The 230,686-nt window shown below is 65.4% G+C and carries 205 protein-coding genes, 6 tRNA genes, 5 pseudogenes and 1 other annotated feature (2 of these 217 running past the window's edge); of the genes and pseudogenes, 112 read left to right on the top strand and 104 right to left on the bottom strand.

Translation table 11 applies throughout. The features are described from left to right. The 11 genes from ACOGXA_RS14080 to ACOGXA_RS14030 all read left to right on the top strand — a co-directional run. A protein-coding gene (locus ACOGXA_RS14080) for a cytochrome P450 (RefSeq protein ID WP_419924492.1) crosses the window boundary here: on the top strand, window positions 1-961 show its 3' portion. It extends 293 nt beyond the left edge of the window; 961 of the gene's 1,254 nt are visible here — the last part of the coding sequence; its start codon lies beyond the left edge, outside the window; the stop codon is at window positions 959-961. A 25-nt stretch (window positions 962-986) separates the two neighbouring features. Next, window positions 987-2,648, top strand: a complete 1,662-nt coding sequence (locus ACOGXA_RS14075) for a flavin-containing monooxygenase (protein ID WP_419924491.1) — start codon at window positions 987-989, stop codon at window positions 2,646-2,648. A 25-nt stretch (window positions 2,649-2,673) separates the two neighbouring features. Next, the gene (locus ACOGXA_RS14070; protein WP_419924490.1) at window positions 2,674-4,944 is read left to right on the top strand and encodes an arylsulfatase; all 2,271 of its coding nucleotides are present in this window, start codon (window positions 2,674-2,676) and stop codon (window positions 4,942-4,944) included. 2 nt (window positions 4,945-4,946) lie between these two features. Beyond that, entirely contained in the window at window positions 4,947-5,831 is an 885-nt protein-coding gene (locus tag ACOGXA_RS14065; RefSeq protein WP_419924489.1) for a DUF6576 domain-containing protein, read from the top strand. A 138-nt stretch (window positions 5,832-5,969) separates the two neighbouring features. After that, a complete protein-coding gene (gene proX, locus ACOGXA_RS14060; RefSeq protein ID WP_419924488.1) occupies window positions 5,970-8,105 on the top strand; it encodes a glycine betaine/L-proline ABC transporter substrate-binding protein ProX in 2,136 nt (711 codons plus the stop codon). A gap of 33 nt (window positions 8,106-8,138) precedes the next feature. Then, on the top strand, window positions 8,139-9,356 hold the full coding sequence (locus ACOGXA_RS14055; protein ID WP_419924487.1) for a quaternary amine ABC transporter ATP-binding protein: 1,218 nt from the start codon (window positions 8,139-8,141) through the stop codon (window positions 9,354-9,356). 3 nt (window positions 9,357-9,359) lie between these two features. Then, window positions 9,360-11,390, top strand: coding sequence for an ABC transporter permease (locus tag ACOGXA_RS14050; protein WP_419924486.1), 2,031 nt, complete (start codon window positions 9,360-9,362; stop codon window positions 11,388-11,390). Between the two features lie 50 nt (window positions 11,391-11,440). After that, entirely contained in the window at window positions 11,441-12,817 is a 1,377-nt protein-coding gene (locus ACOGXA_RS14045; RefSeq protein WP_419924485.1) for an MFS transporter, read from the top strand. A gap of 34 nt (window positions 12,818-12,851) precedes the next feature. Beyond that, window positions 12,852-13,955 carry an amidohydrolase family protein gene (locus ACOGXA_RS14040; RefSeq protein ID WP_419926988.1) on the top strand — a complete coding sequence of 368 codons (1,104 nt, stop codon included), beginning with the start codon at window positions 12,852-12,854 and terminating at the stop codon, window positions 13,953-13,955. Continuing rightward, window positions 13,952-15,190, top strand: coding sequence for a CaiB/BaiF CoA transferase family protein (locus ACOGXA_RS14035; RefSeq protein WP_419924484.1), 1,239 nt, complete (start codon window positions 13,952-13,954; stop codon window positions 15,188-15,190). Before ACOGXA_RS14040 ends, ACOGXA_RS14035 begins: the two co-directional genes overlap by 4 nt. Further along, complete coding sequence (locus ACOGXA_RS14030) at window positions 15,190-16,119, top strand: SDR family NAD(P)-dependent oxidoreductase (RefSeq protein WP_419924483.1); 930 nt, start codon at window positions 15,190-15,192, stop codon at window positions 16,117-16,119. Before ACOGXA_RS14035 ends, ACOGXA_RS14030 begins: the two co-directional genes overlap by 1 nt. Here ACOGXA_RS14030 and ACOGXA_RS14025 read toward each other — a convergent pair. The 3 genes from ACOGXA_RS14025 to ACOGXA_RS14015 all read right to left on the bottom strand — a co-directional run bounded on the left by ACOGXA_RS14025 (window position 16,109) and on the right by ACOGXA_RS14015 (window position 17,983). Then, entirely contained in the window at window positions 16,109-17,395 is a 1,287-nt protein-coding gene (locus ACOGXA_RS14025) for an amidohydrolase family protein (RefSeq protein ID WP_419924482.1), read from the bottom strand. The genes ACOGXA_RS14030 and ACOGXA_RS14025 overlap by 11 nt on opposite strands. Before the next feature lie 49 nt (window positions 17,396-17,444). Further along, a tRNA-Pro gene (locus tag ACOGXA_RS14020) sits at window positions 17,445-17,521 on the bottom strand. A 96-nt stretch (window positions 17,522-17,617) separates the two neighbouring features. Beyond that, a complete protein-coding gene (locus ACOGXA_RS14015) occupies window positions 17,618-17,983 on the bottom strand; it encodes a response regulator (protein ID WP_419924481.1) in 366 nt (121 codons plus the stop codon). A 127-nt stretch (window positions 17,984-18,110) separates the two neighbouring features. Here ACOGXA_RS14015 and ACOGXA_RS14010 point away from each other — a divergent pair, with 127 nt between their 5' ends. The 3 genes from ACOGXA_RS14010 (at window position 18,111) to ACOGXA_RS14000 (ending at window position 20,336) form a co-directional block, all read left to right on the top strand. Further along, window positions 18,111-18,491 carry an anti-sigma factor antagonist gene (locus ACOGXA_RS14010; RefSeq protein WP_419924480.1) on the top strand — a complete coding sequence of 127 codons (381 nt, stop codon included), beginning with the start codon at window positions 18,111-18,113 and terminating at the stop codon, window positions 18,489-18,491. Window positions 18,492-18,513: 22 nt separating this feature from the next. Next, window positions 18,514-19,893: an NfeD family protein gene (locus tag ACOGXA_RS14005; protein ID WP_419924479.1), complete on the top strand. Its 1,380-nt coding sequence runs from the start codon at window positions 18,514-18,516 to the stop codon at window positions 19,891-19,893. A gap of 179 nt (window positions 19,894-20,072) precedes the next feature. Further along, a complete protein-coding gene (locus ACOGXA_RS14000; protein WP_419924478.1) occupies window positions 20,073-20,336 on the top strand; it encodes a WhiB family transcriptional regulator in 264 nt (87 codons plus the stop codon). Window positions 20,337-20,347: 11 nt separating this feature from the next. Here the strand turns inward: ACOGXA_RS14000 and selB are convergent, their stop codons facing one another. The 4 genes from selB to ACOGXA_RS13980 are packed head-to-tail and all read right to left on the bottom strand — an operon-like array spanning window position 20,348 to window position 25,065. Next, entirely contained in the window at window positions 20,348-22,075 is a 1,728-nt protein-coding gene (gene selB, locus ACOGXA_RS13995) for a selenocysteine-specific translation elongation factor (RefSeq protein ID WP_419924477.1), read from the bottom strand. A 58-nt stretch (window positions 22,076-22,133) separates the two neighbouring features. After that, entirely contained in the window at window positions 22,134-23,405 is a 1,272-nt protein-coding gene (gene selA / locus ACOGXA_RS13990; RefSeq protein WP_419924476.1) for an L-seryl-tRNA(Sec) selenium transferase, read from the bottom strand. 32 nt (window positions 23,406-23,437) lie between these two features. Then, window positions 23,438-23,866: an FxsA family protein gene (locus tag ACOGXA_RS13985; protein WP_419924475.1), complete on the bottom strand. Its 429-nt coding sequence runs from the start codon at window positions 23,864-23,866 to the stop codon at window positions 23,438-23,440. 8 nt (window positions 23,867-23,874) lie between these two features. Next, complete coding sequence (locus tag ACOGXA_RS13980) at window positions 23,875-25,065, bottom strand: Mrp/NBP35 family ATP-binding protein (RefSeq protein ID WP_419924474.1); 1,191 nt, start codon at window positions 25,063-25,065, stop codon at window positions 23,875-23,877. A gap of 84 nt (window positions 25,066-25,149) precedes the next feature. Between ACOGXA_RS13980 and ACOGXA_RS13975 the strand changes: the two genes are divergently transcribed. Both ACOGXA_RS13975 and ACOGXA_RS13970 read left to right on the top strand, forming a co-directional pair. Continuing rightward, window positions 25,150-25,476 carry a HesB/IscA family protein gene (locus ACOGXA_RS13975; protein ID WP_419924473.1) on the top strand — a complete coding sequence of 109 codons (327 nt, stop codon included), beginning with the start codon at window positions 25,150-25,152 and terminating at the stop codon, window positions 25,474-25,476. 15 nt (window positions 25,477-25,491) lie between these two features. Then, the gene (locus tag ACOGXA_RS13970; protein ID WP_419924472.1) at window positions 25,492-27,069 is read left to right on the top strand and encodes a 2Fe-2S iron-sulfur cluster-binding protein; all 1,578 of its coding nucleotides are present in this window, start codon (window positions 25,492-25,494) and stop codon (window positions 27,067-27,069) included. On the opposite strand, the gene ACOGXA_RS13965 is transcribed toward ACOGXA_RS13970, so the two are convergent. Then, window positions 27,051-29,756, bottom strand: coding sequence for a bifunctional [glutamine synthetase] adenylyltransferase/[glutamine synthetase]-adenylyl-L-tyrosine phosphorylase (locus ACOGXA_RS13965; protein ID WP_419924471.1), 2,706 nt, complete (start codon window positions 29,754-29,756; stop codon window positions 27,051-27,053). The genes ACOGXA_RS13970 and ACOGXA_RS13965 overlap by 19 nt on opposite strands. 13 nt (window positions 29,757-29,769) lie before the next feature. On the opposite strand from ACOGXA_RS13965, the gene ACOGXA_RS13960 reads away from it, so the two are divergent. Then, on the top strand, window positions 29,770-30,120 hold the full coding sequence (locus ACOGXA_RS13960) for a RidA family protein (RefSeq protein ID WP_419924470.1): 351 nt from the start codon (window positions 29,770-29,772) through the stop codon (window positions 30,118-30,120). An 89-nt stretch (window positions 30,121-30,209) separates the two neighbouring features. On the opposite strand, the gene ACOGXA_RS13955 is transcribed toward ACOGXA_RS13960, so the two are convergent. The 3 genes from ACOGXA_RS13955 to glnA (ACOGXA_RS13945) all read right to left on the bottom strand — a co-directional run bounded on the left by ACOGXA_RS13955 (window position 30,210) and on the right by glnA (ACOGXA_RS13945) (window position 32,659). Beyond that, window positions 30,210-30,575, bottom strand: a complete 366-nt coding sequence (locus ACOGXA_RS13955; RefSeq protein WP_419924469.1) for a hypothetical protein — start codon at window positions 30,573-30,575, stop codon at window positions 30,210-30,212. Window positions 30,576-30,653: 78 nt separating this feature from the next. Next, the gene (locus ACOGXA_RS13950) at window positions 30,654-31,319 is read right to left on the bottom strand and encodes a response regulator transcription factor (protein ID WP_419924468.1); all 666 of its coding nucleotides are present in this window, start codon (window positions 31,317-31,319) and stop codon (window positions 30,654-30,656) included. Window positions 31,320-31,324: 5 nt separating this feature from the next. Then, entirely contained in the window at window positions 31,325-32,659 is a 1,335-nt protein-coding gene (gene glnA, locus ACOGXA_RS13945; protein WP_419924467.1) for a type I glutamate--ammonia ligase, read from the bottom strand. Window positions 32,660-32,870: 211 nt separating this feature from the next. Here glnA (ACOGXA_RS13945) and glnA (ACOGXA_RS13940) point away from each other — a divergent pair, with 211 nt between their 5' ends. The 4 genes from glnA (ACOGXA_RS13940) to ACOGXA_RS13925 all read left to right on the top strand — a co-directional run bounded on the left by glnA (ACOGXA_RS13940) (window position 32,871) and on the right by ACOGXA_RS13925 (window position 37,751). Further along, on the top strand, window positions 32,871-34,295 hold the full coding sequence (gene glnA / locus ACOGXA_RS13940) for a type I glutamate--ammonia ligase (protein ID WP_419924466.1): 1,425 nt from the start codon (window positions 32,871-32,873) through the stop codon (window positions 34,293-34,295). 47 nt (window positions 34,296-34,342) lie between these two features. Next, window positions 34,343-36,001 (top strand): NAD+ synthase, encoded by a 1,659-nt coding sequence (locus ACOGXA_RS13935; RefSeq protein ID WP_419924465.1) that lies wholly within the window; start codon window positions 34,343-34,345, stop codon window positions 35,999-36,001. Window positions 36,002-36,127: 126 nt separating this feature from the next. Then, window positions 36,128-36,694: a hypothetical protein gene (locus ACOGXA_RS13930; RefSeq protein WP_419924464.1), complete on the top strand. Its 567-nt coding sequence runs from the start codon at window positions 36,128-36,130 to the stop codon at window positions 36,692-36,694. Window positions 36,695-36,791: 97 nt separating this feature from the next. Beyond that, the gene (locus tag ACOGXA_RS13925) at window positions 36,792-37,751 is read left to right on the top strand and encodes a sigma-70 family RNA polymerase sigma factor (protein ID WP_419924463.1); all 960 of its coding nucleotides are present in this window, start codon (window positions 36,792-36,794) and stop codon (window positions 37,749-37,751) included. 59 nt (window positions 37,752-37,810) lie between these two features. On the opposite strand, the gene ACOGXA_RS13920 is transcribed toward ACOGXA_RS13925, so the two are convergent. The 7 genes from ACOGXA_RS13920 to ACOGXA_RS13890 form a co-directional block, all read right to left on the bottom strand. Continuing rightward, window positions 37,811-38,254, bottom strand: coding sequence for an aspartyl protease family protein (locus tag ACOGXA_RS13920; RefSeq protein WP_419924462.1), 444 nt, complete (start codon window positions 38,252-38,254; stop codon window positions 37,811-37,813). A 12-nt stretch (window positions 38,255-38,266) separates the two neighbouring features. After that, window positions 38,267-38,524 carry a hypothetical protein gene (locus ACOGXA_RS13915; RefSeq protein ID WP_419924461.1) on the bottom strand — a complete coding sequence of 86 codons (258 nt, stop codon included), beginning with the start codon at window positions 38,522-38,524 and terminating at the stop codon, window positions 38,267-38,269. A 177-nt stretch (window positions 38,525-38,701) separates the two neighbouring features. Continuing rightward, window positions 38,702-38,797, bottom strand: a tRNA-Sec gene (locus tag ACOGXA_RS13910). A 48-nt stretch (window positions 38,798-38,845) separates the two neighbouring features. Next, entirely contained in the window at window positions 38,846-40,366 is a 1,521-nt protein-coding gene (locus ACOGXA_RS13905; RefSeq protein ID WP_419924460.1) for an ABC transporter ATP-binding protein, read from the bottom strand. Between the two features lie 73 nt (window positions 40,367-40,439). Then, window positions 40,440-41,546, bottom strand: a complete 1,107-nt coding sequence (locus tag ACOGXA_RS13900; RefSeq protein ID WP_419924459.1) for a BMP family protein — start codon at window positions 41,544-41,546, stop codon at window positions 40,440-40,442. 133 nt (window positions 41,547-41,679) lie between these two features. Next, window positions 41,680-42,615, bottom strand: coding sequence for an ABC transporter permease (locus ACOGXA_RS13895; RefSeq protein ID WP_419924458.1), 936 nt, complete (start codon window positions 42,613-42,615; stop codon window positions 41,680-41,682). Then, entirely contained in the window at window positions 42,612-43,661 is a 1,050-nt protein-coding gene (locus tag ACOGXA_RS13890) for an ABC transporter permease (protein ID WP_419924457.1), read from the bottom strand. Before ACOGXA_RS13890 ends, ACOGXA_RS13895 begins: the two co-directional genes overlap by 4 nt. 138 nt (window positions 43,662-43,799) lie before the next feature. Here ACOGXA_RS13890 and ACOGXA_RS13885 point away from each other — a divergent pair, with 138 nt between their 5' ends. From ACOGXA_RS13885 to ACOGXA_RS13810, 16 genes are all read left to right on the top strand, one after another. Further along, window positions 43,800-44,480: a hypothetical protein gene (locus tag ACOGXA_RS13885; protein ID WP_419924456.1), complete on the top strand. Its 681-nt coding sequence runs from the start codon at window positions 43,800-43,802 to the stop codon at window positions 44,478-44,480. A 3-nt stretch (window positions 44,481-44,483) separates the two neighbouring features. Next, the gene (locus ACOGXA_RS13880) at window positions 44,484-45,509 is read left to right on the top strand and encodes a CpaF family protein (RefSeq protein ID WP_419924455.1); all 1,026 of its coding nucleotides are present in this window, start codon (window positions 44,484-44,486) and stop codon (window positions 45,507-45,509) included. Between the two features lie 58 nt (window positions 45,510-45,567). Continuing rightward, window positions 45,568-46,338, top strand: a complete 771-nt coding sequence (locus tag ACOGXA_RS13875; RefSeq protein ID WP_419924454.1) for a type II secretion system F family protein — start codon at window positions 45,568-45,570, stop codon at window positions 46,336-46,338. Window position 46,339: 1 nt separating this feature from the next. Then, window positions 46,340-47,044: a type II secretion system F family protein gene (locus ACOGXA_RS13870; RefSeq protein ID WP_419924453.1), complete on the top strand. Its 705-nt coding sequence runs from the start codon at window positions 46,340-46,342 to the stop codon at window positions 47,042-47,044. Window positions 47,045-47,094: 50 nt separating this feature from the next. Next, window positions 47,095-47,301, top strand: a complete 207-nt coding sequence (locus tag ACOGXA_RS13865; protein ID WP_419924452.1) for a DUF4244 domain-containing protein — start codon at window positions 47,095-47,097, stop codon at window positions 47,299-47,301. 12 nt (window positions 47,302-47,313) lie between these two features. Next, window positions 47,314-47,703: a TadE/TadG family type IV pilus assembly protein gene (locus ACOGXA_RS13860; protein ID WP_419924451.1), complete on the top strand. Its 390-nt coding sequence runs from the start codon at window positions 47,314-47,316 to the stop codon at window positions 47,701-47,703. Window positions 47,704-47,822: 119 nt separating this feature from the next. Further along, window positions 47,823-48,167, top strand: a complete 345-nt coding sequence (locus ACOGXA_RS13855; RefSeq protein ID WP_419924450.1) for an STAS domain-containing protein — start codon at window positions 47,823-47,825, stop codon at window positions 48,165-48,167. Continuing rightward, window positions 48,164-48,610: an ATP-binding protein gene (locus ACOGXA_RS13850; RefSeq protein ID WP_419924449.1), complete on the top strand. Its 447-nt coding sequence runs from the start codon at window positions 48,164-48,166 to the stop codon at window positions 48,608-48,610. Before ACOGXA_RS13855 ends, ACOGXA_RS13850 begins: the two co-directional genes overlap by 4 nt. A 74-nt stretch (window positions 48,611-48,684) precedes the next feature. Then, a complete protein-coding gene (gene nhaA, locus ACOGXA_RS13845; protein ID WP_419924448.1) occupies window positions 48,685-50,022 on the top strand; it encodes a Na+/H+ antiporter NhaA in 1,338 nt (445 codons plus the stop codon). A 73-nt stretch (window positions 50,023-50,095) separates the two neighbouring features. Then, window positions 50,096-52,807 (top strand): type I DNA topoisomerase, encoded by a 2,712-nt coding sequence (topA, locus tag ACOGXA_RS13840; protein ID WP_419924447.1) that lies wholly within the window; start codon window positions 50,096-50,098, stop codon window positions 52,805-52,807. Between the two features lie 34 nt (window positions 52,808-52,841). Then, window positions 52,842-54,236 carry an MFS transporter gene (locus ACOGXA_RS13835; protein ID WP_419924446.1) on the top strand — a complete coding sequence of 465 codons (1,395 nt, stop codon included), beginning with the start codon at window positions 52,842-52,844 and terminating at the stop codon, window positions 54,234-54,236. Further along, on the top strand, window positions 54,233-54,835 hold the full coding sequence (gene tmk, locus ACOGXA_RS13830) for a dTMP kinase (RefSeq protein WP_419924445.1): 603 nt from the start codon (window positions 54,233-54,235) through the stop codon (window positions 54,833-54,835). The genes ACOGXA_RS13835 and tmk overlap by 4 nt, the downstream gene beginning before the upstream one ends. Next, window positions 54,828-55,886: a hypothetical protein gene (locus ACOGXA_RS13825; RefSeq protein ID WP_419924444.1), complete on the top strand. Its 1,059-nt coding sequence runs from the start codon at window positions 54,828-54,830 to the stop codon at window positions 55,884-55,886. The genes tmk and ACOGXA_RS13825 overlap by 8 nt, the downstream gene beginning before the upstream one ends. Before the next feature lie 21 nt (window positions 55,887-55,907). After that, a tRNA-Thr gene (locus ACOGXA_RS13820) sits at window positions 55,908-55,980 on the top strand. A 449-nt stretch (window positions 55,981-56,429) separates the two neighbouring features. Continuing rightward, window positions 56,430-57,701: a Fic family protein gene (locus tag ACOGXA_RS13815; RefSeq protein ID WP_419924443.1), complete on the top strand. Its 1,272-nt coding sequence runs from the start codon at window positions 56,430-56,432 to the stop codon at window positions 57,699-57,701. Window positions 57,702-58,009: 308 nt separating this feature from the next. Then, window positions 58,010-73,894 carry a Calx-beta domain-containing protein gene (locus ACOGXA_RS13810; protein ID WP_419924442.1) on the top strand — a complete coding sequence of 5,295 codons (15,885 nt, stop codon included), beginning with the start codon at window positions 58,010-58,012 and terminating at the stop codon, window positions 73,892-73,894. A gap of 79 nt (window positions 73,895-73,973) precedes the next feature. On the opposite strand, the gene ACOGXA_RS13805 is transcribed toward ACOGXA_RS13810, so the two are convergent. Beyond that, on the bottom strand, window positions 73,974-74,957 hold the full coding sequence (locus ACOGXA_RS13805) for a Fic family protein (protein WP_419924441.1): 984 nt from the start codon (window positions 74,955-74,957) through the stop codon (window positions 73,974-73,976). Between the two features lie 161 nt (window positions 74,958-75,118). Continuing rightward, a complete protein-coding gene (locus ACOGXA_RS13800) occupies window positions 75,119-75,472 on the bottom strand; it encodes a hypothetical protein (protein ID WP_419924440.1) in 354 nt (117 codons plus the stop codon). On the opposite strand from ACOGXA_RS13800, the gene ACOGXA_RS13795 reads away from it, so the two are divergent. Together ACOGXA_RS13795 and ACOGXA_RS13790 are read left to right on the top strand one after the other, a co-directional pair. Continuing rightward, complete coding sequence (locus ACOGXA_RS13795) at window positions 75,462-76,457, top strand: hypothetical protein (RefSeq protein ID WP_419924439.1); 996 nt, start codon at window positions 75,462-75,464, stop codon at window positions 76,455-76,457. The two genes, ACOGXA_RS13800 and ACOGXA_RS13795, sit on opposite strands and share 11 nt — an antisense overlap. Window positions 76,458-76,969: 512 nt before the next feature. Continuing rightward, window positions 76,970-77,161 (top strand): hypothetical protein, encoded by a 192-nt coding sequence (locus ACOGXA_RS13790; protein WP_419924438.1) that lies wholly within the window; start codon window positions 76,970-76,972, stop codon window positions 77,159-77,161. A gap of 125 nt (window positions 77,162-77,286) precedes the next feature. On the opposite strand, the gene ACOGXA_RS13785 is transcribed toward ACOGXA_RS13790, so the two are convergent. Continuing rightward, complete coding sequence (locus ACOGXA_RS13785; RefSeq protein WP_419924437.1) at window positions 77,287-78,075, bottom strand: Gmad2 immunoglobulin-like domain-containing protein; 789 nt, start codon at window positions 78,073-78,075, stop codon at window positions 77,287-77,289. Window positions 78,076-78,100: 25 nt separating this feature from the next. Between ACOGXA_RS13785 and ACOGXA_RS13780 the strand changes: the two genes are divergently transcribed. After that, window positions 78,101-79,216, top strand: coding sequence for an amidohydrolase family protein (locus ACOGXA_RS13780; RefSeq protein ID WP_419924436.1), 1,116 nt, complete (start codon window positions 78,101-78,103; stop codon window positions 79,214-79,216). A gap of 18 nt (window positions 79,217-79,234) precedes the next feature. On the opposite strand, the gene ACOGXA_RS13775 is transcribed toward ACOGXA_RS13780, so the two are convergent. The 3 genes from ACOGXA_RS13775 to ACOGXA_RS13765 all read right to left on the bottom strand — a co-directional run bounded on the left by ACOGXA_RS13775 (window position 79,235) and on the right by ACOGXA_RS13765 (window position 82,550). Next, window positions 79,235-80,425 (bottom strand): ATP-binding protein, encoded by a 1,191-nt coding sequence (locus ACOGXA_RS13775; RefSeq protein ID WP_419926987.1) that lies wholly within the window; start codon window positions 80,423-80,425, stop codon window positions 79,235-79,237. A gap of 176 nt (window positions 80,426-80,601) precedes the next feature. Next, window positions 80,602-81,411: an enoyl-CoA hydratase/isomerase family protein gene (locus tag ACOGXA_RS13770; protein WP_419924435.1), complete on the bottom strand. Its 810-nt coding sequence runs from the start codon at window positions 81,409-81,411 to the stop codon at window positions 80,602-80,604. An 11-nt stretch (window positions 81,412-81,422) separates the two neighbouring features. Beyond that, entirely contained in the window at window positions 81,423-82,550 is a 1,128-nt protein-coding gene (locus tag ACOGXA_RS13765) for an LLM class flavin-dependent oxidoreductase (RefSeq protein WP_419924434.1), read from the bottom strand. A gap of 263 nt (window positions 82,551-82,813) precedes the next feature. On the opposite strand from ACOGXA_RS13765, the gene ACOGXA_RS13760 reads away from it, so the two are divergent. Genes ACOGXA_RS13760 through ACOGXA_RS13740 form a run of 5 tightly spaced genes read left to right on the top strand, consistent with a single transcriptional unit; the run spans window position 82,814 to window position 86,418 of the window. Then, complete coding sequence (locus ACOGXA_RS13760) at window positions 82,814-83,779, top strand: alpha/beta fold hydrolase (protein WP_419924433.1); 966 nt, start codon at window positions 82,814-82,816, stop codon at window positions 83,777-83,779. Next, window positions 83,779-84,732 (top strand): alpha/beta fold hydrolase, encoded by a 954-nt coding sequence (locus ACOGXA_RS13755; RefSeq protein WP_419924432.1) that lies wholly within the window; start codon window positions 83,779-83,781, stop codon window positions 84,730-84,732. Before ACOGXA_RS13760 ends, ACOGXA_RS13755 begins: the two co-directional genes overlap by 1 nt. Further along, window positions 84,729-85,901, top strand: a complete 1,173-nt coding sequence (locus tag ACOGXA_RS13750; protein WP_419924431.1) for a hypothetical protein — start codon at window positions 84,729-84,731, stop codon at window positions 85,899-85,901. Before ACOGXA_RS13755 ends, ACOGXA_RS13750 begins: the two co-directional genes overlap by 4 nt. A gap of 14 nt (window positions 85,902-85,915) precedes the next feature. After that, complete coding sequence (locus tag ACOGXA_RS13745; protein ID WP_419924430.1) at window positions 85,916-86,212, top strand: type II toxin-antitoxin system HicB family antitoxin; 297 nt, start codon at window positions 85,916-85,918, stop codon at window positions 86,210-86,212. Further along, window positions 86,209-86,418, top strand: a complete 210-nt coding sequence (locus ACOGXA_RS13740; RefSeq protein ID WP_419924429.1) for a type II toxin-antitoxin system HicA family toxin — start codon at window positions 86,209-86,211, stop codon at window positions 86,416-86,418. The genes ACOGXA_RS13745 and ACOGXA_RS13740 overlap by 4 nt, the downstream gene beginning before the upstream one ends. A gap of 33 nt (window positions 86,419-86,451) precedes the next feature. On the opposite strand, the gene ACOGXA_RS13735 is transcribed toward ACOGXA_RS13740, so the two are convergent. The 3 genes from ACOGXA_RS13735 to ACOGXA_RS13725 are packed head-to-tail and all read right to left on the bottom strand — an operon-like array spanning window position 86,452 to window position 87,950. Continuing rightward, complete coding sequence (locus ACOGXA_RS13735) at window positions 86,452-87,210, bottom strand: SDR family NAD(P)-dependent oxidoreductase (protein ID WP_419924428.1); 759 nt, start codon at window positions 87,208-87,210, stop codon at window positions 86,452-86,454. Further along, window positions 87,203-87,664, bottom strand: a complete 462-nt coding sequence (locus tag ACOGXA_RS13730; protein ID WP_419924427.1) for a hypothetical protein — start codon at window positions 87,662-87,664, stop codon at window positions 87,203-87,205. Before ACOGXA_RS13730 ends, ACOGXA_RS13735 begins: the two co-directional genes overlap by 8 nt. Before the next feature lie 7 nt (window positions 87,665-87,671). Continuing rightward, complete coding sequence (locus ACOGXA_RS13725; RefSeq protein ID WP_419924426.1) at window positions 87,672-87,950, bottom strand: hypothetical protein; 279 nt, start codon at window positions 87,948-87,950, stop codon at window positions 87,672-87,674. A gap of 19 nt (window positions 87,951-87,969) precedes the next feature. Here ACOGXA_RS13725 and ACOGXA_RS13720 point away from each other — a divergent pair, with 19 nt between their 5' ends. The 6 genes from ACOGXA_RS13720 (at window position 87,970) to ACOGXA_RS13695 (ending at window position 94,055) form a co-directional block, all read left to right on the top strand. Beyond that, entirely contained in the window at window positions 87,970-89,238 is a 1,269-nt protein-coding gene (locus ACOGXA_RS13720) for a sulfotransferase family protein (protein WP_419924425.1), read from the top strand. 2 nt (window positions 89,239-89,240) lie between these two features. Further along, window positions 89,241-89,921 carry a PaaI family thioesterase gene (locus ACOGXA_RS13715; protein ID WP_419924424.1) on the top strand — a complete coding sequence of 227 codons (681 nt, stop codon included), beginning with the start codon at window positions 89,241-89,243 and terminating at the stop codon, window positions 89,919-89,921. A gap of 22 nt (window positions 89,922-89,943) precedes the next feature. Further along, complete coding sequence (locus ACOGXA_RS13710) at window positions 89,944-91,290, top strand: aromatic ring-hydroxylating oxygenase subunit alpha (RefSeq protein ID WP_419924423.1); 1,347 nt, start codon at window positions 89,944-89,946, stop codon at window positions 91,288-91,290. Next, complete coding sequence (locus ACOGXA_RS13705) at window positions 91,287-92,369, top strand: phosphotransferase family protein (protein WP_419924422.1); 1,083 nt, start codon at window positions 91,287-91,289, stop codon at window positions 92,367-92,369. Before ACOGXA_RS13710 ends, ACOGXA_RS13705 begins: the two co-directional genes overlap by 4 nt. Before the next feature lie 115 nt (window positions 92,370-92,484). Continuing rightward, window positions 92,485-92,649: a hypothetical protein gene (locus ACOGXA_RS13700; RefSeq protein WP_419924421.1), complete on the top strand. Its 165-nt coding sequence runs from the start codon at window positions 92,485-92,487 to the stop codon at window positions 92,647-92,649. A 53-nt stretch (window positions 92,650-92,702) separates the two neighbouring features. Continuing rightward, window positions 92,703-94,055, top strand: a complete 1,353-nt coding sequence (locus tag ACOGXA_RS13695; RefSeq protein WP_419924420.1) for an amidohydrolase family protein — start codon at window positions 92,703-92,705, stop codon at window positions 94,053-94,055. Between the two features lie 4 nt (window positions 94,056-94,059). Here the strand turns inward: ACOGXA_RS13695 and ACOGXA_RS13690 are convergent, their stop codons facing one another. Continuing rightward, window positions 94,060-95,241 (bottom strand): amidohydrolase family protein, encoded by a 1,182-nt coding sequence (locus tag ACOGXA_RS13690; protein ID WP_419924419.1) that lies wholly within the window; start codon window positions 95,239-95,241, stop codon window positions 94,060-94,062. Between the two features lie 35 nt (window positions 95,242-95,276). On the opposite strand from ACOGXA_RS13690, the gene ACOGXA_RS13685 reads away from it, so the two are divergent. The 3 genes from ACOGXA_RS13685 to ACOGXA_RS13675 all read left to right on the top strand — a co-directional run bounded on the left by ACOGXA_RS13685 (window position 95,277) and on the right by ACOGXA_RS13675 (window position 99,093). Further along, window positions 95,277-96,452, top strand: coding sequence for a TauD/TfdA family dioxygenase (locus ACOGXA_RS13685; protein ID WP_419924418.1), 1,176 nt, complete (start codon window positions 95,277-95,279; stop codon window positions 96,450-96,452). Further along, a complete protein-coding gene (locus ACOGXA_RS13680; RefSeq protein WP_419924417.1) occupies window positions 96,449-97,336 on the top strand; it encodes a 3-keto-5-aminohexanoate cleavage protein in 888 nt (295 codons plus the stop codon). Before ACOGXA_RS13685 ends, ACOGXA_RS13680 begins: the two co-directional genes overlap by 4 nt. Window positions 97,337-97,419: 83 nt before the next feature. Beyond that, complete coding sequence (locus tag ACOGXA_RS13675) at window positions 97,420-99,093, top strand: N-acyl-D-amino-acid deacylase family protein (RefSeq protein WP_419924416.1); 1,674 nt, start codon at window positions 97,420-97,422, stop codon at window positions 99,091-99,093. 99 nt (window positions 99,094-99,192) lie between these two features. Here the strand turns inward: ACOGXA_RS13675 and ACOGXA_RS13670 are convergent, their stop codons facing one another. Beyond that, window positions 99,193-99,750, bottom strand: coding sequence for an orotate phosphoribosyltransferase (locus tag ACOGXA_RS13670; RefSeq protein ID WP_419924415.1), 558 nt, complete (start codon window positions 99,748-99,750; stop codon window positions 99,193-99,195). A gap of 167 nt (window positions 99,751-99,917) precedes the next feature. On the opposite strand from ACOGXA_RS13670, the gene ACOGXA_RS13665 reads away from it, so the two are divergent. From ACOGXA_RS13665 to ACOGXA_RS13655, 3 genes are read left to right on the top strand one after another with little or no spacing between them, the layout of a single operon-like run. Then, the gene (locus tag ACOGXA_RS13665) at window positions 99,918-100,820 is read left to right on the top strand and encodes a hypothetical protein (protein WP_419924414.1); all 903 of its coding nucleotides are present in this window, start codon (window positions 99,918-99,920) and stop codon (window positions 100,818-100,820) included. A gap of 10 nt (window positions 100,821-100,830) precedes the next feature. Further along, entirely contained in the window at window positions 100,831-102,123 is a 1,293-nt protein-coding gene (locus ACOGXA_RS13660; RefSeq protein WP_419924413.1) for a cytochrome P450, read from the top strand. Between the two features lie 18 nt (window positions 102,124-102,141). Beyond that, window positions 102,142-102,912, top strand: a complete 771-nt coding sequence (locus tag ACOGXA_RS13655) for an SDR family NAD(P)-dependent oxidoreductase (protein WP_419924412.1) — start codon at window positions 102,142-102,144, stop codon at window positions 102,910-102,912. Between the two features lie 18 nt (window positions 102,913-102,930). On the opposite strand, the gene ACOGXA_RS13650 is transcribed toward ACOGXA_RS13655, so the two are convergent. Both ACOGXA_RS13650 and ACOGXA_RS13645 read right to left on the bottom strand, forming a co-directional pair. After that, a complete protein-coding gene (locus tag ACOGXA_RS13650; protein ID WP_419924411.1) occupies window positions 102,931-103,347 on the bottom strand; it encodes a Zn-ribbon domain-containing OB-fold protein in 417 nt (138 codons plus the stop codon). After that, a complete protein-coding gene (locus tag ACOGXA_RS13645; RefSeq protein WP_419924410.1) occupies window positions 103,344-104,492 on the bottom strand; it encodes a thiolase C-terminal domain-containing protein in 1,149 nt (382 codons plus the stop codon). Before ACOGXA_RS13645 ends, ACOGXA_RS13650 begins: the two co-directional genes overlap by 4 nt. A 196-nt stretch (window positions 104,493-104,688) precedes the next feature. Between ACOGXA_RS13645 and ACOGXA_RS13640 the strand changes: the two genes are divergently transcribed. Next, the gene (locus ACOGXA_RS13640; RefSeq protein ID WP_419924409.1) at window positions 104,689-105,258 is read left to right on the top strand and encodes a nuclear transport factor 2 family protein; all 570 of its coding nucleotides are present in this window, start codon (window positions 104,689-104,691) and stop codon (window positions 105,256-105,258) included. Between the two features lie 22 nt (window positions 105,259-105,280). On the opposite strand, the gene ACOGXA_RS13635 is transcribed toward ACOGXA_RS13640, so the two are convergent. From ACOGXA_RS13635 to ACOGXA_RS13625, 3 genes are read right to left on the bottom strand one after another with little or no spacing between them, the layout of a single operon-like run. Beyond that, on the bottom strand, window positions 105,281-105,673 hold the full coding sequence (locus tag ACOGXA_RS13635) for a type II toxin-antitoxin system VapC family toxin (RefSeq protein WP_419924408.1): 393 nt from the start codon (window positions 105,671-105,673) through the stop codon (window positions 105,281-105,283). Continuing rightward, window positions 105,664-105,918: a type II toxin-antitoxin system Phd/YefM family antitoxin gene (locus ACOGXA_RS13630; RefSeq protein ID WP_419924407.1), complete on the bottom strand. Its 255-nt coding sequence runs from the start codon at window positions 105,916-105,918 to the stop codon at window positions 105,664-105,666. Before ACOGXA_RS13630 ends, ACOGXA_RS13635 begins: the two co-directional genes overlap by 10 nt. 38 nt (window positions 105,919-105,956) lie before the next feature. Further along, window positions 105,957-106,616 carry a class II aldolase/adducin family protein gene (locus ACOGXA_RS13625; protein WP_419924406.1) on the bottom strand — a complete coding sequence of 220 codons (660 nt, stop codon included), beginning with the start codon at window positions 106,614-106,616 and terminating at the stop codon, window positions 105,957-105,959. A gap of 160 nt (window positions 106,617-106,776) precedes the next feature. On the opposite strand from ACOGXA_RS13625, the gene ACOGXA_RS13620 reads away from it, so the two are divergent. The 8 genes from ACOGXA_RS13620 to ACOGXA_RS13585 all read left to right on the top strand — a co-directional run bounded on the left by ACOGXA_RS13620 (window position 106,777) and on the right by ACOGXA_RS13585 (window position 115,297). Then, window positions 106,777-107,706, top strand: a complete 930-nt coding sequence (locus ACOGXA_RS13620; protein WP_419924405.1) for an LLM class F420-dependent oxidoreductase — start codon at window positions 106,777-106,779, stop codon at window positions 107,704-107,706. A gap of 134 nt (window positions 107,707-107,840) precedes the next feature. Then, window positions 107,841-109,214, top strand: coding sequence for a class I adenylate-forming enzyme family protein (locus ACOGXA_RS13615; RefSeq protein ID WP_419924404.1), 1,374 nt, complete (start codon window positions 107,841-107,843; stop codon window positions 109,212-109,214). 10 nt (window positions 109,215-109,224) lie between these two features. After that, window positions 109,225-109,896: a metal-dependent transcriptional regulator gene (locus tag ACOGXA_RS13610; RefSeq protein ID WP_419924403.1), complete on the top strand. Its 672-nt coding sequence runs from the start codon at window positions 109,225-109,227 to the stop codon at window positions 109,894-109,896. A gap of 6 nt (window positions 109,897-109,902) precedes the next feature. After that, window positions 109,903-111,084 carry an acyl-CoA dehydrogenase family protein gene (locus ACOGXA_RS13605; RefSeq protein WP_419924402.1) on the top strand — a complete coding sequence of 394 codons (1,182 nt, stop codon included), beginning with the start codon at window positions 109,903-109,905 and terminating at the stop codon, window positions 111,082-111,084. A 66-nt stretch (window positions 111,085-111,150) separates the two neighbouring features. Then, the gene (locus ACOGXA_RS13600; RefSeq protein ID WP_419926986.1) at window positions 111,151-111,984 is read left to right on the top strand and encodes an enoyl-CoA hydratase; all 834 of its coding nucleotides are present in this window, start codon (window positions 111,151-111,153) and stop codon (window positions 111,982-111,984) included. A 16-nt stretch (window positions 111,985-112,000) separates the two neighbouring features. After that, a complete protein-coding gene (locus ACOGXA_RS13595) occupies window positions 112,001-113,224 on the top strand; it encodes a M24 family metallopeptidase (RefSeq protein WP_419924401.1) in 1,224 nt (407 codons plus the stop codon). Beyond that, window positions 113,221-114,153 carry an aminopeptidase P family N-terminal domain-containing protein gene (locus tag ACOGXA_RS13590; RefSeq protein WP_419924400.1) on the top strand — a complete coding sequence of 311 codons (933 nt, stop codon included), beginning with the start codon at window positions 113,221-113,223 and terminating at the stop codon, window positions 114,151-114,153. Before ACOGXA_RS13595 ends, ACOGXA_RS13590 begins: the two co-directional genes overlap by 4 nt. A 34-nt stretch (window positions 114,154-114,187) precedes the next feature. After that, complete coding sequence (locus ACOGXA_RS13585) at window positions 114,188-115,297, top strand: phosphotransferase family protein (protein WP_419924399.1); 1,110 nt, start codon at window positions 114,188-114,190, stop codon at window positions 115,295-115,297. Between the two features lie 4 nt (window positions 115,298-115,301). Here ACOGXA_RS13585 and ACOGXA_RS13580 read toward each other — a convergent pair whose 3' ends face one another. After that, a complete protein-coding gene (locus tag ACOGXA_RS13580; protein WP_419924398.1) occupies window positions 115,302-116,585 on the bottom strand; it encodes a cytochrome P450 in 1,284 nt (427 codons plus the stop codon). Between the two features lie 42 nt (window positions 116,586-116,627). On the opposite strand from ACOGXA_RS13580, the gene ACOGXA_RS13575 reads away from it, so the two are divergent. Further along, entirely contained in the window at window positions 116,628-117,935 is a 1,308-nt protein-coding gene (locus ACOGXA_RS13575) for an acyl-CoA dehydrogenase family protein (RefSeq protein ID WP_419924397.1), read from the top strand. Here ACOGXA_RS13575 and ACOGXA_RS13570 read toward each other — a convergent pair. Together ACOGXA_RS13570 and ACOGXA_RS13565 are read right to left on the bottom strand one after the other, a co-directional pair. Continuing rightward, window positions 117,932-118,372 (bottom strand): YbaN family protein, encoded by a 441-nt coding sequence (locus ACOGXA_RS13570; protein WP_419924396.1) that lies wholly within the window; start codon window positions 118,370-118,372, stop codon window positions 117,932-117,934. The two genes, ACOGXA_RS13575 and ACOGXA_RS13570, sit on opposite strands and share 4 nt — an antisense overlap. Next, the gene (locus ACOGXA_RS13565; protein WP_419924395.1) at window positions 118,347-118,676 is read right to left on the bottom strand and encodes a hypothetical protein; all 330 of its coding nucleotides are present in this window, start codon (window positions 118,674-118,676) and stop codon (window positions 118,347-118,349) included. Before ACOGXA_RS13565 ends, ACOGXA_RS13570 begins: the two co-directional genes overlap by 26 nt. 142 nt (window positions 118,677-118,818) lie before the next feature. Between ACOGXA_RS13565 and ACOGXA_RS13560 the strand changes: the two genes are divergently transcribed. The 7 genes from ACOGXA_RS13560 to ACOGXA_RS13530 all read left to right on the top strand — a co-directional run bounded on the left by ACOGXA_RS13560 (window position 118,819) and on the right by ACOGXA_RS13530 (window position 127,879). Then, a complete protein-coding gene (locus tag ACOGXA_RS13560; protein ID WP_419924394.1) occupies window positions 118,819-119,019 on the top strand; it encodes a ferredoxin in 201 nt (66 codons plus the stop codon). Continuing rightward, entirely contained in the window at window positions 119,019-120,200 is a 1,182-nt protein-coding gene (locus tag ACOGXA_RS13555; RefSeq protein WP_419924393.1) for a cytochrome P450, read from the top strand. Before ACOGXA_RS13560 ends, ACOGXA_RS13555 begins: the two co-directional genes overlap by 1 nt. Continuing rightward, complete coding sequence (locus ACOGXA_RS13550) at window positions 120,197-121,438, top strand: CaiB/BaiF CoA transferase family protein (RefSeq protein ID WP_419924392.1); 1,242 nt, start codon at window positions 120,197-120,199, stop codon at window positions 121,436-121,438. Before ACOGXA_RS13555 ends, ACOGXA_RS13550 begins: the two co-directional genes overlap by 4 nt. 59 nt (window positions 121,439-121,497) lie before the next feature. Then, entirely contained in the window at window positions 121,498-123,237 is a 1,740-nt protein-coding gene (locus ACOGXA_RS13545; RefSeq protein WP_419924391.1) for a hypothetical protein, read from the top strand. Window positions 123,238-123,254: 17 nt separating this feature from the next. Then, window positions 123,255-125,963, top strand: a complete 2,709-nt coding sequence (locus ACOGXA_RS13540) for a hypothetical protein (RefSeq protein ID WP_419924390.1) — start codon at window positions 123,255-123,257, stop codon at window positions 125,961-125,963. A 217-nt stretch (window positions 125,964-126,180) separates the two neighbouring features. Further along, window positions 126,181-127,122 (top strand): hypothetical protein, encoded by a 942-nt coding sequence (locus tag ACOGXA_RS13535; protein ID WP_419924389.1) that lies wholly within the window; start codon window positions 126,181-126,183, stop codon window positions 127,120-127,122. Further along, window positions 127,112-127,879, top strand: a complete 768-nt coding sequence (locus ACOGXA_RS13530) for a nucleotidyl transferase AbiEii/AbiGii toxin family protein (RefSeq protein WP_419924388.1) — start codon at window positions 127,112-127,114, stop codon at window positions 127,877-127,879. The genes ACOGXA_RS13535 and ACOGXA_RS13530 overlap by 11 nt, the downstream gene beginning before the upstream one ends. Before the next feature lie 18 nt (window positions 127,880-127,897). On the opposite strand, the gene ACOGXA_RS13525 is transcribed toward ACOGXA_RS13530, so the two are convergent. Continuing rightward, the gene (locus ACOGXA_RS13525; RefSeq protein WP_419924387.1) at window positions 127,898-128,323 is read right to left on the bottom strand and encodes a DUF1761 domain-containing protein; all 426 of its coding nucleotides are present in this window, start codon (window positions 128,321-128,323) and stop codon (window positions 127,898-127,900) included. A 14-nt stretch (window positions 128,324-128,337) separates the two neighbouring features. Next, window positions 128,338-129,240 carry an alpha/beta fold hydrolase gene (locus ACOGXA_RS13520; RefSeq protein ID WP_419924386.1) on the bottom strand — a complete coding sequence of 301 codons (903 nt, stop codon included), beginning with the start codon at window positions 129,238-129,240 and terminating at the stop codon, window positions 128,338-128,340. Here ACOGXA_RS13520 and ACOGXA_RS13515 point away from each other — a divergent pair. Together ACOGXA_RS13515 and ACOGXA_RS13510 are read left to right on the top strand one after the other, a co-directional pair. Then, window positions 129,239-130,066, top strand: coding sequence for an enoyl-CoA hydratase-related protein (locus ACOGXA_RS13515; protein ID WP_419924385.1), 828 nt, complete (start codon window positions 129,239-129,241; stop codon window positions 130,064-130,066). The genes ACOGXA_RS13520 and ACOGXA_RS13515 overlap by 2 nt on opposite strands. A gap of 70 nt (window positions 130,067-130,136) precedes the next feature. Beyond that, window positions 130,137-131,339 (top strand): cytochrome P450, encoded by a 1,203-nt coding sequence (locus ACOGXA_RS13510; protein WP_419924384.1) that lies wholly within the window; start codon window positions 130,137-130,139, stop codon window positions 131,337-131,339. Here ACOGXA_RS13510 and ACOGXA_RS13505 read toward each other — a convergent pair. The 9 genes from ACOGXA_RS13505 to ACOGXA_RS13465 form a co-directional block, all read right to left on the bottom strand. Beyond that, window positions 131,336-132,676, bottom strand: a complete 1,341-nt coding sequence (locus ACOGXA_RS13505; RefSeq protein ID WP_419924383.1) for an ABC transporter substrate-binding protein — start codon at window positions 132,674-132,676, stop codon at window positions 131,336-131,338. The two genes, ACOGXA_RS13510 and ACOGXA_RS13505, sit on opposite strands and share 4 nt — an antisense overlap. Before the next feature lie 72 nt (window positions 132,677-132,748). After that, on the bottom strand, window positions 132,749-133,903 hold the full coding sequence (locus ACOGXA_RS13500; RefSeq protein WP_419924382.1) for a branched-chain amino acid ABC transporter permease: 1,155 nt from the start codon (window positions 133,901-133,903) through the stop codon (window positions 132,749-132,751). Further along, on the bottom strand, window positions 133,903-134,844 hold the full coding sequence (locus ACOGXA_RS13495; protein WP_419924381.1) for a branched-chain amino acid ABC transporter permease: 942 nt from the start codon (window positions 134,842-134,844) through the stop codon (window positions 133,903-133,905). The genes ACOGXA_RS13500 and ACOGXA_RS13495 overlap by 1 nt, the downstream gene beginning before the upstream one ends. A gap of 3 nt (window positions 134,845-134,847) precedes the next feature. Continuing rightward, window positions 134,848-135,561: an ABC transporter ATP-binding protein gene (locus ACOGXA_RS13490; protein WP_419924380.1), complete on the bottom strand. Its 714-nt coding sequence runs from the start codon at window positions 135,559-135,561 to the stop codon at window positions 134,848-134,850. After that, complete coding sequence (locus ACOGXA_RS13485) at window positions 135,558-136,319, bottom strand: ABC transporter ATP-binding protein (RefSeq protein WP_419924379.1); 762 nt, start codon at window positions 136,317-136,319, stop codon at window positions 135,558-135,560. The genes ACOGXA_RS13490 and ACOGXA_RS13485 overlap by 4 nt, the downstream gene beginning before the upstream one ends. Before the next feature lie 45 nt (window positions 136,320-136,364). Then, on the bottom strand, window positions 136,365-136,604 hold the full coding sequence (locus ACOGXA_RS13480) for a hypothetical protein (RefSeq protein WP_419924378.1): 240 nt from the start codon (window positions 136,602-136,604) through the stop codon (window positions 136,365-136,367). A 32-nt stretch (window positions 136,605-136,636) separates the two neighbouring features. Then, on the bottom strand, window positions 136,637-137,182 hold the full coding sequence (locus tag ACOGXA_RS13475) for a class I SAM-dependent methyltransferase (RefSeq protein ID WP_419924377.1): 546 nt from the start codon (window positions 137,180-137,182) through the stop codon (window positions 136,637-136,639). A gap of 36 nt (window positions 137,183-137,218) precedes the next feature. Next, window positions 137,219-137,467: a PIN domain-containing protein gene (locus ACOGXA_RS13470; RefSeq protein ID WP_419926985.1), complete on the bottom strand. Its 249-nt coding sequence runs from the start codon at window positions 137,465-137,467 to the stop codon at window positions 137,219-137,221. A gap of 134 nt (window positions 137,468-137,601) precedes the next feature. Beyond that, window positions 137,602-137,850: a hypothetical protein gene (locus ACOGXA_RS13465; protein ID WP_419924376.1), complete on the bottom strand. Its 249-nt coding sequence runs from the start codon at window positions 137,848-137,850 to the stop codon at window positions 137,602-137,604. 100 nt (window positions 137,851-137,950) lie between these two features. Here ACOGXA_RS13465 and ACOGXA_RS13460 point away from each other — a divergent pair, with 100 nt between their 5' ends. After that, window positions 137,951-142,315: a DEAD/DEAH box helicase gene (locus ACOGXA_RS13460; protein ID WP_419924375.1), complete on the top strand. Its 4,365-nt coding sequence runs from the start codon at window positions 137,951-137,953 to the stop codon at window positions 142,313-142,315. Between the two features lie 13 nt (window positions 142,316-142,328). On the opposite strand, the gene dnaB is transcribed toward ACOGXA_RS13460, so the two are convergent. From dnaB to panB, 6 genes and pseudogenes are all read right to left on the bottom strand, one after another. Then, complete coding sequence (gene dnaB, locus ACOGXA_RS13455) at window positions 142,329-143,708, bottom strand: replicative DNA helicase (protein WP_419924374.1); 1,380 nt, start codon at window positions 143,706-143,708, stop codon at window positions 142,329-142,331. Between the two features lie 159 nt (window positions 143,709-143,867). Continuing rightward, window positions 143,868-144,314, bottom strand: coding sequence for a 50S ribosomal protein L9 (gene rplI, locus ACOGXA_RS13450; protein ID WP_419924373.1), 447 nt, complete (start codon window positions 144,312-144,314; stop codon window positions 143,868-143,870). Between the two features lie 248 nt (window positions 144,315-144,562). Beyond that, window positions 144,563-144,811: pseudogene (gene rpsR / locus ACOGXA_RS13445) on the bottom strand (30S ribosomal protein S18); the annotation flags it as partial. Beyond that, window positions 144,811-145,272 carry a single-stranded DNA-binding protein gene (ssb, locus tag ACOGXA_RS13440; RefSeq protein ID WP_419924372.1) on the bottom strand — a complete coding sequence of 154 codons (462 nt, stop codon included), beginning with the start codon at window positions 145,270-145,272 and terminating at the stop codon, window positions 144,811-144,813. The pseudogene rpsR and the gene ssb, both read right to left, overlap by 1 nt. A 15-nt stretch (window positions 145,273-145,287) precedes the next feature. Next, entirely contained in the window at window positions 145,288-145,644 is a 357-nt protein-coding gene (rpsF, locus tag ACOGXA_RS13435; protein ID WP_419924371.1) for a 30S ribosomal protein S6, read from the bottom strand. Window positions 145,645-145,793: 149 nt separating this feature from the next. After that, complete coding sequence (gene panB, locus ACOGXA_RS13430; protein WP_419924370.1) at window positions 145,794-146,648, bottom strand: 3-methyl-2-oxobutanoate hydroxymethyltransferase; 855 nt, start codon at window positions 146,646-146,648, stop codon at window positions 145,794-145,796. 129 nt (window positions 146,649-146,777) lie between these two features. On the opposite strand from panB, the gene ACOGXA_RS13425 reads away from it, so the two are divergent. Further along, window positions 146,778-148,175 (top strand): amidase, encoded by a 1,398-nt coding sequence (locus ACOGXA_RS13425; protein WP_419924369.1) that lies wholly within the window; start codon window positions 146,778-146,780, stop codon window positions 148,173-148,175. A 39-nt stretch (window positions 148,176-148,214) separates the two neighbouring features. On the opposite strand, the gene ACOGXA_RS13420 is transcribed toward ACOGXA_RS13425, so the two are convergent. Then, window positions 148,215-148,610: a DUF5318 family protein gene (locus ACOGXA_RS13420; protein WP_419924368.1), complete on the bottom strand. Its 396-nt coding sequence runs from the start codon at window positions 148,608-148,610 to the stop codon at window positions 148,215-148,217. A 135-nt stretch (window positions 148,611-148,745) separates the two neighbouring features. Between ACOGXA_RS13420 and ACOGXA_RS13415 the strand changes: the two genes are divergently transcribed. Continuing rightward, entirely contained in the window at window positions 148,746-151,190 is a 2,445-nt protein-coding gene (locus tag ACOGXA_RS13415) for a CaiB/BaiF CoA transferase family protein (RefSeq protein ID WP_419924367.1), read from the top strand. Between the two features lie 32 nt (window positions 151,191-151,222). After that, window positions 151,223-152,101 (top strand): hypothetical protein, encoded by an 879-nt coding sequence (locus ACOGXA_RS13410; RefSeq protein WP_419924366.1) that lies wholly within the window; start codon window positions 151,223-151,225, stop codon window positions 152,099-152,101. 85 nt (window positions 152,102-152,186) lie between these two features. Here the strand turns inward: ACOGXA_RS13410 and ACOGXA_RS13405 are convergent, their stop codons facing one another. After that, entirely contained in the window at window positions 152,187-153,515 is a 1,329-nt protein-coding gene (locus ACOGXA_RS13405; protein WP_419924365.1) for a Fic family protein, read from the bottom strand. Window positions 153,516-153,728: 213 nt separating this feature from the next. Between ACOGXA_RS13405 and ACOGXA_RS13400 the strand changes: the two genes are divergently transcribed. From ACOGXA_RS13400 to ACOGXA_RS13390, 3 genes are read left to right on the top strand one after another with little or no spacing between them, the layout of a single operon-like run. Beyond that, window positions 153,729-155,981 carry a molybdopterin-dependent oxidoreductase gene (locus ACOGXA_RS13400; protein ID WP_419924364.1) on the top strand — a complete coding sequence of 751 codons (2,253 nt, stop codon included), beginning with the start codon at window positions 153,729-153,731 and terminating at the stop codon, window positions 155,979-155,981. 36 nt (window positions 155,982-156,017) lie between these two features. Continuing rightward, window positions 156,018-157,106: a phosphotransferase family protein gene (locus ACOGXA_RS13395; RefSeq protein WP_419924363.1), complete on the top strand. Its 1,089-nt coding sequence runs from the start codon at window positions 156,018-156,020 to the stop codon at window positions 157,104-157,106. Between the two features lie 7 nt (window positions 157,107-157,113). Next, a complete protein-coding gene (locus tag ACOGXA_RS13390; protein ID WP_419924362.1) occupies window positions 157,114-157,542 on the top strand; it encodes a nuclear transport factor 2 family protein in 429 nt (142 codons plus the stop codon). Window positions 157,543-157,545: 3 nt separating this feature from the next. Here the strand turns inward: ACOGXA_RS13390 and ACOGXA_RS13385 are convergent, their stop codons facing one another. Continuing rightward, window positions 157,546-158,295, bottom strand: coding sequence for a hypothetical protein (locus ACOGXA_RS13385; RefSeq protein WP_419924361.1), 750 nt, complete (start codon window positions 158,293-158,295; stop codon window positions 157,546-157,548). Window positions 158,296-158,545: 250 nt separating this feature from the next. Here ACOGXA_RS13385 and ACOGXA_RS13380 point away from each other — a divergent pair, with 250 nt between their 5' ends. The 3 genes from ACOGXA_RS13380 (at window position 158,546) to ACOGXA_RS13370 (ending at window position 161,727) form a co-directional block, all read left to right on the top strand. Continuing rightward, window positions 158,546-158,836 carry a helix-turn-helix domain-containing protein gene (locus ACOGXA_RS13380; protein ID WP_419924360.1) on the top strand — a complete coding sequence of 97 codons (291 nt, stop codon included), beginning with the start codon at window positions 158,546-158,548 and terminating at the stop codon, window positions 158,834-158,836. A 9-nt stretch (window positions 158,837-158,845) separates the two neighbouring features. After that, a complete protein-coding gene (locus ACOGXA_RS13375; RefSeq protein WP_419924359.1) occupies window positions 158,846-160,135 on the top strand; it encodes a HipA domain-containing protein in 1,290 nt (429 codons plus the stop codon). A gap of 318 nt (window positions 160,136-160,453) precedes the next feature. Further along, a protein-coding gene (locus ACOGXA_RS13370; RefSeq protein WP_419924226.1) for an IS3 family transposase occupies window positions 160,454-161,727 on the top strand; the annotation gives its coding sequence in 2 pieces (ribosomal slippage) (window positions 160,454-160,733 and window positions 160,733-161,727; 1,275 coding nt in all). After that, window positions 160,732-160,860: a sequence feature (AL1L pseudoknot), on the top strand. Its footprint overlaps the gene before it by 129 nt. On the opposite strand, the gene ACOGXA_RS13365 is transcribed toward ACOGXA_RS13370, so the two are convergent. The 8 genes from ACOGXA_RS13365 to ACOGXA_RS13330 all read right to left on the bottom strand — a co-directional run bounded on the left by ACOGXA_RS13365 (window position 161,710) and on the right by ACOGXA_RS13330 (window position 168,772). Further along, entirely contained in the window at window positions 161,710-161,925 is a 216-nt protein-coding gene (locus ACOGXA_RS13365) for a PIN domain-containing protein (RefSeq protein ID WP_419924358.1), read from the bottom strand. The two genes, ACOGXA_RS13370 and ACOGXA_RS13365, sit on opposite strands and share 18 nt — an antisense overlap. Next, complete coding sequence (locus ACOGXA_RS13360; protein WP_419924357.1) at window positions 161,922-162,194, bottom strand: type II toxin-antitoxin system Phd/YefM family antitoxin; 273 nt, start codon at window positions 162,192-162,194, stop codon at window positions 161,922-161,924. Before ACOGXA_RS13360 ends, ACOGXA_RS13365 begins: the two co-directional genes overlap by 4 nt. Before the next feature lie 103 nt (window positions 162,195-162,297). Continuing rightward, entirely contained in the window at window positions 162,298-164,604 is a 2,307-nt protein-coding gene (locus tag ACOGXA_RS13355; RefSeq protein WP_419924356.1) for an arylsulfatase, read from the bottom strand. 23 nt (window positions 164,605-164,627) lie between these two features. Then, the gene (locus tag ACOGXA_RS13350; RefSeq protein WP_419924355.1) at window positions 164,628-165,410 is read right to left on the bottom strand and encodes a VOC family protein; all 783 of its coding nucleotides are present in this window, start codon (window positions 165,408-165,410) and stop codon (window positions 164,628-164,630) included. Between the two features lie 51 nt (window positions 165,411-165,461). Further along, the gene (locus tag ACOGXA_RS13345; RefSeq protein WP_419924354.1) at window positions 165,462-166,055 is read right to left on the bottom strand and encodes a hypothetical protein; all 594 of its coding nucleotides are present in this window, start codon (window positions 166,053-166,055) and stop codon (window positions 165,462-165,464) included. Next, on the bottom strand, window positions 166,042-166,935 hold the full coding sequence (locus tag ACOGXA_RS13340; protein WP_419924353.1) for an amidohydrolase family protein: 894 nt from the start codon (window positions 166,933-166,935) through the stop codon (window positions 166,042-166,044). The genes ACOGXA_RS13345 and ACOGXA_RS13340 overlap by 14 nt, the downstream gene beginning before the upstream one ends. After that, window positions 166,936-167,655: a class II aldolase/adducin family protein gene (locus ACOGXA_RS13335; RefSeq protein ID WP_419924352.1), complete on the bottom strand. Its 720-nt coding sequence runs from the start codon at window positions 167,653-167,655 to the stop codon at window positions 166,936-166,938. 13 nt (window positions 167,656-167,668) lie between these two features. Continuing rightward, window positions 167,669-168,772, bottom strand: coding sequence for an amidohydrolase family protein (locus ACOGXA_RS13330; protein ID WP_419924351.1), 1,104 nt, complete (start codon window positions 168,770-168,772; stop codon window positions 167,669-167,671). Window positions 168,773-168,849: 77 nt separating this feature from the next. Between ACOGXA_RS13330 and ACOGXA_RS13325 the strand changes: the two genes are divergently transcribed. Further along, window positions 168,850-169,713: an NAD(P)-dependent oxidoreductase gene (locus ACOGXA_RS13325; protein ID WP_419924350.1), complete on the top strand. Its 864-nt coding sequence runs from the start codon at window positions 168,850-168,852 to the stop codon at window positions 169,711-169,713. A 303-nt stretch (window positions 169,714-170,016) separates the two neighbouring features. Here the strand turns inward: ACOGXA_RS13325 and ACOGXA_RS13320 are convergent, their stop codons facing one another. The 9 genes from ACOGXA_RS13320 to ACOGXA_RS13280 all read right to left on the bottom strand — a co-directional run bounded on the left by ACOGXA_RS13320 (window position 170,017) and on the right by ACOGXA_RS13280 (window position 177,649). Then, window positions 170,017-170,934 (bottom strand): DNA-methyltransferase, encoded by a 918-nt coding sequence (locus ACOGXA_RS13320; RefSeq protein WP_419924349.1) that lies wholly within the window; start codon window positions 170,932-170,934, stop codon window positions 170,017-170,019. Between the two features lie 178 nt (window positions 170,935-171,112). Beyond that, window positions 171,113-172,297, bottom strand: a complete 1,185-nt coding sequence (locus ACOGXA_RS13315; protein ID WP_419924348.1) for a Fic family protein — start codon at window positions 172,295-172,297, stop codon at window positions 171,113-171,115. A gap of 85 nt (window positions 172,298-172,382) precedes the next feature. Next, complete coding sequence (locus tag ACOGXA_RS13310; RefSeq protein ID WP_419924347.1) at window positions 172,383-173,207, bottom strand: HpcH/HpaI aldolase family protein; 825 nt, start codon at window positions 173,205-173,207, stop codon at window positions 172,383-172,385. A gap of 50 nt (window positions 173,208-173,257) precedes the next feature. Then, window positions 173,258-173,491 (bottom strand): hexameric tyrosine-coordinated heme protein, encoded by a 234-nt coding sequence (locus ACOGXA_RS13305; protein ID WP_419924346.1) that lies wholly within the window; start codon window positions 173,489-173,491, stop codon window positions 173,258-173,260. Between the two features lie 17 nt (window positions 173,492-173,508). Then, window positions 173,509-174,987, bottom strand: coding sequence for an ABC transporter substrate-binding protein (locus ACOGXA_RS13300; RefSeq protein WP_419924345.1), 1,479 nt, complete (start codon window positions 174,985-174,987; stop codon window positions 173,509-173,511). Between the two features lie 65 nt (window positions 174,988-175,052). Continuing rightward, window positions 175,053-175,904 carry a phytanoyl-CoA dioxygenase family protein gene (locus tag ACOGXA_RS13295; protein ID WP_419924344.1) on the bottom strand — a complete coding sequence of 284 codons (852 nt, stop codon included), beginning with the start codon at window positions 175,902-175,904 and terminating at the stop codon, window positions 175,053-175,055. Window positions 175,905-176,083: 179 nt separating this feature from the next. Continuing rightward, the gene (locus tag ACOGXA_RS13290) at window positions 176,084-176,830 is read right to left on the bottom strand and encodes a hypothetical protein (protein WP_419924343.1); all 747 of its coding nucleotides are present in this window, start codon (window positions 176,828-176,830) and stop codon (window positions 176,084-176,086) included. Then, window positions 176,827-177,477, bottom strand: a complete 651-nt coding sequence (locus ACOGXA_RS13285; RefSeq protein WP_419924342.1) for an excisionase family DNA-binding protein — start codon at window positions 177,475-177,477, stop codon at window positions 176,827-176,829. The genes ACOGXA_RS13290 and ACOGXA_RS13285 overlap by 4 nt, the downstream gene beginning before the upstream one ends. 98 nt (window positions 177,478-177,575) lie before the next feature. Then, a tRNA-Ala gene (locus ACOGXA_RS13280) sits at window positions 177,576-177,649 on the bottom strand. A gap of 94 nt (window positions 177,650-177,743) precedes the next feature. Between ACOGXA_RS13280 and ACOGXA_RS13275 the strand changes: the two genes are divergently transcribed. Both ACOGXA_RS13275 and ACOGXA_RS13270 read left to right on the top strand, forming a co-directional pair. Continuing rightward, on the top strand, window positions 177,744-178,868 hold the full coding sequence (locus ACOGXA_RS13275; RefSeq protein ID WP_419924341.1) for an acyl-CoA dehydrogenase family protein: 1,125 nt from the start codon (window positions 177,744-177,746) through the stop codon (window positions 178,866-178,868). Window positions 178,869-178,870: 2 nt separating this feature from the next. Then, window positions 178,871-180,124: an acyl-CoA dehydrogenase family protein gene (locus tag ACOGXA_RS13270; protein ID WP_419924340.1), complete on the top strand. Its 1,254-nt coding sequence runs from the start codon at window positions 178,871-178,873 to the stop codon at window positions 180,122-180,124. Window positions 180,125-180,135: 11 nt separating this feature from the next. On the opposite strand, the gene ACOGXA_RS13265 is transcribed toward ACOGXA_RS13270, so the two are convergent. Genes ACOGXA_RS13265 through ACOGXA_RS13250 form a run of 4 tightly spaced genes read right to left on the bottom strand, consistent with a single transcriptional unit; the run spans window position 180,136 to window position 184,767 of the window. Continuing rightward, window positions 180,136-181,128: a hypothetical protein gene (locus ACOGXA_RS13265; protein WP_419924339.1), complete on the bottom strand. Its 993-nt coding sequence runs from the start codon at window positions 181,126-181,128 to the stop codon at window positions 180,136-180,138. Window positions 181,129-181,188: 60 nt separating this feature from the next. Next, on the bottom strand, window positions 181,189-181,452 hold the full coding sequence (gene xseB / locus ACOGXA_RS13260; protein WP_419924338.1) for an exodeoxyribonuclease VII small subunit: 264 nt from the start codon (window positions 181,450-181,452) through the stop codon (window positions 181,189-181,191). A gap of 13 nt (window positions 181,453-181,465) precedes the next feature. Further along, window positions 181,466-182,878 (bottom strand): exodeoxyribonuclease VII large subunit, encoded by a 1,413-nt coding sequence (gene xseA, locus ACOGXA_RS13255; RefSeq protein WP_419924337.1) that lies wholly within the window; start codon window positions 182,876-182,878, stop codon window positions 181,466-181,468. Beyond that, window positions 182,875-184,767: an ABC transporter ATP-binding protein gene (locus ACOGXA_RS13250; protein ID WP_419924336.1), complete on the bottom strand. Its 1,893-nt coding sequence runs from the start codon at window positions 184,765-184,767 to the stop codon at window positions 182,875-182,877. Before ACOGXA_RS13250 ends, xseA begins: the two co-directional genes overlap by 4 nt. A 62-nt stretch (window positions 184,768-184,829) precedes the next feature. On the opposite strand from ACOGXA_RS13250, the gene ACOGXA_RS13245 reads away from it, so the two are divergent. Beyond that, window positions 184,830-185,399, top strand: a complete 570-nt coding sequence (locus ACOGXA_RS13245) for a copper resistance CopC family protein (protein ID WP_419924335.1) — start codon at window positions 184,830-184,832, stop codon at window positions 185,397-185,399. Here ACOGXA_RS13245 and ACOGXA_RS13240 read toward each other — a convergent pair. From ACOGXA_RS13240 to ACOGXA_RS13230, 3 genes are all read right to left on the bottom strand, one after another. Further along, window positions 185,386-185,763 (bottom strand): DUF5615 family PIN-like protein, encoded by a 378-nt coding sequence (locus tag ACOGXA_RS13240; protein WP_419924334.1) that lies wholly within the window; start codon window positions 185,761-185,763, stop codon window positions 185,386-185,388. The two genes, ACOGXA_RS13245 and ACOGXA_RS13240, sit on opposite strands and share 14 nt — an antisense overlap. Beyond that, a complete protein-coding gene (locus ACOGXA_RS13235; RefSeq protein WP_419924333.1) occupies window positions 185,760-185,984 on the bottom strand; it encodes a DUF433 domain-containing protein in 225 nt (74 codons plus the stop codon). The genes ACOGXA_RS13240 and ACOGXA_RS13235 overlap by 4 nt, the downstream gene beginning before the upstream one ends. A 72-nt stretch (window positions 185,985-186,056) precedes the next feature. Then, entirely contained in the window at window positions 186,057-186,506 is a 450-nt protein-coding gene (locus tag ACOGXA_RS13230) for a nucleoside deaminase (protein WP_419924332.1), read from the bottom strand. A 54-nt stretch (window positions 186,507-186,560) separates the two neighbouring features. Between ACOGXA_RS13230 and ACOGXA_RS13225 the strand changes: the two genes are divergently transcribed. Continuing rightward, window positions 186,561-186,650: transfer RNA gene (locus ACOGXA_RS13225), tRNA-Ser, on the top strand. A gap of 121 nt (window positions 186,651-186,771) precedes the next feature. Here the strand turns inward: ACOGXA_RS13225 and ACOGXA_RS13220 are convergent. The 5 genes from ACOGXA_RS13220 to ACOGXA_RS13200 all read right to left on the bottom strand — a co-directional run bounded on the left by ACOGXA_RS13220 (window position 186,772) and on the right by ACOGXA_RS13200 (window position 189,697). After that, entirely contained in the window at window positions 186,772-187,116 is a 345-nt protein-coding gene (locus ACOGXA_RS13220) for a type II toxin-antitoxin system PemK/MazF family toxin (protein ID WP_419924331.1), read from the bottom strand. Next, a complete protein-coding gene (locus tag ACOGXA_RS13215) occupies window positions 187,100-187,294 on the bottom strand; it encodes a hypothetical protein (protein WP_419924330.1) in 195 nt (64 codons plus the stop codon). The genes ACOGXA_RS13220 and ACOGXA_RS13215 overlap by 17 nt, the downstream gene beginning before the upstream one ends. 76 nt (window positions 187,295-187,370) lie before the next feature. Next, complete coding sequence (locus tag ACOGXA_RS13210; RefSeq protein WP_419924329.1) at window positions 187,371-187,772, bottom strand: type II toxin-antitoxin system VapC family toxin; 402 nt, start codon at window positions 187,770-187,772, stop codon at window positions 187,371-187,373. Continuing rightward, entirely contained in the window at window positions 187,769-188,002 is a 234-nt protein-coding gene (locus ACOGXA_RS13205) for a FitA-like ribbon-helix-helix domain-containing protein (protein WP_419924328.1), read from the bottom strand. Before ACOGXA_RS13205 ends, ACOGXA_RS13210 begins: the two co-directional genes overlap by 4 nt. 72 nt (window positions 188,003-188,074) lie before the next feature. Continuing rightward, complete coding sequence (locus ACOGXA_RS13200) at window positions 188,075-189,697, bottom strand: flavin-containing monooxygenase (protein WP_419924327.1); 1,623 nt, start codon at window positions 189,695-189,697, stop codon at window positions 188,075-188,077. Window positions 189,698-189,867: 170 nt separating this feature from the next. Here ACOGXA_RS13200 and ACOGXA_RS13195 point away from each other — a divergent pair. Next, window positions 189,868-189,942: transfer RNA gene (locus ACOGXA_RS13195), tRNA-Arg, on the top strand. A gap of 15 nt (window positions 189,943-189,957) precedes the next feature. Further along, complete coding sequence (locus ACOGXA_RS13190; RefSeq protein WP_419924326.1) at window positions 189,958-191,157, top strand: phytanoyl-CoA dioxygenase family protein; 1,200 nt, start codon at window positions 189,958-189,960, stop codon at window positions 191,155-191,157. Between the two features lie 17 nt (window positions 191,158-191,174). Here ACOGXA_RS13190 and ACOGXA_RS13185 read toward each other — a convergent pair whose 3' ends face one another. Together ACOGXA_RS13185 and ACOGXA_RS13180 are read right to left on the bottom strand one after the other, a co-directional pair. Further along, window positions 191,175-191,999 carry a tyrosine-protein phosphatase gene (locus tag ACOGXA_RS13185; RefSeq protein ID WP_419924325.1) on the bottom strand — a complete coding sequence of 275 codons (825 nt, stop codon included), beginning with the start codon at window positions 191,997-191,999 and terminating at the stop codon, window positions 191,175-191,177. After that, window positions 191,999-193,465, bottom strand: coding sequence for a hypothetical protein (locus ACOGXA_RS13180; protein ID WP_419924324.1), 1,467 nt, complete (start codon window positions 193,463-193,465; stop codon window positions 191,999-192,001). Before ACOGXA_RS13180 ends, ACOGXA_RS13185 begins: the two co-directional genes overlap by 1 nt. Window positions 193,466-193,576: 111 nt before the next feature. Here ACOGXA_RS13180 and ACOGXA_RS13175 point away from each other — a divergent pair, with 111 nt between their 5' ends. Genes ACOGXA_RS13175 through ACOGXA_RS13165 form a run of 3 tightly spaced genes read left to right on the top strand, consistent with a single transcriptional unit; the run spans window position 193,577 to window position 199,655 of the window. Beyond that, window positions 193,577-195,799: an MFS transporter gene (locus ACOGXA_RS13175; RefSeq protein ID WP_419924323.1), complete on the top strand. Its 2,223-nt coding sequence runs from the start codon at window positions 193,577-193,579 to the stop codon at window positions 195,797-195,799. Between the two features lie 2 nt (window positions 195,800-195,801). Beyond that, window positions 195,802-198,837, top strand: coding sequence for an ABC transporter permease subunit (locus ACOGXA_RS13170; RefSeq protein WP_419924322.1), 3,036 nt, complete (start codon window positions 195,802-195,804; stop codon window positions 198,835-198,837). A gap of 5 nt (window positions 198,838-198,842) precedes the next feature. Beyond that, on the top strand, window positions 198,843-199,655 hold the full coding sequence (locus tag ACOGXA_RS13165; RefSeq protein WP_419924321.1) for a tyrosine-protein phosphatase: 813 nt from the start codon (window positions 198,843-198,845) through the stop codon (window positions 199,653-199,655). 1 nt (window position 199,656) lies between these two features. Here ACOGXA_RS13165 and ACOGXA_RS13160 read toward each other — a convergent pair whose 3' ends face one another. From ACOGXA_RS13160 to ACOGXA_RS13145, 4 genes are all read right to left on the bottom strand, one after another. Then, complete coding sequence (locus tag ACOGXA_RS13160; RefSeq protein ID WP_419924320.1) at window positions 199,657-200,556, bottom strand: MurR/RpiR family transcriptional regulator; 900 nt, start codon at window positions 200,554-200,556, stop codon at window positions 199,657-199,659. Between the two features lie 45 nt (window positions 200,557-200,601). Further along, on the bottom strand, window positions 200,602-201,471 hold the full coding sequence (locus ACOGXA_RS13155; RefSeq protein ID WP_419924319.1) for an SDR family NAD(P)-dependent oxidoreductase: 870 nt from the start codon (window positions 201,469-201,471) through the stop codon (window positions 200,602-200,604). After that, on the bottom strand, window positions 201,468-201,926 hold the full coding sequence (locus ACOGXA_RS13150; protein ID WP_419924318.1) for a VOC family protein: 459 nt from the start codon (window positions 201,924-201,926) through the stop codon (window positions 201,468-201,470). The genes ACOGXA_RS13155 and ACOGXA_RS13150 overlap by 4 nt, the downstream gene beginning before the upstream one ends. A gap of 113 nt (window positions 201,927-202,039) precedes the next feature. Continuing rightward, window positions 202,040-202,828: an SDR family oxidoreductase gene (locus ACOGXA_RS13145; protein ID WP_419924317.1), complete on the bottom strand. Its 789-nt coding sequence runs from the start codon at window positions 202,826-202,828 to the stop codon at window positions 202,040-202,042. A 117-nt stretch (window positions 202,829-202,945) separates the two neighbouring features. Here ACOGXA_RS13145 and ACOGXA_RS13140 point away from each other — a divergent pair, with 117 nt between their 5' ends. Then, a complete protein-coding gene (locus tag ACOGXA_RS13140; protein WP_419924316.1) occupies window positions 202,946-204,091 on the top strand; it encodes an ImmA/IrrE family metallo-endopeptidase in 1,146 nt (381 codons plus the stop codon). Then, complete coding sequence (locus ACOGXA_RS13135; RefSeq protein ID WP_419924315.1) at window positions 204,088-204,582, top strand: DUF4411 family protein; 495 nt, start codon at window positions 204,088-204,090, stop codon at window positions 204,580-204,582. Before ACOGXA_RS13140 ends, ACOGXA_RS13135 begins: the two co-directional genes overlap by 4 nt. Window positions 204,583-204,613: 31 nt before the next feature. Here ACOGXA_RS13135 and ACOGXA_RS13130 read toward each other — a convergent pair whose 3' ends face one another. Beyond that, window positions 204,614-205,996: a 30S ribosomal protein S1 gene (locus ACOGXA_RS13130; protein WP_419924314.1), complete on the bottom strand. Its 1,383-nt coding sequence runs from the start codon at window positions 205,994-205,996 to the stop codon at window positions 204,614-204,616. A 137-nt stretch (window positions 205,997-206,133) separates the two neighbouring features. Between ACOGXA_RS13130 and ACOGXA_RS13125 the strand changes: the two genes are divergently transcribed. Further along, window positions 206,134-207,486, top strand: coding sequence for an IS1380 family transposase (locus ACOGXA_RS13125; RefSeq protein ID WP_419924313.1), 1,353 nt, complete (start codon window positions 206,134-206,136; stop codon window positions 207,484-207,486). 247 nt (window positions 207,487-207,733) lie between these two features. Here the strand turns inward: ACOGXA_RS13125 and ACOGXA_RS13120 are convergent, their stop codons facing one another. Next, entirely contained in the window at window positions 207,734-207,910 is a 177-nt protein-coding gene (locus ACOGXA_RS13120) for a hypothetical protein (RefSeq protein WP_419924312.1), read from the bottom strand. Then, the gene (locus ACOGXA_RS13115; protein ID WP_419924311.1) at window positions 207,901-208,176 is read right to left on the bottom strand and encodes an LLM class flavin-dependent oxidoreductase; all 276 of its coding nucleotides are present in this window, start codon (window positions 208,174-208,176) and stop codon (window positions 207,901-207,903) included. Before ACOGXA_RS13115 ends, ACOGXA_RS13120 begins: the two co-directional genes overlap by 10 nt. A 94-nt stretch (window positions 208,177-208,270) precedes the next feature. Between ACOGXA_RS13115 and ACOGXA_RS13110 the strand changes: the two genes are divergently transcribed. After that, entirely contained in the window at window positions 208,271-210,490 is a 2,220-nt protein-coding gene (locus tag ACOGXA_RS13110; protein ID WP_419924310.1) for a UvrD-helicase domain-containing protein, read from the top strand. Window positions 210,491-210,970: 480 nt separating this feature from the next. Next, window positions 210,971-212,080: pseudogene (locus tag ACOGXA_RS13105) on the top strand (IS256 family transposase); the annotation flags it as partial. Here ACOGXA_RS13105 and ACOGXA_RS13100 read toward each other — a convergent pair. Further along, window positions 212,034-213,227, bottom strand: a complete 1,194-nt coding sequence (locus ACOGXA_RS13100) for an IS110 family transposase (protein ID WP_419926946.1) — start codon at window positions 213,225-213,227, stop codon at window positions 212,034-212,036. The pseudogene ACOGXA_RS13105 and the gene ACOGXA_RS13100 overlap by 47 nt on opposite strands. Before the next feature lie 254 nt (window positions 213,228-213,481). On the opposite strand from ACOGXA_RS13100, the pseudogene ACOGXA_RS13095 reads away from it, so the two are divergent. The 3 genes and pseudogenes from ACOGXA_RS13095 to ACOGXA_RS13085 all read left to right on the top strand — a co-directional run. Then, window positions 213,482-213,700, top strand: a pseudogene (locus ACOGXA_RS13095) (transposase); the annotation flags it as partial. A 339-nt stretch (window positions 213,701-214,039) separates the two neighbouring features. After that, window positions 214,040-214,510, top strand: coding sequence for a hypothetical protein (locus ACOGXA_RS13090; protein ID WP_419924309.1), 471 nt, complete (start codon window positions 214,040-214,042; stop codon window positions 214,508-214,510). Between the two features lie 35 nt (window positions 214,511-214,545). After that, entirely contained in the window at window positions 214,546-215,241 is a 696-nt protein-coding gene (locus ACOGXA_RS13085) for a hypothetical protein (RefSeq protein ID WP_419924308.1), read from the top strand. Between the two features lie 594 nt (window positions 215,242-215,835). On the opposite strand, the gene ACOGXA_RS13080 is transcribed toward ACOGXA_RS13085, so the two are convergent. Together ACOGXA_RS13080 and ACOGXA_RS13075 are read right to left on the bottom strand one after the other, a co-directional pair. Beyond that, window positions 215,836-216,651: a hypothetical protein gene (locus tag ACOGXA_RS13080; protein ID WP_419924307.1), complete on the bottom strand. Its 816-nt coding sequence runs from the start codon at window positions 216,649-216,651 to the stop codon at window positions 215,836-215,838. Window positions 216,652-216,715: 64 nt separating this feature from the next. Next, window positions 216,716-216,934: pseudogene (locus ACOGXA_RS13075) on the bottom strand (transposase); the annotation flags it as partial. 254 nt (window positions 216,935-217,188) lie between these two features. Here ACOGXA_RS13075 and ACOGXA_RS13070 point away from each other — a divergent pair. Continuing rightward, complete coding sequence (locus ACOGXA_RS13070; protein ID WP_419926946.1) at window positions 217,189-218,382, top strand: IS110 family transposase; 1,194 nt, start codon at window positions 217,189-217,191, stop codon at window positions 218,380-218,382. Here ACOGXA_RS13070 and ACOGXA_RS13065 read toward each other — a convergent pair. The 5 genes and pseudogenes from ACOGXA_RS13065 to ACOGXA_RS13045 all read right to left on the bottom strand — a co-directional run. Next, window positions 218,336-219,445: pseudogene (locus tag ACOGXA_RS13065) on the bottom strand (IS256 family transposase); the annotation flags it as partial. The gene ACOGXA_RS13070 and the pseudogene ACOGXA_RS13065 overlap by 47 nt on opposite strands. A 57-nt stretch (window positions 219,446-219,502) precedes the next feature. Then, on the bottom strand, window positions 219,503-220,198 hold the full coding sequence (locus tag ACOGXA_RS13060) for a hypothetical protein (RefSeq protein ID WP_419924306.1): 696 nt from the start codon (window positions 220,196-220,198) through the stop codon (window positions 219,503-219,505). A gap of 419 nt (window positions 220,199-220,617) precedes the next feature. Next, window positions 220,618-221,949, bottom strand: a complete 1,332-nt coding sequence (locus tag ACOGXA_RS13055; protein ID WP_419924305.1) for a HipA domain-containing protein — start codon at window positions 221,947-221,949, stop codon at window positions 220,618-220,620. 1 nt (window position 221,950) lies between these two features. Then, window positions 221,951-222,247 (bottom strand): helix-turn-helix domain-containing protein, encoded by a 297-nt coding sequence (locus ACOGXA_RS13050; protein ID WP_419924304.1) that lies wholly within the window; start codon window positions 222,245-222,247, stop codon window positions 221,951-221,953. A gap of 88 nt (window positions 222,248-222,335) precedes the next feature. Next, entirely contained in the window at window positions 222,336-222,782 is a 447-nt protein-coding gene (locus ACOGXA_RS13045; protein ID WP_419924303.1) for a hypothetical protein, read from the bottom strand. Window positions 222,783-222,938: 156 nt separating this feature from the next. Here ACOGXA_RS13045 and sucC point away from each other — a divergent pair, with 156 nt between their 5' ends. The 4 genes from sucC (at window position 222,939) to purH (ending at window position 227,119) form a co-directional block, all read left to right on the top strand. Further along, window positions 222,939-224,087 (top strand): ADP-forming succinate--CoA ligase subunit beta, encoded by a 1,149-nt coding sequence (gene sucC / locus ACOGXA_RS13040; RefSeq protein ID WP_419924302.1) that lies wholly within the window; start codon window positions 222,939-222,941, stop codon window positions 224,085-224,087. Further along, on the top strand, window positions 224,084-224,968 hold the full coding sequence (sucD, locus tag ACOGXA_RS13035) for a succinate--CoA ligase subunit alpha (protein ID WP_419924301.1): 885 nt from the start codon (window positions 224,084-224,086) through the stop codon (window positions 224,966-224,968). Before sucC ends, sucD begins: the two co-directional genes overlap by 4 nt. Before the next feature lie 70 nt (window positions 224,969-225,038). Continuing rightward, window positions 225,039-225,602 (top strand): phosphoribosylglycinamide formyltransferase, encoded by a 564-nt coding sequence (gene purN, locus ACOGXA_RS13030; RefSeq protein WP_419924300.1) that lies wholly within the window; start codon window positions 225,039-225,041, stop codon window positions 225,600-225,602. Further along, entirely contained in the window at window positions 225,599-227,119 is a 1,521-nt protein-coding gene (purH, locus tag ACOGXA_RS13025) for a bifunctional phosphoribosylaminoimidazolecarboxamide formyltransferase/IMP cyclohydrolase (RefSeq protein ID WP_419924299.1), read from the top strand. Before purN ends, purH begins: the two co-directional genes overlap by 4 nt. A 29-nt stretch (window positions 227,120-227,148) precedes the next feature. Here the strand turns inward: purH and ACOGXA_RS13020 are convergent, their stop codons facing one another. After that, on the bottom strand, window positions 227,149-228,000 hold the full coding sequence (locus ACOGXA_RS13020) for a methylenetetrahydrofolate reductase (RefSeq protein WP_419924298.1): 852 nt from the start codon (window positions 227,998-228,000) through the stop codon (window positions 227,149-227,151). 126 nt (window positions 228,001-228,126) lie between these two features. Between ACOGXA_RS13020 and icd the strand changes: the two genes are divergently transcribed. From icd to ACOGXA_RS13005, 3 genes are all read left to right on the top strand, one after another. Further along, on the top strand, window positions 228,127-229,323 hold the full coding sequence (gene icd, locus ACOGXA_RS13015) for an NADP-dependent isocitrate dehydrogenase (protein ID WP_419924297.1): 1,197 nt from the start codon (window positions 228,127-228,129) through the stop codon (window positions 229,321-229,323). Between the two features lie 62 nt (window positions 229,324-229,385). Further along, window positions 229,386-230,408, top strand: coding sequence for a malate dehydrogenase (locus ACOGXA_RS13010; RefSeq protein ID WP_419924296.1), 1,023 nt, complete (start codon window positions 229,386-229,388; stop codon window positions 230,406-230,408). Then, on the top strand, window positions 230,409-230,686 hold the 5' end (the start) of the coding sequence (locus tag ACOGXA_RS13005; RefSeq protein ID WP_419924295.1) for an aminotransferase class I/II-fold pyridoxal phosphate-dependent enzyme. 622 nt of this gene lie beyond the right edge of the window; 278 of the gene's 900 nt are visible here — the first part of the coding sequence; the start codon lies at window positions 230,409-230,411; its stop codon lies off the right edge, out of view.

Below are 230,686 nucleotides of genomic sequence, written 5' to 3'. Positions count from 1 at the left end.
CCCGCCCGATCACCGGCTCTACCGCAAGGTGGCCAGTGGCTTCTTCACCCCTCGGGGAATCAGCCAGCTAGACCAGATTGTCAACGACAGCGCCAAGGCCCTGCTAGACAGCCTGGGGGCCGATGGCGAGTGCGATTTCGTGGACATCATCGCCCAGAGGCATCCGCTGCGGGTATTGGCCACGATTCTGGGCATCGACCGCGACGATGAAGAGCGCCTTCTGGTGCTGACCCAGCAGCTCCTGTCTGGCGACGACCCGGACTACCGGCGAGAGGCCGAAAGCCGCTACGAGGCCAGCCAAGAGATGGGCGTGGAGTTCTATGCCATGTTCGACCGCATCATCAAAGACCGCCGAACCAGTCCCACCGATGATTTGGCCTCCATGCTGGCCAACGCCCATCTCCCCACCGGCGAGCCATTGGGAGAGATCGAGACCTTCGGCTACTACCTCATCGTGTTCGTCGCCGGCCACGACACCACCCGCAATGCCCTGTCGGGAGCTCTGGAGGCGTTTCTGGCCCATCCCGATCAGCTCCAGCGGCTGCGCGAGCACCCCGAGTTGGCCAAGGATGCGGTGGAGGAAGTCGTCAGATGGTCCACCCCGGTCAACTACATGAAGCGCACCGCCATGGCCGATGCGACCGTGGCTGGACAACCGGTGAAAGAAGGCGACTTCTTGATGCTGCTCTACGCCTCGGGCAACCGGGACGAAGCGGTGTTCGACCGTCCCCACGATTTCGACATCGGCCGCCATCCCAACCGCCATCTGGGCTTCGGCTGGGCTGAGCACTACTGCCTGGGTGCCCACCTGGCCCGGGCCAGCACCCAGGCCCTCATAACGCAACTGGCCGAGCGGGTGATCGAGCTCGAGCCCGCCGGTCCGGCCGTTCGCACTGAGTCCAACCTCATTGTCGGCACCAAGAAGCTGCCGGTGCGATACAAGCTCCGCCCCGCAGCCTGAGCCCGCCAGCTCCTGAGAGGCAATGATGAGCACCAACGATCAAAACCCTGTCCACTATGACGCCGTTGTGATAGGCGCGGGCTTTGCCGGCATGTACATGCTCCACAAGCTCCGCCAGATGGGTTTGACCGCCCGGGTGTACGAGCGGGGCGACGACGTGGGGGGAACCTGGTATTGGAACCGCTACCCCGGGGCTCGCTGCGATGTGGAGAGCCTGGAGTATTGCTACAGCTTCGACCCCGAACTGGAGCAGGAATGGGAGTGGACCGAGCGCTACCCCGGCCAGCCGGAGATTCTCCGCTATGCCCAGCACGTTGCCGAGCGATACGACCTGTATCGGGACATACAGTTCAACACCAAGGTCACCAGAGCGGCATTTGACGAGGAATCGGAGAACTGGCACGTAAGCAGCGCCCCTTCAATCGACCACATCGACCACAACCACGCCCCCAATGCCGACGACACCGACCATGTCACCGCCCAGTACCTCATCACCGCGGTGGGCTGTCTGTCTTCTTCCAACGTTCCCGACATTGCCGGTATCGACACGTTTCAAGGAGAGGTGTGCCACACCGGCCGGTATCCCAAAGAGGGCATAGACTTCGCCGGCAAGCGGGTCGGGGTCATCGGCACCGGGTCGTCGGGCATCCAGGCCATCCCGGTCATTGCCGAGACCGCCGAGCACCTCACCGTGTTCCAGCGCACGCCGCAGTTCGCCATCCCGGCCCGCAACCACCCGCTAGACCCGGCGGAGCAGGCCGAGGTCAAGGCCGACTACCACCGGCTCCGGGAGCAGAACAAGACCCAGCAAGGCGCACTCGGTGCCCGCTTCGACTGGAACGAGGGCTCGGTGCTCGAAGTGGAGGTCGAGGAGGCGTTCAAGGAGTTCGAAACCCGCTGGGAGATGGGTGGCTTCGCCTTCCTCGGCGCCTACGGCGATATCGCCCGCACACCGGAGGCCAACCACGTCGCCGCCGACTTCGTGAAGGAGAAGATCCGCGAGACGGTCAAAGACCTCGAAGTGGCCGACCGGCTCATCCCCACCACCTACATCGGCTGCAAGCGCTTGGTGCTCGACACCGACTACTTCGTCACCTTCAACCGCGACAACGTCACCCTGGTGGACATCAGCGAGAACGTCATCGACGAGATCACCCCCGATGGCCTGCGCACTGCCGATGGCACCAGCTACGACCTCGACGTGATCGTGTTCGCCACCGGCTACGACGCCATGACCGGCTCGCTGCTCCGCATCAACATCCAAGGACGAGGCGGCCTTCCCCTCTCCGAGCAGTGGTATGCCGGACCCCGCACCTACCTGGGGCTGGGAGTGCCCCAATTCCCCAACATGTTCACCATCACCGGCCCGGGCAGCCCCTCGGTGCTGGCCAACATGATCGTGTGCATTGAGCAGCACGTGGACTGGATTGGCGACTGCATCGATTACATGCAGGCCAACGGCCACCGCCATATCGAGGCCACCGAGGAGGCCACCGAGGCCTGGGTGGACCATGTGAACCTGGTGGCCAGCTATACGCTCTACCCCACCTGCAATTCCTGGTATCTGGGGGCCAACATCCCCGGCAAGACCCGGGTGTTCATGCCCCTGCCCGGTTTCCCTCCCTATGCCGAGAAGTGCGACCAGGTGGCCGCCGACGGCTATGAGGGGTTCGCCCTCACTGGATAACGGCCATCGCCTATCTTCTGGTCCCATGACCGAACACCGCATTGGGCTCACTCTGGCCGAGTCAACTTCGCCGCCCACGCAACGGCCGTATGATCCCGATGCCCCCAACGTGCTGGTCATCGTGCTGGACGACCTCGGCTTTGCCCAACTCGGGTGCTACGGCTCTGACATCGACACCCCCAATCTCGACCAACTGGCCGCTCGAGGATTGCGGTTCACCAACTTCCACACCACCGCGGTGTGCTCGCCCACCCGGGCCTGCTTGCTCACCGGGCGCAACCATCACCGGGTGGGGGTGGGCATGCTCACCGACATGCCCGTCAACTTCCCCGGCTACACCGGGGAGATCCCCGCATCGGCGGGAACCCTGTCCCAGTACCTGCGGGCCGAGGGCTGGGCTACCTACGCGGTGGGCAAGTGGCATCTCACCCCCCGCGACCAGCGGCCGGCTGGGCCGTACCACACGTGGCCGACCGGGGTCGGGTTCGACCACTACTACGGCTTCCTCAACGGGGAGACCAACCAATGGACCCCCCAGCTCATCCGGGACACCACATATATAGAACCTCCGGCCACTCCCGAGGAGGGGTACCACCTCGACAGCGACCTGGCCGGCCAGGCCATCGCCTACCTGCGAAACCTGCGGCTGGCCGACCCTGAGCGGCCGTTCATGATGTGGTACGCCACCGGTACGCCCCACGCCCCCCACCAGGCGCCCCCCGAGTGGATCGACCGCTACGCCGGGCAGTTCGACCGAGGCTGGGACGTTTGGCGGGAGGAGGTGCTGGCCCGCCAGAAGGAAATGGGGGTCATCGCCTCCGACGTGGAGCTGTCGGACAGTCCCGAGTGGGTAGAACCCTGGGATGAGGTTGATCCCGACCGCCAGCGGCTGTATGCCCGCATGATGGAGGTGTACGCCGGTTTCCTGAGCCACGCCGACCATCACATCGGCCGGCTTTTGGACCATCTGGAGCGCTCTGGCGATGCCGACAACACCGTCATCGCCCTCATCTCCGACAACGGCACCTCGGCCGAGGGCGGCCCCAACGGAAGCTGGAACCAGATCCGCCACTACATCAGCGACGAACCCGACGACTTGGAGCTAGAGCTTTCCCACTACGGCGATCTCGGCGGGTTTCGCTCTTCCGGGCACTACCCCTGGGGGTGGGCGCTGGCCGGAAACACCCCATTTCGCCGGTGGAAGCGCTACACCTTCGAGGGCGGTGTGCGCGACCCGTTGATTCTGTCCTGGCCGGCCGGGCTCGCCGCCCAGGGCGAGCTGCGCCACCAGTACTGCCACGTGACCGATGTGATGCCCACAATTCTGGATCTGGTCGGGGTGTCGCCCCCCCGAACCCTCAGCGGCGTGGAGCAGATATCATTCGACGGCGCCACCATGCGGGCCGTGCTCAACGACTCAGGCGCCCCCGACCACCGCACTAGCCAGTACTACGAGTGCTGGGGCAGCCGGGCCATGTACCACCAGGGGTGGAAGGCGGTCACCAACCATGTGAACCAGCTCACCGCCGCTGAGCGGGATGCCATTGTGGGCAGCCATGATTTTGCCCAAGACCGCTGGGAGCTGTTCGACACCGCAGCCGATCCCACCGAATCGAAGAACCTGGCCGACCAGCATCCCGCGAGGGTGGCCGAGTTGGTGGAGCTGTGGAACGCCGAGGCCGACCGCAACGGGGTGCTGCCCCTCGACGACACCGCGGTCAATCGCATCGCCCACATGTTCATGCCGTGGATGTCGCTGCAATCCCGCTACGAACTGGTCCCCGGCGACATGGTGCATGAGGCCTCGGGGCCAGTGCAGTTCGGCGGCTACCGGGCGGTGGCCGCCTTCCCCGACGGCGTGCCCGAGGCCGCCTCCGGGGTCATCTGCGAGCAGGGCGACTGGATCTCGGGCTGGGCGCTGTTTGTGGCCGATGGCGAGTTGCGCTGGGTGGCGGTAGTCAATGGGCGAGAGCACCGGGCTGCGGCCATGGTCCCGATCGGTTCCCGCTTTCTCAGCGCTGTGGTCACCCCGACTGACGACGGTTTGTTCACGGTCACGCTCAACGCCGACGACGCCGAAATCGGCCGGGGATCGAAACCGGTGCCCCTGCCCACCAACTGGGCCCCCGATGGCGCCTTTCTCACTGTGGGCTATGGCCGTCCCTTCCCGGTGTGCGACGACTACAACCCGCCCGCTCCGGGCCCCGAGGCCATGGCATCATTGACCATCGAGACCGGCCCGCCGCCCCCATTCGACTTCCACGCTGAGATGGCCCACGCCATGCGCCATCAGTAGCCATGTACTCCGCCCGGCGTTTCGGCCATAGTGACGATCCTTGGTTCCGCATCGGCGGTTTCGCGGTTTCCACCACAGTCTTTGTGGTCGGCCTCGGTGTTATTTCCATGATCATCTGGGCGGTCGAGGGCCGCTTTGGGCCGATCTTTAGCGGATTGGTTCTGTTTTCGGAGGGCTATTCGTACGGGAGCGTGCTGGAAGGCGATGTCTGGCGTCTCGTCACCTGGCCGATCCCCAACGAACCTGACTTCTGGACCATCATCCTGTTCGCCATCTTCTACATGCTGGGCTCCCAGATCGAATCCCTGCTGGGGCGCTGGCGGTTTGCGTTCTTCCTCATTGCCCTCACGCTCGTCCCCGCGGTGATAGTGACTGCGGTCGAGGCGGGAACGGGCATCACCGGCTATGTGGCTGGCCTGCGAATGGTGGAAGTCGGGGTGTTGGTGGCCTTTGCCGCCCAGTACGCCCAGGCCCGGTTCTGGCCCGGCATTCCCGGCTGGGTGATCGCCGTGGTTATCGTCGCGCTCGACGCCATCCAAGCCCTCGGCAACCGCAATTGGTTTGCCCTTATCGTGTTGGCCTGCACGGTGGCAGTGGCCCTGTTTGGCATTCGAGCATTCGGCTACGCCACCAATCTGACGTGGATCCCGAAGCTGTCGCCGGCGTCCGGATCGAGCCAGTCCTCCGGCCGCTCCCGCCACCCGAGATCGCGGCGCAGGGAGCGGGGCCGCAATCATCTGCAAGCGGTGACATCAGCCGGCGAAAGTGTGAGCCCTGAGATCGACGCCCTCCTCGATCAGGTGGCCAGCCAAGGCCTCGACAGCTTGTCCCGCAAGCAGCGCAAGCAACTCGAAGCGCACGCCCGCCGGCTACGCCGTCGCCGCTAGGGATTGATTTATGCTGGTCAGAGTGTCGTTTCGAGACGCTCTAGCGTTAAACGCCAGATCATATTAGGGTGTTCCCCCCACAGGCGGGTTGCCGCGCTTTTCGGCGTGTCAAGCTTTGATTCAATTGGAGGGATACCAATGAGAGAGCGAAACCACTGGCAGGTTTTGGTTGCCATTCTTTTGGCTTTTGGACTGGTGGTTGCTGGTTGCGGCAACGACGATGACGACGACTCGACGCCATCGCCGGCGCCGGCGCCGGAAGAAACAGCACCTGATGGCTCGGAAGAAACCGCACCCGACGGCGAAGGAGCACCTGAGCCGGCGGGCGATGATATGTCGATGCCTGGTGAGGGTGTGTCGGTGTCGATGGCTCGGGCGAATTGGTCGACGGGTTATATGCAGGCGGCGATTTATCGGACGTTGTTGCAGGAGTTGGGCTATGAGGTGTCTGATCCTTCGGAGGCCGAGTTGGCTCCGGCGACGTTCTATCCGGCGTTGGGCGAGGGCGAGTACGACTTGTGGGTGAACGGTTGGTTCCCGATCCACGCCACGTTGATCGACGATGCCGGGGTCGATGATTTGGTGCAGCCGATCGGCAGCGAGATCGTGGCCGGTGGTTTGCAGGGCTTCATCGTGGACAAGGCCACTGCGGAGGCCAATGGGATCACGATGCTCGACGACATCGGCGACAACCCGGAGATGGCGGCGTTGTTCGACATCGACGGCAACGGCCGGGCCGATCTGATGGGCTGCAACGATGGTTGGGGCTGTCAGGTGGTTATCAACGACACCATCGCCCAGAACGGCTGGGAGGACACGATCGAGCAGGTGTCGGCGGAGCACGCGGCGTTGTTCGCCGACTCGGTGGGCCGCTACAACCGGGGCGAGTCGATCTTGCAGTACATCTGGACGCCGGGTGCGTTCACCGCCGAGCTGGTGCCGGGGTCCGATGTGATCTGGCTGTCTTTGGGCGACCCGCTGCCGTCTCAGGTGGGCGCGGCGGCCCTGCCGGCCGATCAGTGCCCGGGCCAGCCTTGCGAGATGGGCTTCGTGGCCGCCGACATCCGCGTGGTGGCCACCAACGAGTTCCTGGTGGCGAACCCGGCGGCGGCCAAGCTGCTGGAGGTGGTCACCATTCCGGTGATCGACATCGCCTTGCAGAACCTGGCCTACGACGGAGGGGCCAACACCGAAGCCGACGTGCAGGCAGCAGCCGACGAGTGGATCTCCGCCAACCGGTCCACCGTCGACGAATGGCTCGCCGAAGCCCGAAGCGCCAGTGGGTTCACGCCTGCCCCCGCCCCGGAACCAGGAGAAGCGATGAGCGATGTGCCTGGTGAGGGTGTGTCGGTGTCGATGGCTCGGGCGAATTGGTCGACGGGTTATATGCAGGCGGCGATTTATCGGACGTTGTTGCAGGAGTTGGGCTATGAGGTGTCTGATCCTTCGGAGGCCGAGTTGGCTCCGGCGACGTTCTATCCGGCGTTGGGCGAGGGCGAGTACGACTTGTGGGTGAACGGTTGGTTCCCGATCCACGCCACGTTGATCGACGATGCCGGGGTCGATGATTTGGTGCAGCCGATCGGCAGCGAGATCGTGGCCGGTGGTTTGCAGGGCTTCATCGTGGACAAGGCCACTGCGGAGGCCAATGGGATCACGATGCTCGACGACATCGGCGACAACCCGGAGATGGCGGCGTTGTTCGACATCGACGGCAACGGCCGGGCCGATCTGATGGGCTGCAACGATGGTTGGGGCTGTCAGGTGGTTATCAACGACACCATCGCCCAGAACGGCTGGGAGGACACGATCGAGCAGGTGTCGGCGGAGCACGCGGCGTTGTTCGCCGACTCGGTGGGCCGCTACAACCGGGGCGAGTCGATCTTGCAGTACATCTGGACGCCGGGTGCGTTCACCGCCGAGCTGGTGCCGGGGTCCGATGTGATCTGGCTGTCTTTGGGCGACCCGCTGCCGTCTCAGGTGGGCGCGGCGGCCCTGCCGGCCGATCAGTGCCCGGGCCAGCCTTGCGAGATGGGCTTCGTGGCCGCCGACATCCGCGTGGTGGCCACCAACGAGTTCCTGGTGGCGAACCCGGCGGCGGCCAAGCTGCTGGAGGTGGTCACCATTCCGGTGATCGACATCGCCTTGCAGAACCTGGCCTACGACGGAGGGGCCAACACCGAAGCCGACGTGCAGGCAGCAGCCGACGAGTGGATCTCCGCCAACCGGTCCACCGTCGACGAATGGCTCGCCGAAGCCCGAGCATCAGGATGATGGCAGGGGCTGATCGCTTCTAGGTACGACGCCGTGAGCTCCCGAATTGAGCTGAGCAACGTCTTCAAGATCTTTGGGGCTCGCCCGAAAGGGCGAGCCCTGAAGATGGCCCAATCGGGGGTCATGAAGGACGACGTCCAGGCCGCAACCGATCACGTAGTCGGCCTGCACGACGTCAGCTTCTCAGTAGAGGACGGCGAAATTTTTGTGATCATGGGATTGTCCGGTTCGGGCAAATCCACCGCCATCCGAACGGTCAATCGGCTCCATGACATCACCGCCGGAACGGTTGTGGTGGATGGCATCGATATCGGCACGTTGAGCCAGCGAGATCTGGAGCGATTTCGCCGCGAGAAAATGGGCATGGTGTTCCAGCACTTCGCCCTCTTTCCCCACCGCACGGTGGTCGACAACGTGGCCTATGGCCTCAAAGTCAATGGGGTGGGTACCGATGAGCGCCGCCGGCTCGCCTTGGAAGCCCTCGAGCTGGTGGGCTTGGATCGGTACTACCTGTCGTTCCCCCGCGAGCTGTCCGGCGGCATGCAGCAGCGGGTGGGGCTGGCCCGGGCATTGGCCGCCGATCTCGATATTCTCCTCATGGATGAGGCGTTCAGCGCCCTCGACCCCCTGATTCGCCGCCAGATGCAAGACGAGTTGCTGGCCATGCAAGGCGAAATGCTGCACAAGACCATCTTGTTCATCACCCACGACCTCAATGAGGCCCTGAGGGTGGGCGACCGGGTCTGCATCATGAAGGACGGCGCGGTGGTGCAAATCGGCACCCCCGAGGAGATTCTGCGAAATCCGGGAACCGCTTACGTAGCCGAGTTCGTCAAGGATGTTGACCAGGGACGGGTGCTCCAGGTTGAGAGCGTGATGACCAAACCCACGCCGGTCACGCTGGGCACAACCGTAGGGGAGGCGCTGTCCACGCTCGGCGCCAGAGCCGCCGTGTTCTGTGTGGACGACGAAGGCAAGCCCTGCGGCGTGATCACCCGTGATTTGCTCTCCGCCTCCCAGCAGTCAGGGGTAGAGACGGTGATGAGAACCGAATTTGGGATCACCTCTCGCACCGCACCGTTGGTGGAGGCCTATGAGCTCTGCGCCAAGGGTGAGTTGGTGGCCGTAGTCAACGATCAGGGTGTGCTCGAGGGGCGCCTCTATGCGCTGGACGTGCTGGCCGAACTGGGTGAGATCGAGTCCAAGGCCGAGCAGGTCAAAGCGGCTGATCTGACCGGAGAAGGGGTCTAGCCCGTGGGAGTGGTTGCTGAGAGCTGGTTCGACTCCGGTTGGAGAAATGAAGAATGGCTAGACCGCTGGGAAATCCCGTTCGGGCGGTGGGTTGAAGAGAGCATCGACTGGCTCAACATCGAAGGCGAGTCGGTTTTCAACGTGTTCAAATGGCCGTTTGAGAACCTGCTTGATCTGATCACCGACGACATTCTGCTCGCCATTCCTTGGCCCTTCATGCTGCTTGTTTTCGTGGTTATCGGTTTCTTGGTGCGAGACGTGAAGGTGGGGCTCGGGGCGGCAGCGGGCATATTCCTGTGCGGAGTGCTGGGGCCGGACTACTGGCGGTTCACCATGCAGACCATCGGGATCATCTTGGTTGCGGTCATAGTCTGCGTGGCCATCGGCTTGCCTTATGGAGTGCTGTGCGCCCGCAATGACAGGGTGTGGAACATCACCAGACCAGTGTTGGACGGAATGCAGCTGGTCCATGCCTTTACGTACTTGATTGCCATCATCTTCTTCTTCGGTACCGGCCCGGTGGGCGGCACCGTCGCCACCATGGTTTTCGCCCTGCCGCCCATGATCCGACTTACCAACCTGGGAATCCGCCAGGTTCCCGGCGACGTCGTCGAGGCCGCCAAGTCCTATGGGGCTTCCAACCTCCGCGTGCTGACCGATGTGCAGCTTCCTTTAGCCCGCCCGGCGATTATGACCGGGGTCAATCAGGTGCTGTTGTTGTCCTTGTCGTTCGTCGGCATTATTGCGGTTATCGCCGGCGGTGGCCTAGGTCAGTTGGTGCTGCGAGGGATCAACACGGCCGACCCCGCTCTCGGTGCGGCATCGGGTTTGGCGCTGTATCTGGTAGGGGTGGTTATGGACCGGCTGAGCCAGCCCGACCCATCCGACGACCGGACTCTTTTCCGCAAGATGGGAGCGGCCATTCGAGGTCGATACGTAGTTCCCGACGTCCCATCCGCCGAGCCGGCCGCCGCTCCCGAGCCCGAGCCGGTTGCCCGTCCGCGTCGGCCCGCGCTCAAACCGGCGATGGCAGTGGCGGGAGGAGTCGGCCTGGTCGGGGGAATCGTGGCCATAGTCAGCGCTTTCATGACTTGGGTTGATGGCGCTGGCCGAATCAGCAGCTACGCCCGACCCGACGACCAGTTGTTGGATGGCAGCTTCAGCGGCACCGACGCCACCGGAGGGAGTTGGTTCGGGATCATCGTGTTCGTCGTTGGCGTGATTGTGGCACTGTTGTCCGCGCTGGTGTTGCTCAGGGTCAGGGAGCGCTGGTCTTCGTGGTTGCCTGCACCATCAGGCTTGGTGTTCACCGGGGTGGCTGTAACCGGATTGATGATCTTCTACCTGACCATCGCCGCCCACGACCTAGCCGGACCCACTAGCCATGGCACCGGCGTGTATTTGGCCTTGGTAAGCGGTGTGATCCTGTTGCTCGGCGGATTGCTGTCGTGGCGCAATCACCGTCCTGGCCATACAAAGGCCAGCGCTGTCGTGGTCCGAATGGCGCTGGGTGCCTTTGCGGTGGGCTTGCTCGTCATCGGTTCCTTCTCCAACTGGGTCAATGACGAGCGGCCCAATGCCTTTACCCCCGAACAGCAGAAGCTCATCGACGAGGAAAGGGCCAACCCCACACCTGGAGGGGTGAGCGCATCGCTGATCGCCCAAGTGATCGGGGAAGCCCGAGAGGAACCCAATCGCTATGACGGCTTCGATGATCAAGGCCCAACCCTCGGGTGGGGCATCTTGATCATTGCCATCGCCCTGGCCGCAGTCGTTCTGCTTGCTGGCGTCGCGCCGCGAGCCAATGCACTGTGGGATGCCCTCACGCTGGGGGTGGCTACAGCCATGCTGTTCGGAGTGGCGGCCTGGGTCGTGAGCTTCCTGCGGGTGTCGGTGAACGGCATCTTCACCGGTGCGGGCGCGCTACCCGTCTTGATGGGCTGTGGATTGGTGATCGGCACGACCCTAGGCCGCATGCGCCAGCGCAGCCTTGACGAGCGCGAAGCAGCCGATGGTGCCACGGCTGGTGCCTAGCCCTCCCTGCATCTAAAGCCGGCAACCCAGGGCGCATACGGTTGGGGGCTGTGCTGGCGCGTCATTGGGCGGTTTTCTGGGTGTGCATGGGGGCGGTGTTCCTGGTCACCATGGACGCCACCTTGCAACCGCTGGCTCTTGGCGGCATCGAGGAGGGCTTTGGCACCAGCCGTACCGCAACCGCCTGGGTGCTCAGTGCCTACTCCATCTCGCTGGCCACGTTCGTGGTGGCGGCCGGCCGCCTCGCCGACCGCTCGGGCCGCAAGCAGGCCTTCCTTGTTGGTTTGGCCCTGTTCGTCCTTGGCGCGGTGGGCGGCTGGCTGGCGCCGGAACTCTGGGTTCTGGTGCTGTGCCGGGCGGTGCAGGGGGCCGGCTCGGCTTTCGTGATGCCGGCGTCCATCGGGCTGATCCTGGCGGTGTGGCCAGAGGACGATCAGACCAGGGCCATAACCAATTGGACGGCCGTCGGCGGCATTGCCGGGGCCTTGGCTCCGTTGGTGGGCGGGGGGCTGATCGATATTTGGGGCTGGCGGGCCGCCTACGTGTTGAGCGTGATCATTGGAGCGCCGTCGTTTCTGGCCGCACGGACCTTGTTGACCGACACCGAGCGCAAAGTCACGTCGCGATTTCCCGATCTTGTCGGCGCATTCATGGTCGCGGGCAGCCTCGGCCTCTTGACCTTGAGCCTGGTGCAAGGTCGGACGTGGGGATGGAGCGACCCTCGCATCGTCGTGGCGTTCGCGCTGGCAGTTGTGCTGATCCCGCTGATTCGGCAGCGGATTCTGGGCCACCCTGCGCCCATCGTCGAACCCCGCTTGCTGAAGCTGCGAACCTATCGCCGGGCACTGTTCATCGCCACCGCCATTCCCGGCTTCCTGTTCCCCTACTTCGTGATGATGATCCAGTATCTCGAACAGGTATGGGACTACCGGCCTCTCAAGGCAGGGCTTGCTCTGTTGCCATTTCCCGCGGCCGCCACCCTGGCCAGCGTGGCCGCCGGGCACCTGAGCCGCCGTTTCGACGAGCGCACCATCACCATCGCCGCCATGTCCATGACCACCATTGCAGTGGTATGGCTGCGTCTGGTTCCCGGTACTGACCCCGCCTACTGGCAGGAGTACTTCTTGCCGATCATCTTGGGCGGTATCGGCGGATGGGGGATGGGGCTTCCCATGATCAACGCCATCGGGGCCCGAGACCTCGACAACGACACCTACAGCCTGGGCATGGGGGTGCTGTCCACCGCCCGCCAAGTGGGAGCGCTGACCGGGCTGGCCATTGTCTTCGGCCTGTTGGGCAACGTGTCCGACACCGAATTGGCCAACCGCTTCAACCAGGTCTGGACCGTGCTGATCGTCCTGTCAGCGCTAGGCGTAGCCGTCTCCCTAACCCTGCCCCGCCGCTCGCTGACCGCTTCCTCACCATGAACACGCCGATTCGGGCGGGTACGGTGGCGGCGTGATGGAGTACCAGTTGGTGTCGGCCGACTCCCATGTGAATGAGCCGCCCGACCTGTGGGCCGATCGGGTGCCGGGCCGCTACAGGAATCGTGCCCCGCGAATGGAGAGCTTCGAGCAGGGAGATGGGTGGGTTCTCGAAGGGGCTCACGATCCCATCAACTTCGGCGGCAACTGCTCGGCAGGCCTGCCCGCCGAGCAGCGTTCGGGTTGGGTCAGGTGGTCAGACGTCCGGGGCGGGGGCTATGAACCGGCTGCCCGGATCGGCGAGCAAGACCAAGACGGCGTGGACTTGGAGGTCTTGTATCCCACTCCCCGGATCGGCAACCAGCTTGTTTGGCACCGCGAAGACGTTGATTTCCATGTCGCCTGCATCCGGGCCTACAACGACTGGCTGGCCGACTTCTGTGCCCACAACCCCGACCGCCTGTGGGGAGTGGCCATTTTGCCCAATGTCGGGGCGGCAACCGCGGTGGCCGAGATGCAACGGGTGGCTGCACTTCCGGGCATCAGGGGGGCAATGCTCGGGCGATGGCCTAGCGGGGATGAGATGTTGACCGCTGATGATGACCCGGTGTTCGCCGCCGCAGCCGAGGCTGGCCTGCCCCTCTCCATCCATGTGGGCTTTGCCACCCACGCCCAGGGCGATGTGGCCAAGATGAAGCTCACCGGGTCGATGCGCTTCTTCGACATGCCGGTGCGGATCACCCAGCTCATCGAGGGCGGTGTGTTCGACCGCTATCCCAACCTCCAGTTCCTGGCGGTGGAAACCGATAGCTCCTGGTTCCCCTACCTGCGGGAGCAGATGGACGACCGCTTTCGCCGGGCCAACCCCGCTACCCGGGCCCCCATCCAGCGTCTGCCCGGCGACTACTTCGAAACAAACATCGCCTCCACGTTCATCACCGACCGCTACGGCATCATCAACCGCCACCACATCGGGGTAACCCAGATGATGTGGTCTAGCGACTTCCCCCACGGAGGGTCCGACTGGCCCAACTCCCGCACCACCATCAAAGATCACTTCGACGGTGTGCCCGACGATGAGCGCCACGCCATCCTGGCCGGCAACGCCCTTCGCATCTACGGCCACGGAGCAGCATCATGAGAGTGGGCGACATCACTGCCCCCGAGCACGCAGCCAACGGCAAGCCGCTCGACGGCATCCGAGTGCTGGCCATCGAGCAAATGCAGTCGCTGCCCTACGCCACCCAGCTCTTGGCCCGCATGGGCGCCGAGGTGGTCAAGATCGAGCACCCGGTACGGGGCGACCTGGGCCGGGGCTCGACCCCCGGTATTGCTGATCCCGACGGCCGACCGGTGGGCGGCACCTATATTCGGAACAACCTCAACAAGCGCTCGGTGGGGATGGACTTGAAGAATCCCGCCGCCATCGACCTCATCCGCCGAATGATTCCGAGATTCGATGTGCTGGCCGAAAACCTCAAACCCGGCACGCTGGCCAAGACCGGCTTGGGCTACGACGATTTGGCCCAGCTCCACTCCGGCCTCATCTATCTGTCGGTATCGGGGTTCGGGAACCTGAGCCAGTCGCCCTATGGCCACTGGCCGGCCTATGCCCCCATCGCCGAGGCCATGGGCGGCCTCTACGCCATCAACCGGGCCGAGGGCGAGAACGTGAAAGTGTCCCCAGTGGGCGCATTGGGCGACACTGGCTCGGGCCTCTACGCCGTGATCGGGGTGCTCATGGCCCTGCGCCAGCGGGAGCGCCACGGCCACGGCCAGCACGTGGACATCTCCATGTTCGACGCCATGGTGGCCTTCGGCGACATGGTGCCCAACTACTGGTCGCTGGGGGCCGATCCCCGGATTCCCACCGCGATCATCAACGACGGCTTCCCCATCGACTCCGGCGAACTGGTGATGCAGATCGGCCGGGAGCACCAGTTTGAGCGACTCTGCCATCTCATCGGCCGCCCCGAATGGCTAGAAGACGAGCGATTCTCAACCCGCGACGGTTGGCGGGAGCATCTGGATGAGATTCGGGCTGCGGTCCGCTCCTGGGCGGGGGACCGAACAACGGTAGAAGCCGCCAACGACTTGGCCGCTGCCGGTCTGGCCGCCGCCCCGGTATTCGAGGCGCCCGACGTGATCGACGATCCCCATGTGGCCGCCCGCCACATGATGGTGGAGATACCCCGCCCCGACGCCGACACCCCGGTGCTGACCTCCGGCAATCCGGTGAAGATGTCGGCCGTTAGCGAAGGCCCCGACACCCGCCCGCCGTGGCTGGGCGAGCACACCGACGAGGTGCTGGCCGCTGAGCTTGGTTTGAGTGATGAGACGCTGGCCGAGCTCCGGGCCGATGGTGCTATTGGCTGATGGCGCTTTCGTCACTTCGATTCGAGGGACGCACCGCAGTGGTTACCGGCGCGGGCCAGGGTTTGGGCCGGGCCTACGCCCTGCTGCTGGCCGAGCGGGGCGCCCAAGTGGTGGTCAACGACATCGTGGCCGAAGTCGCCGATGCCGTTGTCGCAGAGATAACCGCAGCCGGAGGAGCGGCGCTTGCCGACCATCACAGCGTGACCACCCCCGAGGGCGGGGTCGCCCTAGCGGAACAGGCCCTAGACGCATTCGGAACCGTTCACATCGTGATCAACAACGCCGGCGTGAACCGGGCGGCCCAGTTCGCCGCTATGACGCCGGAGTCCGGGCCAGAGTTGTTCGAGGAGATGATCGCCATCCATCTGATGGGCCCGTGCCATGTGCTGTGGCCGTTGTGGCCCACCATGGTGGAGCAGGGCTATGGCCGGGTGGTGAATGTGTCATCCGGAGCGGTGTGGGGCCTGAGAGGCCAAGCCGCCTACGCCGCCTGCAAAGCCGGGGTGATGGGCCTTACCCGCACGCTGGCCCGAGAGGGCCGCTATCACGGCGTGCAGGTCAACTGCGCGCTGCCCTGGGCGGTGACCGACAAGAGCCCCGACCGCTCGGGCGAAGAATTCGGCCCCATCATCGACGCCCACATAACCGCCGAAAGCGTCGCCCCCGCCGTGATATGGCTGGCCCACGAAGACTGCCCTGCGACCGGCGAGTCGTTCACCGTCGACGGCCCCCGTATGGCTCGCCTCGCCTGGATCGCCAGCCCAGGCCACACCGATCTCAACCCCACCCCCGAGTCCTACCGTGATAACTGGGATGAAGTCATCGACCTAACCAACTTCACCGTCCCCAAATCCACCAACGACCACATGCAGCGTTCCGTAATGCCCCATTTCCAACACCCGGCCCGCCGGTTCGGGATCAACTCATAGACAGCGGAACCGCCTCAACGCCGGTAATCCACGGCCGCCCTGCTGTGGCCAGCGCCTCCCACTTTTCTGCTGCCCCCGCTGCGTCGGTTTGACCCAGTTCCTCGGGGGTCGGGCCGATTCGGCTGACCAGCGGGGCCAGCGCCTCGGTGTCGAAACCGTAGAACTCTGCCGCGTTCAGCCCGAGGATGGCGGCGGTGTCATCGGCGGGAATATCCCAAAAGGCCTGGGCCAGTGATTTGCGGGTGTGGGGCCATGTGCCTTCCGGATGGGGAAAGTCGTTGCCCCACATAATGTTGCCCACGCCGATCTCGAAGCGCCGGGCCAACTCCCGCCGACGGGTATTGGATGCCCCGATGGCACAGTTGCGGTCGAAGTAGTCGCTGGGACTCAGGCTCAGGTGCCCGTAGGCGTCGGATGCCAGCTTCTGGGCGCCTCCGTTCTCGCGGGAATAGGTGGCATCCATGGTCCACAGCATGTCGGCGGCCCAGAAGCAGCCGCATTCGGTGACCGCATAGCGAAGTCCGGGATACCGCTCGAACACCCCGGAGTACAGCAAGAACCACAGCGGCCGGGTGGTCCACCACCGGACCTCGGCCACGTACATGCCGATGAATCCGGGCCCGGTGCCGTATTCGGCCCGCGGAGCTGCGCCAGAGTGGGTGTGGACCGGCATCTCCAGGTCTTGACAGGCTGCCCAAACCGGGTCATAGCGGCGGTCGTGGTAGCCGGGGCCCTCGTTCCACATGGAGGCGATGAGGATGCCGCCCCGAAGCCCCGACTCCCGGGCCCGGGTGATTTCAGCCACCGCCGCGTCCACATCGTCGATGATCGGCACCACCGCCACCCCAGCTCGCCGCTCGGGGCTGTCGCCGCAAAGCTCGGCCAGCCACCGGTTATGAGCCCGAGCCCCGGCCATCAGCAGCTCCGGGTTCTCGGCAAACGACATGCCCAGCCCCGCTCCGAACGGTGCCGAGGCGCCCCCGGTAACTGCGTCGGCATCGGGAAAGATCACCTCGCCCGCAACCCCGTCGCCATCCAACTCCGCATCCCGCCGGGCCGCATTCCAACCACCCCGCAGCCCTTCCTCGTTCTCCCCGAACCACTCCTCCTCGAACTCGGCATTGCCCATGATGTTGCCCTGGTTGCGGATCGCCTCCCGCTGAACCAAGAACTGGTCGAAAGAATCGTGGTACTTGGCCTCTAGATAGTTGCGATACTCCGAATTCGGCAGCCCTGCATGGCAGTCCGAGGAGATCACCAGATAGTTCTCAGTCATGTCCGCCCCCTTTGCCCAGACAATAGCCAAGCAAGCTCAAGGAGACATTTGGTCGGGCAGGCCGGATTTGAACCGACGACCTCTTCGTCCCGAACGAAGCGCGCTACCAAGCTGCGCCACTGCCCGTCCCACACACAATACCAATGGGGTGCGAATTCAACATAGGTGGGATGGTGGGGTGGCCCGGCTCAGGGCGCCCGCCACCCCACCGGAGGATGATGGTTACGACAAAACCGCCAACACAGCCCGCTGCACACTCACCGCATCCAAAGGCTTCACCAACCACCCATCTGCTCTCGACTGCTTGGCCAGGTAAGCATCGGCCTCGCGATCCAACAACATCAGCACCCGGGTCTCCGGCACCCGCCCCATCTCCGCCTCTAGCCGCAGGTCCAGGCACGTCGCCATGCCCCCCATGTTGCCGATTTGCAGATCGCAGATCACCACGTCGGGCTGTTGTTCCCGCACCGCGGCTCGCACCTCCACGCCGGTCCGCACCCTGGCGATGTCGGTTTTGTCGCTTCCCAATGCGGCGTCCACCGCGCTGTGTACCGAGTCGCTGTCAGTAGCCAAGAGCACCTGGGTCACCCGCTGATGGTACCCAATCTGCGGCCGCGGCAACTGGTTGGGGATGTCGGGATCAGCAGCAGTCCGCAGATCATTTGCCTGGCAGCCAGGTTGGCCGATGGCATTGCAGCCGTCTCGCGTTAGCATCATGGTCGGTCACAGGGGAGGCGCTTTGCTTGAGATCGACGTCGAAGAACTAGACACTCATGTGGTGCTCCGCCCCCGCGGCGAGATTGACGCCTACACCGTGGCCCATTTCCGGGAGCGCATCGGCGACTTGGCCCTTGCACCTCGGTTGCTCATCGACTTGGGATCGGTTCCGTTCATGGACTCGGCCGGTTTGGGCGCGCTGATCGGTGGAATCCGACGAATCCGCGATTCTGATGGCGAGGTTGTGGTGGCCTGCGGGGAGGGGGCTCTGGCCCGCCTGCTGCACACCACCGGCTTCGACCGGATCGTTCCGGTAGCTCAAACCTCAGAAGAGGCATTGGCCCTGTTGTTGAACCCCGACACTCCAGAGGCGCTCTAACCCCATTGTGCGAACACCTCGATTGAAGTTGGCTGCTGCCTGCCTCGCCGGAGGCAGTGTGCTGGCTGCCCTCGGCCTAGCCGGGGCGGCACCGGCCTCAGCCCAGGCCAGTGCATCAGATGCCGGGGTGGCGGTGGTGGTGGAGGTCACTGGACTGCTTGATCCGGTTATGGCCGAGCTCATTGAGAATTCGGTGGCCGATGCGGTCGATGCAGGCGCCCTCCTATTGGTGATCCGCGTGGACAGCAGCCGCTCGGTCGTGTCTGACGAACGCATATCCGAGTTGGCTGACGCCATTGCCGGGTCCCCGGTGCCCATCGCCGTTTGGGTCGGTCCCAATGGGGCTTCTCTGGAAGGCAAGGTGGCCCAGCTCTTCGCCACCGCCGAGGAAGTGGGCATCGCCCCTGGCACCCGGGTGGGCAATCTAGGCCCTCCGCTTCCGCCATTGGCCGACCATCCTGTGGCCTGGGCCAACCAGGAGCTGATTCGCCACCAGGCACTGGGATGGCGACAGGTCGTCTCACAAGGGGTGATTGCCTGTGATCCTTTGACCCTTGATGATTTTCGCGACCGCTTCGCCGACGCCGGCATCCCCTTCGATCCCGCGGCCGTGCGGGTGCCTCCTGACGAAGAACAGTGCGTAGCCCCCCTGATCGGCGACTTCCTGGTCGACTTAGACCATCTCGGCTTCGTCTCCAACTTGGTTGAGGTGGACGGCCAACCGCGATTGGAGCCTCAGACCCGGGTCCAGTTCCGAGGCTTGTCGCTCGCCCATCAGCTATTCCACACCGTGGCCAGCCCGCCGGTGGCCTATCTGCTGCTGACCATCGGGATGGGCCTGATGCTGTTCGAGTTCTTCACCGCGGGCATCGGAGTAGCCGGCGTGGTGGGCGCGCTGCTGTTCATCTTGTCCGGCTACGGACTCTCGGTGCTGCCCCACAACACTTGGGCGCTGGCGCTGCTGGCCGCTTCGATGGTGGCGTTCGGCATCGACGTCCAAACTTCTGTTCCCCGCTTTTGGACCGGGGCCGGGCTGGCCATGTTCGCCGCTGGCACCTGGTGGCTTTACGACGGGGTGTCCATGTCGTGGATTCCCATGGTGGTGATGATCGGGGCCATGTCGGTGGCCATGTTCTCGGCGATGCCGTCGATGGTCCGCACCCGCTTTTCCACCCCGACGATCGGCCGGGGCTGGATGATCGGCGAGATCGGCCAAGTAGTCGACGACGTCTCCCCCGACGGCGTTGTCCGCATCCGGGATGCGCTGTGGCGGGCCCGGGCCAATCGAGCGACGCCGGTGACCGCAGGCGACCAGGTAAGGGTGGTGGAGATCGACGGCCTGTGGCTGGAGGTCGAGCCCATTGAGGGAGCGGCCCGCGACTATCGGGAACCCCGCCGTTAGGGCGGTGACGAGGCCGGCGCCCGGTATCGCAGCCATTGGGGGCCAGCGTCAATCGGTCTGTTTGGGGCGGTGACGAGGCCGGCGCCCGGTATCGCAGCCTAAATCGGGGTGCGATTGCTCAACTCTCGTCTTGTGTTCGGACATCTTCGCCTATAAGGTCCGATCCAAGGGGGTAACAAGTGAGCGCTGTCATCAGTGAGAAAGCTTGGCAGGTGAAGGCTGCATGTCGAGGGCCGCAGGCCGCGGTCTTCTTCCCGCCACCATCTTTTGAGCGCAAAGACGAGAAGCTGGAGCGGGAGAGCCGGGCCAAGGCCATTTGCGAAGAGTGCGCCGTCATCGACGAATGCCGCGACTATGCCCTGAAGATTCGCGAGCAGCATGGGATCTGGGGCGGCCTCAACGAACTGGAGCGACGAGAGATCCTCAATCGGCGCCGCAACTGATCGCGGCGGCGTCAGACAGCGGGCAGGCGGGGTCCAGCGATGCGCACGTCTCCGCGACGGCGGGTGACGCCATTGCTGTCGAGCCAGGCCAATAGCGGGAGGGCGTACTTTCGTGTGGTCCTCAATCGCTCGCGCACCTCGGCCACGGTGACTCCGCTGGGTTGAACCGCCAACATCTCGGCCAGCACCGAACCGGCCGCCTCCAGTGCCAGCGCGGCGAAGAACACCCCGTCCTGCTCCACAACCAAACCCCGTTTCACCAACTCCCGTACCTCGCCGCGGTCGGCGCCCACGGCTTCAGGGTCAGGCGGGGTGAATAGCGCCGCTTCCAGCGCGGCAGTGTACCGGTGGTTCTGGAAGGGGTCCGACAGCCCGACGGGCCGGGCTCGACCGCCGTCGACCACCACATCGGGCAACAGGTTGAGCACCACCCGGTCCCGTTCGCTCAGCCCGGCCATATCCAGCCCTAGGGGCCCGGCATCGTCCACCGCCCCCCGCAGCCGGTCCCGAGTGTCGGTTAGCACTGAAGGGCTCACCGCCCATCGGCCTATGTCGGGGGCGCGCTGCTGCCCGGTTAGCAGGGCGAGGCGCTCGACTTCCACCCATCCCCGCTCGGCGATCACCCGGTCGACGGACAAGTCGGGACTGGCTACCGAAGCGGGCAGCACCGGGTCGACGTCGAGCACGGTTCCACCTCCGATGGTCTCGGCCCGGCCGCTCTCCCGCAGGATGAACCGGTCGCCGGGCAGCAACGGCAGGCGTCGGGGGAGGTGGAGCCGCACCAGCCCGGTTTCGCCCGGAGACAGCGATTCGAGCCCGAGAATGCGCATCCTGGCCGGCAGCTCGCATGCTCCCAGGTAAACGGCATGCGCTCCTCGGCGGGACACTTCATGGTCCAATGTGCTCAACACGGTGAACGAGGCGTCGACTCGGTTGGTCAGATGCCACTGTCCGGCTCGAACCAGCACATCGCCGCGGGCCACTTCTTGGTGGCCGACTCCCGACAAGTTGACCGCCACCCGGTTGCCCGGCCCGATCTTGGTTCGCCGGTTGTGGTGGCTCTGCATGGCCCGAACCCTCACCGCAGTACCCCTGGGCCGCAGCACTAACTCGTCGTCCACCCGGATCTGACCGCCTCCCAATGTGCCGGTCACCACCGTTCCCGCCCCCCGGGCCGCGAACGCCCGATCAATCCACAGCCTCGGCCGGCGCTGGTCGGCGGCCGCCGGAGTCCGGTTCACCAAGTCGTCCAGCTCGGCTCGCAGCTCATCGAGGCCCAGCCCGTCCACCATGTCGGTCTCAACCACCGGCGCACCGGCCAAGAAGGTGCCCTCAACCCTCTCCTCCACCTCCAAGCGGGCCAACTCGGCCACATCGGCGTCGCACAGTCCCACCTTGGTCAGTGCGATCAGCCCGTGCGACACCCCCAGAAGCTCCAGGATGCGAAGGTGCTCCTCCGACTGCGGCATCCAGCCCTCGCTGGCCGCCACCACGAACAAACAGGCGTCCACTGCGCCGACCCCGGCCAGCATGTTGCGGATGAACCGCTCATGGCCGGGCACGTCGATGATCGACAGCGACCGACCGGAGGGAAGCGGCGCCGATCCGAAGCCCAAGTCGATGGTCAGGCGTCGGGCCTTCTCCTCGGCGAATCGATCGGGGTCAACCCCGGTAAGCGCCTCCACCAGCGTGGACTTTCCATGGTCAACATGGCCGGCGGTGGAGATGGTGATGCTCATGGGCAATCAAGTGGGGACCCGCTGCCCGGTCGGTTGTCGCCGAGTTCCAAGATGATGCTCACCCCAGGGCCTTCAGGGCGGCGATCACGTGCTGGTCGTCGCCGGGCGCCACCGTTCTCATATCGAGCCATGTGCGGCCGTCGCTCACTCGGGCGACGACCGGCGGCGTGCCGGCTCGCAGCGCGGCGGTGTGGTCCCCGTCCAGCACCACGCCGCACGAGTCGATGGCCGCGCCGGGCAGCGTGCCGCCCCCCGGTACCGACGCCATCTCGGCCAGTTCGCCCACCCCCGATTCGCCCACCACTGCCTGGGCCCGGCTTTGCAGACTGGCCACCGCCAGCGATGCCATCCGCCAGAATTCGATGGCCGGTCCGTCTCGCCGCAAATACGCCAGCGTCACCTGTTGGAGCGCACCCAGCACGAGGCTGCCCGGTCTCAGCGCTCGGGCCAGAGGATGCCGGGCGCACTGCTGCACCAGGTCGGCCCGCCCGGCGATGACTCCCGCTTGGGGGCCCCCGAACAGCTTGTCGCCCGAGAACGTGACCAGCGCCGCGCCATCGGCCAGGCTCTGGCGGGCGGCAGGCTCGCCGACCAGCCACACCGGTGGGCCGTCGGCCAGCCACGGGCAGGCGGCATCGACCAACCCCGACCCGATGTCGGCCACCACCGGCACATCGAGGGAGGCCATCTCGGCCACGGTCACGACCTCGGTAAACCCCACGATGCGATAGTTCGACTGGTGGACCTTGAGGGCGAGGGCGGTGTCGTGGGCCGGGTTCTGGGTGGCCGATGCGAAATCGGCCAAACGGGTGCGGTTGGTGGTTCCCACCTCCACCAGATTTGCCCCCGACTGCTCCATCACCTCCGGCACCCGGAACCCGCCGCCGATCTCCACCAGCTCGCCCCTCGACACCACCGCCCCCTGCCCGCAGGCCAAAGCAGCCAGGACCAGCAGCACTGCCGACGCCCCGTTGTTCACCACGATGGCGTCCTCGGCATCGCACAGCCGGGCCAACAGGGCCGCGGCGTGGGCGTGGCGCGATCCTCGGCGACCTGAGGCCAGGTCCAGTTCCAGGTTGGAGTAGGCCGCGTCGGCCGCGACGGCCAGCGGGGCCCGCCCCAGGTTGGTATGCAGGAGAACCCCGGTGGCGTTCACCACCGGTTGAAGCAGGGCCCGGGCCGCGGCGTGGGCGTGGTGCCGGGCCCGCTCGTGGACGACCTCGGGGCTGCCGTCGGCTATGGCCCTTCGGGCCGCATCAACCAGCAGCGGATGCGGCAGGCCGGTGTCGGCCAAAGACCGGGCCAGGGTGTCCACCGAAGGGGGTCTCACAGCTCTCAGCGTATGGCCCGACTGCGAAGCCGTCACTCTCCGTCGGCGAGATCGGTGTCGTGGATGGTTCCCGGCTTGGCTTCTCCGGGGCCGAAATAGGCCACCCGATGCCGGAAGCGGCGGATCAGGATCGGGCGGATCGCCATGCGGGTGGGCGGGAACAAGAGCAGGAGGCCGAAGGCGTCGGTCGCGAATCCGGGGGTGAGCATGAGCGCTCCGGCAAACAGCACCAAGGCGCCGTCCACCAGTTCTCGACCCGGCATCTGGCCCTCATGAAGCTTGCTCCGCACCCGCCAGAGCACTGCCATTCCTTGGGCTTTGACCATCCAGGCGCCGACCACGCTCACCAAGATCAGCAGGCCTATGGTTTCCAGCGTCCCGATGCTGCGGGCCGTCTCCACGATCACGAACAACTCCACCAGGGGCACCGCGATGAACAGGAGCACCAGCCAGACGAGCACGCCAAGCCCTATCCGGAAGCGACGTCGAGGCGGGCCAAGGCCGCCTCAGCGGCCTCGAAGATCCGAGCGGTGCAGCCGGCCATGTCGACAGGCGGGACTTCCTCCAGCAGCCGGTCGGCGATGGCTCGGAACGCATCAGCCGCGGGGCTTGGGGCATTCGCCAGCACCACTGGGATACCGTCATCGCCGCCCGGGGCCACTGAGGCATCGATGGGAACCTGGCCCAGCAGGGCCACGTTTAGCTCGTCGGCCAGTTCCTGCCCGCCCCCGCGGCCGAATATGGCATACGACTCCCCGTCGGGCGCGGCGAATGCGCTCATGTTCTCGATCACCCCGGCGATCCGGAGGTAGTTGCTCCGGCCCATCGAGGCCACCCGGGCAGCCACCTTCTGGGCGCTGCGGGCCGGCGTGGTCACCACCACCATCTCGGCCTGGGGCAACAGCTTGGCTATGCCCATCTGCACGTCGCCGGTGCCCGGTGGCATGTCGATCAAGAGATAGTCCACCGGCCCCCAGCGCACATCCTCCAAGAAGTGCTGGACGGCCCGGTTGAGCATGAGCCCCCGCCACATCAGAGCGGTCTCCTCCCGATCCACCAAAAACCCCATCGACACCACTTCCAGGGTGCCGTCGCCCACCTGCTTCTCGTTGGGGACGATCTTCTTCTCGTCGGTCGCGCCGGCCAGACGGCCATCGATGCCCAGCATTCGGGGCACCGAGTAGCCCCAGATGTCGGCATCCATAACCCCAACCCGCATCCCCCGTCGGGCCAGTTCTGCGGCCAGGTTCACCGTCACCGTCGACTTGCCCACCCCGCCCTTGCCCGAGGCCACCATCACCACTTTGGCCGTGGGGGGCACCTCGGTGTCGGGGGCGTTTTGAGCCACGTTGAAGCGGGCCTTGGCCATCGTGGCGGCCTTCTCCTCCTGGGTCAGCTCGCTCCAGTGGATCTTGACCTTCTCCACGCCGGGCAGATCGCCCACTCGGCTGCGGACCTCCCGCTGGATCTGGGCTCGCAGCGGGCAACCCGAGGTGGTGAGCGCCACCGTCACCTCGACCAGCCCGCCGGGATTGACCACCGCACCGCGGGCCATGCCCAGATCAACGATGTCGCTGCCCAGCTCGGGGTCGATCACCCCGCGGAGCACGGCCATCACGTCGTCAACCGTCGGCAAGGCTGCGGTTGGGGCATCGCTCACCCCAGTCATGCTATCGGGTGTGTATACCCGCCAAGCCTGCGGGTAAACTAACGTCGGTTCACAGCACCGAGTAGGGAGAAGCTTGTGATCACACTCACTGACGCAGCCACCAGCAAAGTCGGCAACCTGGTGCAACAAGAACAGGCCGATGACGAGGAACTGGCCCTACGGGTAGCGGTGCGGCCGGGCGGCTGTTCTGGGTTCAGCTACGAGATGTACTTCGATGCCGACTTCGGCGCCGAGGACCAGGAGGTTCTCTTCGGCGATGTCAAGGTGGTGGTGGACTCGTCCAGCGCGGCCCTGCTGGAAGGCGCAGTTCTCGACTACAAAGACGGCCTGACCGACGCAGGCTTCTCCATCACCAACCCCAACGCCCAGCGCACCTGCGGCTGCGGCCAGAGCTTCAGCTAACCCTCTTCGCCGCGCATGGCGGCCGCTTTGGAATTCACCGTTGACGGCCGCCCAATCGAGGTTCCCGACGACGGTGCCTCTCTCATGGAGGTGTTGCGCGACCGCCTGGGCATTCGCGCCGTGAAAGACGGGTGCAGCCCGCAAGGCCAATGCGGCTGCTGCACCGTGTGGGTGGACGGCAAGCCGCGAGTGTCCTGCGTGACTCCCGCCCGACGGGTGGCCGGCCGGGAGGTCACCACGATGGCCGGGTTGCCCGCCGATGTCCGCAGTGGGTGGAGCGAGGCGTTCTGCGCCGCAGGGGCCAGCCAGTGCGGCTTTTGCACCCCCGGCATCATCATGCGCCTCGCCGGCCTCGAAGCCCGATCGGGGGCGGACCGCCCTCGGGTCGTCGGGGACCAGCCCCGGTCGGCGGCGGCCACTGCGCTGGCCGCCCACCTGTGCCGCTGCACCGGTTGGCAGACCATCTTGGAGGCGTGGGAGGGCTATGGCACAGCCGTCCCCCAACGGAACTGGCCCGCCGCGGCCCGCCGGGCCGAACTCGAGGGCGGCGTTGCCCAGGCCGTGGGGCCTGATGTGGCCTCGGGCGAGGGGGGTTTCGCCGACGACACGGCGCCCGAGGGGGCGTTGGTGGCGCTGTCGGATGGCCAAGGGGGCTGGGCCCTGGGAGAGACGGTCGCCGAGGCTCGGGCCGCGGCCGGCAAGGTACAGGGCCGTCGCACCCCGGCTGAGGCGCTCATGCCCCTGGCGTTCCCCGAGGGGGACTGGGCAGTGCGTCTGCGGACCTCCTGGGTTGAACCGGCCTATTTGGAAACCGACGCCTCGTGGTGTACGCCGGGCGGCGAACCGGCGACCCCCCTGGCCAACGGCGGGGCATTCGGCGCCAAGCTGGCCTCTCCTTTGCCCGGGGTGGCCCGCAAGCTGGCCGATGAGCACGGTCGACCGGTCCGAGTGCTGTGGTCTCGCGAAGACACGGTTCGCCACGGCCCCAAGCGCCCCCCGATGGCCATCGGGGTCAACGCCAATGGCCGCGGGCTCGTTCGGGTGGTTCGCACGCCGGGGGTGGCCGAGGCCATCGCCCTGGTGGCCCCTGGCCTGAAGGTGGAGGAAGTGGCCATTGCCGGGCCCCCGACGTCGGTCGCCATGCGGGGTGCGGGCTGGGTGGAGGCCGCAGTGGCTCTCAGCTTCCTGCACGACGGCACCCAGCCGATGGTGGCGCCCGACGGGGGCTCGGCTCGGGCCGAATGGAGCGAGGGCGGCTTTCGGGTGCAGGTGCGCGGCGGCAACCCGCTGGATGAGATCGTGCTTCGTTCCTACTGCATCGGTGCTGCTCACATGGCCTATAGCTGGGTCACCTCCGAAGCTCTGACCGTCGATCTCCACGGTGAGGTACACGACCTCACCATCCGCTCCTTCGGCGTGGTGCCCGCATCCCGGATGCCGCCGGTGGAGGTGGAGATCGAGCCGTCCGATGACCCGCCGGTCAACTGCTCCGACGCCGTGTTTGCCGCGGTGGCCGCAGCCACCTGGCGGGTCGCCGGCTATCCCGCCGACTGGCCCACCGGGCCATTGCCCGGTCAGCCCGACTGGTTGTAGAACAGTCGGTCGGTCACTTCTCGGACGGCCGCGGTGATCTCCTGGAAGTCGGCTTGTAAATCCTTGCTGCTGGGGTAGCCCAGTCGCCGGGCCAAGAGAAGCTCCTCGTGGTCGTCGTCGGGGAACCCGTCTGAGGAGAGCCCGGAGAGGTGGTAGCGGGCGTTGCGGAACCTCTGGCAGAAGCGATAGCCCACATCCAAGGTGGCCCGGTCGCCGATGTCGAGCAGTTCGTGCTCCGACAGGCCGGCCAGCGCGGGCAGGGTGCGGTTGTCGCGGATCGAGGTTCGTCCGTGCCCGTGCTGAAGTTGCAAGAGCTGCACGGTGAACTCGATGTCGCTGAGGCCTCCGGCGCCGAGCTTCACATCCCGAGCCTTGCTGCCGGTGCCCAGCCGCTCGGATTCGATGCGGCGCTTCATCGCCCGTATCTCCTCAGCATCGGCCTCGCTGAAGGTGGGTTGGTAGCACCATTCGTCGGCCAACTGGAGGAATCGGCTTCCCAGGCCGGGATCGCCGGCCACAAAGCGTCGCTTGACCAGGGTTTGGCGTTCCCACAGTTGGCCCCGCTCGGCGTAGTACCGCTGATAGCCCTCGAGCGATCGGGCAAGCTGTCCGTTCTCGCCTTCGGGGCGCAGCCGGGCGTCGATCTCCCACGCCCGGCCTTCCGCGGTTTGGGCCCCGATCTGTTGGAGCAGGCCCCGGGCGACGCGGTTGGCCGCCTTGGCATCGTCAGATGTTGTGCCCTCGTACACGAAAATCACATCCAAGTCGGAGGCATAGGAAAGGTCGAGCCCGCCGTAGCGTCCCAGCCCGATCACCGCGAAGGGCATCTGCGGGGCCAGCGAGTCGACGGCCGCCGACACGGCGACATCCGCGATGTTTGTCAGTTCCTCAGGAATCTGGATGATTGAGGCCAACCCCAGAATGTCCCGGGCCGCCACTCGCAACTGCTCCCGCCGCACGAATCGGCGCAGCTCGGCCATCTGCATGTCGGGATCGTCGCCGCTCGACCTCATCGCCTCGATGGCCTCATCGGCCAGGTCGTCTGCCGTCCGAGCCTCTGCGAGGTCCTCGGGATGCATCAGCGAGCGGGCGAACTCCGGGTAATTGCGCATCCAGCCGGCAGCCACCCGACTGGATCCCAGCAGTTGGGCGATGTCGCTGATGGCGATGGGGGAGTCGCGCAGCACCGGGAGGATGGTGCCGACCCGGAAGGAGCCGTCCAGCAGCCATGCCAGGCGGATGAGTCCCAAGTCGGGGTCGGGGCTTGTGGCCAGCGCCTCCACCATGATGACCAGAACCTGTTGCATCACGTTGGCCCTGCGGCCCAAGTTCTCGGTCAGGCGCTCGATGGTGGCTGCGGCCCGGTCAGGGTCGGCGAAGCCCAACTGGCCCAGGCGGTCGGGGAGCAGTTCGGTCACCAATCCGGTCTCATGCATCCGATCCAGGGTCTGGCGGTAGAAGATCCGCTGGTGGATTTCCCGAACCGAGGTCTGATGGCGGTTATGGGAGGCCTGGAACGCCTCCAGGTTCTCGAACCCTGACGCCCGGGCAGCCCATTCCCGGTCGGCGTCGACGGTGGGCAATTCGTGGGTCTGGCGCTCGTCGCGAAGCTGCAAGCGATGCTCGACCGTGCGCAAGTGGATGTAGGCCGTGGTGAAGTGAAGGGCATCGGCCTGGTCGATGTACTCGCCCCAGCTCAGTTGGCGCAGGGCGGTGAGGGTGTTGGGGGAGCGGATGGTGGGATCGGATCGGCCGTGGATCAATTGCAGGAGCTGCACGGTGAACTCGATGTCCCGCAGGCCCCCCGGTCCCTTCTTGAGCTCCCGGTCGCCCTTCAACTTGGCCGACTCCTCCACCCGCAGCTTCAGGGCCCGGAGGTGAGGCACCGTGTCGGCTTCGAGATTCTCGCCCCAAACCCCCGGCTGGATGGCGTTGAAGAAGGCATTGCCCAACTCGGGATCGCCGGCCGACAGCCGGGTCTTGATGTAGGCCTGCCGCTCCCAGGGCACCGCCCACCGGTCGAAGTAGGTTCCGAACGCTTCTGGGGTGCGGCTGAGCGCCCCGGCCCCTCCCTCGGGCCGGAGTTCGATGTCCACCCGGTATACCTGCCCCTCGGGGGTGAAGGCGGTGAGGATCTCCAGCACCTTGCGGGCTCGCCGGGCCGCGGCCGCCGAATCCCCCTGGTGGACGAACACGATGTCCACATCGCTGGCGTAGTTCAGCTCGTTGCCCCCGAGCTTGCCCATGCCGATAATGGCCAGCGGCGGGCCTTGATCGGCGATCTCCAGGGCTCGGACGAAACAAGCATCGGCCAGCAGCGACAGCTCCCGTCCCACGGTGGGCAGGTCGGCCTCGCCCAGCAGGTCGCGCAGTGCGATCCGCAGAAGCTGGCGGCGCTTCCACCGCCGCAGGCCATCTAGGGCATCGGCGTCGTCGGGGGCAGCCAGCGAGATCTTCTCGGTGGCGAAGTCGCCGGGCGGGTCGAGCACGCCCAGCAGGCCGGGGTCGCGGCGCACCGCCTTGGTCATGCTGCGGGAAGCCCCGGCCAGCATGGCCGCCGCTCGAGCCCGGCGCTCGTTGGTGATGCCGAGGTCACCGATGAGCGATCGGGCATCCTCGGGCCACGGGCAAGAGGCGATCAGGAAGTCAATGTCCTGGTTCTGCTGCTCTGGGCCTTCAGCTTCCATAAGATCCCATGCTATGAGCACTCCGGTCGGTCCGTACTCTCCCATCGTCCGAGCGGGCGATTTCCTCATCTGCTCCGGCCAGATCGGCATCGCCGACGGGGCGCTGGTCCCCGGCGGGCTCATCGCCCAGTTCCGCCAGGCCGTGGCCAACGCCGAATCGGTGCTGGCCACCGAGGGCGCCACCCTGGACGACGTGGTCAAGGCCACCGTGTTCCTGGTCCACATGGATGATTTCGCCGCCATGAACAACGCCTACGTCGAGTGCTTCGGCGACTCCCGCCCCGCCCGCTCCGCCGTTGGCGTCGCCGCCCTCCCGCTAGGCGCCCTCGTAGAGATCGAGCTTTGGGCTCATTCGGCTGTTTGAGTTCAGCAGCCGCCGTCTCGGAACGGGTTGCTGCCGGCCGGAGGGAAGCGCTCCGGGTCTAGGGGATAGTCGATTCAGTGGCAATGGTGTCAGCGGTGGCAGTCATCGGGGGTGATCCAAGTGTCGATTCCGAATAGGCAGGAATAGGCGCTCAGCAGTGACAATTGGGCGTTGAGCAATCTGTTGCGAACTGTGAATTCAGCGGGGGTGGGTGTGCCTTCGAACGGGGCGGGCTTTATGTCTCCTCCGGCTGGCCTCCCGTTATCACAGCCTTCTGGCACCACATGGGTGTCCACGTCAAAGCGGCAGCGGAAGATGTTGAGCGCGGTTTCCTGAAGGGCGACCAGTTCATCCAGCTCCAGCATCGTTCGAACAGCCTCGTTGTCGTCGCCATCGTCTAATGCAGCCGCGCTGGCAGTCTGAAGGCCAGTTACCACAAGCAATACCATCGTCATTGCTGCCCACAGGCGGGGGCTTCTTATGCGCATGCTGTAGAGGTTAGTGAGAATGTCGCCAGCCCCTCCTCGCTGAGGTCAACGCTCCCAGCGGGAGAGGCCGAAGCGGTAGCCGACGGATCTCACGGTGGTGATGAGGCCGGCGTGCTCTTCGCCCAGCTTGGCCCGCAGGCGCCGCACGTGGACGTCCACCGTGCGGGCGCCGCCGAAGTAGTCGTAGCCCCACACCCGGCTGAGCAGGGTTTCCCGGGTGAACACCTTGCCGGGAGAGCCGGCCAGGAACTTCAGCAGCTCGTATTCCATGTAAGTGAGGTCTAAGGGCCGGCCGGTGATGGACGCCTGATAGGTCTCCACGTTCAGCACCAGCGGGCCGTACTCGATGAGCTCGGGGCGCAGCGCGGTGCCTGTCCGCCACACCAGGTGGGTCAGCCGGGCCTCCAGCTCCCGCTGGTGGAACGGGGTGAGGCAGAAGTCGGCGTAGAGGTCGTCGCGCATCTCCAATTCGTCCAGATGAGTGCCGGAGATGAGCAACAGCACCGGAATGTCCAAGCCCCTCCGGCGCAGGGCACGGCAGAAGCCAAATGCGTCTTCGGGGTTCTCATCCACCGCCACCACCGCTCCCAGCCACCGGCCCTCCGGCTCTTGGGCGCTGTCGGTTGCCTTCCAGTTGAAGCCGCCCAAGTCCAGGGTGCGCACCAGCTCTGGCGGCGGCGGATCGGGATACACCAGCAGCGGTTCGCCCATGGCAGCTACCAGGTGTTCAGGTACCGGCGGAGCTCGAAGGGCGTTACCTCCCGGCGATAGTCGGCGAACTCGGCCCTCTTGTTGCGCAAGAACCACTCATGGATGTGCTCGCCCAAAACCTCGGCCATCAGCGGCGACTCCTCCAGCACGTCCAGCGCGTCTGACAGCGACGTGGGCAGCTCCTCGAAGCCCTTGGCCCGGGCTTGGCTCCTGGTCATGGTGTAGAGGTCGGCGGCAGCCTCGGCGGGCAGGTCGTAGCCCTCCTGCACGCCTTTCAAACCGGCGGCTAGCACCGCGGAGAACGCCAGATAGGGGTTGGCCGCCGAGTCGAGCGCCCGGTACTCCACCCGGGTTGAAGACTCCTTGCCCGGCTTCACCACCGGCACCCGGACCAGCGCGGAGCGGTTGTTGCGGGCCCACGACACGAAGGTGGGAGCCTCGTCGCCGGCCACCAGCCGCTTGTAGCTGTTCACAAGCTGGTTGGTCACCGCGGTGAACTCCCGGGCGTGGCGCATCAGCCCGGCGATGAAGGCCTTGGCCGTTTTCGACAGCCCGTACTCGTCTCCGGCGTCGTGGAAGGCATTCACATCGTTCTCGAACAGCGACATGTGGGTGTGCATGCCCGACCCCTGCACACCGTTCAGCGGCTTGGGCATGAAGGTGGCGTGCAGGTCGCGGTCTAGCGCCAGCTTGCGCACCACCAGCCGAAGTGTCATCACGTTGTCGGCCATGCTCAGCGCCTCGGTGTAGCGCAGGTCGATCTCGTGCTGGCTGGGGCTGTCCTCGTGGAAGGAGTACTCCACCGGGATGCCCATGGCCTCCAGCATCCCTATGGTGCGCTTGCGCAGCGGGCTGGCCACATCGGCGGTGGTCAGGTCGAAGTAGGAGGCGTTGTCCAGCGGCGTCAGCGGCTGTTCGGGGTCGCTGTGGCCGAAATAGAAGAACTCCACCTCGGGCGCGGTGTAGAAGGTGTAGCCCATCTCGGCGGCGGCGGCCAGGCTGCGGCGCATCACCCAGCGGGGGTCGCCCTCGAAGGGCGTGCCGTCGGGGTTGCGGATGTCGCAGAAGATGCGGCCGGAGGGCTCCTCGGGGTCGGCCCACGGCAGCAGCTCGAATGTGGCCGCGTCGGGAACGGCCAGAACGTCGCTCTCTTGCACTCGGGAGAAGCCGTCGATGGCCGAGCCGTCGAATTGCAGTCCCTCGTCGAAGGCGTCAGCCAGCTCTGCGGGGGAGATGGCCACCGACTTGAGTTGGCCCAGGACATCGGTGAACCAGAGCCGGACGAGCCTTACCCCTCGCTCCTCCACGGTGCGAAGCACATAGTCCTTTTGCGGCTCCATAGTGGGCGGCCAGCGGGTCTCGGCGGATGGTCTCTGCGGCTCCATAGGCGACTACCAGAGTGCCTTGAAACGAGTCGGCGGCGCCAGCCCATCCCCGGCGTTCACAGAGCCTTCACAAACGGGAAAATCTTTGGAAACCCAGGTCTGGCACAATACGAGATGCCCTTGCCGCTTGTGGGAAAGTAAGGATCAGACAAAGGAGGAACCCACTGTGTCAACTCCCCAGGAAGTCATTGCGCTGGCTGCGTCTGAAGGTGCGGAGTTCGTGGATATGCGCTTCACCGATGTTCCCGGTGTGCAGCATCATTTCTCGCTTCCCATCCATGAGCTGACCGAATCCGTATTCGAGGAAGGCCTCGGATTCGACGGTTCGTCGGTACGGGGTTTCCAGACCATCGACGCCTCCGACATGCTCTTGATCCCCGATGCCGACACCGCGTTCTTCGACCCGTTCACCAGGCGCAAGACCATCGTGCTGCTGTGCGATGTGAAGGATCCGGTCACCGGCGAGATGTACGCCAAAGACCCCCGGGGAGTGGTACGGCGCTCCCTTTCCTACATGGCCAGCACCGGCATCGCCGACGCGGCCTTTTTCGGGCCAGAGGCCGAGTTCTTCATCTTCGACAGCGTGGCCTTCCAGAACCAGCCCGACGTATCGGGCTACCAGATCCGCTCGGCCGAGGGCATCTTCGAGAGCGGTCGGCCTTCTGTGGCCGGTGCTCCCAGCCCCGGGCACCGCGTCCCCTACAAGGGCGGGTACTTCCCCCTGTCGCCGGTGGACACCTTCCAGGATCTGCGCTCGGACATGGTGGTGGCCCTCGAGTCGGTGGGCATCCCCATCGAGGTCCAGCACCACGAGGTCGGCACCGCCGGCCAAGCCGAGATCGACATGGTGTTCGACGAGATGCTGTCCATGGCCGACAAGGTCCAGCTCTACAAGTACGTGGTGAAGAACGTGGCCGCCCAGCAGGGCCGCACCGTCACGTTCATGCCCAAGCCGATCTACGGCGACAACGGCTCGGGGATGCACACCCACATGTCGCTGTGGATGAACGGCGAAACGCTGATGTACGACGAGCGGGGGTATGCCGGGCTGTCCGACCTCGCCCGGTGGTACATCGGCGGGCTGATCCGCCACGCCCCCGCGGTGCTGGCCTTCGCGGCGCCCACCACCAACTCCTACAAGCGCCTGGTGCCCGGTTACGAGGCTCCGGTGAACTTGGCCTACTCCCAGCGGAATCGCTCGGCTGCCATCCGCATCCCGCTGATCTCCGAGAGCCCCAAGGCCAAGCGCTTGGAGTTCCGCTGCCCCGATCCCAGCGCCAACCCGTATCTGGCGTTCGCCGCCATGCTGATGGCCGGCCTCGACGGCATCCAGAATCAGATGGATCCCGGAGAGCCGCTGGACAAGAACATCTACGACCTGCCCCCCGATGAAGCCGCCGGCATTCCCACGGTGCCCGGCTCTTTGGCCGCGGCGCTGGCCGCCCTGGAGGCCGACCACGACTTCCTGTTGGCTGGCGACGTGTTCAGCACCGGTCTGGTGGAGTCCTACCTGGAGGTCAAGCAGGAAGAGGTGGATGCTGTCAACCTGCGGCCCCATCCCCTCGAGTTCGAGATGTACTACTCGGTCTGACCCCGTCGGGCTGAGGCCCGGCCAAAGACCACCACTAGCCTGTTCTCGTGGCCAAGCTGCGGGTGGCCCTGTGCCAGATCAACTCAGTGGTGGGCGACATCGCGGCCAACACCGAGCGAATCCTCGCCGCGTTGCATGCCGCCGAAGAGTCCGGCTGCCACGCGGCGGTATTCCCCGAGCTGGCCGTCACCGGTTATCCCCCCGAGGATCTGTTGTTGAAGCGGAGGTTCGTGGCCGACAGCCGCCAAGCCATGGAGCACATCGCGGCCCGGTCGCGGTCGTGTACCGCGGTGGTTGGCTTTGTGGACGGTGCCGACGGCTGTCGGAACGCCGCGGGCATCGCCGCCGATGGCCGCCTGCTCGGCGTGTACCACAAGCGGGAGCTGCCCAACTACGGGGTGTTCGACGAACGCCGCTACTTCCGCCCCGGAGTCAACGAGCCCGGCCTGCACAACATCGCAGGGGTGTCGGTGGGCGTCTCCATTTGCGAGGACGCCTGGGTGTCCGGCGGACCGATGAGCCAGATGGCCGCCGCTGGCGCCGAAGTCATCTTCAACCTGAACGCCTCGCCCTACCACGAGGGCAAGCCGGACCAGCGCCTCGGCGTCCTCCGCCAGCGGGCCGGCGAGACCGGCTGCCCCATCGCCTACGCCAATCTGGTGGGCGGCCAGGACGAGCTGGTGTTCGACGGCGCCTCGCTGGTGATGTCCCCCGATGGCCGCGTCATCGCCCAAGCGCCCCCCTTTCGGGAGCATCGGCTGATTGCCGAGGTGGAAGTGGCCGACCGGTCCGGCCTCCCGCCGCCGCCGGCCATAGCCGACGACATAAACGCGGTTCACCCCGGTTTGGGCGAGCTCGACGAGCAGTATGAGGCCCTGGTGCTGGCCACCCGAGACTACGTACACAAGAACGGTTTCACCGATGTGGGCATCGGCTTGTCGGGGGGCATCGACTCCTCGCTGGTCGCGGCCATTGCCGCCGACGCCCTGGGCGCCGGCCATGTCCACGGGGTGCTGATGCCCTCTCGCTACTCCAGCGGTCATTCGGTGGCCGACGCGCAAGCCCTATGCCAGAACCTGGGCATCGACCACCGGATCATCCCCGTGGAACCGGGCCACCGGGCCTTCTTGGAAATGCTGGCCCCGTCGTTCGAGGGTTTGGACTCCGACCTCGCCGAGGAGAATGTGCAGTCCCGCATCCGGGGGACGCTGCTCATGGCCCTGTCCAACAAGTTCGGCTGGCTCATCTTGACCACCGGCAACAAGAGCGAGAGCGCGGTGGGCTACTCCACGCTGTACGGCGACACAGCCGGGGCCTATGCCGTCATCAAAGACTTGTGGAAGCTCCAGGTGTACGCCTTCGCCCGTCACCGCAACCAGCGGGCTGGCGTCGACCTCATCCCCGAGAACGTGCTGGCCAAGCCGCCGTCAGCCGAGCTGCGCCCCGACCAGCGGGACGACCAGAGCCTGCCGCCCTACGAAGTGCTCGATCCGCTGCTAGAGGCCTATGTGGAGCGCGACCTCACCCCCGCCGACCTTCTCAGCCAGGGACACCCACCGGAGTTGGTGAGTCGCATCACCGGCTTGGTGGATCGGGCCGAGTACAAGCGCCGCCAGAACCCTCCCGGCGTGCGCATCACCGCCAAGGCCTTCGGCCGCGACCGCCGGCTGCCCATCACCAATCGCTACCAGGGTCCGACACGGTGACTCGCCGACGGGGAAAAGTGAGGCAGCCGGGAAACGGCCCTCTAAAGCAGGGTCCGACATGGTGACTCGCTGGCAGGGAAAACAATCGTTGGCGGTGGTGGTCGGATACCGGGGCGGAGGCTGAGAATGGACATCGAGCCGTTGGCCGACGCCTGTGGCGGCCTGGCTTGGATCTCCGGGGAGCTGTTCGAGGTCGAAGGCCGATTGGCGGCCGGCTCGAGCGATGGCGAGTTGCTCGATGCCCGCCTTAGGGCGCTTTTGGCCCGGTCCAGCCGCCGCCATGGCCAGCACGCCCAGTGGTGGAGGGCCGCTCTGCCCGACTCGCCGGCCTTGGCCGGGTTTGATCGCGTCCGACCGCCTACCGATGCGTGGGTGCGTCTTTTGGACCACATTGTGGAATCAGCGCCCGCCGGCGCGGTTGCGGCGCTGTTCGAGGTGGCACTGCCCCAGCTGATTTTCGTACTCGAGCATTTGAGCTATGAGCTGTCGCCGGTAAGCGATGGGAATGCCATCCGCATTGTCGCCATGGTGACCACCGATTTGACCGAGGAAGAGTCGGAGGCAAAACAGGTGTGGCCGATGCCCAAAATCCCGTCCAGCGCCGACCTTGAAGCGCTGTTGATTGCGTTCTCTGATGACTATCGGGAAAAAAGATGGCCTCCGCTGCTGCCACATCCGCGACGAACCGGGTAACCTTGGTGACTAGCAATTGTCCGTGTCTCTGCCCGGTCAGCGTCGACCGGTTCGACCAGGGGACTGGTGACCCACGGATAATCGGGAGGGTGTGACTGTGCCGAAGGAGCGTGTTGAGCGCGACGACGAGGATCTCGTCCGCCTCTATCTGACTGATATCGGCCAGTATCCGCTGCTCACCAAAGACGACGAGGTAGAGCTGGCCCAGAAGATCGAAGAGGGCAACGAGGCCCAAGCTCTCCTCGACGACGACAAGCAGTACGCGACCGGGAGCCCGGATCGACTTTCGCCCGCCCGTCGGCGGATACTGCGGCGCCAAGTCAGAGTCGGCGAGCAGGCCGAGCGGCGATTCGTGCAGTCCAACCTGCGACTGGTGGTGTCCATCGCCAAGAAATACCAGGCCTCTGGCCTTCCCCTGCTGGATCTTATCCAAGAGGGCAACCTCGGGCTGATGCACGCCGTCGAGAAGTTCGACTGGCGCAAGGGCTTCAAGTTCTCCACCTACGCCACCTGGTGGATCCGCCAGGCGATCACCCGGGGCATCGCCAACACCGGTCGCACCATCCGCCTGCCGGTCCACGCCGGCGACACCCTGGCCCGCCTCCAAAAGGCCCGGGCCAACTTGGAAAAGAAGCTGGGCCGCCCAGCCACCCTGGCCGAGTTGGCTGTAGAGGTGGACCTCTCCGAGGAGAAGGTCACCGAGGCCCTGCGCTTCGCCGCCGAACCGCTGTCGCTCAGCGAGCCGCTGCGAGAGGACGGTGACGCCGAACTCGGCGATGTGGTGGAGGATCGCTCCGCCGAGTCACCCTTCGAAGTGGCCGCCACCGCCCTTTTGCCCGAAGAGATCTCCCGCCTGCTCGGCCCCCTCGATGAGCGCGAGCGGGAGATCCTCAAGCTTCGCTTCGGCCTCGACCGCGGCGAGCCCCGCACCCTCGAAGAAGTCGGCGAGCACTTCAACCTCACCCGCGAGCGCATACGCCAAATCGAAGCCCGAGCCATGTCCAAACTCCGCCACCCCAGCAGCGACACCGGCGCCCGCGACCTCTTGGCTGTTTGAAGTAGCTTCTGGCCTGCCATTAAGTGCTAACGGCGTGGGGACTACTTTGGGAAACCCGTCTAGCTGCTGATTATGACCTGGTCGCGGTACATGGTTATGTGGAATCTGGTCAGCATGTCCATTCCCAGCAGGATGTCGATGTCTTCGCCCACTTCGTGGGCCAGGATCATTACGCGCAGCACGCCCCAATAGAAGTAGAACCTCTCCGAGACTTTACCGTCAAAGTCGATTTCCTCGACCTCGGTGGGGATGATTATTCGCAGTTCGTGTATCGGCGATTCGGCTGGTCCGGTCACACCCTCGACGGTGCCGTATCCGATGACAGGGGGGTTGAGTTGGTCGGCGATCCTTCGCGACACCATCGTGCCCTGTGCCCCGGTGTCAACGAGTGCTTTGCAGATGATCGACTCCGGCTCTGACTCTTCGGTGTAGTCGTGGGGGAGTTCCACCATCGCAGGGATGATGATGTTGTTGTCCTCTACCGGGACCACCAAAGAGGGCATGAAGGTTGGAAGTTACACCAGGTGTGTCATCGCCCCAAGCCTGATGGGCTTAGCCCCTACGCGCACTATCGAGAAGTTGCCCAGCCCGTAGAAGTGCTTCCCCGCGGTCACCGCATCGTCCTCGTCGTTGTAGTAGTCGATGATTTCCCCATTGTGCATCAATGCAGTTTTCCCCCGGTGGGTGCGCTCTGCTTCCAGTTTGTGTTCAGCCAGGTAGACGTCGTAGTTCCTACGCGCTTGGTCGTATGCCGCATCAGTTTCGCTGCTCATTGCGACCTCCCATCAACAACAGCCCGCAAAATACATGCAATCTCACGATAGCAGCGAGGTGTGCGGTACCGCACTAGGGAGTTAAGCGACCAGCGATTACGATAGCTTTTCCGCTTTACCAACACTGTGGGCCACGGCCTTTTGCAGGGCGCTAGCGATAGGTGTCGCGCGAGGGCATGGCGGAGGTGGACGGGAATCGAACCCGCCGGACGGGGGTCGCCCGTCCCACCCGCTTTGAAGGCGGGGGAGCCCACCAGGTACTCAGACACCTCCCGGTGGCGGCCAGCCTACTGGCGATTCTCCTGGTCGGCGTAGGCCTGCTTATGCGCCTACTGGCGCGCTCTCCGGCTCGCCCACGCCGCTCATCAGCAGCCCCACCTGCTCGATGGTGGCCTCTTCTCGGCTCATCCGCCCCATAACACGCCCCTCGTACATCACCACCAGCCGGTCCGATAGGGCCATCACCTCGTCGAGGTCTTCGCTGATCAACAAGATGGCCTTGCCCTGGGACCTCTGTATCAGAAGCTGCTCGTGGATGTACTCGGCCGCGCCGATGTCGACACCCCTGGTGGGCTGGGCCACCAGCAGCACCTTTGCTCCACCGCTGAACTCCCGGGCGATCACCACCTTCTGGATGTTGCCCCCCGAAAGCTTGCGGGTGAGGGTTGCGGTGCTCGGCGTGCGAATGGAGTAGTCGCTTACCAGCTGTCGGCTGCGCTCCTCGATGGCATTGAGGCTGAGTATCCCGTGTCGCACATACGGCGGCTGGTCGTGTTCTACGAGCACAAGGTTCTCGGCCACGGAGAAGTCGCCGATGCTGCCGTACTTCATGCGCTCCTCGGGCACATAGGCCAATCCCAGCGACCGCACATGCTTGGGGGTGGGGGCCTTCACCGGCTGGCCGTCGATAGACACCTGGCCCGACTCGAACTCCCGCAGCCCCACAATGGCCTCGGCCAGTTCTCGCTGCCCGTTGCCCGATACCCCCACGATGCCCACGATCTCGCCGGCCCGCACATCGATGTTCACGTCGTTTACTGCCAGCTCGCCGCGATCGCCCCGAACCCGCAGGTGCTGCATTTCCAGCTTGGGCTCGCCCGGGGTCTGCTCGGAGATGGAACGGGTGAACTCCACCGGCCGGCCCACCATCATCATGGCCAGCGACCCTCTATCGGATTCCGCAGGGGTGGTCCGCCCCGACACCCGGCCGTCGCGCAACACGGTGATCTTGTCGGAGATCTCCATCACCTCGTTGAGCTTGTGGGAGATGAACACCAGCCCCCGGCCGTCGGCGGTGAGCTGTCGCAGGGTGACGAACAAGTCGGTTACCTCGGGAGGGGTGAGCACTGCGGTGGGCTCGTCCAGCACCAGCAGTCGCACGTTTCGGTACAGCGCCTTGAGGATCTCGGCTCGCTGCCGCTCTCCCACCGCCATCTGCCAGATGTAGGTGTCAGGATCGACGTGCAGGCCGAATTCCTCGGACACTTCCCGGATGCGCCGGCGGATCGGCGCCAAATTGGTGAGCCCCAGTGGTTTGCCCAGCCCGAGGGCCACGTTCTCAGCCACGGTCAGGGTGTCCACCAACATGAAGTGCTGGTGGATCATGCCGATGCCAGTGCGGATGGCCACCGAAGGCGAGTCGATGTCGACGGGGGCGCCCTCGAAGGTGATCGACCCCTCGTCGGGCTGGTAGAGCCCGTAGAGAATCTTCACCAGCGTGCTCTTGCCCGCTCCGTTTTCTCCCAGCAGGGTATGAACCTGACCCGCCAGCACCGTGAAGTCGACGTCTTCGTTGGCGACGACGCCGGGGAACCGCTTGGTGATGCCGCGCATCTCCAGCATCGGTTCCGTCCTCGGCGCTGCCGGGTCAGAGCTCATGTTCGATTATCGGCCGTATCGACCGCCAATGTCGGGGTTATTGCCCGGTGGAGATTGAACCGTCGGACAGGCCGTCGATGGTGGCCTGGGCTGAGGCCAAAACGTCGGCGGGGAGGCCCATGGCGTCGTTGAACTGGATGTCCAGCCCGCCGCCGTCGAAGGTCATGATGAAGGTTGTGCCACCCAAGATGCCGGCCTTGACGTTCTCGACCACCTCGGAGAGCACGACCTCCCAGCGGTACACCTGCGAGGCGACCACGATGTCTTCGCCGAGGGCGGTCTGGTTGGCCTGGGTGCCGAACCACAATACGCCGTTCTCCTGGGCCACCCCGGTGGCGCCCACCACCATCTGGGCCGAACCGGTCAGCACATCGGCACCCGCCGAGATATGCGATTGGGCGGCTTCCGCGGCCAGCGCCACGTCGGCGAACGACCCGGTGTAGACGATGTTGACCTCGACATCGGGATTCTGGGCCTCGGCCCCAGCCTTGAATCCATCGACGTAGAGCTTGGCGTCGCCCACCTCGATCGGGCCGACCACGCCGATCACGTTGCTCTCGGTGAGCTGGGCCGCGACCACACCGTTCACGTATCCGCCCAGATCGGAGCGAACCGAGTAGGAGTACACGTTGGGCAGGCCGAAGGTGTCAACCGCGGTGCCCCAAGCGAACGATACGTCGGGGAAGTCCGGGGCGATCTCCTGGAGCGGACCGCCGTACTGGGAGCCGTGGGCGATGACCAGGTCGTAGCCCTCATCGGCGTAGCCCCGCACCGCGGCGGCGGCGTCCTCCACGATGAAGGTGCCGTCGGTGATGGCAAACTCAGCGATCTGCCCAGAATCAACCAGGCTGCTCACTGCGTCGTACATGCTCTGGGTGAACGCCAGGTCGTTGCTGGCGCTCGGCGCCACCACCGCCACGCGGAATGGCTCCTCGGGCTCAGGCTCGGGAGCTTCGGTGGGCGCCGGTGCCGGTGCTTCAGTGGCCGGTGCTGGCGCCTCCGTAGCCGGTGCCGGTGCTTCAGTGGCCGGAGCAGGCTCCGGTTCCACCGCTGGAGCGTCGTCGTCGTTTCCACATCCGGCTACCGCCAGCGAGAAAACCGCCAGCAGAGCAATGAGCAGCTTGAACGCGAGTCGAGGTTTCATTCTTCTATCCCCTCCCTGGGATACCTGATTGTCACGGGATCCCGTGTTGGTCTGTACACAGTAGCCAAAAAATCTTGCCTAGTCTCCGGCGATCTTATCTTGACTCTGTGACGGCTCGGATTCGAGGTCCAAATCAGCCGTCTCTGGTGAACGGCCGGGTGAGCGCTGCCGGTTGGCCAATGCGGCGGCTCACCACCACCAGCACGATCACCGTCAGCACTGCGGGGGCCATGTTGGCTATCGACGACACCGACCCCGAGATCACATCTTGGACCTGAAGTTGCAGCACGGTGGCCGACACGATGCCGAACAACAGCGAGCCGGCCATCACCCCCACTGGACGCCAGGCCCCGAAATACACCAAAGCGATGGCGATGAACCCCCGCCCCGCGGTGAGATTCTGCTGGAAAATCCCGATCTCCAAGGCCAGGGCGGCACCGGCCAGCCCGGCCATGGTGTTGCCGAAAACGATGGCCACAGTCCGGATGCGGTTCACGTTCACGCCCAGGGTGTCGGCCGCCTGGGGGTTTTCGCCCACGGCTCGCACGTTGAGCCCGAACGTGGTCCGGGTGATGAGAAAATACACCAGGGGAACCAGCAAGAAGGCCACATACGTGAGCACGGTGTGGTTGAACAGCAACTCCCCGGCCCGGCCGGTGTCGTCGGCCAACCAGCCGAAGGGCTTGGCCTGCAATCCGCTGATGGGCTTCGGTGTGCCCACCTGCTTTTGGAACAACAAGTCGGTGAAGCCCAAGCCGAACAGGTAGATCCCGATTCCGCTGATGCCCTGTTCGGCGTGCATCACCACGGTGATCAAGGCGTAGATGAAGCCCATCGCCATTCCCACCACCAGGCCCATGAACAGCCCGAAGGCCGCGCTGCCTGATTCCAGCGCGGTGTAGTAGGCCGCGAATGCTCCGATGAGCATGACCCCTTCCACGCCCAGGTTGAGCACACCGGCCCGCTGGCCCACGGCCTCGCCCAGCGCGGCCAGCAAGAAGGGCACGGCCAACCGGATTCCCGACGCCAGGGTGGCGATGATGATGGAGGCGGTGAAGAAATCGTTCATGCCCGGTCCTCCATCTGGACATCCCCTTCAGCCCAGCGCTGCACCCGGGCTCGCAGCTTGAGGCTGCCCACCACAAAAACCACCACCACGCCATTGAGGGCGATCACCAAGGCCTGGGGAACCTGCACCACTCGTTGCAGGGAGATGCCGCCAGCCAGCATCCCTCCGAACAGATAGGACGACAGCACAGTGAACAGCGGGTGCAGTCCGCCGAACAATGCGGTCACGATGCCGTTGAAACCCGCACTCTGCGTGAAGGCCAGTGGGCCTCCCTCGCCGATCAGCCGGTGGGATTCGCTGCCGAACACCAGCACCGCACCGGCGATGCCGGCACAGGCCCCGCTGAAGGCCAGCGCCTGGGTGATGCTGAGCTCGACTTTCATGCCCGCCGAGCGGGAGGCATGGGGATTGTGGCCCACCGCCCGCAAGCGAAGGCCGAGCCCGCTGCGGAACAAGAGCAGATACCCGAGAATGGCCACGATCAGCGCAACCACGATGCCCAAATGCAGGCGAGTCCCCCCTGGCAGGATGGGCAGGTCGGCGTTTGGGCTCAGCCGCTTGGTCTGCTGGATCCTGATGGCGCCGGGCTCGATGAGCCAGTCCTCCAGCAGAAAGCTCATGAAGAACCCGGCGATGATGTTCATCATTATGGTGCTGAGAATCTCGTTGACCCCGCTGTAAGCCTTCAGCGCTCCAGGGATCGCTCCCCATATTCCCCCGCCGACACCTCCGGCGATCATCACCAGCGGCACCAGGATGGGGCGGGGGACATCGGGCAGGGCCAGTGCCACCAGCGTGGCCATGATCGCCCCCATGATGATCTGCCCCTCGCCCCCGATGTTGATGACCCCTGTGCGGAAGGCGATGCAGATGCCCACCCCGACCAGCATGAGGGGAATGGATTTGAGGGCGGTGGCGGCCAGTTCGTCCGGGCCGCCGAATGCCCCGGTGAACAGAGCCCGGTAGCCGGTTAGCGGGTTGGCCCCGAAAACCCCCAGAAGAATGGCGCCCACCGCCAGAGCGGCGATCACTGCTGCCGTGGGCACTGTGAGGCCAGCGAAAGGCCGCAGCAGACGACTAATTTCCGCCCCTGAAGAAAATTGTTGTTGCTTGTCAGTCATTTTCGCCATAGACTGCTCTGAGTTCCCCTCTCCTTGCCAATCGATCAAGTCGCGGAGGTTTCCATGCTGGTGACCTGCTGGTCAACCAAGGGGGGTTCTGGCACAACGGTGATCGCGGCTCTCATAAGCCTACATGCCGCTCAAGACCGCAACCGGCCCGTTCTGCTCATCGACCTCTGCGGCGATTTGGCGGCGGTGTTCGGCTGCGCCGAGGCTTCGTCTGGATTGGGAGAGTGGCTCCGCAGCGATCTCGCCCCCTGTTCGCTCGACCGGGTGCTCGAGGAGCTCACCCCCAACCTGTCGCTGCTCTGCCGGGGACATGGTTTGTTGAGCGCTCTACGGGCCGATGATCTGGTGGAATGGCTGGCCACCGACGCCATTGTGGTGGTGGATGCGGGGGTGCTGCGCCCTTCGGGCGAACCGTCTGACCGCGGCTCGGGTGACGACGAGTTGCGCTGGCGGCTGGCCGCCGAAGCCGACCGGTCGGTGCTGGTTACTCGGGCGTGCTATCTGGCCCTGCGTCGAGCGGTGTCGCCGCCGGTTCGGCCCAGCGGGGTGGTTCTGGTGGCCGAGGCGGGCCGGGCGCTGACCCGGTCGGACTGTGAGCGGGCCATCGGCGCGCCGGTGCTGGCAACCGTGGCCGTCGACCCCGACATCGCCCGGGCGGTGGACGCCGGAATGTTGAGGACCCGGGTGCCCAAGGGCGCGATCAGAGCCCTCAGCCGGCTGACCGAGGAGGTCTGAGCGGTGGGCTGGAGCCGCAGCGGGGGAGGGAGGGAGGCCATCGAGCCGTTCCTGCGCGATCCGTCGGTATCGGAGATCATGGTGAACGGCCCCGGACCAGTCTGGATCGAGCGCCGTGGAAGGTTGGAGCCAACCGCCACGATCCTCGACACCGAGACCATCGAACTGCTCATCGAGCAGACGGTGGCGCCGCTTGGCCGCCGCATCGACCGCAGCTCACCGATGGTGGATGCCAGGCTGGCCGACGGCTCCCGCCTCAATGCGGTGGTGCCCCCGGTTGCGGTGGACGGTCCCTACGTGACCATCCGACGCTTCTCGGTCCGCCCGGTTCCCCTGGAGGACTTCGCCCCTCCGGGGGTGGTGTCCTTGCTGCGGTGGGCAGTGGGCGCCCGCTGCAATCTCGTGGTGTCGGGCGGCGCCGGAGCGGGCAAGACCACCTTGTTGAACGCACTGGCCGCTTCCATCGCCCCCGGTGAACGAGTGGTAACGGTGGAGGATGCCGCGGAACTGGCCTTGGCCAGCGACCATGTGGTGCGACTGGAGGCTCGGCCCCCGGACAGCGATGGGGTGGCCCCGGTCTCCATCCGCCAACTAGTGCGCAATGCCCTGCGGATGAGGCCCGACCGCATCGTTGTCGGCGAAGTCAGGGGCGCCGAGACCATGGACATGCTTCAGGCGATGAACACCGGCCATGAAGGCTCGCTGTCCACTTGCCATGCCAACAGTCCGGCCGATGCCGTCAGCCGGTTGGAGACGATGGTGCTCCTCGATGGCGGCACCGTGCCCTTGGCCGCGGTGCGAGAGCAGATCACCGCCGCGGTGGACATGGTGGTCCACATCGCCCGCCGCCCCCAGGGGCAGCGCCGCATCACCTCGCTGGCGGTGATCGAGCGCTTCGGTGAGATCGAGCACGGCAGCCGCCCCCGATTGCGCCAGATCGCCGACGAGACCGGGCTGCACGCTCTGCCCACCGTCGAGCCCCGACTGCCCGAAGCGCCTGAACCCGACCCCGGGTGGCTCAGAACATGAGCAGGGCCAAAGTCATTTGGCGGCGTGTCGGCAGAGACTCACTAGGACAGCTCAGAACATGAGCAGGGCCAACACAGCCCTCTCAGCGGTTGTCGGGCGAGTTCAAACCATGGCTGCCCAGGCCAACTTGGAACTGACTCCGGCCCAGATCTGGCGGGGGTTGGGCGCCGTTGCCCTGCTCGGCGCCGCCTTCGGCACGCTCCAGGCTGGAGCGGCCGGTGCAGCGGCCGGTGCGGCGGCATTCGTCGCAGGTGGTCTGGGCGCGCTTCGGGCCAACCGGCATCGCCGCCGGCGGGTGGTTGAAGCCCAGCTTCCCGGCTTTTTGGAGGCCACCGCCCGGGGCCTGCGCACCGGGTTGCAGCTTGGCCCCGCCGCGGCAGAGGCCGCCGACAGCACGCCGCCGCCGTTGCACCGCGAAGTGTCCCCGCTGGCCGCTGAGCTGCGACGAGGGCTGCGTAGCGCTGACGCATTCGACCGCTGGGCCCGTTGTCATCCCGGCAGCGGTGCCGGCTTGGCCGCCGCGGCCATGGCCTTTGCCGCCACCGCGGGCGGGGCCCGAGCCCGGGCCATCGACGGGGTGGCCGCCACTCTGAGAGAGCGGGCCGCCCTTGAGTCGGAGGTTCGCTCACTGACTTCTCAGGCTCGGATGTCGGCGATGATGATCGCGGCGCTGCCCGCCGGATTCATGCTCTTGTCGGCGGGAGCGGGCGACAATGCGGCCAGCTTCTTGTTCACAACTCGCCTCGGACTGGTGATTCTCGCCGGAGGGCTGACCCTCGATGCGGTCGGTGCACTGTGGATGCGCCAGATCGTCAATTCCCGAGGCTGAAGTGGCCCTTCCAATCGCATTGGGACTGTTGTGGACGGCCGTGGTCGTGCTGTGGGGATGGCAGGCCCGGCCCCGCCGGGTTCGGTCGCCCTCCCCGTCGCCAACGCAGGCCCGCTCGTCGAATAGAGCCCCCGCAGTCGGGTTGGCGTTGGCCGCAGTGACGGCATTGGCTGTTCATCCGGCGTTGGGAGTCGGCGTCGGTCTGGTGGTCTGGATCGCTCCCCACCGCCGGAAGGCCCAGCAACTTCAGCGAAAGCAGGCCGAGATAATCGAAGAACTGCCCGAGGCGATCGACCTGCTCCGACTGGCTGTCTCCTCGGGACTGAACATTCATCTGGCGGTGGCCGAAGTGGGGGAGCGCCTCCCGGGCCAGGTGGGCGCCGGATTGCGCGGGGCGGCCGGGCAGGCTCACTCCGGCATGCGATTGGCCGATGCGCTGGAAGCGCTGCCCGAAACCGTCGGCGAGCCGGTGCGGCCTCTGGTCAGGGTGCTGATCGATGGCGACCGCTACGGCACCGAGCTGGAACCAGCACTGGAGCAACTGGCCGCCGATAGCCGCCTGCTGCGACGCCGACGGGCCGAGGAGCAGGCCCGGCGGATACCCGTGCGGCTTCTGCTTCCCCTGGTGACTTGCATTCTGCCCGCCTTCATCCTGCTCACCTTGGCGCCAGTTATCGCCGAGACCTTGACCAGCTTGCGGCCATGATCGCTTCCCGCTCTTCCCCCCATGACATCCCTTACCGATAGGCATACCCCATGATCTTTTTTCGATTGCTGTTAGCCCTTCATTCCTGGCTGTCGCACAGGAGTTCCGATCGTGGCCAGGCCACGGCCGAATATGCCCTCGTCCTATTGGGCGCTGCGGCGATTGCCATGCTCTTGGTCGCCTGGGTCACCAGAACCAACCGCATCTCCAACCTTCTCGACGCGGTATTCCGCCACATCACCGGCCTTGTCGGCTGATCCGCGGTCGACATGCCCCGAACAGCCGCAGGTTCGGCAAGAAACGACCGCGGCCAGGCCGCGGTCGAGACGGCACTGGTGCTTCCGCTGATCATGGTGGTGCTTCTGGTGCTGGTGCAGGTGGGGCTGTTGGTGCGCGACCATGTGCTGGTCGTCCACGCGGCCCGGGTCGCGGCCCGGGCCGCGGCAGTTGATCCCGCAACCGAGACGGCGGCCGCTGCGGCCGTCTCGGCCACCGCGCTGGACCCGGCCAGGATGGAGGTTCACACCGCGGGCAGTCGGGCCAGCGGGGGCCTGCTGCACGTGACTGTGAGCTACCGGCCCAAACTTGCCGTGCCCATTGTGGGCAGGATGTTTCCCGCCGCGGCCATAGAAGAAGCCTTGACCGTCAGGGTGGAATAGGCGCAGTGCCCAGAAACGGATTGGGATGCAGCCGGCGCCGGGGCGGTGCCGACTCGTCACCCCATGGATTAGGCGCAGTGCCCAGAAACGAATTGAGACTGCAAGTAGTCTGAGTTGTTGTGGAGTTCAGCGTCGCGGTTGCCACCCGCGGTCGATGGGAAGTTCTGTCGGTTACCGGTGAGATCGACATGGCCACCGCCCCCCGCTTCCGTCAACGGCTGCTGGCATTGATCAGCACCGGTGCCCAGAACGTGGTGATCGATCTTACCGAGGTGGACTTCATCGATTCCACCGGGCTGGGTGTGCTCATGGGAGCGGCCAAGCGGGTGCGCAGCGCCGGCGGCGACATCCGGTTGGTGTCGGTGGGATCACGCCTAGCCGACCTCATCGAGCTCACCAGGCTGGACCGCGTCCTCGACGTGTTCGACTCGGTGTCTGCCGCTACCGAGGACTCTGGCTTGTGACCGCCGAGACCAGCTTCGACTTCGAGATTCCCGCCCGCCCGGAATACCTCTCGCTGGTTCGCTCCCTGGCGGTCGAGGCCGCCGAAACAGACACAGCCTTGAGCCGGGAGCGCGTCGAGGATTTCAAAATAGCGGTCTCAGAAGCCACCACGAACGCGATAGAAGCCCACGCTCGAGCCTGCCTTGATGAGTCGATTCGGATTCGCTGCACGATCACCGACGATCGCCTCGAGTTTCACATCATCGACCGGGGCTTCGGCTTCTACCCCGATCAGATCCAGGTGCTGCCTGAACCCGACGACCCCAGCCGCTTGAACTTTGAGCGGGGCCTGGGCATCTATCTGATGCGGGTGCTGTCCGACGACCTCGAAATCCACAGCGGCCCCCACGGCACCGAGGTTTCTTTGGCCATACGCCTCTCCTCGAACAACTCGAGTGCTTGAGCCGATGGTGAGACAGCCGCCAACAGCCGCTGTGACTGAGTAAGTCAAGCCCAAAGGCGATACGTTCACCGCCGATGGCCGATGGGAATCCCCTCAGCGATCTGACCTTCTTGGGCAGCACTGGTCGGCTGGCCCGCTTTGTGGGCCGACCGATTCACCGGTTCGTGGCCGTCGAGGCCGCCGGGGGCGTTCTGATGCTCATCGCCACCTTGGCCGCCCTCGTCTGGGTCAACTCCCCCTGGCAAGACTCCTATATCGATTTCTGGCACACCGAAGTGTCGTTCTCGGTGGGCGATTATCACTTCGAGCACGACCTCGAGCATGTCGTCCAAGACGGCCTGATGGCGGTGTTCTTCTTCGTGGTGGGCCTGGAGATCAAGCGGGAGCTGGTAAACGGCCAACTCCGCGACCCCCGATTCGCGGCGCTGCCCGCGGTTGCCGCGCTGGGTGGCATGGTGGTGCCCGCGGCCGTTTATCTGGCCTTCACCGCCGGCGGTCCCGGCCAAGACGGCTGGGGCATTCCCATGGCCACCGACATCGCCTTTGCCATCGGCGTGCTCTCGCTGCTCGGCGACCGGATACCCCGGCAGATGAAGGTCTTCCTGTTGACCCTGGCCATCGTGGACGACATCGGCGCCATCTTGGTGATCGCCATCTTCTACACCAGCGATCTGTCGGGGAATTGGCTCCTCACCGCCGGGGTTCTATGGGCGGCGGTCTTCGTGCTGCGCCGGCTGCATGTGTGGTACTTGCCGTTGTACCTGGTGGTCGGGGTGGCCTTCTGGCTTGCCGTGCTGGAGTCGGGCATCCACGCCACCATCGCCGGGGTGATACTCGGTTTCATGACCCCGGCCAAGCCGCTCCAGTCTGAAGACGAGGCCCGCCGCTGGGCGCAATGGCTCCAAGACAAGAAGGAGGTCCGACTCCTCGATGTGAGGCGGGCCGGATTCCACATCCGGGAGTCGCAGCCGGTCAGCCAGCGGATTGAGGAGCTTCTCCACCCCATCACCAGCTACATCATCATCCCCGTCTTCGCCCTGTCGGCCGCGGGAGTGGAACTGTCCAACGACGTGATCTCCGACGCAGCCACCTCACCGGTGACGCTGGGCGTGGTGCTCGGCCTGGTGGTGGGCAAGACGGTGGGGATCTCGGCATTCTCCTGGATCGCTGCCCGCCTGGGCCTGGTCAGCATTCCCGCGTCGATGACCGGGGTACACATGGTGGGGCTCGCCATGGTGGCCGGCATCGGCTTCACCGTGTCGCTGTTCATCTCCAACCTGGCCTTCGACTCCCCCCATGTGGGCGACGAGGCCAAGATCGGAATCCTCGTCGGATCGCTGATCGCCGCGGTTGCCGGCCTGGTTATCCTGTCTCGCACCGAGACGCCCCACGGGGCTTCCGACAAAACCTGATCCCCGGATTCGCCCCCCATCCGGTTTAGGGTCTGCTTGACATCCACTCCCTCCCAGCCCCTACCTTCTCCCCGTGCCCCAAGCCCTCGTTATCGTCGAGTCTCCGGCCAAGGCCAAGACCATCGCGGGCTATCTGGGGAGCGGCTACATGGTGGAATCCTCCATCGGCCACATCCGGGATCTGCCCAGCAGCGCCAGCGAGGTGCCCGCGGCCTATCGGGGGGAGTCGTGGTCTCGCCTGGGGATCGACGTCGACAACGACTTCAAGCCGCTCTATGTGGTGCCCTCCGACAAGAAGGCCCAGATACGCAAGCTGAAGAATCTGCTGAAAGAGGCCGACGAGCTTTACCTCGCTACTGATGAGGATCGCGAGGGGGAGGCCATCGCCTGGCACCTGCTCGAAGTGTTGTCGCCGAAGTCCGGCGTAGATGTCAAGCGGATGGTGTTCCACGAGATAACCCCGTCGGCCATCCGGGCGGCCATCGAATCGCCCCGGGATCTGGACCGCCGCTTGGTGGACGCCCAGGAGGCCCGGCGGCTGCTAGACCGGCTGTACGGCTACGAGGTGTCGCCCGTGCTGTGGAAGAAGGTGCTGCCCCGCCTCTCGGCCGGCCGGGTGCAGAGCGTGGCCACCCGCATCGTGGTGGAGCGCGAGCGGGAGCGCATGGCCTTTGTCGCCGCCGACTACTGGAGCCTGAGTGCCCAGTTCCGGGTTCTGGGCGACTCTGATCCCGGCGTGCCCCGCACCTTCAGCGCCTCGTTGACCGCGGTGGACGGGGCCAAGGTGGCCACCGGAAGGGACTTCACCGCCGCGGCCCAGCTCCGCAGCCCCGAGGTTGTCCACCTAAACGAAGAGGCCGCCCGCACGCTGGCCCGCGGGCTGGCCGGCGCCGAGATAGCGGTGCGGTCAGTTGAGGTGAAGCCCTATCGCCGCCGGCCCGCGGCCCCGTTCATGACCTCCACCTTCCAGCAGGAGGCCGGACGCAAGCTGCGCCTGTCGTCGGCCATGGCCATGAGAGCGGCCCAATCCCTGTACGAGAAGGGCTACATCACCTACATGCGTACCGACAGCACCACCTTGTCGGACACTGCCCTGCGAGCGGCGCGCGCTGCCGTGTCGGAGCACTACGGCGGCTCATATCTGCCCGACAAGCCCCGCCACTACGCCAAGAAGGTCAAGAATGCCCAGGAGGCCCACGAGGCCATCCGCCCCTCGGGCGACCAGTTCCGCTCCCCGGCGGCGGTGAGGGCGGAGGTGCCCCAGATGGAGGGCCGGGTCTACGAGCTGATCTGGCAGCGCACCGTGGCTTCCCAGATGACCGACACCGTGGGCCAGACCGTACACGTGGATCTCGGCGGCACCACTGATGATGGGCGCGACGCCGTCTTCTCGGCCGCGGGGACGGTGATAACCCATGATGGCTTCCGAAGGGTGTACAGCGAGGGAACCGACGACGAGGCCGACGACGCCGAAGCCGAGCGGCGCATGCCCGCACTGGCGGCCGGCGATCCGCTGGCCATCGACGAGCTGACGCCGGCGGGCCACTCCACCCAGCCGCCGGCCCGCTACACCGAGGCATCGCTGGTGAGGAGGCTGGAGGAGCTGGGGGTCGGACGGCCTTCCACCTACGCCGCCATTATGAACACCATCGTCGACCGGGGCTATGTGTGGAAGAAGGGCTCGGCGCTGGTGCCCTCGTTCACCGCCTTCTCGGTGGTCAGCCTGCTGGAGCAGCATTTCCCCAATCTGGTGGACTATGCCTTCACTGCTCGCATGGAGGACGACCTCGACGGTATTGCCTCGGGCGACCGGGAGGCGATTCCCTGGCTGAGCAGGTTCTATTTCGGCCCGGCCCCCGGTGAGCCCGATGACGAGTCCGCCCACGGCGTGGCCAAGTACGGGCTTCGCACCGCCGTTTCCGACCGCTTGGGCGACATCGACGCCCGGGCGGTCAACTCCATACCCCTGGGCACCCATGAGAAAGGCGACCCGGTGGTGGTCAGGGTGGGCCGCTACGGGCCCTATGTGCAGTGCGGTGAAGAGCGGGCCAGCGTTCCCGAAGACCTGCCCCCCGACGAGCTGACCCTGGATCGGGCCCTGTCTTTCATCGATGCTCCTTCTGGCGACCGCACCCTGGGCGCCGATCCCGACACCGGCCTGCCGGTGGTGGTTCGCGCCGGCCGGTTCGGTCCCTATGTCCAGGTGGGCGAAGATCCGGACAACGGCGGCGAGAAACCCAAGCGGGCGTCTCTGTTGACCGCCATGCAGCCGGAGACGATCACGCTCGAAGATGCCCTCAAGGTGCTGTCGCTGCCCCGAGTGGTGGGCGCCGACCCCGCCGATGGAACCGAGGTTGTGGTTCAGAACGGCCGCTACGGGCCATACCTCAGCAAGGGCAAGGAGAATCGGAGCCTCGAATCCGAGGATCAGCTGTTCACCATCACTCTGGAACAGTGCCTGGAGCTCTTGGCCCAGCCCCGGCGCCGGCGGGGGCAGACGGCCAAGCCCCCCCTGCGGGACCTGGGTGCCGACCCGGCCACCGGCAAGCCCATGGTGGTCAAAGACGGCCGCTACGGGCCCTACGTGACCGACGGGGAGGTGAACGCCTCGCTGGGCAAGGGCGACTCGGTGGAGTCGCTCACCTCGGAGCGGGCGTCGGAGCTGCTCCAGGTTCGACGCGACAAAGTGGCCGCCGGCGGGGGCAAGCCATCAGCCCGCCGCAAGCCCGCGGCCAAAAAGAAGACCGCGGCCAAGAAAAAGCCGCAACCTCGGTCTGGATCGTGAACCACTAGCCTGAGCGGGGTGGAAGCGGCTCGGCGTGGCAGTTGACGAGCCCTCCCCGGTGGTTTCGACCCGGATTGACCGGGTGTTCGGCAGTGCCCAGTACTTGAGGCTGTGGATCGCCCAGATCTTTTCCTCCGGCGGTGACTGGCTGGCTCTGTTTGCCATTCTCATCACAGCCGACCGGGTGGGCGGCGGCACCCCGGAGGCATCGGTGGCCTATGTGATGATCGCCCGCTTTTTGCCCGGGCTTGTCTTCGGCTCGGCCGCCGGGGTGCTGGTAGACCGCTGGGATCGCAAGCGAACCATGGTGGTGTGCGATCTGGGCCGGGCCGCCACCCTGCTGTGGCTGCCGTTCGTGGATTCTGTGTGGCAGTTGGTGCTGGCCTCGCTGTTCCTCGAGGGCTTTGCCCTGCTGTGGGCGCCGGCCAAAGAAGCCTCGGTCCCCAATCTGGTACCCCGGGAGAAGCTGACCGGCGTTAACTCTCTGTCGCTCGTCGCCGCCTACGGCACGTTTCCGGTGGCCGCGGCCGTCTCCATCGGCCTGGCCAGCTTGGCCACTGTGATCGAGCGGGTCAGCGCCGTCGATTTCTTGCGCATCGACGCGGAGTCGATGGCGTTCTATATCGATGCGGCCACCTTCGCGGCCTCAGCAGCCATCATCTCCCGGCTGGCCCTGCCCCGGGGCCCTCAGGCTGCTCAGCAGTCGGAGACCCGATCTGAGGGCTCAACCCGGGTGTGGGCGCCCGAGCAGGTGTTCAAAGATCTGCGGGACGGGTGGAGCTACATCTTCTTGAATCCCACCGTGCGGACGGTGAACGTCGCGTTGGCTGTCGGACTGATCGGCGGCGGGATGATCATCCCGCTGGGGCCGGTGTTCGCCGAAGACGTGCTCAACGTCGATGGGGGTGACGGGTTCCGTGCCTTCATGGTTGCCTTGGGAATCGGGGTGGCCATTGGAGTGGCTGGGCTTACCGTCAGGCAGAACCGCTTGCACAAGGAGCGGGTTTTTCAGGCCGCGGTATTCGGGGCCGGAGCTTGCTTGTTCGTGGCCACTTCGATGTGGTCGCTGATCGGGTCGGCTCTGCTGGTCGGCGGGCTTGGTGTTTGCGCCGGGACGGTCTACGTGTTGGGGATAACCCTGCTCCAAGAGAGCGCCACCGAGGAATTGCGGGTCCGAGTCTTCGCCGGTCTCTTCACCCTGGTGAGATCGTCGGTAATGCTCGCGCTGTTGCTCGGACCGGCCTTGGCTCTGTTCCTCAACGGGCTGTCGGACAAGTTCTTCGACAAAGATGTGAACATTCTTGGCTTTGACGTGATCATCCCCGGTGTGCGCCTCACGCTGTGGCTGGCCGCTCTCATCATGGTGGCCGCTGGGTTCTTGACCCTGGCCTCGAGGAGCTGGGCCAATGAGCAGACCACCAGCCCATGAGCGGCCGCTTGATCGCGTTCGAAGGCGGCGAGGCCGTCGGCAAGAGCACCCAGGCCCGGCTGCTGGCCGAGCGGTTGGGGGCCCGGTTGACCTTTGAGCCGGGCGCCACCGAGTTGGGAGCTCAGATCCGCTTCCTGGTGCTGGACAAGGCCGATCTTTTGGTGTCACCCCGGGCTGAGGCCCTGCTGATGGCGGCCGACCGGGCTCAGCACGTTGCCGAGGTGATCCGTCCTGCCCTGCAAGCGGGGGTCGATGTGGTGACCGACCGCTTCATCGGGTCGTCGCTGGCCTATCAGGGCTTGGGGCGGGGATTGGGCGCAGACGAGGTGCTGGCCCTGTCGCTCTTCGCCACCGGGGGTCTGCGAGCCGACTTGGTGGTGGTGTTGGAGGTCGACGACGAGGTGGTCCGGAAGCGTCAGGCGTCGCCCGGCGACCGGATCGAATCCGAGGCGGCCGAGTTCCACCGTCGGGTTGTCGAAGGGTATCGCACACTGGCTGAGCAGAATCCCGACCAGTGGGTGGTGATCGACGGAGACCGCCCGGTAGGTGAGGTGGCCGAGGCGGTGTTTGCCGCCGTGCAGGAGCGCCTCGGTGGCTGACGCTGCGGCTGGCATTGGCGATGCCGTTGATGATGTCTGGGCCGCGCTGGAAGGCCAGCCGCGGGCAGCCGAGATCCTGGCTGCGGCCGCGGCCCAGCCGGTCCACGCCTACTTGTTTTGCGGACCGCGGGGCACGGGCAAGCGCACCGCCGCTTTGGCCTTTGCCGCTGCCCTGCTCGGGGTCGATTCCCGAAGCCGCCGCCTGGCCCTGGCCGGTCGTCACCCCGATGTTTCCATTCACGAGCCCGAGGGCCGCACCCTTAGGGTGTCGGAAGCCGATGAGATCATCTTCGAGGCGTCCCGCAGCCCGGTAGAGGGCCGCATCAAGGTGATCGTGTGCGACCGGTTCCACACCGCGGAGGCCGAAGCGGTGGCCAGCCTGCTCAAGACCATCGAGGAGCCGCCTCCCACCGCGGTGATCGTGCTGTTGAGCGAGGAGATCCCCCCCGATCACACCACCGTGGCCTCCCGCTGTGTCATTGTGGAGTTCGACCCGGTGCCCGACGACGACGTGCGCCGCATCCTCGAGCGCGAGGGGGTGAACCCCGAGGGCCTGGACGACATCGTGGTCGCGGCCGCGGGCGACGTGAGCCGGGCTCGGCTGCTGGTCGCCGACGACGGCCTCGGCGCCCGGCGACAGGCGTGGGCCGCCGCGCCGGCCCGCCTCGACGGCACTGGGGCCACGGTGTCGACGCTGGTCGACGAGCTTCGGGGACTAATCGACGAGGCGCAAGCCCCGCTGTCTGCTCGCCAGCAAGCCGAGTCCGACGATTTGGCCCGCATCGAAGCCGAATTGGGCGCCCAGCGCCGCCTCAGACGGGAGATGGACGCCCGCCACCGCCGAGAACAGCGCCTGCTGCGTGCTGACGAACTGCGCTTCGGCCTGGCCACCCTGGCCGACTGCTATCGCCGGCAGATGGCCGACGACCGCCACATCCAGGACGCGGTCACCGCCATAAACCGCATCCGCGACGCCCACGCCTGCCTGGTTAGAAACCCCAACGAAACCCTCCTCCTCCAAGCCCTTTTCCTGTCTCTCCCCCGGCCATAGGGCTGGTAACCTGACCGCCGCGCCCGAGTAGCTCAGTCGGCAGAGCGATTCACTCGTAATGAATAGGTCAGGAGTTCGATTCTCCTCTCGGGCTCAACGGAAATCCTCAGCATCCGAGGCCGCGGGCGGTCCGGCCGGGGAGGGGGGCGGCTGGGGAGCGTCGGAGAGCGATGCCAGAGCAGCGTCGGCGTCGAACGCTGGGGAAGGCCTCCGGGTAGCGCATCCTCACCCCGTCGATGCTCGCCCGGTTCTCACCCACACCCGAAACGTAGCACCGTTCGATAGCATTTCCCGATCGGTTATCGTACCGTGACCGACAAGTCGATGTTACCGTGCGGTGCCCCCGCTGGCTAAGCCAGGGGCCGACATCTGTGCCGCAGAAGTGCCCGTTCTTGCAGTCCGAGGGGCACTTGTGCCGCAGAAGTGCCCGTTCTTGCAGCCTGAGGGGCACTTGTGCCGCAGAAGTGCCCGTTCTTGCAGCCTGAGGGGCACTTGTGCGACAGAAGTGCCCGTTCTTGCAGTCCGGTAGGTAGCATGAGCGGGGTGGGGAAGTATCTTGACCGGATCCACGACGGCGTTCTGGGCCCAGAGACCTACAGTGCCTATCTGCCCCATGGCATCGCCGACTGGAACCCCGAAATAGGCGGGCAGACAGCCCAGCGCGTGAAAGCCGCCAGTGACCGGATCGCGGGATTGGCCGCCAAGTTGCCACAGCATCGCTCTATGGCTTGGTGCCTGAATCGTTCCGAGGGGGTCGCGTCAAGCGACGTGGAGGGAATCTCGACGACACTGCGGTCGCTGAGTCTGCTCGAATCCCTGAGAGCAGAGCGCGACCTCCAGCGTCAAGAACGCGACAAGCAAGCGCTCGGAGCGGTCCGCCTGACCGCTCACGCTGTCGAGGTCGGCCGCCGCACCGATGGGCCAGTGGAGCTCGCCGATCTGTGCGAGATGCACCGGCGGCTCTTCGATGGCGCCGCCGTGGGGTTCGAGCCGGGCCGGGTGCGCAGCGACGACATTTGGGTGGGGCCAGGGGGAGCAACGCCGACAGAGGCCTGGTATGTCGCGCCGCCAGCCGCTCATGTGGGCCCGCTTTGCGAGGATCTGATGAGGTACGTGTCAGCGAGCGATCTGCGGCAACCGCTTGTCAAAGCCGCTATCGCCCATCTCCAGTTCGAGACCATACATCCGTTCCCCGACGGCAACGGGCGCGTCGGCCGGGCGCTGATCCACTGCGTGCTCCAGCGTTGCTGGCCTGAATCTGTGACGGTGCCGCTGTCAGCGGCGATCGCTGAGCACAAGCAGGGCTATTTCCAATCGCTGCGCCCTTACCAGACTTACACCGGCGGCCGCGACAGCAGGATACGCGACGCATCCGGGGAGGCTGCGGTCTCCTTCATCGCAGACGCGGCTAACGTGGCCTGCGACTACACCGAAGCGGTCGGGCAAGCCATCATGGACATGCACGCCAAATGGCGCGGTCTCAACTTGCGGCCCCACTCCGCGGCGGCGGCTGCGCTTGATGCGATGTCGACAATGCCCGCAGCCACCATCGGATACCTCTGTGATGCGGCGGACCGCAACGCCAACTCTGTGAGGCGAGGACTGCGCAAACTCGTCGGCGCCGGGATCGTCGTAGAAACACGCGACGAAGACACCGGGCGCAGAGTGTTTGAAGTGCCCGAATTGCTGGAGGTCGTGGATCACCGCCAGAGGCTGCTCAGGCGCTGCTGGGAGGAGCACCGTGCCGGCGTTGGGCGAACACCGGCTGAGCTTGTCGCGGAATGGCGCCTCGACATCTCGGCAGGTGCAGAATAGTCGCAGGCGGCGGTGCAGCGGTCGGCGGTTTGGTGGCTCGTGGTGCTGGTTGCAGGGGTAGGAGAGTAGTTGAGCGGGTTGGGCGGTTTGCTCTACATTGGCAGCAGTGCGTTGGTTTGAGAACAAGCGCTTGGTGCAAGCGCGAGTTGAGCAGGCAGGGTTGGCTCCTGATGGACGTTTTGGAGCCCAAGGGGCAGGAAAGACGCAGCTAACCCCCCCCCCCCCCCCCCCGATAGCACGGAGTGTTCGGGATGACGAGGGGTTTGCTCTTGCGTTGTCGGGGTCTGGCGCCCCGGGGTTTGTTGTTGGTGCGGTTGGTTGTGGTGGTGGGTCTGGTCGGGTCGTTGTTGGTTGGGGTGTCGGGTGCGGCTGAGGCGCAGGTGGTGTCGGCGCCGACGCTGTTGCGTGATGAGATCGAGGAGGGCGAGACCCGCCATTTTCTGATTGCAGGCGTTCCGCGGGGTTATTCGCGCTATTTCGTGCAGTTCAAGCCGCTGGACGGCTATACGGCGACCGCGGACGATGTGAAGTTCCAGGCGCGTACGGATTATTTCGTGTCGCCGGGGCAGTCGGGTCGGGTGGGGCCGGTGTTCGGGCGCAACGGGGGCTCGGGGACGGTGAGGTTCAGGGTGGAGGCGGTGGATGACGGGGTGGTGGATCCTGATGAGACGTTCGGGTTGCGGTTGTGCTCGGCGTTCAATTGCAGTTCGGGTGCGGTGTTGGGGGATTGGACGGTGACGATCCGCGAGCGGGCGGCGGACGCGACTTTGTCGGGGACGGGTGTGTCGGTGTTGGTGTCGGGGGGTTCGACTTCGATGTTGGAGCGGTCGGTGAGCGGCGACGGCCTCGACACCCGCGACAGTGTGACGATCACGGTGGCGTCGGCGCCGTCTTCTGACATCGTGGTTGTGGGCGAGGTGGCCCAGCGGGCGCCGGTGGCGGTGGCGGGGGGCGGCACGGGCATGTTCCCGGTGGCGTGGGTGGCGAGCGAGGGGGCGGTGTTCACCACCGGCGACACGTATCCGGCGTCGGTGGAGTTGGAGATCTCGGCGCGCGACAACACAGTGGACACGGCGGGCGGGTCGTTGTCGGGGACGGTGACCTGGACGGTGTTGGAGTACAACGCTGCGTTCATCGACAAGGCCGCGGGTTCGCCGACGACGCCGTACACGGGCATTTCGGTGCCCGATGTGGCGTTCACGGTCACCGACGACGACCCGACGTCGGTGGAGGTGCTGGCGCTGGCGACGCCTGATGCGTCGGCGACGGAGGGGGATTCGTCGGACACGGCGGGGTTCAGGCTCAGGCTGGGGCGGGCGTTGGTGGCCGGGGAGTCGTTGACGGTGCCGGTGCAGCCGATCGGCGGCGTGCTGGGCGCCGATTTCTCTTTGGCGCTGTCGGGTTCGCCGCAGGGGGTGTCGTATGCGGCGGCGGCCAGCGGGTTCGGCGAGGTGACGTTCACAGGGCCCTCCGCGCGGGAGGCGGCTTTGGTTGTGGGCGCTCTGGCCGATGCCGACGAGGTGAGCGAGTCGGTGCTGTTCTTGGTGGCTCACCGGTCGAACGAGGCGGGGCCCAGGTTCCTGCGGGCCGGCGATCTGGCCGGGGGGGCGTGCTCGGGGATTCGGTGCCCGCACCACGACACGCTCGCAGCGGAGTATCGGGTGCGGTTGTGGGACACCAGCCCGGGGCTGCGCATCGCCGCAACAGACGGGGCCGAGGTGGCCGAGAACGGCGGCGAGCTCAGCTATGAGGTGAGTCTGGCGGCGGCGCCGGAGGCCGGGGAGACGGTGACCGTGGCGGTGTCGAGCGGCAACACCTCCGCGCTGACGGTTACCGCCGGGGCGTCGTTGAGCTTCACCGCCGCGGACTGGTCGACCCCCCAGCAGATCACGGTGCAAGGCGTCAACGACACAACCGACACCGCAAACCGCCAAGTGACGGTGGCCCACGCGGTGTCCAACAACGGGGGCACGTCGTATAGCACCGCGTCGGACCGCGATGTGGTGGTGAGGGTCGTCGACGACGACGCGACCACCATCACGCTGTCAGGCGGCGGGACGCTGGAGGAGGCGCCGTTGGGCACGGGGTGGATCCCGGCGCCGTCTGAGGTGATGGTGGAGGGCGACGCGTCGCGCGCTGATGTGTTGATGGTCTCTTTGGGCCGCGAGCTCGTCGCGGGCGAGTTCGTGCGGGTGCCTTTGGTGGTGGAGGCGCTGGAGAACGGGTCGCGGGTGGCCCAGCTTTCGGGCCGCGAGCCGCGCACGTCGGCGAACGTGGCGTGGCCGCCGCGGTTCAACGATGTGACGATGGCGGCGTCGGGTGTCGGCGTGTCGTTCGAGCATGTGGATGCGCGCACCCCGCCGGGCACCGGCTATCGGGTGGTCACCTTCGCCGGCGCCGGCGCTCAGACCGCGACGGTGCGCCTCGCGGCCCGCGGCGGGTTCGACGACGGTGAGACCGCCGACGACGACTTGTTGTTCAGCATCTACCCGCTGAACCTCGAATCGGACCCCCATGAGGCGCTTTTGGCCCAGTTGGCGGGCGGGGACACCTCGAATCTGGGCGGCGGGCTCATGGAGTGGCAGCCGCGCGCGGTCGGGGCGGCGTACCGGATGTTCCGCATCACAGACGACGACGACCCGGTCGTGGGCGCCGATTGGCCGCTTTTGCCGGACGGGGTGGGGCCGGGCGACAAGTTCCGCCTCATCTACGTGACCTCCGCCACCACCGCGGCCGACCGCCCGGACGCGGCGTTCTACGACCAGTTCGCGCGCGACGAGATCACCGGCAACACGCTGCGCCACGGCGGCGTGGCGGCGCTGGCGCCGTACGCCGCGGAGTTCAAAGCGGTCATCAGCGCCAAAGGCGCCGGCGAGACCGTGCCCCTCGACGGCGCGGCGGGCCATGCCCGGTTCGGCGCGGCGGTCACCTCGTCGTCGTCGGACTACAACGACGTGAACGCCGCGGTGTACTGGGTTAACGGGGCGAAAGTGGCCGACACCACCGTCGGGTCGGGTTCCGATTTCACTGACGGCACCTGGGACGACGAGACCAACCCCAAATACGCCGACGGCAGAGCCGCCACCGCCAGCACAACCGGCTACTGGACCGGCAGCGCCCAAAACGGGACTGCCCCCCCGCCATGCTCGGCCGCAGGCCGCCCAAACCGGCTCGTCGCCGGCGAGGAATGGGTCGCCGTCGGGAAGCTCAACGACAGCTCATCCGCACCGCTGGGCTCAGCCACCACCGCCGGCACGACGCTGACCGACCCGGCCTGCACCGGCGAGCGCGGCGCCTTGCCTGACGGGTCCACCGAGACGCAGCCGCTGAAGCCGCTGTACGCGCTGTCCACCGCGTTCACCGTCGAGGCAGGCGTAACCGTGGAGCCCGCGTCGGCCCAAGAAGGCCAGAACATCAACTTCACCGTGAGGCTGCCCGCCGACGCCGCCTCCGCGGTGACTGTGCCCTACACCCTCTCCGACGGGCGGGGCGTGTCACCTGACCCGGCATACAGCGTCGCCACCGGCTCAGCCGACGGAACCTCAGCGGACTACAACAACACCTCCGGCACCATCACCATCGCAACCGGTGACCGCACCGGCACCATCACTGTGGCCACCACCCAAGACGACGTCTACGAGGGCGACCACTATCTGACGGTCACGCTGCGAACTCCCACCGGCACCGACGCGCCTGCCCTCAGTGCCTCCCGCGCATCCGCCGTCGGCACCATCACCGACGGCGCCGACGTACCCTCCATAGGCGCCCTCGGCCAATCCGCCGTCATAGTGGACGAAAACGTCGGCACCCACACGGTCACGCTGCGCAAAACCGGAGCCACCCTCGTGCCGGCCTCGGTCACCTGGTACACCATATCCGGCACCGCCATCGCCGGCGAGGACTTCGTCGGCGCCGAGCAGACTGTCACCTTCGGGCCCTCCGAGACCGACAAAACAGTCACCGTCACCATCATCGACGACGAAATCCCCGAACTGACCGAGAACCTCCAAGTCGCCCGGTTCACCAACTTCGTCGACGCCAAGCTCGCCTCCGGCGTCTCAGGCGTCGTGTCCGTCCAAGTCCTCAGCATCAGGCCGAACGACCCGCCGACCGTGTCCATCGCCGCCGCCAACCCCTCCGAGTTGGAAGGCGACTCCGCCGAGTTCACGGTCACCGCCAGCGCCGCTCCCGCCTACGACATGCTGGTCTCGGTCCAGGTGGCAGAGACCGGCGGCGGCGACCACGTCGCAGCAGCCGACGAAACCACCCACACCGTCACTATCGAGCAGGGCGAGATGTCTGCCGAGTTCTTCGTCGACACCCAGAACGACGATGTCCAGGAGCCTGACACCCAGCTCGCCGTCACCGTCCAGCCCGCCTCCGCCGCGCAATACACCCTCCACAGCACCCACACCGCCACCATCACAATCCAAGACAACGACGAACCGGCGTCTGTGACGGTGGCGTTGTCGGCGCCGGCCGGTGATGTGGTCGAGAACGGCGGCACCAAGGATGTGACGGTCACGTTGGGCCGGGCGCCAACCGGCACTGAGACGGTGACGGTGCCGCTCACGGTGGCCGGCGCGACGGTCACCGGCGATTTCACGCTCGGGCTGCACCCGCCGAGCCAGACGGGCGTGACGCTGATGACCGCTGGTTCGCACAGCGCGCAGAATCCGGCCGTGAGCTTCGCCGCGGGCGCGTCCTCTGCGGTGCTGCGCTTTACTGCGGTCACCAACACCGACCGCACCCAGCCCGCGATATCGGTGGCTTACGGCACCTCCAGCCGCGCCCCCGCAGCCGGCGGAGGCGCGGTGCTCGGCGCACTGTCGGGCAGCCCCATCACGTTCGTGATCACCGACGACGAGACCGGCACGCTCGAAGTGCCGTCCGACTGGGCCCTCAAACCGACAGGTTTGGCCGCGGGCGCGTCGTTCCGCCTGATGTTCGTCACCTCGGCCACCCGAACGGCCGCCCCGACCGACATCGAGGTGTACAACGACTGGGTGCAGGAGCTGGTGGCCCGCCGCAGCCCGGCCGCCTTCAAACCCTATGGCGGGTTGGTGAAGATCATCGGCAGCACGGCCACGGTCGATGCCCGCGACAACACCGACTCCAACGTGAACTCCGACGGCGCCGGCGAGCCGATCTACTGGCTCGACGCCGCAGGCGCGGGCGCGAAGCTCGCCGACGACTACGCCGGCTTCTATGGCGGTTCTTGGAGCAACGTCGGAACCGCCAATATCCGCTCGGAGAATGGAACGCTTGAAACCCGCAACAATGACGGCTACTTGACGGGAAGCAGGGACGAGGGGACTGCCTACCCAAATTCGCCACTGGGGGGCAGCGCCAGTATCAGAATCAGCCGACTGCACGGCAACCTAGGGCTTGATAATGGTAGGAGCACTTCCCCCACCAATTCGCGCCCGTTCTATGCGCTGTCGCCGGTGTTCCAGGTCGCACAGCAGGCGACTCGTGCGGTGGAGTTGCGCGATTCCTCTGATGCGCTTCTCGGGCACACGACGATTCTGAACAAGGGTGAGACGCTTTCGTTCAAGGTGGCGTTGGTGTCGGGTACTGGTCCTGTGACGGTGACGTTGGATTATACGGGCGGCGGCACCGCTGTGAGGAACACGCATTTCACGGGGCCGCTGACGGTGACGATTCCGGCGGGCCAGTCGGAGGCGGATGTGGCGATCGTGACGCTGTCTTCGGCCCCGCCGAGCGACAACAAAGTCCTAGCGATAACGCCGTCGGTGCCTGCCGGGTTCACGGTGCGGCCGGCTCGCCACGATGTCATCATCCGCGATCTGTCGGTGAAGGTGATGCTGGAGCGTGACGACGACGCAGCCGATGAGGCTTCGGTGCTGGAGGCGGCCACGGCTGCTGAAAAATACCGTGAGGCGGTGTTCGAGGTGAAACTCAGTCGTGCGCTGAAGATGGGCGAGCGGGTGGACGCTCCGTTGGTGGTGTCGGGGTCGGGGGTGTCGACGTCTGACTACACGCTGTCGCTGGCGTCCGGGGACGGTGTGAACACCGGGGTGAGCTTGGAGGACGGGGGCACGCTGACGCCGACGGTGATCTTCCAAGGTGTGGGGGCGCGTACGGCGACGTTGGTGTTGACGGCTGTGGCTGACGGGGTCGACGAGGTTGCGGAGACGGCGACCGTCGCGTTGGGCAATCGCGCCGCGTTCGAGGCCGACACTGACACCAATGTGGACGCCGGGGCGGCGCCGGTTCTAGCAACCTCGTCGGCGTCGGTGGGGATAGTGTCCTCTGAGGACACGCCGGTGTTGTCGGTGGCGGCAGAGTCGGCGTCGGTTGTGGTCGGCGACGCGGCGGTGTTCGTGGTGTCGGCGAGCCCGATGCCGGCCGCTGATCTGGCAGTGGTGTTGGGGGTGGCCGAGACCGGGGGCCATGTCCAGTCACGAAGAACGGGCGACAAGACGGTGACGATCTCAGGGGGCAGCGGCACAGCCCGCCACAGTGTGGGCACTCTGGTTGCGACGAACCTCGCGCAGGGGTCGGTGTCGGCGACGGTCCAGCCGGGCGCGTATGCGATCGGGTCGCCGAATACGGCGTCGGTGGCGTTGACGCCGGAGATCGACGCGACGATCAGCAAGGCGGCAGCGGTCACAGTCGGCGAGGCGTCGGGCCATCAGGACGTCGAGATTGCCTTGGGGCGTGCGCTGGCGAGCAACGAGACGATCACGGTGTCGCTGTCGGTGACCGGCGCGGTTGCCGGCGAAGACTTCACGCTCGCGTTGCAGCCGCTCACCCAGACGGGGGTGACGCTGCTGACTTCGGGTATGCACAGCGTCCAGAACCCGGCGGTGAGGTTCGCGGCGGGCGCGCGAACTGCGACGGTCCGGTTCAGCCCGGTCGATAACGATGTGCGCTCGCAGCCGTATGTGACGATCACCGTGACGGACGGGGTCGCGTCGGGTGGGGTGGCGTTCGGCGAGGCACACGGCGGTGCGGTGCGGTTCGTGGTCGTCGACGACGAGGCCGGCGACGTGGTTGTGCCCGCTGATTGGCCGCTGGCGCCGAGCGGGCTGAGCGGTGGCGACTCGTTCCGGCTGTTGTTCGTCACGTCGCAGACCCGTAACGCGGCCTCGGCCACTATCGGCGAGTACGACTTGTTCGCCCAGGCGCTGGTGTCGGCCGGCCACACCGCGGTAGTACCTTACGCAGGCCTGTTCAAGGTGGTGGGCAGCACCCCGACGGTCGACGCCCGCGACCACACGGCCACCACATTCACCCCCGCCGACAAGGGCGACCCGGTGTATTGGCTCGCCCCCACGGCCAACACCGCCAAGGCAGCCGACGACTACGAAGACTTCTACGACGGCGGGTGGGCCAACGAGAACGCCCCTCGCGACGAGTCCAGCGCCGCGGCCACCATCAGCACCGGCGGCTATTTCACCGGCAGCGATACCGACGGCACTGCCGCCAGCGGCGCCGAACTCGGCGCCGCCGGCGCAGCGAACGCCGGAGTCCGAATCGGCAAGCTCAACGACAGCGGTGCCGGTGTCGGCCCGCTCAGCGCCGCAACCCAGACCGTCGCCAAGAATTCCGCGCGGCCCCTCTATGCCCTGTCGCCGGTGTTCACCGTCTCGCCGGGGCCGGAGATCTCCATCGCCGCGGGCACGTCGCCGGTGACCGAGGGCACACCGGCGTCGTTCACGGTGATGGCCGACTCTGCGCCGGGGGCGAATCTGACGATCAACCTGAGCGTGGCTGAGACCAGTACCGGCGGCGGCGATTTCGTGGCCACCGGTGATGAGGGTTCGGGCAAGTCGGTGACAATTCTGGCGGGCCAGACCACCGCGACGTTCACGGTGGCGACCACCCAGGACACGGTTGATGAGCCTGATGGTGGTGTGTCGGTGACAGTCGAGGCCGGCTCGGGCTACACGCTGAGCGCTTCGGACTCGTCGGATTCGGTTGTGGTGTCGGACAACGATTCGTTCTCGTTGACTCTGTCGCGCGATGCCGGAGCGAGCATCGACGAGGGCGCATCTACGGGCTACACCCTCACGTTTAGCCGGGCGTTGGGGGCCGGCCAGAGCGTGACCAAGATGTTGACGACGGGTGGCACGGCCACCTGGTGGAACGACTATCGGCTGGTGTGCCCCGACCCGGCGCCCAGCGGTGTGGTGTGCTCGATGACCCAGGGCGCTCGGCTGGTGCAGTTCTCTTCGAGTTTCGCGGGCACGTCGCTGGCGTTGACGTTGACGGCGCAACATGACGCGGATGCTGATGACGCCGAGACGGTGGATCTGGGTTTGTCGGCAGCGGGGTATGGGGGCACCTACGCCGACGGAACGCCCCGAGACATTGACAATGCGGGGTCTCTGACCATCAACGACGCGGTGGGCGTGACCCTGTCGGCGCCGTTAGGTGATGTTGCGGAGGCTTCGGGCACCAAGGATGTGACCGTCACGTTGAGCCGGGCGTTGTCGGGCTCAGAGGTGGTGATCGTGCCGTTGTCGGTTTCGGGGGCGACGGTGACCGACGACTTCACGTTCGGTTTGCAGCCGGCGACCCAGACGGGGGTGACGCTGGTGACCGCGGGTTCGCACAGCGCGCAGAACCCAGCGGTGCGCTTGGCAGCGGGCGCGTCGTCGGCGGTGCTGCGGTTCACCGCGGTCGCGAACTCGGTACGGACCCAGCCGTATGTGACGATCGCCTATGGGAGCGCTGGGCGTGTGCCTACTGGGACTGGTGTGACGCTAGGCGAGCCGGCGGGCGGGCCGGTGTCGTTCGTGATCACCGATGACGAGACCGGCGACATCGTGGTGCCGGGCGATTGGCCGTTGTTGCCGATGGCAGTGAGTGCGGGCGGGGATTTCCGGGTGCTGTTCGCCACGTCGGGAACACGCGACGCGACATCGGCCGATATCGGCGATTACGACGATTTCGTGCGGTCGCATGCGGCGATGGGCCACGCCGACGTGGTGCCCTATGCCGGGTTCTTCCGGGTGCTGGCTAGCACCGCGGCCGTTGACGCCCGCGACCACAACGACGCGAATCCGTTTTCCGACGGGCCAGGGGAGCCGACCTACTGGTTGCGGCCGACCACCTCGACGGTGCATCAGGTGGGCGGCAACTACACGAATTTGCTTGATGGTGCTTGGGAGAACGAGGGCGGGGTGACCGACGAGTCGGGTGCGGCGGCGACGGTGAACGCGGTGGGGTATTGGACGGGCACCTTCGACGACGGAACCGGGTTCACCGGCCGCGAGCTGGGCGCAGGGTCGGGTTCGTCCACGGTCGGCATCGGCAAACTCGACTCGGGCACTGCCGGCGAGAACCCGTTCCGGGGCGGCATTCTGGCGCGCACCACCGAGTTGCCGTTCTACGCGCTGTCGCCGACGTTCACAGCGGGCGCGGCTGTTGTGGCTGCGGGGGTGTCGATTTCTGAGACGAGCGGTTCGACGTCGGTGACCGAGGCGGCGGGGGGCCGCACTGATACTTACACGGTGGTGTTGGATTCGGCGCCGACTCATGCGGTGATGGTGACGGCCACGTCTGCGACGCCGGCGGCGGCGACGGTGAGCATAGGGGGCGGCACGCCGGGCTCGTCGGCGACGTTGACGTTCTCCACGTCGAACTGGAACATGGCGCAGACGGTGACGGTACACGGGGTGGACGACTCCGCGGATCAGGGGGCGTCGCGCATGGTGGTGATCTCCCATGCGGCGACTTCGACTGACACCGACTATGTGATCGCGGATGCGGGGTCGGTGACTGTGACGGTGGTGGATGACGACGCGACGGTGGTGTCGTTGGGGGTGAGCTCGTCGTCGGTGGCCGAGGGCGCGTCGGTGTCGGTGTCGGTGTCGTTGTCGTCGGCGGCGCCGACGGGGGGCGTGTCGGTGCCGGTGCGGCGCCGCGCTGCGGGCTCTACGGCTGAGGCCGCGGATTACACGCTGGCCGCGTCGGTGTCGGTGACGGCGGGGACGTCGTCGGGTTCGGCGACGCTTATGGCGGTGAACGACAGTATTGATGAGGGCGCGTCGGAGACGCTGGTGATCGAGTTGGGCGCTCTGCCGTCGGGCTATGCGGAGGGCACCACGTCGCACCAGACGATCACCATCACCGACAACGACTCCGCCGGGGTGACGATCTCAGAATCGAGCGGCTCGACGTCGGTGACCGAAGCTTCGGGCGGGCCGAACTCCGACACCTACACAGTGGTTTTGGACACCCAGCCAACCCATGAGGTGACGGTGACGGTGACCGCGGGGGCCGGGGTGCTGGTGGACGGCCCCGACCCGGGCTCGACGGGCACCCGGGTGGAGACGCTGACGTTCTCGACGTCGAATTGGAACAGTGCGCAGACGGTGACGGTGTACGGAGACGATGACAACATCGACCAGGCCGCCACCCGCACGGTGACGATCACCCACGCGGCGTCGTCCACCGACACCAACTACGGCAGCTCGCAGAACATTGCAGACGTGGACGTGACCGTGACCGACAACGACTCCGCCGGGGTGTCGATCTCAGAATCGAGCGGTTCGACGTCGGTGACCGAAGCTTCGGGCGGGCCGAACACTGATACGTACACGGTGGTGTTGGACACCCAGCCGACCCATTCGGTGATGGTGACGGCCACGTCGGGCACGCCAGCGGCGGCGACGGTGAGCACAGGGGGCGGGTCTGCGGGGGCGTCGGTGACGTTGACGTTCTCGACGTCGAATTGGAACAGCGCCCAGACGGTGACGGTACACGGCGTGGACGACAGCGACGATCAGGGGGCGTCGCGGATGGTGGCGATCTCCCACGCGGCGACGTCGACTGACACCAACTATGTGATCGCCGATGCGGGGTCGGTGGACGTGACGGTGGTCGATGACGACGATCCGGCGCCAAGCGATGTGGCGGTGTCGCTGGGGGTGAGCGCCACGTCGGTGGCCGAGGGGGCGTCGATTATGGTGTCGGTGACGTTGGCATCGCCGGCGCCGGTCGGGGGTGTGGTGATACCGGTGCAGCGCCGCGCTACGGGCTCTACGGCTGGGACGGGCGATTACACGCTGGCCGCGTCGGTGTCGGTGGCGGCGACGATGTCGTCGGGTTCGGCGACGCTGGCCGCGACCGACGACGACATCGACGAGGGCGCCTCGGAGACGCTGATTATCGAGCTGGGCGCTCTGCCTACGGGCTATGCGGAGGGCACCACGGCGCACCAGACGATCACCATCACCGACAACGACTCGGCGGGGGTGACGATCACAGAGACGAGCGGTTCGACGTCGGTGACCGAAGCTTCGGGCGGGCCGAACACTGATACTTACACGGTGGTGTTGGATTCGCAGCCCACGCATTCGGTGATGGTGACGGCCACGTCGGGCACGCCGGCGGCGGCGACGGTGAGCACAGGGGGCGGGTCTGCGGGGGCGTCGGTGACGTTGACGTTCTCGACGTCGAACTGGGACATGGCGCAGACGGTGACGGTACACGGCGTGGACGACAGCGACGATCAGGGGGCGTCGCGGATGGTGGTGATCTCCCATGCGGCGACGTCGACTGACACCAACTATGTGATCGCCGATGCGGGGTCGGTGGACGTGACGGTGGTCGATGACGACGATCCGGCGCCAAGCGATGTGGCGGTGTCGCTGGGGGTGAGCGCCACGTCGGTGGCCGAGGGGGCGTCGATTATGGTGTCGGTGACGTTGGCATCGCCGGCGCCGGTCGGGGGTGTGGTGATACCGGTGCAGCGCCGCGCTACGGGCTCTACGGCTGGGACGGGCGATTACACGCTGGCCGCGTCGGTGTCGGTGGCGGCGACGATGTCGTCGGGTTCGGCGACGCTTATGGCGGTGAACGACAGCATCGACGAGGGCGCGTCTGAGACGCTGATTATTGAGCTGGGAGCCCTGCCGCCGGGCTATGCGGAGGGCACCACGGCGCACCAGACGATCACCATCACCGACAACGACTCCGCCGGGGTGTCGATCTCAGAATCGAGCGGCTCGACGTCGGTGACCGAAGCTTCGGGCGGGCCGAACTCCGACACCTACACAGTGGTTTTGGACACCCAGCCAACCCATGAGGTGACGGTGACGGTGACCGCGGGGGCCGGGGTGCTGGTGGACGGCCCCGACCCGGGCTCGACGGGCACCCGGGTGGAGACGCTGACGTTCTCGACGTCGAATTGGAACAGTGCCCAGACGGTGACGGTGTACGGAGACGACGACAGCATCGACCAGGCCGCCACCCGCACGGTGACGATCACCCACGCGGCGTCGTCCACCGACACCAACTACGGCAGCTCGCAGAACATTGCAGACGTGGACGTGACCGTGACCGACAACGACTCCGCCGGGGTGACGATCACAGAGACGAGCGGTTCGACGTCGGTGACCGAAGCTTCGGGCGGGCCGAACACTGATACGTACACGGTGGTGTTGGACACCCAGCCGACTCATGCGGTGATGGTGACGGCCACGTCTGCGACGCCGGCGGCGGCGACGGTGAGCACAGGGGGCGGCACGGCCGGCGCGTCGGTGACGTTGACGTTCTCGACGTCGAATTGGAACAGCGCCCAGACGGTGACGGTACACGGGGTGGACGACTCGGCGGATCAGGGGGCGTCGCGGATGGTGGCGATCTCCCACGCGGCGACGTCGACCGACACCAACTATGTGATCGCCGATGCGGGGTCGGTGGACGTGACGGTGGTCGATGACGACGCGACGGTGGTGACGTTGGGGGTGAGCTCGTCGTCGGTGGCCGAGGGCGCGTCGGTGTCGGTGTCGGTGTCTTTGTCGTCGGCGGCGCCGACGGGGGGCGTGTCAGTGCCGGTGCAGCGCCGGACTACGGGCTCTACGGCTGGGACGGGCGATTACACGCTGGCCGCGTCGGTGGCGGTGGCGGCGGGTACGTCGTCGGGTTCGGCGACGCTTATGGCGGTGAACGACAGCATCGACGAGGGAGTCTCAGAGACGCTGGTCATCGAGCTGGGAACCCTGCCTACGGGCTATGTGGCGGGCACCACGGCACACCAGACGATCACCATCACCGACAACGACTCCGCGGGGGTGACGATCACGCAGTCGGGCGGTTCGACGGCGGTGACCGAGGCGGCGGGGGGCCGCACCGATACCTACACGGTGGTGTTGGACTCGCAGCCGACTCATGCGGTGATGGTGACGGTGACGTCGGGCACGCCGGCGGCGGCGAGGGTACACGGGCCGGGCGGCACGCCGGGCGCGTCGGCCACTTTGACATTCTCGACATCGAACTGGAGCACCGCGCAGACGGTGACGGTGACCGGTGTGGACGACAGCATCGACCAGGGGGCGTCGCGGATGGTGACGATCACCCACGCCGCGTCTTCGACCGACACCGACTACACCATCGCCGACGCCGGTTCGGTGACGGTGACGGTGACCGACAACGACTCCGTGGGTGTGACGATCACGCAGTCGAGCGGTTCGACGGCGGTGACTGAGGCGGCAGGGGGCCGCACTGATACCTATTCGGTGGTGTTGGATTCGCAGCCGACGCATCCGGTGATGGTGACGGTCACGTCGGGCACGCCTGCGGCGGCGAGGGTACACGGGCCGGGCGGCACGCCGGGCGCGTCGGCCACTTTGACGTTCTCGACGTCGAACTGGAGCACCGCGCAGACGGTGACGGTGACCGGTGTGGACGACAGCATCGATCAAGGGGCGTCGCGGATGGTGGTGATCTCCCATGCGGCGTCTTCGACCGACACGGATTACGCGATCGCCGATGCGGGTTCGGTGTCGGTGACGGTGACCGACAACGACTCCGCCGGGGTCACGATCACGCAGTCGGGCGGTTCGACGGCGGTGACCGAGGCGGCAGGGGGCACTAATACCGATACCTATACCGTGGTGTTGGATTCGCAGCCGACGCATCCGGTGATGGTGACGGCCACGTCGGACACGCCTGGAGCGGCGACGGTGAGCGCTCCGGGCGGCGCGGCGGGCGCGTCGGCCACTTTGACGTTCTCGACGTCGAACTGGAACAGTGCGCAGACGGTGACGGTGTTCGGTGTGGACGACGCCGTAGATCAGGTTGTGCCGCGGTCGGTGGTGATCTCCCATGCGGCTACGTCGACCGACACGGACTACACCATCGCCGACGCCGGGTCGGTGGTGGTGACAGTGGCTGATGACGACTCGACGGTGGTGTCGTTGGGGGTGAGCTCGTCGTCGGTGGCCGAGGGCGCGTCGGTGACGCTGTCGGTGTTTTTGTCGGCGGCGGCGCCTCCGGGTGGGGCGGTGGTGCCGGTGCAGCGCCGGGCGTTGGGCTCGACGGCGGTGGCGGCGGATTACTCGCTGGCCGCGTCGGTGTCGGTGGCTGCTGGGGCGGTGTCGGGGTCGGCGACGCTGGCGGCGACCGACGACAGCATCGACGAGGGCGCCTCTGAGACGCTGATTATCGAGTTGGGGGCCTTGCCCGCGGGGTTTGTGGCCGGTGTTCCGGCGTCTGTGGCGGTGACGATTGTCGATGACGACGATCCCCCGGTGGTGGTGCCGGGCGGTGCGGTGCCGATGGTGGGTGTGGCCGGGGGGCCTTGGGTGGAAGAGGGCGAGGCGGCGGTGTTCACGCTGACGGCGTCGCCTTTGCCGACGGCGCCGGTGGTGGTGACTGTCAACGTGGTGGAGCAGGGCAGTTACCTGCTTGGGGCCCAGGGGCCGCACAAGGTTACGGTGGGGGTGTCGGGCACGGCGACGCTGAGCGTGGACACGGTCGATGACAGCGTGGACGAGGGGGACGGGACGATTCGGGCGGTTGTGGTGGACGGTCCGGGTTATGAGGCGGACTCCGACGCGTCGCAGGCGTTGGTGGTGGTGAGCGACAACGACGACTTCCCGACGGTGGCGCCGATAAGCGTGGTGTTCGATGTTGTGGACTCGGCGTTGGTTGAGGGCGACAGCGCCGATTCGGGGTCGGTGGAGCTGAAGCTGAGCCGGTCGCTGGCGGCGGGTGAGACGCTGAATGTGGATCTGGACCGCACCAACGTGGACGCCGGGGTGTGGGCGTTCGCGCTGGCCGGGTCGCCTGCGGGGGTTTCCTACGACGCGTCGGCGGCGCGGTTGACGTTCGCGGGGCCCTCAGCGCCCAGGGCGGCGACGGTGACGGTGACCGCGGCGGCGGGATCGGTGGACGGCTCCGCCGGAGGGGCGCGGGCGGTGCCGTTCGCGGTGGCCTCGGTGTCGGGCGTGGTGGGCGCGCAGGGCCAGATAGGCGACGAGCACGCCCAGACGCTCCACATCACCGACAGCGCGGCCACCGGGCCGGTGCTGGACCTGTCGGCCCACGCCAACCAGGACCGGATCGTGGAGGGCGGCGTCCTCGCGTTTTCGTTCACGCTGTCTGAGAAGCGGACAGCGCCGACGGTGGTGCGCTTCGAGGTGGCCGGGTGGGGCCAGTATCCCACCCAGCCCGGCGACCTCGGCGACCCCTGGCCCGCCAAGTGGATCGCCGCCGACAGCCAGTGGGAGCTGGTGATCGCCGCGGGCAGCCTCTGGACGGGCGGGACACTGCGGGTTCTGGACGATCAGGTCCCCGACGGGGACAAGATGTTCGCGGTGCGCATTGCCAGCGTGTCCGCAGGAGTGCGCGTCGGCCGCGCCGAGCGCGTCATCATCGCCCGCGACACCCTCCCGAACCCCGAGATCGTGATGCGCTACCGGGCGGTGTTCGACAACGACGATCTCACCGCCGCCACGCACCCCGACTGCGCCGGCGACGACACCGCCACCACAGAGGCGGCCTACACAGTGCGGCTCAACAAGCAGCCCGAGCCCGGGCGCACCGTGTACATCGACATCTTCGACCGCGCCGACCTCACCCGCAAACAGATCAAGGCCATCACCGACGACCTCGGCCACAGCGCCTTCAACTTCAACGCCCCCCACAACGCCGCCACCGTCGACGACAACTGGACCAACAGCCTGCGCCTGTGGTTCTACAACGACGACTGGGACCAGCCCCAGACCGTCACCGTCGAAGTCGCCTGTGCCGCCGCCCAAGCCGCCTCCGCACAGATCTGGCACCGCACCCAAGCCCACCCCACCCCCCGCGACCCGCTCGTCTACCGCCAAATCCTCATCGAGCACCCCGAACACGGCTGGGTCAGAGCAGCCCAACAAATCCCCCCGCCCATCACCCACCAACCCGTCACCATCACCGCCACCAGCTAACGGCCCGATGGCGTGTCGCCCGAAACGGCTACCGGCTAGGAACCGTCCAGCAGCCTCACGGGGAGTTGGGCCCCCGACATCAGGGCGAGTCGAGGGGCGGGAGGTAGGTGTCGCCGACGGTGCGGCCGCCGTTGCCGTTGGGCCGGTTGAGTCTGCCTTCGAGCGAATGTCGGGCCAATCGGTTGGCGTCGTTGAGCGAAGCTAGGGCCAGGTATCCGATGTGGTCCGAGAACGCCTTGAGGTCGCCCTCGTCGGCTGCCTCGAGAGCGTCGATGTACGCGGGCTTCTGCACGGCGGCGATCACCGGCGGCGGCAGCGACCGCTTCAGGTACGCCCAGGCCATCAGCAGCCGCGACACCCGTCCGTTGCCGTCCTGGAAGGGATGGGTGCGCACGAAGCGATGGTGCAGCCACGCCGCTTCCACGTTCACCGGGTAGTTGCGCCCGGCGATGTCTTCGTAGAGCGCCAACAGCCTCTCCATCTCCGGCGGCACCTGCTCGGGCGGGCAGTACTCATGCACATGTCCGTCTTGGCGGCGCGGGTTGTTGGGCCTGATCTTCCATCGGCCCTTGGTCACGAACGGCACGGCCACATGCCGCCCCATCGGATCCAGGCCGGTGACGGTCTCTTGATGGCGGGTCAACAGCTGATGCCAGCTCTTGATCATCGACTCCGACAGTGCCCGGCCGCTGGCCACGTCGGTGAACACCATGCCCAAGGCGGCTTCCTGATCGGCGAGCAAGCCTCGGATCGTCGTGTCGTCGAGCGACTCGTAGGTGTGGGCCCCCACCACCCCGCCGAGCCCCTCGGCCACAAGTTGCTCGGTGACGCCGCGCCGCAGCGTGTACAGCCCCTCTATCTGCCCGGTCTCGATGGCGAACGCCCGGTTCCGCTCCCGCAGCCATCCCTGCACGAAGCGCTCCTTGGCCTCGTCTGTCTTCAGCCCGGCACGCAGCCGCGCCCACTCGGACTCCAGCTCAGCCTGGCCCGCGAGCGCCCAGCCTTCGGCGTCCTCAGGCATCCCCTCGATGGACACCCACCTCCAAGGTGTCTCATTGCGCATGACCCCAGCCTACGCGGCACGCACCAGCCCGACCCCGGGGTGAGGGCATTCATCTCCTGGAGGCCGAGCGAATGGCCGGCAAGGAAGGCAGGACTGTGCCATGACCGATTAGAGGCCGATCCAGGCTGAGGCTTTATATGCCAGGGTTTTGGATGTAGGTTCTACGGCGTGAGACGGCCGAGATCCGGGGCGGCGCCCGGGGGACGGGGGGCTCGCCGCCTAGTCCTACTGACGATCACGGCGTCAGCGGTCATCGCGAGCGCTTGCGGCGCGGAGTTGTCCTCTGGGTCGGTGGTTTCTTCGGAGCCGGTTGCGGCGGCTTCGGTGCCTTCGGGCGCGGAGTTGTCCTCTGGGTCGGTGGTTTCTTCGGAGCCGGTTGCGGCGGCTTCGGTGCCTTCGGGCGCGGAGTTGTCCTCTGGGTCGGTGGTTTCTTCGGAGCCGGTTGCGGCGGCTTCGGCGACTGCAGTGTCGTTTGCTCCGCAACCCCACGTGATGCTCAGCGTCGTGCTCGTCACCGAGGACTGGATGCCCTTCAGCCACACCGACGGGTGGGCAGCGATGGTTGAGGTGCGGGAGAGCGCGGCGCTCAGATTCTACGAGGCGGCGATTTGGGAGGAGACCGCTTCGGTGCATCTCTACGCTTTCACCAATGAATTCGACCCCTATTTCGCGCTCATGGAGCAGCCCTCCGATGCTGAGGCGATCGCCTACCGGGAGCAGCACGCGATCAGCGTGCACAACGGGATGCCCGAGGAGGAGTCGTCCGGGGCGCGCAGCGCCTTTCTGCGCGGCGTCTTCGAGGACTTCGCGTCCATCTTGGTGAAGCGACATCCCGAGGCGGAGCACCATCTGATGTACAGTGGCCACGGCGGCCCAACGGGAGGCCTGTTCGCACAACAACTCCAGCGCGATGACGCGGCCGCGTTCCTGTCGACATGGACGCGGCTGTTGGACAGGCCCCTAGGGGTCATCGACATGGGCGGGCCCTGCAACAAGGGCTCATACGAAGATCTTGCCAACTTCTGCAGATACACGCGCTACTACGTTGGCTCCGACCGTGCCAATGGCGGATACGAGTTGGATGACTGGACGTTCGAGAAGCATCGGGAGACGGAAGCGCCCATCCAGTACCACAGAATCCTCGCCGGGAACGCCTCGCTGGAGGACGCGCTCGTCGAACGTGTCGACCTGAGCCGGACGCGCTACGAGTACGCGCGAAACAACCAGACCGAGAATCGATGGGAGCAGTCCAGCTACCTCTACTCCTGTGATGGCTTCAAGGATTTCAGTTCCGCCTTCGAGGCCTACATCGCCGAGACAGTCTTTCCCGCTCCCGCGACCTACGACCTCAAGCGGCTGATGGTCGAGCAGAAGGTGCCGCCCAACCTGCTTGAACTTTTCGACGACATCTTCGTCCACTCCGTGGACAACCGCGACTTCTTCGAGTGGCGAGCCGTCGCCAACGGCCTGATCACGCCGGAGACGCGACTCCGGCACTGAGCGCGCCGGCCCGACTGCGGAGGCCGGCTCCGAGAGTAGGGTGCGTATATGGACAGCCTTAGCCTCAGGCTGTTCCTCATCAACGGCGGCTACCCGCTCATCTCCTACAGCGTCATCGGCATCCTGCTCAGAGTCTGGACATAGCCGCGGCTGCCTGCGGCCCGCCCAGGGGTGGCGGTATACAATCCGGCCACTAGAGGCGACGGGGAAGGATCGCTGCGCGGCCACTGACTAGTGACATCCAACCATGACATGATCTTGCTCTGCGCCGAGAGCCAGCAGCCGGTGATCTGGATTGACCCGAGAGGCCGCCAATTCAGCCGGGAAGCTCTTGTCTTGCTCGTGTTCAAGAACATCTCCGACTGGGAAGAAAGGCTCAATCAGGCCACTGGCCCAGTGTGCTTGGTCAATGCACTCCTGCACCGCCTTGGGGGCGTCCCATCAGGTGGTGGGGTTTTGGGGTAGCCGTGGTCGTCGAGACTGCCCGGCGAAATATCTCTCGGATGCGGTCGATGAACCTCCATGCATCTCCTCTCTTGGATGAGTGGGTGCGGATCTTGGAAGGGACAAACGACCAGATCGTTTCCCGAATGCTCGACCCCAGCGAACATGGCCGTGACCTCCGACAGGTCACGCCGTTTGCCGGTGTGCTCACTCCGGCACAACGCGCCGCCGTTTACGCATCATTCCGAGCAGCAGAATGAACCGCGAGGCGTTCGATCACGCAGTCCGAGCTGCTGGGGCCATCCTCGGCGAACGGGTCTGATCGAGCGTCTTTTTGGAGGCGGCTGAGACCTGCCCAATTCCAGGGGCTGTTGCATAAGGCGGGCTAAGACCCGTCGACCAGCCTCATGGGGAGCATGGTGAGGGCGGAGAGGCTGCCGTCTACGGCTGAGGTGGTGTAGCCGACGAGGATGGCCCAGTTGCCGGAGGCGGGGCGTTGGTCGAACAGCAACTGGGTCTCGAACGGCAGGTTTTCGCCGAGTGCTCCGCCTTGGGCCAATGCCAGGCCCAGCGGGCCGTTTTGGTCTTCGACCCGGAACACGATCGTGCCCTCGAAGCCCTGGCCCTCTCCTTCAATCACGGTGCCTCTGGCCAAGAGCTCGCCGAAGGCGGGAGAGTTGACCACGATGTCGTCCGACTGGGCGCTGATAACCACCCAGGCTGCCGAGCCATCGTCAAGTTGAATTTGCTGCATGTGGATGGTGGAGGCCACTCCGAACGTCGAGCCGTCTTCGGCGAGTCGTGGCAGCTCGGCCGTGGCAGTGGAGCCGCTTCGCAGGGCGGGCCGGGGTTCGGCGGTCCTCTCTCCAAGAGCCGCATGCCGGGCAAAAACCTCCGCCGCCTCATCGGCGGTTCGTGGCCACACCGTCGGCTCAGTGACCGGCCAGACCCGCAACTGCGGTATGGGTTCAGGAGTGGCCTCTGGTATCGCAGTAGCAGTGGGTTCAGGAGTGGCCTCTGGTATCGCAGTAGCAGTGGGTTCAGGAGTGGCCTCTGGTATCGCAGTAGCAGTGGGAGTCGGTGCCGGCACCACCTCAATGTCAGCGTCTTCGTTGCCGCAGCTCGTCGCCACCAGGACCACCGCCACCAGCCCGGCCGCTATTCGACGATTCACATGTGAATACTATCCTGGTTCGCCCATGCTGCCTGCCGATGTGAAACCCATCTCGGTCGACGATCACGTCATCGAGCCGCCCCACTTGTGGCAGAGCCGGTTGCCGGCGGCATATCGCGACCGGGCCCCCCGGGTGGTGGAGCTGGAGAACGGCACCGAGGCGTGGCTGTATGAGGATCAGGTGATCCAAACGGTGCGGGGCAACACCCGCACGCTGCCCGGTTTCGACGACGACCCCCTAGGCGTGGCCCGGTTCAGCGAGATGCGCCCCGGCTGCTACGACCCCTCAGCGCGCCTTGAAGACATGGACCTCGACGGCATCTGGGCGCAGGTCAACTTTCCCGACTTCTGCCGCTTCGCCGGCCACCGGTTCATGGTGAGCCACGACTTCGATCTGGCCGCACGGTGCGTGCGGGCCTACAACGACTTCATCTTGGAGGAGTGGTGCGCCACCGACCCCCAGCGGCTCATCCCCCTGATCGTGGTGCCGCTCTGGGACCCGGTGGCCGCCGCCGAAGAGGTGCGGCGCACCGCGGCGATGGGCGCTCGGGCGGTGGCCTTCTCGGAGAATCCCACCACTCTGGGGCTGCCGTCGGTGTACACCGACCACTGGGAGCCGCTTTGGGCCGTGGTGGCTGAGACCGGACTGGTGGTGTGTCTGCACATCGGATCGTCGTCCAAGCTCATCAAGTCGTCCGACGACGCCCCGCCGTGCACCGTGTTGCCCTATGTGGGGGCCAACTCCATGATCGCCTGCTCCGACTGGCTGTTCTCCGGCATCTTGGACCGCCATCGCGCCGTCAAGGTGGCCTTCTCCGAGGGCGGGGCCGGCTGGGCCCCCTACCTGCTGGAGCAGTCCAGCGAAGTCTTCGACAACTTCCGGGTGCAACTCCCCGCCGAGCGCCCCCCTCGGGAGACCTTCGCCGAGCACATGACCGTGTGCATGCTGCGCGACGACACCGCCATCGCCGCCCTAGACGTGATCGGCGAGGACAACATCACCTGGGAGTCCGACTACCCCCACGAGTCCACCCTGTTCCCCCACAGCATGGAATCGCTCGCCCACACCACTGCCCCCATGGCCGAGGACGTCGCCCGCAAGTTCGCCGAAACCAACGCCCGCCGCCTGTTCAAGATCTAGCCAACCCCGGATGGGGGGCTAGTGCCAGAGCAAGCTGATTGGTGCAGCCCAGATCTTGTCAGTCACCTTGCTTCGGACATGGCTGATGTAAGCGCCGGTGGTTAGCACCAATCCGAGCCTGAACCTGTCACCAAGCTTTTGAGACAGCCACTCGATGTGCTTGATGTCGGCCGGCCGGTGCCGGTTGGCCGACTTGATTTCGATGGCGATGATTCCCCCATCGTCCGTTTCGATGATTGCATCGATCTCGTGTACGCCCTTGTGAGTGCGGAGGTGGCTCAGCGCATCCGGCCGGTCGAGGGCCTCAATCTCGGCCCGGAGTTGATTGAGCACGAACGTCTCAATGACCCTGCCGTAGAGGTCGCCGCTCAGCTTTAGTTGGGCCAGCGGCTTGTTCATAGCTGCTATCAGCAATCCCGAGTCGCTGAACAGCATCTTGGGGGACTTGGCCAGAGCGGGAATCTCTTCGTTGATGAACGCGGGCACTTCAACGGTCACATCCAAATCCAGCAGGATGTGGCGATAATCCCGGTGGGTTCCCGGGTTCACTTGGGCAGCGTTGCGCAAGCTGCCGTCTTCTGGCGATCGGGCAGTATGCAGGGCGGCGGCAGAGAGGTATCTGCGGAAGTGGGAGGCAGAGCGACGCGACCCAAATAGGGGCAGGTCTCGTCGTAGAAGCACTCGCAGGTAGTCGCGGCACCACGTCTGTGAGTAGGCCTCAGAGCTTTCTGCTGCACATTCGGGGAACCCGCCGACAGCGGCAATGTCCAAGTATCCGAAAATGTCGGGAACGTGCTCTGGGCGGGACTGGGGGGGAGTGCCATTGAGCAAATTGGAGACTGCCGTAGATCCGTGGGGATGCGCCACTCGCGAAGTCCTCTCGCGCACCGTCATCGGATTGAGCCGGACAATCGCTGCCCGGCCAGTCAGCGATTGGAACTCCGAACGACTCAGTGGATCAGGCGAACCGGTGAGGATGAACCTCCCAGGTCTTCGGTCGCGATCGACCGTGCGTTTGATGGCTCGTACAACTTCAGGACCCATCTGCCACTCGTCAATCAGGAGTGGTTCTTGGAATTGCGCGAGGGCGGCCTCAGGGCTGTCTTGAAAGACGGTGAGGGTGGCCAAATCGTCGAAAAACGCGATTGATTTCGCAATTTGTCGAGCCGTGGTTGTCTTGCCGACTCCCCTGGCCCCTGTTACGAGCACAACCGGGTGAGTCTTGAGGGCCCGCGACAATTGAGCGTCGACAAGGCGGGGAATGTACTTCACCAATTGCAGCGTAGCAGCAATTGGTGGCTTAGCGTGGCAGTATCTGGCGATATAGCGCGGTAGTTATCGGAGCTGCTAACCTCCTATGGACCCTAGTCCTGCGGATCTGATCACTAACTCTTGGGCTGGCGTCCGAACCGCTCCATCGACTTCTCGAACTCTGCCACCGTGGAGTAAACCGCCACCCGGTCGAATTGCCGCTGGATGTTCCGGTCGGTGATATCGGCGTGTACATCCACCGCCATCTTGGCCAGACCCAACGCCTCGGTGGGCAGCGACATCAGGTGTCGGCAGAAGGCGTACACCTCGTCCATCAGCGACTCGGCCGGGTACACCCTGTGGATCAGCCCGATAGACTTGGCCTCGTCAGCGTCGATCTCCATGGTGGCCATCGCCATCCACTTGGCCCAGCTCGGGCCGATCAGCCGGGTCAGCCTGCTGGTGCCGCCGCTTCCGGCGATGCCCCCCAGCTTCACCTCGGGTAGGGCGAACGACGCCTCCGGGGTGCAGAACCGGAAGTCAACCGACCCGGACATCTCCACACCTGCCCCTAGACATCGCCCCTGTATGGCCATGATCACCGGCTTTTCCACCGCTTCCATCTCGTCGTAGAGCAGGTGGTGGCTGCGATAGTCCCGGCGGAAGTTCCACCCCGGGTGCTGGTCCATGGTCTCGGGGTCGCCGGGCCGGTTGCCCGCTGGGCTGGAGATGTCCTGGCCCGCGGTGAAGTAGCGGCCCTTGGCGGTTATCACCATGCAGCGCAGGTCGTCGCGGTCGCCCAGCGCCAGCACCGCCTCCCACAGCGACGCGGTCATGTCATGGCTGATGGCGTTCAGCTTGTCGGGGCGGTCAAGGGTGACCGTGATGATGCCGTCGTCGATGTCGATAACGGCGTTGGGGTGGCCCCCAGGCGCCTCAGCCATGGTTGCCGATTCTAGGCGGCGGCCTCGCGCAGGCGAGTTGTGCGGTGAACCGGATCGGTGTCGATCTTGGGGATCACGTGCTTGCCCAACAGCTCAATGGTCTTGAGGTCGTCGGCCCGCTCGCTGGAGCCCATGCCGAACACCAGTTGGTCGGCGCCGGCGTCAGCCCATTGCTGAGCACCCTTGAGGGCACGGTCGGGATCGCCCATCACGCTGCCCGGTTGGCCGACGCCCTCCCACAGCTCCTCGGCAGAGGGCATGGGGATGGTCTGGGGCCACGGCGGCACCCACTCAGGCCGGGGGAAGGTGTCGTGGTAGCGAAAGACGTTGGACTGGAGGTAGGTCATCGATGACCGCAGCGCGTGGTCCACTGCCCCCTGATCAGTTTCGGCCACGAACGCCCCGGTGGTCACCATGAGGTTGTCGTTCACGAACGCCCCCACCGGCTCGGCGTTGACGATGTCGCGCTTGTAGGCCTCCAGCACCGGGGCCAGCTCGTCGAGAGCCCCCACCGAGAAGCCGAGCACGCCGAGGCCCTTGCGGGCGGCCATGGCGTAGCTGGTCACGTTGCCCGCGGCGTACCACATGGCCGGATGCCCCTTGCCCCACGGCTTGGGCAGCACCTTGCGGGGCGGCAGCGACCAGAACTTGCCCTCGTAGCCCTCGTAGGTGTCTTGGGTCCACATCTTGGCGAACTCGCCGATCACGTCTTCCCAGATTTCCTTGGTGTGAGAGGTGTCGGTGATGCCCTCTTTGTGCAGGAAGCCGAGGATCTCGTGGCTGCCCGCGCCCCGGCCGGTGCCGAACTCGAACCGGCCACCGGTGAGGTGGTCGAGCATGGCCACCCGCTCGGCCACCTTGGCCGGGTGGTTCACCTGGGGCAGCGGGTTGAAGATGCCCGATCCGATGTGGATCCGCTCGGTGGCGTGGGCCAGATAGCCGGCGATGGCGTCGTTGGCCGACATGTGGGAGTACTCGTCGAGGAAGTGGTGCTCGGGCAGCCACACATACTTGAACCCCGCCTTGTCGGCGGCGATCACCAGATCCAATTCCTCCATGAACGCCTTGTGCTCGGCATCTGGGTCATTTTCCCGGCGATGCTGGGGCACGTACCCCTGGATGAAAAGTCCAAACTCCATGACGGCCTCTCTGTCGGGTTGCTATTGGCTGACATTTCCTAGCATCCCGCCCGCCTCCGGGCCTAAGAGCGCGCGCGGATAGGCACTGACCTGCGAAAATGCCTGAACCTCTGGCTGCTCCTTCAGTACCTTGACCTGCGGCTTTGCAAGTGCAGATCACAGCCGGGACAGAATTCTCCAAGATTTGCTTCACCTATCCGCGCAGCCTCTAAGAATGGTGGCCCTTAGCGCATTTTGCCCGGCTCCCCCTAGGCTTCCGGGCCGTGCCTCCCATTCGACCCGATCAGCCAGCCACACCACCCCCCGATGCCTTCACCATCCACCGGGCGCCGGTAGACGGCGACCTGTCGCTGGCCTACGTTCGCGAGGGAGTGGGCGGCTACCCGCTGGTGCTGGTCCACGGCTACCCCGAGACCAAGCGCATCTGGTGGCGCAACATCATCCCGCTGGTCGAGGCCGGCTATGAGGTGATCGTTCCCGACCTGCGGGGCTACGGCGACTCCGACTTGTCCGACAACGACCAATACGACTTGGTGCTGTACTCCCGCGACATCCACACCCTGGTCCACGACGTGCTGGGCCACGAGCGGGTCGGGCTCCTGGGGGGCGACGTGGGGGGCGCGGTGATAGTGGACATGGCCAACCGCTGGCCTGAGTTCACAGACCGGATGGTGTTCTTCAACACGGTGGCCCCGTTCATCGTCGATCAGGTGGACTGGTACACCGAGCGGGGCCTGTCGCTGAACCCCCTGCCCCACGGACCCACCGGCGACTACCGCATCCGCCAGGGCCGCGACCCCGACCAGCTCCGAGCCGACCTCGACACCCCCGATCGGTGCCGCCGCTACGTGCGGGACTTCTACGAGCACCGGCTACTGGCCTCGCAATACTCCTTCGAGGAGGGCGACTACGACTTCATGACCGAGCCGTTCGCCGACCTGGAGCGCCTGGCCGCCGGGTGGTCGGTGTACCAGCTGGAATACGGCCGGCCGATGAGCGAGCCGCCCATGATGGGCACCCAGGTGCAGGCCCCCACGCTCATCTTGTACGGCCCCGACGACCAGGTGGTGCCCAAGGACTTCCCCAAGCGCTGCGAGATCGCCTTTGCCAACCGGGTGGGGCCGGTGGTGATCCCCGAGTGCGGCCACTTCCTCCAGTGGGAGCGGGCCGACGTGTTCAACGAGCTGGCCAAGTACTTCTATGCCGATCTGCGGGAGGGGCGAAGCTGATGCACCTCAATGAGTTCGCCTCCACCGCTGACCCGCTGGACATGACGGTCACCGCCGAGTTCGAGAGCCTGTGTACCAGCGCGGCTGACCTTGGTATCGCCCACGGGACCGGCATTTCCTATGTGTCCCGCAACATCGTGGCCCGCCACCACCGCTTCCATTTCTCAGAGTGGGGCCACCCCGATAACCCCACTGTCCTGTTATTGCACGGCGGCAACCAGTCGGCCCACTCCTGGGATCTGGTCAGCCTGGCGTTGGCCGACCGCTACCACGTTTTGGCCCTCGACCAGCGGGGCCACGGTGACAGCGAGTGGGCCCGCGACGCCGACTACTCCTCAGGTGCCATGGCCGCCGACGCCGCCGCCTTCTGCGAGGCGCTCGGTGTGGCCGACCCCATCATCATGGGCCACTCCATGGGCGGCATGAACACCATGCGCCTCACCCTCGACCACCCCGATCTGGCCAAGGCCATCGTGTTGGTGGACATCGGACCCGAGATCTCCGAGGTGGGCACCCAGGTCATCCGCACGTTCGTCACCGAGAACCGGGAGTTTCAAGATTTGGACGACTTCGCAGCCGCGGTGCAGAAGTACGATCCGTATCGCACCCGGGAGCACATCGAGCGCACCGTCAAGTACAACCTGCTCCAGCGGGTGGACGGCACTTACATCTCCAAGGTGGACCACGGCCCCCGGCTGGCCCACGGCGCCGAGCACCGCCGGGCCGGCGACCGCTTCACTCTGGAAGACGCCGAGCGCATCGCCCAACCGGTTTTGCTGGTGCGGGGGGCCGACTCCTGGGTGCTCACTGCCGAGGCCGCCGAGCGATTCGCCGACGCCCTGCCCCACGGCACGCTGGTGACCGTTCCCGATTGCAGCCACAACGTGCATGGCCAGAACACCCCCGGTTTCCTGGCCGCGGTCGAGCCGTTCTTGGCAAGCTTCTCCACATGAGCGACATCAGCACGGCGGTAGAGGCTTGGGATGAGTGGTGCGAGCTGCTCAAGCGCATGGGCCGTGAAGTGGTCGCCCCGCCCTATCCCACCGACGACGGCGGCGATCTGGAGATGCTCGAGCACCTGGCCGACAACGTGGAGGCGTTCCTGGGCTGGGAGGTTTTCCACGCCGACCCCGCCCGCCCGTTCTTCAACCGCCAGAACGATTTGACCGTCCAGTGGGGCGGCCCCAACGCCGACAACGTGTACCGCCACGCCCGCATCGAGCCCGGCCGCCGCTACCGGATCACCGGCAACATGCACGGCTGCGACGACTTCATCCTGGCGCTGCGGGCTGGGTTTATGCACAACGACATCTGGGGCACCAAGGCCACCGTCACCGCTCACGACCTCGGCCTCGGCCGCCACGACGACTTCGAGATCCTTTTGGGGGGCGACGACCCCGGCGCAGTGACAATCCCCGACGGGGTGCTCTCCGCGTCGATCCGGGAGTACTACTTCGACTGGACCGCGGATGAGCCCGCCTTCTTCACCATCGAGTGCCTCGACCCCGAGCCTGCTCCTGTGCTCGACGGGCCTGTCTTCGCCAACCGGGTGCGCCGGGCCATGATGCAGATGACCGACTCGATCGAGCGCTGGAACGCCTACATGGTGATGAATCGGGCCGAGCGCATCGACAACAGCTTCACCAACCGCACCCTGGAGGTTTCCAAAGGCCTGTCCATGGCCCGCTACGAGTTCTGCTTCTGGGATCTGGAGCCCGACCAGGCCCTGATCGTGACCGCCGAGGTGCCCGAGGCCCACTACTGGGGCGCCCAGCTATACATGATGGGCACCTTCGAGCTAGTCGACACCTACGCCCACATCTCCTGCCGCAACCAATCCCAGACCACGGTGTCGTCCGACGGCAAGGTGCGCTACGTGGTGTGCGGCACCGACCCCGGCGCCGCCAACTGGCTCGACAACGCCAACCGCCGCAACGGCCTCTGCACCCTCCGCTGGTTCTGGCCCACCGGCGACCGGGCCATGGACCCCACCACCGAGGTAGTCGCCCTAAGCGACGTTGCCGCCGCCCTGCCCGCCGATCATCCCGCTATCTCCCCTGCTGAACGCGCCGCCGACCAAGCCACCCGCCAAGCCCACCTCAGACACCGGTTCCGGACCTGAGTAGCAGTACCAAGTTGCTGCTCAGCGCGGTATCTTCTTGGTGTGAGTTCTTCGACGCAGCGGGGACGGCAGTGATGCCAAAGCAGTACAAGCTGCCCTACACGCTGAAGGCACCTTCCGAGGAGACCGAGAATATGTACCTTGCGGAAGTGCCTGTGCTTCCGGGTTGCCGAGCATGGGGCGCAACCGCCGAAGAGGCCCTGTTCAACCTGGAAGGCGTAACGGCGGACTTTATTGCGTCTTGTGAACACCACGGTGATCCACTTCCCGCTGCCATTGCGGCTGCTGGCGAGCTTGTAATCGCGGTTTGACCTATCGAGAACTCACCCGCAAGTTGCGTGCGCTTGGCTGCGAGTTCGATCGCCAGTCACGTGGCTCTCATGAGATCTGGCGGAATCCCGCCAGTGGCACGCGGACCACGATCCCTAACTGGGGCGGCAAAGATCTTCGGTCTGGAACGATTCGCGCCATACTGCGAGATCTTCAGGTCGATCGGAACGCCTTCGACAGGACTTGACGCCTCGGCCTCTCGTGATCTGCTTGTCTCTAATCAGGGCCGCATCAAGCCGCCGCCGTCCACCTGGAACGTCTCGCCGGTGACGTATTGGCTGGCATCCGACAGCAAAAACCCGATCACGGGCGCGATGTCGCTCACCGGGTCGCCGTCGCGGCCCATGGGGTGGTTGTCGAACAGGGCCTTGTAGGAGGCCAGCCGGTCGGGATCGTCGTCGGGCGGGGCTCGGTGGGCCACCGACGCCGGGTTCACGCAGTTCACGGTGATGCCGTCGCAGCCCCACTCCCGGGCCGCGGTTCGGGTCAGCGAGCGAATGGACTCCTTGGCCGCCCCGTAGGGTCCGTAGCCCGGCCCGCCGGTGATCCCCACGTTGGTGCCGAAGGTGATGATGCGACCCCGGCCCTTGGCTGCCATGTGGGGGTGTACCGCCTGCATGAACCACAGCGTGCCCTTGGGCCCCGTGTCGAAAAGCACGTCCATGTCCGACTCGTCCACCTCCAACAGCGGCATGGTGGGTCGGAACGACTGGGCGTTGGCCACCAGCCCGTCCACCGTGCCCCATCGCTCCACCGTGCGGTCCACCACCTCGATGGCGTGATCCTGGCTGCCCACCGACCCCGCCACCGCCAGCACATCGCCGCCCCGATCCCGCAATTCGGCGGCAGCGGCCTCGATCCGCTCACGCTTGCGGCTGGTCACCGTGAGCTTCACGCCCTGGTCCACCAGGTACTCGGCGATCCCCCGGCCGATGCCCTTCGAAGCCCCGGTGACGATTACGACCAACCCCTCAAGCATCGCCTGAGCGTACCGTTCTAGGCAGTGACAGCGAGAAGCGCTGCTCTTGGCCCTTCCAGACAAGTTCTCCCAGGTTGAGAATGTCGCGCCCTATGAGGATGTCGCCTGCATCGATGAGACCCTCGTAGGCCTGGACGGGAAGAGGATCAGGTGGTTCCTTGTATCCCGGACCCACGGTCACCGAAATGGTGAAGGCCGCAGTTCTGACTTGTCCCATGGTTGTCAAGACCGTGGCATGGCGCACAGGTGTGATGGCGAGCGCTTGCACTACTGCCTCGGTTATGACCGACGCTTCGGCACCGGTGTCGATGACTCCTCGACCCCTGAATCCGGTAGAGATTGATCGGTTGTCAATACGGCGGTGTTCGATCTCCTCACGCGTCAATCCGAGTTCTACTTCTACAACTGCTCCGACCGCGCCGATTTCTCCGGTTATACGCCCGAAGCCAGACATCTAGCGGCTAATCAGCTATCGCCATATGAGGTATATGGATCGGCTGCTCTTCGGCGAGGATCTCATTGATCAAGAAGCGGGCCGGTGGTCGATGGGAAAACCCCGCTGCCGCAGCTTCGATGTCTGAGCCAAAGAACTGTGGTTGTGGATCACCTTCAATCAGAAGTGCCCACTGGCCAGAATGTTTGGTAACCAAAGAGGCTCGCTGAGCGTCAAAGCTGGCTTGCAGCCGTTCGAGTACAGGATCAGTCTGGATGTTCTGCATTGTACCGGCTGACAGCAGCAACTGGACGTACAGTTCAGAAATGAGCTGGACTCCTGATCCTCGGCCCGGCTGGGTTGCTGCGGTCAATCGGGGCGAGGCTGGCCCGGTGGTCGACGAGGCCCGCCGCCCATTCGACCCCGATCTGCTGATGGCTGAGGCTCTAGTGCGCCAAGGTCGGGCTCCCGACGAATGGACTGCGTTGGGCGACGACGACTTCATCGAGCCGCTCAGCCTGTTCTGCCACGGACTGGAGCACGAGGCCGACCTAACAGTCATGGGCCGATGGATGTCACGGCGGATGATCCTGCGGCTATTGGAGGTCCGCATCCAGCTCAACGACTACCTGGCCGCCGATCCCGGCACGCTGCAAGAGCCCATCGAGGAGCCCATCTTCGTGATCGGCGCCCCCCGCACCGGCACCACCGTCATGCACGGCGTGCTGGCCCAAGACCCCGCCCACCGGGCTCCCGAGGGCTGGGAACTGCTCCGCCCGGTTCCCCCGCCCCACCCTGATCCCGAAATCCGGGCCGCTGATCCCCGCATCCCGTTGGCCGGGGCCGAGTTGGTCATGCCCCAGACGGTGGCCAGCGGCATGCTGGCTATCCACGAGTACTCCGGGCGCATGTTCAAAGAGTGCCTGTCGGCCATGTCGTTCGAGTTCCGCTCCGAGGAGATGGTCAGCCGCACCGACGTGCCTGCCTACCAGAGGTGGTTCGACACCGCCGATCTGCGCCCTGCCTATCGCACCTACCGGAAGGTGCTACAGGTGTTGCAGCGGCGCATGCCCACCCGACGGTGGGTGCTCAAATCGCCCGCCCACCTCCAGGGCCTGCCCGCCCTGTTGGAGGTGTTCGACGACGCCCGCTTCGTGATCACCCACCGCGATCCCACCGCCATCCTGCCCTCGGTGACCAGCCTCATCGCCACCCTGCGCTGGGCCCACTCTGACCGGGTGGACTTCGCCGCCATCGGCCGCTACCACCTCGAACTCTACGGCCGCAGCCTCGACAACCTCATCGACCTGATTGACTCCGGGCGCCTGCCCCCCGATCGGACCGCCCAAGTGCCCCACAAGCTGGTAAGCACCGACGGGGTGGCCGCCGCCCACTCGGTGTATGAGCAGCTTGGCATGGATCTGACCGCGGAAACCGAAGCGGCTATGGCTGCACGGGTGGCCGCAACCCCGCCTGGCAAGCACGGCGAGCACCGCTATGAGTTCGAGGATCTCGGGCTGACCCGGGCCGAGGTGAGGACCCGCTTCGCCCGCTACATCGAGCGCTTCGACATCCCGGTGGCCGACAATGTTTGAAGATGGCTGACCAAGAGCACCCCGAAACGGCGTCGGCCTATCGGCTGGCCGAGCTGTTGGGCGATTTGCCCCACCCCGACGACTTCGGCCCCGAGGCCTACGAGCTGGTGGAGCGCACCCGCGACCTGGTGGCCGCAGTGTCGGCCAACGACGCCGACCCCGCCACCCGGGCCGAGATGGCCCAGACCCTGGCCGAGATCACCGAGCGGCTGCGGGCCGCGGCCCGCGATCCCCACATCGTGGTGGCCAAAGACCACGAAGGAACCATCTACAACCTCACCCAGGCCGGATCGGGCCTGCTCAACCCCCACGCTCCTCGGCTGATCTTCGATCCGGTCCCCCCGCCAGACCCCGATGCCGAGCCCCGGCCCGTGGAGATGCGGGCCACCGTAACCCTCACCGAAGCCCACTCCGGCCCACCCCACCGGGCCCACGGCGGCGTGGTGGCCACCATCTTGGACGAGGCCCTGGGCACCGCCGCCACCCGAGCTGGCGCCACCGGCCTAACCGCCGGCATCAACATCCGCTACAACACCGGCGTCCCCCTCCACACACCCCTCGAGGTCACTTGCCGCTACTCCCATACCGAAGGCCGAAAGCACATCGCCACCGGCGAACTGAGGGCTGGCAACACGGTGTGTGCCACCGCCGAAGCCATCTTCATAACCGAGTCGAGGACATAGGCCGTGTGCCACGATGGTCGGCATGGTTGACGTCGCACCGCCGGACGAGGCCGACATACTGGGCACCGCAGTCACCGCCTCAGGTCTGGCCGCCCAAGCCCCGGTGAAGATCCCCGTCCAGCGCTACCTCTCCGCTGAGTTTGCCGAACTGGAATACGAGCGCATGTGGCCCAAGGTGTGGCACGTGGCCTGCACCGTCGACCACATCGCCAACCCCGGCGACTGGTTCGAGCACCGCCTCGGCAAGTACTCGATCATCCTGGTGCGGGGCGAAGACGGCGTGCTGCGCGGCTTTCAGAACGTGTGCCGCCACCGGGGCAACTCCCTCTGCCAGGGCTCGGGCACCGGCATCACCGAACTGCGCTGCCCTTACCACCGCTGGGCCTGGGACCTCACCGGCCGGCTGCGGGAAATCCCCTCCCGCCGCGGCTTCGGCCCCATCAGCAACGACGACCTCCCGCTGGTGCCGGTGCGGGTGGACACCTGGGCCCGCCTGGTGTTCGTCAACCTGGATCTCGACGCCGAGCCGCTGGCCGACTGGCTAGAGGGGATCCCCGACGACATCGCCTGGGCCAACCTGGATGAGTTCCGGGGCACCTACTCCACCGCCACTGCGGTGAACTGCAATTGGAAGGTGGTCAACGAGGGCTTCTCCGAGACCTACCATGTGCAGGGCCTCCATCGGGAGATGCTGGGCAGCATCAACGACGTCAACTCCCCCCAGCGCATCTGGGACCGCCACGGTGTGTCGTATCAGCCCTACGGCGTGCCCAGCCCCCGCCTGGGCCGCAACGTGGACGACCAAGCGGTGTGGGACTCCTTCATCGTCACCCAGGGCGGCCGCATGGGACCGGACTACAGCGAGCCCTGCACCGCGCCCGATGTGCCCGACGGCCAGACCCTCCAAGACGTGATTGCCCAGAAGATCCGAGACCACCAGGCCACCATGGGCGTAGATCTATCTGGCTACGACACCGCCCAGATCACTCACCTCAGCCAATACAACCTCTTTCCCAACGCCACGGTTTTGATCAGCGCCGACATCTTCACCGTGCTGACCGCCCGGCCCGGCCCCAATCCCGACGAGGGCGAACTGGACACCATCCACCTCAGCCGGATGCCGGCGGCCGACGCCGCGGCCTCGTCGCCGGTACACGTCACCGTGCCCATGGACCAGGCCGACTTCGGGTTCGTGCTCAACCAGGACTTCAGCGTCATCCGCACCATGCAAAAGGGCCTCCACCAGCCCGGCTTCACCCACGTGTGGCTGTCGGGCGAGGAGTGCCGCATCATCAACATGCACCGCAATCTGGAGCAGTACCTCAACCTCGAGCCCGGCGGCTGGGTGCCGGTCGACTCGGCCCGGTGAGCCTGCCCGAACACCCCGAGGCCATCACCCCCGACTGGCTCACCGAGAACCTGGCTGAGCGCTATCCCGGCACAGTGGTCACCGCGGTGGAGGTGCTGGCCATCCACGCCGGCACCAATGCCAACGCCCGCCTGGCCATCACCTACGACGGCGACAGCGACCTGCCGTCCACCATGTTCGCCAAGCTCCCTCCGCTTGATCCCGACCGCCGAGCCCAGATTAACCAAACCGGCATGGGCCGCCGGGAGGCGCTGTTCTACCAGCGCTTGGCCCACGCGGTGCCTATGCGCACGCTCACGCCTTACGTTGCCGCCTTCGATCCCGATACCGGGGCTTTCGTGCTGTTGCTGGAAGATCTGGACAACTCGGCCAAGTCCCTTCCCGATTACAGCACAGGGGTGCCGGTGGCCTACGCCGCCGAGGCCATGGACCACTTTGCCGAGCTCCACGCCCGCTACGAGGATCCCGACCGCCGGGCCGCCGAGGCAAGCTGGGTGCCTCTGGCCAACAAGGGCAGCGACTACGGCGCTCGTCTCCTGCGCTGCGGGCTGGACAACCACCGCGACAAGCTCACCGACGCCTTCGCCGAGATCGCCGAGCTCTACATCGCCCACACCGCCGAACTCCACAATGCGTGGGCCGCGGGACCCATCGGCGGGCCGCCCACCGTGCTCCAGGGTGACGGCCACATCGGCAACCTGTTCATTACTGAGGCCGGCGGGCCGGGCTTTTTGGACTGGGGCCTCATCAACGTGGGCGCCCCCATGCGCGACGTGAGCTACTTCCTCAACATGTCGATGGCCCCAGAAGACCGCCTAGCCCACGACAAGACGCTGATCCAGCGCTATCTCGACGGCCGCATCCAGCACGGTGCCCAACCCATCGCCTACGAAGACGCCTGGCTGGCCCACCGCATCCACGCCGCCTACACCGTCCCCGCTAGCTGCCAAGTGGTCACCTTCCCCGAAGACGCCTCCTCCGGCCGCCAAGCCTTCGCCGCCGCCTTCCTAGCCCGCTGCGAAGCCGCCCTGGCCGACCTAAACCCCCGCCCCGCCCTCCGCAGCGCAATCGGCCTCTAGCCGCCAATAAGCCACACACCCCCGTCCGGGTGAGGGTTATTTGTCAAATAACCCTCACCCGGTGATGCTTAGGGAGCCTCGACCTTTAGAGCAAGATAGACAGAATACTGTCGATGTGGGAGGTCCAAAGGTCTTTGCGCCGGTGAAGGTGGAAGCTGCTCGGCGGGTCATCGAAGACGAATGGTCATCGGTGTGCGATCAAGCAGAACTGACGAAAGCCGACCGCAACCGTCTCTGGGGCCGTCAGTTCCTTAACCCCTTCGCTCTCTACAACTACTGAACCCGACATAGCCGGCGAGACGCGGGCGACTGACGGTCCCGTACCATGGCCCTATGGCTTTGGCCCAGATCGACCAGCACCCGGATCTGCCGTTCCTCATCAACGATGCCGACAACCATTTTGTGGAGCCCCGAGATTTGTATGTGAACTACGTCGACCCCAGGTGGCGGCACAAGGCAGTCACCTTCGAGGCCGACGAGCAGGGCCGCTGGGTGGGAGTGTTCGGCGGAAGGCCCTCCCGCCTAAACCAGGCGGTGGCCATGGTGGCCGCCGACGACGAGACCGCCGCCCAAGTGGCCGCCCGAGCCGTGCCCACCGCGGGCGACGAGAACCAGATGAAGCCCGGCCAGTCCAACATCCACTCACCGGGGATGCTGCTGTCCCAGCTCAACCCCTACCGCAATCTCACCGACGCCGAACGGATCGATCTCATTGCCTACTTCCGCGACCAGGAGGAGTCGTGGGGCAACCGCGATCTGCGGCTGGCCCTCATGGACAGCCAGGGCATCGGCGCGGCCCTCATGTTCCCCAACCAGGTGCTGTCGCTGGAATACGAGTTCGCCGACGACGTCGACGGCATCTACGCCAACACCCGGGCCTACAACCGCTGGATCAACGAGGAGATCGGCTGGGGCTACCTCAACCGCCTATTCCTCCCCGCCTACGTGTCGCTGGCCGATCCCGATGAGGCCGCCACCGAGGTTGAGCTGGTTCTGAGCCAGGGCGCTACCGTCATCCAGATCATCAGCGGCCACGTCCACGGCGGACGGCACAACACAAGGGGCGGGCGCTCTATGGCCGACCCGGTCTACGACGGCTTCTGGGCCCGCATCAACGAGGCCGGGGCCCGGGTGGTGACCCACTTGGGGGCCACCGACTACCAGAAGTACGGGGCCGACTGGAGCGAGGACCCCGAGGACGTTCTGGGCGACTTCGACGCCCTCCAGTGGGTGCTCTACTGGGGTGACCGCCCGGCCATGGAGACGGTGGCCGCCATGGTGCTCCACAACCTGTTCGGCCGCTTCCCCAACGTGAAGGTGTGCCTGTCGGAGCAGGGCACGGTGTGGCTGCCCTACATCCTCCGCAAGATGGATCACGCCTTCCTCATGGGCCGGGGGGCCAAGTGGGGTCCGAAGCTCGACCGCCGCCCCAGCGACATCTTCCGGGACCACTTCATCGTGGCTCCCTTTCCCGAAGAGAACGTGGCCCGGGTGGTGGAGGCGGTGGGCATCGAGCCCATCGTGTTCGGCTCCGACTTCCCCCACAGCGAGGGGCTGCCCTTCCCCGCCCTCTACGCCACCACCCAGCTCAAAGCCATGAGCGACGCCGACATCAAAACCATCATGTGCGACAACCTGGCCCGCTTCCTCAACATCGAACCGGCATCCGGCGGTGTAGGCGATTAAACGGCTAGGCCACCTTCATTAGGCTGGCCATGTTGCCGCCCATTACTTTGCGGATTTGGTGGTCGGGCAGACCTTCCAGTTGATCCACGAACGTGATGGGATCGGCCATGCCCTCCACATGGGGGTAGTCCGAGCCGAAGACCACGTTGTCGGCGCCCATCGCGCCGACTAGCCCGACCGGGTCGTCCTCGTGGAAGGGGTGGATCCAGATATTGCGCCTGATCGCGTCCACCGGGTGCTCTTCCCAGGCCTGGGGCATCCGCTGGTAGCAGGTCTCCAGATGGGCCAGCAGCGGCCGAACCCATGAGCTGCCGTTTTCGACGATGGCCACCTTCAGCTTGGGATGCCGGGTGAGCGCGCCATGGGCCACCCACGAGGTGACCGCATCCTCGATGGGTCGACTGCTCATCACCGACATCTGGAACAGCGACTGGTTGAACGCCAGCATCTCCCCGCTGGCCCCCTCCCACTCGTTGGTGAACCGGGTGTAGCCGCTGTCGGAGGCGTGCATGGCCACCAGCACATCCAGCTCTACCACCCGCTCCCAGAACGGATCGAACTCGGGCAGAGCGAACGACCGCGGCCCCCGCAGACCGGGCGGAGGAGCGGGACGAATCAGCACCGCCCGGGCACCCCGCTCCACGCACCACTCCAGCTCTTCGATGGCCTTCTCCACGATGGGCAGGGTCACTATGGGCACCGGGAAGATGCGACCCTCGTAGTTGAACGTCCAATGCTCCAGAATCCACTGGTTGAGGGCATGGATCACGATGTGGCACTCGTCGGGGGCGTCCCGGAAGCGCTCCTCCACCAGCGATGCCAGGGTGGGGTACATCATGGCGTAGTCCAAGCCCAGCTCATCCATCAGCTCCAGCCGGGGCTGGGGGTCGAAGTACGCCGGCAGGGCATCGATGGGCTGCATGATCTCCCGCCGGGACTTACCCTCGGGATTGCCGCTCCTGAAGTACTCCTCCTGGGCGCCGGGCGAGCCCACTCTCTGGAACGTGGGGTTGGGGATGTAGTTGCTGATCCTGCCCCTCACCAGGATTTTTGTACGGCCTTGGTGGTCGATGTAGTCGATGAGCCCCCGATGGGTGTCGGGCAAGTGCTTGGTGAGGGCTTCGGTGGTCTCGTACATGTGGTTGTCGGCATCGAAAACCGGGTAATCAAGCTGGCGAGAAGGCATACCAATCATCCTATTGCTGGTGTAGCCTGAGGGCAATGGCGGGGCTGCTGACGCCCGACTTCTACCGCTACGAGTGGCATCCGTTAAGCGGGGTTCGCCTCGACGGCGAGTTCGTGGTGGCCCGCTGGGCCGATGGCGCCGAGCTTCGCTGCTTCCGATGGTGGCTGGCCGAGCAGCGCGACTTTGAAATCTCCTCCCGGGAAGGGGTTCTCGAGCCCTGCGATCTGGGCGAGCACTGGCAGGTTGCCGACGCCTGGGCCGAGCACGACGGGGCGCTGGGGGTGCGCTGGGCCCACGACGGGGCTGTGTCCCGCTACCACCCCGGCTGGCTCCGCCACATTGCCGATGGCCAATTCCGCCCCGAGAGCTTCCTTCCCGAGCCCATTGCGTGGGACTCCTCTGTGCTGCCCGAGCCGGCCACCTACCACGGCCCGACGGTGCTGGCCGACCCTGAGACTTTCCGGCTCTGGCTCAACGACCTGGTGGCCTACGGGTTGACCCGGCTGACCTCGCTGTCGGTCGATCCCGATCAGGTCGAGGAAGTGGCCCGCCGGGTCGGTGTCCTCCGGGATTCCAACTTCGGCCCAGTCTGGGACATTGAGGCCGTTCCCGACCCCACGTCCACCGCCTATATGAGCATCGGCCTCGGCCCCCACACCGACTTCCCGTCGCTGGAGACGCCGCCGGGCTTCCAGTTCTTCCACTGCATCGAGAACTCCTGCGTCGGCGGGGCCAGCCAGATGACCGATGGCCTAGCCGTCGCCCGCTTCTTGGAGCAGCACGATCCCGATGTCTACGAGGCCCTCACCACGCTGCGGTGGGTGTTCCACGGGCGGGGGGACGAGGTTGACTGGCGGTGGTCGGGGCCGCTCATCGACCTGGGGGTGCCCGGCGCACCCCTCACCCTGCGTACCTTTTACCCCGTGCGCACCTTCCCCGATATGGCCACCGACGACATCCCCCGGGCCTATCGGGCGGCGAAGAAGTTGGGCCGGCTGTCCCGAGACCCCCGCTTCCAGATCACCTACAAACTTGAGCCCGGCGACATTGCTGTGTTCGACAACCGCCGGGTGCAGCACGCCCGGGAGCCGTTCGACACCTCCTCCGGCCGCCGCCTGTTTCGGGGGTGTTACGTGAACAGCGACGACATCTACTCCAAGCTGCGGGTGCTGAACCGACGGGCCCAAGAGAGCGAGCTGGCCCCCGCATGAGCGGAGTGTTCATCACCTGCGCCATCACTGGCAGCGGCGACACCACATCCAAGTCTGACTTGGTGCCCATTACCCCCCAGCAGATCGCCGAGGCGGCCATCGATGCTGCCGCCGCGGGCGCGGCCATCGTCCACATCCATGTCCGCAATCCCGAGACCGGCGAACCGGCCCGCGACGTGGAGCTGTATGCCGAGGTGGTGGAGCGGATCCGAGCTTCCGGCACCGACGTGGTGCTCAACCTCACCTCGGGGATGGGCGGCGACCTCACCCTCGGCTCGGCCGAGACGCCCCTGCCCCCCGCCGAGGTGGGCACCGACATGGCCGGGGCCACCGAGCGGCTGGCCCACGTGAGGGAGCTGATGCCCGAGATCACCACGCTCGACTGCGGCACCATGAACTTCGGCGAGGGCGACTACATCATGGTCAACAGTCCCTCAGTGCTCGACGAGATGGCCCGCCAAGTGCAGAAGCTGGGCGTGCGCCCCGAAATCGAGATCTTCGACACCGGCCACCTTTGGCTGGCCAAGCGCCTGGTGGACGAGGGGCTCATCGACGACCCGGTCATGGTGCAGCTGTGCATGGGCATCCCCTGGGGCGCGCCCGACGACCTGAACACCTTCATGGCCATGGTCAACAACATCCCCGACGACTGGGTGTTCTCGGCGTTCTCGTTGGGCCGCAGCCAGCTTCCCTACGTCGGGCTGGCCGCCATCGCCGGCGGCAACGTTAGGGTTGGCCTAGAAGACAACATCTACTTGAGCCGCGGCCAACTAGCCACCAACGCCGACCTGGTCGCCCGAGCGGCAACCATCCTCGAAGCCATGAACTACCAAGTCCTAGGCCCCGAGGCAGTCAGAGACAAACTCCACCTCACCAAGCACTAAAGCCCCCGCCGCCCCGCCGGTTCTCGCCCACAACTTGACCCGCCGCCCGGTCGCGCGCGGAAGAAGTCGCCTAAATTGATCCCGTGAACGCCGAAATAGCAATCCGCGGCGGCACCGTCGTAGACGGCACCGGCAGCCCCGTACGCCGCGCCGACATAGGCATCGCCAACGGCCGCATCACCGAAATCGACAAAACCGTCAAAGCCCCCACCGAGATCGACGCCACCGGCCGCCTGGTCTGCCCCGGCTTCATCGACTGCCACACCCACTACGACCCCCAGGTGCTGTGGGACCCCTGGCTGTCGTCATCGTGCTGGCACGGGGTCACCTCGGTGGTGGCCGGAAGTTGCGGCTACAGCATCGCCCCCACCAAGGCCGCCGACCGGTCCTCGCTCATCCGCACCCTCGACAAGGTGGAGGACATGCGGGTGGCCACCCTCGAAGCCGGGGTCAACTGGGACTTCGAGACCTACGGCCAGTATCTCGACGTGATCGGCCACCGGGGCCTGGCCGTCAACTTTGGCGGCTACGTGGGCCACACCGCGGTGCGGCTCTACGTGATGGGTCAAGACGCCTACGAGCGGGAGGCCACCCTCGAGGAAATCGACCAGATGAAGGCCGCGGTGGCCGAGGCCATCAACGGCGGTGCCCTGGGGTTCTCAACCGACCGGGCCGGATTCCACCTGGGCGACGGCGGCCGCCCGGTGCCGTCCATCGCCGCCTCCCAATCCGAGACCGAGGCCCTCATCGGGGTCACCGCCGAGATCGGCCGGGGCGTGGTGCATGTGGCGCCGGGGGAGAACTACCGCTGGGTGTACGACCTCCAGCCCAAGCTGGGCCGACGCCTCAACTGGTCGTCCATCCTCACCTATCCGGCCGCGGCCTCCTCCCGGGCCGACTACCGCACCAAACTGGCCGACCACCTGGCCGGTCGGGCCGCCGGGGCCGATGTGTGGGTGCAGGTCACCTGCCGCCCCATAACCCAGCATGTCACCATGATCGAGCCCACATCCTTCTACACCATGGGCTCGTTCAAAGAGCTGGTGGCCCTGGCCCACGATGAACGCCACACGCTGTACGCCGACCCCGACTGGCGGGCCCGGGTGCAGGCCGACTTAGACGCCAACGGGCTTTTGGCCTCCCGCTGGGACACGCTGGCCATTGTGGAGTCGCCCAACCACCCCGAACTGGTGGGCAGCACCGTGGGGGGAGTGGCCGCCGAGCGGGGGTGCACCCCGTGGGACGCCATGTGCGACATCGCCCTGGCCGACGGGCTGTTGACCCGCTTCGAGATCACCTTCGCCAACGACGAGGTCGACGGCGTGACCTCCCTGATGCAAGCCGAGGGGGCGGTTATGGGCCTGTCCGACGCCGGTGCCCACGTGGGCCAGATCTGCGATGCGGTGATGCCCACCGATTTCCTGTCCCGCTGGGTGCGCGACCGGCAGGTGATGACCCCGGAGGCCGGTATCCACAAGCTCACCGGAGAGTTGGCCGAGATGCTCGGCCTAGCCCCCGACCGGGGCTACCTCCGCCCCGGCGCGGTGGCCGACATCACCGTGGTCGACTGGGACAACCTCGACGTCGGCCCCATCCGCCGGGTGAACGACATGCCCGCCAACGGCGAACGCCTCATTGCCGACGCCCCGACCGGCGTCGACCACATCCTCGTCGCCGGCACCCCCACCCGCCTCGACGGTATGTCACTGCTCGACCAACTAGAAACCCTCCCCGCCACCACCCTCCGCTCAACCTGAGGGGGTCGTCCTTCAACGCCTTGCGCATCTCCCGGTTCGTGGCGCCCTTCGCTCAGCCTGAGGGGGCCGTCCCCAGGCTTGGTCGGCCGAGCAGGTGGATCAGCCGGGGGGAATCACCGGGTCGATGTTCAGGTCGGCGTAGGTGAGCACCGGGAAGTAGGGCACGCCCAGGGCTTCGAACCGGCGGCGGGCGGTGTCGCCCCGATCCACCACTGCGGCAGCGGCCACCACTGCGGCGCCGGTGTCTCGCACGGTCTCCCAGGCCTTGAGCGCCGACCCTCCGGTGGTGGTCACGTCTTCCAGCAGCAGCACTCGGCTGTGGGGCCCCAGGGGAGTGCCCTCGATGAGCTGGTTGGTGCCTCGGTTCTTGGGGGCCTTGCGAATCGAGAACCAGCGGCTGCCGGCCACCGCGGCAATGCCCACGGCCAGCGGGTCGGCGCCCATTGTCATCCCCCCAGAGGCATTGAACTCGATCCCCGCCTCATGAACCCGCTGGACGATGGCCCGACAGGCGACCTCTAGGTCGCCCCACCGGCACAGGGCCAGCTTGCCGTCGATGAAGTCGCTCGACATGGCGCCGCAGGCCAGTTCCACCGGCGCATCCAGCCGCCTCATCCCCCGGTGCTTGACGATGTCGATCAGTGCTTCGTCGGCCACGCTCCCATCATAACCATCGGGGCCAATTCCCCTGCTGGCTTCGAATTGTTGAAATATTATCGAAATATCTTGAATTTCCCCAAGCGATCCCCAACCTGGAGCGGCTACCCTGCCCAAAAGCTTCCCCCTTCAAACGGCATGTTAGACATGCGAAGGGAGAAGGACTCGTGTCTGCTCCACCGGAAATTTGCGCCTGGGCCCCATGGTGGACCTCAGATCAGCGCCGCCGCTTCCTCCACCATGTGGGGAGCGTCGTCCAAGCCCGATTCGGCCGGCACACAGTGGATGTGGCCGACGGGACCGTTGCCGTCGAGAAGATGGATTGCGTGCTGGGCCTGTCCAACCTGGCCCAGACCTGCCGGGCGTCCGAGCCCGACGACTGGCGGCTCATCATCTACAACCACATCGCCCGGCTCGACGACTTCGCCCCCGACGTGCTGGCCGATCGTCTGGGGGACTACGAGCGGCTCCAGACTGATTTGAGAGTCAGGGTGGTGAGCACCCAGCACCTCGGCCACATCGACCCGGTTGGCGACCCTTTGCCCCTGGGCCTCTTTGCCTGCCTGTCGGTGGACTTGGACGGTGCCGCCAGCCCGGTGGACCGCAGTTACTTTGAAGACTGGGGCGTGGAGCACGGCGAAGTAATGGCCACTGCGCTGGCCAACACCCTGATGGGCGAGCCGCTGACCGCTTTGGAAGTGAGCGGGTTGCCGGGAGATGTCCGGTTGCTTGCCGGCGACTCCCTATTCGTTTCCGGCCACCTGCTCGACTTTGCCCGCACGGTTCCCGACATTGGGCCGCAGGGCGCGGTGATTACCGTGCCCGCGGCCCACACCGTCATGGTGTGCCCCATGGACCTAAGCGATCAGTTCGTGGACCACTCCGCCACCATGCTGGCTGCCAGCTACGTCCGCTACTTGGCCGGCCCCAACTCGGTCAGTCCCAACGCTTTGTGGTGGCGTCCCGGCCTGCCCCTGGAAGGGTTCGCCCGCCTCGACAACCAAAGCTTCGAATTAGTCGCCCCCGAACCCCTCCGCTCCCAGCTATGGGCTGGCTGTCGAGGCGGCTAGCGTTGGTGGGATGCTGGACACGGCACTATCGCTCGACGAGATCGACATCCACTCCACCGATATGTACCGCGACCACGGCTATCCGTGGGCGGCGTGGGACATGCTGAGAGCTGAGGCCCCGGTTTTCCGGTACGAGCGACCCGGCATCGAGCCGTTCTGGGCCATCACCCGCCACGACGACATCCACTGGGTGTCGGCCAATGACAAGCTGTTCATCAACGGCGGCCCCCGCCTCCGCTTGGCCTCCATCGAAGACGACGAGGGCATGTGGGAGCGCCGGGAAAGACGGCTCACCGAACTGGGCTGGGACTTGGACGAGCCCATGGACATGGTGTTCTTGGACCGTCCTCGCCACACCCGGTTCCGCCTGCTCACCGCCCGCCGGTTCACCCCCCGGGCCATGCGGGAGCACGAGGAGCACCTGGCCCAGTACGCGGCCCGGTTCACCGGTGAGTTCGTGGAGATACTGGAGCGCGACGGCGAGGCCGACTTGGTGCTCGACTACGCCGTGAAGCTGCCCTTGGCCACCATCTGCGACCTCATGGGCCTTGACGTCGAGGACTGGTCGAAGGTCCACAAGTTCACCGAGATGGCGTTCAACGACGAGGAGAACATGCGGTGGGCCGAGCCCGGTGAGACCTTCGACGAGCTGAGGTTCCGGATGGGCAAGCAGTTCAGCGCCTATATCGGCACGATCATCGAAGACTGCCAGGCCGAGCCCCGCGACGATCTCACCGGCGCGGTGGTGAAGGGCGAGGTCGACGGCTGCCCGCTCAACACCCAGCAGCTCACCGGCTACATCACGCTGCTGCTGGGGGCGGGCAACGAGACCACCCGCAACGCCACCACCTCAGGCGTGATCGCCCTGCTCCGGAACCGCGATCAGATCGACCGCCTCCTGGCCGATGAGTCGCTGATCGAGCCGGCGGTGGAGGAGATCCTGCGGTGGACCTCTCCGGTCATCCAGTTTGCCCGCACCGCCACCGCCGACGTGGAGCGCCACGGCAAACTCATCAAGAAGGGCGACACCGTGGGCGTGTTCTACCCGTCGGCCAACCGAGACGAGGCGGTGTTCGACGACCCCTACCGCTTCGACGTGGGCCGCAACCCCAACCACCACATGGCCTTCGGCCACGGCGTCCACTTCTGCCTCGGCGCCAACCTGGCCCGCTGGGAACTCCGGGCCATGCTAAAAGCCATCCTTCCTCTGCTGCCCCGCTTGGAACTGGCCGACGAGCCTGAACGTCACGGACACCTCCACATCGGCGCCGTCAAACACCAGCGCGTCCGCTTAGTGGCATAACCATAAGGAGAAACAGAGATGGGACGACTGACAGGCAGGGTGGCGTGGATCACTGGAGCGGCGTCGGGCATCGGCCTGGCCACCGCAGAGCGATACGCCGAAGAGGGGGCTGTGGTGATCGGCTCCGACATCGCCGAGAGTGATGGTTGGAAGGCAGTGGCCGAGACCGCCCCGGCATCGAGCTTCCACCTCGTAGATGTGCGCGACGCTACCGCCCAGGAGGAGCTGGTCGGCCAGGTCGTCCAAGAGCACGGGCGGCTCGACGTGCTGGTCACCGCGGCGGGGGTGGCCGGGGGCGGCCAGGTTCACGAGCTCGACATCGAGGAATGGGACCGGGTGCAGGACATCAACCTCAAGGGCACCATGCTGTCGTGCCGGGCCGCCCTTAAGCCCATGGTGGAGGCCCGCTCGGGGAGCATCATCACCATCGCCAGCGTGGAGGGCCTCGAGGGGTGCGAGGGGGGCAGCACCTACAACGCCTCCAAAGGCGGGGTGATCCTGCTCACCAAGAACATGGCCAACGACTACGGCCCGGCCAACATCAGGGCCAACGCCATCTGCCCCGGTTTCATCGACACCCCCATGTTCCAATCGGTCATCCCCCATCTCGGGCCCATCGCCGACAGCATCCGCGACCAGCACAAGCTCAAGCGCTGGGGCCTCCCCTCGGAGATCGCCGGAGCCGCCTTCTTCTTGGCCTCCGACGACTCCTCATTCGTCACCGGCGTCGCCCTCCCCGTAGACGGCGGCTACACCGCCGGCCACTCCCACAACATGACCACCATCTAGTCGATTCGCCTCGACAGTTCAGACGGGGCGGAACTTGATGAGGGTGATCTCGGCGGTGGCGTCCTCGAACACGGCCTCCACCGCAAGGCCGCAGGCAATGTCGGCATTGTCGATGCCGATGAGGTTTGAGTACACCATCGGCCCCTCCTCCAGCTCTACCAGCACCACGTTGTAGGGGAGCTCCGGCTCGAACGAACCGATGTAGGGCTGCCGCATGATCGTGAAGCCCCACACCGTGCCCCGGCCCGACGCCTCGGTCCATCCCCGGTTGAACGACAGGCACGACGGGCAGGAGGCATAGGGCGGGAACCACACGTTTCCGCAGGCCCGGCACTGGGGCAGCACGAAGCGGTGCTCACGGGCCGCGGCCCAGAACTCCCGATCCTCATGGGTCACCGTGGGCAGCGGCTTGGCGTATCCCTCGCCGGCGCTCATAGCAGCCCGTCACGGCATAGCAGCGACGCCCCCGGCAGGGCCGACAAGCACCAGTACAGCGACCAGTCGCAGTCGGGGATCTGGCGTTCCCCGGCCTGTCCCCTCAGTTGGCGCACCGCCTCAGCGTGCTGGTTCCACCCCTGGAGGTACGACTCGCTCAGCATCCCCCCGCTGGTGTTCACCGGCAGCTCCCCGCCCAAAGCGATGCGGCCGTCCTGCACCCACTCCAAACCTTGGCCCTTAGGCGCGAACCCGAACCCCTCCAGTCCCCACAGCACCGACACGCTGAAGTTGTCGTACACCTGAAGGCAGTCGATGTCGGTGGTGGTAACCCCGAGCGGGTCGAACAAGTCGGCCTTCATCGACCGGCAGGCCTCGTCCCAGAACCCCAGGTCCACATACCACTCCCGGAAATTGGCCCGCCCCGCGGTGCCGGCGATCAGCACTGGGGGATGGGCCAGGTCTCGGGCCCGCTCGGCGGTGGTCACCACATAGGCCACCGCCCCGTCGTTCACCAGGCAGTAGTCGAATAGCCGCAGCGGCTCGGCAATGTACCGGGCGTCCAGGTAGTCGTCGATGGTCATCTCCTGCTGCATGATGGCCCCTGGAGTCATCCGGGCGTGCGAGCGAATGGCCACCGGAATGGCCCCGAGCTGCTCCTCGGTGCCCCCGTACTCGGCCTGGTAGCGGGTGAATCCCATCGAGTACTGCGCCCCCGGCGAGGCCATGCCATAGATCGTGTCGTACAGCAGCCCCTGGGGCTGGGCGCCGAACTTGGTGCCCTGGGTGCGGAACGCCACCGAGTTGAACAGCACCACGTAGTCGGCCAGCCCATGGTGTACCGCGGTGGCCGCATGCATGAGCGCCATGGCGCACATCCGACCGGCTTGGGGGTAGTCCACCACGAAGCGCACGTCGGTGAGCCCGGTGCGATAGGCCACCGGCTCATAGTGGGCCAGCCCCCCGGTAATCAGCCCGTCGATCTGCGACTTCTCCAGCCCGGCATCGGCGATGGCGGCCGCAATGGCCTCGGTGGCCAGCGCCTCTCCCGTCCGTTCTGGATCAGGCGTGCGGTACAGCCGGGCGAAGTCACTGCTGCCAATGCCGACGATGGCCGTCTGCCCGGCAAAGCCCCGATCGCTCATCGTTCAGCGACACTAGTGACGAAGCCGTTGCCCAGCCCCTATCGTCGGGGCCGAACCAAGGACGGTGTAGATGAAGATCAATCCCGATAGTTCGTGGCGGTTGGTGGCCATCAGCCTCGACGAGGTCGCTCCCTTGGAGCCTCTCAACTCTTGACCATTAGTCTCTCCGTCGAAGCCAGAGCGAAAGGCGATGCCGATGCAGATGAACCCCAACAAGACGTGGCGACTGTTGGCCGAGCGGCTGGAGGCCGAAACCGATCCCCGGCGGCGCCATGTGCTGGAGCTGGTGTTGGCCCACATGAAGTGCGAGGCCCAGGCCGACATCGAAGGAGTGGTGGCCACTCTCAGCGAAAAGCCCCAGTACATCATCTGGTCGAACCCCGATGACCCTGTCGCCAGCCCCGGCGGCTCCCGCGACGCCATCCGGGGCTTCTACGACCGCAGCATCGTGCAGACCGGCGCCCACCGCCTCGAGTTCGACTGCGACCGGGTCATCGTCGACGACGACGCCGTGTTCACCGAGGGGGTCATGAGGATGGCCTACCCCGGCCGCACGCTGGAGGCCATGGGCATCGACGTGCCCGACGCCGACTCTTACTACGTGGCCCAGGCTCGCATGGGCATCGTCTGGCCTGTTGACCTCGACGATCCCGAGGCCCGGCTGAGGGGCGAAGAGGTCTATTCCTCCAACGACGCCTTCGAAGGCGTCGCCGACCGCCCCATCTCCCTCGAAGAAATCGCCCCCCTAGAACTCGCCGCCGTCTGACCAATACCTCAAACAGACTGCGTCACACCCGGATCACGTCGAGTTCTTCGAGTGCGGGGAAGTCGTCGTCTTGGGTGACGACGGGGATGCCGAGGGCGATGGCGGTTGCTGCGATCCACGAGTCGTTGACCGGCATCTTGAGCTTGCTGTCCCGTAAGGCCAGGCGGAGTCTGGCCCAAGCGGATGCGACCGTATCGTCAACCGGAATGGGGTTGAGCGCCAGCGCAGCGGTGAGCGTGGAGAGGCGTTGATCGCGAGCAGCGGTGTCGGTGGCCGCCAGTACCCCGGCCCGCAGTTCGCCGATGGTGATGGCCGAAACCGCGAGCTCGTCGGGCAGGTGTTCCGTTTGAAGTGGGCGCCCGCTTTCTCGGGCAATGAAAATGGAAGTGTCAGCCAGCCCTCTGCTCATAGCCATGCAAGGTCATCGGTGGTCTCATCAGAGAGTCGGGCAAGCTCGTCGGCCAGCCCGGGGTCGGCTTGGTGAGACAGTACTTGGTGGACGAACCGGTCGCGGCCCATCCAACGAGGCCGGTCAGGAATTGGCGACAACTCCGCCACCGGCCGCCCCTGAACCGTGATTGTGATGCGCTCGCCGCGGGCCACAAGATCCAACAACGCCCTGGTCTGATTGCGCAGCTCCCGAGAAGCAACTTCAGTCATGCAACAAATGTAGCAAAAGTGCTACACAACCACTGTTCCTATCTTGCCGCCCAGGTTTCGCGGCGGAGATCGGTGTAGGCGCCAGCGAAGTCGGAGAGGGCTTTTTCGGGGAGATCAACCGCGTCGCCGAGGCGGCTGGCGCCCCACACGATGCGGGCGGTGTGCTCGGCCACCAGGGCGGCGTGAAGGGCGTGGTCGGGCGACTCGCCGATGCACAGCAGGCCGTGGTTGGCCATCAGCACCGCCGAGCGGTCGCCCAGATGGCGCACCACCTCTTCGCCCAGTTCGTCGGAACCGGTGGGGCGGTAGTCGGCCACCGGCACGTCCCCGCCCAGGTACATGATGACCTCCTCGATCACCGCAGGGATCCTCTTATGGGCCACCGCGAACATCGAGGCGTGTACCGGATGGCAGTGCACCACCCCGCCCACCTCGGGGAACGCCCGATAGCAGGCCAGGTGCATGGCCTTTTCGGTGGACGGCCGAGCCGTGCCCTCCAACAGGTTACCGTCCAAGTCCACTGCCGCCAGGTTGTCCACGCTCACCTGGTTATAGGGCAGCGCCGATGGGGTCAGCCAGATCGCGCTGTCGGCAGCTCTGCCCGAAACGTTGCCCGCGGTGCCCACCACCAGTCCGGCGGCGTTCATGGCCTGAGCCGCGGCCACTACTTGGGCTCGAATGTCGGCGCTATAGGCCATCTCTGCCCAAACTAATTGGCAGATAAGCCACCAAATGTCGCCTCACGCTATGAGCGTAAGGTTCCTAGCAGAAGCTCACTCCATTCGTTCCCGATGATGAACTGCTTGCGGCCAGCGCAGCGAGGCTGCAAAGTAGGGCCGCGCAAGGCGAAGGAGACCCATGAAGTTCGCAGTTACGTTTCCGATGGTGGCCCACCCGTGGGATCAGAAGCTGATCACCAAGCAGGGGGTGGTGGATTTCGCCCGCACCGCCGAGGAGTCCGGGTTCGACGGACTGGGATTCACCGACCATCCCGCGCCCACCGACCGCTGGCTCAGTGCCGGTGGCCACGACGCGGTGGACCCGTTTGCCGCATTGGCCTTCTGTGCCGCGGTCACCGACCGCATCAAGCTGATTCCCAACATCGTGGTGGTGCCCTACCGGAACCCGTTCATCATGGCCAAGGCCATCGCCACCATTGACTCCTTCTCCGGCGGCCGCTTCATCTTCGCCACCGGTTCCGGCTACCTCAAAGGCGAGTTCAAGGCTCTGGGCGTGGACTTCAACAACCGCAACCAGATCTTCGATGAGGCCATCGAGGCCATGATCGGCATCTGGACCACCGACGACTTCGCCTACGACGCCAGCACCTTCACCGCTCTGGGCCAGACCGCCAACCCCAAGCCGGTCCAGAAGCCCCATCCCCCCATCTGGATCGGAGGCAACTCCAAGCGGGCCCGCCGCCGGGTGGCCGCCGTCGCCAACGGCTGGACCCCGTTCCCCGCTCCCCGAGTGCTGGCCACCACGGCCAGAACCCCGCCATTGGAGACTCTGGACGACTTGGCGGCCTTGCTCGACGAGCTGTGGACCTACGTGGACGAGGCGGGACGCGACCCGTCGGAGTTCGACGTCAGCTACCTCAACCCCGTCGGCGGCCAGCCGGCCGCTCCCGATTTCGACGCTGATGCCCACATCGCCGCACTGGCCGAGCTGGAAGCGCTGGGTGTCACCTGGATCACCGTCAACCTTCCCGGCGACGACATCGAGGCCACCCTCGACACCATGCGCCGCTACGGCGACACGGTCATCGCCCCCTCCCAATCCTCTTAGGCACCCGATACCGTCTCAGCAGCCACATCGACCGCAGAGCCCTCCAACGAATCCTCGCGGAGGGCTCCGCAGAGTAGGGACATGAAGACCCGCAGCATTCCTTCCGGCCTCCGGCTCATGGATCGGTCGAAGAAATGACGTTCATCCACGAGATGCTCACGGTCGTGCCCCGGCGAGACGACCTCATCGTGGCCGGCGACCGCCGCCTGTCCTCCGACGAGGTGATCGCCTGGGCCGCCGAGGCCGCCGCAACCCTGGAAACGGGCCAACCCGCCGCTTTCCAACTCCCCACCGGCCCAGAGGGCGTGGTGGCCTACCGGGCGTGCTGGCAGGCCGGTGCGGTGGCCGTCCCCCTGCTGTATTCCGACGAGGGCCGTCAGCAATCGCACGCATTCGCCGCCCTCGGCACAAACCGCCTGTTGGACCCCTCCCAATACCCTGCTACCGGCAACGCCTCCCACCGCCAGATCACCCGCGCCCAGCCCGACGACCAGGCCCTCATCATGTTCACCTCCGGCTCGACGGGCGTGCCCAAGGGAGTGGTCCACACCCAAGCGGCACTGGCCTACAAGACCCGCCAGGCAATCGCCATCCAGGGCTTCACCCCCGCCGATGCCGGGCTGTTTCCCGCTTCGCTGGCCCATGTGGCCGGGCTGCTCCACGCGGTGCTCATCCCCGGCGCCGCTTCGATCAAAACGGTGCTCATGTCCCGCTGGGACCCGGGCGAGGCTCTGCGGCTCATCGAGCATGAGGAGATCACTTACATGGTCGGCCCGCCCACCTTCTTCAACGACCTCATGAGCCAACCCGACTTCAACCCCAGCCGCACCGCCTCCCTGCGGTTTCTGTCCATCGGCGGCGCCAGCATCACCCCCGCCTTCGTGAATCGGGCCCGCGACACCTTCGGCTGCGTTGTCAAGCGGGCCTACGGATCCACCGAGGCGCCCACCGTCACCACCTGCACCATCGGTGACGACCCCGAGCGCATGGCCAACACCGACGGCCGACCGTTCGCCCCCACCCAGATCCGGCTCGACGAGCACGGCGAGATACAGGTACGCGGCCCCGAGGTGACCGTCGGCTACCTCGACCCCGCCCACACCGCGGCCGCCTTCACCGAAGACGGGTGGTTCCGCACCGGCGATCTGGGCCGCATCGACGCCGACGGCTATCTGACCGTTGTCGGCCGCCTGGGCCAGAAGATCATCCGGGGTGGTGAGAACATCGATGCCATCGAGGTTGAGGCCATACTCGAATCCCACCCCGCGGTGACCCAGGCCGTGGCGCTGGGTGAGCCCGACGACCGCCTGGGAGAGCGGGTGGCCTCCTTCGTGGTGGTTGACGGCGCCTTCGACCTCGACGAGTGTCACCGCTGGTTCGCCCAATCCGGCGCGGCCCGGTTTATGGTCCCAGAGAGGCTGGTCACCGTCGTCGAAATGCCCACGATGCCCTCGGGAAAGCCCGATCGGTCTGAACTGGCGCGGCTATTGAAAGACTCCACTCGATAAACTGCCGTTCGTGGCCCAGTACCAAACCCCTGAGTGGCACCCGGCGTTCGAAGAGTATTGCGAGACCATCTTCGAGTTGGCCGAAGACGATGTCGATGTCATCCAGGCCCGGGTAGCTGAGCGCCTTGATGTGTCCCGACCTGCGGTATCCGAGATGATCCATCGACTGGCGTCCGAAGGCCTGGTCACCCTGAGGGGAAGGACCATCGAATTGTCCCCCGACGGTACGGACCTGGCCGAGCGGGTGGTGCGCCGCCACCGACTGGCGGAGGTGTTCCTGACCCAGGTTCTGGGCCTGTCCTGGGCCGACGCCCACACCGAGGCCGGCAAATGGGAGCACGTCATCTCCCCCATGGTGGAACAGGCCATGATGCGGGTGCTCGACGATCCCACCACCTGCCCCCACGGCAACCCCATCCCCGGCGCTGATTACGTGGCCCCCCCAACAAAGGCCTTGGCCACGGTCCAGGTGGGACAGCGGTTCGTTGTCACCCGCATCACCGAGGAGCTGGAGTTCACCGAGGGCCTGCTCGACTTCCTGGAAGGCTCATCGGTAGTCCCCGGCGCCGAAGGAGTCATCACCGCATCCTCACCCGACGGCACCACCACTGTCGAAATCGACGGCCACCACGTCGGCATCGGCGGCTTCGCCAGCCAACGCATCCTTGTCACCGCCGCCTGACGGTACGTGGATCTAACCCCCACCGCCGATCAGGAGGCGTTCCGACTCGAGTGCCGGCGGTGGCTTCAGGAGAATCTTCCCTGGGAGTATGGCCGGGGGCTGCCGCCGCTGTTCGACGATCTAGGGGAAGAGGTCGCCTATCTCCGCAAGTGGCAGGCCGATCTGGCTGAAGCTCGTTTTGTGGGCGTCTCTTGGCCGGAGGAGTACGGCGGTCGGGGGGCTGGGCCGCTGCACCACTACATCGTCCAAGAAGAGCTGGCTCGGGCTCGGGCGCCGGAGCTGGTGGGACGCATCGGCGTGAACTTGATCGGGCCCACGATCCTGGTCCACGGCACCGATGAGCAGAAGCAGCGTTGGCTTCCCTCGATCCTCCCGGCCCAGCAACTGATTTGCCAGCTGTTCAGCGAGCCCGACGCGGGCAGCGACCTGGCCTCCCTGTCCACCCAGGCTGTTCCCGCCGGCGGCGGCTGGAGGCTCAGCGGCCAGAAGGTGTGGACGTCCTATGCCCAGTTTGCCGACTGGGGCCTGTGCTTGGCCCGCTCCCACCCCGTGGAGCCCGAGCATCGGGGCATCACCGCCTTCATGGTCGACATGCACGCTCCCGGCGTCGACATCCGCCCCCTGCGCCAGATCACCGACGAGTCCGATTTCAACGAGGTCTTCTTGAACGACGTGTTCGTGGCTTACGACCAGGTAATCGGCGAGCCCGGCAACGGCTGGCGGGTGTCGCAGTCCACCCTCGGCGTGGAACGGGGCACCAACCCCCGCCAGCTCGTCATCCACCTCCAACTCCTCGACGAGCTCTTCCGCTTGGCCACTGAAACCGGCCGCAACCAAGACCCGGTGATCCGCCAAGCCCTCGCTCAGGCGTTCATCGAGGTCCGCCTGTTCCAGCTCCAGAACTGGCGGGTGCTGTCCCGACTGGCCCACGGCCTCGACCACGGCCCGGAATCGGCCACCGCCAAGCTCTTCTGGAGCGAGATGAGCCAACGGCTCCACGAAACGGCCATGGAGGTGCTGGGTCCTGCTGCCCCCCTGTGGCGAGACGATTCCCAAAACCCCGGTGAGGGCCGCTGGCAGCGGTCATGGTTGTACTATCGAGCAGCGACGATCTTCGCCGGAACCAGCGAAATCCAGCGGAACATCATCGGGGAGAGGATTCTTGGTCTTCCCAGGGAACCCCGATAGAAGTTCGCATTCAAACATTAGGCTTGGACCTCTGGGTTTGCCTCGGGAGCCCCGTTAGGAGCACTCATTAGCACCGCATTCGACACCATCAACTACAGCGTCGAAGGGGCCGTGGCCACCATCACCCTCGACCGTCCCGATGTGGCCAACGCGCAGGACACCCAGCTCATTGACGAGCTCGACGCGGCGTTCGATCTGGCCGAGGCCGACGACGAGGTGCGGGTGGTGGTCATGGCCGCCAACGGGCGCCACTTCTCCGCGGGCCACGACCTCAAGGCGCTGGTGGGCGACGTGGAGCCCGACAAGTGGCGGCTCATGCGGGAGACCCCGGAGGGCATGTTCCTCCACGAAAAGACCATGTACTTCGACCGCTGTCTGCGGATCAGAGACTTCCCCAAGCCCACCATCGCCGCCGTCCATGGCAAGTGCATTGCGGCGGGGGTGATGCTGGCGGCCATGTGCGACCTCATCGTGGCCTCCGACGATGCCTCGTTCCAGAACCCGGTGCTGCGCATGACCGGTGCCGCGGTGGAGATCCTCATCGAGCCCTGGGAGATGCCCCCCCGCAAGGCCAAGGAGTTCCTGCTCACCGCCCAAACCATCACCGCGGCCGACGCCGAGCGGCTGGGCATGGTCAACCGGGTGGTGCCCCGCGACGAGTTGGCCGCCACCACCCACGAGATGGCCGAGGCCATCGCCCTGGTGCCCCCGGCCACCGCCGCAGTAGTGAAGCGGTCCATCAACAAGACGCTGGAGCTGATGGGCCAAAAGGACGCCTGGGATTACCACTTCATGGCCCACCACTGGATGCACAACACCGACACCGCCCTGGGCGCGCTAGAGCGGCGCATGCAGAAGTCGTCGATGACCGAAGTATTCGCCGAGCACCGCGACGGCTGAGCCCATCGCTAGGCCAATGCCCGCCATCGCTGCTGCCCCGGTGCTGGAGCCCGATATCGGGCGGCTGCGGCGAGAGCGGTACGCCAAGCTGCAAGCCCAGATGGCCGCCGACGGCCTCGACGCTCTGGTGCTGCTCCACGGCCCTCATGTGGCTTACGCCACCGACTGCCTTCCCCAAGGGGTAGACGCCACCCACGTCGCGGCCAACCGCCCCGTCGCCGTGGTCCTCGCCGACCAGCCCCGGCCCTGTCTGCTGGGCGGCGATCCCGGCGGCCTCGACGTCGACGCCCATCCCGCCGTCTGGCCCGACATCGACGAGGGCGCCGCCGACCTGGGCGCCCAGCTCGACGCCATACTCGGCCAGCACGCCTTTGGGGGGCGCGTCGGCATCGACGTGATGACCGGGGCCATGCTCCGCACCGGCGTGCTGTCTTCTGCTGAGATCGCTGACGCGGCCAACACCCTGGCCGCGGTCAAGCTCCACAAGACCATCGACGAGATGGCCTGCATCCACCAGGCCCAAGTTCGCACCAGCCGGGCTATGGCCTCGGTGTACGAAGCCCTGGTCCCCGGCGTGCGCCGCAGCGAGCTGGCCGCCGTTTTCCTCCGCCGCCTCCGGGAAGAGGGCATCGACGCCAACATGATCGACGTCATCTTCCAGCCCATGGCCCGACGCATGGCCGACGGCCCCCGCACCACCACTGGGCATCTGGCCTTCCCCACCTGGTCGGGCGACCCGGTCTACGCCGAGGGCGACCTCATCTGGGTGGACGCTGGCAGCGATTACCACGGCTACGCCTCCGATTTTGGCCGCACCTGGGTGGTGGGCCGCTCGCCCACCCCCGGCGAGCATCGCTGCTTCGAGCGGTGGCTGGCGGTCATGGACGCCGCCTACGCTGCCATAGCACCCGGCGCCACCTTCGCCGAGGTGTGCGCTGCGGCCACCGCCGCCGACGCCTCCCACCGACCCGACGGCGACCGCCCGTGGATGCCCCACTTCTACCTTGTTCACGGGGTCGGTGTTGAGAGCGCCGAGATGCCCTTTTTGGGCACCGACAACGGCCCTGACTTCGACGCCGCTAACACCCTGGCGCCCGGCATGGTCATGGTGCTGGAACCCGCCATCTGGGCTGACGGCACCGGCGGCTTCCGGGCCGAGGAGATCGTGGCCGTCACCGACAACGGCTGGATACCCCTGGGCGGTGGCCACCCCTACGACCCCTTCGAGGTGCCCACATGAGCCTCCACCTCCAGCGCCGGTCCCGAGCCATCGACGCCCTAGCCGCCGCCGGGATCGACATGCTGGTGTGCGGACGACAAGACCACATCAACTACGTCACCGGCGCCCACCAGCTCTGGACGGCCGGCACCCGCCCGTTCGGCCCGGTCTGCACCCTGAACGTCGCCACCGCCGAGATATTCCTCCTGTCCACCTGGGACGAGGGCGTTCCCGGCGACATCGATCTCGACCACCTTCACGGCATCACCTGGAGCGAGGCGATCATCTACCAGCGCTTGGCCGCCACCCCGGGAATAGCCGAGGCCAATCGGGTGGGCATCGACGCCTGGTCTCCCGGCATGGCCAGCCTCCTAAGCGCGGTGGCCCCCAACGCCGAGATCGTCCCCGCCGACGACATCCTGGCCCAGGCCCGCCGCACCAAGCTGCCCTCCGAGGTCGACGCCATCCGGGCTGCCTGCGCCGTGGCCGCCGCCGGTGCCGCCGCTGCCATCGCCCACTCCGGCACCGATGCTCAAAGGCTGGCCGCCGGCGTTGAGGCCATGGCCCTGGCCGGGTCGTCCACCCCCGCCGCCGAGCCCTGGGTAAAAGGCCCCATCGTCGACTTCAGCTGCATCCGATCGCACTATGAAGGCGGCCTCGGCCGAACCTCCGGTGGTGCCGCCGAGCTAACCGCTGGGCTCATCGCAGCCTGCATCCCCGGTGCCACCGGAGAACACCTGCGCCAAGCCGCTCCCGACGGCGAATGGCTGGTGCGGGGATGCGGCATGGGCCTTGAGCCTCCCGTGATAAACACCCGCTACGGTAAAGGGGAGGTACTGGAAGCAGACTTGGTGCTGAGCGTAGGCGCCAGCATCGGCGCCAATTACCGGCGCAACATCGTTCTAGTCACCGAAACCACACCCGAGATCCTCTCATTGGAGACGGCATGAACCTCAACGGGCTTCTGCCCCTTCGCCTTGTCGCATGAGCGAGCAGACTGAATCGACCGCGGACTCGAGCGTTTTCTCGCGCTCCGACACCGACGAAGCCTCCGAGGCTGAGCGAACCCGGGGCCTGATCGATCCTGTAGCCCTGGGGGCGTGGATGGACGACCAGGGCATAGGCGACCAGGGCGAGCCCGTGACGAGCCGGTTCATCTCCGGCGGGGCCTCCAACGAGATCTTCGAGATCTGCCGGGGCGAGTACCGCTGGGCCCTGCGCCGCCCCCCTCGCAAAGTCCCCGACGGCCGCAACGAGACCATGATGCGGGAGTTTCGCATCCTCTCCGCGTTGGCCGACACCGACGTGCCCCACGCCCGAGCGGCGGGCGGCACCGACGACACCAGCGTGATCGGTGCGGCCTTCTACCTCATGGACTTCGTCGACGGCTGGTCGCCCATCAGCGAGCCCGGCTGGCCCGAGCCGTTCGCCTCAAACATGGAAGCGCGCCCTGCCCTGGCCTACGAGCTGGTCGACGCCATCGCCCGGCTGTCCAAGGTCGACTGGCAGGCCAACGGCCTCGAGGGGCTGGGACGCCCCGACGGCTTCCACGAGCGCCAGGTGGATCGCTGGTACGCCCACCTCGACCGCTTCAAGTTCCGCGACATCCCCGGCCTCGACACCGCGGGCGACTGGCTTAGGGGCCGCACCCCCCGCAGCTACACCCCGGGCATCATGCACGGCGACTACCAGTTCGCCAATGTGATGTTCCACCACGGTGCCCCCGCCCGGATGGCCGCCGTCGTCGACTGGGAGATGGGCACGGTGGGCGACCCGCTGCTCGATTTGGCCTGGGTGGTCATGAACTGGCCTGAAGACGAGGCCAGCCGCCCCTCGGTGGGCTACGTCGACTACGAGGGCCTGCCCTTCCGCGACGACCTGCTGGAGCGCTACGCCACCATGTCGGGCCGTGACGTGGATGAGATCGACTACTACGTGATCCTGGCCCGCTTCAAGCTGGCCATCGTGCTAGAGGGCGGCTACGCCCGCTTCGTGGCCGGCGGCGCCGACAACCCCCGCATGGAAGCCTTCGGCCGCGTCGTGCTGGACTTGGCCCGCGACGCCGCCGCCCTAGCCCAAGCCACCAAGCTCTAGCCGCTCAGACGTCCCACAACACTGGCAGGGCGGCGGGGGAGCGGAAGGCCATGCCGACTATCTCCGGTGCCGGAGCGGCGGGGTCGAGGCGCAGGCCGGGCAAGCGGTCTAGCAGGCACTCCAGCACCGCCCGCATCTCCATGCGGGCCAAGTGGATTCCCAGGCATAGATGCGGCCCGGTGGCGAACGCAATGTGCGCCTTCGGCTGGCGGAAGAGGTCGAAGCGCTCCGGGTCGTCCCATCGGGAGGGGTCGTGGTTGGCCGAGCCCATAGAGGTGTTCACCGACGTCCCCGCCTGGATCTCGATGCCGTCCACCACCGCGTCGGCTGTTGCCGTGCGAGAGATCCCGGTCAGAGGCGCCTCCCATCGCAGCGATTCCTCAACCGCAGCCGTTACCAGCGACCGGTCGGCTCTCACTGCATCGAGCTGCTCCGGGTTGGACAGCAGGCCGACCATCATGTTGCTGGCCGCCCGGTAGGTGGTCTCCGCCCCGGCGGGCAGCAACAGCCGGCAGAAGGCGATTATCTCGTCGTTGGTCAGCCGCTGCCCGTCTAGTTCGGCGTGGGCCAAGAGACTGATCAGATCCTCCTGGGGCCCGGCCCGGCGATCATCCACCACCGGTTCCAAGAAGTCGTACAACCACTGCGATGCCGCGAATCCCCGCTCGATCTGGGTGGCCATGTTGGTGATCTCCACCGCCCGGCGGTAGAAGCCGGGGAGGTCGGCCTCGGGCAGTCCCAGTGCGATGGCGATCACATGCACCGGGAACACGAACATCAGCTCGCCCACCAGATCGGCCCGTCCCCGATCAGCGAATGCATCGATGTAGTGGTTGAGCACCGGGTACACGATCTCGTGCTCCCACCGCTCCATCTCCCGACGGGTGAACGCCTGTTGGATCAGCTTGCGGTACTGCCCATGCTCGGGCTCGTCCATTTCCAAGATGGTGTGGCCCATCACCACCCCCATCGAGTCGGCATAGCCCGCCGACGAGAACGTGGCCCCGTCCCGAAGCACCCTCTCCACTCCGGCGTAAGACATCACGTTTGCGATGGGCCGCTCCCCAGCCAGCAGTTCGCTCACCAAACCCCGGCCGAATCGGGGGGCCAGGCTGCCGTGGTGTACCGGGCACTCGGCAAGCAGCTCGGCGAACTTCGGGTAGGGGTTGGGCACATTGTCGACACCCTGCGCCTCGTCGAACGCGTCGAACGGGTCGTACCCTTCGTCTCCGGGCTCGGGGGCCCTGGCGGCCGCTAAAATCTCGCTCGGCGTCATCTCAAACTTCATGTCGAGCCACTATAAATCCAGTCCAGAGAGTGCGGTAATCCTATGGCCATCGATTTTTCCATCGATCCTGAGTTTCAGGAGAAGCTCGATTGGATGGACACGCTCGTGACCACCGAGATCGAGCCCATCGACCTCTATTTCCGGGGCGAGGTCAACCCGTTCGACCGCACCAACGAGACAGCCAACGCCCTGATCCGCCCGCTCCAACAGCAGGTGAAGGACAAGGGCCTGTGGGCCTGCCACATGGGCCCCCACCTCGGCGGCCTCGGCTACGGCCAGGTCAAGCTGGCGTTGATGAACGAGATCCTGGGCCGGGCGCTGTGGGCCCAGGTGGTGTTCGGCTGCCAGGCCCCCGACTCGGGCAACGCCGAGATCATCGCCCACTACGGCACCGACGAGCAGAAGGAGCTCTACCTCCAGCCTCTGCTCGACAGCAAGATCTCCTCCACCTACGCCATGACCGAGCCCCAGGGCGGGTCCGACCCCAACTACTTCACCTGCTCGGCCCACCGCGACGGCGACGAGTGGGTGATCAACGGCGAGAAGTGGTTCGCCTCCAACTTCAAGTACGCCAAGTTCATGATCGTCATGCTCATCACCAACCCCGATGTGCCGGTGTACCGGGGCTCGTCGATGATGCTGGTGCCCACCGACACCCCCGGCATCGAGGTGGTGGCCAACGTGGGCCTCGGCACCGAGGATCTGGAAGACGGAGACCACGCCCACCTCCGCTTCAACGACGTGCGGGTGCCGGCCGAGAACCTATTGGGCGACGAGGGCTCGGGTTTCAAGATCGCCCAAACCCGCCTCGGCGGCGGCCGGGTCCACCATGGGATGCGCTCGGTGGGGGTGGCCCAGCGGGCGCTCGACATGATGTGCGAGCGGGTGCTGTCCCGGGAGACAAAGGGCTCGCTCATCGGCGAGAAGCAGTCCATCCAGCACTGGATCGCCGACTGCTGGATCCAGATCCAGCAGTTCCGCCTCCAGGTGCTCCACACCGCCTGGCTGATCGACAACGAGGGCGACTACGCCAAGGTCCGCCAGCACATCGCCGGCGTCAAGGTGGCCACCCCCAAGGTTCTGGTCGATGTGGTGTACCGGGCCATGCACGCCCACGGCTCCCTCGGCGTGTCCAACCTCATGCCCCTCACCACCATGTGGATGTCCGGGCCGGTCATGGGCATCGCCGACGGCCCCACCGAGGTCCACAAAGACACCATCGCCAAGACCATCCTCAAGGGCTACAAACCCTCCGACGGCCTCTTTCCCTCCCAACACCTCCCCACCCGAATAGCCGAAGCTCGCACCTACATCGAATCCCGCATAGAACACGAGATCGCAAACCTCTAGTGCCGCGTCGGCACCCGGCCGAAGATGTAGGCCAATCCGACGATCCCCAACCCGATCACGACCCCTCGCCACGTCCACGAGCTGAGAGCAAGCCCGGAACTCAGCCCCACCGCGACCACGATCATCGATCCCGCAATCACCTTCGCCCGCCACGGCATCCCCAAACCCGATCGATAGTCAGCCACCAGCTTGCCCACGCCCGGCAGATTCAAAACCCACCGCTCCATCCGCTCGCTCGACCGGCTGAACGCGGCAGCGGCCATTATGAAGAACACCGTGGACGGCAAGCCCGGAACAATCACCCCGATGGCCCCTACCGCCACGCAGGACAGCCCGGCCACTATCCACAAGCCCCGCACCAGCGGGTTGCTGGCCACTTTGGAGTGGCTGGGGGCAGCGGAATCGCCGGGGTCAGCCGGCGAGGTCGACGAAGTCACCGACGGTCAGGTAGCACAGCAGTCCGATCACCAACACGTTCACCGTGCTCACCGGCCACTTCAGCCGGTGGTCGGCCCGCCAGAACCGCCGGATGCTCAATCCGTTGAACACGATGGCCACCAGCCCGATCGGCGCGCTAAGAGCAGGCCCCACGGAATCGGCCAGCCCCAGCACCGGCAGCAGGTATGGGAACACCAAGTAGGTCAGCAGGCACCGGATTCCCGACACCACCATCGACTGGCTAAACCGGCTTTCGGCGGTGCTCGGGGCATCAACCTCCGACGGAGCGGCATCAACAGTCATTCCCGGTTAGTCTCCCACCGAAACCCTATCCCCGCCTTACCGAATGGGATCATTCAATCGCACCTTCGAACCATGAGCAGGGCAGCTTGTTCAGGGGCTGCCGTTCTCGCCACGCGGCCTGTGCCCGCTACGATGCCGGCTGATGCGCATTCGGGTGGACACCGAACTGTGCCAGGGCCACGGGCGCTGCTACATGCTGGCCCCCGACATGTTCGACGCCGACGCCGACGGCTACTGCGAGCCGACCGATGAGCGGGCTGTGGTCCCCGAATTGTTCGACCAAGCCCGCCGGGCATTTATGAACTGCCCCGAGCAAGCCATCTTCCTGACCGAGGAGACGTGATGACCGACACCAAGACCAATGCCCAGTACTCGCTCGAGCCCCCCGAGATAGCTCGCAATCCCCACGGCGCCTACCGAGAGATCCGCGACAACGCCCCGGTCACCGAGCTGGGGGGCCGGAGCCACACAGGAACGGTCACGCTCAGCCGCCACGAGGACGTGATGCGGGCCTTCCAGGCCCCCGAGGTGTTCTCCTCTGATCCTGGCGCGGTGGACATCGGCAACACCCGTCCCCTGGTGCCCCTCCAGATCGACCCGCCCCACCACCGAAAGCACCGCAAGGCGCTCGACCCTCTGTTCGCCCCCAAGCAGATGGCCAAGCACGAGCCCCGAGTGCGGGAGCTGATCCGCGAGATCATCGACAGAGTCGCCGATCGGGGCCATTGCAACTTCCACCATGAGATTGCCGAGCCCATGCCGTCCACCATCTTCCTAGAGCTCCTGGGCTTGCCGACGAGCCGGGTCGAGGAGTTCCTCTCCCTCAAAGATGGCATCATCCGTCCGCCGGCCCGCTCGCTGGAAGAGCGCCGTGAAATGGTCAACGCCACTGGCCAGAAGATCTACGCCGTCCTCGAAGAGGTGGTGGAAACCCGTATGGCCGATCGCCAGGATGACTTCCTGTCCACCCTCGTCGATGCCGAGGTCGACGGCCAGCCCCTCAGCCGCGACGACGTGGTCGACATCGGGTATCTGTTTTTCATCGCCGGGCTCGACACCGTGTCAGCCTCGCTGGAGTGCATGGTGGCGTTCTTGGCCCAGAACCCCGTCCATCGCCAGCGTTTGGCCGACGAGCCCGAGATGATTCCCCACGCGGTGGAGGAGATGCTGCGCTACGAGAGCCCGGTGGCCAGCGCCGCCCGCATCACCGCGGTCGATACCGAGGTGAATGGCTGTCCCATCTCGGCTGGGACCCGGATCCACCTCCTGGTCGGCTCGGCCAACACCGACGAGCGGGCCTGGGACCATCCCGATGAGGTGGACTTCGACCGGGAGTCCAATAGGCACATTGCCTTCGGCGCCGGTGTCCACCGCTGCCTGGGCTCCCATCTGGCCCGCATGGAGCTGCGGGTGGCCCTCGAGGAGTGGCACGCCCGGGTGCCGCACTATCGCCTGGCCGACGGCGTCGAGCTGAGGTTCAGCCAGGGCATCCGCCAGATCGACAACCTGGAGCTGGTGTGGTGAGCGAGAACGCCGTCCCGCCCAGTCGCCCCCTCGAAGGCGTCCGGGTGGTCGAGGTGGCGAGCTGGATGTTCATCCCCTCATGCGGCTCGGTGCTGGTCGACTGGGGCGCGGATGTCATCAAGGTCGAGCACCCGGTCACCGGCGACCCCCAGCGGGGCCTCATCACCTCGGGGCTTGTGCCCGGCGGCGCCGGCGGGGTCAACTTCATGATCGAACAGCCCAACCGGGGCAAGCGCTCCATCGGTCTGAACCTGGCCCACCCCGACGGGCGGGAGATGCTGCTCAAGCTGGTGGAGACCGCCGATGTGTTCCTAACCAACTACATGCCCCCGGTGCGCCGCAAGCTCCGCATCGGCACCGAAGATCTGCGGGAGCGCAACCCCCAGATCATCATCGCCCGGGGCTCCGGCCAGGGTCCCCACGGCCCCGACGCCGAGAAGGGCGGCTACGACGGCGCCTCCTTTTGGGCCCGCGGCGGCATGGGCGCCACCCTGCCCGCCCGGCCGGACGGTTGGCCCATGAACCAGCCCGCCCCCGCCTTCGGCGACGTGATGGGCGGAATGGCCACCGCCGGGGCCGTCGCGGCGGCCCTTTACCAGCGGGCTTCCACCGGGGTGCCCTCGGTCATCGATGTGTCGTTGTTGGCCACTGCCATGTGGCAGCTCTCGCCCCTGGTGATCGCGGCCAAGTTGTTCGGCATGGACCACCTCCCGGCGGCCGACCGCACCAAGATGGTCAACCCCGTGGTGAACGCCTACCGCACCTCCGACGGTCGCTACCTCAGCTTCATCCTGCTCCAAGCCGACAAGCACTGGCCCCAGCTCTGCGAGTGCATCGATCGCCCTGACCTGGCCACCGACCCCCGATTCGTCGACATGGCCGCCCGGGCTGAGAACAACGAGGCCTGCATCGCCATCCTCGACGATGTGTTCGAGTCGCAGCCCCTGGAGTACTGGAAAGAAGCCCTGGCCGACTTCAAAGGGGTGTGGGTCCCGTTCCAGACCCTCGACGAACTCTACGAAGACCCCCAGGTCATCGCCAACGGCTACCTCCCCGCCATGACCGCCGGCAACGGCCAAGAAGTGCAGCTAGTGGCCAACCCCGCCATGTTCAACGAGCAGCCGGTGGCGGTCGACCGCGCCCCCGAACACGGCGAGCACACCGAGACCCTCCTCCTAGAAGCCGGCATCCCCTGGGAAGACATAGCCGCCATGAAAGAATCCGGCGCCATCCTCTAGCCCCCAACACCTGCCTAAGGTGTCGTGAATCGGAGGGCGCACTGTACGATCCAGGGTCGGTGCTGTCCTCTACCGAGACACTTGACGGCGTCCCATATTGGACGGAAAAGATGTACAAGCCGGGTGGTGGTCAGGACCACCTCGGTCTCGGTTCCGTCGTGACCGACAGGATCCTTCCGCGACTGTCGCCAGGCATCAACGTTTTGACCATCCACCCCCGGTACTGGTCGTTCTACGCATTTGTGTTGAGTGAATTCTGGAAACGCGATTTTCCGAAGACCAGGGCGGCATTTCATGCTTGGTATCGGCCCCTCGAGTGCATCTATTCGGTCGCGTGCTCCCTTTGCGAAAACGCTGACCACGTCGGCACCCCGATTGGTTCGCGACGAATCTCGGGGGTGGTCGCGGCTGAGCCGAACGGTTTTGACCCTCAATTCGACTACATGGAAACCGCGATGGGCGGCTACGGGCTCTACTACTCGACAGTGATGCAGGCCGTTGGCCTGGCTGCTCTCGCCGACCCGCGACTCGGGTTGCCTGTCGATGCCGTCACACCTGAGGGCCAGTTGGTCGCGGATGCGTTCCGGGCTGTGATCGCCGAAACCGAGTACTACCGCAACTGGATTGAGCGTCACGATGAGGAAGTGCCGTACGAAGTTGCGGCCGAATACGGAGAGTTGGCCTGTTTCTGCCGCCTCCGCGACGAAACTGCGCTCGACCGCCCACTCCTCGTTGACGCCTTCCTTCATCACGGCAGTCCGGTCGAGGCCGAGGCGCGCCGCCAGACACTACGCATGTTGTGTGAACTGGCCGCCCAGACGAAGTCCAGTCAGGTGGATGCATCATCGTTCCGACGTCTCGTCTACTACGGGGCCGACCACCCCGCTGAGGAGAGTTCTTCCGGCGCCACGTTCATCCCACCGGCGCCACTCGTCCGCATCGCACGCAAGTGGCGCCTCTATCAGGCGCGTGAGTACTTCAACGTGTCGGTCAACGAAATGTGGCGACGACTGTCCTGCTGGGGACTTGCGCGTGACGGAGACGTCTACCCGGTGCCGATGGCTGAGATAGACGTTTCAGTCGACTTTGATAGCTTTGCCGAATCGGTTGGCGTCGAACTGCCATCGGGCGGGCTGACAGTCGATTCGCCATACCGCGATCTGCTCGATTGGGTCATAACGGCTGGTAGTATTACCGGGCAGCTCGACGACCGGTGGGACCTCGACAGTGACCTCACAGAGGACCGGATAACCGAGTGGCTCGGCAACAGGCACTCGGCGACCGACAACGGTCCCGACGTTCTCGCCGCGGCTCTCACGCTCGCGACATTCGTTGCTGCTCGCTTGTGGCCGCCCGAACTCGCCCTCATCGAACCGGCCGATTGGTTCCCTGTCCTTGCGGGAGGACGAGATCGACTCGGCTTGCAGCGATTCATCGACGCGCTCCGTACAAGAGTCGACTCCGACGCAACGATCGGGGAAGTCGCCCGCTGGTTGACACTCGACTATGTGATCGAACAGCACGAGCGTGTCGCTTCCGCCAAGCTCCCGACCACGGGCGACACCTTTCGGTTCCGACGAGAAGCCGGGCGACTCCGCTTCTTCCCCAAAGACGCCGGAGCGGGCATGAACAACTCCCGGTTCAATGCGCTCGCGACCTTCGTCTACGAGCTCGGGTGGAGCGGCTACCTGTACGTCGAGGACCACGGCCTGACCGAGGAAGGAGAGCTTCTGCGGATTGAGGGGGATCTGCCGGTGTCCGGCGCGTTCAGCCCGATGGTCTCCGTGGAGGGCGCGTGACGGAGCCGCGAGTCCGAGTGCCGACGCTGTTTGATGAGTCATGGGACAGCATCATCATCACCACGTACGGCACCGACCTCGCCTTCTACGAACGAGACCTCTGGCGACAGATCAACAGAGCGAAGAACCGTTTGATTTTCGCCGACGACCGACAATTCCAGCGTCGACTCCTGGCAGTCGAAAGCACCAGCCTGCTCCGACATGTCAACCGATCCTATGTTCTCGCGCCGATTCGCTTGGCGGGCGCTGCTCACGCAAAGCTGATCCTCCTCCTCGCCGAGGACCGAGGACTCCTGGCAGTCGGGTCGGGAAATCTCAGTATGGGTGGCTATGCGTCGCAAGGGGAGTGCTTTACCACCTATCGATGGTCGGAGAAATATCCCCAGCACCTTCATGCATTCGTCGCGGTGAAGGATTTCCTGGAGGAGGTAACCGCCCGCCGACTTGTCGACGAGGTCGTGAAGCCCCGCCTCCAACAGGCATGGCAGGACGCACCATGGATCTACGGTGCCGTCGGCGATGGGACCTCCACTGTGCGGCACAATCTGGAGGAACCGCTGCTCGACCAGTTCATCGACCTCATCGACGGCCGTCCGGTGCGCGATGTCGTCGTTCACGCCCCATTCTACGACCATCAATGTCGGGCACTGTCCGTGCTCATCGACCGGACGCAGCCACAGTCCTTGCAAATCCTCCTGCAAGAGCGAATCACTTCGGTCGATCCATCGCGATTGTCCGAGGTCCTTTCCAAGGCATCGAGTAAGGCCGAGGTCCGAACCGTTCAGGCGCACGAAAACGGCACGTTTCTCCACGCCAAGTTTATTATTGCTCGCTTGAACTCGTCGGATGTTTGCTTGCAGGGCTCTCCGAACATGTCGACGCCCGCACTTCTTCAGGACGGCCTGACGGGCAATATCGAGATCGCAAATCTGCTCGAAGACACCTCGGGTGTCTTCGAGCATCTGGTCTCCGACCTCACCGTCAGCCCTGATCCCGTGGATGTGTTATCGCTCGGTTTGTCGCTTGCTGAGAGTGACGACGAATCCAACGACGATTACTACGCACCGCTGGCCCAGGAATTGTCCTGGGTGCCGCCCCGACTCACCGGCGTCTTCCAGGGCATTGTCAACACCCCTCCCGACCTCATCGTCGGCGAGCGGATAGCCGACGAGGTCGAATGGCACCTTGATGTTCCTCGGAATGAAGCTACGCCATTCAGGGCAATCCTCGGTGAGTCCGTAGCCGCTGACCTCGACAGCGTCGCTGCCGTCACCTTCGTCTTCGACTCCGGTCGACGAACCGCCCCCGCGTACCCATACCACCTCAACACGTTGATTGCCCTGTCTTCCGGGCAGGGACGAACCGACCTGTTGAGGCAGGCAGGCGACTTCGATCTCGACGACGAGGAGCTCGAGCAACTCCTCGGCCAACTCGACGAGGTACTCATTGTCGACGGTAGGAGCCTTTGGCGGATGCTCAAGAGGAAGGTGCCCGAACCCGCCGAAGACGAGGATTCTGTGACGCTTTACTACGACGATCTTGACTGGGACGCGATCCGGTCCCATCCGAAGTTGGCGCAGTATCGAGCATGGGACCAACGTGGACAAGCTGATCCGACTGGGCTCGGGATCTTGCTCAAATCAATCTCCGATCGTTTTCGTTCAGAAGTCCGCCAGCGCAGCGGCGAAGGGGTGGCCGATGAGATCGAGGCCGACACGGGTGACGATTCCCTGGACGATCTCGCAAAGACCATCGACGCGGAGGACGAGCAGACCGCGGAAGCCGAACTGGCTGAGGCGGAACATCGTCGAATGAATGCCCGGACTCGAATACGAAGGCATTTCCGGAGCTTCGTCAAGCGCTTCGTGAAGGGGCTGACCGACATCGAGTTCACCCGGCTTGTAGGACCAAGCGTGATCGTGCCGAGCTACGTCGTGTTTAACCATCTGTGCTGGAAGCTCGCCCAGCTAGAACTAATGGACCGGCGGTTTGCAGTTGATGCCCAGCTCGAACTCTGGAAGTTCTTCTGGGGTGACGCCGACGGATCGGGCTATCTGACGGCAATGAGCCAGGCAGAGCAGCTCTTGTCGATCGATATCCTTGATGCTCATGACGCCGAGGCCGTGTTGCTCGCGTCCGTACACCAGTCCTATGACGTCGCGCGTGAGTTCGAGGATACGGAGGTAGTGCGTGTGCGCGACCAGTGGCGCTTGTTCCTCATGCATGATCTCGGTGGCTTTGGTACGGCATCGGTTCATGACGCTGCGGTGGTTAGTGGAACTGGTACAGACCCGCTGCCTCTCGCTGATTTCATCGCTGATCTCGTTGGCTTGGCAGGGTATACGCCCGACCGCGAAATTATCGGTGCGGTTGCCGGGATCGCGGGTTGTCGTGCTAGCGCTGTGAGTCGAAAGAGTCGAATGGTCAACCGTGGGGACCTCGGAGAGTGTTTTGTAGACGTTTTCGAAATCTCCGATCCGCATGTCGGGCTGCACTCATCAGCGACGCTACGGATCTTCTCTGAGCTTGCCCGTCTCCTACCCGAGGAGCAGTACCTCCGCGTGAAACACGCACAGACTGGAACGGTTGCCTTTGCTGACTACGAACTCGGCGAAGGGCTCTGGCATGACCCCCAAGCTAATGAGGAGTTCAAGTTCAATCCGCCCAGCCCGAGTACCTACCCGTGGGACGCGGCTGTTGGCCGGCTTCAGGCCCTGGTTGCATGACTTACCGCGTACGGCTCCAGGACAGTCACCCCGAGTTGCTTCGTCTGGGGTCAACCAAGAGGCGTTCTGTGTTCTTGTGTGCAAGAACACAGAACGCTGGTAGGCTGGCACCATTCCACGGAAGACCAGTGCTGAGATCGAACGAGAAGCTCTTGACAGCCTGATTACCGCTCTTGGTTGCATCGGGGTCAGTGCCGATGTCGTCTCGACAGAGACCTTGATTGCCGATGTCAGCCCTGACGCCGTGCTGGATGTGGCCGGTCATCGACTTGATATCGAGTTCAAGTCGGTAGTCACGGCGGCACACGGAGAGCGACTCGCGCGAACAGTTGGACATCGCCCGCACTTGGTTGTCGTCGCTGATCGGATCGCCTCGGATGCCAAGCAGGCGTTTCGGAAGGCAGGAATTAACTACTTCGATCGGCGTGGTGAGCTGCGCATCGTCGAGCCACCGGTAGTCATCGACACGATCGTCGGGTCCGAGTCCGCCAGCAGCCCGCGCTTTAGTGGATCGCTCAACAGCGAAGTCGTCAAGGAGGTGGCCATCGCATGTCTACTGACGCCCGACCAGCCGCACGGTGTCCGTGAGACTGCCCGCTACATAAACCGAGCCCCGAGCGCTGTCTCGACCGCCATGGCGGGCCTACGAGACGTCGGTCTCCTTACCTCTTCTGGCGAGGCCATAGTTCCGGATCTCTTCCTTGAACTCATGGGTATGTGGCGAAGACGAGCTGTCCCACTGGCAACCGTGCCCGACCCTGGTACCCGAAACGCAATGCGGTTTAGGCTCGGGCTCGACCAACCCGAGGACGCAATGGGATGGGCCCTCACAGACACCCTCGCTGCCGCGTCGTGGGGTATGCCCATCGTCGCACGCGGGGACCATCCTGCCGACTTCTACGTGCCTACCGAGTCAGAGCTTCGTGCTGCGCGGTCGATTCTCGGGGACGCACCCGACTCCGCGACCCGCGCCTGCACCATTGCCGTGGCACCGGCCCGGCTCGCCTGCCTCCGACGTGTCGACCACTCGAGCACAACGGGGGAGAGTTGGCCGGTAGCCAACCACGTCGTCGTAGCTCTCGACATAGCCCAAGACCGCGCCCGCGGCCTCGAAACCCTCGAGCGGTGGGAGCCCACAGGGATCGTGCGTGCCTGGTGACGCCATCATCCTCGTGGGCGACCGAGGCGGCCGCATTCGATCATTTGTCGACGCGCTGACACGCTTTCCGGCAGAACCCCAGTGGTCGGTCGTCGGCGGCTTCGCCGTCAACATCCGCATCAACCACGTCCATCGCTTGACCAACGACCTCGACACGGTGAGTCGAGACCAGACATCGCTCGTCGAAATCCTCGTCACAGAACTAGATGCTGAGCGCCTAAACGCGGCCAAGCTCCAGTTCGACCAAGACGGCACGAATGTTGTCGTCGACGTTATGGCAGACACGGCCAACGTCTCGTTGCCGATCGAACCCGGCGAGCGGGCCTTCGCGCTCGCTCGACACATGGCTCTGGCTACCAGTGAATGGACAGGGCTCCAGGTCGTTGAGGGCCGAGACATCATTGCGGAGGCGAGCGCTCCGATCGCAACAGTTCCAGCCCTCATTGTGCTCAAGACTGTGGCTATCCCGCGACGCTCGCGAGGCAACAGCCCAGAGAAGGTCGGCTCCGACATCCACGACCTTGTTCGCCTCGTCCAAGGATGTGACTTCGACGCTGTCGAGCACGCTATCTCCGAAGCTGGCGACGAGCTGCGAGAGTGGGTTGGGAAGACGTTGGTGAAGTGGTTTTCTCCTGTTCAGGACCTCCGGTACACCTACGCTCGACTCCGAAGACTGGCTCGCTTAACCGACGCCGAGGTGCTCACTGAAGACGATCTCGCGACCGCCGCCGAACTCGGTCTTGTGCTCTTGGACTAGCCGGCGCCCGGAGGAAATTCAGTTCCAAACCGCCAGTACTATCCCGATAACTGCGTAGGAGATCAGCGGATACCCGGAGTTGATGGCTAGCAGCTTCAGGCTGCGACCTTCGAAGGCGTAGTTCACGCCGTGTGAGGTGAGCACGAACCCCACGGAGGCCAGCACCCCCAGTCCAAGTCCCTCCCCGGCGTTGGTGGCTTCCATGCCCTGCACCAGCAGCGCCAAGCCCAGCGTGAACACGATGGCCAGCACAATGGCCACCACGTAGGGCACCCACTGCTGCGGCGTCCCCTTCATGCCCTCGATGTTCTCCTGGGTCATCCCGGTTTCGGCCATCCAGGGCTTGGAGAAGGTCCCGTACCACAACGCTCCCAAGAGCTGGTTGAACACCACGGCGACCAAGATCGCCAAATAGTTCAGATCGCCGAAATCGATGTTGTCCATGCCCCCATACTGCCTCAATCCCCGAACAGGGCGGAGGCGATAGAGGCGGCGATTCGTGGGGGATCTTGGAGAGGGCCGAAGTGGGTGAGGTCTTCAAAGGTCTCGAGGGTGGCGTTGGGCAGGGATTCGGCGATGTAAGGGGCCACCATGGCCGGGGGATCGGTGTCGGTGCTGGTCGCCACCGTTACGGCAGCAGCAATTTCGCCCAGCCGTTCGAACGCCGACCGGTCGGCGTTCTCGAAGATGGTGGCCTCCACCTCGCGGGGGCACTTCATGGTCACCGTGCCGTCGGGCAATTCTCGAAAGCCGTGGTCTAGATAAGCCCACAGCACCTCAGGGTCCAACAAGTTGAACGGGGGCCGGCTCGCGTACCGGTCATAGGCCGCCTGGCGCGAATCGAAGAACTCCTTGCGCATCCGGGCGATGTCCCCCAGCGCCCTCACTCCGTCGCGGGGTAGGGCGATGGCTGGAATGGTTACCGGCTCATACACCCAGGCCCGTTCGAAGGTGTCCGGCCGGGCCTGCTCGGCCTTCAAAATGGACGCCCCGCCCAAAGAGTGGCCCGCCGCCAGCCGTGGCGTCGGATATATCGCCTCCACCGCGGCCAGCACGTCGTCGGCCATCCCGCCCCAGTCGTAATCCTCACCGGGGGCCGACACGCTGTCGCCGTGGCCCCGGAAGTCCAGCGCCCAGCAGTGGGCCATCGGCCTCAACTCGCGGGCAGCCGCCTGCCACATCCGCCCGCAGAACCCGTTGGCGTGGGTCAACAGCACCGGCGGCCCGTCGCCCCCCAAGTCGTGCAGCGCAACCCGGGCGCCCTTCGTGGAGTCGATCAGCATCGGACCGCTCATGGCAGGAAAACCGGGGCCGCTGCGGTGAGAGCAAACATCGGCCCGCAGGTTACGGTTGGCGGCCATGAGCGACAACATTGTCCTGATCGACAACCCCCGGCCCAACGTCCGGCGCATCACCATGAATCGCCCCGAGAAGCGCAACAGCCTCATCCACCCGTTGCGGGGGGCTGTTCTCGACGCCTTGACCGATGCTGACCAAGACGACACCGTCCAGGTCAGCATCGTGCGGGGCGCCGGCCCGTCGTTCTCTGCGGGCTACGACCTCTCTGGAGGCAACGAGGGTTACGAGCTGCCCTTCTACACCCCCGGCGGCGAGGGCCAGTGGCCCCGCCATGTGACCGAGGGCTGGATGAGCATATGGGATCTGGCCAAGCCGGTGATCGCCCAGGTCCACGGCTACTGCCTGGCCGGGGGCAGTGAGCTGGCCACCGGCTGCGACCTGGTGTACATGGCCGAAGACGCCAAGATGGGCTATCCCGCCGTCCGCTTCGGCGTGCCCGACATGCACTTCCACGCCTGGTTCATGGGCATGCGCAAGGCCATGGAGATGATGCTCACCGGCGACTACGTGTCGGGCATCGAAGCGGTGGAGAGGGGCTGGGCCAACGCCGCCTACCCCGAAGACGAGCTGGAAGACGCCGTGCTCGACATCGCCGAGCGCATTGCCCAGGTGCCCGCCGAGCTGCTCCAGATGAACAAGCGCCTGGTACACCGCCAGATGGAGCACATGGGCATGCGGGCCGGCATCCGGGCCGGCACCGAGTTGTGCGCGCTGGGCACCCACACCCAGGCCATGGCCGACTTCGTGGCCTCGATCCAGAAGAAGGGCCTCACCACCACCCTTTCCGAGCGCGACTCCAAGTTCGGCGACTACCGCACCAGCCACTGACCTAGCCGGCAAATGACAGCGCGCAGGCGCGCCGATTGGCGGTTGTCGGCGGATGGTCAATACTGGGGTTATGGGGCAAGCCACCACCGTTGAGTTCGATCCGTTCAGCCGGGATTTTTTTGACGATCCCTATGACACCTATGCCGCACTTCGCGACCATGCCCCCTGCTACTACAGCGAGCAGTATGACTTCTATGCCCTGAGCCGGTTCGACGATGTGGTGGCCGGCCACCGCGACCACGCCACCTTCACCTCCACCCACGGCCAGACCTACGAGCAGCTGGCCTCGGGCCAGCCAGCGGACACAGGCGCGATCATCTCCATGGACCCGCCCCGCCACACCCGCTATCGCAAGCTGGTGTCCCGTTCATTCACCCCCCGCTCCATCGGCAACTACGAGTCGCTGGTGAGGGAGATCATCAGCGGATATCTCGACCCGCTCATGGGCCGGCGCCAGTTCGACATCCTCGAGGAGTTCGCCGCTCCGTTTCCGGTCGAGATCATCTCCAGCATCTTGGGCGTGCCCCCCGAAGACCGCCAGCAAATCAGGCTGTGGACCGACGCCATGCTCCACCGGGAAGAAGGCTCGGCCCTGGGCAGCCAAGCTGCCCGGGAGGGGGGCATGGCCCAGGGGATGTACCTGTATGAGCTCTCGGTGAAGAAACGCCAAAACCCGGCCGACGACATGCTCTCCGCGCTGATCGAGGCCGAGGTGGAGACCGAAGACGGTGACTTGGCCCAACTCAACGACGCGGAGATCGCCGAGTTTGGAACGCTGCTGGCCGCAGCGGGCTCCGAGACGGTAACCAAGCTGGTGGGCAACGCCGTGGTCTTGTTCCATCGCCATCGGGATCAGTGGGCCAAGGTGCTCGACGACCCCGCCGTCATCGCCAACGCGGTGGAGGAGATCCTCCGCTACTGGGCCCCCTCGCAGTACCAGGGCCGCTACTCAATGGTCGACTCCGAATGGCACGGGGTGACCATCCCCAAGCACAAGCCGGTGTTTCTGATCACCGGGTCGGCCAACCGCGACCCCCGCCGCTACGGCGATCCCGACAAATTCGACATCACCCGCGAGGCCGGTCTCGCCGTCGGGCTGGGCCACGGCCTGCATGTGTGTTTGGGCGCGGCCCTGGCCCGATTGGAGAGCCGGGTGGCCATCGAGGAGATCGCCCGGCGCTGGCCCGCCTTCGAGGTGCAGGAATCCTGCCTGCGCCGGGTGCAGATGTCCAACGTAGCCGGCTACTCCTCAGTGCCGATCACCGTCTCCTAATTCCCGAATGTGCCGGTTTCGCCCTCGAAGGAGATCACGTCGCTGACGGGCAGGTAGCGGGCGCCATCGGCGTCCACCACCAACTCTTCCATGCGACCGGCCTCCACCATGTAGGAGTCGTTGGCCCCGTCCATGCGCCGCGGGGAATTGCCCAGCGCACCACGGGAGTCGAAGTCCATCCGCCACATGGCCCGCATCACATTGGTCCGGTTGATGCCGCCGTCCATACCGGCCGCGTCCAAAAGAACCTCGTGCAATACCTCGCCGAAGATATAGCCCAAGGCGTGGGAAGCGGCTTCGGGATCGATGCCCTGGGCCTCCAGCGCGTCGCGCACGAACTGCACCCATTCGTCGTCGGCCAACGAAGAGTCGGACACGTCCTTTTGGGTGTTCACCATCCGGACCCCGTTGGCCAGCGGCCCGATGGGGACCCAGAACAAGGCAATGCTCTGGCACCCGTTGGCCACCAGCATCATCGGCTCCCACGGCAGGCTGGCCACAGTGGCCACTGCCTGCGGGCAGAACGCCCCCGAAGAGGCCACCACCAGAGCGTCGGCGTTGCTGGCCGCCAAGTTGATCACATCAGCGCCCACCGAGTCGGCCTGCGGGTCGTGCTTGATCTCGTCCAAGATCTCGATGCCGTGTTCGGGAGCGCACTCATTGAAGGCCACTCGCCACGCCTCGCCGGCGTCGTTGCCCAGCGCCAATACCGCGGCCGTCGCGCCCGAGCCGATCTCGTCGGCTATGTGCTGGCACCACACTCGGGCCTCGGTCTCATACGACATCAGCGCGCCAGTGGTCCACGGGTAGTTGGTGGGGTCGCCCCATTCGGGCAGCCCGGTCAGGTTGAAGAGCTGCGGGATGCAGTTCTCGTTGAGCGTGTCGCGCACCGCCAGATTGTTGGGGCTGCCCAGAATCCCGGCGAACCCCAGCAGGTTCTCGACGTCGATCATCTCCTCCACATTGGTCACCGTGCGGGCCGGCACGTAGCCGTCGTCCCGGGCCACCATCACCACGTTGCGGCCCTCGATGGGCCCGACTGCGTCGAAGTAGAGGCCGACGCCGTCGGCGATGGTGCCGAATCCGGCCAAAGCCCCCGACCGGGGCAAGCTGCTGCCGAAGCGGATCTCGGTGTCGGTAACCCCGCCGTAGTTGTCCCACTCATCAGGGCACTCGCCGACGTCGATCACCGCGCCGCCGCCCAGCTCCACGATGTTGGGATCGGAGGGCTCCACCGGCTCGGACGCCGGTGCGCCATCGTCGTCGTTGCCGCAGCTGCTGGCCACCAGCGCGAGCACAACAAACAGCGCGAGCAAGATTCGCCAAGATTTCGACATGGGGTCATCCCTCCTGAGATGGGCTCTTCGGTTGGAGCGGTCCTGTAACCCTACGCGGCCACAGCGACAATTTCAGCCCCCAGGCGGCTGGGGCGCCACCGGCATCAGCCGGGACTTGACCTTTCGGAATCCGTGGGCCCCCCCGCCGGGCAGCGCAAAGATGATCACGATCAAAAGGCCGCCCAATATGGCGGTTCCGTAGGGCCCCTCCAAAGCTACGTCGGTGCCCGGCAAAGTCTGGGTCTGGCTCGACCAGTGGGGCACGAACTGGATGGCCAGCCCGCCCACCACCGCCCCGTGCAGGGTTCCCGAGCCGCCCACGATCAGCCCCACGATCAACAAGATGGCCATCGAAAAGCCGAACTCATCGGGCCCCACGAACCCCGAGTGCATGGCCAGCATGGTCCCGGCCACCCCGCCCACCGCGGCGCTGATGCCAAAGCTCAGGGTCTTGTAAGCGGCCAGATTCACCCCGTTGGCCGCCGCCCCCAGCGGGTTGTCCCGAATGGCCACCAAGGCCCGCCCCACCCGGCCGGCCAGGATGTTGCGCACCAGCCAGAAGCACACCAGCGCCACGATCATCAGTAAGAAGTACTTGTACACCGCCTCCTCCTGGCGGCCGGTCAACCCGTCGGGAACCCGAGAACCCACCCCGGGTATGGCGTGCAGCCACTCGGTCACCTTCTCGATGGGCGCCCACGTCGGCGCCACCAGATCGCTGTCTATCAACAGCCCGTTGCTGCCCCCGGTGCGGTCGGCCACGTTGTCGAGTCGGATGATCGACGGGAACACCGCAGCCACCGCAAACGTCAACAGCCCCAGATACAACCCCTGGATCCGCAGGGCGGGCACCCCGAACAGCACCCCGAACACGAACAGCCCCGGAACCACCACTCCCAGGGTGGACACATACGACCAGTGAAACTCATTCACCAGCACCGCAGTGAGGTAAGCCCCCGAGCCCACGAAGAAGCTGTGGCCCAAAGAGAGCTGCCCGCTGTAGCCGGTGGCGATGTTCAGCCCCAAAACGGCCACCATCAGCCCGATGGCCTGGCTCAAGTTGCCCAGCCCCACCGTGTAGCGGTTGCCGAAGATGGTGGGGCTGTAAGTGTCGGCGATCAGAAACGGGATCAGCACCACCACCAGGGCGAACAGCGCCCACCCGATGATCTGGCGCCTCCGGTGTGCCCGGCTGCCCGCGGCCACAACGCCCAACTTGGCCGCCATCACACCCGCTCCACCCGGGTCGATCCGAACAGGCCGGTGGGCCGCACCAAAAGCACCGCCAAGATCACCGCCACCGCGGTGGCCAGGGCCAGCTCGCTCAGGTCCAAGAACGTCACCAAGAGGTTTCGGGCCAGCCCCACCACCAATCCACCGACAACCGCCCCCATCATGGAGTCGAGCCCGCCCAACGCCGCGGCGGCCAGCGAGAAGATCAGCACCCGCAGCATGATGGAGGGCTCCAGCAGCAGGTCGGGCACCACCAGTGCCCCGCCCAGGGTGCCGATGGCCGCGGCCAGCGCCCAGCCGAATCCCAGCGTGGGCCCCACCCGGATGCCCACCAGTCGGGCCGATTCCAGATTCGACGACACCGCCCGAAAGGCCAGCCCCACCCTGGTGCGCGACAACAGCAGATACAACAGCCCCACCACCGCGAACACTGTGCCCAGGTTGCCGATGGTGCGCCAGGTGAGCTGGGCGATGCCCCACTCGATGGGCGCTCCGCTGGGGAACATGCTGGGCAGGCTGCGGGTGCGGAACCCCCACACGATCCCCACCGCCGAGTCGATGATCAACAACAGCCCCAGCGTCACGATCACCAACGGCAGCACATGGTCGGGCGGGAACGGACGGATGAACACCCGCTCGATGAACATTGCCACCAATGAGCTGGCCACCATGGCGCACACCACCGCGACGGCCACCGGCAGCCCCTGCTCCACGCTGAATATGTAGGCCATATACACCCCCAACAGCGCCAAAGAGCCCTGGGCGAAGTTGATGAACCCGGTGGACTTGTAGATCATCACCAGCGCCAGCGCCACCGACGCATAGGTAGCTCCGTCGCTCAGCCCCCTAAAGAACTGGGCCAGCCACAGCTCGCCGTCGGAAAGCTTGTCCAGCGAGATGTCGAACACCCCGAGCAGCGATGCGACAACAACCATCGCTCAATACCCCAGGTACGCCCGGCGGACGTTGTCGTCGGCGGCCAGCTGGTCGGCGGGGCCCGACAGCGCCACCTCCCCGGCCTCCAGCACGTAGGCCACATCGGCCACTCCTAGCGCCAGGCTGGCGTTCTGCTCCACCACCAGCATGGTGGTGCCGGCGGTGGCATTGATCACAGTGAGCTGCTCGAACAAGGACCGGGTGATCATCGGCGCCAACCCCAGCGACGGCTCGTCCAACAGCAGCAGCGATGGCCGCAGCATCAAGGCTCGGGCGATGGCCAGCATCTGCTGTTCCCCCCCGCTCAGCGATCCGGCGGCCTGATTGCGCCGCTCGCCCAGCACCGGGAAGGTCTCGTACCACCGCTCGACGTCGTCCCGCACCTCTGCGTCGGAGCGCACGAACGCCCCGGCCATCAGGTTCTCCTCCACCGAGAGATCGGGGAACGTCCCCCGCCCTTGGGGCACATGGGCCACCCCCCGCCGCACGATTTCGGCGGTGCGGTGCCCGGCCAACTCCTCGCCGGCCAGCTTGATCGACCCCTCGGTCGACACCATGGCGCACAGCGCCCGCAGCGTGGTGGTCTTGCCCGCCCCGTTGGCCCCCAAAATCACCGCGATCTGCCCCTCGGCCACCGAGAAGTCCACCCCGTGCAGCACCTGGATGTTCCCGTAGGCCGCCTTCAGCCCCCGCACCTCCAAATAGGGAGCGCTCACTGCGGGGCTCCCAGATAAGCCTCCACCACCGCGGGGTCGTTCTGCACCTCGGCGGGGGAGCCTTCGGCGATCTTGGCCCCGAAGTCCAGCACCACCACCTTGTCAGATACCCCCATAACCATCCCCATGTGGTGCTCCACCAACAGAAGCGTCAGCGAATGCCGCTCGGCCAGCGCCACCAAAAGCTCGCCCAGCTCGCCCACCTCGGTCTGGGTAAGACCGGTGGCCGGCTCGTCCAGCAGCAACAGCCGGGGCCTGCCCACCAGCGCCCGGGCCAGCTCCACCCGCTTGAGCGTGCCGAACGGCAGCCCGGCGGCGGGGTGGAAGGCCACGTCGGTCAACGACAGCTCGTCCAGCGCATCCCACGCCGTTCGGGCCAGCTCGGCCTCCTCCCGGCCCGACCCCCACCGCAGAGCGGCCCGCAGAGCGCCGATCCGAGAGCGGTGGTGGGCGCCCACCATCACGTTCTGAAGCACGGTCATGCCCGGCCACAGCGCCAGATTCTGAAACGTGCGGCCGATGCCCAGGCCGCTGATGGCATGGGCCGGGCGGGCCAGCAGGTCGGCGCCCTCGAAGGCCACCGTCCCATCCTGGGCGTCGTACACCCTGCTGACCACGTTGAACAGCGTGGTCTTTCCCGCCCCGTTGGGCCCGATCAATCCGCAGATGCTGCCCTCGTCCACGGTGAACGACAGGTCCGCCAGCGCGGTGACCCCGCCAAACCGCACCGTGACCCCCGCCACATCCAACAAGGCCATACTCCACCCGACCCTATCCCGCCCACCTGCGCCGGGCGGGAAGGCTCACCCCCCGATGAGGCTGGCGATGGCCCATATCACGATCACCAGGCCCACCATGATCATCACCACGCTGCGCCCCACCTTCGGCTTGACCGGCTCATCGGGAGCGCCCGGCGGGGGCGGCGGACCCTGTGCCCGCCGTCGGGGCCCCTCGGGATTGATCAGCGCGGCGATGTTGCCCACCGCCAGCGCACCTCCCAGCGCCAGCAGCAAGAACGTGATGATCTCCGGCCCACCCAGCACCCCCCCAGTCTCGCGCCTGTATCCAAGCGCGCCTACACCAAGCGGTGGACCGACACGGCGTAGTCGCCGCCGGCCCACGCCCCCCGCTCCCAAGTCGAATACCGCTCCGAAAGGGCCAATCCAGCCGCATCGCAGTCGGCGTCGTAGCGATCTAGCCCGTAGCCCCCGCCCCGTAGCTGGAACCCGGCCACCAGCGTGCCGCCGAAGGAGATGTGGGCGGCGCAGTGCCCCACCACCGCGGCCTCAGTGCCCGGCGCGGTGAACAGCAGCACGTTGCCCGCCATCACCACCGCGTCAAACGTCTCCCCCAAATCAAACGAGGCCAGGTCGAATTGGTGCCACGCCAGTTCCGGCGCCTTGGCCCGAGCCCCCGAGATCATCTCGTCGTCGACGTCCACCCCCACGGCCTCATACCCCCGCCGGGCCAGCTCAACAGCCACCCGCCCCGTCCCGCACCCGGCGTCCAGCACCCGCCCCAAGCCCCCCAGCAGCGAGTCCACAAAGTCGGCCTCCCCATGCGGGTTGTGCCCCTCAGCGGCCAGCCGCTCCCACCGAGCGTCATAGTCCCTCCTCGACATCCGCCCACCCCAAGTAGATCCCACCCGCGTTGTCTCCTAAATCGAAACGATGCGCACGTCTTGGGCGTACGCCGACAAGGCGCGTAGATCGCCGGAATCAGAGGTGAGCACCGAACCTCCTGGTTCGGCCAGGGCAACTACAAGAGCATCAATCGCTGAGCCTCTCTGGGCACGAGTTCGAAGCCAACCGGCCCTCCGGGCCAATCCGATGTCAATCAATTCCACTACTTCGCATGATTTGAGAAGCAGATTGACTCTGGCGTCTTTTCCTGCGTCACCTTGCATGCACTCAACCAACACAGGTGACGGCACCACCGGTGGCCAAAGCCCTTCGCGCTGGAACCCTCGGATTACATCAGCCGCTTCAAGTGTTGTGCCAGTGAGAAACGAGACTCCGCCCGAATCAACCACGAGTGTCACTAGCTAGCGGTCTGCTCGGAATGGCGGACAATCTGTCCTACGATTTCCTCAGCCCAGGCCTCGCTTTCTGGTGTAGAAGGCCCTACCTCGGCCCGCAGCTCCTCCAAGTACTCCTCACCTGCCTTGATCAGCTCAAGTCGTCGAATCTCCTCCCGAACGGCCTTCTGCAGCATCTCAGAGGCGGGAAATCCGTGCTCTTTGACCGCCGCATGTAGATCATCCGGCAAATAAACCTGCATCCGTGGCATACGCCTAACTATACACACATCACTATCTTTCATCCCCAGATTTCCGTCAGGCCGCCCGCTACCCGCTGAGCCTGTCACAACCGCCCGGTACTCTTTGGCTGTGGCTTTTCCGACTCATGCTGCGCCCCGCGTGGTCGCCGACATCGGCTATGAGTTCCACCCGGCGGTGGCGGCTTGGTTCGAGGGGCGGTTTCCGGGGGGGCCTACTGAGGCGCAGGCTCAGGGGTGGCCGGCTATTGCGTCGGGCAAAGACACGCTGATCGCCGCGCCCACCGGGTCGGGCAAGACCCTGGCCGGGTTCCTCATCGCCATCGACAACCTCTATAAGCGCCACGCCGCTGGCCAAACGGTGGCCAAGGCCAGCCAGGTGGTGTACGTGTCGCCGCTGAAAGCCCTGGCCACCGACATTGCCGAGAACCTGGAGCGCCCTCTGGCCGAGATCGCTGAAATAGCCCGACAACAGGGCTTCGACCCTCCGCCGCTGACGGTGGCGGTGCGCACCGGCGACACCCCGGCTCACACCCGGGCCGCCATGATCAAAAAGCCGGCCAACTTCGTGGTCACCACCCCCGAGTCGCTCTATTTGCTGGTGACCGCGGCCAAGAGCCGCGAGGTGCTGCGCACCGTGGAGACGGTGATCGTCGACGAGATCCACGCCACCGCCCGAGACAAGCGGGGCAGCCACCTGGCCCTCACCCTCGAGCGCCTAGAACACGTGGCCAACAACCGCCCCACCCGCATCGGCCTGTCGGCCACCCAGCACCCCATCGCCACCATCGCCAACCTCCTCACCGGCATCCCCAAAACCCCCGCCGCAGCCGCCACCGCCCCAGCCGCAGCCGAACCCAGCTGCGCCATCGTCGACACTGGCCACCAGCGAAACCTCGACATCCGCTTGGAGCTGATCGACGACGAGCTCGAATCGGTGATCTCCCACGCCCAGATGGACCAGATCCTCGACCGCATGGCCACCCTCATCGGAGAGCATCACACCACCATCGTGTTCGTCAACACCCGGCGCCTGTCGGAGCGCATCGCCCACCAACTGGCCGAGCGCCTGGGCGAGGATGCGGTGGCCGCCCACCACGGCTCTTTGTCCACTGAGCGCCGCTACCGCACCGAGCATCGCCTCCGCGCCGGCGATCTCAAGGCCCTGGTGGCCACCGCATCCCTGGAGCTGGGCATCGACATCGGCCCGGTCGAGCTGGTGTGCCAGGTGGGCTCCCCCCGCAGCATTGCCACCTTCCTCCAGCGGGTGGGCCGCTCCAACCACAGCCGCCACGGCACACCCAAGGGCCGCCTGTGGCCCCTCACCCGAGACGAGCTCATCGAATCCCTCGCCCTCATCGGTGCCGTCCACCAGGGCCAACTCGACGCCATCTGTCCCCCGCAAGCCCCCCTCGACATCTTGGTGCAGCAGCTCATCGCCGAAGCCGCCGCCGACGACAACCACACCGTCGATGGCCTCTATCAGATGTTCACCAGGGCGGCCCCGTTCGCCAGCCTCCCCAGAGAGCAGTTCGACGAGGCCATACAGCAGGCTGCTCGGGGAGTGGTCACCGGCCGGGGTCCCCGAGGCGCCTACCTTCACTACGACTCCGTCAACCAAGAGGTGCGGGGGCGACGGGGCGCCCGGCTGGCCGCCCTCACCTCCGGTGGGGCCATCGGCGAGAACGGCGACTACCGGGTGGTGGCCGAGCCCGACGACACCTTCATCGGCACCGTCAACGAGGACTGGGCGGTGGAGTCGATGGCCGGCGACATCTTTTTGCTCGGCTCCCACTCTTGGCGCATCAAACAGGTGGTTGCCGGCACTGTGCGGGTGATCGACGCCGGCGACGCCCCGCCCACCGTCCCCTTCTGGCTCGGCGAGGCCCCCGCCCGCACCACCGAGCTGTCCCAGCAGGTGTCCGCTTTGCGCGCCTCCATCAAAGAACTCCTGCCCGAAGACCCCGAAGTCAACCCCCTCGACGACATCGCCCTTGCCCGTGCCGCCGAACAGTTGGCCCATACCCACGACACCACCGCAGAGATCGCCGAGCAGGCCGTCACCTACATAGCCGCGGCCAAAGCCTCCCTCGGCACAGTCCCCACCCACACCGACATCGTGTTCGAGCGCTTCTTCGACGACACCGGCGGCCAGCAGCTCGTGGTCCACTCGCCCTACGGTGGGCGCATCAACCGGGCCTTCGGCCTGGCCTTGCGCAAGCGCTTGTGCCGCCGCTTCGACTTCGAGCTCCAGGCCGCGGCCAACGACAACGCCATCATCTTGTCGCTCGGTCCCCACCACAGCTTCCCCCTCAGCGACGTCCCCGCCTTTTTGCACCCGGACTCGGTGGAGGAGGTGCTGACCCAAGCCGTGCTCGACTCTCCCATGTTCACCGCCCGGTGGCGCTGGAACCTGAACCGGGCGCTGGTGGTGCTCCGCAGCCGGGGCGGAAAGCGCAACCCACCCCCCATCCAGCGCATGGAGGCCGACGACATCATGGCCGCCGTGTTCCCCGGCGCCGCCGCCTGCCAGGAGAACGTCGCCGGACCCATCGAGATCCCCGACCACCTGCTGGTGCGCCAAACCCTCCACGACACTCTCCACGAAGCCCTCGACGTCGACGGCCTCAAACAACTCCTCACCGATATCCGCTCCGGGCAGGTCCGCACCCACTTCTGCGACACCGCTGAGCCCTCCCCGCTCAGCCACGAGATCGTCAACGCCCGCCCCTATGCCTTCTTGGACGACGCCGAAATAGTCGACCGCCGCACCAACGCCGTCACCGTCCCAAGAGGCCTCCGCCCAAGAAACGACCGCCAACCCCCCACCCTCGACCAACCAGCCCTCTCCCAAATCACCCCCGACGCCATAACCCAAGTAATCGAAGAAATAACCCCCGACCCAAGAACCCCCGACGAACTCCACGACCTCCTGACCACACTGGTAACCACCCACCCCCACCCCGAATGGACCGATCTCTACAACGAACTCGAATCCAAAGGCCGAGCCCAAACCATCCAATCCCCCACCAACACCCCCCTCTGGACCACCACAGAACTGTCCGAAACCGCCCTAACCCCCGAAATGGCAATAGAAAAGATCCGCGGCCACCTAGAAATCACCGGCCCCACCACCCCCGAAGAACTGGCAAAAAAGACTGCCCTGACTCTCCCCACCGTCCAACAGTCATTGGCCGCCCTCGAATCCGAAGGCACCGCCATGCGCGCCAACCACCTACCGGTCCAACCCACCCCCAACCAACAAAAAAAGGGGGGTGCTCCCCACGCCGGTGGATCGCGCGAAACATGGTGCTCAAGACGCTTGCTCCAACGAATGTCCTACCTGTCCCGAAGGCAAAAGCGCGCCTCTATCCAACCCGCCTCCGCCCAAGACTTCATGCGCTTCCTCCTCGACTGGCACCGCCTGACTCCCGACACCACGGTTCGAGGCCGCCCCGGCCTCACCAAGATCCTCGAGCAACTCCAGGGCCTTGATCTCCCGGCCGGAACCTGGGAGAAGCAGATCATCGCCCAGCGACTGCCCGACTACAACCCCCTCTGGCTCGACGAGCTCTGCTACCGCGGCGAGCTCGCCTGGCTCAGGCTCAGCCCGCCCACTACCCCCGCCAAGGCCAACACGATGGCCCCTCGAAAAGCTACGCCCATCACCCTTGCCTTTCGAGAAGACCTTCCCTGGCTACTGGCCGCCGCCCGCACCCGCGATCTTGAATGCCCCGAATCCGGCCCCATCCAAGAAATCGCCGACATCCTCGCTGCCCAAGGCGCCAGTTTTCTGCCCGACCTGGCCGCAGCCACCCACCGGTTGCCCGACGACATCGAGCGGGCCCTCTGGAGCGGCGTCGCCCTCGGCCTGTTCACCGCCGACGGGTTCGCCGCCGTCCGGTCGCTGCTGAGCCGCCCCAGTCGCCGCCCCACCCGCCACCGCCCTGGTCAGGGCCTCCGCTCGCAGGCTCTCAGAACTCGGGCAATGCGCGTCAATCGCGGCCATAACAGCCAGCAGCAGCAAGTCCCCGCCGCCCCCGGCCGCTGGTCGCTCGTTCCCCAGGCTGAGCACTTTCCCCTTGAAGACCTTGCCGAGGCCGCCGCGCACCAAATGCTTACCTGCTGGGGTGTGGTGTTTCGCGACCTCGCCCACCACCCGGCCAGCCCCATCGCTACTCCCTGGCGAGAGATCCTCAAGGCCCTGCGCCGCTTTGAGGACAGAGGCCTGGTCCGCGGCGGCCGCTTCGTCACCGGTTTCAGCGGCGAGCAGTTCGCCCTCCCCGCCGCGGCCGAACAGCTCCAAACCGCCGTCCACCGTCCTCGCACCGGCCAAACCATCAACATCGCCGCCTGCGACCCCCTCAACCTCACCGGCATCCTCTTCGAGGGCCCCCGGACTCCCGCCACCCCCAACAACACCATCTCCTACACCGACGGGCGCCCTATCCCATCCGGCGATAGGCCATCAACCTGACAGCACCCGCTGATTACGCCCCCCGGGCCATGTTGGCAAAGCGGGTGTGGTTGTTGATGAAGGCCAGGCTGGCTTTGCCGGTAGGTCCGGTGCGGTGTTTGGCCACCAGTACTTCGGCGATGCCGGCGTCTTGGGTTTCGGGGTTGTATAACTCGTCGCGATACAAGAACATGACAATGTCGGCGTCCTGCTCGATGGAGCCCGACTCCCGCAGGTCGGCGAGTATCGGCCGTTTATCCTGGCGCTGCTCCAGATTCCGAGAAAGCTGGGACAGCGCCACTACCGGGCATTGCAGTTCACGGGCCAGGATCTTGAGGCCTCGGCTGATCTCGGAGACCTCTACTTGGCGGTTCTCGGCGGAGTGGCGACCGGTCATGAGCTGGAGGTAGTCGACGATGATCATGCCAAGGTCGCCAGTTTGGCTGCGCAACCGCCGGGATTTGCCCCTGATCTCCATGATGGTCACCGCAGGGTTGTCGTCGATCCAGATGGGCGCGTCGGCGAGGCGTCCCAAAGCGTTGCTGATGTCGGTCCAGTCCTGGTCGGTGAGTTTGCCGGTGCGTACCCGGCTGGCGTCCACCCGGGCCTCAGCGCACAGGATCCGCTGGCTGATCTCGAGTTGGCTCATCTCCAGCGAGAAGACCAGCACCGGCTTGCCCGCCCGGATGGCGGCGTGGGCGGCCATGCCCAAGGCGAAGCTGGTTTTCCCCACCGAGGGCCGAGCACCGACCACCACGAGGGTGTTGGGCTGGAGTCCGCTGGTGATCGCGTCCAAGTCGTTGTAACCGGTGGGGGTGCCGGTGATGACCTCGCCCTGCTCGTAGAGCTTCTCGATGCGCTCCAAGTTGGCCGGCAGGAGTTCGGCCAGGCTGGCCGTGGTGTCGCCCATGCGGTCGGCGGCCAGCCGGTACACCATCGCTTCGGCTGAGTCAACAGTCTTGACCACATCGTCGGCACCCTCGTAGCCCAATTCGGCGATCTCCCCGCCGACCTCGATCAGCTTCCTGAGCGTGGCAGCCTCATGCACGATGTTGGCGTACTTGGCCGCATTGGCCGACGCCGGAGTGCCGGTCTGGAGTCTCACCAATGCGGCGTTGCCCCCCACTTTGTCGGCCAAGCCCAGCCGATTCAGCTCGGCGGCCACCGTCACCGCATCGGCAGGCTCCCCCTTGGCGTACAGCGAGCACACTGCCTCGTACACATGAGCATTCGCAGGCCGATAGAAATGTCCGGGGCGGATCAAGTTCACCGCATCCGCGATGGCATCGCGGCTCAACAGCATTGCCCCCAACAGCGCCTCCTCGGCCTCGAGGTCATGGGGCGGCACCCGCCCTGAGCGGCCCGGCGAGGACGAGTAGCCGCCGCCGTCGGAGTATTGGAAGGGATCGCTCACAGCTGTGCCCAGAGTACCGATGACCAGTGACAGTTATATGGGGTCGAATCGGAGGCCACGGTTGACTACTTTCGCGGATCCCCGTTGTGGGCCGCTAGGGGAAGGCCCGTGGATATGGGTGGATAACCTGGGGATTTGCCAAAGTAGGCTTCCCTGGGGCTATTGGGTGGCAATTACCTCCACGGTGATGGGGAACTCCACCTCTGGATGCGGTTTGGCCGTCACCATGTGACTGCCCAGTTCCTTGATCCCCTCGGAGGACAGTGCCTTGCGCTCCAACATGATGTTGGCCTGCTCGGCCACCGCCCGCACAACGTCGGCGGTGGTTACCGAGCCGAAGAGCTTGCCCTCCGCTCCAGCGCGAGCCGCAATGTGGATGGGGGTGGACACCAGCCTGCTGGCCATTTCCTGGGCCTCGGCCAGTTCCTTGGCATCCCGCAACTCACGCGAGCGGCGCATGCGCTCCGCTTGGCGCTCCGCCCCGGCTGAGGACTTGAAGGCCTTGCCGGCAGGGATCAAGAAGTTGCGGGCGTAGCCGTCGGCCACTTCCACTACATCGCCCTTCTTGCCCAGACCGTCCACGCTTTCACGCAGTACGACATTCATTGCGCCGTCTCCTCGCCGCCGCCCATCGCGCCCGCCGGCTGCTCAGCGCTCGGCGCCGGTATTGCCACCTCGTCGACGGCTGCTTCAGCAATCATTGCGTCGCCGCCGGCCTCGGGGGCGTCCATCTCGGCGCCGTCTGCTTCCGGCGACCCCCGCAGGCCTGGTGGCGGGGCTGTTGGCTGGGGGGCCGGCCCGTCGACGCGGTTGTCGTCGCGCGACCGGGTTGCACTGCGCTGGGTGGTGATCCGGTTGTTGTAGGGCAGCAGCGCCATCTCCCGGGCGTTCTTGATGGCCCGGGCGATCTCTTTCTGCTGCTGCTGGTTGTTGCCGGTTACCTGCCGGGCCCGGATCTTGGCCCGGTCGGACATGAACCGCCGCAACAGATTGATGTCTTTCCAGTCCACGTAGCCAATGCTCTCTTGGGTGAGGACGCTGACCTTCTTCTTGCGGCGCCGGCTGTTGTCCTTGGCCCTCGGCTTCTTGAGTCCTTTTGCCATTAGAACGGCTCCTCGTCGAGGTCGTACCCCTGTGGCTGGTTACGGGGTGGGCGCCCGCCTCCGCCGCCTTGGTTGCGGCCCCCGCCACCGCCGTCGCGCCTCTCGTTCTTGATCACCTCGACGGTGGCCCAGCGCAAGCTGGGGGATACCTCGTCGGCGATGATCTCGATCTTGCTGCGGCGGTCGCCGTCCTGGGTCTCCCAAGACCGCTGCTCCATTCGCCCGCTGACGACCACCCGAGTGCCTTTCACCAAGCTCTCGCTGACGTTCTCGGCCAGGGTGTTCCAGCAGGTCACGTCGAAGAACGACACCTGTTCTTCGGTCTCGTTGGTCTGGCGGTTCTGCCAGCGCCGGTTCCAGGCCAGCCCGAATGTGGCCACGGCGCTGCCGCCGGGGGTGAATCGAAGCTCGGGATCTCTGGTGATGTTCCCGGTAACGGTAACCGTGTTGTCGAATGCCATCTCTGTCTCCTTGAATTACCCGGCCGCAGCCAGGGGAGTACCGCCGCCCAGCAGGCCGCGTCGTGCGGCTTCAGCGTCAGGCAGACGGATCAGCTTGTGGCGGACCACATCGTCCGCAAGTCGGAGGAGACGTTCCAATGTGCCCATGTCGCGCGTCTCGGTCGCAAACTCGAGAACCAGATAGTAGCCCTCGTGTTGATGGTTGATCTCATAGGCGAAGCGGCGCTTGCCCCACCGGTCTTCAGACATCACCTGACCACCTTGGGAGGTGATGTTCTCGGCAACCTGCTCGATACGGGCGACCACATCGGATTCCTCGACGCCCGCATCCATGATGATCATCAATTCGTATGCTCGCATGGCGAGCTTCACCTCCCTACGGTCCCGGCTCCAGCCGGGGCCCCGATCGCCGGGGCAGGGTCTTGTTTTGGAAAAACCCTACCGGACTTCTCGGGACTTCACTGCATCGGCTCCATTATCTCGCAGGGTGTGACAGTTGCAGTGGGGCCGGGGAGCGGCCGCTATCCCTGGTGGCCGTACAGGCCGAGCGCGATCACCTCGTCGGGGTCCATCTCGTAGCACTCTGCGGCATTGGGGAAGGCGCCGCCGCGCACATCGGCCGCGAACCGGGCCAGGGCGTCCACGCCGTCGGCGTGCATTGATGCGTAGCGGCGCACGAACCGGGGGAGCATCCGGGTTTCCAGCCCCAGCACATCGTGAATCACCAGCACCTGGCCGTCGCAGTCGCCGCCTGCGCCGATGCCTATGGTGGGCACGTCCACCGCGTCGGTGACCATCTGGCCCACTGCCGCGGGAATGCCCTCCAGCACGATGGCGAAGCATCCGGCGTGGGCCAGCGCCTTGGCGTCGGCCACCAGCCCCAGCGCAGCCTCGCTGTTGCGCCCTTGCACCCGGTAGCCGCCCTGGGCCAGCATCGACTGGGGGGTGAGCCCCAGATGGCCCATAACCGGCACCTCGGCCGAGATGATGGCCTCGATCATCGGCACCCGCTCCGATCCGCCCTCCAGCTTCACCCCCTGGGCCCCGGCCCGCACCAGGGTGGCCGCGTTGGTCACCGTGTCGGCGGCCGACACGTGGTAGCTCATCCACGGCATGTCGGCCACCACCATCGCCCGGGGGCGAGTGCGGGCCACCGCCGCGGCGTGGTGGGCCATCTCGTCGACGGTCACGCTCATGGTGTCGTCGTGGCCCAGCACCACCATGGCCACCGAGTCGCCCACCAGAATTAGATCGGCGCCGGCTTCGTCGGCCATGCGCGCGCTGGGCGCGTCGTAGGCGGTGAGCATGACGAGCGGGTCGGCACCCAGGCTTCGCTTGCGTCTGCTGATAGCCAGCGCGGTGAGCTTCGTGCCCATCGTCGTTCTCCTTCCCCGTCCAGCGCACTCCGGCTGCCGGCGGTAGTGCCCAACCATAGCCCACCACTCCCTCCCCCGCGCCACCCCGCGCCTGCATCTAGGGGGTGGTTGGCCGCTAGCTTCGGGGACATGGACGACTTGTTGGACCGGAGCGATGCAGTAGGGCTGGCCGATGCCATTCGGGCCGGCGAGGTGTCGGAGGCCGAGGTGTTGGAGGCCACCATGGCCCGCATCGACGAGCACAACCCCGAGCTGAACGCCATCACCACGGTGGTGGCGCCCGAGCCGGCGGCCGACGGGCGGCTGCGGGGGGTGCCGTTCGCCATCAAAGACCTGCATTTTGCCATGCGGGGCACGGTCACCACCCACGGGTCGCAGTACTTCGCCGACGCGCCGGTGGACGACCACGACGCCGAGGTGGTGCGCCGCTACCGGGCGGCGGGGATGGTGCTGGTGGGCCGCACCAACTCGCCCGAGCTCGGCCTGTCGACCACTACCGAGCCCGCCCTGTTCGGCCCGTGCGCCAACCCGCTGGACGTAGGCCGCAGCGCGGGCGGCTCCAGCGGCGGGGCGGCATCGGCAGTGGCGTCGGGGATGCTGACGGTGGCCCACGCCTCCGACGGGGGCGGCTCCATCCGCATCCCGTCGTCGGCCTGCGGGCTGTTCGGGCTCAAGCCCAGCCGGGGCCGGGTGAGCTTCGGCCCCGACGCCGGCGAGGGGTGGAGCGGCTATTCCTGCACCCATGTGATCTCCCGCACGGTGCGCGACAGCGCCGTGCTGTTAGACCTCACCTCCGGCCTGGCCCCCGGCGACCCCTATGTGGCCCCTGCTCCCGACCAGACATTCGAGGCGGCCATTGCCGCCCCGCCGCCCTCGCTGCGGATCGCGGTATGGGACGGCTCGGCCGACGGGATCGAGCTCGACTCGACAGCCCGGGGAGCGCTGGACGCCGCGGTGGCGCTGTGCGAGGAGCTCGGACACCGGTTGGAAGAGGCCGACTTGCCGGTGCGCCGGGGCATGGGCGGCCCGCAGGGGGTTATCACCTCCTCCAACATCGCTGCGCTGATGGTGCGTCGGGAGGCCCAGTGCGGACGGCCCCCCGGCGCCGACGACCTGGAGCCGGTGGCCGCTTCGCTGGCCGCCCGGGGTGCCACCCTCACCGGCCCCGAATACGCCCAGGCGGTGCTGGACAGCCATCTGATGGGCCGGATGATGGGCCAATACCACGAATCGGGGATCGACCTGGTGCTCACCCCCACCCTGGCCCGGGTGCCGCCGCCATTGGGTGAGCTGGTGGCCACCGGCGACGATGTGGCCGAGTGGGGCGCCCGCCAAGGTGCCTATAGCCCGTTCTGCGCCATGGCCAACGCCACCGGCCAGCCGGCCATGTCGGTGCCGCTGCACTGGGACGACCGGGGCCTTACCGTGGGCAGCCACTTCATCGCCCCCTTCGGCGCCGAGGCCCTGCTGTTGCAGCTGGCCGCCCAACTGGAGCAGGCCCAACCCTTCTGGCCCCAGCCGCGGTAGAGCAGGACAGGCAGCAGGGTTGGAGTCGACCGGCGCCGGTCAGCGGGGCTGGAGCACGTAGCTGCGGAGCAGGTGGTTCCAGCGGCAGTCGGGGCACACCTCCACCTCGTAGCAGGTGAATCGGCCCTTGCGCCGGGCCAGCTTGGCGATCTCCTCGGCGTAGCTTATGCAGCGGCCGTGGGCCGGCAGACGGGGCCCGAACACGTATGACACCAGAGCCAGATCGCCCCCTTGGCACACCGGGCACTGCTCCCCCGCGGCGGTTCCCACCTCTCGGCCGGCCCGCACCAGTTCTGGGTGGGCGTCGCACACGTCGCTGGCCATGCGGGTGCCGCTCTTGAGGCGGTGCAGCACATGGGCCCGCACCAACCGGTAGTCCACCGTCGAGGCGGGCTCGGGCTGAACCCCTATCGCTGCGACCATCGGGTCGGCCATCGCCACAGAGTAGCCACATCTGTCAAGGGCGCGGTCGCTCGAATGGCCGACGGCCCCTGTCGGCATTCCGATAAAATCCGGCGGCTTTGCCAGCGAAGTCCCTGCATTCTGCGCCCACTACTGTGGGCTCATGGCGTGTACCCCCACCGCCGCGCCGCCACGATGAGCGGCGCCCTCGAAGGCGTAAGAATCCTTGACCTGTCCACCCGGATGGCCGAAGCCACCGGGAAGACTCTGGCCGACCTGGGGGCCGAGGTAATCAAGGTGGAGCCCCCCGGGGGGTGCGACGCCCGCTCTGCCCCGCCGTTCGCCCAAGACGGCCGCTCGCTGTTCTGGGAGGCGTGGGGCTTGGGCAAGCACAGCGTGGTGTGCGACATCGACACCCCCGAAGGCCAGGGTCAGCTCAGAGCCCTGGTGGCGGGTGCCGATGTGCTGGTGGAGTCATTCGCCCCCGGCCACCTGGCCGGCCTCGGTCTCGGCCCCGACGATCTGGCTGCCGTCAACCCCGCCCTGGTGTATGTGTCGGTGACCCCGTTCGGCTTCGATGTGCCCGACGCCACCGCTCCCATGGTCGACCTGACTTTGTCGGCCGCCGGCGGGCTGTTGGCCATGCAGGGCGATCACGACCGGGTGCCCACCCCGGTGGGATACCCGGAGACGTCGTTTCTGGGGGCCATGCAGGCCGCGGCCGACGCCGCCATGGCGCTGTGCGAGCGCGACCGCAGCGGAGGGGGCCAGCACCTAGACAGCTCCATGCAGGCCGCGGTGATGTGGTCGCTCATGTCGATCACCAGCTACGCCGCCCTGGGCCAGGACTTTCCCGGCCGAGGCGACGACCGGGCCGAGGCGACCCACCCCGAGATCGTGCCCGGTGTGCCGATGCCGGTGATCGAGCCCTGCGCCGACGGCTATGTGGGCATGACGCTGGTGCTGGGCGAGCAGGGCAACCGGGGGATGAAATCGCTCATGGCCTGGGTGATCGAAGAGGGCGCGCTCGACGACGGACTGGTGGACGTGGCCTGGGACGCCTGGCTGGAGATGCTGGCCGACAAGACCCTGAGCCCTGAACAAGCCGCCATTGCCATCAACGACCTCTTGGCGTTCATCAAGACCAAGACCCAGGCCGAGATCCAGGAGCGGGCGGTGGCCGGCAAGATGCTGGTGGCCCCTTGCTTCACCACGGCCCGCCTGGCCGACGACCCCCAACTGGCTGCCCGGGACTTCTGGGTGGAGATCGACGGCGCCGTTCACGCCGGGCCGTTCGCCAAGATGTCGGCCACCCCCATCGTCTATCGCCATCTTGCCCCTGAGCTGGGCCAGCACCAGGAGTTGCTCGACGGCCTCGATTCCGTTTCCCGGCCAACAGCCGACGGCAAAGTGTGGGCGGTTCCCCGAGGCTCGCTGTTCGAAGGCCTGAAGGTGGCCGACTTGTCGTGGATCGCGGCGGGACCGCTCATCTCCAAAGATCTGGCCAACCTGGGGGCCACCGTGATCCGGGTGGAGACCGAGGCCCGCCTCGACACCCTGCGCTGGATTCCACCCCATCTGCCCCACGCCTCGCCGATGAGCGCCGGGCACCCCATGGCCAACATGAACCAGTCGAAGCTCGGTTTGGGGCTCAACTTCACCATCGCCGAGGCGAAGGCGGTCATCGACCGGATGATCGAGTGGGCCGACGTGGTGGTGGAGAACTACACCCCCGGCACCGCCGACCGCATGGGCTTCGGCTACGAGCGCGTCCGTGAGCTGAACCCCGCCGCGGTGATGCTTTCGAGCTGCATGCGGGGCCAGACCGGCCCCGAGGCCCGCCACACCGGCTTCGGGCTCCACGGGGCATGTCTGGGCGGCTTCGCGGCCATCACCGGCTGGCCCGACCGGACCCCCCATGTTCCCTGGGGGGCCTACACCGACTTCATATCCCCCCGCTACGCCCTGTCTGCCCTCGCCGCGGCACTGCACCACCGCAACCGCACCGGGGAGGGCCAGTACATAGACCTGTCCCAGATTGAGGCCTCCATACATTTTCTCGCCCCACTGGTGCTGGAATTTCGCGACAGCGGCCGGGTGCGCACCCAGGCCGGGCTGAGCTCCGAGCGGGCCGCTCCCCATGGGGTGTACCGCGTAGCGGGCACCGAGCGCTTCTGCGCGGTGGCCACCGAGACCGACGAGCAGTGGGAAGCCCTGCGCTCGGTGGTGCCCGAGTTGAGCAAGGTGGACGACCGGTGGTCTGAGACCGCGGCCGCCGATGAGATCTTGGCCGCCTGGTTTGTCTCCCGCGACGGCTTCGAGGCTGCCCAAGAACTCCGCAACGCCGGCGTGCCCGCCTATATGGCTCTGCGGGCCAGCGACTTCTACGCCGACCCCAACCTGGTGGCTCGGGAGTTCTTCATCGAACTGGACCACGGCGCCATCGGCACCATGACCTTCGACGGCCCCGTCACCTTGTTCTCCGCCACCCCCGCCCGCCCCTGGCGGGCCGGCCCCCTGGTTGGCGAGCACACCCAGCAGGTCATGTCGGAGATTCTCGGCTTCTCCGACGACGAGATCACCGCCCTAGCCGCCACCGGAGCACTCACCTAAGTTCCGCTCCCGCCACCGAAAGGAGGCATTCCATGTCCACCCTCAGCGAGCCCGATCGGACCCCGGCCGACCGGTCGGTGTATGAGCGGCTGGCGCGGCACCTGCCCAACGACAACGGCATAGGGGGCGCGCTCATCACCATGGTGGAGCCCCACGAGGGCTACGAGAACGCGTACAACCGCTGGTACGAGGACGACCATTTCTACTCCGGGGCCATGCACGGTCCGTGGGTGTTCGCCGGACGCCGCTGGGTGGCCCCCAAAGCGCTGCGCGACCTGCGCCCGGAGGTGGACGAGCCGGCGTTTCACCCTCCCGACGCCGGCTGCTACATCTCGCTGTACTGGAGCACACCGGGCCACGAGGACGACACCGAGCGGTGGAGCTTTTTGGCCATGGCCGAGGCCCTCATGCCCCACGGACGGGGATTCACCCAGCGCACCCATGTGTACACCGCCTTCCACCAGTACCGCTTTGGGGTGGTCCGCCCCGGAAGCGGCCCCATGAAGCCCCACTTGGCCCTCGACCACCCCTTCGCGGGGTTGGTGGTGGAGGTGATCGCCGCCGCCGCCCCCGACGATCAGCAGGCCATCGAGGATTGGCTGGTCGACGACCACCTGCCCTCTGTGCTGCCGGGCTCGCCCGCGGTGATGTGTCTGGCCTTCGCCCCCCGCGAGTTCGCCCAGGGCCGCATCGAACAGCCCGGCACCCCGCCGGTGGCCCCCACCGCCAAGGTGGGCCAGCGCCTGTGTCTGCTGTGGTTCTTGGACCAAGACCCCTCCGACGTTTTCCCTGACGCCCTCGCCAGCCACCACGCCGCCCTCGCCGCCCACCCCAAGGCCAGCCTGGCCCTGTCCGCCCCCTTCATCCCCACCATCCCCGGCACCGACACCTACGTAGACCAACTCCGCTGACCAGGGAAGGACGGACAGTTGCTACTAATTTGATATCAATTAGTATCGATTAGTAGTTCGCGTTCTATATCCAGCGGCTATGCGGTCAGCTTCGTCGTACCGCAGCCTCAACCTCGTGCGCGATTTGTTGCTTCTCAGCCTCAACCAGGTGATGTAGCCGATCTTGGATGTCGCCGACCGCATAGAACTCGAACTGATTGCCCAACTTGGCTTTGGCGAAAAGCCCCATGGCTTCTAGGGCGAGCAAATCGGTACGAGCCGACTGGTATACCACGCGGTGCAGTTGTGCCTGGCCTTGGATGGTGAAGACCTGGGAGGGGTCGTGCAAGGCGTCGTTGATGATGGCGAGTTGGCGGTTGTTGAGCCTGGAGACACTGCGCAAGCGCTGTTTGACGTTATTGATCTCTGAGGTCTTTCGGGCCAGGTAGTCCCGAAGGCTGTCGATTGCCTGCTCCATGACCTGAAGCTGGTAGATCACGAAGTAAGTGGCATCGTTGCTGTCAGTCTCAGCCTTCAGGTATGACTTCTTGTATTGCCCAGGAGCGTTGCGCAGGATGGCAGAGATGGAGATGTACTGGGCCAGCCAGTACCCGGATCTCAGTATCGACCAGTAGAACAGCGCCCGGGCGGTACGCCCGTTGCCGTCCACAAAGGGATGGTCGTACCCCACCCAGAAATGGAGGACAATGGCTCGGACCACTGGGTGTAGGAAACCTTCGACGTTCTCACCATTGGCGAACTCGCAGAGTTGTTCTAGCCGTCCTGGGAGTTCCTCGGCCGGCGGCGGTCGATGAATCACTGTGTCATCGCTGTCAACCACAACAACCCGCTCTTCGCCGGGCTGCTGGATGCGCCCGGATTCCGACTCGTCGTCCAACGTGCCGTCGGTGACGATGCGGTGCAGTTCCAATACATCCCCCGGCGTCAGCGGGCGGCCCTCTCGGGCCAACTGCTCGGCGGCGATCATCGCGTTGAAGTTATTGAACACCATGCGCTCGCCGTGGGTCTTGGGTGACCGCTTCGTTCGCAGCATTTCTTTGGCGGCTCGCCGAGTGGTGGCGGCGCCCTCCAAGAGGCTGGAGGTGATTGCCTCTTCCATGAGCGAAGAAACCAGGTAGCGGTCGCTGGACTGCACGTTGGCGATGGCGCCATCGGCCTGGATCTGCCCGCTGGCGTACTGGTCGATGCGGTGAACCGCTTCCTGTATTGGGTCGATGTTGGAGATCCGGAACGGCTCTCCTGTCACACTGGTTAGAGGTAGCGGGCGGGCAACTGCGAACCGGCTGTAGGCAGTGCCCATCCACCACTCGTCTAGAGTGAGGCCGTCGGGAGGGGTCCGGTGCCGCATCTCGTCCCAATGAAGGTATCGGCCCTTGGGATCAATTGGCCTTCCTGACGTCAGCACTTCAATCACGCGGTGATGATTTTCTGGTGGGACTTTTGAGGCCAGATCAGTCCAAGTTGGGGGTGTGAGCACCTTTGCCACAGTGCAACTCTATGGCAGATCCAGGGTGATTGCTACTAATGTGACATGAATTAGTATGGGTTAGTACTCCAACCATGTTGTTTGTCGGCCATGTTCGTCGGACAGAAGCCGCTTTCGCCCCATGTGAGTAAAATCCCCGGCGTGAGCGCCGAAACCCCAGCCCCCGAACCGTCTGGCAATGGCAGCCAGGTTAAGACCCATTTGAGGACCTGTCCGCTGTGTGAGGCCATGTGCGGGATGGTGATCAAAACCGAGGGCACCAAGGTGTTGCCCCCCATCCGGCCCGACCGCGACGACGTGTGGAGCAAGGGCTTCATCTGCCCCAAGGGCACCACTCTGGGGCATTTGCACACCGATCCCGACCGGGTGCGGGTGCCGCTGGTCAAAGACTCCAGCGGCACCTTCCAGGAGGCCACCTGGGAAGAGGCCTATGCCCGCTGCGAGGAGCTGCTCCACGGCGTGCGCGACACCTACGGCGTCGAGGCCATGACCTACTACATCGGCAATCCTGCGGCCCACAACTTCTCCATCAGCCGCTACGTGGGCGCGCTGGTGATGCTGTCGGGCGTGCAGATGGGGTACTCGGCGGGCACCGTCGACCAGTGGCCCAAGAACGTGTCGTCGGTGTGCATGTACGGCAACTCTTGGACGTTCCCCACCCCCGACATCATGCGCACCCAGTACCTGGTGGTGATGGGTGCCAACCCCCACGCCTCCCAGGGCAGCCTGTTGGCCTGCCCCGACGTGCTGGGCGAGATGGACAAGATCCGCGAGCGGGGCGGCAAGTGCGTGGTGATCGACCCCCGCCGCACCGGCACCTTCGACCACGCCGATGAGTGGGTGCCCATCACTCCCGGAACCGATGCCGCCTTCTTGTTGGCCCTGTGCCATGTGCTGTTCGACGAGGATCTGGTGGATCTGGGCACCATGGCCGGCCACGTGAACGGCCTCGACGAGGTGCGGGCCCTGGTGGCCGACTGGACCCCCGAGATGGTGGTTGAGACCACCCAGATTCCGGCCGAAAAAATCCGCCGGCTGGCTCGGGAGATCGCCGCGGCCGACAGCGCCAGCGTGTACGGCCGCATCGGGCTGTGCAACCAGGAGTTCGGCACGCTGGCCTCGTGGCTCATCGACGTGGTGAACCTGCTCACCGCCAACTTCGACGTGCCCGGCGGGATGATGTTCGCCACCCCGGTGGCTCCGGCCATGGCCACCCTCAACTTCGAGGCACCCAAAGAGCCCGAGTTCGGCCGCTGGCACAGCCGGGTGCGGGGCGCCCCCGAGGTGCTGGGCCAGGTGCCGGTGTCGTGTTTGTCGGAGGAGATCATGACCCCCGGCGAGGGCCAGATAAAGGCCCTGGTGGTGGTGGCCGGCAACCCGGTTATCAGCTCGCCCGAGGCAGGTCGCCTCGATGAGGTGCTTCCCATGCTGGATGCCATGATCTGCATCGACAACTGGGTCAACGCCACTACCCGCCACGCCGATGTGATCCTGCCCGGGCTGTCGCCTCTGGAGCAGCCCCACTGGGACGAGATGATCTGGTCATGGGCCGCCCGCACCGCGGGCAACTGGTCGGACCGGATCTTCGAGTTCGGCGACCGCCCAGACGAGTGGGAGGTGCTCGTGCGGGTGGGCGCGCTGATGGGCGGCCAATCCAACGGCGAGATCGACGAGCGCGCCATCGACGACGGGTTCTTCTCCGGGCTCTGCACGTTCTTCGGCCTCGATCCTGGCCATGTGCTGTCGCACTACGACGCCGGTGGCCCCGAGCGGATGACCGACTTCATGATCCGGGTGGGCCATCGGGGCGACCGCTACGGCGAGAATCCCGACGGACTCACCTTGCAGGACTTCAAAAACAACCCCCACGGCCTCGATTTCGGCCCGATGGTGCCCCGGATACCGGAGATCCTCCACACCCCGTCGGGCCGCATCGAGATGGCCCCGCCCTACATCACCGCCGATGTGGACCGGCTCCAGCGCCGCTTGGGGCGCGACGACGGAATGGTGCTGGTGAGCCGCCGCCATGTGCGGTCTAACAACTCCTGGATGCACAACGTGAAGGTGCTGGTGAAGGGCAAGGACCGCTGCACGCTAATTGTGCATCCCGACGACGCGGCGGGGATCGGCCTGGCCGAAGGATCGGTGGCCCGGGTGAGCACCGAGGTCGGCAGCATCGAGGTGCCCGTTGAGGTGAGCGACGAGATGATGCCCGGCGTGGTGTCGCTGCCCCACGGCTGGGGCCACAACCTCGACGGGGTGCAGCTCTCGGTGGCCAAGGAGTTCGCCGGGGTCAACAACAACCTTTTGGCCCCGGGCGAGCTGGTGGACGAGATCTCCGGCAATGCCATCGTGAACGGGATCAAGGTGGAGGTTGTGCCCGTCCCCGCCTGATATTCGGCCCGCTTCGGTGGGTAATCTCAGGTTCCTATGGCTATTCCCCAAGACCGCGACATCGACGCCCTCAAGGCCTCGGTGTCCGACTGGATGAACACCCGCCCCGGCGTGTCCGATGCCGAAGTGACCTTTCTGGTGAACCCCGAGTCCTCCGGGTTCAGCAACGAGACCTTGGTGTGCGACGCCGTCTACACCCTCAACGGCCAGATCCGGGATTCGGGCATCGTGGTGCGCAAGCGGCCCACCGACTACGCCATCTTCCCCACCTATGACATGAGCGTGCAGTACCGGAGCATGCAGAACATGGCCGCCTGCGGCAGCGTGCCGGTGCCCGAGATCCTGTGGGTGGAGGACACCGGAGAAGTGCTGGGGGAGCCGTTCTTCATCATGGAGCGCCTGCACGGCCGGGTGCCCTCCGACAATCCACCGTTCTTCTCGGAGGGCTGGGTATTCGAGGCCACCCCCGAACAGCAGGCCGCGCTGTACAACTCGTCGGTGGACACGCTGGCCGCGGTGGCCAAAACCGACTGGAAGGCCAACGGATTCGACTTCGTGGAGCGCCCTCAATACGGCGGCCCCGGTTTTGCCCAGCAGCTCGGCTATCAGCGCTACTACGCCAACTGGGCCGCTGAGGACCGGCCCAAGCCGCTTATCGACGCCGCGCTGGGCTGGTTCGACGCTAACGATCCCTCAGGCTCGATGCCTATCGAGCTGAACTGGGGCGACGCCCGGCCCAGCAACCTCATGTACGGCGAAGACTTCAAGGTGATGGCCGTGTTCGACTGGGAGATGGCCGATCTGGGGCCCGGCGAGGTCGACCTGGGCTGGTTCTTGTACATGAACCGATTCTTGAGCGAGGGTGCCGGCGTCGACTGGCTGCCCGGCTTCGCCGACCAGGAGGGCACCATCGCCCGCTGGGAGCAGGCTATGGGCCGCAAGGCCGAGCACGTGGACTACTTCGAGGCGTGGGGGTGTCTGCGCTTTTGCATCATCATGGTGGCCATCGTGAACATGCAGGTGAAGTATGGGGCCTTCAGTGCCGAGGACGGTGCCCAGTACGAACAGAACAACCCCTCTACCCAGATGCTGGCCCAGTACCTGGGCCTGCCCACTCCCGAGTGAGGCAACCATGAGCGACGCTGAGAATCGAGCACTGGCCGAGGCCCTGTTCGCCGCCCTGGAGCGGATGGACTGGCCCGCGGTGGCCGAGCTGTTCACCGAAGACGGCACCTACCAGGACATGCCCTTCGAGACCGACTCCGGCGGCACCGTCGGCCACGCCGGCATCATCGCCAAGCTGGAGGTGGGCCTGAGCGCCCTGGACCGCTTCGACCTCGGTGTCACCGACATCTGGGTGAGCGGCGACAACGTGCTCGTCGAGCGAGTCGAAGTCTGGCACCACCCCGACGGCACCGTTGCCAGCCTCCCCGTGCTGTGCCGCCTCCAAATCCGCGACAACAAGATCGCCCACTGGCGCGAATACTGGGACTACAACTACTTAATCGCCCAGCAACCCGACTCCTGGCTCCCCCAATCCCCCCGCCCCCGCTGGGACTGACCGCTACCAGTAGACCGTTCGCTTGCGGATCCAGTCGGCGGTGCGGAAAAGCAGCAGCCAGGTGGCTGTGAGCCCCAAGGCCATGATCGCCAGGTAGGTGAGAAGGCCCACTACCCCGACGAATAAGAGAGGGGGTAGGAAGAACACCGACAGGTTGATGGACTCATTCAGCGACAGGCTCTGTGAGGGTGATGCCACGGTCTTGGCTGCGGCGATGCCAAGCGAAAGACCGGCTGAGATGAGACCGCCCAGCAGGAGCGCACCCATCGCCGTCCGCCTCGTCGGCTTGAGCCCCACTTTGGAGAGGTAGCGAGCAGTCGACTCCGGCCTGACCTTGGATGCGGCCACACAGAGCATGGTGAAGAGCAGGGCAAGAACACCGGGCACGCTCAACAAGCTCAACCAGCCGTTGACGTTTACGTAGTCCTCCTCGGTGATGCCCTTGGTGGAGTACCTTCCCCCCAACCCGGCATAGAGCCCCAGCATGCAGAGCGACCCCAGCGCCATGAACCACCACTTGCGCCAATGCTCCAGCCAATACTCCACCGCCAGCCAAATGAGCGCGGCCACCACCATCAGCGAGGAGACGAGCCCAATCGGGTGGGCCAGCTCGTTCAGCCACCCCGGCGCTCTCCAGATGAAGTACAGCCGAAGAGATTCATCCGAGTAATCCGTCTGGTCCCCAAACAAATGCCAAACAGCCACCGGCAAGGTCACCACCAGCAAGGCTGCCGGAATTACGGGTCGATTCATCGGAATCCGTCCACTCGGCCCCCCCGGTTTCATCGGCAACCCCGCTGCTGGCTCAAAGAACCCCCCATTCACCGTACCTGCCCCCGCTGGGACTGAACACCTAGCCGTCGCTGCCCCGCAGTTCTATCCTTGCCTAGGGATACTTCGTATATCTCTGAAGTTATGAGAATCGAAGACAAACTTAACTTATATACGAAGTTCTGTCGAAGTGATAATGTATTCATGAATCCGCGAAGTTACGGGGTATGAGATGAGGGAGCAGCACACTCTGGGGGTTCTGAATTGGGATCTGCGGACGCCGCCGCAGGTGTCTCGGGCGCTCAAGGAGAGAAGGAAGGAGCTGGGCATGACCCAAGAGGAGACCGCTCGACAAGCTGGCGTGTCGGTCCAGTGGCTCTCAGGGTTTGAGAACGGAAAGGGAAGCTGCGGAACCCACCGAATGATGCGTCTGGCTGGTGTGCTGGGATTATCGCTCGCCTTGCACGAGCGCCCACGCACCGATATTGATCGGGTGTTCGAGAGCCTCAGCGGCCCCGCGTGAGCAGCACGAATGCCGGAGGATTCACTGCTCGTCTTCATCGGTGACGATTTTGTCGGCCGCATTGATCGGCGAGGGCCGATGCTGTGCCTCTCCTATGACGGCGACTATTCCTCCCGCCGCGATGTTTCGCCCCTTTCGCTCTCTCTTCCGCTGGAAGAGGGTGAGATCGAGGACCAACGGGTGGAGGGATGGATGTCGGGATTGTTGCCCGGTAACCCAGATGTCCGAGAACGCTGGGCAGCGAAGTACCAGGCGATGTCAGCCTCCCCGTTCGACCTGCTGAGCACTCGCATCGGTTTGGATTGTCCCGGCGCGGTCCGATTCTGTCGGCCAGAGAACTTCGATGCCCTCGAAGAGCGCAACGGCAGTGTTGAGTGGCTGGATGACACCAGCTTCGAGGAGCTCGTCTTGGGGATGGTGAGGGAGTCTGCCCAATGGGTGCGTCCCACCGGGCGCAGCGCCTTCAGCCTCGGAGGCGCCCAAGCCAAGACTGCGTTGCATCGGGAAGGGGGAAGATGGGGTGAGGCAATGGGAAGCGTGCCGACTACCCACATCCTCAAACCGTCGATGAGGGACTTGGACGATCAATCGGTCAACGAGCACCTCTGTTTGACGGTGGCTAGACACTGCGGTCTTCCCGCAGTTCGGACTGAGGTTGAAGTTGTTGCTGGCCATCCGGTGCTGGTTGTCCGCCGTTTTGACCGCCTTGATGTGGATGGTTCCATTCGACGCATACACCAGGAGGATCTGCATCAGGCATGTGGCGAGCCCGACGTTCCCATCTATCAGAACGAAAGAGGAGAGGGCCACAGCCTGCGTCGCCTCGCCCGCCTCATTGCCGACCACTCCGTCGACCGCGACACCGACCTACGGGTCTTCTTCGACGCCCAGGTGTTCAACTGGGTCATTTGCAACACCGATGGCCACTCCAAGAACTACAGCCTGCTGCTCGCCGCCGGAAGGGCCCGCCTTGCTCCGCTCTATGACATCTGGTCGATGATGCCCTACGACCCTCACCACTACCGCTCCTACTCGCTGGCAATGTCGGTCCTGCCCGACCGTCGGATCCTCACCGCCGAGAGCAAACAAGCATGGGAAATGGCGGCTAGTGCAATAGGGCTGCCCGAATCCGAAGGAGTCGACCGGGCCACCGCCATCGCCAAGGCCGCCCCCGAAGCCATGCAGCAGGCGGCCGACGAACTCTCTCCCGAACTAAGGGCGCTGCCTGTCGTGCAAAGCCTTATATCTATGACCGCCTTCCGCCGAGACCAATGCCTGGCCGGCTTGGCTTCGAGTTAGGACTGAGTATCTACCAGCAAGTGCGCCGCGTCGCCCCCCGCTGGGACTGAGCAACGCCTAAGTCGGGTTCTGGATTGCCCAGCCTTGGTGGGCGGCTGCTTGGGAGAGTCGACGGTCGTAGCAGACGAAATCAGTCAGGGAGTCTTCGAGAGACAGAGCACTAGCCAGGTGGATGGCATCGAGGGTTCGGAGCGAATTGGGTTTAAGGGTGCTGGCCATTTCGAGAATCCGGTTGTTCACTCGAAGGAGATCAATCCGCCCCAGCACCTGAATCACCCCGTGTTTTGTGGAGGCTCTGTTCCTTGAGAGGATGGAGCAATGCCAAATCATGGGAGATATCCCGCCGAGTTGCGTGAGCGGGCGGTGCGGATGGTGCTGGACAACGAGCGGCATCACGGGTCGCAGTGGGAGGCGGTCTGCTCGGTCGCTGACAAGCTGGGCCCGTCGGCGGAGACGGTGCGCAATCAGGTGCGCCGAGCGGAGGTCGACGGCGGGATGCGCCCGGGGGTGACGACCGCGGAGCGCGGGCGGCTCCAAAAGCTCGAGCGCGAGAACCGCGAGCTGCGCCGGGCTAACGAGATATTGAAAGCGGCGTCGGCTTTCTTCGGGGCGGAGCTCGACCGCCAGTCCAGGCTGTAGTGGCGTTCATCGACGCCTACCGGCACCGGTTCGGGGTCGAGCCGATCTGCGCGGTGCTCACAGAGCACGGCGTCGGGATCGCCCCGTCCACCTACTGGGCGGCCAAAAAGCGGGCCCCGTCGGAGCGTGCTTTGCGCGACGCCCGGCTGCGCCCGGTGATCGCTAGGGCGCACAAGGCGAACTACGGCGCCTACGGCGCGGCCAAGGTGTGGGACCACCTAAACCGCGTCGAGGGCGTGCGGGTGGCCCGCTGCACCGTCGAGCGGCTGATGGGCCAGATGGGCCTGGCGGGCGCCCGCCGGGGCAAAAAGCCCCGCACCACCACGCCCGCCGCCGGCGAGATGCCCGAGGACATCGTGAACAGGGACTTCGGCGCCGACGCCCCGGATCGGCTGTGGCTCGCTGACCTCACCTGGGTGCGGACCCGCTCCGGCTGGGTCTACATGGCGTTCGTCGTCGACGCCTACTCCCGCCGGGTCCTGGGCTGGCAGGCGTCGCGCTCTTTGCGCACCGAGTTGGCGCTCGACGCTTTGGACATGGCCATCGCCGCCCGCCGGCGCTGCGGCCACAGCATCGACAAAGCCGTCCACCACAGCGACCGCGGATCGCAATATGTGTCGATCCGCTACAGCCAGCGCCTCGACGACAACGACATCGTCGCCTCGGTCGGCAGCAAAGGCGACAGCTACGACAACGCCATGATCGAGAGCTTCAACGGCCTGTTCAAATGGGAACTCATCTACCCGCACGGCCCCTGGCAGGGACAAAGCGACGTCGAGTTCGCCACCCTCGAATACATCGACTGGTACAACAACCGACGCAGCCACAGCCAACTCCTCAAAGGCCGATACACCTACACCACCCCCGCCGACCACGAAACCGCCTACCATAACAACACCACAGCCACCCCGGCCGTGACCCAACAAAAACAGTCTCTACCAAACCCGGCGTGATTCAACCTCCTGTGCGGCCGCTAGTGCCGCGGGGCCGAATGCCAGAACCGCCCGTGATACCTCGGCTCGGGCCAGGGCGCTGGAGACCAATGGCTTCTGTTGGTGGAGGAACTGTTGCAAGGCAGCCGACTCTGGTTCGTCGATGACAAGCTTGACGATGGCCGATGAGTCTAGATAGGTCGCTGGTTGTGAGCTCATCTCTCGTCAGCGCGAAGCCTGGATAGAACCGCTGACGGTAGCTCTGCACCAGGATCAGGTTCAATGGGGTCTGGGAATGGGCCCTCATGCACGGCAGAATCGACCTCACCTGAGGCTCTCAGTCGCTCCAACGGAGAGACGTCTGGGATTGGACCCAACAGCGCCACCGGCCGACCATGATCTGTCACCTGGAATGTCTCCCCGGCTTCGACCCGGCGCAAGTACTCGCTGGCTCGTTGCCGCAGCTCCCGAATCCCAATCGAATCCATTGTGCTATTTGTAGCACATTATCTCCAATGCCGTGAACTGAAATATCGTCTGTCAGTCTGCCGCCACGTCTTGGAAATTTCAATATATTTTATAGCAATCCCATCATTCGAAGCGGGAGCCCATTTGTTTGAGGATTTGGGTGGTGTGTACCGAGGCCATGCGGCCTTGTTCGCCGGGGGTGTAGGTGACGGAGTCGATGGTGTTGGTGTAGGGGAAGGGGCCGTGGCGCTGGTAGATGTCCCAGGAGACGGGGGAGCGGCGGTCGATGCCCACGTCGATGCCCTCGAAGGGGGCCATGGTCCACATGCCGGTGAAGTTCTCGTCCGCGGCTACTTCGACGCCGTCCACCAGCATCCGCAGATCCCAGGCGAACCCATCGGTGATGGTGAAGGCGAGTTGCACGCTGCGCCGGCCCTCGGCCAGTTGGCCACCGTTGAGCAGCCGCATGTGGCCGTAGCCGTTGTGGACGTAGACCACCTCGCCACCCTCGATGTAGCAGGCGTAGCCGCCGCCCTGATCGCCGTGGGCCACCAGCATCCCCTGGTCGCCTGAGGCGTAGTCGAACTCGACGTCCACAGCGAACGACCGGGCCTGGATCATCTTCATGCTCCGGTAGCGCTCCAGCGTGTCGGTGCCCGGCGTGATCCGCACTGGCGTCTCATACACCGCTTCCGACTCAGGCCGCTGCACGAACTTGAGCATCGAGCCCTCATCGAGGGGGTACACCTGATAGCGGTGGGCAGCCTCCTCCCAGGCGTCGATCAGCTCTTGGCGCCGCTCGGGCTCAGCTTCCGACAGATCCACCGTCTCGGTGGGGTCGTCGGCCAGGTTGTACACCTCCCACTCGTGGTCGCCGAACGGGGTCATCGGCAGGTGCAGAGTGACCGCCTCCCAGCCGTCGCGGTAGAACCCCCGGTGGCCGATCTGCTCGTAGTACTGCTCGGTGTGGTGCTCGGGGGCATCGCCGTCGACGAACGTGGGGGCGAAGCTGGCCCCCACCAGCGGACCCTTGAGCGGCTGGCCGTTGCGCTCGGTGGGAGCGTTGAGCCCCACGATGTCGAGCACGGTGGGCAGCACGTCGGTGATGTGCAGGTACTGGCGGCGGAACCCGCCGGGGTCGGCGATGCGCTGGGGCCACGACGAGATCATGGCCACCTGGTGCCCCCCGGCGTGGGTGTTGCACTTGTACAGCCGCAGGGGCGTGTTTCCGGCCATGGCCCAGCCCCGGGGATAGTGGGCCAGGGTCTGGGGGCCGCCCAGCTGATCAAGGCGGGCGTGGTCAACGTCGATGTCGCCGGGGGTGGGCGACAGCACCTCGAAGTACTGCGAGCAGCCGGTGTCCTCGCCCTCGCGGGACGCCCCGTTGTCGGAGGTGAACAGCACCAGCGTGTTGTCCCACTCGCCCAACTCCTCCAGGGCATCTCGAAGCCGCCCGAGGTTCTGGTCGACGTTGTCCACCATGGCGGCGAACACCTCCATGTAGCGGGCGAACACCTCCTGCTGCGTGGTGGACAGCTCGTCCCACGGGGTGACGTCGTTGCGCTCCTCGGAGTTGCGGGGCGGCAGCGCGGTGTCGGCGTCGATGATGCCCAGCTCAATCTGGCGGCGGTAGCGGCGATGGCGGATCTCGTCCCAGCCGGCGTTGTAGGCCCCCCGGTACTTGTCGATGTCGGCCTGCTTGGCCTGGAGCGGGGCATGAACTGCCCCGTGCGACAGGTACAAGAAGAACGGCTGGTCGGGCCGGGCCGCCTTCTGCTCGCGCACCATGGAGATGGCCTCGTCGGTGATGTCGTCGGTGAAGTAGTAGTCGTCGGGGTATTGGTCGGTGCGCACCACGCTGTTGTCTCGGATCAGCCGGTGGGGGTGGTGGAAGTTGGTGAACCCGTCGAGGAAGCCGTAGTAGTGGTCGAAGCCCCGCTGAAGGGGCCACGAGTGGCGGGGGCCCACCAGGTTGGAGTCTTTGCACAGATGCCACTTGCCCACCATCAAGGTGGCGTAGCCCCCTGCCCTCAGGATCTCGGCCAACGTGGCGCAGTGCTCGGTGAGCTCGGAGGTGTAGCCGGGGTAGCCGGGGTCGGAGTGGCACACATGGCCCACCCCCACATCGTGGTGGTTGAGCCCGGTGAGCAGCGACGCCCGGGTGGGCGAGCACATGGGATTGACGTGGAAGTTGAGGTAGCGCAGCCCCTCGGCCGCCATCTTGTCGATGTGGGGGGTGTCGATCTCCGAGCCGTAGCAGCCCAAGTCGGCGAAGCCCAGGTCGTCCACCAGCACCACCACGATGTTGGGCGCGCCCTCGGGCGCCCGCACCGCCTCAGGCCACCACGGATCGGAGCCGGCCACCGTGCGGCCCGCCCGCCCCTCCCATCCCTCATAGGGCTCAGGCCTGCTCGCCGTCTCGTCGGTCATCGGATTGTGCTCTTTCTGCTGGCTCAGTCCATCGAGAAGTCGGGGTTGAGGGTGATGACCCAGAACATGGCGCCGGTGTCGTCCATGAGCTGCGCCATGCGCCCCGGCGGGGTGTCCATGGGTGGGACGATTACCTGCCCGCCCAGCTCACCGCACTGTGCCGCGGTGGCGTCGCAGTCGTCCACCGCGAAGTACACCGCCCAGTGGGGAGGGATGCCCTCCATTGGCAGGGGGCCGGCGCTGCCGATCATCTCGCCGTTGTGCGAGATGCCCACCGAACCCTCCATGTCAAGGGGTATCGGGGTCCAGCCCAGCAGCTCGGAGTAGAAGGCCAGGGCCTTGTCGACATCGGAGGTGAGGAGTTGGTTCCAGCACAGGGTGCCGTGCTCGCTCTTCAGCTCGGCGCCGTCTTGGCCCAGCGCTTCCCACAGAATCGCCACGGCGCCGGTGGGGTCGGCCACCACCACCATCCTGCCGGCGCCCGACGGCTCCATCACCGGTCCCATCGGCGTGCCCCCGGCGGGGCCCACCATGGCCAGGGCCTCATCGGCGCTGTCCACAGAGATGTAGGTCTCCCACACGTTGGGGATCCCCATCTCGCACATCTGCTGAGGCTTCTCGAGCAGCCCCAGCACCGGCTTCTCGCCCTTCAGTCCCAGCGTGTAGACGACCTGTGACCCGTCGGTCTCATCACGAAAGGTCAGCCCGAACAGCGCCGCGTAGAACGCCTTGGCCTTGTCGGGCTCCTCGGTGCACAAATCTACCCAGCTGAAATCGCCGTGAACATAGCCGTCTACCTCGGGCATCGTCGTGCTCCCTTCGCCTGGTCGCGGCTGAGTTTCAGGCAGCGTATAGGTTCAGATGGCGTCACCCACATTGGTGCGGCGGGCGCCGATGGCCCAGACCAAAAGAGCCAGGATGATCAGGGGATCGAGGATGTTCCACGCGCCCTCATCGTTGGCGAAGTAGGCGTTGACGAACACCGCCACGGCCATTCCGGTGGCGATCACGGCCGCGATCATGACGAACGGGTTGGCCGGTTCCATGCCCTGTCTTTGGGCCATGACCCGACGCCACCCGGTGCAGATGGCCACGGTGGCGCAGGAGATGAACAGCGGGTTGGCGGTGTTCCAGATATTGCCGCTGTGCTTGAAGACATCGGTGTAGTGGTTGAGCAGGTACGCCGTGGCCAAAGCCGATAGGCACACCGTGCGCACCCAGGGCACCTTGCTGGTGTTGCGCCACAGCAGCCACACGCCGACGATGGAGAACGCTACGGTGCCCATCTGCCAGAGCTGCCACTTCCAGTTGTCGGGCCCCTCGGCATTGGCGTCGACCACCGCCGATCGCTCGGCCCAGGCGAACACGGCTATGGCCAGGATGCCCGCTCCGATGATGGAGTCGATCACTCCCAGATCGCGCCGGCGGAAGATGTGCTCAATCATGCTCATTACCCATATTGAACACCCTCAGGGCGTTCTCACGGAGGAAATTGGGCCACACATGATCTCTGAACGGCACATTGCGCATCTCGGTCATGATCCGCTCCAGCGACAGACCCGAGGGGAAGTACCCGGCATACATCACCTTTTCGGCCCCCCGAGTGTTGGCGTAGCGGACTATGGCTTCGGGGTAGTGCTTGGGAGCGAACGCCGAAGTCGAATAGTGCAGCCCCGGCCACTTCAACATGAGCTTGACCATGAGGTCTTCCCAAGGCTCGGCCCCGTGGCGGACGACCAATACCAACTCGGGGAAGTCGTAGCACACCCGGTCGAGGTGCTCGACGTGCTGGGGGCCCATCGGAAACCGTGGTCCCGGCACCCCGGCGTTGATGCACATGGGGATCTCCAGTTCGCAGCACGCCGCATAAATCGGGTACATCAGCGGGTCGCTGATGTTGACTTGGGGGTGCAGCCCGGTGGGGAAGCAGGCCGCGGCGATCACCCCCAGTTCGTCGACCGCCCGGCGCAGGTCTCGCACCGCCTGCACGCCCTGGTTGGGGTCCACCAGGTAGCTGCCGTAGAGGCGGTTGGGATGCTCGGCGACCCCACGGGTGCCCCAGGTGTCGCCGAAGCTCACCGGCAACAGCCCTTTGTCCACGCCCCAGCGGTCCATCTCGGCCAGCAGGTAGGCGATGAAGTCCACCGTGCCGTCCACCTGGGGCAGGTCTTTGAACATGTAGGCAGCGCCGTGGCCGAAGCTGCGGCTCTCGGTGTCCTTCAGCAGCCCCTGGAAGTTGGCGTACCAGGCGTCGCGGTCCGACGGCACGCCCAACATGAGATCGACCACCCCGATTCCGTCCATCGGGTGGGCCTTAGGCTCGTCGGCCATTTACCCGGCCAGAGTCTCGAACAAGTCGGCGTCGGTGCGGCGCAGGCGCCGGTAGTTGGCCTCCCACATCATGGGGATGAAGTACTTGTGGTAGGCCTTTTTGGACCGGGCGGCCTCGGCCTCGGGCATCTCGTGGCCACCGACCACCTTGGCCTCGTAGTGGGCTCGGGCCGAGGTCTCATAGGCGATGGCCTTGATGGTGGCCTCCTCCAGCGAGGGGCATACGAAGCAGGCCCCGTGGTTGCCGATGAGCACCACCGACCGGTCGCCCAGCGCCTCGGCCATCTTGGGGCCGTCCACCGGCTGGTCGATGCCATTGTCGGCGTAGTGGGCTTGCTCCTTGTAGAACAGGCAGGCGTCGGCCGAGTACAGGCCCACGTCTTGGCCGGTGGTGGACAGCACCTCCACATACTGGGAGTGGGTGTGGATCACCGAGTTGGCGTCGGGCCGGGCCTCGTAGAACCCGGCGTGGAACCGCACCGCCGGCGAGGCTGGGGTGTCGCCGTCAAGCAGGTTGAGGCCCATGTCGTAGCTGTTCACGTCGCTGGGCAGCGTCTCGCTGAAGTATCCGAACGGCGACACCCAAAAAGCGTCGGCCCGCTCGGGATCGCGCACCGACACATGGCCGGCCACTCTGCTCTCGCACCCCTCCCGGGCCAGGATGCGCCGGGAGGCGGCCACCTGGAAGGCGGGATGTTCTTCGGTCCAGGTCTTGGTCATCGGCCCTTTCCTCCTACGTCTGGATGTCGTAGAGCCGGCGGACGTTGCCCGACACGATGGCGTGGCGCACATCATCGGTCGCGTCGGCGAAGTGCTCGCCGATCACCGCTTGGCTGTGGGGCCAGGTGGACACATGGTGGGGGAAGTCGTTGCCCCACATCATGGTCTCGGTGCCGATGATGTCGCGGGCGGCCACTCCGGTGAGGTCGCGCATGAAGGTGACCCGGAAGTTCTTGCGCCAGTAGTGCGAAGGCTCGTGCTGGCAGTTCATGTCCTTGAGGAGCTGGGCGTTGCGGTGGAACCAGTAGTCGGCCCGTTCCAGCAGGTTGCCGGCCCAGCCCACGTCGTTCTCGGCCGACACGATCTTGAGCTCGGGGAACCGGTCGAACACGCCGCCGAAGATGAGGTCTAGCACCACCTCTTGGATGTCCACCGTTTGCAGCACCGACCGGGTGGACGTGCCCTGGTCCCAGGACTTGTCGGGGTCGCGGGTGGTGGCGGCATGCAGGTTCACCGGCATGGAGTGCTCCACCGCCGCGGCCCACAGCGGGTCGAACGACGGGTCTTGGTAGGGGTTGTCCTCGCCGTTGACCACCGGGATCATCACCCCTTTGAGTCCGATGCCGCGACAGCGCTTGATCTCTTTGGCGGCCCGCTCCAAGTCAACCGGCGACAGCAGGCCGATGCCCACGAACGTGTCGGGGATCTGGCTGACGAACTCCCCGATCCAGGTGTTGTAGGCCTCGAACAGGGCCCACTGGAACTCCACGTCTTGGATGGGGTACATCTGCATGGCGATGGTGGGGTACAGCACCTCGCCGGTCACCCCGTCGGTGCGCAGCGCCTCCATGCGGACCGCGGGATCCCAACCCACATCGGGCACGTCCTCGTCCCATCGGCCCTTGACCCGCACGTTGTCGTCGGTGCGCATGCACCCGGCCAAAAGCCCCACCGGGGGCAGCCGGGCCTGGTCGCACACCAGGCGATCGGTGGTGGGCTCGTGGACCAGCCGGGGGGCCCGATCCCGGTAGGCCTCCACCGTGTATATCTGCCACAGGTCGTGGGGTTCGATCACATGGGAGTCGGCAGAGAAAACGTCGAAGCCGTTGTCGCTCATCACCTCTGATGTTATGCCCCCGCCCTCGTCCCCCGCCCACCGGGGCTGGGGCCGAGCGGGTGGATATCGTGGCCGACGTGAGCATTTGTGCATTTATCGGACTGGGCAACATGGGCTTCCCTATGGCCGGGCACCTGGCGGCTGCCGGCCACGAGGTGCGGGTGTTCAACCGGACGGCGGCAGTGGCCGAGCGCTGGGGGGAGGCCCACGACGGGGAGGTGGCCCCCACCCCGGCAGAGGCGGCCGCCGGGGCCGAGTTCGTGTTCACCTGCGTGGGCGCCGACGACGACCTGAGGGCGGTGGTGCTGGGCGACGACGGCGTTCTGAGCACCATGGCCGCCGGTTCGGTGCTGGTGGACCACACCACCGCGTCGGCCGACGTGGCCCGGGAGCTGGCCGAGGTGTGTGCCGGCCGGGGGATCGGCTGGCTGGACGCCCCCATCTCCGGGGGCCAGGCTGGGGCCGAGAACGGCGTGCTGACAGTGATGTGCGGCGGTGAGCTTGAGCACTTCGATGCCGCCCGCCCTGTGATCGACGCCTATTCGTCGGCGGTCACCCTTTTGGGACCGGCCGGCAGCGGCCAGCTCACCAAGATGGTCAACCAGATCCTCTGCGCCGGCGCCGTGCAGGGGGCGGCCGAGGCGCTGGCCTTCGGCGAGCGGGCCGGGCTCGACATGGAGAAGGTGCTGGCCGCCGTCACCAAGGGGGCGGCCGGTTCGTGGTATCTCCAGAACCGAGGCCACACCATGGTGGCCGACGAGTTCGACTTCGGCTTCGCCATCGACTGGATGAACAAGGATCTGGGCCTGGTAGCCGACGCCGCCGCCGAACTCAGCGCCCCCATCCCCCTAGTAGAACTCTGCCGCCGCTACACCGAAGCCACCGCGGCCGCCGGCGAGAACCGCCTAGACACCACCTCCATAATCCGCCGCTACCGCTAGCCGACCAATGGGCAGACCGCGTCCTAAGAAGGCATGAGGTCAATGATCTCAGGAATGTCAAGAAGGTGAGGGAGTGTGGACAAGGAATAGGTGCGGCCATCGGTGGCAATCACGATGTCCACGAGGGCGTTCGGACGCTCTGACCAACCCTTGCCGTCAACTACTGCACAAGGCAGCAAACCTCGATCTTTGGCGGCCTCATCCCTAGCAGATTCTGATAGCCGCAGCAGAACAGCTACCGCTTGACGACGAGTTGTGGGGCTGGGAGTGGTACCAGCACTGGCGAGAAGGTTGTGCTCAGGCTCAGTTAGCGACACGGAGCAGCCCCAACTCCTCCTGGACGAAGTCGCTGGCCAGGCGCTCCTTGGCAACCGCTGCATACTCGGCATGCAGTTCAATCCCACCGGAGTGGCGCCCATGTCGGCGGGAAACAGTAACCGTGGTCCCCGACCCGGCAAATGGGTCGATGACGATTCCTTCAGGTGGGCAGGCTGCCTTCACAAAGAACTCAGCCAAACCTTCGGGCATGACTGCGGTGTGCTGTCCGGCAGGGCCCTTGTGCTGGTTGTAGGTCTGGCCCACGTTGATCACATTCCCAGGGTCGGCACCGCCTCGGCCGTAGGTGCGGGTGCGGTCCCGGCCGAATCCGGCATCAGTGTTCCGACGGCCATTGGTGTCTTTGAGCCGCCGTTTGATCTCAGCTTCATCTGCTCGATACGGGACACGTACAGCATCCAAGTCGAAGTACGGATTTGGTCCCTTTGTGAAGTGGTACACGTACTCGAACGCGTCCTTGGTCCGTGGTCCGAACCGACCAGGGATGGCATTGGGCTTGCCCCAGATGTACGTCTCCGTCCACCGCCACCCCATGTCTTGCAGAGCGATCACCAGTTGGTACACGTACGGATGTCGCTGGCCCCGCAGCGGCCCCGACTTGGCCACCCGGTTTTTGATGTTGAGCACGAACGAACCGGTGTCCGTGGCGGCCCGAAGCATGGCATCGGCAAAGGGCAGGAACCACTCCACATACCTGTCCGGGCTGATCTTGGAATACGCCCGAGCATCGGCATAGGGCGGCGACATGAAAAAGAGGTCCACCGACCCATTCGGCAACCTCGGCAGCCACTCGCTGGAATCCCCCCAAACCACCCCTTCATCAAGCAGCACAGCCAGTGCCTCATCCCCGTCTACTGAAGGCACCGGAGCCATCTGACCAGCCATATTCAGAGAATACCCGCCCCCAGTGACGTCATTGTGGTTCCGGGCATCATCATCAACTTCTTCACGCTGCTGCTGACCATCATGATCGTGGTGGCGATATTTGACTGAAACGCGTTCATTGGCCGACGACAGTTCCTTTCCGTCAAATGCTGTTGGCTTCTTCAGTGGGTTGTGTAGATCAGCCCGAGATTCCTGGCAAGGGCCGCTGGGGGAGTGTGACGTAGGGATCATCGTCGGCTCTTGCCGGCCGGTTGGCTCGGACGTCGAGCCATAGGCTGCGTAGCTCATCGGAGCCGTGGTAGATGCGCCCCCGTCCCGCTCCCTTTGGTTCGAGGACTCCGGCGTCGACCATGGCCTTCAAGTCTCGGCTGGCGGAGAGGTCGGAGATCGCGTCGCCTTCGGTCAGCTCCACGAGGTGCGTGTAGATCGACCGGCGCAATCGGCGGCCTCGGGCTGCATCGGCCAGTGCGCCGGTGACCCGATTCGGAAGGCTGTTGCGGTGGACGAGTTGGGTGATGCTGTCGTACAGGTGCTCGGTTTCATGAATCCGCCTCTGCATTGTCCACGCCTGTCGATAGTGGGCTCTGAGCATGAATCGAATCCACGGCCGGGCCGAGTTCTCCGGGTGCCAACTTCCCTGGCCGACTTCGGAGAGAATCGCGTAGTAGTCGTCGGTGTTTCGCCCCAGATATTCCTCCACTGACGAGAAGACAGGGGAGACGATGCCCTCGCCTGAGAGCACCATTGTTTGCAGGGCTCTAGCCATGCGTCCGTTCCCGTCGCGGAAGGGGTGGATCATCACCAGGTTGAGATGAGCCATCGCGGCCCGGAATATGACAGGCACAGGCCCGTCCCCTTGGAGGGATTCGACAAGCTCGCCTATGAGTGGTTCGACCAGGGCTGCGTCGGGCGCGTCGTAGACGCGGGTCCCATTTTCGTCGGACACCCAGACATCTCCTTTTCTGTATAGGCCGGGCCGGGCGCGCAGATCATGCTTGGTCATCATGAAGTGGAGCGACTTCAAGAGGGATTGATCGACGATGGTCTCGGCTTCGGCAAGCTGGAGCACGTAGGTCATGGCGTCCCGGTAGCCGGTCAATGCCAGCCTGGTTTCCTCGGAGGTGTCCAGCGGTTCTTCTCCTTCGATGGCATCCAGCACGTCATCCAATGACGCTCGGTAACCCTCGATCCAGTTAGAGCCTCTGACTGCCCGGGCCAGGCTCATTCTCCTTAGATGGCCTGCCCACCTTCGGGGCTTGTGCCGAACGTATTGGGAGAGCTCGTGCCGCAAGCGCTCGATCTCATCGATTACCAGCAGGTCGGTATCTTCCGGTTCGGGTGTGGCAAAGATACTCGATGGCATGACTATAAAGATATCAAACTATGATATGAAGAATATATCAATATGTCATGCTGCGGGCCGCAAGGGAACTGACCGAAGTTGAGGCTCAGTACAGGGATTCTCCGCCTGCCTCGCTGCTCGCGGGGGTATTGCCGCTGAGGGCGTCTAGGACGGATTGGCGGTGGGCGGTGATGCCGGAGGTTAGGGCGGCGTTGTCGGCGGTGACGGTGACCAGGCGGAATCCTTGGGCCACCCGGGTGGGGGCCAGCGTGGGGGTGGAGTGGATGCCGGGGACCACGCCGTGGCGATCGCAGGCGGCCACGATGGCGGCCAGGGCGTCGTCGAAGGAGGATTCGCCGTCGTTGTTGCCGGGGGGCAGGCCCAGGCTTACCGACATGTCGGCCGGTCCGACGTAGACGGCGTCCACCCCCGGCGTGGACATGATGTCGTCCAGGTTCTCCAGCGCGGCGATGGTCTCCACCATGGGAATGCACTTCACCGCCTGGTTGGCGCCGGCGAAGTAGCCCGCTCCGTCGCGCAGCGCCACCCGGGTGGGGCCGAAGCTGCGTGACCCTTCAGGGGCGTAGCGGCACGACCGCACCGCGGCCTCAGCCTCGGCCCGGCTGTTGACCATGGGGATGATGATGCCCATGGCCCCGGCGTCGAGCATCCGGCCGATGATGCCCTGCTCGTTCCACGGCACCCGCACCACCGGGGTCGATGAGCCCAGGTCGATAGCCGCCAGCATGGGCAGCGCGTCGGAGTAGTCGGCCAGGCCGTGCTGCATGTCGATGCACACATAGTCGAAACCGGCTCTAGACATGATCTCGCAGCCCATGGCCGTGGGCAGCCCCGCCCAGGCGCCCAGCGCGGGTCGACCCGAAGCGAAGGCCTCAGCCAGCGGATGGGATGCGGAAACAGCGTCGCTCATGGCCGCAACCGTATCCTCCGTTAAAGGGAACTAGTCAGTTCGGTTGTCGGCTAGCGCCAGTAGTTGTTGGCGGCGGCGATGGTCTGGAACTCAACGGCCACGACGTGGGCCGAGCTGATGAGTTGAGCGGTATCGCGGGCGTAGTCATCGCGCAGGCTTGCTCGCACGTCGGCATCGGTCTGGATGGAGGCGATGGTCTTGCGGGCAATCATGATGGCCAGCTCACGGCCCACGGCGGGCGTGGCGGTTATGAGAGTGGGGATGACGTCGTCGAAGACGGACATGAACAGTTCCTTTCGGATCAGGGAGTGGCGTCTCGCAAAGGGCCGATGGGAACCAACAGGCCCCTAGCGCCCAGATCGGGATCTTGGGCTACGAGCTGGAAGGAGTCGTTGCTGGAGTACTTGCCCGGTCCGAACGAGGCGTAGGGCTGACTGGCGACGGAGAACTGGCCTGCATTGGCAATGGCCTCAGCGAAGGTCTCATGGGTCAGGTTGGGACCGGCTTCGGTGGCCAGATACTCAAAGATCTGGAAGAACCGACAGTGGCCGGACAGGGCGGTGAACCACAGCGGCTCGCCTTCCTCCAAGGCGTCGGGATGCTTGACCTCGACATCGGGGTGGGCGGCGGCAAATGCGTCCGTGCATTCCTGCATCCTCGGATCGGATTCGTATGTCTGGGCCCCGGTCATGGCCGACACGGTTATCACGCCCCTAGCGGACTCAGGTTCGACGTTGCCACCCAGGTTGGCGCCCAACCCGGAAGCGTCGGTTGCCCAGATGTCTACGTCGAGGCCGTTGATAGCAGCGTTTTCAATACCGGCTGACGCGTTGCCGACGAGCAGGAGGGTGTCGGTGCCGGCTGCCTTGATGCGCTCCGACAGTGCGGCCCACTCTTGGTTCTGGGCAATGAGGTCGGCAACGTTGGAGGAAGTGGCAATTTCGAGAACCGGCTCGACGCCATGATCCCGCAGCAGCTTGCCAACCTCATCTAGCTGGGGGGCTGAGGGGAGGTCGGCCACAATGGCGATCGAGCGTCCTTGGAGCATCCCCTCCTCGTCGAGCAGGGTGAACAGCGCGCTGGTGGTGCGCTCACGCGGGACTCTCTCGTTGACCCATGGGGCTCGGGCTAGGGCCAGCCGATCGGCGGTGATGGTCCCGCCCACCAGGATCGTCTCCTGTTGGTCGACGATGCAGGTGTTGGCCACTTCAGCAGGGCCGAGGAACCCGAACAGCACGGCGAATACTTCATTGTCCTCGGTCACACGGAGACAGGCGGCCTCGGCCTCGGTGGCTCCGATGGGGTTGTATTTGTCTATGATGACCTCAACCCGGCGGCCGTTGATGCCTCCCCGGATGTTGATGTCGTCCACCAGGGCTTGGATGACCTTCTCTTGGTCGCCCCAGGTGGCTGGCGAGAAGCCGAGTTCGACTAGTTGATCGATGTCGAGATAGGTGACACCGATGGTGATGGTCTCGGCGGTGACCCCTCGCCAGGTGGCGGTCAGGGGAATCTCCGGCTCCGGCTCCGCGGTGGGGGCCGGTTCGAACTCGGGCTCGTCGTCCTCGGGGGCCCCTTCCGGCTCGGGCTCAGCAGGGGCGGCCTCTTCGGGCTCATCCTCTTCCGGTTCCGGGTCAGGTTCTTCGGGCGCGGACGGGGCTTCGGTGGCCGGTGCCGCCGGTTCGCCGGCGCCATCGTCGTCGTTGCCACCGCAGGCCGCGGCGATCATCGACAGCGCTACGAGCATGGCGATCAACCAGCGCATCGTCTTGGTCTTCATGGGGTTCCCCCTCTGTGTGCCCCTGATGGGCACCGGGGGCGGATAGGCCGTCCCGGCTCAGAGCATCATATTCGGTCGGGAGTTACCGGTCTCCCTGACCGGGCCACTGGGTACTGCCGCTCGGGAGCGTTGCAGGGTACCCGGCCGGTGGGCGGTCCCTGGGCCGGGTCGCCGGTGAGCAACTCGGCCTCCGCGGGGGCGTACTGGAGGATGTAGGCCCTGCGCGCCTCGTCGGTGGTATTCGGCCCGGTCAGATGGGGGGTGAGCGACGAGAACACCGCCGCACCTCCTGCGGGCACCGGGGCGGCTACCGCGCTCTCGCACTGCTCGAAGCACTCAAAGCCCAGGGGATCGACGTAGGCATGGGCCAGCGTGCCGTGGAGGTGGACGCCGGGGGCCACCCACGGACAGCCGTTCTCCACGGTGGTGTCGGTGAGGGCCAGCCAAACGGTTAGATATTGCTGGGGCTCGATGAAGGTGTAGCCGTTGTCCTGGTGCCAGGGGAACCGGCGGGGTTTCTCGGGCTTCTTGTACACCGCCTGATCCCAGTACAGGTTCACGTCGGGGCCCACCAGGTCGGTGCACACCGCCGCGATCCGGGGATCGGCGGCCACTTGGCGCAGGAGGTTCGAGCGGGCCACCAGGTGGGGGGTGAAGGTGATGGCCCCAGCCTCGGCGATCATCAGCCGCTCGCCCTCGATCTGGCGCAGCCCGGCCTCGGTCTCGGCCTCTATGGCATCGATCTCCGCGACGACGGTGGCGATGGTGTCGGCATCGAGCAGGTCTTCCATCACGAAGAACCCTTGACGGTTGAACTGGTCGGTTTGGCCCGCCGACAGGAAAGCAGGCGACGAGGTGGCTGGCTGCCAGGCGAAGTCCCGGTTCCAGGGGTGAGGGGTATAGGCACCGTCGGCCATCAGGCCACCAGATGGCCGTCGCGGAGCAGGGGGTTCTTGAAGCCGTCGTACTGCTCGAAGCCGATGAAGAACCCCTGGGCGTGATGGCTGTCGAGCATTAGGGGAATCCTTCCACAAGTGCCTATCTGCACTCTCGAAGGCGGAGTATCGGAAGCTCCTGGTTCGGCAGAGATAGGCAGCTAGCGGGATAGGAGACGGTAGGCGGCTCGACCACGGCTAGCGCCCTCGGCATCAAGGGCGCGCCATGCGAGTTGATCCGGATCGCTCATCTCCGCTCTCCTGCGGATCCGGGTTCTGTCCTTTGGGGTTAGCTCGTTGGCCAACATGAGAGGCTGGTCAACCATGCTCAATAGCAGGGCCAAATCCGTCCGCTGTGCCTCAGGCATGTCGTCGGCGTCGACGGCTTCTGCTTTGCAGATGATCGCTCCCAGCAAGGAGGGTCTGGGCACGAGACCTGTCGAGTCGAGAATCTGGACGGGCACGAATTCGGTTCGCTTCAGCGCCTGTGTGCCGCCTGGCACTTGAAGGGTGCGGCCAGGTGGAGTCGTGGTGAGGTCAGACCGCTGACCAAGTCCCTCCGGGGCCAATACGTCAATGCTCACGCCATCGCGGTCATAGCGATGGGCAAGGCCCTCGGGTGAAGTGCCGGTGAGCTCGAAGCCACGCGATTCGAGCTCTCTTACAAACCGGCGCACGCTATCTGCGGCGACGCGAGCATTGACGAGGGCATCGAGGTCTGTGGACACGCGGGGTGGCTGGATTCCGTGTTCTATGGCGTGGAGCAAGACCATCTGGCCGCCGATCAGCGTCCATTCTCCCCGCCTCACACCGCCCACCTCGATCAGGGTGAGCCATAGAAGCTCATCAAGTCCGGGAAAGACCGGAAGTTGGACCGGTTCCCGCTTGAGGGTCGGCCAGTTGCTCACAAGCGATTCAAGAGGTCTTTACCGGCTCGGCGCGACCGCTCGTCGGCCGAGTCGAGAAGGTCGATTGCCACGACCGGGGTGGGTGCATGGCGCTCTAGTGGAGCAAAGGGCCAACAGTTGTCGTTCGCAACCCTTAGCAAGACGTTTGGTCTTTCGGATTCGCTGTCGAGCGCGAATTGATCGATCAGACCAGCCAGTTCCGACTCAGGGACATAGCCTTCGATCTGGTCGGCGACCACCAAGTCAATGTGACTAGGGGCGAGAGCGCTGATGCCGGAGGAGACAAACCCTGGGTGCTCCAGTATTGCCTCCAGTACGGAGGGGTGGGCATAGAACCAATGGCGCTCGGCTCGGTTTGCCAGCTGTCCCAGGATCGATCCAAGCCCCAACTCAAGGCGCTGTTGGGCGCGGTGCCTGTCAATAGGTGATCCTGGCACCCTGTTGCCGTTGGCCAGCGCGAGTACATCCCACGCAGATGATGGCTTCCACGGGCGCCCTGCACCCGACCTGCTCTTGGCAAACTCTCGAACCGCTTGCTCTTCTAGCACCCAAGAACGGCCAGTTCGTTCGCCCGGTATTCGGCCGTCCGCCAGCATCTGGCGAATGCGCCGATCGCTTACCCCGAGTTCGTTAGCGGCTTCGGCCACTGCCATCATCCTCATAACAAAAATATACCGCTAACGGAACAAATATGCAATCACGGCCACAGAGACTTCAGAGCGACAAGATCTCACATACCACAGAGTGGAGCTGATGGGACTCGAACCCACGACCCCCTGCTTGCAAAGCAGGTGCTCTAGCCAGCTGAGCTACAGCCCCGGACGGTTCAAGCGTACCGGGCGATTTGCGGGGCCAACGACCCAATAGCCCGCTCAATGTGACCGGCTGGCGTTGTCGTGGTGGAATAGCCCCGGTGAGAGTCGATCTGAGCGACGATCAGGAGTTCTTCCGGGAAACGGCCCGGCGGTTCATCGAGGCTGAGGTCCCGATCAGCGTGGTGCGGGAGTGGCACGAGTTGCCCGACGGTTGTCCGCAGAGCTGGTGGCAGGCGGCGGCCGAGTTGGGTTGGACATCGCTGATGGTGCCCGAGTCGTTGGGCGGCGGCAGCATCTCCGGTCGCCCCATTGTGGATCTGACCATCGTGGCCGATGAGATGGGCCGGGGTGTGACGCCGGGACCGTTCATGCCCACCAACGTGGTGGCCGACACCTTGGGCCGGTCGGGCTCGCCTGAACAGCAGGCGATGCTCGAGGGGGTCATGGCCGGTGAGGTGGTGCTGGCTTGGGCGTTCTGCGAGCCGGGTGGCGATTGGACTGCCGGCCATGTCGCGGCTGCGGCCGCGCCGTCCAATGGCGGCTATGTGCTGACCGGCGCCAAGACCGCAGTGGAATCAGGCGCGCAGGCCCACCACTTGCTGGTCACCGCCCGCACCGCCGACGGTTTGGCCCAATTCTTGGTGCCATCCGATGCTCCCGGTGTGACCGTCAACCCCCAGGAGTCGCTGGATTTGGGCCGTCGCTTCGCCGAAGTGGGCCTTGTTGGTGTGGCCGTCGGCCCCGAAGCCCTGGTGGGGGCACCGGGAGCGGCTGCCGAGGCCGACGTGGCCCGCCAATGCCTACTAATGCAGCTTCTCCAATGCGCCGACAACGCCGGATCGGCGGCCAGGGTGCTGGAGTTCACTATCGAGTACGCCTTTGACCGCTACTCCTTCGGCCGGCCTCTGGCGTCGTATCAGGCCCTCAAGCACCGTTTCGCCGACATGAAGCTGTGGTCGGAGGCTTCTCAGGCCGCGGTCGACGGTGCCGCCGATGCTGTGGCCACCGGCCAAAACGAGGCTCGGATAGTGAGCGTGGCCAAGTCGTATGTGGGCGACCACTCGGTGGAGCTCATGCAGGACTGCGTGCAGATGCACGGCGGCATCGGTGTGACCTATGAGCACGACCTGCACCTCCACCTGCGCCGAGCCACCGTGAACCGAGGACTGTTCGGCACACCGGACGACCACCGGATAATTCTGTCCAAGATGAGCGGGTACTAGAGATGGACGACTTCATATACGCCGAAACCGATCCCGCCGAGCTAGCCGATTACCGGGAGCAGGCTGAGACGTGGATGAACGAGAACATGCCTCGGCGCGACCCCGTGAATCCCTGGCACCCCACCCGTGACGATGACGAGAAGTGCTCCCGCAACCGGGAACTCCAGCGACGCCTCTCCGACGGAGGGTACGCCGCGGTGTGCTACCCCAAGGAATACGGCGGCCGGAGCCTGACCATTGCCCATCAGCGGATCGTCAACGACGTCAGCATGGATTTCGACATGCCGATTCTGTTCAGCATTCCCACGATGTCGATCTGTGGTCCGGTGATCTTGGAGTTCGGCACCGAGGAGCAGAAGCAGCGCTACATCCCGGGGTGGATTCGGGGCGACGAGCTGTGGGTGCAGTTCATGTCCGAGCCCAGCGGCGGCTCCGACATGGCCGGCGCCCTGACCCGGGCCGACCGGGACGGCGATGAGTTCGTGATAAACGGTTCCAAGATCTGGAGCACGTTCGCCCAGCGCTCCGACTACGCCCTCATGCTGGCCCGGACCAACTGGGAGGTGCCCAAGCACCGGGGGCTGACCATGTTCATCGTGCCCATCCACCATCCCGGCATCGAGATCCACCCCATCCAGATGGTGGACCGCACCGAGGAGTTCTGCCAGGAGTACTTCAACGACGTAATCATTTCCGCCGACAACGTGGTCGGCGCGGTGGATGACGGCTGGACGGTGGCCAGCCGCTTGCTGTTTCACGAGCGGGCCGCGGTGGGCAACGCCTCCCCCTACACCCAGGGCCGCAACCGGAACCGGACCGCCGACGGAATCGAGGACCTTGCTGCAATAGCCCGGCAACATGGGGGTGCCGACATGGGTAGCCACCGTCAGCGGCTAGGACGCATGGAGACGTTCAGCCAACTCGAGGCTCTGCTGTCGGATCGAGTGGTGAAGGGCATTGAAAGCGGCTACTTCCCGGCCCCGGCCGGATCTCTGGTGCGCCTGTTCCACGGCCTGTCGCGAACCGAGCGCCAGACGGTGGCCATGGAGCTGCGCGGTGACCAGGCCCTGGTGTGGAACCAGGGCGAGCCCACCGGCGTCTTCGGAGTGGAGTTTGTGCAGCGCCAGCAGGCCTGCATAGGCGGCGGCACCACCGAGATGGCCCGCAACATCATCAGCGAGCGCATTCTGGGCATGCCCCGCGAACCCGCGGTCGACCGCGACCTCCCCTTCAACCAAGTCCCCCGCAGCGGCTAGCCGCCGCGGCCCTACGGCGCCAGGGGGCGGCCGAACGGGAGGGGGTCTTGCCAGGTGGCCAGGAATGTCTCGGCTCTTTGGGCGGCGGCGAGGAAGAGGCCGTCGGGGTGGGCGCTGATTTCCTCTAAGGAGGCGGCGATCTTGGCGGCGGCATCGCCAGCGATGGCCTCGGGGGAGAATTCGCCGGTGGGCCACCAGGCGAACAGGGCGCCAGCGGTGGAGATGAAGTCGGGGACCACTGTGGTGCCTGCTCGACCGAGAATGGCCAAGGCTCGGGCGGTCACCGGGATTGGGGCATGGGGCACCACGGCGCCCACGCTGAGTTGGCCGGCCATCGTGTGATTGACGGCGCCCATCTTGGACCCGGCGAACAGCACGTCGACTGGTTCGGCCAGGGCCTCGTTTGCGGTCTTGTCGCGGTTGGGGATGCTTCCCGGCGTGCTCAGGGATCCAGCAGGAAAACCACCCCGGTCGATAGCGCCCCGGGGACCGGAAGTCACCGCCACTACCTTGGCGCCCTGCTCGGCCACTGCGGCGGCCAGCGCGGGGCCGGTGCCGTTGAAGCCCTCGATGGCCACGGTGCGCCCGTCCAAACCGCCGGCGGCGGTGGCTGCCGCGGCCACCACTCCGGCGACGACAGCCTGATCGGCCACATCGCCCACCGCGGCGCGGGAGTCGGCTTCGGCCAATGATGCCAGCGCGGCCCGAGGCACCCGGGTTCCCGGCTCGGGCAGAAAGCGGCCGGAGGCCACCATCGGGGAGATCTCGGAGGTGAACTTGGCCACCGCGTCGGCCCGGTCTTCATCTAGGGCGTTGATCCCCGCTGAGGCCCCGCTGCGGCGCATCTCGAAGGTGGCGAGGGCGTAAGTCATAGACCGGGCCAGGTCGCCAGCCCCGCTGGGCAGGATCTTGCGGGCCGACCGGACGATGCCCACCGCCTCAGGCGCGTTGGCCAAGTCGAACACGATGAAGGCGTCGACCGTCTCGAGGCTCTCTATGGGCAAGACTTGCTCCCCGCGATGGCAAGTGACTGGAAAATGGTTCCAGTCACCCGGACCGCTGTACTACTCATCGTCCAACAAATCGTCCCAGTCGTCTTCTTTGTTGGAAGGGGAGGGCTCATCTTCTTGGTGGTCTAGGCCGGCCACGATCTCTTTGACCCGCACCTCGGCGTCGTTGATCCGCCCCCGGCACACCCGGATCAGTTCCGCGGCCCGCTCGACCTTGGTGGCCAGTACGTCGATGTCGATGTCTTCGGCCTCCAGCTCGCTCAGAATCTGCTGGAGTTCGCTCAACGCGTCGGCATAGCCGATCTCTGGTGTGCTCATCGTGTTGTGCTCCTCATTGGTTCTCGTTCACCGTGCTGTGAAGGTCGCCCTCGGCCAGGGTGGTCGCAAGTTCATCGCCCGCGCCCAACTTTGCCGGATCGCGGACCACTTTGCCGCCATGGCGGGTTATCGACCAACCACGGGCCAAGATTGCCCGAGGATCGAGCAGGCGAACTCGGCCCTCCAGGTTGGTCAGTTCCTTGGTGGCAGCTCTGGGGGCTCGCTGGGCCTGGCTCGCCATTGTCGAGTTCATCTGTTCCAGCGTGCGCCGCTCGTCGGCAATGGCCGCCGATGCCCGGTAGCGCATGGCCCCCGCACAGCCGTCTACCCGCCGGGTCTCGCCCCGGGTCCGAGTCTCGGCCAACTCCCTGATTCGCCCGGCTCGGCTCTGAAGCCGGCTGCCCGCGCGGAGCAGGTGGCTGTCGGCGGCTCGGGCGGTGGTCTGGCTCACCACCATTAGCCGCTGATCGGCGTCGCCCAACCGCCGCAGGGCCCACGCAGAGACTCCTCCCCACGCCTGCTCGGCTGCTTCTAGGTGAGCCCGCGCCACCGTCACGATGAATACCGCGGCCGCGGTGGGCGTCTTCTGGGCCTCGTGGGCCACCTCGTCGACGATGGACCGGTCGATCTCGTGGCCCACCCCGGTGACCACCGGCACCGGGGCGTTGGCTGCGGCCCGGGCCACGACCTCGCTGTCGAAGGCCACCAAATCGGTGCGGGCCCCGCCGCCGCGCACCACCGCGATCACATCCACTCCGGCCCGGCCCACCGCCCCAATGGCCGCGGCGATGAGCGGAGGCGCGTCCACCCCCTGCACCGGAGTGTCGGCCAGCACCACCTCCCAGGCCAGGCCGCTGGCAACCAACTCATTGTGGAAGTCGTGGTGGGCGGCGCTCCCGTTCGAGGTGACCAGCCCGATCCGCAGCGGGGCCACCGGAAAGGGCACGGCCTGGTTCTTGGTCAACAGACCCTCGCCGCTCAGCTTCTCCAACAGTCGCAGCCGCTCGGCCTCCAACTCGCCCAGAGTGAAGTTGGGGTCGATATCCGACATGTAAAGCTGGAGCCGTCCACCGGGGGGCCAGAAATCCAATTTCCCCTGGATGCGGACCTTCATACCGTCTTCCATGGCCATGCCGCCCTGGCGGCGCAGCGTCTCTTCCACCCTCTCCCGGTTGAACCGGAACAGCGCCACCGAAATCAACGCCTCGGGCTGTTTGCCGGAGCCGTTGTCGGGGTCGGGCTCCACCAAGTCGAAGTACATGTGGCCGCTGCGGGCTCGGCTCAGGTTGCGGATCTCACCCTCCACCCACAGCTCATCGCCGAAGGCGTCGCCCAACACCTGTTTGATCCGGTTGGCCAGCTCGGCCACGGTGAACGTCATTGGTTCGCCAGCGGCCCTCGCCGCAGCCGAGTCGAACAGGCTCACAGCGCGCTCTTCGCCGGCGACTGCCGTTCGTTTCGCACCAGCGTGCGGTAGAGCTCGGCGTACAGCCCCCCGGCGGCCAGCAGATCGCCATGGCGGCCCGACTCCACCAGCTCCCCCTGGTTGAGCACCAGGATCTGATCCGCATTGGTCACGGTAGAGAGCCGGTGGGCGATCACCACTGCGGTCCTTCCCTGGAGCGCGATGCCCAGCGCCTGCTGCACCAGCGCCTCGTTCTCGCTGTCGAGGTGGCTGGTGGCCTCGTCCAGCACCACGATGGCCGGGTCTTTGAGCAGCACCCGGGCGATGGCCACCCGTTGCTTCTCGCCCCCCGACAATCGGTAGCCCCGCTCGCCCACCAAGGTGTTGTAGCCCTCGGGCAGCGAGGCGATCAGGTCGTGGATGTGGGCCGAACGGCAGGCGGCCTCCATCTCGGCTTGGGTCGCGCCGGGCCGGACATAGAGAAGGTTGTCGGCCACCGTCTCATGGAACAGGTGCGGGTCTTGGGGCACCACTCCCACCGAGGCCCGCAGCGACTCCTGGGTGACGTCCCGCACGTCGGTGCCGTCGATCAGCACTGCCCCGCTGTCCACGTCGTAGAGCCGGTTCAACAGCGCCACCAGAGTGGTCTTGCCCGCTCCCGACGGCCCCACCAGCGCCACCAATTGGCCCGGCTCGATCTCCGCCGACACGTTGCGCAGCACCGGGCTGCCGGTGGCCTCCGGCGCGGCGGCGTTGGCTTGCAGCGAGGCCAACCGGTCGTCACTGGGCGGATAGGTGAAGGTCACGTCGGCGAGCTCGATCCGCCCCTTGGGATTTTGCAGCTTCGGGGCATCGGGCCGGTCGGCGATGGGGTTGGGCGTGTCCAGCACCTCGAACACCCGCTCGAACGAAACCAGTGCGGTCATCACGTCCACCCGGGCGTTGGTCAGGCTGGTGAGCGGCATGTAGATCCGCACCACCATCAGCCCCATGGCCGCCAGCGTCCCCACCGTGATCGTCCCAGAGATCACCAGGTGGCCTCCCACCCAGTAAAGGACCGCGGCCCCCACCGCCCCCACCAGGCTCAGCGCAATGAAGAACGCCCGCCCATACATGGCGCTGCGCACACCGATGTCTCGCACTCGCCCGGCAGTGGCCCCGAACCCGTCTCGCTCCTGGTTGTGGCGCCCGAACAGCTTCACCAGCATCGCCCCCGACACGTTCAGCCGCTCGGTCATCACCGTGTTCATAGAGGCGTTGTGCTCCATGGACTCCCGGGTGAGGGCCTGAAGCCTCCGGCCCACCCGCTTGGTGGGCAGGATGAACACCGGCAGCAGGGCCAGAGCCATCAGCGTGAGCCGCCACTCCAGCAAGAACATGGCCACCAGTGTGGTGGCCAGCACGATGGTGTTGGACACCACCGACCCCAGCGTGCCGGTGAACGCCCGCTGGGCGCCGATCACGTCGTTGTTCATCCGGCTGATGAGCGAGCCCGTCTGCACCCGGGTGAAGAACGCCATCGGCATGCGCTGCACGTGGTCGTAGAGCCCCACCCGCAGGTCGTAGATCAGCCCCTCGCCGATGCGAGACGACCAATAGCGCTCGATGAAAGCGAGGGCCGCTTCCCCGAATGCGGCCAACACGATGATGGCGGCCAGCAGGTTCACCTGGCCCCGGTCGCTATTGGCGATTGCGTCGTCGATGATCTGGCGGAACAAAAGTGGCGGCACCAGCGACAGCAGCGCCCCCAACAACAGCACCACAACGAACCCGATGAGCATGTTCCGATAGGGCCGCGCAAAACCGGCCACCCGGCGAATCGTCTGCCCGGCTATCTGCTTGCCTTTGACCCCGGAGGGATCGTGGCCGATGGCGCCGTGGGCGCCGCCCATCGCATGCACTTCCTGCACGATACGCCGCAGGTATGACAGTCGGCTGTTTGGAGGCCCAAGAAGCGGCATAGGGTTGCGGCGTGAGGGTCCAGACCCGAAAGATCGTGGCCATGGTGGTGGCGATTGCCATAGTGCTCGCCCTTTTGCTCTCGCTGCTGGCGGTGTTCAGCAACACCGCCGCCGCCCACGCCGAGATGCGCCGGTCGGCCCCGAAGCCCGGTCAAGTGGTGGGTGGAACGGTCGACCGGGTGGAGATGGAGTTCCGAGAGCCCATCCAGCCCCACGACCTCAATGGAGCGGCGCTGCAATATCCCGACGGCACCCGTATTCTCACGGCGTCAACGGTGGACGGCCACCTGGTGCGGGGCCGCTTCGACCCGCTAACCGAGCCTGGCCGGTACACGGTGATTTGGGAGTTGCTCGACCAAAGCGATGGGGATTGGGCTACCGAGGAGTTCGATTTCACCTACGACCCGGCCGCCACCCCACCCGAGTGGCTTCCCGAATCCGCCGCCGAAGGCTCGGGCGGTGAAGGCGGCATCAGCGGCAGCACCCTGGCGCTGGTCGTGATCATTCCCGTAGCCGTTGCCCTAGCCGCCTGGCTCTTCTGGCCCCGCAAGCGCAAGAGCCGCCGCCCTAGTCGTCGCTGATCAGGGGCAAGTGCCGCACCCGAATTCGGTCATCGGTAATCACCAAGACAGCGCCCTCTTCAAGGTCGTTGGCGATGTCATCCAAATGATCCAGGATGATCGCAGCTTGGTTTTCGGCTCGTGGCATATGTCGAGCCCGAAAAAGGATCACGGACGGCTGGCTAGCTCGCAGCATGGCTAGCAAGGCTCCGAAGTCGGTGTCACCTGAAACCACAACGCGCCCTTGATCGGCGGCAAGTGCGAGCAACTCGCTGTCCTCAGCGCGTTCTAGTTCCAATTCAGAGGTATGAACTGCGTCGTGTCCGGCATCGCGGAGCAACTCAGCCAGCTGAGGAGAACGGTTCTGATCAATCAGAAACTTCACGCGGTGGTTTGCAGGGGAATTTCGCGATCAGAGACGGTGTCGGCAGCAAACCTCAGTGCCGCGCTCACGTCTTCGAGTTCAAGTGGCGGGAGTTCGGCAATGATATCGCTGGGGGTTAGGCCGTCAGCGATCATGTTGACGACGGTCGCGACCGGAATGCGGAGGCCTCGAATGCAGGGAACTCCGCCCATCTGATTGGGATTCACTGTGATCCGGTTCACAGTTCTAGCGTACTCCTGAATCGAGATGCCTCGGCTCTAGTTATTGAACCTTCGCAGGGCAAATGCAATCCCTCAGCGGCGGGCGGCGAAGAAGTCTCTGAGCAGGGTGGCGGACTCGTCACGCCCCACCCCGGCCACCACCTCGAAGCTGTGGTTGAGACGTGGGTCGGCGCCGAGGTTGTAGAGCGTGCCGCACGCCCCGGCCTTGGGGTCTTCAGCGGCGAACACCACCCGGGCCACCCGGGCCATCACTGCGGCGCCCGCGCACATCGGGCACGGTTCCAGCGTGGTCACCAGCGCCGCCCCGTCGAGCCGGGATGAGCCCCGAGTTGCCGCCGCGTCCCGCAGGGCCAGAATCTCAGCGTGGGCGGTGGGATCGTTGGTGGATTCCCGCTCGTTGTGGCGAGCGGCCACCACCGCGCCGTCGATGGCCACCACCGCGCCGATGGGCACCTCACCGCGCTCCAACGCCCGCCGGGCCTCGGCCAAGGCCAGATCCATGAACTGGCGGTCATCGGTCACGAGGTCAGGTTATGGGCTGGGAGTACGCCGGCGCAGCCCACTATCCTGATGAGCGGAAGGTTGCCAGAGCGGACGAATGGGGCGGCCTCGAAAGCCGTTGTGGCCTCCGGGTCACCATGGGTTCGAATCCCATACCTTCCGCCATAGCGATGCGGTGGCCATTGGATGTGGCCGACGCTCGTCAGCGGGGAACGAATGCGTCATTTCTCAGACAATTTCTGGGAGGCTGCCAGAGGCCATCAATGGTCGCTACGTGATCGCCCAATCAACCCGGGACATCGAGGATCAGTCCCAGGACTTCGCGGATTTGGGTGAGCGCTGTCCCTCCGATGTTGCCCCTTGCGCCCTCGATTCGGCTTGCCGCGACGGCGCGGACGTGCTGGCACTGGGCGGCCGAGGCGCGATCCAACCCGTTCTGCGGATCGGCCTCTAGCTCCACCTCCGAGGCAAATCCTCGAAGTTGCGAAGTCAGTGGCACCACTTGAACCACGCTGGGCCTGGCGTCGAGCACTCTTTGGGCTGTCACTACGACTGCGGGGTGGCGAAACCCCGCCTCGCGGCCAAAGGGAAATCCGAGATCCAGTTCGACAACGTCACCCGAGGTCAGCATCGAGCCAACCCGTTTCTTCGTCAGTGAGTTGATCCGCCAGCTCAGCTCCGATCTCGTCTTGCCGTAGTCGTCGCACCGCCAGCGCAACCGTGTCGCCCACCGTTGCGCCTAGGGATGCGGCAAGCTTCTTCAGCTCCTGATGGGTCGCCACATCGATGCGCACACTGGTACTTTGCATGCAAGTATGCTAACACTTTTGCATACACCCGCGATCGTGGCATCACCGCCATGGTTGCTCCCTTTGATCCGGCGGCTCAGCTCATTCGTATGTGGTGGATAGTGATGTCGAGGCCGGTTGATCTCGCTAGCCGGCCATCTGCGGTCAACAGCGGTACCCCCATGGCTCGGGCGGCTGCGATATAAAAGGCGTCGTAGGCGCTGACATTGGCGTAGTGCTGCCAGGCCGACATGGCGAGCACTCGATGGGAGATGCGATCGATAGGCCAGATGGCCAGATCGCTCAGAGCCATCACGGCCCTTGCTTCCTCAAGTCGTCCGGTGAGAACGGCGCGGCGCAGCGCCGACATCACTTCTGGGTCGAGCAGCTCGGGGGCAGCCAATGATGCTTTTTCGACGGTGTCAGCAAGCGTGATCCCCAGCGGCGTTCGCAATAGGTATTCGACCGCTACTGAGGCGTCGACTACGTAGCCGGTCATTCAAGCTCTGAATCGCGAGATGCCCGCACTTCGGCGATTAGGGAGGCAACCTCAATCCCGAGGTCAGTGGTCGGCCGAGTCGATAAATGCTTGCTCCACTCCCACCGGGCAAGCTCCCGCTCAATAGCGTCGAGCACCGCCGCGCTCATGGTGCAATTCCTCTCCAGGGCGTGCTGGCGCAACCGCTCGTGGAGGACATCAGGCACATTCCTAACCTGAAGATTAGCCATAGCATGATTCTAGCATGAAAGATTCATGCACCTATTCACCAGGTGGTGAACGCTGACTAGCCCGAAGGTTCTTCAGGAGCGCGCGGGTCTGTTGGCCGCCCGGAAGGTAAAACCCTCGTAGCCTTTGGCGGCGATCTGGTCGCAGACGGCGGCGTAGGTGTGGGTGCCGCCGAGGTAGAAGGTGACGCCTTTCGGCTTGCCGGCGATGTTGGCTCCGGTCCACCACGAATCGGTTTTGCCGACGATGCTCTGGGCGGCGATCTCCTGGACTTGCCGGGTCCATTCGGCCTCGGCCCGGGGATCGGAGTCGATGCGGTCTAGACCGTGGTCGAGCATGTGGGCCAGGCAGCCGGTGATCCAGTCGACGTGCTGTTCGATGGAGAAGATCACGTTGCTGAAAACCGCCGGGCTGCCGGGGCCGGTGATCATGAACAGGTTGGGGAATCCGGACGCCACCAGGCCGAGATAGGCGCCGGCCCCATTGGCCCATTTGTCGCGAAGGGCCAGGCCTCCAACCCCTTGGATGTCCATGGCCAGCAGGGCGCCGGTCATGCCGTCGAATCCGGTGGCATACACGATCAGGTCGAGGTCGTAGGAGCCCTCGGCGGTTCGCAGACCCTGGGGCGTGACTTCGGTAATGGGGTTGGTGGCCACGTCCACCAGCGTCACGTTGAGCCGGTTGTAGGTCTCGAAGTAGTCGATCTCTACGATGAGCCGCCGGGCGCCCAGGGGGTGGTCGATCTCCAGGAGGGCGTAGGCCACGTCGGGATTGTCGACCTTGTCTTTGATCTTGTCCCGAACGAACTGCGCCGTGAGCTGGTTCGACTCGGCGTTGGTCATCACGTCGTCGAAGGTCCGGGCGAAGCCCGGCCCGCCGAGGGCCCACGAGTCCTCCAGCACCCTGGTTCGGGTCGCCTCATCGACTTCGAGGGCCGACGATACCTCGGGAGGGTGACGCCCCATCCCGACAGGGTTCGCGCGCTTGAGCGCCCACCGCTCGCGGTAGTTGTGCTTCAGCTCCTCAAGCTTGTCGTCGTCGAGCGGCCGGTTGCGGGCCGGGATGGCGAACTGCGGAGTGCGCTGGAAGACGAACAGCTGCTCGGCCTGCTTGGCCAGCTGCGGAATGGCCTGCACGCCGGTCGACCCGGTGCCGATCACGCCGACCCGCATGCCGGTGACGTCCATGCCGCCCTTCGGCCAACGGGCGGTGTGGATCTGCTGGCCCTCGAAGGTGTCGGCCCCCTTGAATCGCGGCATGTTCACCTCCGAGAGGCAGCCGGTGGCTGATATGACGAACCGAGCCGAAACCGTTTCGCCCTCAGAAGTGCGGACTATCCAGCAGCTCAGCTCGTCGTCGAAACGGGCCTGCTCCACCCGGGTGTCGAATTCGATGTCTCGACGCAGGTCGAAGCGGTCGGCGACGTGGTTGAAGTAGCGCTCCAACTCCGGCTGGGTGGGGAACCGCTCGGTCCACTCCCACTCCTGCTCTAGCTCCTCGGAGAACGTGTAGCAGTAATCCCAGCTCTCCACGTCGCACCGGGCGCCGGGGTAGCGGTTCCAGTACCAGGTACCGCCGACGCCGTCCCCCTTCTCGAAGACCTTGGCCGACAGGCCGAGTCCGCGTACCCGGTGGAGGGCGTACAGCCCCGCGGCACCGGCGCCAATGATGACAACGTCGAAATCTGATTCGGTCATCGGGTGTTGGGGCGGTCGAGCATCGTGAATGGCCACTTTACCGAGGAGGCAGATTCGGGGGACACTGCGGTAGCGCAGTCCCGCGAGGCTGCGGCTGAGTGAGGCTCATACGCCACGGGGCAATCCAGTAGCGACCGCGCCCAGGGCGCCGGGTACACTGGCTGCTGCTCGCGCTTGTAGCTCAGTTGGATTAGAGCGTCTGACTACGGATCAGAAGGCCGGGGGTTCGAGTCCCTCCAAGCGCGCTGAGGGGGCCCAACATGACCGCCACGCCGCTTTATCCCAGCCGAGTCACCGCGGGGGACGCGGTGGTTACCAGCCGGGAGGGGTTCGCCCTCGACAAGTTGCGCGCGGTTGTAGAGGTCGAGGTTTCGCTGGACGAGTACCCGATTGCCGAAGCAGTGGTGGATCGGGCTCTGGTGTATCGCACCGAGGAGCTGCGCGGTCATCTCGGCGACCTCGGCGAAGCGGCCGCGGTGCGCCGGGAGTTGACCCGGGCGCTTCACGACGGGCCGGGGGTAATCGTGATCACCGGGGCCATCGAGCCTTCTGTGGTGGATCGGGCCACCGAGGTATTCGAGCAGATCATTGCCGAAGAGCGCGAGGCCGGAACCGGCGGGGGCGACCACTATGCCAAGCCCGGGGCCAATGACCGGCTGTGGAACGCCCTGGAAAAGCTGGCCGTGGCCGATCCCGACACCTTCGTCGACTATCACGCCTGCGATATGATCGACCTGGCCTCGCTGGCCTGGCTCGGTCCCGGCTATCAGATAACCGCCCAGGTGAACGCCATCAATCCTGGCGGCTCGGCCCAAATGCCCCACCGGGACTACCACGTGGGTTTCATGACCGATGAGGTGGCCGAGCGGTATCCGATCCACACCCACCGGCTGTCGCCGCTGTTGACCCTTCAAGGGGGGGTGGCCCACTGCCACATGCCGCCTGAGACGGGGGCCACCATGCTGTTGCCCCACTCCCACAAGTATGAGCTCGGCTACCTGGCTTGGCGGCGCCCCGAGCTGATCGAGTATTTCGCCGAGCACCGCGTGCAGATCGAACTGGACAAAGGCGACCTGGTGTTCTTCAGCCCGGCGGTGCTCCACGCCGGCGGCCATAACCGCACCAACGACGTGCGGCGGATGGCCAATCTGTTGCAGATCTCCTCGGCCATGGGCCGGGCCACCGAGGCCGTGGATCGGGAGCGCATCACCAATGCCGTCTACCCCGCGCTGTTGCGCCGCCAGGAGGAGGGGCTCGACCCCGCCCTCGTCGCCTGTGCGGTGGCGGCCAGTGCCGAGGGCTACGCCTTCCCCACCAACCTCGACCGCGACGTGCCCATCGGCGGCCTCACGCCCCCATCACAGCAAGATCTGGTGTTCGAGGCCCTGGCCAACAAGACGCCCCCCGACGAGCTCGCCGCCCAACTCGCCGCCCACCGCCACCGCCGAGCCACCCACTGAGGAGTCCTTGAGTTTGACTACGCCGCGGTGAGATAAGTCGATCTGAGCAAGTCGATGGCCTTGTCGGTGAGGTTGAGGTGGGAACGGGCATAGGAGTCCAAGCCGCCTAGTTCGTTTTCGATGTGGTCGAGAAAAGCATGGATCTGACTTTCGTGGGCGCCGAGTATGGGCCACAGCGAAGGCGGGGCCAAGCGGCGGAGCTCCTCTAGCTCGGCGGCGATCACGGTGTTGGTGGCCAGGTAGTCCTCCACCACCGCCTTGCGCTCGACGCCGAGCACGCCGAGCAGCAACGCGGTAGCCGCCCCAGTCCGATCGGTTCCGCCTTCGCAGTGGTACAGGAGGGGTCGGCCAGAGGCCGCTACGACCTCGGCGAAGAACTCGGCGAAGACCGAAGCGAAATCGGTGGCGAAGCTCACATACCGCTTCACGCGGTCGCCCGCGATGTCTAGGTCCAACTCGTTGGTCAGCTTGAGCACAGCATCGAAGTCCCGGTTGAGCCAATGATGGATGATCTCTGCCCGGAACTCCGACAAATCTTCGTCTCGGCCGGCGAGAAGCTCAGTAGAGCCTCGGGGGTTGTCGATGGGCAGATTTACCCAGCGCACGTCGAGGCCATCGAGCCGGTCTGGTCGGCGCTCCACCTCAGCGGCGCTGCGGAAGTCGACCACGCAGGCCAGATCCAGGCGGGCCAAATCCTCCCCGACTGCTTCGTGCAGCGTGTCGGAGCGGTAGAGAACCCCTCCGCGAACCACGCGGCTCTCGGCGGCTTGAATGCCGCCGAGGTCGCGCAGGTTCTTGGTGCCCCCCACGGGGACCAACTGCTCGAAGACGTCAATTCCCATCAGCCGGCCGGCACGAACTCCTCTTCGTCGGGATCCCACACCACCTTGATCATCGGCGAGTCGTCGGCACCGATCTTGCCCTCGCCGAGGGAAGCCGCAGACATGCCCGGCAGGTCGATGGACCCGAGGTTGGCCGCCGCCTCCAGGAAGGTGTCGTTGGTGAGATTGGGGCCAGCCGCGGTGGCAATGGCCGCGAATAGCTGGACCGTTTGGCATGCCCTAACGACCAGATCCAAGTTGAAGGGCTGGCTGGGATCTTCGGTCACGTTGACCATTTCGACGTTGCCATCCTCGTCGGTGATCTGGGCGTTGTTGTAATTTTCTACGCACTCGATGAGCAGGGGGTCGTTCCCCTGGTCCCAGATCGTCTGGTTCTGTGCTGGCGCGAATGCGTGTATCTGAATGTCGTTGGGATCCACGCCCAAGTTCAGGAAGATGTCTTCGTCAGATTCGCTGGTCATCACCGGGATGTCGATCCCCGCCCTTATGAGGGCCGCGGCCATTAGCGAAGGCTCAAGCGAGTACACCAGATCGGGACTCTCATCGGCGATCCGCTGGACGATCACGTCGTGGTTGGCCTCGGCGGCCGGCACATCGTCCACCGCGGTGATCGTGCTGACCGAGCTGATGGAGGCGCCGCCAGCCTCTAGCGCAGCACCGAGGGGGTCGATAAGAGCTTCTTCGGTGACCAATAGGCTGAGGTGGACGCTCTTGCCCTCGAGAAGCCCATCAGCCGCAGCCGCGGCGATCATGTTCACCTCGATGCCCAGCGTGGTGGCCTCGGTGGCGAAGAGCAGCCCATTGGAGCGGCTGATGGCATCCGGGGTCACATCGTTGCCGTTTACGGCAATGGTGTTGTTGAGCTCGGTGTAGCAGAGTTCGTTGTCCTCGCGAAGCCACCCGACGAACGCGAAGACCATCTCGTCCTCGACGAACTTCACGCAGGCCGCGTCTGCTCCGACCGACCCGAGGACATCGAAGACTTCGATGAAGGGGACCAGCATCCGGCCGTTTATCCCGCCGGCCGCGTTCACCGCGTCGGCGGCCACCTGCCATTTGGAAGCGAGGTCGCCCTGGTCGAATCCGAACATCTCCGCATCGAGGGAGGTCATGCCGATGCGGATCTCCGTTTCGGTCACTCCTCTGAATGAGGCCGTCAGCGGCTCGGGAGTTGCCTCGGGTTCGGCGGCGGGCTCGTCCTCTGCCGGTTCGGGTTCGGCGGCGGGCTCGTCCTCTGCCGGTTCGGGTTCGGCGGCAGGCTCATCCTCCGCCGGTTCGTCTGTCGTTTCGGGTTCGGCGTCGGGCTCGCTTGCTGGTTGCTCAACCGGAGCGTCATCCGTGGTGTCGGAATCTGAGTCGCCCCCGCAGGCGGTGACGAGCACTGATAGAGCGATGAGCACCCCTAGAAGTCGCTTGAACACTTGAACCTCCAAAGTCTCGGTGGTGGCCACAACGTAGCGAAACAAGATGGCATCTCAGCGAGAAGCCGCCGAATATTTCGCAACAATTTCGATAACTGTAGACAAGAATCGAAACTCTGTCTTTCCCGAAGTGGTTTCGGGTGCTATCCATCTGACGTGGCCAGTGACATGGAGACTGCCGAAGGCCCGAGTCAGGGTGCCGCCTCCGCGCTGAGCTCCACCATCCTCGACAACGAGGAGGCCCGGACCCAGGCCGCTGAAGCCGCTAGGCGCGATGTGGTCTACGAGGACGCTGTGCTGCCCGGCGTTGGCGCCGAGGAGATGAACCTGCGAGACGGCCTTCGCCGGGGCGGGATGATCACGTTCGGCACCCTTGCCGCCATCGAGGCCTTCGACGAGCTGGAGGGTGCCGCTCTCAACGTATTGGGCCCCGACATCGCCAATACCTTCGGCGTCTCCGACGGGACCATCACCTTCATCTCGGTAGCGTCAGCGGCCTTCTTGGTGCTCGGCGCCGCCCCCATGGGCTGGCTGGCCGACCGCATGCGCCGAACCCCCATTGTGGCCATCGCCACCATCTTCTTTTCTTTCTTCTCCTTTGCCACCGGCCTGGCGGTGAGCGCCTTCATGTTGTTCTGGCTGCGCTTCGGCGCCGGCATTGCCAAGGCCAACAGCCTCACCATTCACCCCGCGCTGCTGGCCGACGCCTATCCGATTGCCATCCGGGGCCGCATGTACGCCCTGGAGAAGAGCATTTCGCGCGTCGCCGGGACGATCAGCCCAATCCTGGTCGGTGCGGTGGCCACTGTCGCGGGGGGTGATGAGGGTTGGCGATGGGCCTACCTGATCTTCAGTATCCCGATCGCGGTTATGGGGTTCTACGCCCTGCGCCTCCCCGAACCCGAGCGCGGCCAGTGGGAGAAGCGCGAGGTCCTCGGCAAAGGGCTCGACGCCGAGGACGACATGGAGATCTCCGTCGAAGCCGCCTATGCCCGTATCTGGCGCATCGACACCATCCGATACATGACCATCGCGCTGGCCGCCCTCGGGTTCGCGCTCTTCCCCGCCGGGTCGATTGAGAGCTTCTTCCTTGAAGAGGAATTCGGCTTGGACGCGCTGGAACGGGGGATGGCCACCTCGCCAACCGCCTTCGGCCTGTTGCTCTTTCTGCCCTTCATCGGCAAGCGGTTCGACCAGACGTTCAAGCGGGATCCCAATCGGGCTCTCCGCATCCTCGGCGCCTTGCTGTTCCCGCTGGCGGTGACGGTGCCGATCCAGTACTTCATGCCCAACGTCTACCTATTCGTGGCAATGTCGGTGGTGAATGGGACGCTCCTCGGAGCCGCGTTCTCGATGATCGGACCCGCCGTCCAAACAGTCCTTCCCTACCGCTTGCGAGGAATGGGGATGGCCATCATCTTGTTCTTCATGTTCGCCATCGGCGCGGTGGGCGGTGGGCTGCTCGCCTCGGTCCTCCAAGACGAGATCGGAGAGCGGTCCACGATCATCACCATCACCTTGATCGCCATGCCCCTAGGGGCCTTCTACATCATGCGGGGGTCGAGCCGGATGCGCCGTGACCTGTCGCTGGTGGTCGCCGAGCTCAAAGAGGAGGAAGAAGAGCAGCAGCGGCGTGCCGAGGCAGGGGCGAGCGTTCCCGCGCTGCAACTCCACAACATCGACTTCAGCTACGGCCAAGTGCAGGTTCTGTTCGATCTCAGCTTCGAGGTGGAAAAGGGCGAAACGCTGGCCCTGCTCGGGACCAATGGGGCGGGAAAGTCGACTGCCCTCAAGATCGTTACCGGCTTGCACACGCCCGAGCGGGGGATCGTCCGTCTCAACGGCCGTACCATCACCTTCGCCACTCCCGAGCAGCGCGTCGCCATGGGCGTCCAGATGCTTCCCGGCGGCGGCGGGGTGTTCAGGTCGATGACGATTGCCGACAACATCCTGGTCGGCGCCGGCCGCTACCGCCAGGATCGCGCCGCCCTGGACCAGAGGCTGGACTACGTCTTCGACCTGTTCCCCATGCTGAAGGACCGGCAGCAGGAGTTGGCCGGCGATCTGTCCGGGGGGCAGCAGCAGATGCTCGCCTTGGCCCGGGTCATGCTCCACAAGCCCGAAATCCTGCTAATCGACGAGCTGTCGCTCGGGTTGGCGCCAGGGGTAGTGGCCGAGCTTCTCGAGCTCGTCGAGTCCTTGAAAGCGGCTGGCCAGACCATGATCATCGTCGAGCAATCGTTGAACGTGGCGCTGTCTATCGCTGAGCGAGCCGTCTTCCTGGAGAAGGGCGAGGTGCGGTTCGAAGGGCTTACCGCTGATTTGGCCGAGCGCGACGACATCGTCCGAGCAGTCTTCCTAGGAGAAGAAGGCGGCTAGCGATGTTCCCGGCTGTACTCGCTGTAAGCCGAATCAATCCCCAGGTGATGTTCAACGGCGCGGTTACGGGCATCGTCATAGGCCTGTTGGCGATGGGAATCGTGCTCACGTTCCGGTCGACGAAGGTGATCAACTTCGCAGTGGGGAATATGGGCCTGATCGGCGGGGTGCTGTTGCCGTTGCTGGTGCTCCAATACAACTTCCCGTTTTGGGTGGCCGTCGCTTTGGTTCTGGTGATGGGCGCGGTATTCGGGGGCATCGTCGAGCTCACCGTCATCCGGCGGCTCTTCCGATCGCCCAGGGTCATCTTGCTGGTGGCCACAGTGGGTGTCGCCCAGCTCTGCCAGGTGATCCCCCTCACGTACCCAGAAATCAACGTCAAAGGCGTACGGCGGTATCCGGTGGTCACGTCGGCCAGTTGGCGACCCTTTGAAGGACTGGGGGTGAGCGAGGTACAGCTCTGGACGGTGCTGGTCGCCCCGGCGGTGATCGCCGCAGTCGGCTGGGGATTGCTGGCACTTCGCCCCCCGCAAGCCCGCACCAGACGGCGAAACATTTGGCTGGGCACATGGGTGCTCGGGCTGGCGCTGACCTTTGGGGTGCTCGCGCTGGTCTCGGGCGGGGGAGAGCCCAAGGGGATTCGCATTTCCGGGACTCAGCTCACCATCCTCGTCGCGGTCCCGCTCGTCGCCCTCGGTCTCTATGTGATTCTCAACCGCACATGGTTCGGCAAGAACGTGGCCGCCGCGGCCGAGGATGCCGACCTCTCCCGGCTGGCGGGCGTCAAGCCGAAAGTCGTCTCAACGTTCGTGTGGGTGATCGCCGGGCTCATCTCCACGATTGCCATCGTCTTGCTGTCGGGGCAGAGCGGCAGCGTGTCAGGCCTTGGCGGGCTCGGCCCTTCGACGCTGGCTCGGGCTCTGGTTGCCGCCGCAGTGGCGGGGATGGCCTCGTTTCCCCGGGCCATGGCCGCCGGCATCTATCTCGGGGTCATCGAGTTTACGATTCAGTTCAATTTCCTAGATCAACCGGGCCTGTTCGATTTCCTGCTGCTGATTGCCGTGCTGGGTGCGGTAGCCATGCAGCGAAGCCAGAAACTGTCGGGCGAGTCGTTCTCGTTCACCCCCAAGATCCCCCCGATACCCGACCACCTCCGCCAGATCTGGTGGATTCGCCATATGAACCGGATCGGATTCGGCGTCGGGCTCCTGGCGTTGATCTTGTTGCCGCTCATCGTTGCTCAGCCGAGCCGGAATCTGGCCTACGCGTCGGTTCTCGCCTTCGCGTTGTGCGCCAGCTCGCTCACCGTCATCACCGGTTGGTCGGGCCAAGTCTCGCTAGCCCAGATGAGCTTTGCCGGGATCGGCGCGCTGATTGCCGCCGCGTTGACCCGCGGCCTCGAGATGGACTTCTGGTTCATTGATTTTCACGCCGCCCCCATACCGTTTGGGCTGGCCGTGTTCATCGCGCCGGCGGCAATCGCCCTGCTGGCTGTGGTGGTGGGAGTGGGCGCCCTTCGGGTGCAAGGACTCATGCTGGCGGTCACCACCCTTGTGCTGGCCTTGGCCGCGTCGCTCTACATCTTCCGGCGGCCGATTTTCAACGACGGCAACGCCCGGACAGTCCCGTTTCTGCGCGGCGACTTGCTCGGCATCGATCTGTCCAGCCAGCGCAACTACTACTACTTCTGCCTGGCCCTGTTGGCTGTTGTCCTATTCGTCTTGTCGCGGCTTCGCCGATCAGGTGTGGGCCGGGGGGCGATAGCGGTTCGAGACAACGTCGACGCCGCGTCGGCCTACACCGTCAGCTCCACTCGCATGAAGCTGTCGGCCTTCGCTTTGGCGGGCGGCATCGTCGGCCTCGGCGGGGCGGTGCTCGCTGGATTGGTCCAAAGCGTCCCGCTATCGGAGCGGTTCTTCACGGTGGACGACTCCATACGGCTGGTCGGCATCGTGGTTATCGGCGGTCTCGGAACGATCATCGGACCGGTGCTCGGCGCTCTTTGGATCGAGGGCCTCCCGTCCCTGTTCGACGACAGCAGCGTGGTGGCCCTGTTCACCTCCAGCATCGGGCTTCTGCTGGTGGTGATGTACTTCCCCGGCGGATTCGCTCAGATCCTCTATTCGTGGAGGCAATCGGCGCTGGGATGGGCGGAGAATCGCTACGGCTTGTCGACCCCGCCCAAAGGGGCCCGGGGCTCGATACGGCTGCCGACATCGCATCGCGTCCGCTCCGACACTGGGCCTGCGGTACTCAAAACCGACAACCTGAGCGTGGCGTTCGGCGGAAACCAGGCCTTGAGCGGCGCATCGCTGTCGATTCCCCACAATCGCATCGTCGGGCTCATCGGCACCAACGGCGCGGGCAAGTCGACGTTCATGAACGCCGTCGGGGGGTTCGTCTCGGCCGGCGGCTCCGTGCGGCTCAATGGAACGGAGATCAGCCGGCTCTCCCCCCATCGCCGGGCCAGGCTCGGCTTGGGCCGGACGTTCCAGGGGGCGACGCTGTTTCCCGAGCTCACCGTGCGCGAGACGGTGCAAGTGGCTCTTGAGGCCCGGGAGCGAACGCCGATCCTCGCCACCGCGGCGGGCCTGCCGCCCTCGAACAGGATCTCCCGGGCGCAGAGAAAGGCCGCTGATGAGATAATCGACTTCCTCGGCTTGGGCCGATACGGCGATTCCTACGTGGGCGACCTTTCCACCGGAACGCGGCGGATAGTCGAGATCGGCGGCCTTCTCGCTCTCGACGCCCACCTCCTGTGCCTGGACGAGCCCACCGCAGGGGTAGCCCAGCGAGAAGCCGAGGCCTTCGGCCCGCTGTTGGTGAGCATCAATCGCGAGCTCGGATCATCGATGCTGATCATCGAGCACGACATGCCGCTGATCATGAGCGTGAGCGACCACGTTTACTGCTTGGAGGCGGGGCAGGTCATCGCTGAGGGAAGCCCAGACCAGGTTCGCTCTGACCCCCTCGTGGTGGCCAGCTATCTGGGAACCGATGACCGGGCCATTGCCCGATCCGACCTTGGAAACCAGTGAGGACGATGCAGCCGGCACACGACAATACCGATGGTGTCGAAGAGCAGACGCCTCACTACCTCCGCCGGGTTCTCCGGTTTGACGGCGCTCTCAATGTGCGAGATCTCGGTGGGGTGACCACAGTCGCCGGAAAGCAGGTGCAGTTCGGTCTCGTCTACCGATCTGATGACCTCGCTGACCTCAGCGCAGTCGATCTGGCCGAGATGGAAGAGCGCTCAGTCCGCACGATTGTGGATTTCCGCAACCCCGATGAGGTCGAAGCCCGGCCGTCTCGGGTTCCCCGCGGTGCGGAGGTCGTGCCCGCACCGTTCCCCCCGGGGGAAAGGACGGCCGCGGAGATCATGGAGCTTCTGGTTGGCGGCGAGCTGACCCCGAAGAATGCCCACGAGATCCTCCTCGACTCCTATCGGCACACCACCGAGACCGGTGGCCCGGTGTTCGCCACGCTGATCCGCTCGATCATCGAGCAGTCCCCCGTGCTCTTCCACTGCGCGGGGGGCAAAGACCGAACCGGCGTTGCGGCCGCGGTCATCCTGTCGCTGTTGGGAGTGGGCCGTGACCAGATCGTCGCCGACTACATGCTGACCAACGATCGGCTGGTCGAACAGTCGAGCACGTTTCAACTCCGACTGGCGGAATACCCCGAGGAGTCGCGCCATGTCCTTCTGGCATTGGGGTTGGCGAAGCCGGTCTACGTTGAGAGTTCGCTCGACATCATCGACCGCGAATTCGGGGGAATAGACGCCTATGCCCGTGATCAACTATCGCTGACCCCAGCCGAGGTCGACGCTCTAAGGCAACACCTGCTACAGCCGTGAATCAGCCGCCTGGCTCTCTGCGGGTTGCCCACGGGGGGCTGAGTCGATGTTTGGCGATCATCTCGCTCCACAGCTCTTGGGCGGCCCGAGCCCGTTCCGGTCGCAAGCTGGCCACGGCCACGAACAGCGCATCGATTACCGCCAGGTGGGCCAGTCGGCTGGAGACCGCGGCGATTCGGAACTCCGACTCGGTGCCCCCGGCCAGCAAGACGTGGTCAACCGATTCGGCCAGCGGAGATCGGGCAAACGTCGTGATGGCGGCTGAATGTGCGCCTCCGCTGGAAGCTGCCTCGATTGCGGTAAGGGTCTCACGGGTGGACCCCGAGTGGCTGATGGCCATCGCGACGTCTCCCGGCCGGAGGAATCGGGCTGCGGTGAGCTGCATGTGGGAGTCGGAGTGGAATTCGGCTCGGACTCCCAGCGTACGGAACCGAAAGGCGGCGTCGAATGCCACTGCTGCGCTGGCCCCCGCACCCAAGAAGATGATCGAGCGAGCGCTCAGGAGGTGTTCGGCCACCTGGTTGAAGCTGGCCTTGTCCAGCGTGTGCTGAGTGTGGCCGATGGCGTCGACAGTTGAAGACAGAACCTTGGACAGAATCGACTCGCGGTCGTCACCCTGTGTCGGGCCGTCATAACCGGTTGCCGTTCCTTCGGCAGCCAGCTTGAGCTTCAGATCCTGAAATCCCTGAAGTCCGAGTTCTTGGCACAGTCGCACGATGGTCGACATCGAGGTTCCCGTGCGCTGGGCCAGCTCCGACACCGACAGGCGGACAATCACTGCCGGATCAGCCAGGATTTCTTCGGCCACAACCGCCAGCTTCGGCGTCAGGCTCGGCAGAAGGCTCCGAAGATGAATCGTCGGCGGGATTTCTGTGGCTGAAGAGTTCTCAGATTCGTCCAACCTGCCGGCCCTCCTCGTCGTGTTGGAATCTCATGCGATTGTCTCTCACTGGCTGCCCTCGGGTGGCCAGCCCTCGACCAAGCCGAGTTGAGCACACAACTCCAATGAGCTGAGGGTGCGCCCCCGCCATTCGGCTGTTCGCTCGGGGTCCTCGGTCAGCCAGGCGATTACCGTTCCGGTTGCCTCGGGCGGTGCGCCGCCGAAATTGTGCAGGTCGAGCGCGGCCATGCTCTCAGTCCAGGTGAAGCCGGGGTCGATGTTGATGGCGGTGATTCCGTCGAGCTCGTGCTCGGCCTGGATCAGCGGTGCCATGCGGTGAAACGCCCCCTTGGAGGCGCAGTGGGCGTAGCCGAGCATCTTCATCTTGACCACCTCATAGGGTGGATCGTCGACCTGGCCGGCCGACGAGGTGAGATTCAAGATAAGCCCCGATCCCCGTTCGACCATCGACGGCAGGATGAGCTGGGTGAGAAGCACCTGGCGCAGCACATTGGCAGTGAAGGCAGTGTCCAGGGCTTCGAGATCCAGCACGCCAACCGGATCGAGGAGGCCGGGGCCGCTCCAGATGGCGTTGTTCACCAGCACGTCGACCCGACCCCATTCGCTGAGGGCTGTATCGGCCGCGGCACGCACCGACTCCGCTGAGAGGAGATCCATGGTGATCGGCAGGACCCGCTGGCCTCGCTCGGTGATCTCCGCGGCTGTGGTGTCCAAGCTCCCGGGCACGGCCACGTCGCCGCCTGCATCTGTGGTCGGCTGGGCGACTATCCCCTCACCCTCCCGCACCGTTCGGGCAGTGATGGCCACGTCGAAGCCCGCATCGGCCAAGGCCAGCGCGGTGGCCCGGCCGATTCCCCGGCTCGCGCCGGTAACCAGCGCAACCGGGCTGGACGCTTGCTGAGTTTGATTGCTCACGACAACGGTCCTGATACTTCGACGCCGGGGGGCGTCTGGGAGATCTCGATCATCACGCCGTCGGGGTCCAGGATCATGAACTGCCAGAATCCCTTGATCTCCGACGGGCCGCTGACAATTGGGATACCGTTTGCCTCACAGGCGTCCGCCGCCTCGTTGATGTCGGCAACCCGGACGGTGAATCCCTGCAAGCCGCGCTGGTTCTCCTGAGGGTCGCTCATCCCCGTGTCGCCCAGGTAGACGAACTCCACCTTCTGCCCCCCGACCAGCCCGACCACGACCCGCCCCTGGACCCCCTCTCGGCCCACGATTGCATCGAGGCCCGGTCCGGAAATCCGCTCGTCAGAGAGGACTTCGTAGCCCAGCAGCTTGGTGTAGAACTCCAGCGAGGCATCGACATCCACTGGGTGAATGATCACGTGCGACCAGTGGCGTACTCCGACTGCTCCTGACATGTCCACGTCCTCTCAGAAATCGGCGTCGGCAGAATACTCCACAAATTAAATCAAGAAACGAAATATATTCGATTGTTCGCCGAGGAGATTTCCTGAGCCGTTGGCACCAGGCCCTATAGCTGCGGAGTTTCCTCGCTGCCGGGCAAAGGCGGCTCGCCTGCTCCCTGCACGGTTTGATCGATGTCGATCACGTTGCCGGTCAAAAGGCCCGACTCCGGCGACAGGCAAAACGCGATGGCATTGGCCACTTCCCAGGTTTGTACCAGGCGGCCAAACGGCCGAGTGGGGGCGGCCAACTCCAGCCAGTTCTCCGGCGCTCCGTCGTGGGCCATCTGGGTGTGGTGTTCCGATTCGGTTTCCATCCAGCCCGGGTTCACCTGGTTGACCCGGATGTTGTGGCGCATAAGGGCATAGGCCAGGTTCTTGGTCATGACCGCCAGCGCCCCCTTGGACATCGAATAGGCGGTCAGCCGAGGCTGCCCCCCATGGCCGCTGGTGGACCCCACGTTTACGATCGATCCGGCGGTGCTGGCCTCGATCATCACCCGGGCCGCAGCCTGAATAAGGAAGTACGGCCCCTTTACATTTACTGCAAGGTGCCGGTCGGCGTGCTCCGGAGTGTCGTCGAACAGCGTCGCCCGGGTAGTGAGCGCCGCCACGTTCACCACCCCAAACCGCTCCACACAGGTCTGGACAACCTGGGCTGGCGCATCCTGCTCCCCAATGTCGGCCGCCACGACGACCGACGGTGTCCCCAACTCAGTAAGCTCGTCAGCCAGCGCCTTCCCCCGATCCGCCGACCGTCCCGCCAGCACCAGACCCGTCGATCTTCCCTCACCAACCAGCTTGCGAGCCACCGCCTCACCCAGCCCCTGCGTCCCACCATTGATGATCGTGATCACGTTCTGATTTCTACACGAAACAGAGTGAGCAGCGAGGTTTGAGAGATATCGTGTGAGGATCGGGGCAAGGGAATGGTGCGCTCGCCCCCTCCCAATCGTGAGTGGGGACGGATAGGCATGACAGTTCGGGTCGATGTTGAGCCTGCTTTGTTGGCATGGGCCTGTGAGCGCTCTGGCCTTGACGCGGACAAGCTTGCGAGCAAGTTTCCCAAGCTACCCAAATGGGAGGCACGTGAGCTGGCTCCCACTTTGAAGCAACTGGAGAATTTCGCGAGAGCGACCCGCACGCCGGTTGGCTACTTTTTCCTGTCGACTCCACCAAAAGAAGAGATTCCCATCCCAGACTTTCGAACCATTGGCGATGGGTCTGTTGCTCGACCGAGTCCTGATCTCCTGGACACCATCTACCAATGCCAGCAACGACAGGACTGGTACCGCGACTACGCCCGCAGCATCGGGCTTGGCCAAGTCTCCCAGGTTGGTTCGTTGACCACTGCAGTTCCAGCTGCCGAAGCTGGTGACGAGATCACTGCTGCTCTCTCCTTTGACGTCGAAATGCGAGGATCAAGTTGGGCTGACGCGTTTGCCTACCTCAGGGATCAGGCCGAGAAAATTGGAGTATTGGTCATGGTCAGCGGTGTGGTGGGGAGCAACACCCATCGCAAGCTGAATCCCGAGGAGTTCAGGGGATTCGCGCTCGTCGACTCGGTGGCCCCTTTGGTGTTTGTGAATGGAGCAGACACAAGGGCGGCGCAGATATTCACTCTTGCCCACGAGCTGGCCCATGTCTGGCTTGGTGAGAGCGCCCTTTCTGATGCCGATCTCGGAGCGCATACGACGAATGCGGTGGAGCGCTGGTGCAACCGCGTTGCCGCAGAAGTCCTCGTGCCTCTGGAGGTGTTGCGTTCGGGCTTTGACGTCCATGCCGACCTGACTGATGAACTCGACCGTCAAGCGCGTCGCTTCAAGACAAGCACTCTCGTGGTGTTGCGCCGTGTGCATGAGGCTGGGCACCTTGATTGGAACGAATTTCGAGATGCATATCGACTTGAGCTCGATCGAATTATGGGCCTCATTGGTGGAGGAGGCGGTGGGGGCAACTTTTACAACACGCAGCCCTTCAGGGTTTCCAAATTGTTCGCTCGTTCGGTCATCGCTAGCACTCTCGAGGGCCAGACGCTCTATGCAGAGGCCTTCAAAATGCTCGGTTTCAAGAAGAAAGCCACATTCAATGAACTCTGCGAGCGGCTCGGAGTCGTATGACGACGTACCTGCTCGACGCCAACGTCTTCATCCAGGCGAAGAACCTCCACTACGGATTCGAGTTCTGCCCCGCATTCTGGGACTGGCTTGATCGGGAGACTGCTGCGGGCAGGGTCTTCAGCATCGAGAGAGTAGGTGATGAAATCCAGGCGATTGACGACGAACTTGCCGAATGGGCCAGGCAGAGGCCTGGGCTTTTTCTACCCCCGGACACCGAAATGGTCTCCAGCCTGACCGTTGTGAGCAATTGGGCATACGGTCAAGGCTACGAACCTGCTGGGGTCGCGACGTTTCTGCAAGTTGCCGACTACTACCTCGTGGCCCAAGCCCACGCACACGACTGTGTAGTGGTGACGCATGAAGTGTTTAGCCCATCACTGAAGAGGATCAAGATTCCCAATGCTTGCATTGGGATCGGAGTCAAATTCGTCAATCCCTACGAGATGCTTCGGACAGAGAGGGCGCAATTCGTCTTGGGCCCATCGTCCTAGGCGCATCTATCGCCTCTGAACCTGATGGTGGTTAGCCGGCGATGGCTTGGGATATGGAGAGGTCCACTCGGCGGCGTTTGCGGTCGACGGATAGGACTTTGACCCAGACTTCTTCGCCGGGGAGGACGATCTCTTCGGGGTGGTACACGCGGTACTCGGCCATCTCGGTGATGTGGACGAGGCCCTCGACGCCGTCGTTGACGGCCACGAAGGCGCCGAAGTCCACCAGGCGGGTCACCCGGCCAGTTATAACCGCGCCCACTTCGAGTTCGGTCAGCGGGTCGGCGGTGAGTTTCATGGTGAGGTTCACCCGCTGCTTGGGCTTTTGGATCGACTTGACCCGCACCTGCACCTCGTCGCCCACGCTCACCACCTCGCTGGGGTGCTGCACCCGCTTCCAGGCCATCTCGGTGGTGTGGACCAGGCCCCGAACGCCGTTGATGTCCACGAAAGCTCCGAAGTCCTGAAGGTCCACCACCTTGCCGGTGTACTCGTCGCCCGCCGACATGGTCTCCATGAACGCTTTGGCCGCTTTGCGCTGCTCAGCCCGGACAACCGCCTTGCGGGACAGCACCAGGCGGCCCGACACCTGATCGGCCTCCACCACCTTGCACTGCACTTCCCGCCCGACCAGCGCCTTAAGGTCCTTCACGGGCTCCACATCGATCAGCGACGACGGGATGAAACCTCTTACTCCCACATCGCAAGACAGGCCGCCCTTTACCACCGCAGTGATGGTGCCGGTGACCGCCTCGTTGGCCGCGGCCGCTCGGGCTACGTTCACCCAGGCGATCTGCTGCATGGCCCACAGCCGGGACAACACTATGCGCCCCTTGTGGTCTTCCCGCACCAGCACGGCGGCGTTGACCACCTCGCCTAGCACGCACTCCCGAGTCAGGTCGGCGGCCGGATTGTCGCCCCAGTAGCGCTGACTGATCACCCCGATCCGCCCGCCTCCCAAATCCAGTTCTACCTCGTGAGTGGCCTTGGACTTGACTGTCCCGGACACGATGGTTCCCCCGGTCAGCCCATCTACGGTGGACGGTGCCGGATCCCCCGGAGGCGCTTGTGGCTGGGGCTCTTGGACTGCGGCCTCGGGTTCGGCCTGTTGTTCTTCTACGACGGATTCCTCAGCCTCAAGCTCAGCCTCTACGGGTTCGGTCTGTGGTTTTTCGGCGGCGGATTCCTCAGCCTCAAGCTCTTCGGGTTCGGGTTCCAGGGCGGCAGGTTCGGCTTCGGGTTCTTGGGCGGCGGCTTCGGCTTCGGGTTCTTGGGCGGCGGCTTCGGGTTCGGGTTCTTGTAGTTCGGCCTCGGTTTCAGCCGCTGGCTCTTCTACGCCAGCGTCAGGCACCGCACCAGGCTCCGGCTCAACCTCGGCGGTCTCGGAATCCAGGATGGTCTCCGCCTCAGACATAGGGGGATTAACACTAACCCTGATTGTTCATGGGGGTGTGGTGTTGGGGGGTGCGCGTCCGCGGAAAAGCCCCTCTGGTGTGGGACGATGTGTGTTGTTAGGCACGTTTTGGTTCCACAGAGAGGGGCATCTCCGGGATGCAGGTTAGCAGCACGCGCGATGTGAGGGTGGCGGGCGGCGGCGGTCAGGTGGCGGCGCATTCGGGTTTGTTCGCTTTGGGGCGTTTCGCCGATGGTTTGGGTCTGGGGGAGGCGTTGTCGGCGGCGGTGCCCCGGGGCGGGGAGCGGGCGCCGGTTCATGACCGGGGCAAGGTGCTGGCGCATTCGTTGTTGATGTTGGCCGGTGGCGGTGAGGCTTGCAGCGACATCGAGCATCTGCGGGCGCAGCCGGTGCTGTTCGGCGAGGTGGCTTCTGACTCGACTCTGTACCGGACGCTGCGCGGTTTGGGCCCCGGCGCGACAGAGGCTGTGTTGGGGGCGGTGGCCGGTGTGCGGGCCGGTGTGTGGGAGCGCCGCGGCGACGCTGCGGGCCCGGTGGTTTTGGACATCGACTCGACTTTGGTGGAGGTCCACTCCGAGAACAAGCAGCAAGCGGCTGCGCACTTCAAGGGCGGGTTCGGGTTCCACCCGATGCTGTGCGCCACAGACGAGGGGGAGCCTTTGTCGATAAAGCTGCGGGCGGGCAACGCCGCGGCCAACCACATCTTGGACCACATAGAGGTCATGGACGCCGCCATCGCGCAGCTGCCCGCCGCCGTCGCCAGGGGCCATCGCCCAGGCGACGGGCATGCGCCCTTGGGGGAGGTGCACCTGCGGGTCGACGCGGCGGGCTGCTCTGTCGGCATCGCCGAGGCCTGCCGGGACCGCAACATCGGGTTCTTCATGACAGCCCGCTCAAACTTCGAGGTCACAGCGGCGATAGACCGCGTCCGCTTCGACGCCGGGAAGTGGCAGCCGGCGCTCGGCGCCGACGGCGAGCCCTCGAGGCGGGCCCAGGTCGCCGACCTCACCGGCAGCGTCGATCTGGCCGGCTGGCCCGAGCGCACCCGCTTCATCGCCCGCCGAGAGCCGCTGCACCCCGGAGCGCAGCGCACCCTGTTCGACTCCGGCAACTGGCGCTACCGCGGGTTCTACACCGACGCCGCAGGCGACCCCGCCCAACTCGACGCCCACATGAGAGGCCACGCCCGCATTGAGAACACCATCTCAGACCTCAAAGACTCCGGCCTCAAACGCATGCCCTTCACCGACTTCGACGCCAACGCCGCCTGGACACAGCTCGTCGCGCTCAGCCTGGCTCTCGTGAGATGGTTCCAACAACTCCGCCTCACCGGACCCCTAGCCCAAGCAGCCCCCAAACGCCTCAGATGGCAGCTATGGCACGCACCCGCCCGCCTCGTCCGCTCCTCCCGCAAATGGACCCTGCGCCTGCTCGACTGGTGGCCCACAACCCCCCAACTCCTCCACGCCTGCCAACCCCACGGCCCATAGCCCCACGCCCCGCTCCCACCCCGACCCCGGCCCCAAACCCCGACCCGACGCGCCCCAAACCCCCCACCAGACCCCCCGACCACCAGAGGAATTCACCAACCCCCCAACCCCAACACCGAAACCACACGAAAACACACAAACCCCACCCGCCCAAAGAACAGAGCCCCCACGAAACCCGGGACTATTCAATTCTCATGAACAATCAGGGCTAATGGCCTCAATGCGGACATCTACAAAGGAAAGCCGGTCAGGTTCCCGCTAGCCGGGCCACCACGGGGGCCATCTCCTCCATGGATTCGGCTGACAGTCCGATGTAGCTGATGCCCAGTTCCTCCCGCTGGCGAACCAGTTTGTCGACTACTTCGCCAACCGTCCCGATCATGCTGTGGGGGGAGGCCAGGGCCTGGTCGGCGTTCAGCCCCAAAGCGGGGGCCAGCGCCTCGGCAAGTCCCCTGCCGTCACCCGCTCAGAGCCTCCGGCCACGAAGAGCGGCGGGCCTCCTGGTCGCACTGGTTTGGGCAGCCCTTCCAGGCTGTCAATGGTGTAGTGCTGGCCGGAGAACGTCACCGTTTCGCCGGCCAGCAGCCCCTTGATGATGGCCACTGCCTCGCCCACCCGCTCGATCCGCAATCCGGGCCGGTCCATGGGAATGCCGGTGCGGTGGTAATCGGTGGTTTGCCAACCGGGCATCGGTCAGCGTCCGAGCCTGCACCCCGAATCGAAACCCCCGCATCGCCGCGCACCATACTCTCAATCTGACACGGGCTATCGGTAGTGTGAGTCAATGCCGTCGACCACGCTCACCGAGGGGCTGAACCCGGTTCAGGTCGACGCGGTCACCCATCCCGGCGGCCCCATCTTGGTGGTCGCCGGGGCGGGCTCGGGCAAGACCCGAGTCCTCGCCCACCGCATCGCCCACCTCATCGACCACCAGGGCATTTCGCCGTTCGGGATCTTGGCCATCACCTTCACCAACAAGGCGGCCCAGGAGATGAAACACCGGGTGGGGGCGCTGGTGGGCCCGGTGGCCGACAAGATGTGGGTGAGCACCTTCCACTCCGCCTGCGCCCGCATCTTGCGCTACGAGCATGAGGCGATCAGCTTCCCCTCCAGCTTCACCATCTACGACCAGGCCGACTCGGTGAGGCTCACCCGCTATATCCTCAACGATTTCAAACTAGATCCCAAGAAGATGCCGCCCCGGTCGATCCATGCCGCCATCAGTGCGGCCAAGAACGAGATGATCGGCGTGGCCCAATACAAAGACAGGGCCGCCACTGTCTTCGAGCGCCGGATCGGGGAGGTTTACGGGGAGTACCAGGAACGCCTGCGCCGGGCCGGGGCCATGGACTTCGACGACCTGCTGGGCGCCACGGTGGGGCTCTTCCAGCGGGCGCCCGACGTGCTCGATCGCTACCGCGGCCGCTTCGAGCACATCCTGGTTGATGAGTACCAGGACACCAACCGGGTGCAGAACGAGCTGGTGCTGATGCTGGGCAAAGAGCACCGCAACGTGTTCGTGGTGGGCGACGCCGACCAGTCGGTCTACCGCTTCCGAGGGGCCGATGTCCGCAACATCTTGGACTTCGAGCGGGCCTTCGAGGATGTCACCGTGGTGCTTTTGGAGCAGAACTATCGCTCCACCCAGCGCATCCTGAGCGCGGCCAACGCGGTGATCGCCAACAACCTGGGCCGCAAGCCCAAGAACCTGTGGTCTGACCAGTCCGATGGAGAGCCCATCGTCCGCTATTGCGCCTCCGATGAGTACGACGAGGCCCGCTGGGTGGTGCGGGAGGCATACCGGCTACACGACGACGAGCAGTACCGCTGGGATGAGATGGCGGTGTTCTACCGTACCAACGCCCAAAGCCGGGTGGTGGAGGAGTTGTTGGTAGAGGCCGGCATCCCCTATCAGCTGGTAGGCGGTACCCGGTTCTACGACCGCCGCGAGGTCAAGGACGCGCTGGCCTATCTGCGCGTGGCGGTCAACCCCGGCGATGCGGTCAGCCTGAGGCGGGCGCTCAACTCGCCCAAGCGGGGGGTGGGCGACGGATCGGTGGCCAAGCTGGTGGCGTGGTCTGAGGATCACGGCCTGACGTTGATGGATGCATTGCTGAACGCATCCGAAGCCGGGGTGAGAGGGAGGGCACTGGCTGGTATCGGTGCATTCTTGAAGGTGATTGACGACGCCCGCGGCTTGCTCGACGGCGGCCCCGCCCCGGTGTTGGAGCACATGCTCGAATCCAGCGGGTATCTCGACCAACTGGAGGTCGAGGCCGCCGGGGAGACCGACGTCGGCGTGCAGGCCCAGGGAAGGCTGGAGAACCTCGACGAGCTGATCAGCGCGGCCTCAGAGTGCGATGACATGAACGACTTCCTGGAGCAGGTCAGCCTGGTTTCGGACACTGATGACTTGGCCGATGATTCCATGCTGACGCTGATGACCCTGCACTCGGCCAAGGGGCTGGAGTACCCCGTGGTGTTCTTGGTCGGCATGGAGGAGGGCGTGTTCCCCCACTTCCGCTCGCTCACCGAGCCCGACGAACTGGAGGAGGAGCGCCGCCTGGCCTACGTGGGCATCACCCGGGCCCGCCAGCGGCTGTACCTGACCCACGCCTGGCACCGCACAATTCACGGCACCCCGATGTACAACCCGCCGTCGCGGTTCTTGGAGGAGATTCCCGAGAAGTTGGTGGACAACCGGGGCAACAGCCGCAGCGGCTCAGCCCGGTCTCGTTCCAGCCGGGGTGCCGATCGCTCCACTGGCTCGTTCGCCGGTCGAGACCGTCTGGCAGATGCCGCCCAAGCACCCCGTACCCCGGTTGAGGCCGATCCCGACCCGGCACGGGTGGTCGTGGGCGACGACGTGAACCACGCCAACTTCGGCCTCGGGGTGGTCACCGACGTGAAGGGCGAGGGCGGTGACGCCGAGATCACCGTCAACTTCTCTGCCGCCGGCTCCAAAGTGCTGCTCGCCTCCTACGCCCGGCTGGAAAAAGCATGACGGCTGACATGGCCAGTTCGAGGTCGGACGGTTACACCTTCGATACCCGACGTCCCAGCTTCAACGCGTAGAGCCATATATCTTTCGAGTAGGCGGCTGACCGATAACTTGAGGACCGTCAGGCCATGGATAGCCATTACCCGCGGTCACGTTAACAACTCTTCCAACAACAAATAGATCCGACACAGCACCTTTAGCTTCACTATTAACCCTGATTGTTCATGGGGGGTGTGGTGTTGGGGGGTGCGCGTCCGCGGAAAAGCCCCTCTGGTGTGGGACGATGTGTGTTGATGTTCACGTATCGGTTCCACAGAGAGGGGCATCTCCGAGATGCAGGCTAGCAGCACTTGCGATGTGAGGGTGGCGGGCGGCGGCGGTCAGGTGGGGGACTGTCAGGAATTTTGTGTATCGGGCGTGATCTGAGGGTCCGCGGTTTGGTGCTGCGGGCCGGGAAGGATCATGTCTGTGACTGATCAGGATATGCCGGCTGTGCCGGCGAACGAGGCCGCCGGTGAGGCGGCGATGCAGGACTGGGCCGAGCTGTTGGTCGAGCGTGCCCGCGCCGAGGGCGTGGAGCTGACCGGCGACGGCGGGCTGTTGACGGGGCTGGTACGCCAGGTCCTCCAGACCGGGTTGGAGGTCGAGATGGCCGGCCATTTGGGCTATGAGCGCCACGCTCCGGAGGGCCGCGGGTCGGGGAACTCGCGCAACGGCTCTTCGCCCAAGCGGGTCACCACCGAGATCGGCGAGATCGACCTTCGGGTGCCCCGTGACCGGGCGGGGACTTTCGAGCCCGTCGCGGTGCCCAAGCACAAGCGCCGCTTGGACGGCCTGTCGGGCAACGTGATCAGCCTCTACGCGAAGGGGCTCACCACCGGCGAGATCCAGGCGCACCTCGAAGAGATCTACGACACGTCGGTGAGCCGGGAGACGATCTCCAAGATCACCGACGAGATCGTCTCCGACATGGCCGTTTGGCAGAACCGGCCCCTCGACGCGGTGTACCCGGTTCTGCTGATCGACGCGATAGTGGTCAAGGTCCGCGACTCGCAGGTCGCGAACCGGCCCGTCTATGTCGCCATCGGCGTGGATCTGGGCGGCGAGCGAGACGTTTTGGGCCTGTGGCTGGGCCCATCGGGAGGCGAGGGCGCCAAACAGTGGGCGGCGATGCTGGGCGAGCTCCGCAACCGGGGCCTGGCCGACGCGTTGATCGTGTGCTGCGACGGGCTGAGGGGCCTGCCGGAGTCGATCCGCATGACCTGGCCCGAGGCGACGGTGCAGACCTGCGTGGTGCACATGGTCCGCAACAGCCTGCGCTACGCGGCCAAGACGCACTGGGGGCCGATCACCCGATCAATGCGGGAGATCTACACCGCCCCCACCGTCGGGGCCGCCGAGGCCCGCTTCGAGGCGTTCGCCCAAGACTGGGAGGACACCTACCCGGCCATGATCCGAGCCTGGCGCAACAGCTGGGACGAGTTCACACCGTTCCTGGAGTTCCCCGCCGAGCTGCGCCGGGTGGTCTACACCACGGATGCAATTGTCAAGCAGGGGGTGCGGGTTTTTGGGGCTGCCAGTGGGAGACGAGGACCTCGTAGGCCCGCTCTTGTTGCTCGACGAGGGCTTTCTCGGCGTCTCGCAGCTCTTTGATGTGGTAGTCCCGCGACGGCCCGGCGGTCGGCCCGCGGCGGGATTCGGATCCGGCGGCGAGCTCGAGGCCGCGGCGCTTGTGCGCGACCAGGCTGGGGCGGGCGAACGCGTAGTCCTCGCCTTTGGTGACCAGGTGCCAGCACAGCACCGCCATTTTTCGGGCGGTGGCGACGGTGGCGATTTGGAAGCCGCGGCGCTGATGGATGCGCCGGTGGAACGCCCGCAGCGGCCCGGGGGCTCGCGCCGCGGAGAACGCTGCCTCGACCAGCATGCCTCGGGCCTGGCCGCGTCCGGCTTTGGTGATCCGCCCGTGGGCGGCCGGGCTGTTTCCCGACTGGGACACCCTCGGGTTCAACCCGAGGTAGGACACCAGGCGGTCCGGCGACTCGAACCGTGAGAAGTCGCCGACCGCGGCAACAATCGACATCGCCGCGGTCACGTTGATCCCCGGCACCGTCATCAGCCGGGCGATCACCGGATCATCCAGGGCGTCGGCGGCGATGTCCTGCTCAACCTCGGTGAGCTCTGCGCCATGGAAGTCGATCTGGCGCAAGAGCGCCTCGACGCTGCGCCGCTCGTCGCCCGGCAGGTCCTGGCCGGCGAGCCAGCGGCGGCCGGCGCTTCCGAACAGATCAGAGTGCGGGCACGTCGCCACCAGGTTCCGCGACAGGATCGCATGCACCCTGTTCTTCAGCCTGGTCCGCTGCTTCACCAGATTTGTCCGCTGGGCGACCAGACGCCGGCGGCGGCGGGTCCGGTCGTCGGCCACCCACGTCTCCGGCAAGAAATCCGCCGCCAACAGCTGCGCAAGGATGCGGGCATCCACCTTGTCGGTCTTGACTTTCGCCTCCGCTATCGCCCGAGTCTTGCGCGGGTTCGACACCACCACCCGGGCCACGACCCCGCGCAGCATCACCGCGATCGCGTCCGAGTTCGTCGTCGCCTCCAAAGCCACCTCGTCGCCAGGCTCCAAGAACTCCTCCGCCCAAGCCCGCAGGTCCTCCGGACGCACACCGATCCTCCCCTCGTCGCGGCACACCCCCGCTTCGACGACGGCGATCTGCGCAAACGAACGATGCACGTCCATCCCAATCCACCGCATATGACAGCTCCTCTCAGACATCAATGAGGAACCGCCGGGCGGACACGACAAAAACGGATTCGCGCTCACAGCGCAGCCGGGCCAGTCGCAGGGGCGGCCAAGTACTAACACGAGCTCGCAGCTCACTGTGTAAGGACGGCCTGCCCTAGCTGTTCCTCCTCAGCACCCCGAACCCGGCAACCCAGACCCTACCGGCCAAAGCAGCAAGCGCCCGAGACGCCGCAGATTTCATACCCGATACCAACGCCGTAGAGAGCCTCAACGCCAGGTTCCGACGAGCGGTACGCCACCGAGGGCACTTCCCCAACGAGCAGGCCGCCATGAAAATCCTCTACCTTGTCGCCACCACCAAACGAAAGAACCGCAGCAACCTCACCGGCAAGACCAACGGCTGGAAAGCCATACTGAACACACTGACCATCCACTACGGCGACCGGATCGCCGACCACATCAAATGAAAACCATCACGACCTGTTACACAAAAAAACTGACAGACCCGGGTTAACGACAAATATCATGCGGGGAGTTGTTTACGGAGGGTCTGTTACGGTGGAGTGGTGGAGTTGAGCCGGGCGCACTGGGGTTCGGTCAGGTCGTTTGCGGTGAGGATTGCCCGTTTCGCGGGGTGCGTGGTGGAGGCCCACCGCTTGGGGAATGAGCCCGGGGGGTCTCGGAAGCCTTGGGGGATAGGGTTTCAGCGGCGTGCCTGCTTGGTTTACGCGCAAACGCTGCGTCCTGAATATCTCAAGGGCGTCGCCGATGCGAGTGCATATTGCGCGGGGTTGATGGATGATGCTGTGCCGGAAGATGGGGTCGCAGCCGATTGGGGGATTGTCGCGGAGTTCCTGCGCTCCACTTCAGAGGCCTTGTGGGAGTTGCCGGAGGTTGGGGGGGTTGCTTACAGAGCGGGGGCCGACGAGTTAGGGTCGGTGCCTCCGGCGGTTCTGCGGTATGAGTTGCTTGCCGGTTTTCTTCACCCGGTGGGGGTTGCCCGACTGAGGGAGGCGGCCGAGGCGGTGGAGCGCTGTTGCCAGCGGCAATTGGGGGTTGTGCCGACGGCCCGTGAACTGGAATGGATCATCTCTGTGGCTGCCCAAGAGCCGGTGGTTGAGCTCGCTAGGCGCAATGCGACGTCGACTAGGGGCATGTACCGGCAGTTGGAGGCGATGTGGGGGCGCCTCGGCGTCCGCAACCAAGTCCAGGGGGTGGCTTTGGCAGTCCAGGAGGGGTGGATAGGCCCGCCTCCAGCCGGGTGGCGCAGCCCCTAGCTGTCTCCTTACCCGTAGACGCCTATCCTTGGCGTGTGCGCGTCAGCGACCGGCAGTTGGAAGTGGTTCTCAAGCATGCCATCCCCATCGAGCGATACGCCAAGCGGATCTCCGAGGCTCACGAACTGGGCCATGGCCCCGGCAGCAATGCGGATATCTGCGATCTGGGGCTACAGCGCAAAGCGCAGAAAGTGTGGAAGGAGACGCTCCCACCTCCTTTCCTGAGCAAGGTGGCCGACTCGTACGGGCGATGCGCCCAGATGATGAGCGGTGCGCTGCCCGATGACTCAGCCGACGGTGACTGGGACATCGTCTGCCGCTATCTGGGGGCGGTCGCGACCGCAATAGCCGAAGACTCAGAACAGGGGATGAATCAGGCGCCGTTGGACATGCCCGACATCGCAGAGATGCCAGACGTGATTCGCTACGACAGTCTGGCCGAGCTGATGCACCCCGATGCCGTCGAAGGGCTGCGGTCGGCGTCTGTCGCGGTGGCGCGATATTGCCGTTTCGCCACGCAGATAGCACCCGACGAGACGCAGATGGCGTGCTTGCAGGGCCTGGCCAGCGGGGAGAAGCACGCCGACCTCGCCGAGCGCCTCGGCTACTCCGAGCGCCACCTCCAGCGAATACTCGCCGACATGTGGCACCAGTTCGGAGTCGACAGCGCCATCGAGGGCGTGGCGTTCGCCGTTGATCAAGGCTGGATCACCGTGCCCAAACGCACCTAGCAAGAACCGCATGTTGCTTGCTAGGAGACACGCGCTCCAAGTGATTGCTCAGGATCCGCCGTTGGCGATCGCTTCCGCGTCAGTTTGTCGTAGCCGTCCAACCAACACCTGGAACAGAGTCAGTCGCGCTGATTGTATCGGGAATGGCAACAACCGCTAGAAGCACGATGACGAATGTCAAAGCCGCGAGGAGCACGAAGAGAATTGTCAAAGCGCCTGTCTGCTGCGTTCTCCGATTGTGTCTGCTGACCATCATGGTGCTTCCTCCGTTGCCTCTGTTCGAATGCCAGCTGTCGCTGAACTCGTAATCTGCTTCTGACTGTTACTTCCTCCTAAACAGAATCATAGAGATCTCGTACGTCGATGGCAGCCCAAACCGCTGTCAAAACATGACAAGTTTTTGTCATGTTTTGACACTTGACAGTGGCGAGGCCAGGGTGTACAGGCAGCGTGTGTTGCGTGTACCGCTCACCGCACTGGCTCGTTCGCCGGTCGAGACCTTCTGGCAGATGCCGCCCAAGCACCCCGTACCCCGGTTGAGGCCGATCCTGACCCGGCACGGGTGGTCGTGGGCGACGGCGTGATCCATGCTGCTCACTCTTTGACGCCGACACTGCCGTCCCCGCTGAAATCACCGCCGGAACTAACTATTTTGACAATGGGCAACGGGTCTAGCAAGTCACCAAGTTCGATCGACTGAGGCTGGCCGTCTGAAGACAGGCTGTGATCAAAGGCGGGGAAGGTCACATTGTTCGACTCATCAACAAATCCCAAAAGCTCGCCTCCGCGAAGTACTCCGAAGACTCCAGGCTCGAGATCCAAGGCTGTTTTTTCGTTTGAGTGGAGTGGAGCAGCAATTCGTTTACCTTCGAGTTCCGTTTTGAGTGAGTTCAAGTCAACTGGATTAAGCAAGAATAAGCTAATAGTAATCTGGTTTACTCCAGTGTAGTCATCGTCCAAATATAGTGAGTTTTCAACTGCGATAGATAAGTGGATAGTAGATAGCCAGGAGTCAGTCGAATTGAATACATGTGTCTTTCGGGTAGCCGGCTCTCCGACAACTTGAGGACCACCTGGCCATGAGTAACCGTTGCCAGCGGTCACTTTGACAACTCTCCCAACAACAAATATATCCGACGCTGGACCTACAGTCTTGCCATCAACAACAAACGTTGTGCGAGGAGTGGTTTCCAGAGCGGAGCTATACAGAGGCCGCTCATATGACACACTTGAGTTGAACTCCTCTATCTTATCAGTCAATGAAATACCTGTTGATTCCGACTTATGCACGCCACCACCGCAAGCACTTGCAATGACGATCAGCACTACTAGAGAGGCCATCAGTGTTTTCTTGCTTAACAATGGACCTCTGTAAACATCATCTCGAAAAGGCATGACCTTGAGGTTCATTCTGAAACGAATCTGTGTTCGAACGGGTCTGTCAGTTTTTTTGTGTAACAGGTCGTGATGGTTTTCATTTGATGTGGTCGGCGATCCGGTCGCCGTAGTGGATGGTCAGTGTGTTCAGTATGGCTTTCCAGCCGTTGGTCTTGCCGGTGAGGTTGCTGCGGTTCTTTCGTTTGGTGGTGGCGACAAGGTAGAGGATTTTCATGGCGGCCTGCTCGTTGGGGAAGTGCCCTCGGTGGCGTACCGCTCGTCGGAACCTGGCGTTGAGGCTCTCTACGGCGTTGGTATCGGGTATGAAATCTGCGGCGTCTCGGGCGCTTGCTGCTTTGGCCGGTAGGGTCTGGGTTGCCGGGTTCGGGGTGCTGAGGAGGAACAGCTAGGGCAGGCCGTCCTTACACAGTGAGCTGCGAGCTCGTGTTAGTACTTGGCCGCCCCTGCGACTGGCCCGGCTGCGCTGTGAGCGCGAATCCGTTTTTGTCGTGTCCGCCCGGCGGTTCCTCATTGATGTCTGAGAGGAGCTGTCATATGCGGTGGATTGGGATGGACGTGCATCGTTCGTTTGCGCAGATCGCCGTCGTCGAAGCGGGGGTGTGCCGCGACGAGGGGAGGATCGGTGTGCGTCCGGAGGACCTGCGGGCTTGGGCGGAGGAGTTCTTGGAGCCTGGCGACGAGGTGGCTTTGGAGGCGACGACGAACTCGGACGCGATCGCGGTGATGCTGCGCGGGGTCGTGGCCCGGGTGGTGGTGTCGAACCCGCGCAAGACTCGGGCGATAGCGGAGGCGAAAGTCAAGACCGACAAGGTGGATGCCCGCATCCTTGCGCAGCTGTTGGCGGCGGATTTCTTGCCGGAGACGTGGGTGGCCGACGACCGGACCCGCCGCCGCCGGCGTCTGGTCGCCCAGCGGACAAATCTGGTGAAGCAGCGGACCAGGCTGAAGAACAGGGTGCATGCGATCCTGTCGCGGAACCTGGTGGCGACGTGCCCGCACTCTGATCTGTTCGGAAGCGCCGGCCGCCGCTGGCTCGCCGGCCAGGACCTGCCGGGCGACGAGCGGCGCAGCGTCGAGGCGCTCTTGCGCCAGATCGACTTCCATGGCGCAGAGCTCACCGAGGTTGAGCAGGACATCGCCGCCGACGCCCTGGATGATCCGGTGATCGCCCGGCTGATGACGGTGCCGGGGATCAACGTGACCGCGGCGATGTCGATTGTTGCCGCGGTCGGCGACTTCTCACGGTTCGAGTCGCCGGACCGCCTGGTGTCCTACCTCGGGTTGAACCCGAGGGTGTCCCAGTCGGGAAACAGCCCGGCCGCCCACGGGCGGATCACCAAAGCCGGACGCGGCCAGGCCCGAGGCATGCTGGTCGAGGCAGCGTTCTCCGCGGCGCGAGCCCCCGGGCCGCTGCGGGCGTTCCACCGGCGCATCCATCAGCGCCGCGGCTTCCAAATCGCCACCGTCGCCACCGCCCGAAAAATGGCGGTGCTGTGCTGGCACCTGGTCACCAAAGGCGAGGACTACGCGTTCGCCCGCCCCAGCCTGGTCGCGCACAAGCGCCGCGGCCTCGAGCTCGCCGCCGGATCCGAATCCCGCCGCGGGCCGACCGCCGGGCCGTCGCGGGACTACCACATCAAAGAGCTGCGAGACGCCGAGAAAGCCCTCGTCGAGCAACAAGAGCGGGCCTACGAGGTCCTCGTCTCCCACTGGCAGCCCCAAAAACCCGCACCCCCTGCTTGACAATTGCATCCGTGGTGTAGACCACCCGGCGCAGCTCGGCGGGGAACTCCAGGAACGGTGTGAACTCGTCCCAGCTGTTGCGCCAGGCTCGGATCATGGCCGGGTAGGTGTCCTCCCAGTCTTGGGCGAACGCCTCGAAGCGGGCCTCGGCGGCCCCGACGGTGGGGGCGGTGTAGATCTCCCGCATTGATCGGGTGATCGGCCCCCAGTGCGTCTTGGCCGCGTAGCGCAGGCTGTTGCGGACCATGTGCACCACGCAGGTCTGCACCGTCGCCTCGGGCCAGGTCATGCGGATCGACTCCGGCAGGCCCCTCAGCCCGTCGCAGCACACGATCAACGCGTCGGCCAGGCCCCGGTTGCGGAGCTCGCCCAGCATCGCCGCCCACTGTTTGGCGCCCTCGCCTCCCGATGGGCCCAGCCACAGGCCCAAAACGTCTCGCTCGCCAGCCAGATCCACGCCGATGGCGACATAGACGGGCCGGTTCGCGACCTGCGAGTCGCGGACCTTGACCACTATCGCGTCGATCAGCAGAACCGGGTACACCGCGTCGAGGGGCCGGTTCTGCCAAACGGCCATGTCGGAGACGATCTCGTCGGTGATCTTGGAGATCGTCTCCCGGCTCACCGACGTGTCGTAGATCTCTTCGAGGTGCGCCTGGATCTCGCCGGTGGTGAGCCCCTTCGCGTAGAGGCTGATCACGTTGCCCGACAGGCCGTCCAAGCGGCGCTTGTGCTTGGGCACCGCGACGGGCTCGAAAGTCCCCGCCCGGTCACGGGGCACCCGAAGGTCGATCTCGCCGATCTCGGTGGTGACCCGCTTGGGCGAAGAGCCGTTGCGCGAGTTCCCCGACCCGCGGCCCTCCGGAGCGTGGCGCTCATAGCCCAAATGGCCGGCCATCTCGACCTCCAACCCGGTCTGGAGGACCTGGCGTACCAGCCCCGTCAACAGCCCGCCGTCGCCGGTCAGCTCCACGCCCTCGGCGCGGGCACGCTCGACCAACAGCTCGGCCCAGTCCTGCATCGCCGCCTCACCGGCGGCCTCGTTCGCCGGCACAGCCGGCATATCCTGATCAGTCACAGACATGATCCTTCCCGGCCCGCAGCACCAAACCGCGGACCCTCAGATCACGCCCGATACACAAAATTCCTGACAGTCCCGTTCGATCCACTGAGGGTAGTAGCCGCGGGCGATGATGTCGGCGTATCTGGGGCATTTTTGGCCGTTGAGGTATTGGCTGGCGGTGGCTGTGGCGGTGACTTGGTGCTGCGAGTGGCAGCGGAATGTGTGGTAGGTGGGGTCGGCGATGACTGGCCAGGCGGTCACGCTGCTGGTGTCCACTGTGATTGTGATTGCGGTTTTGGCGACTGTCTGGGTGATCGGCACTGCTTGCCCGTTGGCGTCAAGCGCCCAGGGGGCGAGTATTGAGCCGATCACGAGTTTGTTGTCGTTGACGAATAAGGCGCCGCCGTTGTCTAGGGCAACTGCTGAGTTGTTCTGGTCGAGTTGGAGTTTCACGGTGTAGGACTTCGGTGCTTGGGCGTTCTCGAGGACGGCCATCATCCTGTATCCCCGGCTCCCTTCGAGGCCTTGCACGAGCCAGCGGGAGTTCTCGTTGATCTGGAGGCCTGTCATTCCGACGGCGCCGACTTGTTTGTCGGTGCCTTTGAGTATGAAGGCCACGCCACAGTCAGATTCCAGCCTGCCGTCAACGATGGCCGGGGCGTCGCTGTTGGACTGGTCCAGCAGTTCTGTGTGCTCGTCCAAGATTTCCAGGGCGGAGTCATCGTCGGCGGTGTTCTCTGCGACCTGTCCCACAGCTCCATTCGTTGGACCAGTGCTGTCGTCGAGCGGTCCTGTCGGGGCGAGAGCGCCGCCGGCGCTGCCGGTTGAGCTACCGACGCTGCCGCAGATGGGAGCTTCGTCCAAAGCGGGATCCGCAGAAGCCGCGGGAGCCAGCATCGCGGCGATCAGACAAACAACGACAACGGCAATCGCCTTTGCCCTGGCTTGTCGGAAGCGGCGGCGGATTCTTATATCTTCCCCCCGTGTTCTGGCTGTTCGGGGGAACCCTGCTGGCAGGATTCCGACCAAATGCACCTTCCACTTGAAGTTACCGAGAACCGGGCTCACAAGGGAGCATAAACAGTGTCAAAACATGACGAGCTCTTGTCACGTCTTGACACTCGACACGGTTGATATCAGGGTGTACTGCCAGTGTGTTGTACCGATGTTGCTCAGGGGCCGTCGTTGGCGTCTGGACTTTCGATGATGTGGGCGGCTTGGGCGGCTGACTTCTCGCAGTGGTGGGCACGGGATGTTATTTCTCTGTGCAGTGTCTCCACGATGGGCAGGTTGGCCTTGTCGGGGGGGAGGTTTTCGATTGCTGCGTCGAGGGCGGCTGGGAGTCGGGAGGCGAGGTCGGCGGCCCGGCGGGCGGTTGTTCCGGCTTCGAGTCTGAGTTGCTCCGCGGTGCGGACCAGCGAGGCGGGCTGGTCGGCGTCGGCGATGGTGTAGTGGTCGCCCATGCGCATCGCCAGGCGGAAGATGCCGATGGGCTGGTCTTTGCGGTAGGGGAGCCAGCTGTTGGCGTCGTAGACGGGGGAGAGGACGGCGGTGCCAGCGGCGGGGTGCATGAGGCTGTAGTTCTTGGCGTGAGCGTCGATGCTCGCGGCGACCCATATGTAAAGGAGGCTGTCTCGGAACCTGCTGATGTTGGTTTCAGCGTTGGCCGGGTCGGCCCGCCTCAGGAGTGCCGTAACCTCTTCGGGGCCGGGCCCGCCCTCGCGCTGGTACTTCTGGTCTGGTCGGTAGCCGAGTGCCTGGCAGAGGTCTTCTTGGTGGATGCGGGCGGTTCCGCCGGGGGTTCTGTCGAATCTCTCCACAACGATTACCTCCAAATCGTCGTCGTAGTCGGCTATCGAAGTAAGGGCTGAGGCCAGGCCGCAGCGGGCGGCGGCTTCCATGATCAGGTGCTCGGTGACCGCCTCGTGGGGGAACGTGCGGTGGCGGGCCGCCTTGATGATGTGGGTGGTCGGGGTAGGGCCTTGGGGGACGGTCCACCCGCCGTCTTCGGCGCGCCGCACTGCGACCTTGGGCTGCATGCCGGCCAGGCTGAAGCCGGAGTCGGCCCCTTTTCCCCGGTAGGCGCGGCGGGCCGGGTCTGCTTGAACTTGGCGCAGCCAGTCGGCGATCTCGGCTTCTGTGATCGGGGTCTGCTCGCCCTGTCGGCTGATCAGTGCAGACACCGCGTCGGGCAGGCAGAACTGGACTGCCCCCGCGCAGTCGGCGCCCATCGGGGTGCCGAGCATCTGGGCGTAGTCCCGGGACCGGAGGCCGTGCTCCCGGAGGAGGCTTCGGATGGTCTGGGTGTCATCGGGGAGGAGTCCTTCGAGCCACCAGCGGAGCTTTTCCCCTTCGGCGCCACCGGCGGATAGGGGGAATTGGGCCGACAGCGGTGGGCCGGGGCGGCTGATGTATTGGGGGTGGTACTCGAATGACGGGTCGGCACCTGACGGGAGGTGCAGGGTTCCCATATGCCGGGTGCCGATGAGGACGGCCAGTTCCATCTCAATCTCTCCGGCTCAGTGCTTCCAGGTAGGCGTCGATGTCGAATTCCGGTTCGGGCCGTGGAGCGGCGCGGAGCATGTGGCCGAGTTCGCGGAGCGCGGCCATCGCCAGCCCGACCTCGATGGTGGGCTTGCCGTTCTCGGCCTCGGACAGCCACTTGCGGGACACGCCCAGGCGGGCCGCCAGCACTGCCTGGGTGATCCCTTGGCGGCGCCGCTCGGTTCGGATGAAATGTCCTAAGTCGCCGGGGCTGAACAGGGGGGCATGGCCGGCGGCTTCATGTGTGGTATCTGCCATTTGACCACGATATCACCGTACGGTGACATCAATAGCGTGACATCGTTCGATTACATAGCTTGTCTGAGGTCGAACGGTCATATAGCGACTATTGGCTGCCGGGTCCGTCGTTGGCGTTGACGTCGACGATCAGGTTGCCGTCGTCTACCCATACGCCGTACTGGGTCAGGCCGTCGCCGGTGGCGGAGTACACCAGGGTGGGATCGCAGGTGTCGACGAACAGCCGTCGGCCGGCGTCCCATTCGACCACGCAGTCGCCAGTGGCACCGGGAGACTGGACGTCGAAGGCGAACCAGCCCTTCTCGGGGTCGTCGCCGATGTGGTTGATCCAGATGCTGCGCCCTCGGCTCAGCGGGGCCCACGGGACCGGTCCCCGCTCGTCGATCTCGGCGGCCAGGTTCTCGGCGTCGCCGGCGTTGAAATCGTCGTCGCCCAGCTTCACCTCGATTTGATCGGATCCGGCCAGCGACACCACGGCGAACACCAGACCCACGCCCAGCGCGATGCTGATGACGCTGTAGATAACGGCCCTCAAGGGGGTGATTCTTGGACCCGATGAGACGGGCATGTCGCTCCCTCGGTTCGTTCCAACTGATGGGGTAGCTCCTAGTATCGCGGCGAAGCGTCGGCGGCACGAACCATCGCCAAGCCGCCAGCGCAAACTTGGCCAACGCGCTGTATTGGGGAGCCTGTGGATCTATTCGAATATCAGGGAAAACAGTTCTTCGCGTCATACGACATGCCGGTATCGCCGGGTGAGGCAGTCACCACCGTCGAAGACGCAGTGGCCGCCGCCGAACGGCTGGGGACACTGGTCATGGTCAAAGCCCAGGTCCACACCGGCGGGCGGGGCAAGGCCGGGGGCGTGAAGTTCGCCGCCGACATCGACGCCGTGCGCACCCATGCCACCAACATCTTGGGGCTCGACATCCGGGGCCACATCGTGGAGAACCTGTGGATCGAGAAGGCCTCCGACATCGCCGAGGAGTACTACGCGAGCTTCACCCTCGACCGGTCGGCCAAAAAGCACCTGGGCATGCTGTCGGCCGAAGGAGGGGTGGAGATCGAGGCGGTGGCCGAGGAGAACCCCGGCGCCATCGCCAAGATCTGGGTCGACCCGGTGGGCGGCCTGGCCGAGGACCAGTGCCGCCAATGGGTGCTGGCCGCCAAGCTCAACCCCGACGTCACCGACCAGACGGTGGAACTGCTGATGAAGCTTTATGGGGCCTACACCGACGGCGACGCCGATCTGGTGGAGATCAACCCTCTGATCGTCACGCCCGAGGGCCGGGTGCACGTGCTCGACGCCAAGGTCACCCTCGACGGCAACGCCGGCTTCCGCCACGACTTAGCCCCGTTCGACGCCACCCAGCCCCGGGACGAGCGAGAGGCCGCCGCCCACGCCAAGGGGCTTCAATACGTGGGCCTGGAGGGCTCGGTGGGGGTGATCGCCAACGGCGCAGGGCTGGCCATGAGCACGGTGGACGTGGTCAATCAGGTTGGCGGCAAGCCGGCCAACTTCCTGGACATCGGAGGCGGGGCCAACGCCGACGTGATGTCCGGGGCGCTGGAGGTCATCAACAACGACCCTGCTGTGAAGTCGATCTTCATCAACATCTTCGGGGGCATAACCCGGGGCGAGGAAGTAGCCAACGGCATCATCGAGGCCATGAACCGGGTGGACATCAGCTCGCCCATCGTGGTCCGCCTCGACGGCACCAACGCTGTCGTGGGCTGGTCTCTCCTGGATCCGTACCTCAGCGACCGGCTGGTAATGGAGCCCACCATGTTGGATGCGGCCCAAAAAGCCGTTGCTCTCGTAGAAGGGGCCGCATCATGAGCATTTTCGTCGACGAGAACACCAAGGTGGTCTACCAGGGACTCACCGGGAGCCAGGGCCGGTACTACGGCTTGTTGAACCGGGACTACGGAACCAAAGTAGTGGCCGGCACCAACCCTAAAAAGGCGGGCACCGACGTTGAGGGAGTGCCCGTATTCGCCACCGTGGCTGATGCCGTCGAGGCCACCGGCGCCAACGCGTCGTGCGTGTTCATCCCCGCCGCCGGAGTGCGCAGTGCAGTGCTAGAGGCCGCCGATGGCGGGGTGAAGCTGATCGTGGTAATTACCGAGGGCGTGCCCATGCACGACGAGGTCTACTTCTACAACAAGCTCAAGTCCGACTATCCCGGCGTGCGGCTGCTCGGCCCCAACTGCCCCGGCCTCATCAGCCCCGGCAAGGCCAACATCGGCATCACCGCCGGCCACATCGCCAAAGAGGGCGGTCCGGTGGGCATCGTGAGCCGCTCGGGAACCCTCACCTACCAGGCGTTGTACGAGCTGAAGCAGAAGAACATCGGCTGCACCACCTGTGTGGGCATCGGCGGCGACCCGGTGCCGGGCACCTCCTTCATCGACTGCTTGGCCGCCTTCGAGGAAGACCCCGAAACCGAGGCGGTGATGATGATCGGCGAGATCGGCGGGTCGGCCGAGGAGGAGGCCGCCGAGTTCATCGCCGCCAACGTGTCCAAGCCGGTAGTGGCCTACATCGCCGGTATGACCGCTCCGCCGGGCAAGAAGATGGGCCACGCCGGGGCCATCGTGTCGGGAGGCAAGGGCACCGCCCAGGCCAAAATGGACGCCCTGGCCGCCGCCGGAGTCCGCATCGGCCAGAGCCCCAGCGAAGCCGGCGACATCATGGCCGAGGTGGTCGACGGACTCTGACATTCGGGGCGAATCGACTGGGAAAACGACATCCCGAGCAGCCCGCGAGGCGGGTGGTAGGTTCGGCTCGATGCGACTAGCGGTGCTGGCGTCGGGCAGTGGGACGATTCTCGACGCCATGGCCCGCAGCGGTTTGCCCATCTCGCTGGTGCTGGTTGACCGGCCCTGCGGGGCCGAGAAGGTGGCCCCCGATCACGGGCTGACCTGCGTGATGGTGGAGCGGACCAGCTTCGGGCCCGACTTCGACCGGGTGGACTACACCGGCCAGGTCACCGAGCGCTTGGTGGCCGAGGGCATAGAACTGGTGGCCATGGCCGGGTTTGGCACCGTGCTGGACCAGCCGATGCAAGATGCCTACGGGGGCCGCATCTTGAACACCCACCCGTCGCTTTTGCCCGCCTTTCCCGGCTGGCACGCGGTGCAAGATGCCCTGGCCTACGGGGTGAAGGTCACCGGCTGCACTGTGCATGTGGCCACCCTGGAGGTGGATGCGGGGCCGATTCTGGCCCAGCAGGCCGTGGCGGTGGCGCCCGACGACACCGTGGACACGCTGCACGAGCGGATCAAATCACTGGAGCGCGACCTGTACATTCGCACTATTCGAGAGATCATCGACCGAGGGTGCGTCTTGTGAGCCAGGGAGATGACCACCTGCCGCGGGTTCTGGTGTCGGTGTACGACAAGACCGGGATCATCGAACTGGCCCAGCGGCTGGTGGCCCTGGGGTGGGAGATCATCTCCAGCGGGGGAACGTCGGCCGCGCTGGCTGACGCCGGAGTGCCGGTGACCCCAGTGGAGCAGGTAACCGGAGCACCGGAGATGCTGGACGGACGGGTCAAGACCGTCCATCCCGTGATCCACGGGGGCCTGTTGGCCGACCTGTCGAATCCGGGCCATGCGAAAGACCTGGCCGAGAGGGGCATTGCGCCGATCGACTTGGTGGTGTGCAACCTCTACCCGTTCCGTTCCGACCCGTCGGTGGAGCTGATCGACATCGGCGGTCCGGCTATGGTGCGGGCCGCAGCCAAGAACCACGAGCGGGTCGGCGTGGTGGTGCAGCCCGAGGACTATGGGACGGTGCTGGACGAATTGGAAGCCGAAGGCTGCCTCTCCGACGCCACCCGGCGACGGCTGGCTCGGGCCGCATACGCCCACACCAGCGCTTACGATGCGGCGATCGTCGATTGGCTGTCCGATGCCGACGCCGACAAGCTCCCGCCGACCGTGTTGCTGTCTTTGGAGCGCCAAGAGGTGCTGCGTTATGGCGAGAATCCCCACCAACCCGGCGCCCGATACCGCATCGCTGGCCAGTCGTGCTGGTGGGACGGGGCCCAACAGCTCCAGGGCAAGGCCATGTCGTATCTCAACGTGTTCGACGCCGATGCCGCCTGGCGGCTGGTCCACTCGCTGGGCGATTACCCGGCGGCGGTGGTGATCAAGCACGCCAACCCCTGCGGAGCGGCAGTGGCCGACGACATCGCCACCGCCTACCGCCGGGCTCACGAGGGCGATCCGGTCTCCGCGTTCGGGGGGATCGTGGCCGTCAACCGCATGGTGACCGCCGAGATGGCCGAGGCCATGGCCGACGTGTTCACCGAGGTACTCATCGCCTCCGAATACGAAGAAGCCGCGCTGGCCCTACTGGGAAAAAAGAAGAACCTGCGGGTGCTCCGCGCCCCGCCGCCGGATGCCGCCGACTTGGAGATTCGCACAATCGGGGGTGCGGCTCTGGTGCAGACTCCCGACACGATCAACATGGACCGCTCTTCGTGGGAAGTGGTCACCGAGCGGGCCCCCACCGACGACCAGTGGGCCGATTTGGAGCTGGCCTGGCGGGTGGCGGCCCGGGTCGGCTCCAACTGCATCGTTCTGGCCAAAGACCGCCAGGCGGTGGGTATCGGCGCCGGCCAGCAGAACCGCCGCGACGCGGGTCGCATTGCCGCAGAGAAGGCCGCCGGCCGTGCTGCGGGCGGGGCCTGCGCCAGCGACGCCTTCTTCCCCTTCCGCGACGGCCTCAACGCCGCCGCCGAAGCAGACTGCGCCACCGTCATCCAACCCGGCGGCTCAGTGCGCGACCAAGAGGTGATCGACGCCGCCAACGAGCACAACATGGCCATGGTGTTCACCAGCGAACGCCACTTCCGCCACTAGTCGTTGCTCCACCCGGGGTGGTGTTCGCCTCATTTGGGGAAAGGGAGGTTCTTGGCAACAGCGAGGGACGCATCAGATCGATTAAGCGTGTAGAGGTGGATGCCGGGGGCGCTGGCGTCTAGCAATTGCTGGGACAGTTCGGCGGCGGCGTCGGCGGCTGCGGCGATGCGACCCGGGGAAGAAAGCGATTCGAGACGGGCGAACAGCGCTTCGGGCACTGTCGAGCCGTTCATGTTGGCGAAGCGACGGATGCTCTTGGGCCAGATGACGGGCATCACGCCGGGGATCACGGGCCTGTGGCATCCCAGGTCGGCCAGCTCATTGCAGAGTCGGGTGTAGTCGACGGGGTCGAAGAAGAACTGCGTGATGGCGAAGTCGGCTTGGTTCAGTTTGGCGGCCAAGTGCCGGCGATCGGAGGTGCGGTCGGTGGAGCGGGGGTGGACTTCGGGGTGAGCGGCCACCCCGATGCTGAAATTGACGGGATGGTCCCGCACCACTTCCACCAGCTCCGAGGCGTAGCGGAAGTCGCCGCTGATGGCCGATCCGTCGGGCGGGTCGCCGGCCAGGGCCAAGATGTTCCTCACGCCAGATGCGGCGTAGTCGTCCAGCGGGGCGGCGACCCCCTGTTTGGTATGGCCCACGCAGGTCAGGTGGGCCATGGCGGGGAAGGGCCGGTCTTGGCAGATGCCGGTCACGATGTCGCGAGTCCGGTCGTGGCCGTCGCCGCCAACTCCGCAGGTCACCGACACGAACGAGGGCGCCAGCCCCGACAGTTCGTCCAGCGTCTCGGCGAGTTGCTTGGCGGCCACATCGTCGGCTGGGGGGAAGAACTCGAACGAAAGCGTTGGCTGGTCGCCCAGCAAGTCGGCTATCCGTGCCATCAACAAGGCAGCGTATGGGCCGGTCCCCGACGATTCGGCATTGTTTGTCGAAGCTGTACCGCCCCTTGCTGGGACTTGATTCTTGGCTTCGTTGGGGGCAAAGGGGCGTCGGTATGCTCGCCGTATATGGGCGACAAGATCACAATCGGAGCAGATGGGAAGCTAAGCGTTTCTGACAATCCCATCATCCCGTTCATCGAAGGCGACGGCACTGGGGTGGACATCTGGCCGGCGGCCAAGCACGTGCTGGACGCCGCCGCAGGCAAGTACGGCCGCAAGATCGAGTGGATTGAGGTGCTGGCCGGCGAGAAGGCCTTCAACGAGACCGGCGACTGGCTCCCCCAAGAAACCATTGAGAAGTTCACCGAGTACCTGATCGGCATCAAGGGCCCCCTTACCACCCCGGTGGGAGGCGGCTTCCGCAGCCTGAACGTGTCGATTCGACAGATCATGGATTTGTACGTGTGCCTGCGCCCGGTGCGCTGGTTCACCAACGTGCCCTCCCCGGTGAAGAGCCCCGAGCTGGTGGACATGGTGATTTTCCGGGAGAACACCGAGGACATCTACGCCGGGCTCGAGGTTGAGGCCTTCACCCCCGAGGCAGCCAAGCTGCGCGACCTGCTCCACGACGCTCTGGGCTGGAACATCGCCGAAGATGCCGGCATCGGCGTCAAGCCGGTGTCCAAGACCGGTTCGCAGCGCCTCCAGCGGGCCGCGCTGAGCTATGCCGTGCGTCGGAACCGCAAGCGGGTCCACTGGGTACACAAGGGCAACATCATGAAGTTCACCGAGGGGGCGTTCCGCGGCTGGGGCTACGAATTGGTCCGCGAGGAGTTCTCCGACGTGGCCATTGGCTGGGACGACTGCGGCGGCGACGCCGGCGACAAGATCTTGGTGCAAGACGCCATCGCCGACATCGCCCTCCAGCAAGTGCTCACCCGACCGTCCGAGTTCGACGTGATCGCCACCATGAACCTCAACGGCGACTACCTCTCCGACGCCCTGGCCGCCCAGGTTGGGGGCATCGGCATCGCCCCGGGGGCCAACATCAACTACGTGACCGGCCACGGCGTGTTCGAGGCCACCCACGGCACCGCCCCCAAATACGCCGGCCAAGACAAGGTGAACCCGTCGTCGGTGCTCTTGTCGGGCGTGTTGATGTTTGAGCACCTGGGTTGGGACGATGCCGCCGAGGACATCATCAACGCGGTGGAGGCCACCATCGGCGAGAGGATCGTGACCTACGACTTCGCCCGCCTCATGGACGAGGCCACCGAGGTGAAGTGCTCGGAGTTTGCGTCGGCCATCGTCGACCGCCTCTAGCCCTCCGCCAACTCTTGCCCGATAGTCCTTCCTAACCCTTTCTGCCCAAAGGAGACCTTTCGGTGAGCGAACCCAACTCGGCGCCTAGCCGGAGTGATCACGAACAGCCCGTTCGAGTGGCTGTGACTGGAGCTGCGGGCCAGATCGGCTACAGCCTGCTGTTCCGAATCGCCAGCGGGCAGATGCTCGGCCCCGACACGCCGGTGGTGCTCCAGATGCTGGAGATCCCCCCGGCCATGGACGCCCTGGGCGGTGTGGCCATGGAACTAGACGACTGCGCCTTCCCGCTGCTGGCCGGCAAGGTGTGTACCGACGATCCCAACGAGGCATTCGACGGGGTTGACTACGCCCTTTTGGTGGGGTCGAGGCCCCGGGGCAAGGGCATGGAGCGCCGAGACCTGCTGGAGGCCAACGGCGCTATCTTCACCACCCAGGGGCGGGCGCTTTCCGCCGGGGCGGCCGACGACGTGCGGGTGCTGGTGGTGGGAAATCCAGCCAACACCAACTGCCTCATCGCCATGAACAACGCCGACGCCATCCCCGCTGAGCAGTTCACCGCCATGACCCGCCTCGACCACAACCGCGCCGTGGCCCAGCTCTCGGCCAAGCTTGCGGTGACGGTGGGAGAGGTGAGCCGGATGACCATCTGGGGAAACCACTCGGCCACCCAGTACCCCGACCTGTTCAACTGCCGAGTTGGCAGCCAGACGGCCGCTGAGGCGGTGGGCGACCAGGGGTGGATCGCCGATGAGTTCATCCCCGCAGTGCAGAAGCGGGGCGCAGCCATCATCGAGGCCCGCGGCCTGTCCAGCGCGGCCTCGGCGGCCAACGCGGCCATCGACCACGTTCACGATTGGGTACACGGCACCGCCGACGGAGACTGGGTGAGCATGGCCGTCCCCTCCGACGGCTCCTACGGCGTCCCCGAAGGCCTCATCTCGTCGTTCCCCTGCACCACTTCCGACGGCCAGTGGTCCATCGTCGGCGGCCTAGAACTCAACGATTTCTCCCAATCCCGCCTCAACGCCACAGTGACCGAGCTAGTCGAAGAGCGCGACACGGTGGCCGAGCTGGGCTTGATCTAGTTGCCCGATATCCCTCTTGCCGGTCCTCACGGCGGAGACGGCCCTCGCATTGCCCGGGCACTGGGTATCGACCCCCAATCTGTTCTCGACCTGTCGCAGAGTCCCAATCCGTTCGCTCCTGATGTGGCGTCGATGCTGGCCCGCCATCTCGATGCTGTGCGTCGATACCCCGACCCGTGGGAAGCCGCTCGGCTCCTGGCCGACGCCATCGGCGTCGACCCCCAACGGGTCATCCTGACCAATGGGGGCAGCGAGGCCATCTCGTTGGTGGCCCAGGA

Origin of the sequence: Candidatus Poriferisocius sp., assembly GCF_965208475.1 — a bacterium.
In the GTDB taxonomy this organism is placed as follows: Bacteria; Actinomycetota; Acidimicrobiia; order Acidimicrobiales; family Bin134; genus Poriferisocius.
The sequence above is the reverse complement of the archived record's forward strand: the minus strand, read 5'-3'. Positions and strand labels throughout refer to the sequence as shown.

Coding starts and splice junctions, on each gene's coding strand:
- ACOGXA_RS13165 (WP_419924321.1), top strand. CDS start 198,843: ATGCAGCCGGCACACGACAATACCGATGGTGTCGAAGAGCAGACGCCT.
- ACOGXA_RS13625 (WP_419924406.1), bottom strand. CDS start 106,616: ATGGCCTATAGCGCCGACATTCGAGCCCAAGTAGTGGCCGCGGCTCAG.
- ACOGXA_RS13315 (WP_419924348.1), bottom strand. CDS start 172,297: ATGCCATCGAGTATCTTTGCCACACCCGAACCGGAAGATACCGACCTG.
- ACOGXA_RS13645 (WP_419924410.1), bottom strand. CDS start 104,492: ATGAGCGATCGGGGCTTTGCCGGGCAGACGGCCATCGTCGGCATTGGC.
- ACOGXA_RS13790 (WP_419924438.1), top strand. CDS start 76,970: ATGAACCTCCATGCATCTCCTCTCTTGGATGAGTGGGTGCGGATCTTG.
- ACOGXA_RS13470 (WP_419926985.1), bottom strand. CDS start 137,467: ATGCAAGGTGACGCAGGAAAAGACGCCAGAGTCAATCTGCTTCTCAAA.
- ACOGXA_RS13020 (WP_419924298.1), bottom strand. CDS start 228,000: ATGGCACGGATAGCCGACTTGCTGGGCGACCAGCCAACGCTTTCGTTC.
- ACOGXA_RS13295 (WP_419924344.1), bottom strand. CDS start 175,904: ATGGCCGACGGTGCCTATACCCCTCACCCCTGGAACCGGGACTTCGCC.
- ACOGXA_RS13500 (WP_419924382.1), bottom strand. CDS start 133,903: ATGGCGGCCAAGTTGGGCGTTGTGGCCGCGGGCAGCCGGGCACACCGG.
- ACOGXA_RS13735 (WP_419924428.1), bottom strand. CDS start 87,210: ATGCTTGAGGGGTTGGTCGTAATCGTCACCGGGGCTTCGAAGGGCATC.
- ACOGXA_RS14030 (WP_419924483.1), top strand. CDS start 15,190: ATGGCGCTTTCGTCACTTCGATTCGAGGGACGCACCGCAGTGGTTACC.
- ACOGXA_RS13125 (WP_419924313.1), top strand. CDS start 206,134: ATGCAGGTTAGCAGCACGCGCGATGTGAGGGTGGCGGGCGGCGGCGGT.
- ACOGXA_RS13215 (WP_419924330.1), bottom strand. CDS start 187,294: ATGCAAAGTACCAGTGTGCGCATCGATGTGGCGACCCATCAGGAGCTG.
- ACOGXA_RS14010 (WP_419924480.1), top strand. CDS start 18,111: ATGGTCGGTCACAGGGGAGGCGCTTTGCTTGAGATCGACGTCGAAGAA.
- ACOGXA_RS13720 (WP_419924425.1), top strand. CDS start 87,970: ATGAGCTGGACTCCTGATCCTCGGCCCGGCTGGGTTGCTGCGGTCAAT.
- ACOGXA_RS13320 (WP_419924349.1), bottom strand. CDS start 170,934: ATGGCTGGTCAGATGGCTCCGGTGCCTTCAGTAGACGGGGATGAGGCA.
- ACOGXA_RS13410 (WP_419924366.1), top strand. CDS start 151,223: ATGTCCACCCTCAGCGAGCCCGATCGGACCCCGGCCGACCGGTCGGTG.
- icd (WP_419924297.1), top strand. CDS start 228,127: ATGGGCGACAAGATCACAATCGGAGCAGATGGGAAGCTAAGCGTTTCT.
- ACOGXA_RS13140 (WP_419924316.1), top strand. CDS start 202,946: ATGACAGTTCGGGTCGATGTTGAGCCTGCTTTGTTGGCATGGGCCTGT.
- ACOGXA_RS13185 (WP_419924325.1), bottom strand. CDS start 191,999: ATGGGAATTGACGTCTTCGAGCAGTTGGTCCCCGTGGGGGGCACCAAG.
- selB (WP_419924477.1), bottom strand. CDS start 22,075: ATGAGCATCACCATCTCCACCGCCGGCCATGTTGACCATGGAAAGTCC.
- ACOGXA_RS13350 (WP_419924355.1), bottom strand. CDS start 165,410: ATGCCCGAGGTAGACGGCTATGTTCACGGCGATTTCAGCTGGGTAGAT.
- ACOGXA_RS13395 (WP_419924363.1), top strand. CDS start 156,018: ATGGCTATTCCCCAAGACCGCGACATCGACGCCCTCAAGGCCTCGGTG.
- rplI (WP_419924373.1), bottom strand. CDS start 144,314: ATGAATGTCGTACTGCGTGAAAGCGTGGACGGTCTGGGCAAGAAGGGC.
- ACOGXA_RS13205 (WP_419924328.1), bottom strand. CDS start 188,002: ATGGCTAATCTTCAGGTTAGGAATGTGCCTGATGTCCTCCACGAGCGG.
- ACOGXA_RS13220 (WP_419924331.1), bottom strand. CDS start 187,116: ATGCTGACCTCGGGTGACGTTGTCGAACTGGATCTCGGATTTCCCTTT.
- ACOGXA_RS13135 (WP_419924315.1), top strand. CDS start 204,088: ATGACGACGTACCTGCTCGACGCCAACGTCTTCATCCAGGCGAAGAAC.
- glnA (WP_419924467.1), bottom strand. CDS start 32,659: ATGGAGCCGCAAAAGGACTATGTGCTTCGCACCGTGGAGGAGCGAGGG.
- ACOGXA_RS13805 (WP_419924441.1), bottom strand. CDS start 74,957: ATGCGCAATGAGACACCTTGGAGGTGGGTGTCCATCGAGGGGATGCCT.
- ACOGXA_RS13730 (WP_419924427.1), bottom strand. CDS start 87,664: ATGTCTGGCTTCGGGCGTATAACCGGAGAAATCGGCGCGGTCGGAGCA.
- ACOGXA_RS13130 (WP_419924314.1), bottom strand. CDS start 205,996: ATGTCTGAGGCGGAGACCATCCTGGATTCCGAGACCGCCGAGGTTGAG.
- ACOGXA_RS14065 (WP_419924489.1), top strand. CDS start 4,947: ATGTACTCCGCCCGGCGTTTCGGCCATAGTGACGATCCTTGGTTCCGC.
- ACOGXA_RS13710 (WP_419924423.1), top strand. CDS start 89,944: ATGGTTGACGTCGCACCGCCGGACGAGGCCGACATACTGGGCACCGCA.
- ACOGXA_RS13510 (WP_419924384.1), top strand. CDS start 130,137: ATGGGGCAAGCCACCACCGTTGAGTTCGATCCGTTCAGCCGGGATTTT.
- ACOGXA_RS13385 (WP_419924361.1), bottom strand. CDS start 158,295: ATGAATCGACCCGTAATTCCGGCAGCCTTGCTGGTGGTGACCTTGCCG.
- ACOGXA_RS13495 (WP_419924381.1), bottom strand. CDS start 134,844: ATGGTTGTTGTCGCATCGCTGCTCGGGGTGTTCGACATCTCGCTGGAC.
- ACOGXA_RS14040 (WP_419926988.1), top strand. CDS start 12,852: ATGGAGTACCAGTTGGTGTCGGCCGACTCCCATGTGAATGAGCCGCCC.
- ACOGXA_RS13765 (WP_419924434.1), bottom strand. CDS start 82,550: ATGGAGTTTGGACTTTTCATCCAGGGGTACGTGCCCCAGCATCGCCGG.
- ACOGXA_RS13335 (WP_419924352.1), bottom strand. CDS start 167,655: ATGACCAAGACCTGGACCGAAGAACATCCCGCCTTCCAGGTGGCCGCC.
- ACOGXA_RS13070 (WP_419926946.1), top strand. CDS start 217,189: ATGGACGTGCATCGTTCGTTTGCGCAGATCGCCGTCGTCGAAGCGGGG.
- ACOGXA_RS13655 (WP_419924412.1), top strand. CDS start 102,142: ATGGGACGACTGACAGGCAGGGTGGCGTGGATCACTGGAGCGGCGTCG.
- ACOGXA_RS13590 (WP_419924400.1), top strand. CDS start 113,221: ATGAGCCTCCACCTCCAGCGCCGGTCCCGAGCCATCGACGCCCTAGCC.
- ACOGXA_RS13875 (WP_419924454.1), top strand. CDS start 45,568: ATGAGCAGGGCCAACACAGCCCTCTCAGCGGTTGTCGGGCGAGTTCAA.
- ACOGXA_RS13515 (WP_419924385.1), top strand. CDS start 129,239: ATGAGCGACAACATTGTCCTGATCGACAACCCCCGGCCCAACGTCCGG.
- ACOGXA_RS13465 (WP_419924376.1), bottom strand. CDS start 137,850: ATGCCACGGATGCAGGTTTATTTGCCGGATGATCTACATGCGGCGGTC.
- ACOGXA_RS13330 (WP_419924351.1), bottom strand. CDS start 168,772: ATGAGCGACAACGGCTTCGACGTTTTCTCTGCCGACTCCCATGTGATC.
- ACOGXA_RS13755 (WP_419924432.1), top strand. CDS start 83,779: ATGCACCTCAATGAGTTCGCCTCCACCGCTGACCCGCTGGACATGACG.
- ACOGXA_RS13055 (WP_419924305.1), bottom strand. CDS start 221,949: ATGGAACTGGCCGTCCTCATCGGCACCCGGCATATGGGAACCCTGCAC.
- ACOGXA_RS13200 (WP_419924327.1), bottom strand. CDS start 189,697: ATGACCGAATCAGATTTCGACGTTGTCATCATTGGCGCCGGTGCCGCG.
- ACOGXA_RS13575 (WP_419924397.1), top strand. CDS start 116,628: ATGGCCATCGATTTTTCCATCGATCCTGAGTTTCAGGAGAAGCTCGAT.
- ACOGXA_RS14070 (WP_419924490.1), top strand. CDS start 2,674: ATGACCGAACACCGCATTGGGCTCACTCTGGCCGAGTCAACTTCGCCG.
- ACOGXA_RS13685 (WP_419924418.1), top strand. CDS start 95,277: ATGGCGGGGCTGCTGACGCCCGACTTCTACCGCTACGAGTGGCATCCG.
- ACOGXA_RS13420 (WP_419924368.1), bottom strand. CDS start 148,610: ATGGCCGACCCGATGGTCGCAGCGATAGGGGTTCAGCCCGAGCCCGCC.
- ACOGXA_RS13115 (WP_419924311.1), bottom strand. CDS start 208,176: ATGCCCGGTTGGCAAACCACCGATTACCACCGCACCGGCATTCCCATG.
- ACOGXA_RS13780 (WP_419924436.1), top strand. CDS start 78,101: ATGCTGCCTGCCGATGTGAAACCCATCTCGGTCGACGATCACGTCATC.
- ACOGXA_RS13695 (WP_419924420.1), top strand. CDS start 92,703: ATGGCTTTGGCCCAGATCGACCAGCACCCGGATCTGCCGTTCCTCATC.
- ACOGXA_RS13360 (WP_419924357.1), bottom strand. CDS start 162,194: ATGGATTCGATTGGGATTCGGGAGCTGCGGCAACGAGCCAGCGAGTAC.
- ACOGXA_RS13080 (WP_419924307.1), bottom strand. CDS start 216,651: ATGAACCTCAAGGTCATGCCTTTTCGAGATGATGTTTACAGAGGTCCA.
- ACOGXA_RS13565 (WP_419924395.1), bottom strand. CDS start 118,676: ATGACTGTTGATGCCGCTCCGTCGGAGGTTGATGCCCCGAGCACCGCC.
- ACOGXA_RS13150 (WP_419924318.1), bottom strand. CDS start 201,926: ATGTCAGGAGCAGTCGGAGTACGCCACTGGTCGCACGTGATCATTCAC.
- ACOGXA_RS13635 (WP_419924408.1), bottom strand. CDS start 105,673: ATGGCTATGAGCAGAGGGCTGGCTGACACTTCCATTTTCATTGCCCGA.
- ACOGXA_RS14035 (WP_419924484.1), top strand. CDS start 13,952: ATGAGAGTGGGCGACATCACTGCCCCCGAGCACGCAGCCAACGGCAAG.
- ACOGXA_RS13905 (WP_419924460.1), bottom strand. CDS start 40,366: ATGCTGGAGATGCGCGGCATCACCAAGCGGTTCCCCGGCGTCGTCGCC.
- ACOGXA_RS13650 (WP_419924411.1), bottom strand. CDS start 103,347: ATGAGCGCCGGCGAGGGATACGCCAAGCCGCTGCCCACGGTGACCCAT.
- ACOGXA_RS13865 (WP_419924452.1), top strand. CDS start 47,095: ATGATCTTTTTTCGATTGCTGTTAGCCCTTCATTCCTGGCTGTCGCAC.
- panB (WP_419924370.1), bottom strand. CDS start 146,648: ATGGGCACGAAGCTCACCGCGCTGGCTATCAGCAGACGCAAGCGAAGC.
- ACOGXA_RS13375 (WP_419924359.1), top strand. CDS start 158,846: ATGCCGGAGGATTCACTGCTCGTCTTCATCGGTGACGATTTTGTCGGC.
- ACOGXA_RS13310 (WP_419924347.1), bottom strand. CDS start 173,207: ATGAGCGACGCTGTTTCCGCATCCCATCCGCTGGCTGAGGCCTTCGCT.
- ACOGXA_RS13365 (WP_419924358.1), bottom strand. CDS start 161,925: ATGAGCTCACAACCAGCGACCTATCTAGACTCATCGGCCATCGTCAAG.
- ACOGXA_RS13955 (WP_419924469.1), bottom strand. CDS start 30,575: ATGACGATGGTATTGCTTGTGGTAACTGGCCTTCAGACTGCCAGCGCG.
- ACOGXA_RS13960 (WP_419924470.1), top strand. CDS start 29,770: ATGAGCACTCCGGTCGGTCCGTACTCTCCCATCGTCCGAGCGGGCGAT.
- ACOGXA_RS13560 (WP_419924394.1), top strand. CDS start 118,819: ATGCGCATTCGGGTGGACACCGAACTGTGCCAGGGCCACGGGCGCTGC.
- ACOGXA_RS13770 (WP_419924435.1), bottom strand. CDS start 81,411: ATGGCTGAGGCGCCTGGGGGCCACCCCAACGCCGTTATCGACATCGAC.
- ACOGXA_RS13930 (WP_419924464.1), top strand. CDS start 36,128: ATGGACATCGAGCCGTTGGCCGACGCCTGTGGCGGCCTGGCTTGGATC.
- ACOGXA_RS13355 (WP_419924356.1), bottom strand. CDS start 164,604: ATGACCGACGAGACGGCGAGCAGGCCTGAGCCCTATGAGGGATGGGAG.
- sucD (WP_419924301.1), top strand. CDS start 224,084: ATGAGCATTTTCGTCGACGAGAACACCAAGGTGGTCTACCAGGGACTC.
- ACOGXA_RS13380 (WP_419924360.1), top strand. CDS start 158,546: ATGAGGGAGCAGCACACTCTGGGGGTTCTGAATTGGGATCTGCGGACG.
- ACOGXA_RS13620 (WP_419924405.1), top strand. CDS start 106,777: ATGAAGTTCGCAGTTACGTTTCCGATGGTGGCCCACCCGTGGGATCAG.
- ACOGXA_RS13520 (WP_419924386.1), bottom strand. CDS start 129,240: ATGGCCGCCAACCGTAACCTGCGGGCCGATGTTTGCTCTCACCGCAGC.
- ACOGXA_RS14025 (WP_419924482.1), bottom strand. CDS start 17,395: ATGACTGAGAACTATCTGGTGATCTCCTCGGACTGCCATGCAGGGCTG.
- ACOGXA_RS13390 (WP_419924362.1), top strand. CDS start 157,114: ATGAGCGACGCTGAGAATCGAGCACTGGCCGAGGCCCTGTTCGCCGCC.
- ACOGXA_RS13190 (WP_419924326.1), top strand. CDS start 189,958: ATGACCGCCACGCCGCTTTATCCCAGCCGAGTCACCGCGGGGGACGCG.
- ACOGXA_RS13210 (WP_419924329.1), bottom strand. CDS start 187,772: ATGACCGGCTACGTAGTCGACGCCTCAGTAGCGGTCGAATACCTATTG.
- ACOGXA_RS13345 (WP_419924354.1), bottom strand. CDS start 166,055: ATGAGCATGATTGAGCACATCTTCCGCCGGCGCGATCTGGGAGTGATC.
- ACOGXA_RS13300 (WP_419924345.1), bottom strand. CDS start 174,987: ATGAAGACCAAGACGATGCGCTGGTTGATCGCCATGCTCGTAGCGCTG.
- ACOGXA_RS13885 (WP_419924456.1), top strand. CDS start 43,800: ATGCTGGTGACCTGCTGGTCAACCAAGGGGGGTTCTGGCACAACGGTG.
- ACOGXA_RS13485 (WP_419924379.1), bottom strand. CDS start 136,319: ATGGCCTTGTTGGATGTGGCGGGGGTCACGGTGCGGTTTGGCGGGGTC.
- ACOGXA_RS13615 (WP_419924404.1), top strand. CDS start 107,841: ATGACGTTCATCCACGAGATGCTCACGGTCGTGCCCCGGCGAGACGAC.
- ACOGXA_RS13425 (WP_419924369.1), top strand. CDS start 146,778: ATGGACGACTTGTTGGACCGGAGCGATGCAGTAGGGCTGGCCGATGCC.
- proX (WP_419924488.1), top strand. CDS start 5,970: ATGAGAGAGCGAAACCACTGGCAGGTTTTGGTTGCCATTCTTTTGGCT.
- ACOGXA_RS13750 (WP_419924431.1), top strand. CDS start 84,729: ATGAGCGACATCAGCACGGCGGTAGAGGCTTGGGATGAGTGGTGCGAG.
- ACOGXA_RS13475 (WP_419924377.1), bottom strand. CDS start 137,182: ATGTCGAGGAGGGACTATGACGCTCGGTGGGAGCGGCTGGCCGCTGAG.
- ssb (WP_419924372.1), bottom strand. CDS start 145,272: ATGGCATTCGACAACACGGTTACCGTTACCGGGAACATCACCAGAGAT.
- ACOGXA_RS13915 (WP_419924461.1), bottom strand. CDS start 38,524: ATGAGCAGCGAAACTGATGCGGCATACGACCAAGCGCGTAGGAACTAC.
- ACOGXA_RS13110 (WP_419924310.1), top strand. CDS start 208,271: ATGCCGTCGACCACGCTCACCGAGGGGCTGAACCCGGTTCAGGTCGAC.
- ACOGXA_RS13680 (WP_419924417.1), top strand. CDS start 96,449: ATGAGCGGAGTGTTCATCACCTGCGCCATCACTGGCAGCGGCGACACC.
- ACOGXA_RS13505 (WP_419924383.1), bottom strand. CDS start 132,676: ATGTCGAAATCTTGGCGAATCTTGCTCGCGCTGTTTGTTGTGCTCGCG.
- ACOGXA_RS13585 (WP_419924399.1), top strand. CDS start 114,188: ATGAGCGAGCAGACTGAATCGACCGCGGACTCGAGCGTTTTCTCGCGC.
- ACOGXA_RS13580 (WP_419924398.1), bottom strand. CDS start 116,585: ATGAAGTTTGAGATGACGCCGAGCGAGATTTTAGCGGCCGCCAGGGCC.
- ACOGXA_RS13555 (WP_419924393.1), top strand. CDS start 119,019: ATGACCGACACCAAGACCAATGCCCAGTACTCGCTCGAGCCCCCCGAG.
- ACOGXA_RS13630 (WP_419924407.1), bottom strand. CDS start 105,918: ATGACTGAAGTTGCTTCTCGGGAGCTGCGCAATCAGACCAGGGCGTTG.
- ACOGXA_RS13965 (WP_419924471.1), bottom strand. CDS start 29,756: ATGGAAGCTGAAGGCCCAGAGCAGCAGAACCAGGACATTGACTTCCTG.
- xseB (WP_419924338.1), bottom strand. CDS start 181,452: ATGAGCACACCAGAGATCGGCTATGCCGACGCGTTGAGCGAACTCCAG.
- ACOGXA_RS13660 (WP_419924413.1), top strand. CDS start 100,831: ATGCTGGACACGGCACTATCGCTCGACGAGATCGACATCCACTCCACC.
- ACOGXA_RS13920 (WP_419924462.1), bottom strand. CDS start 38,254: ATGCCCTCTTTGGTGGTCCCGGTAGAGGACAACAACATCATCATCCCT.
- ACOGXA_RS13340 (WP_419924353.1), bottom strand. CDS start 166,935: ATGGCCGACGAGCCTAAGGCCCACCCGATGGACGGAATCGGGGTGGTC.
- ACOGXA_RS13525 (WP_419924387.1), bottom strand. CDS start 128,323: ATGGACAACATCGATTTCGGCGATCTGAACTATTTGGCGATCTTGGTC.
- ACOGXA_RS13690 (WP_419924419.1), bottom strand. CDS start 95,241: ATGCCTTCTCGCCAGCTTGATTACCCGGTTTTCGATGCCGACAACCAC.
- ACOGXA_RS13860 (WP_419924451.1), top strand. CDS start 47,314: ATGCCCCGAACAGCCGCAGGTTCGGCAAGAAACGACCGCGGCCAGGCC.
- tmk (WP_419924445.1), top strand. CDS start 54,233: ATGAGCGGCCGCTTGATCGCGTTCGAAGGCGGCGAGGCCGTCGGCAAG.
- ACOGXA_RS13950 (WP_419924468.1), bottom strand. CDS start 31,319: ATGGGCGAACCGCTGCTGGTGTATCCCGATCCGCCGCCGCCAGAGCTG.
- ACOGXA_RS14075 (WP_419924491.1), top strand. CDS start 987: ATGAGCACCAACGATCAAAACCCTGTCCACTATGACGCCGTTGTGATA.
- ACOGXA_RS13900 (WP_419924459.1), bottom strand. CDS start 41,546: ATGAAACCTCGACTCGCGTTCAAGCTGCTCATTGCTCTGCTGGCGGTT.
- ACOGXA_RS13270 (WP_419924340.1), top strand. CDS start 178,871: ATGGACGACTTCATATACGCCGAAACCGATCCCGCCGAGCTAGCCGAT.
- ACOGXA_RS13715 (WP_419924424.1), top strand. CDS start 89,241: ATGGCTGACCAAGAGCACCCCGAAACGGCGTCGGCCTATCGGCTGGCC.
- ACOGXA_RS13640 (WP_419924409.1), top strand. CDS start 104,689: ATGCAGATGAACCCCAACAAGACGTGGCGACTGTTGGCCGAGCGGCTG.
- purN (WP_419924300.1), top strand. CDS start 225,039: ATGCGACTAGCGGTGCTGGCGTCGGGCAGTGGGACGATTCTCGACGCC.
- ACOGXA_RS13050 (WP_419924304.1), bottom strand. CDS start 222,247: ATGGCAGATACCACACATGAAGCCGCCGGCCATGCCCCCCTGTTCAGC.
- ACOGXA_RS13100 (WP_419926946.1), bottom strand. CDS start 213,227: ATGGACGTGCATCGTTCGTTTGCGCAGATCGCCGTCGTCGAAGCGGGG.
- ACOGXA_RS13595 (WP_419924401.1), top strand. CDS start 112,001: ATGCCCGCCATCGCTGCTGCCCCGGTGCTGGAGCCCGATATCGGGCGG.
- ACOGXA_RS13305 (WP_419924346.1), bottom strand. CDS start 173,491: ATGTCCGTCTTCGACGACGTCATCCCCACTCTCATAACCGCCACGCCC.
- ACOGXA_RS13970 (WP_419924472.1), top strand. CDS start 25,492: ATGGCGGCCGCTTTGGAATTCACCGTTGACGGCCGCCCAATCGAGGTT.
- ACOGXA_RS13170 (WP_419924322.1), top strand. CDS start 195,802: ATGTTCCCGGCTGTACTCGCTGTAAGCCGAATCAATCCCCAGGTGATG.
- ACOGXA_RS13895 (WP_419924458.1), bottom strand. CDS start 42,615: ATGAACGATTTCTTCACCGCCTCCATCATCATCGCCACCCTGGCGTCG.
- nhaA (WP_419924448.1), top strand. CDS start 48,685: ATGGCCGATGGGAATCCCCTCAGCGATCTGACCTTCTTGGGCAGCACT.